The organism is Gilliamella sp. LMG 34359 (genome assembly GCF_984569085.1).
The window spans coordinates 2,652,885-2,883,570 of the sequence record NZ_OZ474906.1 but is presented as its reverse complement, the minus strand read 5'-3'; the positions used below and the strand labels follow the sequence as shown (position 1 = coordinate 2,883,570).

Here is a 230,686-nt window from a genome sequence, read left to right as displayed (position 1 = left end):
TGATATTAATGGTTTAGGTGCTGATACAGGTAATACCAATGGTATTGAACTAATCCATGTTGGCGGTACCAGTAGTGATGATGCCTTTAAAATGCAAGCAGAACATTTAGATGCCGGTGCTTACGAATATTATTTACATAAAGGTGATATTAATAACCAAAATAATAACTGGTATTTGCGTTCTTATTTACCGCATAACCCAACGAATCCAACTAACCCAACGGATCCGACCAATCCAACGAATCCAACGGATCCGACCAATCCGACCAATCCAACGAATCCAACGAATCCAACTAATCCAACTAATCCAACGGAGCCGACCAATCCAACGAATCCAACTAACCCGACGGATCCGACTAACCCGACGAATCCGACCAATCCAACGAATCCAACGGATCCGACCAATCCGACCAATCCGACCAATCCAACGAATCCAACTAACCCAACGGATCCGACTAATCCAACGAATCCAACTAACCCAACGGATCCGACCAATCCAACGAATCCAACCAACCCAACTATTGACCCTGAACCAGGCAAACCGGTACCTCAGATAACCTATCGTAAAGAGGTTCCATTGTTTGGCGCCGTTGCTGCACAGCTTCGTCTAGCGGATAATCTTATGCAGAGTAATTTGCACCAACGCATCGGTAATGTGCCATTGTTGAATTCGCCAATAAGTTGGGGACGAATTATAACCAAGCGAGTGAATTTAAAACAAAATGGCATCGCTAATGCGCATAGCAAAGGAAACTATAGCGGTTTCCAATTAGGCAGTGATATTTGGCAGAATGATGATTGGCGAATTGGGGCCTATTTCGGTTATTTAAATGGTGATTTGAGTGTTGATGGTTTCGCTAGTGGTAAATATAAACGAGTAGGTAATAATGAGATAAATTCTTACTTTTTAGCTGCATATAGTACCTATATGCAGGATGATGGTAGTTATTTTGATATGGTTTTACAAGGAGTTCGTCATCGGGTTGATCTCAATCCAAATGGAAATAAAAATAGTAAACAAAAAGCTAAAGGTTTGAGCGCATCGATTGAAACTGGCAAACCTTTTGTTTTAATGGAGAGCAATTGGAAACTAGAGCCTCAAGCACAAATAATCCACCAATGGCTTGATTTAAAAGATAGTCATATCAGTGGTAAAACCACTGTAAAACATAGTGATAATAATAGTTGGTTATTCCGTTTTGGTGCAAGGTTAGAAGGTAATTATAAAACTCAAGACACTTTATTGCGCCCTTACGCACGAGTAAACCTTTTCTATTCTCCAAATGGTGCGGATCATATTAAATTTGATTGTAAAAATGCTAGTAGCGAATTTAGTAATGGGGGTAAATATTTAAGTTCGGAATTAGCGATTGGTGGCAGTTATGAAATCAATAATCAAATCAATGTATATAGCGAAATAGGGCATACCTGGACTCATGGTGGTGATGCCAGAGTGAAAGCTCCTGTTAGTGCTTCTGTCGGCATACGAGCTAAATGGTAAATGTAAAAAAATCTCAATAAAGTTGCAAAGCCGATATTGTATGTTAAATATCGGCTTTTTCTAACTTTATCTGCATATAGTAAATATTCTAAAACTAAATATTTGGTCGGCGTTGAGTCAACCACTCTACAATGGCCGGATCGCTATGTGAAAAAAACGCACTGGTTGCAGTATCAATAGCGGTAATATCGATCATATCCTTATCTGATAGTTGAAAATCAAATAGATTAAAGTTTTCCATCATACGTTCTTTTCTAACTGATTTGGCCAAACAGACAATTTGTCGTTGAATTAACCAACGTAAAATAATTTGCCCAACCGACTTATTATATTTTTTTCCAATTGCAGTTAAAATTGGATGATTGAAGATATCATTCTTTCCTTCAGCAAATGGCGCCCATGCTTCCGGCTGAATAGTCTTACTTTGCATCCAAGGTGCTGCTTGTAATTGTTGATTAAAAGGGTTAACTTCAATTTGATTTACGGCAGGCTTTATTTTATTAAATGCCATTAAATCGGCTAAACGATCCGGCCTAAAATTACTAACACCAATTGCTCTGATTTTACCTTGCTCATAAAGTTCTTCCATCGCATGCCAAGCGCCATAAATATCACCAAAAGGTTGGTGGATTAAATACAGATCAATATAGTCTACTTGTAATAAATTTAAGGATTGCTCAAATTGGATTTTAGCACCTTCATAACTAGCCCGATTTAACCAAAGTTTGGTGGTGATAAACAGCTCATCTCGGTTAATTCCACTAACTTTAATCGCATCGCCTACTTGGCGTTCATTTTGATAGGCCGTAGCGGTATCAATCAGACGATAACCAACATCAATTGCATCCAATACCGCTTGCTGACACTGCTTTTCATCAATTTGATATACTCCAAATCCAACAATAGGCATTTCAATACCATTATTTAATTTTATCCTTTTCATCATCAGCACCTCTAGCATGAAGTTAATTGAAAATAACTAGTGTTATTATCTGGTTTAGGATTAATTATTAATCATTTTATTTAGTAAAGACAAGACAAATTCATTTTGGTCAAAATAGTTTTGTTACCTAATCAGCTTAAAAACCATTAGTAATGGTTTATTAATTATTTTTTAACTATTGGTTCAGATAAATCTTCGATAAATTATCTACGATTATCGGCAATCTAGCTAACTTTTTAAAAAAATCCCTCAAGAAATTATCTATTTACTAAATTAGCTGTGATGAGGAGTGGTAATAAGTAATTTAATTCATATTATCCTTGTGGATGAGTTTAATCTTTTTAATCATAGTGATACTTAAACTTAGCATTCTGATATTTTTCGATTTTGTATCTGTTTTATATTCCATTATGATTGAAGATTTGTTTCACATTAAAAATTATTCTTATGTGTTTATAGATTTTTTTTATTCATATATTGTTTGTGGGTGGCGCTGTTACTTTCAATCGTATGGTTTAAATTTCTTAATAATAAATTAGGATTATTTTGTACTAACATTAAATAAATAATATCTAAAATGAATAATTGGCATATTCTGGCAAGTCCATTATGACCTTGTAGTGGATCTTTAAATACTGGGGAATATAAGATCAAATCAGATAATTTCTGTAATTTGGAGTTGATATTGCTGGTTATTCCGATAATTGTTGATTTATTTTTCTTGGCAATTTCAATTGAAGATATTAATTCTAACGAATTACCAGATGTTGAAATTACAATTATTAAGCTATTTGAATTTAAATGAGTAGAAGCTAATGACATTAAGTGAAAATCATTATAAGTTTCACTGTAAATACCTAGTCTTAGTAGCTTATGATTGAAATCAAGACAGATTGGATATGATCCACCTACGCCGAACAATAAAATTTTCTCTTTTTCCAAAATCAATTTTACAACTTCAGATATTTTTTTCTCATTTATTAGGGATATAGTCTCTTTTATTGAAGTAATCAAACTAAATTCGACATTTTTAATAATATTATTGAAAGGGTTTTCTTCAGTGATATTCAATTGTTGGTAATCATTAGTTTGAAAATAATTGAGCAACAATTTTTTTAATTCTTTAAATCCTGAACAGCCTAATTTTTTTGCAATTTTAACGATAAGTGATTTAGAAACATTTAGCGTATCGGCTATTTCTTTAATTGATGTATTTTCTACTAAATTTTTAGGGATAAAAAGCCAATTAATAATCACAATTTCAGTTCGATTTAATGTATTAATTAATAATTTAAGTTTAGCAATCTTCTTTAGTTCATCATCATTGTTCATAGTTATTTGAATTTTAAAGTTTAATCTCATAATTGGGATCATATCACATTACTTTTCTAATGTTTATTTAATATAAATAAAACTCAAAAGTTCATAATAATTATTTATTTTCGTGCAAAAATAACGTATTTATATTTTATTAAATAATAATTTCTACTATTAAAATATTAACAATCATTATAAAAATATAATTAATACAAATATTTATATTTTTAGTGAATTAGATAAGTGTGATTTTGATCTCAAAAGCAGAATATTAAAGTTTACATAATCATTTAAATATATAAACTTTTGAGTGAGCAATATGCTTTTGGAGAATTAAATGAAAAAGATTAAAACCATAATTATTACTCACGGTGATTTTGTTAATAATCTGATTAAAACATGTGAATTATTTTCAGGAACATTAATAGATACATTTGGTATTTCAGTTCAACTCGGAGATACGATTGAGAAGGTGACTAGCCAAATAGATGAAATCATAGTTAATAATAAAAATACTGAATTTGTAGTTTGCGTAGATATCTTAGGCGGTACTCCTTTTAATGCGGCTTGTTTAAGCAAAAGAAACAATGACAACATCCTAATAATCACAGGGGTTAATCTTCCCATTTTATTATTTTTATCCTTGGAAAAAGGCGCTTATTCAACGATTAACGAAATGAAAGAAGCTTTAATGTCGGTAGTAGAAAGCTCAATTAAATTTTTTTAAACAGCAGAGGTTAGCAAATGAGTGAAATTAGTTTAATAAGAATTGATGACAGGTTGATACATGGACAAGTAATGACTCGTTGGATTAAACATGTAGAAACTACAACAATTTTAATAATTGATGATGATTTAGTTAATGATGATTTTATGGTTTCTGTTTTAGAAATGTCAGTACCAAAAGGAATCAGCCTGAAAGTTGTCGATGTGAGTTCGGCTATAACTACTTTATCAACAGATGCAGATAATGAGAAATATTTAATATTAACTAAGGGGCCGAATCCATTATTAAAGCTTGTACAAAATAATATTCCTTTAAAAAATATAATTTTAGGTGGTATGGGCGTAAGTAATCTACGTAAAAACTTTTATAGAAATTTAGCAGCTTCAGAAGAAGAAATTGCTTCCTTTAAAACTCTAATGCAATCGGGAATTTGTATTGAAATTCAAGCTATACCTAGCGATAAAGCGGTTAATCTTTCATCTATTATTAAATAATCATCAGGAGGATTTATGTTCGTTTCTGCAATATTAGTGTGTTTAATTGCAACTTTCAGTTGTTGGTGGTTTAGTCATTTGATTACCAGAACATGGATGTATCCAATTGTATCAGGTTTTTTAGTTGCATTAGCTTTAGGTGAACCTATAGAAGGTATGAAGGCCGCAGCATACATCAACTTAGCTTATTTAGGTTGGATGACTGTTGGCGGTACTATGCCGGGTAATTTACCAGTAGCCTCAGTTTTTGGTACGGCTATGACAATCTTGAGTAAAGCAAATCCATCTACAGCTGTTGTTTTCGCATTACCATTCTCATTATTAGGCATTCTTTCTTGGCAAGTATCTATGAGTATTAATGCAATATGGGTAAATAAAGCTGAGGCCTTTTTAAATAGGGGGAATATTACTGGTATGAGGATGATGAATTATGTTCCCTCATTTTTTGTAGCCCTAATCTTAAATGGTTTTCCTGCATTTATTCTTGTTTATTTTGGCGCGGAATATATGCAAGATTTTTTAAAACACATACCTAACCATCTAGTATCCGCATTTGAAGTTGTTGGTGGCATCATGCCTGCATTAGGTATTGCAATGTTGGTTTCATTCTTGGGCAAAAAACACTTAATGCCTTATTTCTTCTTAGGATTTTTTGTGGTTGCCTATCTGAAAATAGATATTATGGGATTAGCTATTTTTGCTGCTATTGCTGCTTTTATTATAAATATGCTCACTACAAAAAGAGAGAACTAAATAGGGCACTCTCAATGTCGTCAATATTTTGGCAAATTAAAGGATAATATTATGAGTAACCAAACTATTTTAACCAAAAAAGAATTATTAAAAACATGGGCTTTGAATTTTAGTTCAGAAGCGGCATATAACTATGAGCGATTACAAGCGTTAGGTCAAGCAAATGCAATGGTGCCAGTTGTAAGAAAATTGTATCCTAATGATAAAAACAAACAATGTGAAGAATTAAAAAAATACTTAACCTTCTTTAACACCGAACCTTCCTTTTGTGGTTTGGGGATCACCGGAATAACTGTAGCTATGGAGGAAGCGAGGGCGAAAGATGGTGATGTATCTCCTGAGTCAATTGCTTCAATTCGATCAGGCCTTATGGGACCTGTCGCAGGTATAGGAGATACTCTTCAAGCAATCATATACTCAATTCTAGCCGCCGTTGCCTGTAATATGGCTGTTGAAGGTAATGTTCTAGGCCCCATTTTATTTGAGATTTTCTATAAAGTGATAATGATTGTCATTAGTCTGAATATGTTTTTCATTGGATATAGGAAGGGTAAATCATTTATTTTAGATATCCTCAAAAAAGGAATGATGGATAAGCTAACAGATATGTTTGGTTTAATCGGTTTGATGGTTGTTGGTGGAATGGCAGCATCTAGAGTAGCGGTTTATACCCCTTTAAAAATTGAAGTTGGTAAAATCACCATCTCTTTCCAAGAGCTACTTAATACTTTAATTCCTTGTTTAATCCCATTATTACTAACATTAGGCGTTTTACACATGGTTAATAAAAAAATAAAACCTAATACCATGATATTAATAATTTTTATTGTAGGGATTGTCGGTTTTTATACAAATATTTTGAACGTTATCAAATAAGAATTTATCGAGGAGAAATTTATGGAAGTATTAGCTTTAACAGCGCTCGGTCAATTGGAATATCAGGACCGGTCCATACCAAATCCTAACGCTCAAGAAGTTTTGGTAAAAATTAAGGCGGCGGGAATATGTGGTTCGGATATTCCAAGAACATTTACAACGGGTGCCTACCACTTTCCTTTAGTGTTAGGGCATGAGTTTTCTGGTGTGATAGAAAAAGTAGGGGATGGTGTAGATAGCTCTATTATAGGAAAGAAAGTAGCTATATTTCCATTAATCCCTTGCAATAATTGCACCTTTTGTGCCGAAAAATATTATGCAAGATGTACTAATTATAGTTATTTTGGTTCAAGACGAGACGGTGCTTTCTCTGAATATGTTGTTGTTCCAACATTTAACTTAATTTTTTTAGAAGATGATGCTGATGTCGTTGCATCAGCAATGATAGAACCGGCAGCTGTCGCTTTGCATGCTATAAGAAATGCTCATTTAGATCTCAATGATAATGTGGTTATTTATGGTGCCGGTCCGATAGGTATTATGATTGCTCGATGGGCATATTTGTATGGAGCTAATAAAGTTTTTTTAATTGATATTGATCAAAGGAAAATAGATTTCTGTTCATCGCTAGGTTTCAAATATGTTTGCAATTCAAAAACAGAAGATCCTATTAAATGGATAATGGAGCATACCAACGGTATAGGCGGAAATGTATGTATAGAAGGTACAGGATTTAGTGATGGAATTAATAATACCTTGATGTCATGTGCAATTATGGGAAAAGTTATTATATTGGGAAATCCCCATGAAAATATCACTATTACTAGAAAAACTTACGATAGTTTTATGCGTAAAGAAGCTACTTTAAAAGGAACATTTAATTCTGTTTATAAAAAATATCCTCACGATGAATGGTCTGAAGCTGCACAGGCAATATATGAAGGAAGATTAAAAGTAGATGATTTAATTTCTCATAAAGTAAATCTCAAAAAATTGAAAGATATGTTTTATATCATAAAAGAAGGTAAAGAGTTTACTTGTAAAGTAATGTGCGTAAACAATTAATTAATAATTCTTTTGTGTAAACTGATTATTAATAAGAGTATTTCTACAGTTAAAGCGTAAATTTTTTAAAAATTTGAAACAAACACCTAAATTATTTTTTTCACTACTTGCTAGTTTACGTTAATTCAAATTTTTATGTTTACTATAGAGTGAGGTTTGTAGTTGATGAACAATAAAAAAATAATGATAGCACCATCATTAATGTGCATGGATTTAACAAAATTTACAGAACAATTGACTTTTTTAGATGAAAGAATTGATTACTATCATGTTGATATAATGGATGGACATTTTGTGCCCAATCTAACATTAAGTCCTTTTTTTGTTAGTGAAGTAAAAAAAATAGTAGAAAAACCAATTGATTGCCATTTAATGGTAACTGACCCGATTAATTATATCGATGAGTTGGAGGCGAGAGGCGCCAATATTATATCTTTACAAGTTGAAACTTTGGAGGGATGTGCTTTTCGTATAATTGAAAAAATAAAAAAACATGGTTTGAAATGCGGCTTAGTCTTTAATCCCAACTCCTCGTTAGAATTAGCTAAATACTATATAAATTATGCTGATTTCATAACAATTATGACAGTAGATCCTGGATTTGCAGGACAACCGTTTATTGAAAATATGCTATTTAAAATAAAAGAGTTTAAAGAGTATAAAGACAATAACAATTTAAACTATGTAATTTCAATAGATGGCGGATGTAGCCATAAAACCTTTAATAAATTATTAAATGCTGGCGCTGAATCATTAATATTAGGATCTTCCGGTTTGTTTAACTACGATACCGACATTAAAAAAGCTTGGGAAATAATGAATTCTTACTTACTAAATTAGGTTAAGTTTATCCATTTGAGAAAAGTTACCAAAATACAAAATAAGGTAGTTGAAAAGATGTATATTGAAAAAATAAAAGCTGAATTGGAACAATCATCTGTTGTTCTAAATACATTTATGAATAATGACACAAAGTTACTTTTAGTTGAAGAAGCTGCTTTGGTAGTCGCTAATGCATTTAAATCAAAAAAGAAAGTTTTATCGTGTGGTAATGGAGGATCTCATTGTGACGCAATGCATTTTGCTGAAGAATTAACTGGTAGATATCGTGAAAATAGATCTGCTTATCCAGCTATTGCAATTTCTGATGTGAGCCATATATCCTGCGTGGCTAATGATTTTGGTTATAACTATATCTTTTCTAGATACATTGAAGGCATTGGTCAAGAAGGAAATGTACTTGTATGTTTTTCAGGATCTGGTAATTCAATAAACATTATTGAGGCGATGAAAACAGCAAAAGAAAAAGGTTTAAAGATTATTGCATTAACGGGTAATGGTGGTGGATTAATGTCTTCTTATGCTGATATAGAGATTAGAATTCCTCACCATGGTTATGCAGATAGAATTCAAGAAATACATATTAAAATTATTCATATTTTAATAATGTTAATCGAGCTGGAAATAAGCAAATAAATTGGCTTATGATTAAATTATTATTTATTATGGTTGGGCACACGTTAAAGTCAGTTTAATTTTATTAAAACTATGCAAATAAAAATTATTAGTAATAATTAAAATACTGTTAAATTTAAATATAAAAATATACGTTAAACTATGTGCCCAAATTAATAATAAAATTAGTAATTACATATAGTTGTTATTTTAATAAAATTTTTCCTCTTCAAAAAACTGTACTTCCACTTTCTTTATCTATTTGTCATCACTATTTGGTTTATCAAATACTCTTAATTAAGAGAATAATTAATCTTAATAACTGAATAATGCCATAAAAAAATAGTTATCATAATAATTTTTTTATAGTTTCTAGATTTATTTATGGTGATGTTTAGCCGTTATATTGTTCTTTAAGCAAATTTTATGGCTCATTCACCTAACTCTTTGTTTTTATTTTAAAGTGGGATTTGGAATGTCTACCCTTTTTCATACAATAAAATTAAAGGATAACGTTTATTTCAATGCCATCGGTGCCAAATAATCTAATAATGAATGCAGCCGATTATTGTTGCTCCAATATGTATAAGCAGAAAAACCGTGTCTTAGTTCACGGTTTTAGTTTATTATCGTAGTTCATTAGTATTGGTGAATATCTCATTTTTAACAAATTCAGTTTTAATTGTCTTAAATGTTACTTTAACAACGACATTATCATAAGAACATCTGTTAGGGCTTAATGAGCGAGCGATACCCAATATCTCAAAACAACTATCGAGTAATTTCTGCTGTTTTAGAAGGCAATCCCCATAAAAAATAAGGCAATTCCATGAAGTGACCCCATAAAGTTGGACACTTTTATTAAGCGGCTTGTAAGGCCTGATTTCGAAATTCAACCGGAGTCAGGCCTTTTAATTTGGCTTTAATCCGTTTGGTGTTGTAGTATTCTATATATTCTTCTATTTTTTCAATCAATTCATCTGCATCTTGAAAGCATTGTCCATGGTACATTTCTGATTTTAATAGACCAAAAAAGTTTTCAGCTACCGCATTATCTAAACAATTTCCTTTTCTGGACATACTTTGTTTGATGCCATTATTAGCTAGTAGCTTCTGATAATGGCAATTTCTATATTGCCAGCCTTGGTCACTATGTAGTAACGGTTTTTCACACTGTTTTAAGCGTGATATCCCTTTTTGAAGCATATCTGTCACCAAGGTCAAACGTGCATTTTTAGCCACTTTATAAGCGATTACTTCTTGATTATATAAATCGATAATGGGCGATAGGTAAATTTTCTGTTCATTTACCTTAAATTCTGTGACATCCGTTACCCATTTTTCATTTGGTCTCGATGATTCAAAATCTCTTTTAAGATAATTAGCGGCTGTTTTACCAGTCTCTCCACGATAAGAACGATATTTTTTAGGTCTTACTGTCGATTTGAGATTAAGCTGACCCATTAAGCGTTGTACCGTTTTATGATTGAGCTTAATGCCTTCATTTATCAACGCTAAATGAATTCGGCGATAACCATAACGCCCTTTATGTTCATGGTAAATCGATTCTATACGTTTTAACTCATTTTCATAAGCAGACGGGGTTTTCAACCTATTAACATGATAATAAAAAACACTTTTTGCCAGTTTTGTTGCTGATAGCAAATGTTTTAAAGAATACTGATATTTAAGAGCTAAAACAACTAACGTTTTTTCTTTGTTTGTTGACGTTTTGCTTGCTTCAGCTCTTCGAACTTTTTTAGAACAGCAATTTCTGCTCGTAGATAAGCAATTTCCTCTTTTAATGCTTCAATTGTTTTTTCATCATCACTGTGAGTTGGTTCAATACGGGGGTGCTTCATACATGGTCTTCCTCTGGAACGATATTCAAGCCCTCGGAAACCTTTTTTATGATATCTATCAAGCCAAACAAATAGAAGCCCGGGGGAACTTAAATTAAGCATAGCACTAGTGTGCCCGAGAGACCAATTATTTGTCCACATTAATTTTAATGCTTGTAATCTTGCTTCGGCATGACGTAAATGAGGTGTTGGTTGAAAGGCGTTATCACCATGAATCGCAACCACTTGGGACCAATACCGAATCTGACGAGAAGATATCGCATATTTTTTTGAAAGAATTTTCGATGATTCTCCTGATAAGAATTCATTAGCTATGATAATTTTTAAATCTCGACTATATTTTGACATAAAAAGACCCTCAGTAATTGGTTGTCCAACTATTGGGGGTCACTTCATCCATGCGATTTTTAATTTTATTGATTTTCCCTAAATTCAACTTTTTGATAATCAGCTAATATTATAATTAGGAGGGGGAAAACATGGATTAGTAAATTAACTTTAATAAAACTAGACTCTAATTTGAATTGATTACTGTTTTCTTATCTAACCATTGAGAGAAAATAGCTATATTATTTAAGATATTATAAACGATAATTATCATCGTATTAGATTTGATATTGTAGTTTTGCAGCGATATACTTTGATTAGAACGTCATATTTAGAAAAGAGATAATGAAAGTTGATTTAGTCTATAAAAAACTTTGTGATTTAATTAATCGTCAATACGCTATTGGTGACCGTTTACCCACTGAAAATGCATTATCATTACAATTTAATGTAGCCAGATCAACCTTGCGAAAAGTAATTAAGCAATTAATAGAGCAAGATATTGTTATTAGCTATCAAGGAAAAGGGTGTTTTGTTAAAAATAAACCCAGCCCAACGACTAACCTTTTTATAGAAGCTTATACAGCAAATAATGACAATATTACTATTAAAATATTGCATTATCAGTTAGTTACTATCCCGGCTATCATTGCTCATAAACTCAATTTGTCTATTAATGATAGGGCTTATTATGTCCAAAGGCTTGTCTATTTTGATAATCAACCACAACAAATTCAAGAAAGTTTTTTACCGGTAAAGTTTTTCCCTGAACTTTGTTATGATGATGTGCTTCACCCTACTTTTGAGATAATAAAAAAATATATATCATTAGCTGATATTAATAGTTTTCTATATTTTACTCCTTGTATTGCAGATTCAATTACAGCCAATGCTTTGAATATTGATAAAGGAAAATTACTTCAGCAGCAGATTTTATTGGTAACGAATAAACAAGGTTTAGGCATCAATTACTCAATCACCTCATATTGTTGTGAAAAAAATAATCATCATTTTATATTACGTTTTAATGATGAGAGCTAATAGTAAATGTTAACTATGCTTTAAAATAATGCTGAGTATTATAACGTTCGGTAACTAGGAATTGTTCAGAATATTCAATAGGTTGATTATTTTCTGAAAACACCGTGGTTTTCATGAGTAACAATGGTTGCTCAACTGCCACTTTAAGCAAATTTGCTACCTCTTCATCAGCTAAATAAGGCAAAAAAGTCCGATAACCGTCTAATATAGGGATGTTACATTCTTCTCTAATATACCTAAATTTTGATTTTTCAAGATGCGAGATAGTCAAATGAGGTAATAAACTAACAGCTAAAAAGCTATTTTCTAATAAAATTGGCATATCGTTAAGTAAGCGCAATCGTTGAATAGCATAAACTTGGCTATTAAGAGGAATATTAAGCTTATCAGCTATATCTTTATTAGCGGAAATTACGGCAAATTGAGTGACTAGATTGATAATATTCTTCTCACCGGCATTTTCCATTACCTTATAAAAGCCGGTTAAAGGTCTATTTTTATAATTGGTTTTTTTTATAACTAAATATCCTTTCCCCTGTTTGGCTTCTATCACTTTTTCATCTATTAGTTGTTTTAATGCTCGGCGAATAGTGGATGAACAAACCTGATACTCCTTAGCCAGTTTTTTTTCACTTGGTAAGAAGCTATTAATTGGGTAATAGTTGTCATTAATTTGATTACGAATCTTTTCAGCAATTTTTAAATATACAACTTTCATACCAATAAAAAATGTTAACTTGTTAATATTTAATAATTAAATTTAACATATGTAAATAATACTAACCATATTAAATAAGTCAAAAATAATCACAATGTGATAAAGATCACAAATCATTGGTCATCTTATATTTTCGCAATTTTCCTCTCTTTATAGTGTATTTGTTGTAACACATTAATCTAATTCAAAAAAAGGAATTAACATGAAAAAATATAATTTAGTTATCGTTGGTGGCGGTAGTACTTTTACTCCAGGTTTTTTGAAATCATTTTGCCGTATGAAGGAGCAATTCCCTTTAGGTAAACTGGTTTTATTTGATATTGATGCTGAACGTCAATCGGTAATTGGAGAATTTGGTAAAATTTTATTTAAAGAGTTATATCCTGAAGCGATATTTCATTATACCACTGATATTGCCGAGGCATATCAAGATATGGATTTTGTTTTTATGCAGATGCGTGTTGGTGGTTATAAAATGCGTGAACTGGATGAAAAAATCCCTTTGCAACATGGAATAATTGGTCAAGAGACTTGTGGTCCAGGTGGTTTTGCTTATGGTTTGCGTTCAACTAAAGAGATGATAAAAGCGATTTATGATATACGTCAGTATTCCCCCTAATGCTTGGATACTCAACTACTCAAATCCGGCAGCAATTGTTGCTGAAGCTTTACGCCGTGAATTTCCGAATGATAAAAAAATTCTTAATATTTGTGACCAACCGGAAAATGTTGTGCGTTCATGTAGCCGTTTATTAGGTTGTCATTTTAAAGAGCTTGATCCCGTTTACTTTGGTCTTAATCACTATGGTTGGTTTACTCATATTTATAATAAGAAAACCGGTGAAGATCTATTACCTAAATTAAGAGCGTTAATTGCTGAACGAGGATTTTTACCTCAAGATGCTGAGCAACGAGATAAATCATGGCTGGAAACTTATGGCATGGTTAAACAGCTTATGGAAGATTTTCCGGATTATCTACCTAATACATATAACCAATATTATCTTTATCCTGATTATAAAGCCAAGCATTTAGATCCGAATTTTACGCGCGCCAATGAAGTGATGGCAAGTCGTGAAAAACGAGTTTTTGAAGAGTGTAAAGTGATTATTAATGCTGGTACGACAAAGGGTTATATCAATATTCATGAAGATGCCCATGCTGAATTTATGATTGAGGTAGCAATGTCAATTGCATATAACAAAAACGATCGATTTATTATCATTGTTGAGAACTATGGTGCAATTAATAATCTACCGGATGACGGAATGGTTGAAGTTGTTGCCGAATTGGGCAGTAATGGACCAAAACCAATGCGTGTAGGTAATATTCCTACTTTCTATAAAGGATTATTAGAAAATCAACTTGCTTCCGAAAAACTTGCTATTGATGCCTATTATGAAGGTTCCTACCAAAAAGCGCTTGAATCATTAACGATCAATCGCACAGTAAACGATGCCAAAAAAGCCAGAATCATTCTTGATGCCTTAATTGAGGCTAATAAAGACTATTGGCCAGAACTCAAATAACAATTGGGGGAGCCAACTCCCCTCTATTTATATTGGAAGCCAAGACGTATTATCTTAGGAGCAAAAGATGCAAAAATTTAGCAGATTAAAGATTATGGATTTCTTTTCTGATTTTGGTCGTAGTTTACTTTTACCTATTGCCATTTTAGCCTTGACTGGATTACTTTTAGGTCTATCTGCGGCATTATTAAGGGCACAAATACAAGATCTATTACCATTTCTAAAAAGTGATATTGCCATTTATATTATCACGACAATTCGTTTCATATCAGGTAAGGCTTTTGAACTAATCCCTGTTATGTTTTCAATTTCAGTTTCATTTGGTTTAGCTAAACAAGAGAAAGAAATTGCCGCTTTAGCCGGCTTTATGGGGTACTATATGATGTTATTTAGTGCCTCAATAATGATTAAGTCAGGTTTAGTTGATATCGATAAGTCAATATTAGCGAATATCCTCGGCATAGAAAATACTCTACAAATGGGTGCGGTAGCAGGGATGATAACCGGTGTTATTAGTGCTTACTTGCATAATAAATTTTATAAAATTCAATTTCCAGTAGCTATTGCTTTTTTTGGTGGCAAACGATTTGTTTCAATCGCTGTTATCTTTTGGACTTCAATTTTAGGGCAAATTATGCCATTGATTTGGGGACCAATCGCGGCCGGTATAGAAGTAATCGGAACATCTATTAGCGCATTAGGTGGAGTTGGGGTATTTTTGTTTGGTTTTCTAGAAAGATTACTGATTCCTACTGGGTTACATCATATTATCAATCAATTATTTAGAACAACGGTTGTCGGTGGTTCATTAGGTGGTATTGATGGAACATTAAATGTGTTTATGCACTATTTTGGGCATGTTGATATTGAACAATTAAAACCGTTTACTCGTTATCTTGGTCAAGGAAAAATGCCATTTATGATGTATGGCTTACCTGCTGCTGCATATGCGATTTATAAAACAACGCCACATGAGAAAAAAACTAAAGTTAAAGCACTAATGATTGCTGGCGCAGCTGCGGCATTTGTAACAGGTATTACTGAACCATTAGAGTTTTCATTCCTCTTTATCGCCCCGATCTTATATTTATTTCATGCTTTTATGGCTGGTTTAGGCTTCTTTTTAATGAGTGCATTCGATGTCGGTATTGGTAATACCAGTGGAGGATTTATTGATTTCATTCTTTATGGTGTTTTAGTTGAAAACTCTAAATGGTACATGGAAATTGTTGTTGGAATCTTTTATGCCCCAATTTATTATTATGTTTTCAAATGGTATTTAAGCCGTAAAAAAATCTCAATTGACACCAGTGATGAATTTTTAGATACCGCTAATAACGCAAATACCAACGATAAACTAACCGCTGATGAAAATTCATTAGAAGTGAGGATTATTAATGCGTTAGGTGGTAAAGAGAATATAGAGGTGGTAAATAATTGCCTAACCAGATTACGTGTGGATCTTAAAAAAGTATCAATTATCGATCAAGAGGTATTAAAAACAACGGGTGCACTTGGTGTAGTAATAAACAGTGATACTCATGTACAAGTAATTTATGGACCTAAAGTTGAAAAAATTGCTACATTGGTCAGAGAGGCATTATAAAACGTTTATCAACGCAGGTTAAAACATTATAACTACTATTTATCTACCTATTTTTTACCCCTACTTACTAAGGAAGAATAGGTAGATACAACCATCCTAATCAACAATACTTTTTATAATCGTTTATTGTTACCTGCTGTAAAAATAATCGAGAAGTTTATACCTTCAGCGGATATTTTTCAGTAAAACCTCGTGTTAACTATATTAAATCAGCCCGAATTAAATTTTTCCTACAAAATAATTAAAGAAAAAGTTCTATTAAATAAAGCAGGCATAAAAGTATCTAACAAGAGTGTGGTTTCTTAAGGTTAGTTCAACCATTGGTTAAAATAGGTAGCAATAAAAGGGGGAACACGATACAACTGACTTTTTTAAAACTGGGTAATTGTTATTTTTGTAAAATTATCAACAAGCCTATACCGTCAGCGGATATTTTTGTAAAAACCTAGAATTAATTATATCCAATTAGCATTGCTTAAAAAATTATAAGAATTAGTATCGCTTATCTACATAATTGACCGAGTTATGTCAGCAAACCAATATCCTTAATTAAAAGAATAATTAATCTTAATAATTGAATAATGCCATATAAAAAATAGTTATCATAATAATTTTTTTATAGTTTTTAGATTTATTTATGGTAATGTTTAGCCGTTATATTGTTCTATAAGGAAACTTCATGGCTCATTCAACTAACCCTTTGGTTCGTTTTTATTTTAAAGTAGGATTAATACCTCAAATTGTTTTAGGTTTACTCTTAGGGATTGCGTTAGCAGCAATTTCCAGAGAAGCAGCATTAGATATGTCTTTTATTGGGGCACTTTTTATTAATGCCTTAAAATCAGTAGCACCAATTTTAGTCCTCATTTTAGTTATTGCTTCAATTTCCAATCATCAACATGGCAAACGTGCCAATATGAGTGAATTACTTGCACTTTATTTTGCCGGTATGATGTTGGCTGCATTATTGGCAACAGTAGCCAGTTTTATTTTTCCTTCACAAATTTCGTTGGGGGATTCAATTGATAAAAGTAAATTAACCCCGCCGGGTAGTGTAATTGAAGTATTAAAAACGTTATTAGATAGGATGATAGACAATCCGATCAATGCGCTGGTTAATGCTAACTATATCGGCCTTATTATTTGGGGGGTAGGTATTGGGATTGCGTTAAGGCACTCAAGCGAAACCACCAAAACGATGATGAACGATCTCTCTTTGGCTATTTCATTTATTGTTAAAATTATTATTCGTTTTGCGCCAATTGGGGTATTTGGTTTAGTTGCTTCTACATTGGCTGAAACTGGTTTTGGTGAGCTTGCTAAGTATGCGCATTTATTGGTCGTGTTAGTTTCATGTATGTTGATAGTCGCATTAATTATTAATCCACTATTAGCATTTTTAGTAATGCGTAAAAATCCATATCCATTAGTCTTTACCTCATTAAAAGAGAGTGCTATTCCAGCCTTTTTCACTCGAAGTTCGGCTGCCAATATTCCAGTTAACATGGAAATTTGTCGAAAATTAAAAATGGATGAAGATACTTATTCGGTGGCGGTACCATTAGGCGCGACCATCAATATGTCTGGCGCGGCAGTTACTATTACCGTTTTAACCTTAGCGACAGTTTACTCGATGGGAATGAGTATTGATATTCTTTCTGCGGTGTTACTGTGTATTGTTGCCAGTGTTTGTGCTTGTGGTGCATCGGGTATTGCTGGTGGTTCGTTACTACTTATTCCAGTAGCTTGTAGTATGTTTGGTATACCTAACGAAATTTCAGCAAAAGTTATTGGTATCGGTATTGCGATTGGCGTTATTCAAGACTCGGTTGAAACCGCACTTAATTCATCTAGTGATGTTGTCTTTATTGGTGCAGTTTCCGAAAAAGTAAAACGCCGAAAAACACAATAATTCGGTCTTATGCCTAAACTGGCGAAGCTTTACTATTTAGCCTGATAACTATCAGGCTTTTTTATTAATTGAACAACCTGATTAACCGCAAATTATTGCATTTGTTGATTTGACTATTTATCATGACTAAATAATAAATTATTTATATTCAAACAATATTGTGGAATCTTATGCCAGTTAATATTTCTGCGTCAACACTTTCCAAAAAAGGTAATGAGACAAGAGCGGCATTGATCCGTAGTGGGGTAGAGTTGATGACCACTTATGGATATATCTCGTCGAATATTGAAAGTATTTTAAAGCAAGTTGGTGTACCTAAAGGGTCATTTTATTATTACTTTAAAAGTAAAGAAGAGTTTGGCAAAACGATTATTGCCAGCTATGACAGTTTTTTTGCTCATAAATTAGATAAACATTTAACTAATGCGTCGATTAAATCCCCCTTGGCAAGAATTATCGCCTTTTATGAAGATGCAAAGCAAGGTATGGCAAAATATGATTATAATCGTGGATGTTTAATTGGTGTGTTAATACAAGAGGAATCCTTATTACCCGAAGGGTATGCCGTGTTGCTTGAACAGGTTTTACAAAATTGGCAGGTAAAAATTGAAAATTGTCTTTTGCTAGCCAAAAATCTAAATGAAATTGGTTCAGATATAGATTGTAAATTATTAGCAGCGTTCTTTTGGTTAGGCTGGGAAGGTGCTGTAACGCGCAGTAAATTGGTGAAAAAATCTGATCCTTTAGATCTATTCATAAATACCTTCATCAATATGGTCAGTAAAAAGTAACTATCAATTTAATTTATTTAAATTTTTATTTTTTTATCATCACCTTTAGATAATTTATTGCTTTTAACTAGACGATCGGTCTATAATTTTTTAGACCGACCGTCTATTAATAATGATTACATTAGTTAACTGGCATCCTAACCAATTCAGTTCAGCGATCGTTAATCGGTTAAATATCCATTGAACAATAGGGAATATTATATATGTCATTCAAGGCTCTTATTTTAGAAAAAGATGAGGTTAATGGGTTTTCACATTCATTAAAAAACTTAACCAAACAACAATTATTACAACAACAAGGTGATACTTTAGTTCAAATTCAATATTCAAGTATCAATTACAAAGATGCGTTAGCATTGACTAATAAAAGTCCTATTGTTAGACAATGGCCAATGGTTCCCGGAATTGACGGAGTAGGTAGCGTTATTGAATGTCAAAATGGTCGTTATCAAGCCGGTGATTTAGTTATCTTGAATGGTTGGGGATGTGGTGAAACGCATTGGGGATGTTATGCTCAATATGCCTATTTGAAAGCGGATTGGTTAATTCCTTTACCCAAAAATCTTACCCCTTATCAATCGATGATTATCGGTACTGCGGGATATACGGCAGCTTTATGTGTTAAGCGTATTGTTGATTTTGGTGTTAAACCAGAAGATGGTAAGGTTTTAGTTACTGGTGCAACAGGTGGTGTTGGTTCGGTTGCGGTTGCGCTACTGAGTAAATTAGGCTATCAGGTAACCGCTTCTACGGGGAAAGTGACTGATGAAGATTATCTGCATAAACTCGGTGCTGTTGAAATTATTAATGGTCAATCTTTGAAAGAGCCTAATCGACCATTACAAAAAGAGTTATGGTCAGCAGCGATCGATGTGGTAGGTTCTTACACTTTAGCCAATATTTGTGCTCAAACCCAATATGGTGGTATTGTCGCCTGCTGTGGTCTTGCTCAGGGTATGGATTTACCGGCCACGGTTGCACCATTTATTTTACGCGGAGTAACATTAGCCGGTGTTGATAGTGTAATGGCTAGTTATGATAAACGGATTGCGGCTTGGCAACTAATTGCGCAAAACATGGATGAACAGCTATATTCGCATATAGCTAACACCATCACCTTAAATGAATGTACCGATGTTGCCGCTGAAATGATCGCCGGTAAAATTAAAGGTCGTTTTGTGGTTGATGTGAATAAGTAACTAAATCACCAATAAAGCGATGTAATTTATCATCGCTTTATTCACTTTTATATCTAAATGACAAATTATTGCCTAATAGTTCTTGTATTTCCCGTAAAATCAGACTAAATTCAAGTTCAGTTGTTTTTAAAGTAAAGTTCGCAATGACCGTTAGAATTATCCATATTGAATGATTAATTTAAAGGGGAATGTGATATGCCTTATCAAACACGAGATGACCTACCAGAATCAGTGCGACATGTTTTACCTGCTCATGCTCAAGATATTTTTAAAGAGGCTTTTAATAGCGCCATAAAAGAGTATCAAGATCCCAAAAAACGACGCGATAACAGTAATCCGGAACAAGTCGCTTTTCGAGTGGCTTGGGCGGCAGTTGAAAAAGTGTATCGCAAAGGTGAAGATGGTAAATGGGTGACAAAATAACGCCACAAATAGTAATCAAACTTTGTTTTAATATGTGATAGTGCTAGTATTAAAAGTATTAGTCACTTAGTCTAAAATCTAAGCCAACATTTAAAGTTGGCTTATTTAGACAAAAATCAAGGAATGAAATGTTTATTTTTTCTCTTACTTATCTTAAACCTATTAACGAAGTTGAAAAACATTTACCACAACATATCGATTATTTGAAGCGTTATTATCAATCAGGTCATTTTATCAGCTCAGGACGTAAAGTACCGCGCATAGGTGGTGTCATTCTTTGTCGTGCTGATAGTTATGACCAAGCTATGACAATTATTCAGAAAGATCCATTCTATATTCATCAAATTGCCAAATATGAAGTGATTGAGTTTATTCCTACTAAATATGCAGAAGGATTTGATATATTCCTGTAACTAGTCGTTGAAGATTAAAAATTTTATCATTAAAGCGGAAAAATTTAAATTTTGATTATTTGTCGCTAATTTAGATTTAATTATCAACTAAACATGGTGTTAACCATCACTCGCTGGCAAATTATATTGAGTTATTTAATCAATCTGATCATTAAATCCTCACATCAACAAAATTAATAAATTTGTTTGAATCCTTTTTAACTTTTCCAACCTCTAATAAATAGGTGATTCAATAAATAAAATTATTTTAAATTTATTTAAATTTAAGTTTCTGTTTTGAATAGATTAGATAGAGATAAAAAATATGGGCAAAAACAAAGAACAACTAATCAAATTAGCTTGTCAGGGCGATAAACAAGCACTTGAAAAGTTATTGTTGATTTGTCAACCCGATATTAAACGATTCGCGCGACGAACATGCTCAACTTCAGAAGATATTGAGGATGCTGTGCAAATTGCCTTATGGCAGTTATATCGAAAAATAGGAATGTTAAAAACGGTAGCCACTTTTACTAGTTGGTTATTTCGTATTGTCGAACGAGAATGTTATCGATTATTTAGAATTAGGCAGGCGAATAAAATTAATGCCGAGTTTCAACTTGATGATTTACCTGCAACATATTCCAATATCGATCTAAAAATTGACTTAATTAATGCAATTACTGCTTTGCCATTAATTTATCGGCAAGTATTTATTTTAAAAGATGTTGAAGAATATTCATCTCCAGAGGTTGCTGCCAAATTAGGGATCACTGTTGAAGCGGTAAAAAGTAGATTGCACCGCGCTAGAACAATTATAAAACAACAAATTAAAACACCAAAAATTGCTGATATTTAAAGCATATATAGGAGAGTAATATGTATTGTCATAATTCAATAACGCGACATTTAATCAGAGGTTTAAGCGCACTAATGTTGATTATAGGTGTCTTTGTATTTCAACTATCACTTTTCGTTAAACTATTATTTGTTATTTGCGCATTTTTTTTGTTGCGAGGTTGTCCGGCATGCTGGTTTTTAAACTTGATTAATAAACTACAAACTAACAAGGGAGAATAATATGGGGAATTATCAATCAAGAGATGATTTTAAATATCTCACGTCTTTATTGAAGTATGCGCCTAATGAGACACAAGCATTTATTGATTTTGACCATCAAACGATTAAGCGAACTAATGGGGTTATTCCAACAAAAACGAGAGAGTTAATTGCATTAGCGATAGCACTTACCACGCAATGTGCTTATTGTATTGACGTTCATGTCAAAGGGGTAAAAAAAGCCGGAGCTAATTCAGAAGAGTTGGCTGAACTGATTGCTATTTCTGCCTCAGTAAGAGCAGGCGCAACCATGGCTCAGGGTCTATTAGCTATGCGCTTGTCTGAACAGGCGCATAGTTAATTTATTACTATTAGAATTTTACAAATTGGTAATTAATTAGTTAAAGGATTAATTATCAATTTAACTGTTTTCCAATTTAATTAACTAATTTTTGCTTTTCCCTTCCTCAATCCTCTCTTTTTTATAAGAAAGATTTCCGTATTGTGCCGATTTTTTCCTTATCAATACGGAAAAAGTTGGTTAGTAATTATTCATTTTTCCTTTTATACTAAATTTGAATCGTCAATAAACATAGGTACTTGATTATGAATAATAAAGGTTTACCAAAAGGTTTTTTATGGGGAGGAGCAGTTGCCGCTCATCAATTGGAAGGTGGTTGGCAAGCTGGTGGTAAGGGGCCTAGTGTTGCTGATGTGATGACTGTTGGGTCGCCTAAAAGTTATCGAAAAATCACCGAAGGTATTATTCCCGGTGAGTACTACCCTAATCACGAGGCAATTGATTTTTATCACCACTATAAGGAAGATATTAAATTGTTCGCTGAAATGGGGTTTAAGTGTTTTCGAACATCGATTGCTTGGACGCGAATCTTTCCGAAAGGTGATGAACTTGAACCAAATGAAGAGGGGTTGAAGTTTTATGATGATCTTTTTGATGAATGTTTAAAATATAATATTGAGCCAGTTGTTACCCTTTCACACTTTGAGCTACCTTATTATTTAGTTACCGAATATGGTGGCTTCCGTAATCGCAAACTAATTGATTTCTTTGTTCGCTTTGCTGCGGTCTGTTTTGATCGTTATAAAAGTAAAGTGAAATATTGGATGACTTTCAATGAGATCAATAATCAAGCTAATTTTAATGAAGATTTTGCACCTTTTACTAACTCAGGTATTTATTATAAACCAGGCGATAATCGTGAAGAAATCATGTATCAAGCTGCGCATTATGAATTAGTAGCTAGCGCAAAAGCGGTTCAAATTGGCCATGCGATTAATCCAGATTTTGAAATTGGCTGTATGATTGCTTTAGTGCCAATTTATCCTGAAACTTGCAAACCAAGTGATATTTTAATGGCGCAAAAAGTGATGGAACGTAAGTACTTCTTTACTGATGTGCATGTTCATGGCAAATACCCAAATTACATTCAAAAATATTGGCAACGTAAAAATATCAAACTCGATATTACCCCGCAAGACTTAGAAGTATTAACTAAAGGAACGGTTGATTATATTGGATTCAGCTATTATATGTCGAATGTAGTTAGACATAATAAGGGTAATGATCATTATGATTATAATGAAAAAACCGATTTAGTCGGCAACCAATATGTCAAAAAATCCGATTGGGGTTGGCAAATTGACCCTGAAGGCTTGCGTTACACATTAAATTGGCTTACCGATACCTATCGCTTGCCGCTTTTCATTGTTGAAAATGGTTTTGGTGCTTATGACAAAGTTGAAGCAGATGGTAGTGTTCATGATAGTTATCGAATTGAATATCTACGTGAACATATCAAACAGATGAAGTTAGCGGTTGAAGAAGATGGCGTTGATTTAATGGGATATACCCCTTGGGGCTGTATTGATTTAGTTTCAGCCGGTACCGGTGAAATGGAAAAACGTTACGGTTTTATCTATGTCGATAAAGACAATAAGGGCAACGGAACCTTAAAACGTAGTCGTAAAGATTCATTTGCTTGGTATAAAAAAGTCATTGAGTCAAATGGTGAAACTTTATAACGATTTAAATTCATTAGGAGAAGTTATGAAAAAGGCGTTAATTATTTGTGCTGCAGGCATGTCATCATCGCTTATGGCTAAAAAGGTAACTGAATTTTTTGCAAACAAAAATATAGCGATTGAGCTTGATGCGGTATCTGCAACAGAAGGCAGTAATAAGATTAAAAATAGTGATTTCTCACTGTTTTTGGTTAGTCCACAAACTATGATGATGTTTGATAAATTGAAAGCATTAGGCGATGAAGTGGGTAAACCGGTTGTCAGTATTCCTTTTCAGGCATATATTCCGATTCAATCAGGTATTGAACAATTAGCAAAATTAGTTGAGGACAATATCAATTAAAATATAAAAAAATTTCAGTTCTACCATTCTTAATGTGATGCGGTTGTTAGATAAATAATCGCATCATAAACGAGATTTATGTTTTAACGACTTGACCCTTTGGGATAATTTTCATTAATAGTTAAGGTGTAGTAGATAATGATAAAACAAAAACAACGAGAACTTATTAGTTTATTAGTTCGTTCTAAAAATGGCTATAAAAGTAGTCAAGAACTCGCTGCGGAATTATCGTTATCAGATCGTACGGTTCGTACTTATCTTAAGGATTTAAAAGCATTAATTGAAAGCAATGGTGGCAATATTGTTAGTAAACAAGGTTATGGTTTTCAACTTGAAATTTTAGATCGTACTAGCTTTAATTTATTTTTAATTGAACATCATTTATTAGATAAAAATATTGAGCAATCTCAATGTCGGGAAGCGAGTGAACGAAAACACTATATTCTTAATTTATTATTACTTGAAAGTCAGAAAATTGATGTTGAAACGTTATCCGAACAGCTTTTTATTAGTTCATCGCAATTAAATAAAGATATTGCAGAAATAAAGTCGCAATTACAATCTTATGAGCTTACCCTTAAAAAGGGTCATTCGTTAATTTATGTTGATGGTGAGGAAAAAGCCAAACGTCATTTTATTATGAGTTACTTTTTTCATGAAGAGTCGATTAATTTTTTACACCACTTAAGCTATTTTAACCAAACTTGTGAAGCGATTAGTTTTGATACCTTAACTATCATCATTTTAGATGAATGCCGTGAAGCCAATATCAAATTGTCAGATGTCATGATTCAAAATATTGTGCTGCATCTGTCTTTAAGCATTAAGCGTTTACAATCAGGGCTTTCGATACAAAATCTTGATCTTCCCCTGTCGACTGATTCAACCCTCGAATACCAAGTCGCCAAACGAATCATTGCTCGTATTGAATCAATAATTGGTTTTCATTTTCCTAAAGAAGAGCAGATGTACCTTACGCTACATTTAATGAGTAAATCGAATTTAATCCAAAATAATTTAGATGAGGAGCTTGGTGGCTCATTAGCTAATTTACTTGCGAAAATACAACAGGAAACGGGCTATCCTTTTTGGCACGATGAACAGTTAAAAAATGGATTAATTCAGCACTTAAAGCCGATGTTGGTGCGTTTGCAACAGAATATAAAGTTAGAAAATCCGCTAATAGATGAAATAAAAAACCAATATGCTGAAGTTTTTCGGTTAGTTAAACACTATTTTAATCAGCTACCTAATTTAAATAACTATGACGTTAATGATGATGAATGGGGATATTTGGCACTACACTTTTTGGCATCCCTAGAAAAATTAAAAAATGACCAAAAAGCTAAAGTGTTGATTATTTGTGCAACAGGATTGGGTAGTGCTCAACTACTTAAAAATCGTGTGGAACGTGAATTTGATGAGCGAGTGAAAATTGTAGCGACACGTGGTTATTATGAGATAGAGCCAGCGATGTTAAATGACATCGATTTTATTATTTCCTCAGTTGATTTATCGTCCAAGGTGTTTAAAGTACCCGTGTTTCATGTATCAGTCTTCTTTTGTGAAGAAGATGTGCAAGCAATTCGTCGATATCTTTCTCATCGACAATCTCCCAATTCATTACCTAAAAATGCTTTACCGCTGGTATCTGATGATAAAAAACAGAATCATGCAAAATATATTGCGCAACTATTTGATGAAATTGCTGCCGATTATTTTTATTTGTGTCAACAAAAGCCAACTAAACAAGCCGTCATAGATCATTTACTCAATTTATTATCTGTCAATGAAGCAAAAAACTTCAAGCAGGAGATGAACAAACAGATGGAAAAAAGGCAGGCTATTGGTGAAATAATCTTTAGCCCAACCATTGTGGTTCCACACCCGGCGATTCCAGTAGGTAAGATCGCTAAAATCGCTATTGCGGTTATTCCTGAAGGTTTAATTTGGGATGAACATTATCAAGATATCAAGTTTGTTTTTATGATTTCACCATCCATTTATCAAAATTCCAACTTAGCGATGATGACTAAAGCGATTGTTAATTTAATTGACGATTTGGCTATTCAACAAGCGATGTTAAAAATTTCAGATTTTAATCAGTTTAAATCACTTTTTATCCAACTAATTGAAAAAGGAGCGTAGCAATGACTGACATAATGAGCTCGGAGGATATTCAAATTACCGCTTTCAATATTATTTTGCATAGTGGTAATGCTAAAACCAAAATTCACCTTGCATTTAAAGCAATGAGGGAAGCTGAATTTGAACTAGCAACGCAATTACTTGAAGAGGCAAATCAAGAGATTTTAGAAGCACATAAATCGCAAACCGAATTACTTCAATCCTATGCGAGCGGCACTAAAATCGAGATGGAGATCATTATGGTTCATGCTCAAGATCATTTGATGAACACAATGACATTAAGAGAAATTGCTATTGAGATGTCGCATCTTTATCAGCAAACCTACAAGTTAGCAAATGAATAAAGAGGTTAGTTATGAATACTCCACTAGAAAGCCAACTTAAGATGCACAAAAAAGTCAGCTTGACTAATCTCTATTTTAATCGTTTTTTAGCGGTTCGTTATATCACTGCATTTTTTCTGTTTATTAACCTTTACTGGGCGTTTTTTTTGCTAGGTAGCTTATCAATAGCTTTTGCGCTACCACTGGTGCTCATTGTGCTTGCTACGTTAACCAGTTTTGAGCAAATAAAGCTCTACCGAAATCATAAAAACCATTTGCGTTATGCGAGTTTGTTTTATCGAATAATGTTGATAGCTATCACAGTGTTAATCATTTCGATATTCACTCCGTTATTTCACTTCTTTTTTCCATTTTTAAAAAATTCACCAGAGGCGATAAATATATTATTAGGAATTTTGTCAGTAAGTTTATTTTTTACAATTCTTATACTAATAAAACTGAAGAAAATTGAGCGTAATGAGGATAAACATTTTAAAAGAATTCAAGCTTATCAAGAAATCATTAATTAAATGAGGAAAACAAAATGAATACCGGATTTGTGTTGTTACAAAAGTATTTGATGACTCCGATGGCTAAAATATCGCAGTTTAAGATTGTTCGGGCAGTAATGGCGGCAGGGATGGCATCTGTTCCTTTTTGTATCGTTGGATCGATGTTTTTGGTGTTTAATACTCTACCAATGACCTTTACTGGTTTAGAAACCCTTTTTCAAAATACTATTTTTAAAGTTAGCGATCTTTATATGATAGCCAATACGGCGACAATGGGAATTTTGGCGCTCTATTTTAATATTGTTGTCGGTTATGAATTAACCAAAATAGAGGAAGAAGAGACAGGTTTAAAAGTTAATGCACTTAATGGGGCAATGTTATCTGTTTTCGCTTTTATTATGACATTACCTGAATTGGTTATGCAAAATGGTAAGATGGTCTTACTAAGTGATCAAAGCGAATTAGTTTTTAATGGATTACGCTTAAACCCGTTTGTGTTACGATTAGGAACTTCAGGTATCTTCATCGGTATTGTGATGGCCATTGTGGCAACTCAACTTTACTTCCTTTGTGTACGCCGTAATTGGGTAGTTAAAATGCCTGAAACTGTGCCACTAGGTGTTTCACGCTCATTTACCGCATTAATACCTACCTTTGTTATCGCTTTCACAATTATCATTCTAAATGGCATTTTAGTCTATTTTGGTACCGACATTTTTGATATTATTGGTGTTCCGTTTACCTTTGTAACCAATTTAACTAAAAGTTGGCTTGGTATCATGGTGATTCTCTTTTTAATTCATGCACTTTGGGTGGTGGGTATTCATGGTGCAAGTATCATTGGTGCTTTTATCACCCCGATTATGCTTACCAATATGAATGAAAACGTTGGTGGCGCCCATATTCCATTTGCTGGTGAGTTTAATAATTCATTGGTTATTTTAGGTGGTTCAGGTTCAACATTGTTAATGACTTTCTTTATTGCCTTTTGCGCTAAATCGAGTCAATTAAAAATTTTAGGGCGAGCATCAGCTGTTCCGGCAATCTTTAATATTAATGAGCCAATTATTTTTGGTATGCCGATAGTTTATAATCCATATCTTGCCTTGCCATTCCTATTAGCGCCAATGGCATGTGGTACCTTAGGTTATTTTGCTATTAGTACTGGATTTATGAATCCAATTATTGCCCTAATACCTTGGCCATCACCAATGGGATTGGGGGCATTTATAGGAACAGGTGGTGATTATCGCGCTATGTTTGTTGCGATCCTTTCAGCAATTTTAGCATTGTTGATTTACCTACCATTTGTCAAAATTTATGACAATAAACTTTATAAAGAAGAACAAGCAAAATCTGAAAGCAAAAGTCAAACAGAGGAATAAATTGTAGGTTGGTGTCGAATCTATTCTTATTGAGGCAAAAAATAGTAAACATAATAGATTCTTGAGGTAATAAAAAACCCGTTATAAAAACGGGTTTTTATTGCTATTTAATTGATGATTATTCAGGAATAATATCAACAATAACTTTTGCAAAAGCTTCGCTGTGTACTTGGAATAACACTTCGTGTTCACCAGTAGTACGCAATACACCATTAGGTAAACGAACTTCGCTTTTTGATACTTGAATACCACGAGCTTTAACAGCATCTGCGATATCACGAGTACCAATTGAACCAAATAGACGACCTTCATCACCTGCTTTAGAAGTAATAGTTACTTTACCTAATGCATTGATTTCAGATACACGCTCTTCAGCGGCTTTCAATGTTTCTGCTAGTTTTGCTTCTAATTCAGCACGGCGCGCTTCGAAGAATTCAATATTCTTTTTAGTCGCAGGTACTGCTTTACCTTGTGGAATCAAAAAGTTACGAGCATAACCCGCTTTAACATTAACTTGATCACCTAAGCTGCCTAAATTAGCAACTTTATCGAGTAGAATAATTTGCATTATATGTTCCCTCTGTTGCTAATTACTGATGGTTGTCAGTATATGGTAATAATGCCAAGTAACGAGCGCGTTTGATAGCGCGAGCTAGTTGACGTTGATATTTTGCGCTAGTACCAGTAATACGGCTTGGTACGATTTTACCACTTTCTGTGATATAGCTTTTTAATAAAGAAACATCTTTATAATCAATTTCTTTAACGCCTTCTGCAGTAAAGCGGCAGAATTTGCGACGACGGAAATAACGTGCCATTTGGCTATTCTCCTAATAGTTTAATTTGGTCAGCATGTAAAACTAATTGACTGGTTTTATCTCGTTTAGTATGTGTGCTAATAAAGCCACTTACTAATACTTTGCTGCCTTTTTTAATACTGTAACTTAAATCTTGTTGTCCACTGACAATAACGGGCAAGGTGCACCATGCTTGTCTGGGGAATCCTGCTTCGAATTGTTCGGAAACGTGTTCTAAATAAAACTGGCAGTGTGAAATCCCACTGGGACTCATTTTTTTTATCGGGGTTTTGGTAACCAATCCCGATAAAACTAAACGATTATTCTTCTGAATCATCGTCCATGTTTACATCGCTATAATCTTCTTCAGAACTACGACGTTCATCTTTAGCTTTTAGCATAGGTGATGTTTCAGTTACAGCGTGTTTTGTACGCATAATTAAACTGCGAATTACTGCATCATTAAAACGGAAGTTATCTTCAAGTTCATTTACTGCTTCTTGAGTTGCTTCTACATTCATTAACACATAGTGTGCTTTGTGCAGTTTTTCGATAGGATAGGCTAATTGGCGACGACCCCAATCTTCTAAACGATGGATTTTTCCACCATCAGTGGTTAACGTACCAGTATAACGTTCAATCATACCAGGTACTTGTTCACTTTGATCTGGGTGAACCATAAATACAATTTCGTAATGACGCATTATCGCTCCCTACGGATTAATCAGCTTTCTGTCGGGGCAACCGCAACCCATTGAAAGCAAGGAACATGAAAATTGAGCGGTTGAAATCGACGGCGCATTATATATTAAAATTACGACTTTAACAAATGAATAAATTATAAAAATAGCCTATAGTGTTTTATAAACAAAAAGTAAACTTAATCATCATCAAAAATCCTATTTTTAACTTTTTTATCAGATTTTCATCAGAAAACCCGATCTAAATGTAAAAATGTAACGATATCTATACATTTTTGTCATTAAAGTATGCTATCCTTAGCCAAATAAAAATTTACGGTTTAAAGCTATTTTAAAGGAGTGTTTGTATGGCTGAAGAGACCATTTTTAGTAAAATTATTCGCCGTGAAATTCCTTCTGATATTGTCTTTCAAGATGATAAAGTTACTGCTTTTCGAGATATCTCTCCGCAAGCACCAACTCATATTTTAATTATTCCCAACAAATTGATTCCTACCATAAATCATATTGAAGAATCTGATGAAGCTTTACTCGGTCACATGGTGGTGGTGGCAGCTAAAATTGCCAAACAAGAAGGCATTGATGAAAGTGGTTACCGTTTAATTATGAACTGTAATAAAGATGCTGGACAAGAGGTCTTTCATATTCATATGCATTTATTAGGCGGTAAGAATTTAGGTCGATTAATAGGTTAATTTATATGAAACAATTTAAACGTACCGTGGTAATTAGCATGTTGGCTTTTGGCTTAGTTGGCTGTCAACTTCTTGGAAATAATCAAAAAGTTGAGGTTAATCCACCAATAGAAACTCCCGATGATATAGGCGTGGTTGAAACTCCTCCACAAATTGTAAAAACAATTGATTGGAGTTCTATTTTATCACCGCTGGTGAATAAAATATTGCAATCTTCAACTTCTGTTGAAGGCAATAAAATTTTACTGATTAGTGATATTCAAAATCGTAGCGGTGATTATTTGGCGACCAATCAGGTTGATCAGACGTTACATCGTTTAATGAATAATCAGAATCTTTTTGCTGTCGCAGATAGACAGTCTATTATCCAAGCAAAACAAGCGTTAGGTATTTCTGTAGATGATAAACTTGTTTCACGAAGTAAAATGATTGGTCTGGCTAAAACCATGAATGCTGGATATGTGCTTTTTACTACACTTTATAAATCACCATCAGAAAATGATGTTGCCGATCTCTCTATGGAACTGCTTTCAACACAAACAGGTGAAATATTACAACGGGTAACATCAAAAGATGTTCAACCCCAAGAGGCAACTGATTCTGACAATAGTCAAGGGTCTGACAAGTAATGGGACCTTTATTGATTGATGTGCAAGGTACGTCGTTAACTAATGATGATGTCTTGCTGTTACAAAATCCGTTGGTGGCTGGTGTTATCTTATTTAGTCGTAATTACCAATCTCCTCAACAATTAACCGAATTAATAAAACAAATTCGCGCAGCAACAGCAGATCGTTTATTAATTTCAGTCGATCATGAAGGGGGACGGGTTCAACGGTTTAAACAAGGCTTTACCCTTATCCCGCCGGCTCAATCTTTTGCGTTGCTCAATGATCTGCAACAGGCTAAATCGTTGGCATTTGATGCGGGTTGGGTGCTGGCTATGGAATTGATGGCCTTTGATATTGATCTCAGTTATGCGCCAGTATTGGATTTAGGTCACGATTGTTTAGCGATTGACAGTCGCTCCTTTCATGCCGATATTAATATTGCTTATCAAGTTGCTTCATCTATGATTAATGGTATGCATTCAGCGGGAATGAAAACCACCGGTAAACATTTTCCTGGTCATGGCCATGTTATTGCTGATTCTCATAAAGAAACGCCAGTTGATCATCGCTCGAAAGCGCTTATTGAAAGCGATATGCAGATCTTTACCAAATTGATTGCTGAGAAAAAACTTGATGCAATTATGCCCGCTCATGTTATATATCCAGAATTTGATGATCAACCAGCCAGCGGTTCAGCTTTTTGGCTTAAAAACGTATTACGTAAACAATTGCATTTTGATGGTGTTATATTTTCTGATGACTTATCGATGGAAGGTGCTGCAATTCTAGGTAATCATGCTCAGCGAGCAGAAGCAGCCCTTAATGCCGGTTGTGACCTATTATTAGCCTGTAACAATCGTGCAGGCACATTAACTATTTTAGAGGCCTTGTCTATCTTAAATGAAAAACAATTGTTATTAACAGGTAAGGTAAAACAGTTATTGGCAAGCACTAAAATTAGTTATACCGAGTTAATAAACAGCGATGAGTGGCAAATTCGTCATAACAATTTAATGAAATTAAATGAAAAGTGGGAAGATTATAATGCAAGTGGTCATCATTGAAATCGATAATAATTCACAATTGCTAGCTTATAATAATGCAGCAAAAGCGTTATTTCCTACTAATTTACTTCAGTTAAACCAAAAATTTGATTTTCAAAATGTATTTAATTTGGATGCAACATTTAATTTAACCGCCGATGTTGACTCGATTATTGTTATAAATTCGCAATATTTTTTATTGCAAAAAGTTAGTGAATCATTCAAAATTATCTTTATTTTGCAGCCGGTTGAATATTTAAAAAGACGATTATCAAAAATCAATATCGTTGACAGTCATGCTTTTGATATTTTTGCTACCCAAAGTCAACCCATGCAAAAATTGATTGCTCAAGCTAAAGCATTTTCCCTTCAACGAGAGCCATTACTCATCACGGGTGAAACAGGAACAGGTAAAGATTTGTTGGCTACTGCATGTCATCAATATAGCCCTAGAGGTGAGCAAACTTTTTTAGGTCTAAATTGCGCCGCCATGCCTGATGAGGTGGTTGAGAGTGAGCTTTATGGTCATGCTGCTGGCGCTTATCCAGGCGCACTTGAAAGTAAAAAAGGTTTTTTTGAACAAGCTAATGGCGGTTCTGTTTTGCTTGATGGCATCGATGAAATGTCATTCCAAATGCAAACTAAATTATTACGATTTATTAATGACGGATATTTTCGCAGAGTAGGTGATGATAACGAAGTTTATGTTGATGTTAGAATCATCTGTGCGACTAAAGTGGATTTAGCTGAGTTAGTGGAACAAGGGAAATTTAGGAAAGATCTTTATTATCGCTTGAATGTATTATCTTTAAATTTGCCTTCATTACAAGAGCGCCAGGATGATATTGCTCTATTGACAAATATCTTTATTAATGAATTTGCTAATAAGCAGGGTATTAATGCGCCTACCGTGAGTCAAGATGTTATTGCTTATTTAACTCAATACTCTTGGCCAGGTAATGTAAGACAGCTTAAAAATGTACTTTATTCCGCATTAGCTCAGTTGACATCATCACAATTGACGGTAAAAGATATTGCTCTACCGGCGATAACGTCGACGCAAATATCATGGATCAATAATATCGAAAATAAAACCCTTGATGAGATGACCAAACAATTTGAAAAAGAAGTTTTAAAAAGCTTGTATATCGATTATCCAAGCTCTAGAAAGCTCGCAAAAAGATTAGGTGTATCACATACCGCAATTGCTAATAAGCTTAGAGATTATGGGGTCGGGCGGTAAATTAAGGGATTCATTAAAAACTCCATGAAGATTTTAGTTACAGGTGGTGCGGGTTTTATTGGCTCTGCAGTAGTTCGATATATTATTAAACATACTTCACATTATGTTATAAATATTGATAAATTGACTTATGCGGCAAATCCCCAAGCGCTCGAAAATATTTCAAATAGTGAGAAATATATTTTTGAAAAAGTCGATATTTGTAGTCAACAAGGTTTAGATCGTGTATTTAAGTTACATCACCCAAACGCAGTGATTCACTTAGCTGCAGAAAGTCATGTTGATCGTTCGATAGTTTGTCCATCAGTTTTTATAAAAAGCAATATCTTGGGCACTTTTACATTACTTGAAGTTACCAGAAATTATTTGATTCATTCATCTAAAGAGATTAGAAATAATTTTCGTTTTATTCATGTTTCTACCGATGAGGTATATGGTGAATTGAACGATTGTGATATAGCTTTTAGTGAATCTTCGTGTTATGCACCAAATAGCCCTTATTCGGCATCTAAAGCTTCAAGTGACCATCTTGTTTCAGCATGGTGTCGTACTTATGGTATACCAGCTATTATAACTCATAGTACTAATAATTATGGACCTTATCAACATGAAGAAAAATTAATACCATCAACTATAACTAATGCTATAGCAGGTAAACCAATTCAAATTTATGGAAAAGGTTTACAAATTCGTGATTGGATTTATGTAGAAGATACTGCAAGAGCTTTATATTTTATCTTAATGAATGGTAAAATTGGTGAAACGTATAATATTGGAGCCAATAATGAAATCAATAATCTCGATATGGTTAAAAAAATATGTTCTATTCTTGATAAATATTTACCAATACGAAAAGATGGAATTGGGTGTTATAAAGAATTAATTAAGTTTGTTTCCGATAGACCTGGCCATGATTTCAGATATGCCATAGATTCATCCAAAATTCAACGATTAGGTTGGAAGCCTAAGGAAAGGCTAGATTCAGGACTGAAAAGGACAATTAAATTCTTCTCAGATATATAATCTAAAACTATATAAGACAATTATTGATAATATAAATGTTTAATCATAACTTATGAATAATCAAAATATGATAAAATTTGAAGATATTTCTGTTGTTGTACAGGGTGTTATTCATTCTGATATTACGAAGCTTGCACTATTAAGCATTAGAAAATTTCTTCCCAACTCTAAAATTATATTGTCTACTTGGAATGGTTCTGACATAACCGGATTGGAATTTGATCAACTGATACTCAGCCAAGATCCCGGCGGGTTTAATCACACCAGTTTAAATAAGGCCAAATGTAATAATGTAAATAGATTGATTCTTTCAAGCCTAAATGGGATTAGGGCGGCTAAAACTAAGTATGTAATGAAATTGCGAACAGATTTTTTGTTAACAGGAAACTCGTTTTTAAATATTTTTGATAAATATAATTTAGTTGAACCTAATTTTGCGTTATTTAAACATAAAGTTTTAGCATGTAGCTATTTCTCACGTAACCCCAAGAATGTTAATTTAGCTTACCATCCTTCAGATATAGCTTTTTTTGGTTTGAAATTGGATTTGCTTGATTTATTTGATATCAACTTAATGCCAAAATCGGATGAATTTTATATATTTGAAAATGGTGAATGGCAAAGAAAATATGCACCTGAACAATATATTTTTATAAGTTTTTTAAGAAAAAAAGGTATAAATGTATCTTTTAGTAATCAATTTCCTATTACAAAAAAACAAATAATGTTTACCGAAAAGTATTTTACTTCAAATTTTATTTTTCTAGAATGGCGCTTTTTTAATTTAAAACCGCCTAAAAAGTTAAAACTATATAAAGAACTAGATCACTTTTCTTGTATTACTCATATTGAATGGAAGAAGCTATATTATAAACATGTTATCCACAAACCAAAAAAATTTGTAGGATTTGATTTTGAAAGGGTTAAATTAAATTTAGTTCTAAAATATTATAATTTATTGAAAATTATTGCAAAATTTATTACTATTTTTATTTTAGGTAAAAATAATAAAAAATTAAGGAAAAAAATTAGAAAGAAAATAACAAGAAATTAATAATATTTTTTGATAATATGTAGTTTTATTATTCCTTAATTTTAATATATTAAAAAGAGTATGACATGTTAAACATTGTATTGCCTATGGCTGGTAGAGGAAGTCGATTTGCAGATGCTGGGTATTCTATACCGAAACCGTTTATTCCTATTCATGATGTTCCCATGATCAAGGTGGTAGTTGATAATTTAACCCCATCTTGTGATCACCGTTTTATTTTTATTTGCCAACAACAACATATAGATCAGTATGATTTAATACCTAAATTAAAATCATATGCTAAGAATGTAGAAATTATAGGTATAAATGGTATTACCGAAGGTCAAGTATGTACTGCTTTGTTAGCGAAAAAGTTTTTCGATAATGATGAACCCTTAATGAATGCTAATGCGGATCAATATATCGATTTTGATATCAATGAGTATTTGGATGTTATATTTTCACGAAATTTGGATGGTATGATCATGACGATGAAATCACAAGATCCAAAATGGTCATATGCAAAAACCAATAGTGATGGTTTTGTTATTGAAACAGCGGAAAAGAAAGTTATTTCAGATGACGCAACTGTCGGTATTTTCAATTTCTCGCAAGGAAAAGATTTGGTTAGAGCAGCAGAACAAATGATCAAAGATAATATTAGAGTTAATAACGAATTTTATACTTGCCCATGTTATAATTACCTAATCAAAGAAGGTAAAAAAATCGGCATTTATGGAATTGGTGAAGAATACAATGGTATGTATGGTCTAGGAATTCCAAAGGATCTTGATTTCTTTATAAATCATCCAATTTCTCAGCGGGTAAAAATATGATTGTTCTTTCACATAGAGGATATTGGAAATCTTTACAAGAAAGAAATTCTTTCGAAGCTTTCGAACGAAGTTTCAATATGGGCTTTGGGACAGAGACAGATTTGAGAGATTATAATGGTGAAATAGTTATCGCTCATGATATGCCTAAAGGTAATGAACGAACTTTTGAAGAACTATTGATCATTATGAATGGGAGAAATTTACCGCTTGCTCTAAATATTAAAGCGGATGGTTTATATGAAAATATTAAAAGTAAATTAGAAAAATATAATCATACTAATTATTTTACTTTTGATATGTCTATACCAGATATGGTTTGTCACTTAAAAAATAAGCTAAAAGTCTTTACAGGTTTAAATGATTTATTAATTCAGCCAGTTTTATTGTCTGAATGTGAAGGCGTCTGGTTGGATTGCTTTAATTCTGATTGGTATGATTGGTCTGTCATAGATAATCTTTTGGGAAAGGGTAAAAAAGTTTGCTTAGTTTCAGCTGAATTACATAAAAGAGAAAATTTGAATCAGTGGTCTATTATTAAAAAGAGTAAATTTTTGCATAGTGATAATCTAATGATTTGCACAGATTTTCCTGAAAAAGCGAGGGAGTATTTCAATGAAAATTAAAGCTGTTTTATTTGACATGGATGGAGTATTGATTGAAGCTAAAGATTGGCACTATGAAGCTTTAAATCGGGCTTTAAATTTATTTGGTTATGAAATAAGCAGGTTTGAACATTTAACAAGTTATGACGGTTTACCAACATCTATGAAGTTACAAAAATTAACTTTAGAAAAAGGCTTACCTTCACAGCTTCACAATTTCATAAATGAAATGAAACAACAATATACTGTATCAATGATCCAAAACTTATGCCGTCCTCGTTTTAATCATGAATATGCATTATCAAAATTGAAATCGGAAGGATATAGGCTAGCAGTTGGCTCGAATTCTATAAGAATGACTATAGAAATGATGATGGATTATGCAAAATTGACTGATTATTTTGATTTCATGTTAAGTAATCAAGATGTTAAAAATGCTAAGCCAGATCCCGAAATTTATTTGACTGCGATGTCGAAAATGAATATCAAACCAGAAGATTGTTTGATTGTTGAAGATAATGAAAATGGTATTAAAGCCGCAGTTGCTTCAGGTGCTAATGTGTTGGTAGTTAAAACAGTTGATGAAGTCAATTATGATAATATTAAAAAACGAATTCTAGAAATTGAAGAGGGATATAACTAATGCAAATCATTTTTTTAATGGGTGGGCAAAATTTTGAAAAAAATAGAGAACAATACCCTCTTTACTTAACTGAAATTAATGAAAAGTTGATAATTGAAAAACAAATTGATTACTGTCGAGGATTAAATCCAAGAAAATTTCTATTTTGTATTAAAGATGAAGATATAAAAAATTTTCAAGTAGATTCGGTTATTAAACAGTTAGTGCCTGATAGTGAAATTATCATCATAAATGATAAAACTATGGGAGCAGTCTGTACCGCTCTGCTCGGAATTGAATATATAAATAATGAAGAAGAACTAATATTATTAGCAGTTGATGATTTTATTGAAGTTTCAAGTGAAAATATTCTAAACTTTTTCAGGGAAAATAAAAGTGATGCAGGTGTTGTATCTTTTAACTCTGTTCATCCAAGATATTCTTTTGCTAAAGTAGATGAAAATGACTTAGTAATAGAAGTCTCAGAAAAAAAACCTATAAGTAAAAATGCATTGGTCTCCTTCTATTATTACAAAAGAGGTGCTGACTTTGTTGAATGTGCTAAAAATGTAATTCGAAAGGATAATCTAATTAATGGAGCGTTTTATTTAAGTCAAACTTTAAATGAAATGATATTGAAACAAAAAAAAGTTTCAATCTACAAAATTACAAATGAAAAATTCCATTCTTTAAAAACAGAAATGCAATTAGCTCAATATATTACAGAATTAATGGATGTTAAGGAAAGTAAATAATGAAAGTAGCAAAACTTGATGATATGGTAAAAGGATGGTTCATAGGTAATTTTGAACCATCTCTTTTAAAAACAAATGAATTCGAAATTGCCGTCAAAAGATATGCGAAAGGTGATTATGAAGCTAAACATTATCATAAAGTAGCTACTGAATATACTGTTATTATTTCGGGTAAAGTCAGAATGAACGGTATTGAATATGGGGCTGGAGATATTATTGTTATGGAACCAAATGAATCTACAGATTTTGAATGTTTAGAAGATGGTACAGTTAATGCTGTAGTAAAATGTCCTGGTTTAAACGATGATAAATTTTTATTAGATTAAGTAAGTTGGTTTTAATATGGGAATTTTTAATCATTCAGTTTCTGTTGTTGTACAAGGTGCAGTTAATACTTCCCTTACTCCAAAGTGTTTGCAGAGTATCCGTCGTTATCTTCCTAATGCTGAGATAATACTTTCAACTTGGAACTCTTGTAATGTTGATGGATTGGATTATGATAAATTAGTATTGAGTGAGGATCCTGGTTTTTTTTATTACTCATTAAATGAAAATGATAAAGTTAATAATGTTAACCGTCAAATTCTTTCAACATTTGCTGGTTTAAAAGTTGCTTCTAATGAATGGGTTTTAAAGTTACGTTCTGATTTTCAGATAAATGGAAGTAATTTTCTGAATTTAGTAAATAAGTATGAAAATAGTCTTGTTGATTATAAAGTATTTAGTAATAAAATTATTGCCTGTAGTTACTTTTCTCGGAATCCAAAGTGTTCTCAATATGTTTTTCATCCTTCTGATATTGCTTTTTTTGGTTTAAAAAATGATTTACTAAATTTATATGAAATTCCACTAATGAATGAGGATGAAGCTTATTACCTTACAATAAATGGAATTAAGTATAATAGGTATGTACCAGAGCAATACCTATTTATAAAATGTTTACGGAAAAATTTTAAAGCAGTTAATTTTTCCGATCAATCTGATCTTAATGATACTGTAGTTGAAGAAACAGAAAAGTACTTTGTATCTAATTTTGTTTTTTATAATTGGAATGAATTAAATCTTATAGCTCCCAAAAAGTTTAATGATTTTATTTTAAATGATTTCATGACATGTATTACTCATATTGAATGGCTAAAACTATACGGGAAATATATTGACGAACAAGTTGTAATACCTAAAAAAGATCCTGAAAGGATACGTCTAGTAAAAACAGCTAAAAAATTTGGTTTATTACCGAAGAACAATAAAACAAAAAAATGTAAATTAAAAAAAATAAACAAACTGATTTCAAACATTGCAGCTATACCTTTTTACGGAAATAAAAACAAAAATAAAAGAAATCAAATTAGAAAGAAAATAATCAATATACTTGAAAAATAAAAATATTAGGAGAATGATGGAGGAATTAACTTATGATAATCTATCAATTGTTATAGAAGGCCCCGTTATTGAGCATATAACAAGTGCTTCTATTAAAAGTTTAAAAAAGTGTTTTCCTTATGCTGAAATCATATTATCTGTATGGGAAGATGCTAAAGTTGATAATTTAGATTATTCTATTTTAGTACGAAATGAGTATCCTAAAGATCTTATTAAGACAAATCACAATTGGTTCGAAAATATTAATGGCGAATTACTTCTAATTAAAAATGGTTTAAAAAAAGCTACACGCAAATTTTGTTTAAAGTTTCGAACAGATTTACTATTAAATAGTAGTGACTTTTTAAAATATTTTGATAGCTTTCCAGAAAGAAATGAGCAATATAAATTATTTGATCACAGAATACTTGTTCCAAGCAATTATTCTAATTCTTTTTCTAGTAATATTTTGCATCCAGTTTTATTTTATCCTTCACATTCTTGGCTTTTTGGTTATACAAGTGATTTAAAAATTTATTTTGATGATACACCTTTAGTGGATGAGGACTTTTTTGATTATAGATTCAAATATCCTAAAAAAAATATTATTCAATCTAATAAAAACAGATTTTTATGTGATCAATATTATTGTTTTTCAGCGTTTAAAAGATATTTTAAAAACCTTGAATTTGATGATTGTTCTGATTGGAACTCTGTAAACTTTGAGCAATCTGAAATCGCTTTATCAAATAATTACATTTTTTTAAACTTTGAACATCATGGAATCCGTTCTATGATTGATTCTGATTTGTCTACCTCAAAAGCAACTTATCAACTTAGGGAATTGGGGGTTTGGGATTATGATCTCTTCACTTATAATTACAGAAAGTATTGCGATAAAAATTACATTAGAGGAATAGTTGTCACCTCTGACTTTCTTAGAATCGGTAATAATTACAATCCATATTATTTTAAATCTACAACAGAGTGGATATATAATCTATTTAATTATCAAATAAAATTAGCTACAAACTTAGAACCCATTTTAGTCACAGGAGAGTCTCATTCGCTGATCGATAGAGATTACCTTTATGAGTTAAATAATCTCCCACTTTCTGAAGAATCATGGATAACCCTTTCTGATAAAGAAGAATGGACAAAGCAAGCAATATTATATATTAAGAGAAGATTCTCAGGATATATTTTAATTATTCATCATGCAAATTTTGCATTCTTAGAGATTTTAAATGAGTTAAATATCACTTATATTGATCTATTTGAATCTTCTTTTAGATTTGCTGAAGATCTAATTTTTTCATTTAAAACTAACAACTTAGAAATTAGTAAAGCTATAAGGCAGTACACATTACCAAAAAGCGATTTATATATTTTAGCAAATTATATGAAAGCTTATTATAATAGGCGAAACTCAATAGAAATAATCCCTAATTCAATATTGTATGTAGGGCAGACTTCGATGGATAGTTCTTTAATAAAAGATGGAAAAATAGTCTGTTTGGAGGATTATCAAGATACTCTTTCCGATATTTTTTCTAATTATGAATGCATTTATTATAAGCCTCATCCTTTTTCTAATAATAATAAACACGAAATAGAAATATTGGAAAGATATGGTAAATTAATTGTAATTAATGAAAATATTTATAATTTAATGTCTAATCAAAATATTTCTGCAATATCTGGATTGTCTTCTGGAGTATTAAGTGAAGCAGAGTTTTTCGATAAGAAAGTATATTATATAAGTCATAAATATATTGATTATTGTGATGGAAATGATGATTTTGAATCATCAAAATTTATTCTTGTAAACAATAAATATTTTTCTCCTGTGTTTTGGCAAAATATTTTGAATTCAATATTCAAAAATACAAATGAAATTTCAGATTTTTCTTTCAATAATTCTAATATTTTACGAGCATCTTTAAATTGTTATTGGGGTTATAATCTCAAATTTTTTGATATAAATGAATTGGATATAATATCTCAATCTAACAATGATTCTTCCAAATTATCATCAAGTCAACAGGGATTAAATATTAGAACTTATGGCGATTTATTTAAATTGGTAGAAAATCAACGAGATTTAGATAGTAAATATACTGTTGTTTACGATTTATATCAAAAACTCAAAGTTGATCTATTAAATGTTACTTCAAAGATGGAAAAACTTCGTAAAAAAAGGTCTTTTTTAAGAAAACTTAAAGAATTTTTTTGTAGAAAAATAAAAAAATAATAAACATATATTAATAATATTAGAGATTATTTTAATGGCTAATTTAAAAAGAATTGCAATTCAACTATTTGGGCATTTGAGAACTTTTGAATATACATTTGATTCATTTAGGAAGAATTTATTAGAAGAAAACATACAAGATGGTTATCAAATAGATATTTTCATTCATACTTGGGATGAGTTAGATCATTCTACTATCAATTATCGCAATGTCGATGGAAATGTCTTAACGCAAGAAATGCTAACTAGTGAGAAACTTTTATTAGTCAATGAACTTTATCAACCTAAAAAAATACTTATTGAACCTCAATTAGAATATACAGATGAAGTATTAGTTGAAAAAATAGGTCAATTTCCTAGAGCTAAAAAAGGATGTTTAAATAATTCTTATACTATTTATATGACTAATGAATTACGTAATCAATATGAAACTGAAAATAACATTACATACGATTGGGTAATAGTAACCAGACCAGATATTTTTTTCAAAAAAACATTTAGAATTGATTCATTTTTAAGTTGTTATTCAGATTTTCAGTTACCAATCCCGCAGAATACCATTTTTCATGGTTTTAATCCATTTGGTCGTGGAAATATGATTGAAGATCCTCACTTTTTGGCTGGTTCAGATTTAGTTTTTTTTGGTAGTCCAGATACTATTAGTAATGCGTCATCATTGTATACCTCCTTTGAGGATAATATACAATCAGAAGATTTTTATTGTATGGAGGTTTGGTGGGCTAATTTCTGGAGAAAAAAAGGAATAAATCTAAATCCAATTGATTTTAAACATGGTCCTGATTTTGATGTTATTAAAACTGAATTTATTGAAGAAAAGAAGTTAACTCAATATTCAAAATTTAAATATATAAAACGAGTTGTATTTTTTTATATATTAAATTTATTTCCTTATTGTCTTGTGAAGAATAAAATTTATAAATTGCAAAATAAAATTGCAAAAATGGAAATTTTTTCCAAAAAATCAGTATGATTTGTTCTTTCGCGATTTTAACCATTTTGTTAAATGTTAATAAAAAACAATTAAGGACTACTTTTAATGAAACCGATTTTATCTGTAATCATTCCTGTATATAATACTGAAAAATATCTGAACAAATGTTTAGATAGTGTTATATATCAAACTTTCAAAAATATTGAAATTATTTGCGTTAACGATGGTTCAACAGATAATTCCCTTTCTATTTTAAAAAAATATACTGAAATTGATACTAGAATAAGAATCATTGATAAGGAAAATGGTGGTTTGTCTTCTGCTAGAAATGTTGGTATTGAAAATGCTAAAGGAAGATACATTACTTTTGTTGATTCTGACGATTTTATTGAATTAGATACTTATGAGAAAACGATTTGTCACTTCAATCAACCTGATGTTGATTTAATTTACTTTTCGACTAAGCTGATAATTGAAAACAATTGTAGTCGAATACAAGATGAGCGATATTTTGAACACAAATATAAAGGTTTTGTTAAATTATCTAATGATGTTATGAAAAACATGGACGTTTGTGCATGGAATAAAATTTATAAACTTTCAATCATTAGACAGCATAATATTTATTTCCCTGAAGGACTTTGGTATGAAGATAATCCTTTTTTTTGGTCTTATGGGTTATTGTGTAATGCAGCATATTTTATGAATGATAAATTTTATAACTATCTTATAAGAGATGGATCTATAATGAGCAATACGACAAAAAATCATAAGTATACTGTAACTTCTCATGAGTTAGATTCATTGCTATGTTTTGAATATTTAATGCAATTTGTTGACCGTTGGCAATTGTTTGATAAATTCAAACCTGTTTTAATTGATTTGTTTCAACATAAGTTGTTAGAATCGATGCGTCGTTTACCTAACAAAGATAGAATATTAGCTTTAAATCAAGCAACTAAAATTGTTAATCTTTTTAATTTAACGTCTCATTTTCCTGATAATGATTTTATAAGCTCTATGTTTAATAAAGACTATCATAATATAGGAAAAATCAATCAATTATTTTTAAACAAAAGGCAACGTTTACTTGGAATTTGGGATGCTGATAAGTTTTATATTCTATGTTTTCTGGGAATTAAGATCAAAATAAAAAAATAATTCGAGTATAAATAGCTAATATTCATAAAATTATAAATAAATATTTGTTTTTTTTATCTATAATCTCAATAGAATAAAATTAACGTGAAAGTCTTATAATAGTGTATAATTGTCGATAATTTACTATTTTAACATTCTATTATGCCTCAAAAATTAAACTCAATTACTACTTTAAAAAAACTATGGCCATTCATTAAACCTTTTAAAAAAGCATTATTTGTGGCCGTTTTTGGACTATTATTGAATGCAGCAACAGATGCTACATTAATATCACTTACCAAACCATTACTTGACAATGGATTAATGGATAAAAATTACTCTCTTTTGATTCTTATTGCTATTACAATTATTGGATTAATTTTACTTAGGGGGTTATCTAATTATATTTCGACATACTGTCTTTCGTGGTTATCGGGGAAAGTTGTGACTAAATTTAGGCAGATGATATTTCATCATTTGATTAAAAGCCCTATTAGTTTCCATGATAAACAATCTATAGGTGATCTTGTTTCAGTTATTACTTTTAATACTCAAATGTTATCGAAAGCCTCTTCCGACGCTTTGATAATACTCATTCGTGAAATAACCTATGCAGTAGGTTTATGTATTGTTATGTTATATGGAAGTTGGAAATTAGCTTCAGTATTAATTATTTTAGTTCCATTGATTATTTTTATTGCACAATTCATAGCCAAAAAATTTAGACATACTATTGCTTCAATGCAAGCTGGAATGGGACAAATAACTATTGCTAGTGATGAAATGTTAAAAGGGCATAAAGAAGTTTTAATTTTCAATGCAAAAGAATATGAAAAACGAAATTTTAATATTATAACGGATAAAGTTCGAAGAGGAATGTTGAAAATAGAAATAGTTTCAAGATTATCAACACCTTTAATTCAGTTGATTGCAACAACTGGATTAGGTTTCATACTTTATTTAGTAGCTAGTCAAAATTTAGATATTACACCAGGTTCATTTACTGTAGTTTTTTCTGCGATGGTAGCTGTAATGCGCCCTCTACGAGAATTAACAAGTTTACATGTTGAGCTTCAAAAAGGTGCGGTTGCTTGTGAATCACTATTTGAACTTCTTAATTCCCCATTAGAGCATGATAATGGAACTATTGTTGTTGATCGAGTAAAAGGAAATATTGAGTTTAAAAATGTCACTTATACTTATCCTACACGAAATACTCCAGCACTTAATAACTTCTGTTTAAAAATAGAGGCGGGTCAAACTATTGCTCTCGTAGGACGTTCAGGGGCAGGTAAATCGACAATTGCTAGCTTATTGCCACGTTTTTATGATATCTCTAAAGGTGAAATTTTAATAGACTCTATAAATATCCAACAATACACTTTAAAATCATTACGTAAGCAAATTGGTTATGTATCTCAAAATGTTCATTTATTTAATGGTACTATTGCTGAAAATATTGCATACGGTGAAAAAGAACTTCATAGTGAAGATGATATTTTAAGAGCGGCTAAACAAGCAAATGCTATTGAATTTATTAATAAGTTAGAACATGGAATAAACACAGAAATAGGTGATAATGGTATCTTATTATCTGGTGGACAAAGGCAGAGAATCGCAATAGCTCGGGTTTTGTTACGTGATAATCCAATATTAATTTTTGATGAAGCTACTTCTGCACTAGATAATGAGTCAGAAAGACTTATACAAAAAGCGTTAGAAATACTTCAGAAAAATAGAACATCAATCATCATTGCTCACCGTTTATCAACAATTGAAAAAGCAGATCGTATTCTAGTTATTGATGATGGAAAAGTAATAGAAGATGGTAATCATGAGTCATTGATTAAATTAAATGGAATTTATGCACAAATGCATAAAATGCAATTTAATAGTTAAGGCAAAAAGAATAGATAATGAACAATATGAATCGACAAAATAAGCAACAGTATATTAATGATATAGATAAAGATTATTCTACATGGAAAACCTTTTTAAAATTATGTCCATTAATTATGGAACATAAGTTTGTATTATTTTTTTCCGTTATTTTATTGATTGCAAGCGCATTTGCTGACACCTCGTTGATCGCCTTATTACGACCATTATTAGATCGTGGTTTTTCAATGAATGACCAAAATTTTTTATTAATGGCGCCTTTTTATATTTTTGGATTAGTATTATTGCGTGGAATTGCAAACTATGGTTATTCTGTATTGTTATCACTAATTTCCGGAAAGATTGTGATGAAAATTCGACAAAGGTTATTTAGCCATTTTGTTGAAGCCCCTGTTAGCTATTATGATCAAAATTCAACTGGTCGATTATTGTCTCGTATTACTTATGACACTGATCAGGTTGCAGCATCCTCGTCAGACGCATTAATAACAATAATCCGCGAAACAGCTTTTATTTGCGGTCTATTCTACACAATGTTTTACAATAGTTGGCAATTATCTTTGTCTTTGATTATCATTACTCCGATAGTAATAGCTCTTATATCATTCATATCAATAAGATTTCGTCGCTTAGCCAAAAATATGCAAAATTCAATGGGGAATGTGACGATGTCGGTTGAACAGATGTTAAAAGGGCATAGAGAAATAATTGTATTTGGAGCTCAAGAAGAAGAAGTTAAAAATTTTGAAAAAGTGAGTAACAAATTTCGCCGAGATAGCATGCGATTAGTCTCTATTTCCGCTTTATCAACACCTATTGTTCAAGTTGTTATTTCTTTTGCAATTGCTTTTGTACTATTAACAGCTAGTAATCCTGATTTGAATATCACACCAGGTGAATTTACTGTCGTCTTTTCTTCATTGGTAGCTTTGATGCAACCGATAAAAAGTTTAACAAGTGTTAATGCAGGGTTTCAAAAAGGCATGGCAGCTTGTCAAACATTGTTTTCTATACTTGAACAACCTATTGAAAAGGATAATGGTAGTTTAAATGTAGATAGAGTTAAAGGAGATATTCTTTTTAAGAATGTTTCATTTAAGTATGAAACTCGGGATGATTTAGCATTAAATAATATTAGTTTTAATGTACCTGCAGGCAAAACCGTCGCTTTAGTTGGCAGATCAGGATCTGGAAAAACAACAATTGCAAATTTATTAACGCGTTTTTATGAAATTACAGATGGTGAAATCTCTATAGATGGAGTTGACATTTGTGAATATACATTATTTTGTTTAAGAAACCAAATTGGCTTAGTTTCCCAAAACGTACATTTGTTTAATGATAATATTGCAAATAATATAGCATATGGAAAAATTGGTGAGTTTTCTCAAGAGCAAATAGAGGAAGCTGCAAAAAAAGCAAATGCTTATGATTTTATTAAACAATTTGATAAAGGTTTCGATACAGTAGTTGGTGAAAATGGAGTTTTATTATCTGGAGGTCAACGTCAACGTATAGCTATTGCTCGAGCTCTTTTAAGAGATAATCCGATTCTTATTTTAGATGAAGCCACATCAGCATTAGATACCGAGTCTGAAAAGACAATACAGAAAGCGTTAGATGAATTACAAAAAGGAAGAACTTCTCTAGTTATAGCTCATCGATTATCTACTATTGAAAATGCGGATAAAATATTAGTGATAGGTGATGGAACTATTATCGAACAAGGGACCCATACTGAATTATTAAAGAGAGATGGTGCATATACAAAATTGTATAAAAGTAATTTTAATGAATAATGGTTCACTAATTTTTTTGATCATAGCTCTAAATAGGTTTTTAGAATTTATTTAGGGATGAGTAGTACTTGTAGTCTTTTTCAATATTCATATAAGGATATTTTTTGGTTATAGCACATTTTAGTAATATTTTCTTTGTAGTGAATGTACAAGGATTTTTCTTTATAAATTTTAAAATGTAGAAAATATTTCTTATAGGATTACATTTTTTACTATTGTAGACTCGTATCATTAGTTTAAGTAAACCGAGTTCTTTTATAATTTCATTTTTAGTTTGTTTTTGAAATGTCTTATCAGATCTCAACAGTGATTCTAAATAAGTGATATTCATTGCACAGATATAATTGCGTTTTGCATTATCTGATAATTGTAGGGTGTTAATTTCTGTTATACAGTGTTCTAAAACTCTTTTCAAAGTTTTCAAATTAGAATCATCAATGTATTGTTCTGATAATGAAGAAGCACGTACACGGTGAAAATAAGAATTTTTATTTATATAATAATTAGTCAATTTTGCTTTCGAGATAATAGAAAGTGAGATGCTGTGGTCTTCGTGGTTTTTCTCGATAAATTTTTCAGTAAATAATTTTCGGCGGAAAATAAATCGCCATACAACGCCAGAATAATTTCTCATTTCTAATAAATGATTTAATAAATCTATGCCTGATTTGAAGTTTTTTGTTTTACTATTTTCAAGATTTGTCATACAAGATATCATTTCTCCGTCTTTAAAAGACGTATAATCAAAGTAGAACAAATCTAATTGAGGCATAAGTTTTAGAGAATATCTGAATTCTTTGAGTAAATTATGATTTATAATATCATCAGAATCAATGAATAGAATGTAGTCTCCAGACGAACATTCAACACCTTTATTTCGAGCTTGGCTGACACCGAGATTTGGTTGTTTAATTATTTTGATATTACTAAATTTTGATTGATATTGCTCTAATATTAGTAAGGTATTATCAGTAGAACCATCATCGATACATATAATTTCTAGAGGATAAGTATCATCTTTTGTAACTGAAATTAAACAGTCTTCAATATAATCTTCAACATTATAACAAGGTATAATAATAGTAAGACAAACAGTTTTATTTATCATAAAATTTCAAATAGATAATTATTTTTTAAGAAATAACTTAAATTTTAAATAAATACTATAGTAATAAATAGATTTAAAATAAGCTTTTTGTTTAAATAAATATTTAGCATAATTTCTTATAGATGAGCTATTACCACTTAAAGGTAATTGATCATCTTTCCATGGAGACAAATTAAAATAATTATTAAAAATTTCAGAAAGATAAACTTTATACCACGGCTTATTTTGTGAAATATAATGTAAAATAACAGTATAAGGTCTGATTTCTTTTTCCTGATGCGCATCGACTGAAATTTTTATCTTAGTATTAAACTTTATTGGTAGTAACAGTGTTTTATTTTCCAGTAAAATATTTAAAACATCTTGATCGGCAAACTTATAAATATTTCCATCATTAATCATAGTTAATGCCTTTTCGGAAATCTTTTCTTCACACCATTTAGTAGTATTTATAAGTAATACACCTGCATTAAAATATCTTGTTGAATCAATGTTATACATTTCACTGATGGTTTGTTGCATATCTTTGCTATCACTTATAACTCCTGCAATATAATTTTCAATATTGTATTCCGCTAATTTTGCTAATGATTTTAAACAAATTATATCGCTATCAAGATATATTAATTTATCAGTTACTGAAACAAGGAGTTTAGGCATAATAAAGCGTATGCAGGTTGATGCTGTCGGAATATGCAAAACTAACGTTTTGGGATTGATGATAAAATTGTTATTTAAAAAATACAGCGTAATTGATACATTCGGATAATTAAACTTCTCGAACTTTTCAAGGTTTACATGTGACACATTATCAATAAATAAATGAAAATGAAGGTTGCAATTTGGCGTATTTTGGATAACTGATAATATTGCTACACCAGCAGGCATTGCATAATTATTGTCAAATCCTAAAGCAATATTTAGAGTTGGAAAATGTGGCTCAAGATTAGTACTTATAGGTTTAATTTGATCAATAAAGTTATTTATGTTAAACATTTAATCCGTTCTAATTTAAGTGATATCTAATAATCTATTATGTTAATTATATATTTCTTTGTTAACAAAATATAGGTAAAAACTTTATATAAATTAAAAAAACGAAGATTTAAGAACTTTTGACAGATTAAATAAATTTACACTTTTATAGTATTTATTTAGAATAATAAAAATTTTAAAAAGCGACGTAATAAATGTTTAATTCCAATAAATATATAAGTAAAGTTGAAGAGTTTACTCAAAATAGCAGTAAAGAAATATTGCATATTGCATTTGCATTTGATGATAATTATGCAATGCCAGCAGGGGTAACTATAACTTCTATAATTGAAAATAATAGTAACTTAAATTTTTGTTTTCATCTATTAGTTGATAATGTATCTTTGGTTAATATAATTAAACTTAAAGAACTTATTGGAAACAATGTTAGTATTAAAATATATTATTTAAATGATAACTTTGACATTAATCCGAATACATTGGTATTAGGTTACTTATCTGTGGTTTCTTGTGCGCGTTTTATTCTTCCGGCATTATTACATTCTCAAACTAAAAAATTTTTATATCTTGACAGTGACATTCTCTGTTTGAAATCTATTTCTGAACTATATAACACAGATATATCTAACTATGTTGCAGGGGTCATTCCTGACGATAAACCGATGCAAAATGAAGTAAAAAATTTATATTCTATTGATGTTGAAAAATATTTTAATTCGGGAGTGTTATTAATTAACACTGATGAGTGGATGAAAAATGATTTAACCAACAAATGTATTAACAAGGTAAATGATGGCAATGTCTATCGTTTTGCAGATCAAGATGTTTTAAATATATTATTAGAAAACCAAACAATCCTTTTACCTATTAAATATAATACTAAAATTCACATAAGTATTTCTTGTGAAGAAGAACAATTAATAGCGCCTTATACTGTGTTATTACATTACGTAACAGGCTATAAACCATGGTATCAAACATTTGATTCTAAGTTATTTTTAAAATTTTATGATTTATCTCCTTGGAAATATACCAAACGACCGAAAGCATTAAAAAAATCATGGTTAAGAAACTATGCCAAATATTGTTTAAAAAGAGGTCGAGTTTTTACAGCTGTTAAATTTTACTATTTTTATCTATTTAATAAACTAGTAAAAAACAGCAATTAAAATTATATAACCTAAATTATATAATTTTAATTGTTTGGCTCTACTCAGATAAGAGTGTATAACTAATATTAGTTAGTTTATTAATGTTATTATATAATATAATCAGAAATAATAGCGGAATATATAAAAATCAGTATATTTTGCTTATTTATAAAGGAATTATTTAAATTTTTTAGTTGTAGGATTATAAAAACATAGATTATTAAAATTTCTGGTTATTTAATCTATTTTTTAATTAAGTAAGTTAAATAATATTTAATACATTTTAGAAATTTTCTTTTTCTAAAAAAATCTTTTGCATATACCCTATAATCAACTGGTCTCATTTTGCTTTGGTAAGATTTCAATACTACATCGCTCCAAGGGGTAAAATGTTTATAAAAAATGTATAAATCTTGGGCTAAACCTTTATGTTCTGCGTACCATATTTTTCTTGGACCTGTAAAATGCACAAAATAAGGTAACGATTTTTTATGATGAAAGAAAGATTCCTTTTCTTCATCATTCATCCAAGTAAATAAATAATTCCATTTAACATCAACAAAAACAACACGTTCTTGCAAAACAATATTTAAAGCATCTTGGTCTGGGTAGATTAAATTATAATTCTCTGGTGATAATAATATTTGGTTGGCTTTATTTTCTGTGTCAAATTTTTTCCAGTTCTGACTGTTAATATATAAAAAACCTGAATTAAAGTATTTTTTATTTCCTAACGATAAGCGATTTGCATTTGCTAAAAGATTATCATCATTTAAAGAATCAGCTGTTACCGCACAAACTACTGAATCAATATTGATATTTAAAACAGGAGAAATATCGCCAAAGCATAAGATATCAGCATCTAAGTAAATAAACTTATCAATATAATCAGGTAATAATCTTGGAACAGATAAGCGAATATACATTGAACGATTGATATGTTTTACTTTTTCATTCTTAATGTCAATGTATTTATTTAGCTCATCAATAGGAATTGAATAAAGCGTAATTGCGGAGCTAATTTCTTTTAGCTTATTTTTTTCTTCGTCTGAAACATCATACAAAAAAATATGAAAATGAATATTATTACTTTTATTATTGAGTATGATCGAAGTAATAGAAACACCAACATGTTCTAGATAATTGGAATCTGTACAATATACAATATTAATAATACTATTATTCATTTCAAACACTCATTAATACAATGTTTTAAATATATCATAGCTATTCATGTATTACAAAATTGTTAAATAAATATGAAATGGATAGTTAATTTTTTTATAATAATTAGTTATGTTACAATAAAACAAATTTCAAATTGTCGGTATTACTAGAACATGTTAACAGAAAATCTTTTCATTAGTAAGATTACTACTTTATTTAGTCATATTATTGAATCACAAGAAACAGTGCATATTGCATTCTGTTTCGATGATAATTATGCAATGCCAGCAGGTATTGCTATGTCATCAATTATTATCAACAACCCCGATAAAAATCTGTTTTTTCATTTATTTGCTAATAAAGTATCTAATAAAAAAATTGAAGACTTTAATCAACTTAGTCAGAATAATACCTCGATAATTTGTTATGAAGTGAGCAATGATTTCTCGATAAATCCTGATACTTTAGTACTACATGTTTCGGCATCAACGTGTTTACGTTTTATTGTGCCACAATTGCTAAATAAAGTAGCTTCGAGGGTGTTATATTTAGATTGTGATATCCTTTGTACTAATAAACTGGATGATTTAATCAATAAAGATTTAACTGACAAATATGCTGCTGTAGTTGCAGATGTAGATAAAACTCAAGAAAAACAATGCCCAGATTGCAATATTTCGTATGGTGAATATTTTAATGCAGGAATGATTTATATTAATACTGACATGTGGGTAGCTAATAACTTAACAGAAAAAGCTTTTGCAATGATTAATAGCGGTAAAGTTTATAAATTTGCCGATCAAGACGTTTTGAATATTCTAATGCAAGGTAACACTCTGTTTCTTCCTAAAAATTTTAACCAACTTACTTCACTCTCAGTTGGTGGTAATGAAGATAGCTTATTAAGTGATGACACTGTTATAATTCATTACGTTACCGGCAATAAACCATGGTATCAGCTATATTTAACCCCGCTTTATCAACGTTATATTGCTTCTTCGCCATGGGCTAATCAAAAATTGTCATTAGCTAATGAACATGCACCCTCAACAACCAGACGTTATGCAAAATTGTTAGCAAGTCAAAAAAAATATCTTTCGGCATTCAAATATTATTTACTTTATCTCAAGCATAAAGCTTTTAAAAAGCGATAAGGATGTAAACCGTGATTCAAGTTGATAGATTTATTAATAAAAGGAATGAATTACTGTCACATAATTTTGACAATAATCAAACTATTATACATATTCTATTATGTTTTGATGATAATTATGCATTATCAGCAGGTATAAATATTTTCTCTGTTTTTGAAAATAATATTTCAAGGCCGATTCATTTTCATTTATTTACCCATAATCTTTCTGATGAGAATAGACGTAAATTTGGAGAAATTAAATTCGATAATGTATCAATAACTGAATATGTTATTAATGATCAGTTCAAAGTCGATGAGCAAAATACCGAACAGTTTCCGCTTTCAGCTTGTGTGCGCCTAATAGCGCCAATAATACTCAAAAATACCACTGATAAGTTACTTTATGTTGATAGTGATACCTTATGTACGAATAGCTTATCAGATATTGATAATATTGATCTTACTGGCATTCTACTTGCAGCTGTTGCTGACGAACCATATATGCAACAATCTCAATGTACCAAATATGGTGTTATTGAAGGAACTTATTTTAATTCTGGTGTTATGCTCATTAACATTCCGCTTTGGTGCGAAGATAAAATTACTGATAAGACGTTGAAACTATTAAATGGTGGTGAAAAATATCAATATCCCGATCAAGATGTCTTAAATATTTGTGTCGGTGAAAAAAGGCTAATATTACCAAGAAAATTTAATAATTTATTGGCATTATCAATTAATGGTAATGAAGATGCGAATATTCCGGATGAAACAGTCTTTATTCATTACATAACTAAGAATAAACCTTGGCATGAACCTTATCGATCTATATTATTTGATTCTTATTTAGAAAAATCACCTTGGCGAAATGATTGTTTACCATTATATAGTCCTAAAAAGACCTCTTCAATTCGCGCTTATTCAAAACTGATGTTTAAACAAAAAAAATATCTATCTGGAATAAAACACTATCTTATTTATTTAAAAACTAAATTGAAAAAGTAATAATGGTTAAATAATTCTATTTTTATGAGCTTATTTAGATTATCGATTTAAAAAAATTAATCAGTTTCTAACTAAGCTTTTTCTTTATAGTGATTATTCTTGTCTATATTTTTGCTTTAGTTATTGCTATATTATAAATCGTTATTTTGATAGTTAATTGTTCAATTTCAGGATAATAATTTCATTTCTAATATAAAATTGTTTTTTTCTAACGTTAGCTTATTTATTAAATATATTTTCCAGTGTGGATAGACAAATTAGACTTATCTTTTAATTAGGTGTATTTTAAGTGATTGATGATTTTGCAGAAAATGGTTTGCTTGCGACGGCTATAGATGGTTTTGTTGCACGAGAACCACAAAGACGTATGGCAAATAAAGTCACTGAAGCAATCAACGCCCAACATTCGCTAGTAGTGGAAGCGGGAACGGGAACAGGTAAAACCTTTGCATATTTGGTTCCTGCATTACGTAGTGAGAAGAAAGTCATCATTTCAACTGGCTCGAAAAATCTACAAGAACAGTTGTATAGTAAAGACTTACCCATTATCAAAAAAGCGCTGGACTATACGGGTAAAATTTCACTTCTTAAAGGGCGAGCCAATTATCTTTGTTTAGAGCGTATGTATCACCAATATGCGGCAGCAGGCGATCTAGATAAGAGTTTACGCACAGATTTAGTTCGGGTAAAAAACTGGTCAATCAAAACTAAAGATGGTGATATCAGTAAATGTACCACGCTGACTGAAGACAATCCAATTTGGCCAATCTTAACAAGTACTAACGATAATTGTTTGGGTAGTGATTGTGAGCATTATAATGATTGTTATGTGGTTAAAGCTCGTAAACGCGCGTTAAATGCCGATATTGTCGTGGTTAATCATCATCTATTTTTGGCTGATGTAGTGGTTAAAGATACCGGATTTGGCGAGCTAATTCCTAAAGCTGATGTAATGATATTTGATGAAGCACATCAACTTCCCGATCTTGCCTGTCACTATTTTGGTGAACAGTTGACGAGTCGACAACTATTTGACTTAGCCAAAGAGATAAATTTGGCTTATCGAACCGAAGTCAAAGATATGTCTCAGTTACAGCAGTGTGCTGATAAATTGCAAAAATGTACCCAAGATATGCGAATATTAATCAGTCAACAAAATAACAAAGGTAATCTTCGCTATCTATTTAATCAATCCAGTATTAAACAAGAATTATCTTATCTGTTTGATAGTCTTGATTTTTGTAAAGAAGTTCTATTATTAACGATAGGTCGCTCGACAACACTAGATAATTGTTATGAGCGGGTTAATCAGTACCAGCAATTGTTAAAAAAGTTGACAGAAACTCATGTACCTGGTTATAGCTATTGGTATGAAAGCACCTATAGTTCTTTTCTCTTTGCATTAACACCATTATCGGTAACGGAAAAATTTGAAGAATTATTAACCCAGCGAGAAGGTAGCTGGATATTTACCTCAGCAACATTATCAGTCGATAATCAATTAGATTATTTTACTAAACGTTTAGGGCTAACCAACGCTGAATCCTTAATTTTAGAAAGCCCATTTGACTATATCAATCAGACGATTTTGTGTGTGCCGCGTTATCTACCATCACCAAATGAGCGAGGCAATGCTGAAAAACTCGTTGATATTTTATTACCGGTTATTGAGGCTAATAATGGTCGTTGTTTTTTTCTTTGTACATCTTATGCAATGATGAATGCATTAGCTGAAAAATTTCGATTGCTTACCAAATTACCGGTGTTGGTTCAAGGTGAAACTAGCAAAACAAAACTTCTTGAACAATTTATTGAAAGCGGTAATGCACTATTAATCGCAACCAGTAGTTTTTGGGAAGGGATTGATGTTAGGGGTGATACTTTATCTTGTGTTATTATAGATAAGTTACCGTTTACCTCACCGGATGATCCTTTAATGAAAGCACGCATGGAGGATTGCCAAATGCAAGGTGGTGATGCCTTTAATGAAGTGCAATTACCTGAAGCTGTTATTACCTTAAAACAGGGGGTGGGGCGATTGATCCGTCATCATAATGATCGTGGAGCGATTATAATTTGTGATAATCGATTAGTGATGCGCACTTATGGCGCAACGTTTATTAATAGTTTACCGCCATCACCAAGAACCCGAGATGTTAACAAGGTAATCGATTTTTTATTATCTAACAATGAACCTGATAATTTGGAAAACAAATGAGTACTATTTTAGCCATTGATACTTCAACAGAAGCTTGTTCCGTAGCACTATTTTATCGAAATGAAATCACCCACGATTTCATGATTTCGGCGCGAGATCATACTAAAAAGATCTTACCAATGGTTGATAATATTTTAAATCAATCAGGCTGTACCCTTTCACAACTTGATGCTATTGCTTTTGCGCAAGGTCCAGGTAGTTTTACTGGCGTGAGAATTGGTATAGGGGTTGCTCAAGGATTAGCATTGGGCATTGATAAACCGATGATAGGTGTCTCAACCTTGATGACTTTGGCGCAAGGATGTTATAGAACAACTGGATCAACAAAAGTTATTCCGGCGATAGATGCTAGAATGGGTGAGGTCTATTTAGGTCAATATCAATATCAAAATCAAGAGTGGCAAGCGATTATTGCTGAATGTGTTATCAAACCTGAATATGTGAAATCAAAAATTCAGCATATTGATAATAACTATTATTTGGCTGGTACCGGGTGGCAAACTTATCCTAATATGTTACCAGAGATTAAGCAAAGTGAAGTATGGTTACCAGAAGCGCAAGATTTAGTTGTTATCGCCCATAAGAAATGGTTGAAAAATGACGTTGTTAAAGTTGAAGATGTTGAACCAACTTATTTACGTAATGAAGTGACTTGGCAAAAATTACCGGGTCGTTAAGATCAGATAAACCACCGAGGTGGTCTATCTGTATTTATTATGCAGAAATATTTATCCTTGAAATAATCCCAAATTAGCTTTGGCATAGGCTTCAAAATCAGTGCAACCACCAATTGGTTTTTCATCGATAAAAATTTGTGGTACGGTTTCTACCGGTTTACCAACACTTTTTGAAAGATCTTGTTTGGTAATACCTTCAGCGTTGATATCAACATAACGATAAGAAAAATCATCGCGTTCTTGAGATAACTTTTCAGCAAGCTCTTTAGCTCGCACACAATATGGACATCCTTGACGTCCGAAAATTACAGCATACATATATCACCTCGAATAAGTTAAATTTGCTTGATGGATTTACTATACTTTAGTTTGAAATAAAAAAAAGTAGTTAAACCTAGTTAATATAATAGATTATATCTATTGATACTCTACTTGCATAGCGAGTTAGGTATGCGTTTTAATCATTTGAATAATTAATCGAATATTTTATCAATTTTTTTCCCAAAAAGTTGAAGAATGGGGGTTTTTTAAGTTTTAAATTTAGTGCTAATTTGATATTACTCGCTATAATTTTAATTTCAACCATTAAATGGATGTCAGCATGCTAAAAAAAATACTATTTCTTTTTTCATTAACATTATCAATAACGGCGTTTGCCGCTAAAAAAGAGTGTCCGGTCAAACCAAGTTATGATATTGTGATAAATAAAAACAACATCCATATCGTTAATAAATCAAATGATCTATCCATCATGAGTGATGGACAAGTGGTATTAAATGCAAAAACAGTATCAGTGAATAAGTCGTTACGTAAAAAACTTAATGAATTTCAAAAAAGTCTGCGTTTAAAATTACCACAGCTAGAACAGCAATCATTAAATTTATTGTTGGACGTGAAAGTTGCTTTTGACCAAGCTATAACCAGAAAATTGAGTGATGATCGTGAACTACATAGTGAATTAAATAAACTTTATAAACGATTAGTTAAATTATTGCATCGTTCAATTATTACTGAAAATGGCACAACAACGTTTTACTATCAAAACTTTAATAATTTAAAAAAAGATGGGGAGGATATTGGGGAACGCATTTTTTATAACGTAGTCGGAGGGAGTATTGTAGAATTTAACTTTTTTAAAAACTTAGGTGCTATCAAAGATATTTCAAAAAATGAATGGAAAATTCAAAAACCAAAACTTAAGGCATTTGATGCGCATATCTGTTCGGTAATTACTAATGTAGATCAACAATATCAACAGATTTTGACAGAACTTCACCAATCAGCCGACAAGTGAATAGACAACAATAAAAACTTTTGCGAGAATACCTCATTCACAATGAATAGGTAAAAGAAGTAATCGCTTATGATTGCAAAAATAATTGATGGTAAAGCGTTAGCACAACAAATACGTAACGAAATTACCAAAAAGGTAGTATCTCGTACTGAACAAGGTTTATCACTACCGGGATTAGCTGTTATACAAGTCGGCTCTGATCCGGCTTCTAAAATTTATGTTAAAAATAAGCAGAAAGCTTGTGATGATGTGGGATTTGCTTCTTTTGCTTATGATTATCCTTCCTCAACTACAGAGGAACTATTAGCGTTAATTGATGAATTGAATCAACGTGCTGACGTACATGGTATCTTAGTTCAGCTTCCTCTACCGGATAACATTGATAAGACAAAAGTACTAGAGCGTATCGATCCGCGTAAAGATGTTGATGGCTTTCATCCTTATAACATTGGCCACTTATTACAACGCGATCCAATTTTACGCCCATGTACACCTTATGGTGTGGTTAAAATGTTAGAATCAACAGGTATTAATTTATCCGGCTTGAATGCCACTGTTGTTGGTGCATCGAGTATTGTTGGTCGACCAATGGCATTAGAATTACTGCTATTAGGCTGTACTACGACAATAACTCATAGCCGAACTGTTGATTTAGAAAAACATGTTCGTAATGCTGATATTGTTGTTGCTGGTGTTGGAATTCCTAATTACGTTAAAGGGGAATGGATAAAACCCGGTGCCATCGTGATTGATGTTGGTATAAACCGTTTACCTGATGGCAAACTCGTTGGTGATGTTGAATTCGACGTTGCTAGCCAATATGCAGGCTGGATCACCCCTGTTCCCGGTGGTGTAGGCCCAATGACCGTTGCAATGTTAATGAGCAATACATTAGAAGCATGTGAAAGATTTAGTGAGTAAGCCATTATTAAAATGGCTTATTTTTCTAAAAATTTTATGTATTAATAAAATGATAATAAGGAACATTTTATGATTATATTTCATACTTCTTTAGGTGATATTAAGATCAATACTTTTGATGACAAAGCTCCAGAAACCGTCAAAAACTTTATTGAATATTGCCAAGAAGGTTTTTATGACAATACCATTTTTCACCGAGTGATCGATAATTTTATGATCCAAGGTGGTGGATTTGAGCCTGGTATGAACCAGAAAAAAACTAAAGCTCCAATTAAAAATGAGGCTGCTAATGGTTTAAAAAATAGTCGTGGTACTTTAGCTATGGCGCGTACAACCGATCCACATTCTGCGACTGCTCAATTTTTTATCAATGTTGTGGATAACGATTATTTAAATTATCGTTCTTCTGATATCAATGGCTTTGGTTACTGTGTGTTTGCAGAAGTGGTAGATGGTATGGATGTGGTTGATAAGATCAAAGCGGTCAAAACTGGACGTAACGGGATGCATTCTGATGTGCCAGTCGAAGATGTTATTGTTAAGAGTGTGACGGTTGAATAATCCTGTTCGCTTTTTTATCGCCGATATTCATCTCGGTGAAAATGAGCCTGCTGCACATCACTTTGATATTACAGCAGGCTTTTTATCTTTCCTTGAACAACTACCTAATCAATGTGAACTCTATATTCTAGGCGATTTGTTTGATTATTGGGTAGGGGATGATGTTCGTTCAACACTACACAATCAAATTTCAGACGCTTTAAATGCGTTATCCTCAAGGCAAATTAAAAAGTTTTTTGTTCACGGTAATCGTGATTTTCTGATTGGCAAGCAGTACGCTAAGCGGTGTGATATGACGCTATTAGGGGATATAAATTGTTTAGCAAATCAGGATAAAAACATTGTTTTTTTACATGGTGATCTGCTTTGTATTGATGATCCTCAATATCAAAAATTTCGAAAAATCATGCATAAAAAGTGGTTACAAAAGTTATTTTTATTAATGCCACTGTTTATTCGCTTAAAAATCGCTAGCAAATTACGACAAGAGAGTAGTCAGCATAATCAAATAAAATCTGAAACTATCATGGATGTAAACCAACAAGCGGTGATTGATATGATGATTAAGCATAATGCCAATATTATGGTTCATGGGCATACCCATAAACCGGCTACCCATCATCTTATCATTAATGGTGAATCAGTAACCAGATTGGTACTTGGTGCTTGGCATGATGGGGTTAGCTATATAAAACAAGAAGAGAATAGTGCTACATTAAAGCTCTATAACCACTCTTTTAAGTAATTACTTTGTAATATTTGCTCGGTCGAGCCATAGTCGATTAATTTTCCCTGCTCCAATACGGCTACATGCTGTGCGATACGTTTTACCTCATTAATATTATGAGTGACATAGATAATGGGTATATTCAAATCACTCACAAGCTTATCAATATAATATAACAACTCCTTTTTACGAGGCATATCTAAAGCTGATAAAGGTTCATCCATCAGTAATAATTGGGGATTAGTTAATAAAGCTCGACCAATGGCAACACGCTGTTTTTCACCACCTGATAGCATAACGGGATAACGATTAAGGAGGGATCCGATATTAAGCACTGTTACAATCTCATCAAATCTTTCAGAATTTAGCGATTTTGCCCCATAAGTTAAGTTTTTAATCACTCTATAATGTGGGAAGAGGAGTGCATCTTGAAAAACGGTACCAATTTGTCTTTTTTCTGGTGCAATACAAAGATGTTTTTCGGTATTTACTAATGTTTTTTGATTTAGATTAATATAACCAATATCAGGTTTAATCAAACCATTAATAAGATTAATGAGAGTTGATTTTCCTGAACCAGAAACCCCAAGAATAGCCGTTACACCTTGGCAATTAATTTCATGCTTAAATTCAAAAACAAACGAAGCAAGTTCTTTGCTTACATTAATATTCAACATTATTTCAATCCAGTTAATTTCTTTTTATGCCAGCGATTTAACATTTCCGAAAGGAACAAGGCGACTAACGATAAAATAATGGAAACAATACAAAGCCGTAATGCCGCTGACTCACCGTTTGGGATCTGTAATAGGGTATACATCGCTAACGGTAGGGTACGTGTTTCACCTTGAATATTTGATACAAAGGTAATTGTAGCGCCAAATTCACCTAAGCAACGAGCAAAACCGAGTACGATTCCCATTAAAATCCCCGGAAAAGCTAACGGTAAAGTGATTGTCATAAAGACCCGAAATGGCTTAGCCCCAAGGGTTCGAGCTACGTTTTCTAATCGGCAATCAATGGACTCAATCGCTAATCGGATCGATCGCACCATAAGGGGGAAGGCAACCACCGCAGAAGCTAACGCGGCACCTTGCCAATTGAAGCTAAAACTTAAATGAAAGCACTTATCTAACCATTCACCAATAAAACCATGGCGTCCCATGGTTAAAAGTAATAGATAACCTAAAACCACAGGAGGCAATACTAAAGGGAGATGAACAATACTATCAAAGAGTGATTTGCCAATAAATTGACATCTCGCTAAAATCCAAGCGGTCAAAATTCCTACTGGAAGACTGAAGATAATTGCTGCACCGGCTATTTTTAAGCTTAGCAGCAATGTTTGCCATTCAAACTCAGTTAATATCATCTTATTTAAATACTAGTCAGTTATGAATCCATATTTTTGAAAAATAGTTTTGGCTTTTTCTGAATTTAAATATTGGTAAAATTCTTTTGCATCAGCTTTGAGTAATGTAATTGGATATTCAATAGATTTAAATGTATCAGCTGGGAAGCTACCAATTATTTTCACTTTGTCACTTACTTTCGCATCAGTGCTGTACACAATACCTAAGGCTGCTTCATTGCGTTCAACTAACATTAATGCATCACGAACATTGCTTGCTGGTGCCATTTGCGGTAATAATTTATCAAATACCCCTAAATTGGTTAAAGACTCTTTAGCATAGAGACCTGCTGGAACATGGTCAGGATCACCAACCGCTAATCTTTCTCCTTTAGGTAAAATCGTTTGCCAATTGGTATTGGCATTGATTTCCACGTTTTCTAATTTAGATTGTTTAGGGGCAATTAATACCAAACCGTTTTTTAACAAATTTTGTTTATCTGTTGCAACTTTGTGTTCAATAAGGTAATCCATCCACTTTTGATCCGCTGACATAAAAATATCAGCAGGTGCACCTTGTTCAATCTGTTTGGCTAATACAGAAGATGAAGCAAATGAGAAAACAATTTCACAATCTTGATGTTCTGTTTGGTAGGAAGTTGCAATCTCTTGCATTGCATTAGTCAGTGATGCAGCTGCAAATACTGTAATTTTTTGGCTAGCAGATGTTGATAAACTAGCAAATAAAGTGGCTAAAGATAATAATACTCCAATGATTTTTTTCATTTTACTCCTCACAATCGTTATGTAATTTAATATATAGCGATGCTATCAAAATTTATTTATAAAGTACAATTAAACTTTGCAGATTCCACTACTTTTAATCAATTTTGCTGAGTACATTTTTTGAAGGAAAAGAGAAAAGCGTCTACAATAGAATGACTTTGCTACTAAAAGTAGCTTTTTTAATTAATTAAGGCATAACGTAATGCTGTCACCTGACATATTATTAACTTTGAATATCAATCAGCAATTATTTACTGATCCAAAACGAATTGACTTATTAAGAGCAATAGAACAGAGTGGTTCACTTAGTCAAGCGGCAAAGCAAATAGGGATTAGTTATAAAACAGCTTGGGATGCGATAAATGAAATCAACCAGTTAGCACCTAAACCTTTTTTAATTACCGCAACCGGGGGTAAAAATGGCGGAGGTACCAAACTCAGTGCTTATGCGGTAAGGTTCATTCAGCTTTATGACCTATTAACCCAATTACAATATAAAGCCTTTAATATTCTAAATGATGACAATATACCGCTTGATGATATTTTAAAAATAACCGCTAAATTATCCTTACAGACTAGTGCTCGTAATCAAATCTATGGTAGCGTCTCAAGCATTGAAGCAACTCATATTGCTGGTTTGGTTAAAGTAAAATTAAATGACAATCAAACCGAATTAAAAGCGTATATTACGCAACAAAGTATTGAACGTTTAAAACTGAACATTGATAAAACGGTTCTGTTACTGATTAAAGCGCCATTAATAGAATTGAATAACTTAAATGAGAATCAGTTAATAGTTAAAGTGGAAAAAATAGTCATTGATGGTCAATTATCTGAAATTTCATTTTCATTACCGTCTGGAATAATGCTTTATGCAAGTAAAGCAACTAATGAGGTTAATCAACTAAAACTAATTGAAGGTCAACAAACGACTATATCCATTCATCCCCAGCACATCATAGTTGCGACATTAGTCTAGCTGTTTGAGGTATTATTTATGTTACAAATTAAAAATGCAGTATTTAAAATAAGTGATTTCCGCATATTTACTATTGAATCATTAACCATTAATGATGGTGATATTGTGGCTTTTGTTGGACGAAATGGAGCGGGTAAATCGGTATTAGCTAAAGCATTAGCTGGTGATCAACCGTTATTGTCAGGGGAAGTAATTAATCAATTTAAATCAATAGCCCATATTTCATTTGAACATCTACAAAAAATAATAGACGATGAATGGAAACGTAATAACACCGATATGCTTAGCGACAATGAAGATGATACCGGGCTAACGACTGCTGAAATCATTCAAGAAACGCATCAAGACGCAGAACTTTGTAAACACTTAGCGCAGCAATTTGGTATTGAACATCTCTTAGAGCGTCGTTTTAAATATCTCTCTACTGGCGAAACTCGAAAGACATTGATCTGCCGTACCTTGATGAGTCAACCAGATCTATTAATATTAGATGAACCTTTTGATGGTTTAGATGTGGCATCTCGAGCTAATTTAGCTGAAAAACTAAGCCAGTTATCTGCACAAACTATTACGATTATAATGGTATTAAATCGTTTTAATGAAATCCCACCATTTGTAAAAAATATTGGTTTACTGGCTAATTGTCAACTATTGAAATTTGGACCTAAAGACACCATATTAGATGACGTAGCCATCAAGCAACTGGCAAATTTAGAACAATTATCAAACTTTACTTTACCCGAACCGGATGAAACTCCCATTCAACTACCCGATACGTTGGACCGCATTATTTTAAATAATGGTTATGTTCAATATGATGGTAAAGCAATTATTAATGGACTAAATTGGTTAGTAAAAGCAAATGAAAATTGGCAAATAGTTGGGCCAAATGGGGCAGGAAAATCGACATTATTGAGTCTAATAACGGGTGATCATCCTCAGGGATATAGTAACGATTTGACACTGTTTGGCCGTAAACGAGGTTCTGGTGAAACAATATGGGACATTAAACGCCATATTGGTTACGTCAGTAGTAGTTTTCATCTTGATTATCGAGTTAGCTTGAGTGTAGAAAATGTATTGATATCAGGTTACTTTGATTCAATTGGCGTCTACCAAGCGATTAGTGATAAGCAGTCAAAATTAGTTAAGCAGTGGTTGCAATTACTAGATTTAACCGATTTAGCCGAAAAACCTTTTCACTCGTTATCGTGGGGGCAACAGCGATTAATACTGATTGCTAGGGCGTTAGTTAAACATCCAACTTTACTTATCTTAGATGAACCGTTACAAGGACTGGATCAGCTAAACAGAGAATTGGTCAAAAGTTGGATAGATAATTTAATTGATAAAGGTGATACGCAATTGTTGTTTGTTTCACATCATGCAGAAGATGCGCCAAAATGCATCACTCATCGATTAACATTTGTGCCTAATGAGACTGTTGGCTATCAATACAAAATAGAGAGTATTAACTAAAGTATTAGATAAAAACTATTAAAACATGACTTAAAAATAGGAATAATCGATATAAAAACTTTTTTCTAGCGGCTATTTATTAGCCTAAAACTTCAAAAAAGTTTATATTGATTATACTTAGCAAGTTATCCCCGTTGCCTGTGGATAAGTCTGTGAATAGTTAATTGAAAAGTGAGCTAACTTCAATGCCTATCAGGTTTTTATTTAATTTGATTACAAGTTAAGCATGAATGTAATTATATATATTTATCAATATGTTATCATAAATCAAGGTTCTTTTATTTACATATCTTTACATGCTTTTAACTTAACTGAACAAAAAATATAACATTTTTGAAGGTCAAGTGTTTTTGGGGATAATTTTTATTAATAGGTAAAATTTTAGGTTGCGATGTAATGAGAAAATTTAAATTATGTTCTGATTTTAAACCAGCAGGAGATCAACCTGCAGCGATTGAACGTATTAATCAAAATCTTGATGATGGAATTGCACATCAAACACTATTAGGCGTGACAGGTTCCGGTAAAACGTTTACCATGGCTAATGTTATTGCTAAGCATAATCGCCCAACTATTATTTTAGCGCCAAATAAGACTTTGGCCGCGCAATTGTATGGTGAGATGAAAGCCTTCTTTCCTGATAATGCGGTAGAATATTTTGTTTCGTATTATGATTATTATCAGCCAGAATCTTATGTGCCTTCAACTGACACATTTATAGAGAAAGATGCATCGATTAACGAACACATTGAGCAAATGCGACTGTCAGCAACTAAATCGTTATTAGAGCGTCGTGATGTAGTCATTGTTGCCTCGGTATCAGCTATTTATGGATTGGGTGCACCAGAAACCTACATGTCAATGATATTACATTTGGCAAGAGGGACTATTACTGATCAACGAGCAATCTTACAGCGTTTAGCTGAATTACAATATACTCGTAATGAGATTGGCTTTAATCGTGGTACTTTTCGGGTTCGAGGCGATGTTATTGATATTTTTCCTGCTGATTCTGATGAGCATGCTGTACGTGTTGAGCTTTTTGATGATGAAGTTGAAAGAATTGTGATATTTGATCCATTAACAGGTAATGCGATTAATGATGTGCCACGGATAACCATTTATCCAAAAACACACTATGTCACCCCAAGAAATATCATGGATAATGCGATTGTTGAAATTAAGCAAGAGCTCCAAGAGCGCCAAAGAGCCTTATTGGATAATAACCGTCTTTTAGAAGAGCAACGATTAACGCAACGAACCCTATTTGATATAGAGATGATGACTGAACTCGGCTACTGTTCAGGTATTGAGAACTACTCTCGTTATTTAGCACAGCGCAAGGCCGGTGATCCACCTGCAACATTATTTGATTATTTACCCGCTGATGGTTTATTGTTTATTGATGAATCTCATGTGGCGATCCCTCAATTGGGAGCAATGTATAATGGCGATAGATCGCGAAAATTGAATCTTGTCGAGTATGGTTTTCGGTTACCTTCAGCCTTGGATAATCGGCCATTAAAATTTGCTGAATTCGAAAATATTATGCCACAAACGATTTATGTTTCAGCAACCCCAGCTAAATATGAAATAGAAAAATCAGGTAGTGAAATTATTGAGCAAGTGGTAAGGCCAACAGGATTATTAGATCCAATCATTGAAGTTAGGCCGGTGGCAACCCAAGTCGATGATTTATTGTCTGAGATTAAATTACGCATAAATCAAGATGAACGCGTTTTAGTCACCACATTAACTAAACGTATGGCGGAAAATTTAACTGACTATTTATCTGAACATAATGTTAATGTTAAATATTTGCATTCCGATATCAACACTGTGGAACGAATGGAAATTATCCGTGATCTTCGTTTAGGTAAGATTGATGTATTAGTTGGTATTAACTTATTACGAGAAGGATTAGATATTCCAGAAGTATCATTAGTCGCGATTTTAGATGCTGACCGTGAAGGTTTTTTACGCTCGGAAAGTTCATTAATCCAAACAGTTGGCCGTGCCGCCCGCAACGTTAATGGAAAAGCAATATTGTATGCAGATAAAATTACTCCAGCCATGCAGCTGACTATTGATGAAACAGCAAGGCGTCGTAAAAAACAGGAAGATTTTAACCAAGCACATGGTATTATGCCGAAATCAGTGCGTAAAGAGATCAAAGATATTTTAGATGCAGGTTTAAGCACTAAAAAAGCCACAGCTAAAATTCAAGCGTTTGAACCAGGTGGTCAATATAATTATGTTTCAATAAAAGAGGTTCAAGCCAGAGTCAAAGAGCTTGAAGCTATGATGTATGAAGCTGCTCAAAATCTGGAGTTTGAAAAAGCGGGGGTATTACGTGATGAGATTAAAAAATTACGTTCAGATTTTATAAAAGTATCTTAATAAGAAGTTTTCAAGGAAAATAGAATGACAATAACTCGAATAGATCCGGCAGAAAGATGGTCAGAAGCGGTAATTCATAACAATGTAATTTACTACACTAGTGTACCTACTGATTTGAGCGATGATGCTTATCTTCAGACTAAAAGTGCCTTAGCTGAGATAGATCAAATTTTAGCAAGGGCAAATAGTGATAAAACTCGCATTTTAGATGCTACGTTATTTTTAGTAAATAAAAACGATTTTAGCGCCATGAACCGAGCTTGGGACGAATGGGTCGCCAAAGGAAAAGCCCCAGTTCGTTGTACCGTTAATGCGGGATTAATGAAACAAGAATATTTGGTTGAAATAAAAATCATTGCTGCAGTCAATCCATAGTATCACGCTAATCCGCCATATTTTGGCGGATTTTATTTGCTTAATCTAGCAATTTAACTTATTGATAATTAACCTTACTTCTTGCTATCCCAATCATTTAATTTTAGTGTATACTTTGGGCACTTAATATTTTATCTCTCGCTTAAATTGTCTATGCAAACTCAACCTAAAATTGCCATTGTGATGGGATCAAAAAGTGATTGGGCCACTATGCAGCACGCAGCCGATATCTTAGATACCTTAACCATCGCTTATCACGTCGAAATTGTTTCCGCACATCGAACACCAGATAAACTATTTGAATTTGCGCAAACTGCCAAATCACGAGGTTTTGATGTGATTATCGCTGGAGCAGGGGGGGCTGCGCATTTACCCGGGATGTTAGCCGCGAAAACGTTAATTCCAGTATTGGGTATTCCAGTACAAAGTGCCGCACTCAGTGGTGTGGATAGTCTTTATTCCATCGTGCAAATGCCAAAAGGTATTCCTGTAGGTACCTTAGCCATAGGTAAAGCTGGAGCGGCAAATGCCGCGTTATTAGCCGCACAAATTCTGGCATTGCATAATCAAGATATCTATCAACGTTTATCAAATTGGCGATTAAGTCAAACCGATGAAGTTTTAAATAATCCTGATCCAAGAGTCGACATCTAATATGACAATTCAAACAGTTTGTGTTTTAGGAAATGGCCAGTTAGGGCGTATGTTAAGACAGGCCGGTGAGCCTTTAGGTATTCATGTCTATCCGGTTGGTTTGGATGTTGACCCAGCAACCATTCCTTACCAAAATTCAGTTATAACAGCCGAAATAGAACGTTGGCCGCAAACACCTTTCACCCAAATATTAGCTAGCCATCCGCATTTTGTTAATCGAGATGTATTTCCGATCATTGCCGATCGTTTAAGCCAAAAACAGCTACTTGATCAACTTAATTTGCCTACGGCTAAATGGTATCCAGTTAATGATGAGCATGAGTGGTCAAGTTTTTTTGAAAAGTTAGGTGATCTGTTGATCGTTAAACGTCGAATCGGTGGTTATGATGGACGAGGTCAATGGCGCCTAACTGTTGATGATCAGATTCCAGATGAGGCTTGTCAAAATACTATTGTTGAACAAGCTATTCCTTTTGAAAAAGAGCTATCACTGGTTGGCGCAAGAAATGCTAATGGTGAGACAGTGTTTTATCCTTTGACCAATAATTTGCACCAAGATGGCATATTAAAAATGAGTGTTGCCATTCCATATGAAAATAATAGCTTACAGACAAAGGCTGAGCAGATGCTTTCAAGCATAATGCATAAGCTTAATTATGTAGGCGTTATGGCGATGGAATGTTTTGTTGTTGGTGATAACTTACTTATTAATGAATTAGCACCAAGAGTACATAATAGTGGACATTGGACACAAAATGGTGCCTCTATCAGCCAATTTGAATTGCATTTACGCGCTATCTTAGGTTTACCGCTACCTAAACCAGATGTCTTTTGTCCTGCGGTAATGGTAAATTTAATTGGCACAGATTTTAATCTCAATTGGCTATCAGTTAATTTAGCGCATCTACACTGGTATGAAAAAGAAGTTAGAGTCGGGCGTAAAGTGGGACATATCAATTTAAGTCATCAACATCGTCCAGAATTGATTGAAGCATTAAGTCAATTATCTGCTTTATTACCGACTGAATATAGTCAACCAATAACGTGGGCAATACAGAAGTTATAGCTGATTAAATCAAGAGATTGCGATATGATCGATTTTAGTAAAAAAATTAATTATCAACGCTACGCCAGTAAACAACGTGAAGCATCTGATGAATATTCTATTTTACGTTTTTTTGAAAGCGACCGTGGACGCATTCTTAATTCTGCCGCTATCAGGCGCTTACAGCAAAAAACTCAGGTATTTCCTTTAGAACGTAATTCTGTGGTTCGAACCCGACTTACTCATTCAATGGAAGTACAACAAGTTGGTCGTTATATTGTAAAAGAGATTGTCAATCGACTGAATAAATCAGGAAAATTAAAAACATTTGGCTTGGAAAATTCCGTCATGTCCATTGAAAGCCTTGTCGAAATGGCTTGCTTAATGCATGATATTGGTAATCCACCATTTGGCCATTTTGGTGAGGCGGCAATCAATCATTGGTTTGCTCAGCGTTTAGGCATTGACACCACATCAATTTACCCAGTGCTAAATATTAATGATGCTGATGATGATTCGACTAAATCTTTAAAATTAAAAATACGCCAAGATCTGGCTAATTTTGAAGGTAATGCACAAGCGATTCGATTAGTGCATACAATCTTACGGCTCAATTTAACCTACTCGCAGATTGCGTCAATTTTTAAATATTCTAAACCAGCTTATTGGTCGGATCCTATACCTGATGAATTTAATTATTTAATGAAGAAGCCTGGATATTATCTATCCGAGGAATCTTTTGTTAAAACGATGTCAGAGCAACTAGATATTCAACCTTTCCACCGCTATCCACTTACTTATATTATGGAAGCGGCCGATGATATTTCTTATTGCATTGCCGATCTTGAAGATGCAGTTGAAAAGAAAATTTTAACGGTACAACAACTTTATCATTATCTAAAAGAAGCATGGGGACCAGTTAAGAAAGGTGATCTCTTTGATGAAGTTGTCAATCGACCTTATGATAATTTGAAAAAAAATGAATTTGAAGCAATAGGTATCGACCAGTTCTTTATGTATTTGCGGGTAAATACTATAAGTCATCTGGTACCTCATGCTGCAGAACGATTTATTGAAAATATCGAAGCAATCTACCATGGCTCTTTTAATCACGCGCTACTTGAAGATCATGATGCGGAATATAAATTACTTAACATCTTCAAAACAGTAGGATTTGAACATATTTTTAACCATGAGACTGTTGAAAATGTAGAACTTCAAGGCTACCGAATTATTACAGGATTACTGGATATTTATAGCCCACTTTTAAATATGCCTACTGACGACTTCATAAAATTAGTCAAAACCGGTAATCATAAAAAATATCCTATTGAAACTCGACTCTACCATAAATTATCGGCAAAACATTGTGTGGCTTATCAACAAGCACTTGAGCAGTTAAATGATCAACAATTTAATTGTTGGGAATTTTATTATCGTTGTCGTTTGATTCAGGATTACATTAGTGGCATGACCGACCACTTTGCTTATGATGAATATCGCAAATTAATGGTAACATTCTGATTTTTAACATTACCAATAGCACCAAAAATAAGCACAAGCACCATATTGGTGCGATGATAAGGTTATTTTTTTCCTCCTAAAGCTCCGTTTCTCAACTTTTTTTAAAAAAGTAACGATCAATAAACCCTAATATTTTTAGGTATTTCAATCTAATTCAAACAATTATTAATTTTGGCACGGCCTTTGCATTATCTCGAATAACATTAATAGTTATGAGGAGTAATGGATGAAATTTGTCACTGTAGTTATCAAACCTTTTAAATTAGAAGAGGTCAGAGAGTCATTATCCAATATAGGTGTTACGGGGTTAACTGTTACTGAAGTTAAAGGTTTTGGTCGGCAAAAAGGTCATGCTGAATTGTATCGAGGTGCAGAATACAATGTTAATTTTTTGCCAAAAGTAAAAATAGAGCTAGCGATCAGTGATGAATTACTTGATGAAGTAATTAGTACTATTACTAAAGCCGCTTATACCGGAAAAATAGGCGATGGCAAAATATTTGTTACGTCGTTAGAACATGTCGTGCGAATTCGTACCGGCGAGACTGATGAGTCAGCACTATAACTATCAATAAGGATATCATTATGTTGAAAAAAATTATTTTCTCTTTAGGCTTGCTTTTAACCTGTCCGGTCTTTGCCGAAGAAGTAGCAATTGTTGATAAAGCCGATAACGGTTTTATGATGATTTGTACCGCATTAGTACTATTTATGTCTGTGCCGGGTATCGCCTTTTTTTATGGTGGCTTATTAAGATCTAAAAATGTACTCTCCATGTTATCACAAGTATTAGTGACTTTTTCATTAATAGCCGTATTATGGATTGTTTATGGCTATTCATTAGCATTTGGTGAGGGTAATTGGTTTTTCGGTAATTTTGAGCAATTTTTGTTAGTTAATGTTGGTATTACTGATATTTCAGGGTCGATTTATGAAATGATTTGGATTGCCTTTCAAGGTTCATTTGCTTGTATCACATGTTGTTTGATTTTAGGGGCTTTTGCCGAAAGAATTCGTTTTTCAGCAGTCCTGATCTTTATGGTGTTATGGTTTACTTTTTCCTATATTCCGATGGCGCATATGGTCTGGGGGGGCGGAATTCTTGGTGATGAAGGCGCATTGGATTTTGCCGGTGGTACTGTGGTGCATATTAATGCTGCTGTTGCAGGTCTATTAGGTGCTTACTTGCTTAAAAGCCGTATTGGTTATAACCGTGAGCCGTTAAAACCATTCAACTTACCGTATGTTTATCTGGGTGCAGCAATATTATACATTGGTTGGTTTGGCTTCAATGCCGGATCTTCAACCCACGCGGACGAAATTGCTGGCCTCGCATTTATTAATACAGTGGCAGCAACAGCAGCAGCGGTACTCTCTTGGACTATAGCTGAATGGTTATTACGTGGTAAACCATCATGTTTAGGCGCAGCTTCAGGCGTGATTGCTGGCTTAGTTGGTATAACACCGGCAGCAGGTTTTGTTGGCGTCGGCGGTGCGATGTTAATTGGTCTTATTTGTGGATTTGCCGGTGTTTGGGGAGTTTCATCTTTAAAAAGAATTTTAAAAGTCGATGATACCTGTGATGTATTTGGTGTTCATGGTGTGTGTGGTATTGTAGGTTGTTTATTAACTGGAGTATTTGCATCTGAGTCATTAGGTGGAACCGGCTATGCCGATGGTATCACAATGGTGAGTCAAGTAGGTATACAGTTAATGAGTGTCATTACTTGTGTAGTTTGGACGGCAATTATTGCTTATATTGCGTATAAAATTGCCGATCTAAGTGTTGGATTGCGAGTATCTGAAGAGTATGAACGTGAAGGTCTTGATATTAACAGCCATGGTGAAAGTGCTTTCAATAATTAAGTAAGAACTGTTAATTTAGACATATCATTGTTAAAAATTATGCATAAAAAAATCTACAGTAGGTGAGTACTGTAGATTTTTGACTTATTAATTATTGTTAAGTTTTTTTCTAGTCATCCCATAGCATAATTGCATTATCTTGGGTCAGGACTAAAGGTGGAGCAAAAAGGTACTCTTTAAATTTCGTTGGTAATAATTGTACATTGTTCAAATTAAACTGTATTTCAGGATAAAACTTGGCAAATTCCTTTAAACGGACATTAAGTAACTCCATCACTCGATGTGATTCTTTAGCGATTAACAGTTCCTCTTTTAACATACAAATCTGTTTCTTATGATGCTCTGACTCATATATCTCTGGAAAAACAAATGAAAAACCTGATTTATTATTGGTATAGTTATCATTATGATGTTCCCTATATTCAGAATGGTGAAGTTTTAATCCCTTGATACGTAACCCAATAATCTCATCAATATGATCAGTATAATCATTTAAAGTTGAATCTAGATAAGCTAAGGTATTGTGTTCAGGAATTGCATCATTACTGTGCACTAAGGTAAATAATGGCTTTTTATATGTCTTCATTCTGTAACTTCCTTTTAATTCAGGATAAAATAGAATAATAAATTTGACAATAAACATAAACGGCGATTTATATTGTCAAGGTATGTCTGTATAACCTAATGTTTACCCATAAAAATCAATTAAGATTTTTAATATTTTGCTATTTACGACTGACGATTAAAACTAATGGTTTTTATCGAAAACCATTTTGTTACCATTACAATAAGACTAACAGGCTAATTAATAGCATGCATTAAACCGACTATCTTTTAAGTGCCCCCCATAATGTTGTTAAAATATTAGTTATATAAAATGATTAAATATTTTAAATATAATTTAAGTTTACCATTCAGAAAGTAACCGAATAAATAAACTACTTTTTATTGGATAAAGGTAAGTTAGACTTCTTGCAACTAAACATTTATCACGCTGTTAAGCTTTTCTTTTGATAAAATATTTGTCATAGAATCTTGATTAAGATTAGGGATATATTGACACCTCAATCCAATCATTGGTTAATGTAAGTCCATTTAAGAAGTATCAAATCTTCTTGAAAATGTTGATAATAAAAGGGATAAACTCTACTACTAATTTATCTTATATCGGACTTAACTCTTTTGTTATTACTCTACTAAAAATATTTTTCAGAAAACTATTAACTTTTGATGAAGCAATCTTAATTATTCTAAAGAATAGAAAATATCTATATATATTGGTACGATTAGTGGATATTTCAATACCATTAGATAACATTACTCAATCTTTTTTTATTTTATTAAATAAAACGAATAACAAAATGTATCAACTACGGTAAAGGCATTACTTTATAGATGCAAAACTTAAAAGAATATAACTTATTTAACTTAACTTTACAAATAATATTGCAAATTTTGAATAGTTAAATACTAATGATTTTTATTATTTTTGTCTACTATTTGATAAATGATCTATTGTTAACTTTAGGTGAGCTAGATTATTGCAAAACAGTTATATGCATCATTTTAGTGAATTATTAGATAGGTTAATGGCAAAATATCTATTGGCATTATCAATAGGAATAGATTAGATTATATAATTACCATTTTATAAGATGGTTTATAGGAAATAATAAATGAACAGTGAAGATACTCTACCAAATAAAAATCATTTTATAAATCGTTACCAATTATCAAAGTTGCATACCTTTGAGTCAGCTGCTCGTCATCTATCCTTTGCATTAGCTGCAGAAGAGCTCTGCATTAGTCCTAGTGCGGTAAGTCATCAAATCAATAAACTTGAAGAAGAGCTTAATTTTAAATTATTTGAACGCTTTCATCGACGAATTACTTTGACCCATGATGGCAAGAATTTATTCACAGTGGTTAAAAAATCACTTAATATTTTGAATCAAGAAATTTTGGATATTAAAAATAAAGATGTTGCAGGTGGACTTACTATTTATTCATGCCCATCTTTTATTCAAGAGTTTTTGATTCCAAAATTATCGCAATTTACTGATTATTATCCCTATATCACTTTAAATATTATATCGGGGAATAAAGCAATCAATTTTAGTCAATATCCTATTGATTTAGCAATTTATTATGATTCATTACATTATGATGAATTAGCGTGTGAACATTTAATTAGTGAAACAATTTTACCGGTTTGTACACCAAGTTATGCTCACCAGTATAATCTTTATAACAACCCGGAAAATTTAAAAAACTGTGTCTTATTACACCATAACCACAATAAACTTTTAGATTTTGGTTTTGATGAATGGCAGTCATGGGCTAACCATTTTTCTCTATCTATTGATTTTAACAAAATACAAAATATGTTATTTGACCGCTCTGATCATTCGGTTACTGCGGCAATCAATAACGCCGGCATTGCTATAGGGAGAAAACAGATTATCGCTAAATATTTGGATTCTGGGCAACTGGTCGCCCCTTTTGCTGATTTAGAAGCTCCATGCACTCAGCGTTATTATATTTGTAAATCACTAGAAAAATATAACCCTAAAGCGGATATTTTTATTCAGTGGTTAAAAAGTTATGTACAATAAGTTTGCTAATAAAATTTAACTAATTAAGTGTGGTTCACCACACTTAATTTATTGAAGATTATTTTTTTAAATGTTTTAGATTCGGTAAGGCAATGGCAAACAAAATAATGACGACACCAATCCATTGATTTATGTAGACTGATTCTCTTAAATAGAAATAAGAGCAGGTTACCGCAACAGGCAGTTCTGCAGCCGATAAAATTGCACTTAGTGAGATACCAATTTTAGGCATACCGACGGAAAATAAAAAAGGTGGTAAAACCGTGCCCAATAAGGCTAATAAAAAACCTAGTTGATAGATTTTATCGTCAATACTAAGTTCGAAGAAGAACAGTGGCGGAAAAATAACAAAAGTTACAATACAGGCACCGGTTATCATCAAGGCACTCTTTTCTAATTTTGGTAATTCATTACCAATATTGCTACTGGTGGTAATAAAAAGTGAATACATTAATGCCGCTAAAAAACCAAAGAAACAACCTGTTAAGTTCAATTCAATAGCTTGATTAAAAATGCCTGCAGCTAAAGAGCTTCCGACAATAATCGTCACTACCGTGACTAATTGTATCGGCGTTGGTTTATTTTTAAAAATAACGAAATCAATAATCACACTAATCCATAGATATTGCATAAGCAAAATAATGGCGATTGATGCTGGCACTAACTGCACGCATTGATAATAGCAAATGCCGACTAACCCAGGAAATATTCCCACGGCACATACCTGCCATTTTTTAGTTAATGGTGTTTTATTTGCCATAGTTACCTTGCTTTTATTAAGCGTTTTTACCAGAAAATGGATCCCCCATAATATTATCATGCCTAAAAAACACTGAACACCAGTTACTTGACCAAGGGTATAACCAGATTTATAAGCAGTTTTTACAATTGAGGAGAGCACGCCAAAACTGCACGCGCCTAAAAAAACTAATAAACCACCGAAAAATTTTTCTTTCATACTTAAAATCTCATTACGTTTAAAACTATATTTTTCACCAAATAATGGCGCATAAAAAATCATAACCAATAACTTGTGGCTTTATGTCACTATTTTTTACGGTATGGTAATACTCAAAAAAACAGAGGATAACTAAGGGATAATTTATCCCTTAGTTATATTGATAAGTTGTTACTTTGTAGATTGTTTATAATTAAAGGTAAAATAAAAAACCAAACCTAAAATTAACGCGTAAGCCGCAAAAATTAACCAAATTGAGTGCCAATCTTTTAAGCCTTCATGGGTATTGAAATCAACTACAAAACCACTAATAAATGAACCAATAATTGCTCCAACGCCATTAACCATCGTCATAAATAGCCCTTGGGCACTGGCACGAATATTCGCATTTACTTCTTTTTCAATAAAAATAGAACCTGAAATATTAAAGAAGTCAAAAGCACAACCATAAACAATCATTGATAACATCAATAATACAAAACCAAATGGCGTTGGATCACCATAGGCAAAAAAGCCAAATCTCAGTGTCCAAGCTATTAAGCTTATCATTATGACCTTTTTAATGCCAAATTTTTTGAGAAAAAATGGGATTGTCAAAATGAAGGCAACTTCAGCCATTTGTGAGACAGATAATAATATCGCTGGATGTTGCACGATGATGCTATCTTGAAACTCGGGAATCTTACCAAAATCTTTCAAAAATGCGCCACCGAAGGTGTTAGTGATTTGTAATATGGCTCCAAGTAACATTGAAAAGAGAAAAAATATCGACATTACCGGTTTTTTAAATAATACAAGCGCATCTAAGCCTAAACGTGAGATCAATGATTGCTGTTGATTGCGGTTTATTTTAATGTCAGGTAAGGTTGCACTGTAGATAACCAAAATTACCGATGCACCACAAGCAATATAGAGTTGGGCATTGCTTATATCGAATTTAAGTAAGCTGATCGTCCACATGGCGATAATAAAGCCGACTGTTCCAATTACCCGAATTTTTGGAAAAACGCTAACAGAGTCTAAATGACTGTTATCTAAACAGTGATAGCTTATTGAATTAGATAAAGCAATGGTTGGCATAAATGCCATTGCATTGATAAGCATCAACCAATATAAATGATTAGGTGTGGTTGCGGAGGCTGCATAAAACAGTGCAATAGCACAAACAGCATGGCAGAGCATAAATAGATATTTCGGTGGAATAAATTTATCCGCAATAATGCCAATAATAAACGGCATGACTAATGCCGCAAAACCTTTTGTGCTATAAACTAACCCGACTTCTGCACCCGAAAAATGCAACGTATTGATTAAATAAATACCAAACGTCGTCAGCCAGCTTCCCCATATAAAATATTGGAAAAACATCATGACTTGTAATCTATGTTTCATGTTCATTATTTATATCCAAAATTAAGGAACTGCTTAGATAAAATTTAAAAAAATTACCAATTAAAAACGGGCAATTGTTTTAGTAATCAATTTTAAAAAGGTTGATTTAACACGCTCAGCTGTTTCGATCACTTCTTCATGTCCTAATGGTTGATCTAAAATGCCACAAGCCATATTAGTCAAACAAGAGATACCTATAGTTTTAATGCCAGAATGATGAGCAATAATCGCTTCAGGAACAGTTGACATGCCAACCGCATCAGCACCTAAGGTTCGGATCATTCTAATTTCTGCTGGAGTTTCATAAGTTGGACCAGTCCACCAAGCATAAACACCCTGTTGTAAAGTGATGTTCAGCTCTTTAGCCACTTCGCTAACAGTTGCGCGTAATTGTTTATTGTATACTTCGCTTACATCAAGAAAACGTACACCTAATTCTGGATTATTCGGTCCCATTAATGGGTTATTAGCGGTTAAATTAATATGATCGGTAATAATCATTAAATCACCAGGTTTAAAGCTGGTGTTTACTGCACCACAGGCATTGGTAATGATGAGTTTTTCAACACCAAGCATTTTCATCACTCGCACCGGGAAGGTAACTTGGTCTAATGAAAAACCTTCATAATAATGGAAGCGGCCTTTCATCGCGACGACTGTTTTATCACCAGATTGACCAATCACTAATTCATTCGCATGGCCAACCGCAGCTGATTTGGCAAAGTGAGGAATATTGTCATAAGGAATATGAACTGCATCTTCAAGAGTATCGGCAAAAGGGCCCAATCCAGATCCAAGTATAATCCCGATTGTCGGTTTTTTGTCGGTTTGTTGTTGAATATAGTTCACGGCTTGTTGTATATCGGCTGTTTGATGCATGACGCTATCCTTTCAAATTTTAGTAAAAGCTTAATTGATCATAATTTAGAAAAAGATCACATAATATATAATAAAAACAAAGTTGTTCTTATTTTGGGGGTATATTATGATGATCTTCGACCAATAAAGAAAGACGTGAGATGAGATATCTTAGATGAAATAAGATAATGCATTGTTTTTACTAAAATAATCAACAAATTATTTCAGTCGTTTTTTTGACTAATTTTATTGAAAAATCGCTTATTATTCGACAATACGTTCACTATTCGAATAAATAACTCCTTGAGTACCTCTAAAAAATCCCATTAATGTTAATTGGCTCTGTTTAGCTTGCTCAATTGCCATTGAAGTTGCAGCTGAAACCGCAAAGAGAATTTCCACTCCACAACGAGCCGTTTTTTGCACCATTTCATAGCTAGCTCGACTTGAAACCAGAATGATACCTTTTATATTTTGATTAAGTTTTTGTTGTAACTCGGCGCGATAACCTAATAATTTATCTAAAGCGACATGCCTACCCACATCTTCAAATCCAGCAAGAAAATTACCGTTTAAATCTAACCATACGGCAGCATGCGTACAACCAGTTTTTTCGCCTACCATCTGGACTTGGGTTAAATAATTAAGTGATTGATGAAAATCAGATAGCTGAATTTTATCGCTTAATGCCAGCGGAGGAATAAACTGACAAACTTGCTCAATCTGTTGGCTACCACAAATACCACAGCCGGTTCTACCAGTTAAATTTCGGCGTTTTTCTTTTAATTGCATAAAACGTCGCGAAGAGAGTTCAATATGCACTTCAATGCCTTGTTCACCATCGATAATATCAATGCCATAAATTTCGTTAACCGACTCGATAATATTTTCAGTTAACGAAAAACCAATAGCGAAATAATTAAGATCTTTAGGGGTTGCCATCATCACCACGTGAGAAACACCGTTATAAATTAGTGCAACTGGTCTTTCGATTGCGACAGTATCTTCTTGTAATGGTTGTAACTGACCATGTCTAAATTTATGCACATTACATTTTTCAATCCCTACAGTCATGATTTATCTCTTAGCTATTAACTGACTTAATTTTCAGTATATTAACTGAGGTTAGTATTAATAAAAAGCCTAACATGTAGACTTATTACTTTTGTTAGTTTCTACCAATGATTAGGCAGGTTAGAACTATACGGCAGTTGTTGTGTTAGAATGAGCTATTCTAAAAAGATAACAGCAAGCAAATTTATGTCATTAAATGAAATCACGCATACTATTATGCAATTTATTGAACACCATCAAGCGTGGGCATTGCCAATTATTTTTTTATTAGCATTTGGCGAATCATTGGCAATCATCTCATTATTGGTTCCTGCCACCGCAATTATATTGGCGGCTGGGGCATTGGTGGGAACAGGGGTGATCTCGTTTATTCCAGTTTTGATTGCCGCATCATTAGGTGCAATTATTGGTGATTTTCTCTCATATTGGTTAGGTAAACATTATCACCAACAGGTAATCTCTTCCTGGCCTTTAAATAAATATCCTAAAATGATATTTCGTGCAGAACAATTCTTCCAGCGATATGGTACATTCGGCGTGTTTATTGGGCGATTCTTCGGACCTTTGCGAGCAGTTGTGCCATTAATTGCTGGTGCGATGCATATGCCGACAACAAAATTCAATCTAGCTAATATTGCTTCAGCACCAATCTGGGCATTTGTATTATTGGCACCAGGTGCATTTGGAGTGCCATGGTTAGAAACCTTATTTGGTTAAATGGTACCAATGGTATAACTACGACGCCCACTTTTACGCCCCAGTGCTTCTAAATTGGTTTGTAAAGGTGGGAATGGCAACGTCAAATCATGTTGACGATAAGCATCAAGAATCAATTTATGTATTGCACTACGTAGTTTCATACGATGTCCCATTTCGGCGGCAAATAATCGCAGTTCAAATAGTTGGATACCTTCTTGAATATCAACTAAAAAGACTTGCGGTTCAGGATCGCTAAGAACATATTCACACTCCTGAGACGCTTGTTGCAATAGTTTTATCACCAATTCACTATCGGCATCAATTGTAGCGGGTATCGTTAACACAATACGAGTGATTGAGTCGGATAGCGACCAGTTTACTAATTGTTCAGTAATAAACGCTTTATTCGGCATGACAATTTCTTTTCTGTCCCAATCAACAATAGTTATTGCCCGAGTATTAATTTTGGTAATGTTACCGGTTAAGTCGCGAATGGTGACGGTATCACCAATCCTAACTGGTTTTTCAAACAAGATAATTAAACCAGAAATAAAGTTAGCAAAAATCTCTTGTAAACCAAAACCCAAACCAACACCTAATGCTGCGATTAACCATTGAATTTTCGCCCAATCAATACCAATAAACGAAAAAGCAATCATACAACCTATCATTAATATAATGTATTTAGAAACCGTTGAAATGGCATAGCCGGTACCATGTGCTAAGTCTAAATGTTGTAAAATGCCTAATTCAAGTAGCGCCGGCAAGTTTTTTACTAACTGAATCGTGATGGTCATAACTAAAATAGCAATACAGACAGAACCTAGGGTTATATATTGTTCAATCTCATTACCATTAATGATAGTACTTGTTCCCCAGAGCTTAATGTTATTCATAAAGGCAAAAGCGGAATGAAGTTCAGACCAAAGTAAAATCATACTAATTAACGCAATTAGCATAATAATTGATCGGACTAATTGTAATGACTGAGCACTAATGACATCTAAATCGATAATCGGCTCATCCACATTTTCGTTCATGGATGTGAGATCTTCTTCAATTCCTTTAGCGCGCTGCATACGTTCTAATCGGCGTTGTTTAGTTCGTTCAAATTCAATTCGTCGTTTTTGTATCCACATCCAACGGCGAATCATAAAATAAATGACTAACAAACCAAACCAGATAATGACCGAAGCCTCTAATCTTCCTAATAAGACTTCTGCTGTCGACAAATAACCTAAACAAGCAGCAATAATCGCTAACCAAGGGGCACTTAACAATGCAAACCAGAGAATATGACTTAATAAATTATCACCGGAGCCTTTTTTATCAATATAAAGTGGCACACCGGCACGATGAATTGAGTTAGTCATAAATACCAACGCAAAACAGAGAACAATAAATGCAGCTCTGCCTATAGTGGCGGCAAATTGGCGATTATTGAACTGATCAAAGCTCATCACCACCACTACTAAAGGAATTACCACCCAAACCGACAATCGATAATATTTCATGGCTTGGCGAACGTTTTGCTTTGACCAACCAAAATGAGTGATAAATAAACCGTTTTGTGAAGCAAAATGTGCAGTGATAATAAAAACCCATAAAACTGGTGCTGCGGCATTAACGCCGTAGCCTAACGCCACTGCGACCGGATAATCCCAGTTAATTTGTAGTGCAAATCCTAATGCTGCCCATAATATAGGAACGGGTAATGCCATGATTAATGAAAAAATAATTACTTTCAAGGTAAGTGCATAGCTATCTTGGGTGACTTTACCGACTCGAGTAGCAGATTTATTTAAGAAAGCATTATATTTGCCACGCATTTTGAAATGCACAAAGACAAACAATAATGAAAGTACTAAGAAAAATAGCGGTTTTGGCGCACTAAGCACTTCAACGCCAGCATTATAAAGTTGCGATAGCGTATCGATTGAAAATGTGACGTAAACTACATCCTTGACCAAATCTAACAGGAAGCTTAGTGAAATCGGATTAACATCCGCCACCCAGAAAAAGTAACGGTGTGCAGCATCATTAACTTCATCAATTGCATTGGTTAATTGCTTATTAGAAATTTTTAATTTAGTTAGCTCAAGAATAGTGGTATCAATACCCGAAATCAATGTTTTGAGTAGCTCACCTTGTTCTCTTATTAAGCGTCGATATTGACTAGCTGTTTTTAAATTATTCAAATTACCAGATAATACGGGGTAATTGTCTAAACCTGCTAAGGTATTGGAGTAATTAAGTTGTTGGACTTTGGCTTCGGCAATTTCAGCATCGAGTGGTTGGGATTTGGGTTTTTCTGGTAAGCGTAATAACTGTTGGCGCAGGGTTTCGCCTAAAGCAGTTGAAAAACTCAACCACTCGCCTTGCTCAGCAAGTGTTGCGAGTGTATTTTGAACATGTGAAATTTGCGTATTAATATTATTTTGTTCATTAACGATGCTGGTTAAATGGGCTTTTTGATACTCCATATTTTGACGCAGATCTTCATTTTTCTCATTCAGCTTAGTAATGGCTTCGGTAAGCTGGTCTTCATTATCAATGTTGAGAATTGACTCTTCAGCAAAAGCAAAGCAAGACAGGAGTAGTAATATCCCAGCCAAATAACCGCGCAACAACATAAAGTTAGATCCTTTCAGCTAATTTTTGACCTACACGAGTAACGTCACCAAGTTTAAGATGGTTATCAAATACAATTGCATTTGAAGCAAACAACGTAATTACGGTTGACCCTAATTTAAAGCAACCCATATCTTCACCTTTAGCTAATTTGACATTACCAGCATAAGTCCAACGCTTCATCACACCATCACGAGGTGGAGTAATAACACCTTCCCATTTTAATTCAATACTCCCCACGATGGTTGCCCCAACCATAATTTGCACCATTGGGCCAAATGCAGTTTCAAATAGACAAATTACCCGTTCATTTCTGGCAAAAATATTAGGTATACTTTCGGTAGTTGCTTTATTAACCGAAAATAACGATCCAGGAACATAAATCATTTCCCGCAATATACCATCGCAAGGCATATGAAAACGATGATAATTTTTCGGCGATAAATAGGTGGTCGCAAAAGATCCATTTTTAAAAAATTTAATCATATCTGGATGGCAAGCAAGCAGCGCTTCTAGTGAGTAAAAATGTCCTTTAGCTTGTAAAAGTAGATTATCCTGAATATTACCAAATTGACTAAGTACGCCATCTGCCGGCATTACGATACTATTTGCTGCGTCATCAATTGGACGCGCATCAGCTTTTAGCTCACGAGCAAAAAAGTCATTAAACGTCTTATACTCTTTAGCGTCGGTTAACTTAGCTTCGCTCAAATCGATTTTATATAATTTACAAAAACCGATAATCATCCAAGTTGTGACTCTGCCCAAACGTTTATTTGCTAACCAACCGAATAGGCTAGTTAATAACTGTTTAGGAAGAAGATACTGAATCATTGCTTTTAACTGATTTAACATAGATAGCTCTCAATTTATTTTCTAAATAAGGCATTATATCAATATTTAGTCTGAAAGTATAAACAACCCAACCTTATTCTCATTTTGTGGCAAAGATCACAAGCATTTTAAAAATTTTGCCACACTTATTTAACAATGGCAGTCAATTTAAAGTATCTATTCGGTTAGTTCACTAGACTGTTCTCATTAGCAAAAGTGAGGATAGTTATAATGGCAGATAGATATATTGCTGCAATCGATTTAGGCGCATCTAGCGGCCGAGTTATGTTGTCGAGTTATCAGTCTCAAACGGCAAAATTAACCCTAATTGAGATACATCGTTTCAGTAATGGATATAAAAGTGATGGTAAAAACTTTTGTTGGGATTTGCTTTACTTAGAACAAGAAATCATTACAGGATTAAACAAAATTAGCCAACAAGGTATCAAACTCGACAGTATTGGTATTGATACTTGGGGCGTTGATTACGTGTTGCTTGATAAACAAGGTCAAATTGTTGGTCCTACTTACTCATATCGAGATCATCGTACAGACAATATTATGTCAAAAGTACAAGCTGACATTGGCTTAGAAAATATTTATCAAAAAACGGGTATCCAATTTTTAACCTTCAATACGCTTTATCAACTCAAAGCCATGATGCTTGAATCACCGCAATGGTTATCACAAGTGACAGATTTTGTCATGGTTGCTGATTATTTAATTTATCGCTTAACTGGGGTATTAAATCGTGAATACACCAATGCAACCACCACTCAACTGGTCAATGTTGCCACTCAGGATTGGGACAAAGATCTGCTCGATTATCTCGGTATACCGCGTAAATGGTTTGGTGATATCAGTATGCCCGGAAATCAAGTTGGCTATTGGCAAAGTGCCAAAGGCGATCGTATACCGGTAATTGCCGTTGCTAGCCATGATACCGCTAGTGCAGTTATTGCTACGCCAATGATGGATGAACATAGTGCTTACTTATGTTCAGGTACTTGGTCATTAATGGGATTGGAGGCGAAACAACCACTGACAGGCGAACAAGCATTAAAAGCCAATATTACTAATGAAGGTGGGGTAGAGGGTAATTATCGAGTATTAAAAAACATTATGGGATTGTGGCTATTCCAACGTGTTTGTGCTGAAAATAACATCAAAGATATTACTGATTTAATCGCATCAGCAAAACAAGAACCACCTTCTGTTTTTCTGATTAATCCTAATGATCCAAGGTTTTTAAATCCAGACGTGATGACAGAAACCATTAAGCAAGTCTGTTTAGAAAACAGTGGTCAAGTTCCTAAAACCTTATCCCAGTTAGTCAGATGTATTTTTGACAGTCTCGCTTGCTTATATCGAGACGTATTACACGAGTTATCGACACTCAGTAGTAAATCAATCAACACATTACACATTGTTGGGGGAGGTTGTCAAAACGCTTTTTTAAACCAGTTATGTGCGGACTTATGCAATGTCAATGTTAGTGCCGGACCGATTGAATCATCAGCATTAGGTAATGTCGGTTATCAGTTAATTTCCTTAGGTGAAGTTGCTGATGTTAACGCATTAAGACAGCTAATTTCTCAGAATTTTGACAACAAATATTATCAACCAATAAGTAATTAACCAATTAATTGAAAAAATTTTATATTTAGTAAGGAGTATTCCATGAGCACAATTGAAAATGCCTATCAGATCGCCAAAGCAAGATTTGCTGAAATCGGGGTAGATACCGATGCAGCAATATTAGCAATGGCAAAATTACCGATCTCAGTGCACTGTTGGCAAGGAGATGACGTTGCCGGTTTTGAAATGCAAGAGGGCGAATTAACGGGGGGTATTCAAGCAACCGGTAATTATCCGGGTAAAGCTCGCACTGCCGATGAATTAAGATCAGATTTAGATAAAGCTTTTAGTCTTATTCCTGGCCCGAAACGACTAAATCTACATGCTTCATATTTAGAATCTGAGCAAAAAGTTGATCGAAATGAAGTTAAACCGGAACATTTTGCCAATTGGGTCAAATGGGCTAAACAACACCAAATTGGTTTAGATTTCAATCCAACTTATTTTTCACATCCTTTAAGTAATGAAGGGACGCTAACGCATATTAATCCAGAAATTCGTCAATTTTGGATAGATCATGGTAAAGCGTGTCGCAAAGTATCAGAGTATTTTGGTAAAGAATTAGGGACACCATCAGTCATGAATATCTGGTTACCGGATGGCATGAAAGATATTACTGTCGACAAATTTAGTCCAAGACAACATTTAGTTGAATCATTGGATCAAATTATTCACGAAAAAATCGATCCTAAATATCATATTGATGCGGTTGAAAGTAAATTATTTGGTATCGGTCTGGAATCTTATACTGCTGGTTCCAATGAATTTTATCTTGCCTATGCGACCTCACGTAAAACTGCACTATGTTTAGATGCTGGGCATTTCCATCCAACTGAAGTGATCTCTGACAAAATTTCTGCCGTTATGCCATTTGTTGAACATCTATTACTCCATGTAAGCCGCCCAGTACGTTGGGATAGCGATCATGTGGTACTTTTTGATGATGAAACGCAAAATATTGCCAGTGAAATCATTCGAAACAAACTATTTGATCGCGTGCATATTGGTCTTGATTTCTTTGATGCTTCCATTAACCGTATTGCGGCATGGGTAATTGGTACGCGCAATATGAAAAAATGCCTATTAAAAGCATTATTAGAACCAACCGAAAAATTAAAAAAATATGAACACGATCGTGACTTTACCTCACGATTAGCATTACTCGAAGAACAAAAATCACTACCTTGGCAAGCAGTTTGGGATCAGTACTGTTTATTGAATGAAGTCCCTGTTGGCAGTCGCTGGTTAGATGAAGTTCGTCAATATGAAAAAACAGTTTTAACTAAACGATCATAAGGAACACAAATGCAACAGATTCTTTGCTCTTGGTTTATAAAAGGGATGATCAAAGCTACTTATGACATGTGGTTAAAAGGCTAGGATAAGCGTAATGAGACACTTAAATAGTAAAAGTTGCTAATAACAATAGAGCAAATTATATTTTGAAAATATAAGGATAAGTATATGGGTAGTTCAATTATTTTAGGCATATTTTGGCACTTTGTTGGTGCTGCCTCTGCCGCTTGTTTTTATGCACCACTTAAAAAAGTAAAAAATTGGTCATGGGAAACCATGTGGTCAATCGCCGGACTGTTTTCATGGATCATTTTACCATGGTCAATTAGTTATTTCTTATTACCCGATTTTTGGGCTTATTACGCTTCGTTTGGTGCAGACATCTTAATGCCAGTCTTTTTATTTGGCGCAATGTGGGGCGTTGGTAATATTGGTTATGGCCTAACAATGCGTTATTTAGGTATGTCGATGGGCATTGGAATTGCTATTGGCATAACCTTAATCGTCGGTACTCTTATGACACCAATATTACAAGGTAAATTTGGTGAATTACTGGCATCGACTGGCGGTAAAATGACATTATTAGGCGTAGTCATTGCGGTTATTGGGGTTGCTATTGTGACTTATGCCGGTTTATTGAAAGAAAAAACATTAGGTGTACAAGTTGAAGATTTTAATTTAAAGAAAGGCCTTCTGCTTGCCATCATGTGTGGTATTTTCTCAGCGGGTATGTCATTTGCCATGAGCGTCGCAGTACCTATGCACGAAAAAGCGGCTGAGCTTGGCGTAGATCATTTGTATGTAGCACTGCCAAGTTATGTCATTATCATGGGTGGTGGGGCAATTATTAATCTCGGCTTCTGTATTAGTCGACTCTGCGCTAAAAAAGAACTATCATTTAAAAAAGATATTTCAGTTGCCAAATCCCTACTGATTAGCAATATCCTCTTTGCTATCTTAGGTGGTGCAATGTGGTATTTCCAATTCTTCTTCTATGCTTGGGGCCATGCAAATATTCCGACTGAATATGGCTTTATGAGTTGGATGCTACATATGAGTTTCTATGTACTTTGTGGTGGTATTGTTGGTTTAGCACTCAAAGAGTGGTTTGGTACCGGCAAAAAACCTGTACGTATACTTTGTATTGGTTGCTTAGTAATTATTGTCGCTGCCAATATTGTCGGTTTAGGAATGACTAATTAAAAGGAAAACATTATGGCTTATAGAATGATTCTAAATGAAACATCATATTTTGGGGCAGGTTCAATCACTCAAATCGTAGATGAAGTAAAAAAACGTGGTTTTAAAAAAGCGTTAGTAGTTACTGATAAAGACCTAATCAAATTCAATGTTGCCACTAAAGTAACCCAGTTACTCGATAGCAATGGTTTAGTTTATCAAGTTTTTGATGAAGTTATGCCAAATCCAACCATTGGTATTGTACAAAAAGGGGTTGAAGTATTTAAACAATCTGGTGCCGACTACCTGATTGCGATTGGTGGTGGTTCACCACAAGATACCGCAAAAGCTATCGGGATTATCATTAACAATCCAGAATTTGCTGATGTACGTAGTCTTGAAGGCGTTGCGCCAACTAAAAAACCGGCGGTACCAACGATTGCAATTCCAACCACAGCAGGTACGGCTGCCGAAGTGACGATTAACTACGTAATCACAGACGAGGAGAACAAGCGCAAATTCGTCTGTGTTGACCCACATGATATCCCTGTCGTTGCGATTATTGATTCAGACATGATGACCAGTATGCCGGCAAGTTTAAAAGCTGCAACGGGCGTTGATGCTTTAACTCACGCGATTGAAGGTTATATAACCAAAGGCGCTTGGGAACTATCAGATATGTTTCATCTCAAAGCAATTGAAGTTATCTCTCGTTCATTACGTGACTCGGTAAAAGGAATTGCCAAAGGTTGTGAAGATATGGCATTAGGGCAATATATTGCAGGCATGGGCTTCTCAAATGTCGGGTTAGGATTAGTTCATGGCATGGCTCATCCACTCGGTGCATTTTATGGCACACCTCACGGTGTGGCTAATGCGGTGCTGTTACCGCATATCATGGCTTACAATGCCGAATTTACCGGCGACAAATACCGTGATATCGCCAAAGCGATGGGGGTAACTGCGACGGAAACCATGACTACCGAACAGGCAAGAAAAGCCGCAGTTGATGCCGTTAAACAACTTAATGCTGATGTCGGTATTCCACCTACATTAAAAGAGATTGGCGTAAAATTAGAAGATATTCCTGCTCTGGCTCAAGCTGCTTTTGACGATGTTTGTACCGGTGGCAATCCACGTGACACTAACGTAACAGAAATTGAGCAACTATATCACGCTATTTACTAATAAAAATCGCACAATGAAATGAAATAGGTTAATTACAAATTAGCCTATTTCATAAAAAAGGAATTATTATGATAAGAAAAGCGAGTATTATGCAGGTACATCCTGACAAACATGCTGAATATAAAAAACGGCATGACGAAATCTTTCCTGACCTAGTTAAAGAACTTAAAGCTCATGGTGCTCATAATTATTCAATTTTTTTAGACAGTAAAAGAAATCTACTGTTTGCTTATGTTGAAATTGAATCAGAAGAGCGCTGGGATGACGTTGCTAAAACAGCTGCTTGCCAAAAATGGTGGGCATTTATGCAAGACATCATGCCAAGCAATCCAGATAACAGTCCGATTAGTGAACCATTAACCGAAGTCTTTTATTTAGCATAAAACATTACTCTCTTTTAGCCATCTAAAAGAGAGTAAATTCAATATCCGATTGTTTTAACGCCCTCAATTACCCCTTTTTATCATTAAATTTAGCTCGATATTGGGAAGGAGTTTGCTCGGTTAGCTTTTTAAACACTGATGAAAAATAGTTACTATCATTATAGCCACACTCAGCGGCTATCATGCTAATCGAATAATTAGTAGTTCGAAGTAAAGACATCGCATCACATAAGCGTCTTTTTTGTAAATAACCGCTAATAGTCATCCCTGTTTGACTTTTAAATAAGCGACTAAGTGAACGGCTCGCAATATGATTTTCTTTGCAAAACACATCAATATTAAATGGCGTTGCTATACTGTTATGCAACGCGGTAAATAATAGATCTAACTGATGTGTCGCGGTAGGTAGAGCTACCTTTGGTGCTTGCTTAATCCGATCTAACCAAATAACCAACTGTAAAAACAGAGCTTCGGATAGATGCACGGAAGCTAAATTATTTTTCTTAGATTCAACGTCTAATTGCTCAATAAGCGGCGCTAAAAGTTTAAGATAGGACGGTTGAATTCGCCAAAAACGTTCATTATGTTTGGCCGTCACTTTAGGTAAATAAAACTCAATCGTAGATGATAAAAAAAGTGATTCTCGTAAATATAAGATATTATCCAATCTAAGGTTATTAACTGATTCATAGCCATGCACATCTTTCGGATTAATATATAAAATATCGCCACTGGTAATTGGATAAACATAATTATTCCAATGATGCAGACCATTACCAGAACAAACGATCACAATTTCATTAAAATCGTGATCGTGCAAAGGAAAGGGTTGTTGATGATCACGTTTTTCGACAGTAACAGTATTCATCTCCGAAATAAAATAATCTTGTTTATATAAACGCAAACATCTCTCCATAAACTGTTCCTCATTAGTTAATGATGAGGTTTATCAGGATTATTACGTAATATTTGTGGCGAAAACGTAAACTCTTGTTTAAAGCAGGTGGAAAAATAAGCACTATCATTAAAACCACATTCTTGTGCGATGGTGGTAATGGATTTATTGCTATAAATTAAATGGGTGTAAGCATAAGCTAACCGTAACTTCGTTAGATATTTTTGTGGTGTGATACCCATTTCATTTTTCATATGACGATGAAAAGAGCGTAATGACAATGAAAATTGTGCGGTTAACTGCTGCCAATCAATTTGCTCCTTAAAATTGATTTGTAACCAACTTAACAGTTGCTTAACGCGATTATCACATGAACCAGAGCCCTGATTAACATAAATATTATTACTAAAAATTAATAACAACTGTAAAAAAAGACTCTCCTTAATTGCATTGGATTGATTGGGTGTCATCTGCTTAATAATCGATTGAATATGTTCATTAGATTTTTTGTCAAAAAAGTAGTGCGACTGAGTTGGATCAGAATTTGGGATTAATTGATTTATTCCATTCCCATTAATAAAACGAAATTTATCAGGGTCCCTAAACAAAATATTGGTCAAATGCAAATCATGCACGTTATCGTATAAATGACAGTCGGTAGACTTAATGTAAAACATCATACCTGGATACAAATCAAACAGTCGCCCATTTAAAATGTGTTTGCCATATCCGCTGGTCACAATAACAATCTCATTAAAATTATGGGTATGTTCTGGATAGACAGGTTGCGGTGCCCGAGGCTCAACGGTGATATTTTGATCGCTAGAAGAAAAAAAATCTTTATCAAGTAACATTTCAATCATTTTGAACCTCATTTCTTTTTAAAACTTACCACCACATTCTAAAAAGTAAATTGAAATCTCACCTTTAATATTTGGACAGCTAACATAATATTTTGGCGATAAATTATAGCTATCTGGAACTTTTTATTAAAAATGTGCGAAGCTTCACATTTTTAAAGCTACCGAAAAACTCACTGTAGACCAGCAAAATGCACTTTCTGCCGGACTTATTATTGCTGAACAAAATATGTTTTGTTGGAATAGTTTAGAAAGTGATACTAAATTCTCAGATAAAAGAGAACAAAAATATCGCTTGGGTACTACTTGGGGATTTATTCTGCTCAAACTACCATTGTGAAAATATCTGCCTTTGATGCATCATACAAATAATAACCCTTTTCGCAAATTCATAATTTAATAACCAAATATTAAATAGCTAATAATTAACCACATATATATAAAATTTTGGTTATCCACCCTTTAATATTTGATCGATTTTTACAATCTTATTATTTAATTGCTCGGTTAAACATTTTGTGATGCTAAAGGTAAAACTTTCTGCTTCAAAATGATCATTTGGCTCTGATATTGATAAACACATTTTATTAATTTGCTTATCGATTATTTCTATCGATTGTTTATTATTTATATTTTTTTCTTTTAACGTCTCAATTTTTTGAGACAAAAGATTATGGTAAAAACGATAGGAATCAATACTACAACGTGTCGAATATTCTTTTTGATAGCATGTTTTTAATTTATCGATTTCATAATTTGATTCTTTTAATGAACCTTCCAGAATTTTAAAATGATCTGGATAAATGATTTCATATTTATATCCATCATCGATCAACAGATCTAAAAGTTTAAAATGTAGAGTTTCTTTGTCTATTTGATAATGTTTCCAAAATATAGGCTTCACATTACCTTCTATATCCTGGACTGATAATGTATAAATATCGCCGCTATCACTAACATAATAATATTGATTGATTAACCAATAATAACCTTCCACATCATAATAACTCTTCGCTAAAGTAATTTTATCCATAAAATTTGTTTTATTAAAAATGGATAAATTGAGCGTTTTAATGGGGTATTTTAAATTGTTAATTATTTTGGCAGAGGTCGTTTTCTCAATAATAAGATCTAGCTTCTCAGAACTATAAATATCTTTTTTATTGTTAATTGTTTCATATAAATTTTCAAAGTAGAAAGCAATTTGATTAATTGGACAATTTTCTCTTATCCTTTCTCGTTCAGAATTTGTCATCTGCCAAAAATCAATTGTTTTACGGCAATCTTTTTCTAATTGAATTATATCCATTGAGGGAATATTAGATTTACCTTTATAATCATCCGCCACATCAAATTGCTCAGCATAGCTATTGAAAATAAGCAAATTTATTATCACTGCTATATATATTGATTTTTTCATAAACTACCCTTTTGTTGGATTAAAAATACCAGAAGGAGTCATTTGAAATTCTACAATTTTGGTATCGATTTGGTTATTTTCTGGATTTATTATAAATTCATTTGGATTTTCATCAGATTCGATAAGGTTGTCTTGCTGATATTGGGTTATCAAAATTTTTCCATTTGGATTGATGATAAAGTCATTCCAGTATGATATTTCACCACTCTCAACTTTATAAAGTAATATTGCATCAATAACCCCCCCTTGATTATCATAACTATACAATTGAAAAGTAAAAACTTTTCCATCATTTTCACCTGTCGCCATCTGTATAATACCTTTATATAAAATATTTTTATAATAAAAATAACAATGAGGAAAATAAAATGTTGTTTTAGCGAGATAATCAAATAATTTAGGTTTATATGAAAATTCCTTATTAGAAAACCTGAGGGGAAACGGCATATCTGGAGACAAATACAATCCATATTCTCCCCAATAATAGTATTTTTTTAATTCATTAGAGGAATAAGGTAAGTTTATTTTTTTATAGTAATTTAATTCATTTGTTACATTTGTTGAAAATGCATAATTTACGGATAAATAACTTATGGAAAAAATAATTAAATATTTTATGAATAATTTCATTATGTTATTTCCTCTAAACTTTAAAATTGAATTTCCTATTTTTCATTTTATCTCCTGAAATTAAAAAATAATAAATTAATTCCAAAAAATTTAAATCAATCTTGTTTTTTTATGATCAAATTAAAATCAAAACCACAAACATGTAAATGATGATAGTGCTCATATCCACCTTTACCCTCTTTGTGCATATGTTTAGTATAAGAAAGTAGTGTGTTAGCTTTTTTGTTATAAGTAAAGTATTCAGAATACATTAACTCAGTTCTTGCCCAACCAAATTTATGTAATGCTATATTAAATTTTTCTTGTTCATTAAAATCAAAGGTTGAATAACTTAACCAAGTGATCTCTCCTTTTCTTTTTATTGATATATATCTCAAATCTCCAGCAATACCATTTATATGAGATTTACTTTTAACAGACTTAGCATCATATGTACTAAATCCATTGAATCCTAAATAGTCAACATTTAATTCAAGCATGGCACCAAGTAATCCAGCAAAGCAATCGGGATTTATATACCATCTTTCACTATCACTATTAAATGTTTTAAATTTTGCTGTAACACTCCCATCTTTTGAACTATATCCTTCTTCAAACTCTTTTACATTAATTAATTCTACATCATAATCTAAAGCTACATTTCCTCTATCCATTGCTTTGGTTTTATGTATATTAAAAATACCAATTTCGTGCTGATTTTTATTTACATCATGATAAACATACTTATATTTTTGCTCGTAACCTTTCGATATTTCCTGTGGTATGTGTTTTTCAATTTTTCCATCGTGGTAAATATGATATGTCGCTATATCTGGGCTTATAACAAATCTATCCAGCATTGATACTGGATGAATAAACCATGCTTTACCATCAGCAGAAAGATTGCTTAGTGCCGGGGTTTGTGGGGTTGGTTGGGATTGTGCGACTTCTCGCCACCAAAGGGAGGGTTTAATACGCTGCTCTTTTTCTAGCTGCCAAATTGATTTGGCTTTTTCATGCTCTTCATCCACCATGTTTAAGGCATAATCGCGCACAAAAGGCATTGTTATGTTATATTCATCTAACCATTTTTCAGTTAAATTTTTTTGTTTCTGTTTTTCCTCCTTAATTAAATTATCTATTTCATTCCATTTGGTTAGCGCTTCGTCTGCATACCATTCACTCTCATATTTTATTATTAAGTGACCTATCATTTCGGCGGTCCAATTGATGCGTAGGCCGTCTTTGAGAAATTCAACAGTAAAAGGCGGTAGTCTTTTTTTTCGCTGAACAGAATATAAGAATGATTGCGTTAAGATTTTATGCATAGCTTTCATTGAATCAGTATAATCTTTAATATCTAATATTTCTGTTCGGTTGTCGTTGATTTTAGTATAAAATTCTCCGACAGAAGCTTTTTCGATTACTGTTTCAAATCCTTGCCAATGCCAGGCGCTGATTCGTTTAATATGCTCTTGAGCATCTTTTTTGATGTTTACCCAACCTTTTATTAGCCTACGCTCTTCATTTCCTGTGGTAATATTTACCCATATTGAACCGGTGCTTTCATCCTCTATTGCGATTAAATGTTCATTATCTAATGAATTTAATGATACTGTTCGTGGAAAATATACCGTATTGTCTTTAGTTGCCGGAGGTAGATTAGCAAGTGATAATGGAAAATTATTCCAATAAGGAATGGCGTCATTGAGTGCACCATCTTGTCCAAATAAGTGAGAGACATCTTTTGACACTATCCAATAATGTTTAGTATCTACACAAAAACGTATTTTGACAGATGAGCTAGTGTGATCAACTTCAACCAGTTCAACCTTATCTGGAATATCTGACTTAGTTAATTGCGGATAAGTTTTATTATATTTTTTGGCTAACTGTTCTTTATGGGCGGCGGTTAAAATGATTTCTACAGTCTTATTCGCCGTGTTGTCATCATTTTTTTCAATTTTTTTATCACCGTTAGATTGTGCTGCCAGATTGTTATCTGCATAGTATTGCTCTGAATTTAAAGTATATTCCAGATTAATTTTAATGTAATAATTATCTTTATCGCTAATAAACTTTATGCCTAATCCCGAATTTAAGTTACCATCCGCTTTTGGTGTTTGTATTAATCTTGCATCTTTTTCAACCAGAATTAGGTTTTTTTCACTTTCCGGTAAACGATCGGCTAAAGCACGGGTTTTAGTGATAAATGCTGGCAAATCCTCACAAGTAAATAATTCAACATGTAACAGTTGCGGTAATTTTTCATCTGATGAGCGTTTTAATGTTGATATCGCTACGCGTTTTAACTCCTTAATATATTCTTTGGGGCGTTGATTATGTCCGATATAACCGATAAAATCGCCACTCGAAATGGCAATCGGTGATTTTAATACCACAATATCATTGAATTTTTCCGGTTTAAAGGTGAATGACGTTAGTGAGGCTACCTTAACATAACCTTTATGTGGTGCATCTTTACTGCCATCTTCTTTTTTTAATAGGTCTGGAACTTCACATCCTTCAATTTTACGAATTTTAGCGTAGCCGTTTTCTTGGCCATCTAATTCAAATGTTGCCGTTAGTGGTAAATAAGTCAATTTTTGTTTATCATCCGCAGTTTCATATATCGCTATGCCCTTTACCTTCACATTTGACTTACCAACAGTGTTATTGTCTTCTTTTAAAACTTGGTAATCTTGGTCGGCATTTGCTGTTTTTCCGGTTGGTAGCGGCGATAAGTCCTTATGCCAAACATAACCGGTAATACTATCTAACTGTTGTTTAAATCCGGTTGTGGTTACCAATGTTCCTTTTGATATCAAAACAATTTTATACCAACCAGGTTGCTTTGGGTGTTGTTCAGCTAAACGAATCTTACTTCCTTTTAACAACAGGCCAACCACTTCGGTTCCTTTGCCATCTGTTCTAATTACACTGCCACAAACCGTATCTCCCTTATTCTCGTCAACCTTTCCTGATTCAAGGTTCCAATAGTGAGGATATTGTACGTTTGTTTTTTCATCGTTCATTTTTTCCTGATAGCCATACCAATCGAGCTGATGCATATACAAACTGTATAAGGTTATGGCCGGAGGCTCCTCTTTTACGCCAATGATTTTCGGCATTTGTAAAAGATGTCTGACTAAGGTGAAACCAGTGGAAAAATAAGAAACTTTTTTAAAGGGAGTATAAGAAACCCTTTTAAGGGTAGTATCTGATGAAGCAGTTACATTTTTTCTGGATAGGTTATTTTAGGGTAGACATCATTAATACGATAGGCAATGACTTCACCGTTAGCCATGCATTGTAATTGCTCATCATTACCAAGCCTGTTTAATACTTTTTTATCGATATGAATACCACCATGCCATAAACCATTTTCGCCAAATGGATAAAAACCGTGAGCAGCTTCGGATAACGCTCTATAATAGGTATCTTGGCTTAATTCTTTTTCACCAACTGGAAAAATCAATTTCGTTATTTTTTTTATTGCCATGTCATCATTCCTTTTATTAATTATCCCGAAAAACTAACATAATGACAGTTTATTAAATGTACTTATAATTAATGTAAATGCTGCTAATAATTAGTAGAAGATAAAAGCCACGCGATCTAAAAATAACCTAAAACAGTATATAAAATACTCCGCTTAGGGTGATTTGCAAGTTTTTTTTAAAATTATCTATATTTAAATTAGATAGATAACTAACAGATATCATTAGTCAATTAACCCAAAATAATTAAAATTTGTTACCTAAGCATTATCAAAGAAGAATTAATTGAAATTTGCTTGTTTAGATTTTTTATTGGGTATTTTTGGGGGGGAAACTGGCGATAGTGATTATATAAGCTGTCACTTGAACATAACTAGAAATATTTAAGTGTTAAGCAAAATTCAACCATTTCCTCATTTTAACAACTAATTAATTTTTCGCTCTTCTGTTGGTGTGATGCCAAAAGTCTTTTTATACAGGGTGGTAAAATGATTACTGTTAATAAAACCACATAACAATGATATCTCGGTAACAGTCATATCACTTTCTCTAATCTTTAATCTGGCTGACAATAACCTCAATCGTTTAATGTAATTTTCCGGGGTTAAGCCAGTCACTTGTTTAATATGCCTAAACATTGTCCGCGTAGTTAAATGAAACCTTTGCGCTATATTATGCCAATCATATTCATCAAAACAATTTTCTTGAAGATGATTAAGTAAAAGATGGAGTTTATAACGAGTATTATTTTTTGGTGATTGTCGCTTGTATTGTTTGATGATAATAAGTAATTTAAAAAATAGATACTCACGATGGCCGATTGTGTTATCTAAATTAAATAATTGCTCAATAATAAGATTACACTCTTGGCGAATGCTCGGCGCTAGCCAAATATAAGAACCTAAATCACTGGCTGAAATCGGTTTTAACAACTCCTCCATATTTTTTAAAAAAGTAAAATGTCGGTTAGGATTAATTAGAATATTAGTTAACTTTAATGTGCCAAGGTCATCATAAAAATGGTAATCATGGCCTCTAACTAAAAACACATCACCTTGTTGAATAAATAACGGCTTACCATTAATAACATGTAGTCCATGACCATGTTCAACAATTACTAATTCATCAAATTCATGATTATGTTCACTACTGTTACTCTCAGGATTGCTTTTATACAGCGCTAATTTATCTGATTTATGATTAAAATAAGTATCAATTTTCAACGTATTCATAATTATCGATCCTTACAACGGCAATTGATTAACATCTTGCACCAAATAAAAGATTTTTTATCTAACCTATAAACAAAATAAAGTAATTAAACATGAGATAAAAAATAATATTCTCAGAAATGTGAACTCGCTCGGTCGAAGCTTTTTAATATTGCCATTTATAGCTGCAATCTGGCAGTATTTTGGTAGCAAGCCTCTGTTTTGCCTAGTTATACTCCTAGACGTTTTTTATAGGAGGAGAATATGGCACAAGCAATTCAAAACAACGCTAATGCAATTATGATAAAAAATAATGCATTCATTCTAAAAGCTGAGCAATTACAACCAGTAATCTATCAAAACAAGATTACCCCAAAAAATATCATCACTCTCATTAATGATCCGAGCGCTATTCATAACTACTCATCACAAGTTATTAGTGATGCAGAGCATTATTTGCATCAAAGTTTTCATTCTGGCGATAGTTTTATCATTGATTTTGGCCAGCACAATGTTGGGTATCTCTCTTTCTTATGCGAATCTATCGGCAGCCCACCCGATGCGCCAGCACATATAAAATTAACTTTTGGTGAAACACTCTGCGAAATGGCAGAGCGATTTGATCAATACCAAGGCTGGCTTAGTAAAAGCTGGTTGCAACAGCATGACGAATATATTGATGTTTTACCCGCTAAAATTAACTTAACTCGACGCTACTGTTTTCGCTATTTAAAAATCGACATTGTCTCGCTTTCGCCTAAATATCGGATCTTATTTAAAGAGATAACCTTTAACACAGTTAGTTCGGCACCGGAAAACTGTCTAACTTATCACTCACAAGATCCGCAATTAGCTAAGATAGATCAGGTATCCATACATACACTACGAAATTGCATGCAAGACGTCTTTGAAGATGGTCCAAAAAGAGATCGAAGATTATGGTTAGGCGACCTGCGTTTACAAGCCCTAGTTAACAACGTTACGTTTCAACACTACGATTTAGTTCGTCGCTGCTTATATCTCTTTGCAAGCCATCGTCGTGAAGATGGCATGGTCTCAGCTAATATATTTGTAAAACCTGATATCATTGCTGATGATACTTTCTTATTTGATTACTCGCTCTTTTTTGTCGATGTACTTTATGATTACTTTAATCAAACAAATGATGTGCAAACTGTTAAAGATCTTTGGCCTATCGCATTACAGCAAATTGCAATAAATCTAAACCGCTGTGATTCACAAGGATTAGTGACTGATAGTGATGATTGGTGGTCATTTATTGATTGGCACGAAAAACTCAACAAACAAGGTGCTTCGCAAGGTGTTTTAATCTACTGTTTAGACAAAGCCTGTCAACTTTCACACCATTTTCAACCCGACATAACCGAACAATTGAGCCAGAAATTAGCTTTAATTAAACGAGCAGCATACACATTATGGGATGAGGAAACCGGTTTTTACGTCAGTGGTAAACATAAACAAATTAGTTATGCTACCCAAATCTGGATGATTTTGGCGGATATTGGCGATTTAACTCATCAACAAAAATTATTATCCCAATTAAAAACCACGCCACCAGAAATAGGTATGAACACCCCTTATTTACGTCATCATTACATCTTAGCGCTATTCAAAGTAGGCATGAAACAACAAGCCATCGATGAGATTAAAGCATATTGGGGAAAAATGGTTGAATTTGGTGCCGACACATTTTGGGAATTGTTTGATCCAAACAACCTTAATTACTCACCGTATGGTAACAAAATCATCAATAGCTACTGTCATGCATGGAGTTGCACTCCCGCTTGGTTTATTCGACAAAATAAACTTTAACTGCAAAAGTAATAAGGAATAAAGAAATGGTCAATTCATTATTTTCGCTTTGGCGACAACGTATAGGTTATGGAATTGCCGACTTATCTTGTAACTTAGTCTGGCAATTAATTTCATTATATCTGATGTATTTTTATACGGATGTAATGGGGCTTCCTGCCTACTATGTAGGCATCATGTTTTTAGTCACTCGTCTGGTTGACGGTGTTGCTGATGTATTAATGGGTTTAGTTATCGATAATACCTCAACACGTTGGGGGCGCTGTCGCCCATGGTTATTAATCGGGGCAATTCCATTTGGCATATTGTGTATTTTAGTCTTCTATGTCCCTGATTTTGGCACAACAGGTAAATTAATCTATGCCTTTATCACCTATCTATGTCTCTCATTTATCTATACCATCGTCAACATTCCTTTCAGTGCCATGTTGCCATTTTTAACCTCAGATTCATTAGAACGAACAACCTTATCATCAGTAAGAATTTTGTTAGGCTCCTTAGGATCAACTATTGTCGCAGTTGCAACATTGCCTTTGGTTGCGACCTTAGGCAAGGGTGACCAAACGCATGGCTTTTTATTTACGGCTATTATTTTTGGGATTATTGCTACTTTCTTTTTAATTGTGAGTTTTAAAAATGTTGAAGAAAAAATAACCATACAACAAGAGCGAATGACTTTAATTCGAGCATGGAAAGGGTTAAAAGACAACACGCCGTGGAAAATCTTCGCAACTAATATCTTTCTAATGTGGGGGGCATTTTTTTTACAAACTGGATCATTGGTCTATTTTTTTAACTATTACGTTGAAAGTGAAAACCTTACTGCCATTATTGCGGGAATATCAACTTTCGTCCCCTTAATTGGTACGCTTACCGTTCCATTGTTAGCCAATTATATGAAAAAACGTCATGTTTACCTTTTCTCAAGCACTATCAACCTAATTGGTATGGGAATAATGATGTTATCGGGCGTTAACCATACTTGCCTTATCGTCGGGGCAGTTATCTTATCTTTAGGCGCTGGTCAACGTATGGCTATCTACTTTTCCATGCAGGCCGATCCTGTTGATTATGGGGTGTGGAAGACCGGTATCAATACTGCTGGGATCTTAACTTCAATCAATGGCTTTTTAGGTAAAGTAGCAATGGCAGGTGCGGGGGCGATTATTGGTTTCTTACTCTCATCCGGTGGTTATGTTGCTAATGCGGTTCAAGTTCCGAGTGCGCTTTTTGCAATTAAACTCTGCTATTTATATCTACCGGCTATTCTAATTATCGCATCGATGTTTTGGATCGCTAAGTTCTACAAACTTGATGATAATTACGCTTCAATTCGAGCGGAGCTTGATGCCAGAAGCCAAAATTCTAGTGATGACAAATAAGCTGACTAACTCTACTTTAAAAGGAAATAACAATGAAATTAAAAATAATTGCCGGGGTCTGCTGTTTCTATTCTTTATTAGCATCAGCATCAATTGAATGGCAGACCGATCAAGGTACACTTAAATTTTATGGTGATGTGGAATTTAATATAGATGCTGCAAGCAAAAAAAAGCAGTTAACCTCACTTAGGACATCAGCAAATAAAGATTTTGATGCTAGCGATACAGAACAGTGGGATATCAATGGCCGCATTTTATTCGGCATAGAGGGAAAAAGAGAATTAGAAACTCGAAATTATGCTGGATTCTCGGTACAACCTCTAGCTGATTTGAGCGGTAAAGTTAATTTAGATGATGCGAGTTTTTATTTTGGCAGAAAAGATGACTGGCGTTTAAGAATCGGCCGTTATGAAGCTTATGACATGTTCCCACTTGGGCAAGATACCTTTATCGAATACTCTGGGAACACCGCAAACGATCTCTATAGCGATGGCTTTGGTTATATTTATATGCTCAAAGAGGGTAGAGGACGTAGTAGTAACGGCGGTGCCATCGAATTAACTAAAGAATTAGGTGCGGTGAATTTACAAGTTAATGCAATGGTGAAAGATGGAACATCCTTATTTGCTAATAACCGTTATCATGGTTATAAATTGCATAAAGATAAAAACGTCATTTACCTACGTCCAATTATTTCCTATCGAACTAATGATCTCTCTGTAGCCATCGCCATGGAGCGCAATGTGGTTAATAATGCTTATGGCTATCATGATAAAAATGATAAATGGCATGATCAGTCAAAACGCAATGGCTATGGCTTTACCATGAGCTGGAATAGTGAAGGAGACTTCGATAAATCATTCGATGGGTTACTTCTTAATAGCAGTATTTCGTATCTAGATGCCGAACAAGAAAAAGATTTCACAGCAGGTATAAACGGTATTTGGCAAAGGTTTGGTCTTGGTTATATTTATGCTGCCAATGATATTAAAGCCTTCAATACCAATTACCATGGCGATGGTGAAATTTACGCTAAAGGTAAATATAAATTACATACTATCAATGCTTCATACTTAATTCCGAATGTGATGGATATGGATAACTTTAATATCTACTTAGGTACGTATTTATCTAGACTGGGACGTGATGAAAAACAAGGCGGTGGTAATGACAATCGTTACGGGGTAAGGGTTCGCTTTAAATATTTCTTCTAATTAATACTAATTAAATTAAAATTCCACCCCAAGTAAAAAGCAAACTCACTTTACTTGGGGGGATGCTAAACAGCGTCACGCATTAAAAGAGCACAAAAAACACCAAATTATCAATAATAAAAACCGGGATCAAAATGGCAATTGACCATTTCATATAACCGAAAAAGCTTGGCATAGTGATTTTATGTTGGCAAGCGATGGTTTTCACCATAAAGTTAGGTGCATTACCAATATAACTTAGAGCGCCCATAAATACCGAGCCCATTGAAATGGCCAGTAACGTGTTTTCAAAGGCGGTCATTAAGCTGGCGGCATTACCGGATGCTAAATTAAAAAAGACCAGATAAGTTGGTGCATTATCTAAAAATCCGGATAATAATCCAGATAACCAAAAATACATGCTATTTATTGGTGTACCGTGTTCACTTGTCACCATCGAAACCACTGAAGCCAAAGCACCCTGATCACCTGCACGTAAAATCGCTAACACAGGCACAATAGTAATAAAAATACCGATAAATAATTTAGCCACCTCTTTTATCGGATCCCAATTAAATTCGTTACCAGCTCGGACTTGTTTCGGCGTTATCACAATAGAAATAAGCGTAATTACAATAAAAAGACCATCACGAATAAGATTTTGTAATGCTATTTGTGAACCTAACAGCGTAAAATATAGCGACGAATGCCATACGCCAGACAACAGCACACTAGCAATAATAGCGACTAATAACACAAGATTTTTTAGACCATATATCTTTACGGGTTCCGCGCTAATTGTGTTATTAATGACACCATACTGCTTAACATAATAGTACCTATCGATAAAATAATAGATGATTAGCAGTAAACCTGATGTCAGCACAACTGGCAATAACATATGTTTAACGGTCCAAAAAAAATCGACGCCTTTTAAAAAACCAATAAATAACGGTGGATCCCCTAAAGGGGTTAATCCGCCCCCAATATTGGCAACCAAAAAGATAAAGAAGATCACGGTATGCACTGCATATTGTCGCTGGCGATTAGCTCGAAGTAATGGTCGAATCATCAACATCGCAGCGCCAGTCGTTCCCATAATAGAGGCAAGAACGACTCCGACCGCTAATAAAATAACATTTGATTTTGGGGTACTGATCTTATCACTCTTAATAAGAATGCCACCAGAAACCGTAAACAGGGTCAAAAGTAGCAATATAAAAGGAATATACTCCTCAATAATGGCATGTACCGTTAACTCGATCGTGGTGAATAATCCAAAAGAGAATAATGCAGAGCCTAAAAATATAAACGTCCAAATAGCAACGATTTTGCCATAATGATAATGCCATAATCGGGCTAAAAACAGTGGGCATAAAGCGATTGATAATAAAATTCCTACAAACGGAATTGCCCAATACAATGATAACGCTTGTCCATTAAACTCGCTGGCATATGAATTAAAAGACATTAGCATTAAACTAAAAATCGGTAATATCGAAAATGGTTTTAGATATTTCATTACGGTATTGTATAAATAGAAAGGAATAAATTATAACAAATCCAAAATTAATTTTGTATGATTCACCTACCGATAACGGTTATAAAAAAGTTTAGGAACGGGTTTTTTGGAGTATAAAACCACTCGATTTTTTCACAAATTTGTTGAAAAACGCTATAATAGCTAGCAATTCATTATCTTGGATCATTCATGCAATCAATCAAAAAAACCGTTTTACATCCCCGCAATAAACATATTAATGGTTATCCATTTGATTTACTTATCAAAACATTACCCGAGCTAGCAAATTTTGTTAAACCTAATCAATTTGGTCGGGTGACGATTGATTTTGCTGATCCTATTGCGATTAAAACACTCAACAAAGCACTGTTATTGCACTATTATCAACTCTCGTATTGGGATATTCCTGACAATTATCTCTGCCCGCCAATTCCGGGACGCGCAGATTATATTCACTATTTGGCCGATCTCTTGGCGCAAGATAATCAAAATCAGACGCCTATCGGTAAGCGAGTTCGCATATTAGATATTGGCGTTGGCGCGAATATTATTTATCCGATTATTGGTTGTGCCGAGTATGGTTGGTCTTTTGTGGGGAGTGATATTAATCCTACATCCATCAAAGTTGCTTCGTTAATAGCCAAATCCAATGATCTATTAAAAAATACCCTACAATGTCGCTTACAATTTAACAGCGAAGCTATTTTTGAAAATATCATTCAGCCCAACGAGTTTTATCTAGCTAGCGTATGCAATCCACCTTTCCATCGATCTGAACAAGAAGCCCATGTTACGGCTTACACCAAACTACAAAAGCTAGGTAAAGTGAACTCTACTAAAGATAAAGTTATCCTTAATTTTGGTGGACAACATGCTGAACTTTGGTGCAAAGGGGGCGAAAGTGCATTTATTGCCCGAATGATAACAGAGAGCATTAAATATAAAGCGCAATGCCTATGGTTTACCTCATTAGTATCAAAAAAAGAATCACTGAGTAATATAAAAAAACAACTGAAAAATGTAGCGGTAACTGAATACAAAATTGTCGCGATGGCACAAGGTCAAAAAATCAGTCGTTTTGTCGCTTGGACGTTTTTCAATCCAAAAGAGCGAGAAATGCAGATTCAAAGAGTTGAGCAACGCACTTCTTGAAGTCCAAGAAATTAGTGAGAAGTAGTTTTTTTAAAAATCAAAATCCATCATCGCTAACCCTTTTTTTTAGCCTAAAATAAAATCAATAAAAATCATAATATTAAAAATCAGCTTAAAAAAAGGGTTTTTAAAATCAAAAATGCCCTTTGCCTTTTAGCAAACAATGTTTATAGTATGTTTTGTTCTAGTTCACTGCCGTGTAGGCAGTTTAGAAAAACTAAAGGCTCCGCAACAGGCTACATAGCCAGTTCACTGCCGTGTAGGCAGTTTAGAAATACCGACAAAAGCCATTGTGTAAAAAACAACCGTTCACTGCCGTGTAGGTAGCTATAAAACTCAAAATCAATATTCCTTTAAACCGCCCTTGTGGTGGTTTTTTTATTGAAAAAAATCTTTTTATAACATAACATTACCAAAAAGGGAGATTTTATGAAAAAGATTTTATGTTATGTTACGTTTGTTTTAGCCTTTATTTCATTTAATTCGTTTGCTGAGGAAAAAAAAGTAACTGAGGAAATGCTATTAGGTGAATGGGAGTGCGAGGAGAGCCTGCAAGAAGCAGTATTAGATAAAGGAAAGTTTCAAGATTTTGGTGACACTATGATCTCTGAATATGATTATTTTATTACCAAACGAAATGGACAACTTTTTTGGGGAGAGGATGATGAAGAAAATGCTCTGCTTCCTTTTGATCTTGAAGATATTTACAAAAGACCTGAGTATGTTGTCGATGATAAGCAAATATCGCAGAAGATTGAATATCTATCCGAAGACAGTTTTGTTATGACAAATATATACACAACCATTGATAAAAAAAATAACCCAATCAAAAAAATCAAAATGGTGTTGACTTGTGACCGCGTCGAAGAATAACTAATCATTAAAATAGTCAAAATTATAAAAACCTCTATTGAGGTTTTTTTCTAGTTGCGGTGATGAATGGAATTAAACTGTTTGGAACACAATGATTCTATTGTTATTTTGTTTATATTTAATGGAAATGGAACATGAAAAAAATAATTGCTTTTACTATATTAACTTTAATTAGCTTTAATTCATTTGCTAATGATAATGCCAAAAGACTTACAGAGCAGTATTTAAATAAAGATATCTCTGAATTTAAAACTGGAGGTAATACTATGATAACTTATTATGTACATGTAGTGAATGCATCACAATTAATCAATGAATATATCAACAATCCGAATATATATAAAAAAAACTACCACAAACAAATAATTAACATTAAAGCTGTAGCATCCGGAATAAAAACCGATTTTTTTGGCAAGAAATATGTTGTAGCAAATGGAGAAAATAAATTTGAATATGTATCTTTAGAAATGCATAAAAAAGAAGATTTGCTAAATATAAATAAAGGTGATGAACTTAATTTAATATGTGCTGGAAGTCTAAATAATGCTAAGTTTCCCATTCTAAAAAGCTGTCTAAAAACAGATGTTTATCTTCAAATGTTTTTAGAAAAAACAATGAATGATATAAATGAATTAAAAGAAGATGATCAACCTAAAAATTATTATGAAGCAGTCTATCTTGGATTATCGCAATTTGATGCAGAAAAACCAAATCAACTAAATAAATATAAAACTATAGATGATCTATTTGAAAATAAAACTCTTTTTAACGAAATCTGGATATTAGTAGGAAAAAAATGGTATTCAGATAGATATATTAACTAATCTGTTAGCGTTTAGGAAAACATTAAAGCTTCTATTTTGGAATTACTTAGTTCACTGCCGTGTAGGCCGTATCCTATTTTCCAAAAAAAATTGAGGAGCAGGGGGGGAGACCCCTTAATTCCCCAACAAATAAAAACCCGTTGTTACACTCAATTCAATTGGTTTACTTTTCCATTAATTTACTATGATATTGCCGCCGATACTCTGTTGGAGTTCGTTCGGTTTTTTTTCTAAAGATGCGGCAAAAGTAGTTACTATCTTTAAAGCCTGCATCAAGGGCGATTTCTTTGACGTTTAACTCGTAACCTTTAAGTAGTGATTTGGCATACTCTAGGCGAATGTGATTGAGGTATTCGTTTAAGCCAATTTTGCCTTCATTCTGGAATAGATAGGATAAATAATTGGGTGAGATATAGAACATTTTAGCTAAAAATTCGCGACTGATATCTTCTCGAAAATGGGTGTCGATATATTGACGTATTGCTTCAAATAAGCTGGTGGTTTTGGATGCGGTTTTTATGTCGGTGTTGAGTAAATCAAGAGTGTTACTAAGCAGGCTCTGTATCAAATAATAGCCGGTTTGGTTTTGGGATTGGTTTTGCCAAGTTAACTCGGATAGTGCTTGAATAATAAAGGTTCCAACACGCGGACCTCGTCTTGGGGTGTTAATTTGCCCTTTGGGAATCAATTGTGAACCATCCCAATGTAAAACGCTAATACCAATTTGTTGTTTACCAAATAAAATACTTAACGATGTTGAAGGTGTTGTCCAAATAGGTTTATTCCAACTGTTGGCAGTGATGTAAAGTAAATCATCTGTAGCTAATTCTTTTTCCACTAAATTAATTTCGTCATTGCCCCATTGCATCTTTAAGTTTCCCTCTAGAATGATTTCTAATCTAGGAAAGTCAACTTGATAAGCGAGAGAAGGGGCGGAGGTACGACTATTAGAGAAAAAAATATTTTTGAAATTGTTAGCTTTGTCTAAATAATTTTTGATGGTTTGTTCAATTGATAGTTCCATCTAGTTACATCCTTTAAGCTTACAAATAACCGATAGATTATATAACGAGTCTAATTTTCTGTCATGAGTTTAAGATAGCTAACGTATACAAATAATAATTATCTGTATGTATATAATTTGATTATTGATTTAACATTTTTAATGCACAATAATAACCATTATGTTGAATAAAGAGTGTTGTTAAATGACAAAATTAAATGTATTAGCTATTACTTCATGTGTTGGCGGGGTTGCTCATACTTACATGGCTGCCGAACGTTTAGCTAAATTAGCTAAGCAGGAAAATTGGCTAATCAAAATAGAAACACAAGGGGCATTAGGAATTGATAGTGTCATTGAACCTCATGACATTGAGGTTGCGGATGTGGTAATTATTATTAGTAATGTCAATATCAAAAATAGAGATCGTTTCAATAAGTCACGTTGTATTGAAATGGATATTAGCCAGTTTTTATTGGATAGTGGTAAATTATTGAATGTTGTAAATCGAGCGTCTAAATCACCTTATGGAGCTTGTATAAAACTATAAAGTTTCATTCCGTCAATGATTGGTATTAACGGAATGTAGTTTTAATAAAGTTTAGGCTATTTCTAATTCTTTTTTTAGAATCTCTTCAATTTCTTGTGCAGTTGTACTGTTTAGTAGCGATGTTCTAAACTCCTCATGCATAATACGGCGAGCTAATTTTGAAAATATTCTCATATGTTGATCGCCAGCTGTGTGTTTGTTTAGGGTTAACATAATTACGATATTTACCTGTTCATCTCCCCATAATATTGGATTTGTGAGCTTAGTTACACTAATTGTTGATTGTTCTATATGCTCAGATTTGGTGTGAGGAATAGCAAACCCAAAACCTAAGGTTGTAGAAAATACATCTTCACGCAACCAGATGTCTTCTTCTAATTTTTTAGGATAACGACACCTTTCTGCAATCAATAAATTATCAGTCATTGCTTTGATGACTTCCTCTTTACTTAGCCAATTTGGATTTATCGTGATGGTTTCTTGAGTGATTAAAGGTATATCTGCTTGTTCCATACGGAATTGAGCAAGTAAATGCTCGACTTCAAGTGATGTTCGGCAATTCATCGCTTTATTGAGTAATATCCGACAATCTGAACGGTTTAATTTTTTAAGACGAGCTTTGGTTGAAAGCAAGTTAGGTGAACTCATGCTCAATTCATCAAACCCTAATCCAACTAATAACGGTAAGACAGAGCCTTTGCTGGCAAGTTCGCCACATATACCTATCCATTTACCATAATGATGTACTTCTTTTACGATGTGATCTAATCCTCTTAAAAAAGCTGGATTTAAACTATTATAATGCTTGGTGACTTTTTCATTATCTCGATCTACAGCTAATAAATATTGGGTTAAATCGTTACTACCAATACTGAAAAAATCAATTTCTTCACAACATTGATCAATGATAAACATGATGGAAGGAACTTCTAGCATAATACCGAGTGGGATTTTTTCATCAAAAGGGATTTTCTCATTACGTAAAGATTGTTTTATGATGGTTAATTCTTCCTTAATCCATAATATTTCTTCCATTGATGAGATCATCGGAATCATGATTTTTAATTTACCATGCGCCGAAGCTCGTAATATCGCTCTTAATTGAGTTCGGAATAAAGTTAAAAACTCTTGATAGATGCGAACAGCTCGATAACCTAAGAATGGATTGTTTTCACTCGGAATATTTAAATAATTTACTGGTTTGTCACCTCCAATATCAAATGTTCTAATAATGATTGTACGTTGCTTTGCAGCTTCGATTGCTTGGCAAAAAGTATTATAAAGTTCGTCTTCGGATGGTTCGCAGTGGCGATCCATATACAGCATCTCGGTACGAAATAGACCAATTGATTCAGCGCCATGATCAAAAGCAGTTTGCGCTTCTAATGGGTGAGCAATATTGGCTGCTATTTCAAGTTTTATGCCATCAGCAGTCGAACCAGGAATATCAATAAAGATTTTTTCTTTATCTTTTAAACGATTATTGAGGTCCGATTCAGATTGGTAATAACGAATAACTTCTGGAGATAAATCATAGGCAACAAGACCTAAATCTCCATCAATTTGGATTTGTTGATTAAGATAATTTTCTAATATCTCCATATTAACACTAACTAATGTTGGAATATTAAAAGATCTCGCTAATATTACCGTGTGCGATGTAGTGCCCCCTTTGACTAACAGTAAACCTTTTAAATATTTTTTATCTAGTTCTAAAAATTGACTTGGAGTAAGTTCATCAGCAATACAAATTGTTGGCTCGGTTAATTTATTGTTAAATTGTAAATTTTTATCGCCATATGTTTGCTGTAATAATTGATAGCACACATCACGGATGTCGAGTTCTCGTTCTTTTAAATAGTCACTTCCTGATTGAATTAATTGCTCACTAAAAAATTTAGCTGTATTTACTATTGCTGAACCAGCCGACAAGTTTTGTTCTATATTTAATTCGATTTGTTCATAAAAGGAGGGATCTTCTAGGATTGCCAAATGTGCACTAAGAATGTCTTTAGAGGTATCTGCTGAACAGTCAATTTGTAATGATATTATTTTTCTTAACTTAGTGATTGCTTGTATAACCAGCTCTTTTTCAGATTTAATTGAGTTGGCCGAAGGGAAATCATTAAATTTAGTTAAATCAATATAATCAATTTTTTGTAACTTGCCATTTGCTACACCATTACATACAGGTTTAGCGGTAATAATATTAGGATTTAAATTTTTTAATGAGCGAGGTAACGGTATTATTTCATCAGTAACATTGTTAGTTAACTCTTCATCACAAAAAGGTAATTCTTTGTCAATAAATGTAACCAACCGTAGATAAGCCTGTTCCTCATCATCTCCCGATATGAATAAATGACAGGCATCATTTAATAAAGTATTGGTGCTTATTAATGATAAGGTGCTTTTAGCATCACCTTTAGCATTTGTGCGCAAATTATGCCATTCAAAATTGCTCCTAAATTCCTCACAGATGGCTTTAATCGTGCTAGCCGGTCGAGCATGTATACCATTAGGTAGCGTGCAAATAAATTCAATTTTTTTCGACATATTTATTCTCCCAATCAATTTTGGTGTTTTATAACTTTAGTAATCATCAATAATTAAAAGAATAAATAACTATTGAAATTAAACTATACGAAAAATCCATGAATAACTGGACAAAAGTAATATATAAATAAATATGTGATCTTTATCACGTTTTAATCCTTACCGAAATCTATGAAAAATATTTCATTTTTTTGAGCTATATCTCATTTTTAAATAGACAGTACAAAAATCCAGTAAATATGATTTATTTACTCTGTGGTTATTACTAAACATTTTCTACTATAAAAATGTAGTAAGAAAATTAAAAAAATGAGGTATTAAGTATGAGCGATTTACTATTAATTTTGAAAAACACGCGTCAGCATTTGATGACCGGCGTTTCTCATATGATTCCATTTGTGGTATCCGGTGGTATTTTATTGGCTGTCTCTGTGATGTTATTAGGACAGGGCGGTGTGCCGGATCCAGTCAATGACCCTTTTTTAAATAAACTGTTTCAAATAGGTGCCGCTGGATTAGCGTTAATGATCCCTTTTTTGGCTGCATATGTTGGCTATTCAATCTCTGAGAGAGCTGCATTGGCACCTTGTGCAATTGGCGCTTGGGTTGGAACAACTTTTGGCGCCGGCTTTTTTGGCGCTTTAATCGCTGGACTCATTGGCGGAATTATCGTTTTTTATCTTAAACGAATTAAGGTTCCATCTATCCTTAGATCGGTTATGCCTATATTTATTATTCCTATAGCCGGAACTTTTTTGACCGCAGGCATCATGATGTGGGTACTTGGAGAACCGGTTGGTTTATTAACAACATCATTAACATCATGGTTACGTAGTATGCAAGATGGCAGCATTGTTATTCTTGCTTTAATTATGGGAGCAATGTTGGGATTCGATTTGGGCGGACCGGTAAATAAAGTAGCTTATGCCTTTATGTTAATTTGTGTCGGTGAAGGTATTTACACTATTGTTGCCATCGCAGCAGTTGGTATTGCCGTGCCTTCAATTGGTACTGGTTTAGCAACATTAATTGGAAAAAATGTATTTAGTAAAGAAGAAAAAGAGACAGGTAAAGCAGCAATTGTTATGGGATTGGTGGGGGTAACTGAAGGCGCAATTCCTTTTGCAGCAGCCGATCCTTTAAAAATAATACCTTCTACTATGTTAGGTTCTGCTGTTGGTGGGGCGGTTGCCGCGCTATTAGGTGCTGAGTGCTATGCAGGATGGGGCGGGCTAATTGTATTACCTGTGGTAACTGGAAAACTAAGTTTCATATTTGCTATCGCGGTCGGCTCGCTAACTTGTGCATTAGCAATTGTTTTTTTGAAAAAGTTTATCACTTCAAAAGTTAACATTAATAAAGAAGAATCTAATGACGAAGACATTGATATTTCTTTCGACATTGGTTAAGCATATTGAGAATTAAAGGAGAAAAAAATGGTTAATATTATCGCAGTAACTGCTTGCCCTTCAGGTGTTGCCCATACTTACATGGCAGCGGAATCTTTAGAAAAAGCAGCGAAAGAGAAAGGATGGCAATGTAAAGTTGAGACTCAAGGTTCAATAGGCATTGAAAATGAACTTACGGCAGAAGATGTCGCTAATGCTGATTTCATTATATTAACAAATGATATAGGTATAAAAAATCAGGAACGCTTCAAAAATAAACCCATTGCTCGAATTGCAATTAGTGATGCGGTAAAGAAAGCAGATTTGATTTTGAAAAAAATTGAAGAAAATTTAAATAAATAAATTTTTATTAGTAGTGATTTAATCAAAAAGGTTATAGCGGTAAATGTTATAACCTATTTATAAAGAGGTTATGTTATGGTTACTCGAATTGAACAATTAAAAAGAGATTTGTTTGCAAAAACAAGAGAAATTTCGTTAGAAAGAGCTTTACTTTATACCGAGAGTCATAAGCTAACCGAAGGTGAGCCTATAATTATAAGGCGAGCAAAAGCTACCGCAAATATCCTAAATAAAGTTAACATTTCTATACGAGATGGCGAATTAATTGCTGGAAATCGAACCATAAAACCTCGTTCAGGGATTATCTCACCAGAAATGGATCCCTATTGGATTTTGAAAGAATTAGATGATTTTCCTACTCGACCTCAAGACCGTTTTAATATTTCTGAAGAAGACAAACAAATTTATCTTAATGAACTTTACCCATATTGGGAAAAACGTTCAATGAAGGATTTTATTAACAAAGAGATCCCTTCAATAGTCAAAGATGCCGAAAGTAAAGCAATTTTTAGTATCAACCAAACAGATAAAGGGCAAGGTCATATCATTATTGACTACCCGAGATTATTAGAAAATGGTATAGATAATTTAATTATCCAGTTAAGCAATTTAGTTAAAGAACATCCCGATAATCATTTTTACCTGGCAGCTAAAATTGTGTTAGAAGCTTCACAATTACATATTTTACGCTATGCTGATTTGGCCGATGAGATGGCTAAGAATTGCCAAAATGTAGAACGTAAAAAAGAATTAGAAAAAATCTCAGAAATATCCCGAAATATTGCTTACCACAAACCAACAGATTTTTATGAAGCATGTCAATTGTTTTGGTATATAAATATTATGTTACAATATGAATCAAATGCCAGCTCAATCTCATTAGGTCGCTTTGATCAATATATGTGGCCATTTTATCAATTGTCATTAGCGAAAGGCGAAGATCCGGCATTTTTGAAAACGCTTTTAGCATCGCTCTGGATTAAATGTAATGATATTGTTTTATTACGTTCAACATCAAGTGCAAGATATTTTGCTGGATTTCCTTCAGGGTATACCATTTTGTTAGGTGGCTTAAATACCATTGGGCATAGCGCGGTTAATATTCTTTCAACATTGTGTTTAAATGCTTATCAAGAAGTTTGTCTTCCTCAACCCAATCTAGGTGTTAGAGTGAATGAATTAATTGATCCGCAATTCTTACAAAAAACGGCTGAAACTATTCGTCTGGGAACGGGTATTCCTCAAATCTTTAATGATGAGGTTATTGTTCCTGCATTTTTAAATCGAGGTGTATCTTTAGAAGATGCAAGAGATTATTCAGTTGTTGGGTGTGTCGAGCTTTCAATTCCAGGACGAACCTATGGCTTACATGATATAGCGATGTTTAATCTTCTTAAGGTAATGGAAATTACTTTATATGAAAATGAACACAATCCAAATGTAACTTATGAGAGTCTGTTTGAACAAATTAAAGCAAATATTCGTTATTACGTTAAATTGATGATTGACGGTAGTAATATCTGTGATTTAGGTCATCGAAATTGGGCTCCTGTTCCTTTCTTATCTTCTTTTGTTCTTGACTGTATTGAAAATGGAAAAGATATTACCGAAGGTGGTGCTCGCTACAATTTTTCCGGTGTTCAAGGTATAGGTATAGCTAATTTGAGTGATTCCTTATTTGCCCTGAAAGGTGTTGTCTTTGATGAAAAACGAGTGTCATTTAAAGAGCTATTGCAGGTATTAAAAAATAATTTCAATGGCGATGAAGGCCAGAAAATTCGAGCTCGTTTGATAAATCGTTTTAGTAAATACGGTAATGATATTGATGAAGTTGATAACATTAGTGTGGAGCTGCTTCGGGAGTATTGTAAAGAAGTTGAAAAATATTCTAATCCAAGAAATGGTCATTTTGTTCCAGGTTCCTATACTGTTTCTGCTCATGTTCCTTTAGGTGCTGTTGTTGGAGCAACACCAGATGGGCGTTATTCGGGGGAACAGCTAGCTGATGGTGGTTTATCACCTATGTTAGGTCAAGATATGAAAGGACCAACAGCTGTATTAAAATCAGTCAGTAAATTAGATAATTATCTATTATCAAATGGAACATTATTAAATGTGAAATTCACGCCAAGTACTCTTGAAAATGACAGTGGTTTACATAAATTAGCTAATTTTTTACAGGCTTTCAGTAAATTAAAATTACAACATATTCAGTTTAATGTTGTTAACGCTGAAACTTTAAAAGCAGCCCAACAAAGGCCCCAAGATTATGCAGGGCTAGTTGTAAGAGTTGCAGGTTATAGCGCATTTTTTGTTGAGTTATCTAAGGAGATTCAGGATGATATCATCCGACGAACAGCTCATCAATTGTAATGATCAAGCGAGTTGTTTTAACATCGAACTTCATCAAAATCATTCATCTGAAATTATTCAGATGAGTGAAAGTAGTGTGGCGAGAATTTTCAATATTCAACGATATTCTTTGAATGATGGTAATGGTATTCGTACCGTCGTATTTTTTAAAGGTTGTCCTCATCATTGCCCTTGGTGTGCCAACCCTGAATCTATTTCTCGTCAAAGCGTAGTAGTAAAACGTAAATCTAAATGTATTAAATGTAAATTTTGCTGTAATGATGCTGATGAATGTCCAAGTAAAGCTTTAGAAAAAATAGGATATGATATTCAAATAGATGAGTTAATTAACCAAATTTTAAAAGATGAAATTTTTTTTAGAACTTCTGGCGGCGGAGTCACCTTATCCGGAGGAGAAGTTCTGCTACAAGCAAAATTTGCATATCAATTGCTAAAAAGGTTAAAACAATTAGGCATTAATACTGCGATTGAAACTGCTGGTGATATAAGGTTTTCCGACTTTTTAAGCGTGGCTTCTCAGTGTGACGAAGTATTGTTTGATTTTAAAATTATGGATCAAGAAAAAGCGATGAAAACGATAAATCTTCATTTAGATCGAGTATTAAATAATTTTAGGCAACTTTATCATCACAATATTAATTTGATTCCTCGATTACCTTTAATTCCTCAGTATACATTATTTGAGAATAATGTGATGAAAATATTATCTTTTTTAAAAGAGTTTAATCGAATCAAAGTTATTCATATTTTACCATTTCATAAGTTTGGCGAATCCAAATATGAATTAATTCACCAAAATTATGAAATGAAAGATATTGCCGAACCATCGCCTAAAGAAATTGATGAAATTAAAAAATTGATTGAAAATCATGGTTATAGAGTAGTTAACGGTGGGTAGTAAAGTTTGAAATATGTAGTATTACTTTTAAAAATTTGTACAGATCATTTTGAATAGGAGATTAATATGGAATTATATTTAGATACAGCTGATGTGGCAGCGATTAAGCGTTTAGCAGAAATTTTACCGATAAAAGGAGTGACCACAAACCCGAGTATTGTGGCAAAATCTGCTAAGCCGATTTTTGATTTGTTGGCTGAATTACAAGATCTGCTTGGTACCGATAAATTATTGTTTGCACAAGTACTTTCACATACCGCTAAAGAGATGATTAAGGAAGCTGAGCAACTTCGTAAAGTTGTGCCGTCGATTGTGACTAAAATCCCAGTTAATGCCGAAGGTTTGATAGCGATTAAAGAGTTGACCAAGCAAGGTATTCCGACTTTAGGTACAGCTGTTTATGGTGCTGGTCAGGGTTTTTTGGCAGCGCTTGCAGGAGCAAAATATATCGCCCCTTATGTAAATCGTATTGATGCCCAAGGTGGTAATAGTAAAGAGACAGTTTATGAGCTTCAAACTCTGTTAGATTTGCATTGTCCTGAATCGATGGTATTGGCCGCAAGTTTCAGAACGCCAAGACAAGCATTAGATTGTATGCTTGCCGGTTGCCAGTCAATTACCTTGCCGGTAGATGTGGCTGAATTGTTTATTGCCGATCCAGCTGTTGATGCTGCGGTGGCTAAATTTGACCAAGATTGGTGTGGGGCATTCGGGGCTTTACGTTATTAATCTATTCAACTTTTTATTAATTTCTATTCCACCCATTTTGGGTGGTTTTTTTTATCTATCGTCAATTGAAAAAATATCCTTTTTTGTACCATTTTATGCTGTATGATAGGGAAGCAATATTGAGGTAATATAAGGAATCAGCAAATGCTCGAGAAAAAAAACATTATCAATGCTTTACTAACTGTTATTAAGATCGAAAGGCCTTCAGAGAGTTATTGGCGACTACATTTTAGTTGTGATAAACCTTTGGTGGTAAATCCGCGTTGGATATGCCCACATTTGAAATTGTTATTTGCTGATCCTTTAACCGGAGAAATCGCTTTTCCGATTTTAGATGAAAATAATAAAATTTCGGTGAGTGATAGGGTTCGTCAATTTGCCCGTAGTTATAGTATTCGCGATTATGATGAGCGGAACAATCACATTGTGATTGATTTTGCTATTCATGCCAGCGGTTTAGCGACAGTTTGGTCTCAGCAGGCTAAAGTTGGCGATCAAGTTGGTTTCGTTGGACCTGCAGGTAAACTAGAATTTGCTAATCAACATTTGATTTTAATGGGGGATGTTTCAGCTCTTCCCGCCATTTGTTATACCCTTGAACATTTACCAGCCGATCACCAAGCAATTGCCTTTATTGAGGTTAATCATGAGACTGATATTGTAGATCTTCCAAAACATTTATTGGTTAAATGGATGATTAAAGATGCTAACTATCCTAATCAATTGGTTGATACCCTAATGAATAGGGATTTTAGTCAACACGATAATCTACTGTTTTGGGGGGGATTAGAGGGTTCGCTAGCTCAGCAATTACGTCATGCCCTTAAAGATAAATATGTCAATCTGACGCCGAACGCCATCCAAATTACTAGCTATTGGCGAGAAGGTTTGGCGGAAGGTGAGTTTAAACATCGCGATTAGCCGATGGTAGACGAGCATGAATATTCTTGCGCATTTACATCTGGCCACGATTGCTAATAGTTCCTTGATTGGTAATACGGTTGCTGATTTTGTCAAAGGCGATCCTTATCGGCAATATCCGAGCGAGATAGCTGATGGGATTATGTTGCATCGTAAGATTGATCGTTTGATTGATGGCTTTGCTGAAGTAAAGCAAGCTAAATCGCTTTTTCGACAATCCCATCAACGTGTTGCTTCCATTACGCTTGATATAGTTTGGGATCATTTTTTGTCCAAATATTGGACGAAATTTAATTCCTACCAATCTCTTGCATTATTTAATGCATCGACCAAGCAACAAATTCAACCTTATATCGCCGATTATCCGATTGATTATCAGGATTTTATGTCTGCATTGTGGCATGGCAAATGGCTAGAAAATTATGCGTCGCTAGATTTTGTTGGTAAAGTGTTAAATGGCATGGCAAAACGAAGACCCCAACTCTATTTATTAAGCGAAACCTTGGTAGATTTTGAGCAAAATTATACAACATTAACTACATTGTTTTTTCAGCTCTATCCAAAAATGTGCTCACTCATTAAATTATCATCAATCGATGATTGAATGACTATCGAATTTTAATTATCACATAGACTATTTAATCGATAGTCATTTAAACTACAACTTAGATTTAATCAGGTAGTATAATTTTGCCATTATCAACCTCGATTAGGTTGTCTTTATTGGGAACCTGTGAAATAGGAACAAGGTTTGCTGTCGTCGCCTGCGGTGCTCGTCCACTATTACCACCTCTAGCTTTAGTTCGAATGACTTGGCTATTTGGCAAGGTTGTATTGTTAGTTAGATTAGCCCATAACCACTCCATTGCATCCTCACCATAATAGTCAATTGGCAATAAAGTATTATCGAAAGGTGCCTTACCATCAAGATAACTTGCATTTTCAACTTCGATATAACGGAGTTGAGATTCTTGACCTTCAACCGCACTATTTAACGCAACATAAGGTCGGGAAGTATGATCGATAAGTTGTTTAACATTGTTTCTGCCGTGAATAATAAACGTTTTAATTTTATTTAACTTACCGGTGGCTTGTACTTCTTTTAAACCTTCAATTACACGTTCTTCGTTTATTTTTTCTCTTAAACAAATAGCGCCTTTAGTACCATAATCAATTTGATTTTTGGCAATTGAACTTGAATACCACTCACGTCTTGGCGATATTAAATCTTTATTTTCCACAAGATCAATAGCTGTCGCATCATTGTTAGCCCAAATTGGTAAATTGCCTTTTGACAATGCCCAAATTTCGGCGAAATTAACCTCTTTTAAAGGTTTTACTTCACCATTATTGTATAATGGGTCTTGTTGGGTGCTCGCTACGGAAAAATCACACATGTTTTCTGTTACGTCAAATCGACCATAGGCACTTATAAATTTATATGGGAAAGCGATTGATTCATTGATATAAAAATAGGGTAATTGGATGTCCATTTCAGGTTTCCAACCATAATCATGAAGCTTATTTAATGCCTCCTCAGGTGAAGCCTTAGTTAATAATTTGGCTCGTCTTAAGGCTCTACAACGCTCTTCTGAAAAGAGGAAATTAGAAGCATAAGGAACTGAATCATTTCTTTTATCTTCATCATCATCTAGATCTTGATCTGGTTCAATTGCCGGTATAGCACAAGGTATATAAAGTGCGGCATAAGTACTGTAATCAGGTAGGGAATGGTATGACAGGCTATCAATAGATTTTTTTGTTTCCACGGTTAATGGGATATCTTGTGGATTTGGTTGAATTTGTGGGTTAACTGCAACAACACCGTTAATTCTGCCTATCACATCTGCTTCAGCAGTTTTAAGTGCAGCTGTCGCGCCTTCTTCTGCACCATAAATTAATATCAATGTATTTGAATCAATGAAATCAAGTCTATCTTTTCTTGGGAATAGCTCATTCAATTCATATAAAGCAAAATTAATTGAATAATGGACGTAAGTAGACCATAGTCTTTCTGGATTTTGTTTTGAATGAAGCTGTTTTACCGCATAACGGTGAGGAAATCTTAAAATAAATCTTTTTTTGTCGGCAATTGATGGTTTAAACAATAGATTATCTTTTGCTACTTTGCCATCGATAGTAAAGCCTTGTTCATTAGTGATATCATAAATACCATTACCTAAACCTTTATCATTATAAACTACCGCGCAATTATGTTTCAGCCCCCATAATCCACGGATCTGCACATCTTTGGCATTATATAATCCATCCGAACCGGAAGCGGGTACCACAACAATACAAGGTCTTTTTTTGTCAAAATCTAAAGGGATTTGTAATAACATACCTACCCCTTCATCTTTTATGCTGGCTAAAATTTCTGTGCCGGCTATTTTGCCATCAAACAAAGGGGTCAAATCTTTCTTTTTAAAGCCAAATAGCTCACCTTCACCGGTTTTAGTGTCGATAAATCGACTCAGTTTTGCACGGCGCAATTCTTGTGCGGTCGGATTAGCGCGATTGGCATATTCAATTTTGGGGATCTCATTGGATAAAGGGGTAAAACCTACACCCGCGGTAACCAGATCATCACTATCGCCATCATAGTAGTTGATACTGTGAATAGCTAACCAAGACGGTTTAGGATTTAATGGATTGGTTTTTGTCGGCTCATCCGATGCGGCATGACCAATAGTAGGGATTGCAAGTAGAGTTAAAAGGAGTAAAGATACTGATCGGCTGATATTTTTCATTTTTATGGACATTACAATTATTCCCTACATTCAGTTAGCAAATACTTTCGAATTATTATCAATAAATTAATTATATAATATATTAATGAATTGGTAAATTTCGGTTGCCTAGTGCCCAAAATGCTGAAATGATTTTTTCCGATAATCGTCTTTTTTGCACGCATATTCCAATATCAAAAGGTTCCATCAAGTTAGTAGACCATTCGGTAATACGTTCTCTTACTCTTTCCGGGCTGTTTTCCATGACTACTTTAGGTAATAAAGCCACTCCGCAACCTAAAGCAACCATGGATACTATTGCTTCGTGTCCGGCAACGGTGGCATAAATTTTCGGATTAGTAATTTTTTGTTGTTTAAACCATAAATCTATTCGTTGTCGGCTAGGACCGTGTTCCGGTAAGATAAACGGAATATTATGCCAATCTGGCGTTTTTTGATGCAATTTGTCACTGAATGAACTATTGAGTTTAGGGATGAGTAGTACCATTTCAATCTCACCTAACTTAATAAATTCAACTCCAGATGGCAGCTGTTTAGGTTTGCCGGCAATCGCTAGATCAGCCTGATGAGATTGAATTTTTTCAACTGCATCGGCGGCATCTCCAGTTGAGAGTTTAATTTCTACTAGTGGATAGTGGATGCGGAAGCGATCAAGTATTTCTGGAAGATGGCTATAAGCAGCGGTGACCGAGCAAAATAAGGTTAATTCACCGACTAACTGCTGGTCGGCTTGGTCTAATTCATGTTTTAATTGTTGATGTAAATTGACTACTTGTTGGGCAAAGCGTTTTACTTTTTCACCTTCATAGGTAATTTGCACTTGCCGGTTGTCTCGAATAAATAACGGGTGACCAAATTGTTCTTCAAGACGTTGTATCTGTCTTGATAGCGTGGAAGGGCTTACATGCATCGCATCCGCACTCATTCCAAAATGACAGGTATCACATAGATGTAAAAATAATTTTAAGTCACGAATATTCATATTTATTTCTTGAGATATTTTACTTAGATCGCCTTATCAAAAGTTGATTATAGCATCTTCGATATAATTTGCCGCTATTATGTATAGATAACAGGCAAATAGCAAAATAGCGTTCATCAATGGCAATATAACAACAGACCTGCTAGAATACGCCATCATTTTTGGCTCAGCTAAATTAATTAATTTTATGACACAACAAGCTTATTTAGACGAAGTGAATGCTCGTCGTACTTTTGCAATCATCTCTCATCCCGATGCGGGTAAAACAACGATTACCGAAAAGGTATTGTTATTTGGACAAGCTATTCAAACCGCCGGAACCGTGAAAGGGCGAGGTGCCAATGCGCAACATGCTAAATCAGACTGGATGGAGATGGAAAAGCAGCGTGGTATTTCGATTACCACGTCGGTTATGCAATTTCCTTATAACGATTGCTTAGTCAACTTACTTGATACCCCTGGGCATGAAGACTTTTCGGAAGATACTTATCGAACATTAACGGCTGTTGATAGCTGTTTGATGGTAATTGATGCGGCAAAAGGTGTTGAAGATAGAACTCGTAAATTGATGGAAGTCACACGTTTACGTAATACACCAATTTTAACTTTTATGAATAAACTTGACCGTGACATCCGTGATCCGCTGGAATTACTTGATGAAGTTGAAAACGAACTCAATATTATGTGCGCCCCTATTACTTGGCCAATTGGTTGCGGTAAGTTATTTAAAGGCGTCTATCATTTAGCCAAAGATGAAACCTATCTATATCAAACAGGTAAAGGGCATACCATTCAAGAAGTTCGTATCATCAAAGGTTTAGATAATCCAGAATTAGATAGCACCATAGGTGATGATTTAGCCCAGCAACTTCGTGATGAACTTGAATTAGTTCAAGGTGCTTCAAATGAGTTTGACTTAGAAGCGTTTTTAGCCGGAGATTTAACGCCAGTATTTTTTGGTACGGCATTAGGTAATTTTGGTGTTGATCATATGCTTGATGGTTTAACGGCTTGGGCACCGGCTCCTCAGCCAAGACAAACAGATAAACGTGTAGTTGAAGCAAACGAAGAAAAATTCTCTGGTTTTGTATTTAAGATCCAAGCCAATATGGATCCTAAACATCGTGACCGAGTTGCATTTATGCGTATTGTTTCTGGTAAATATGAAAAAGGCATGAAATTGCGTCATGTTCGTATAGCTAAAGATGTGAATATTTCCGATGCCTTAACCTTTATGGCCGGCGATCGTGATCATGTTGAGCAAGCTTATGCCGGCGATATTATTGGTTTACACAATCATGGTACTATTCAAATTGGTGATACTTTTACCCAAGGTGAAGAACTTAAATTTACCGGTATTCCTAACTTTGCTCCCGAACTCTTTCGTCGTATTCGTTTAAAAGATCCACTTAAACAAAAGCAATTATTAAAAGGATTAGTTCAGCTTTCAGAAGAGGGAGCGGTACAAGTATTTCGTCCTATTGCCAATAATGATTTAATTGTTGGTGCCGTAGGGGTATTACAGTTTGACGTGGTCGTTGCCCGCTTGAAATCTGAATACAACGTTGAAGCGATTTATGAGCCGGTAAATGTAACTACAGCGCGTTGGGTCGAATGTAGCGACGTTAAAAAACTTGAAGACTTTAAACGAAAATGTGAACAAAACTTGGCTTTAGATGGTGGTGATAATCTATCTTATATCGCACCGAGTATGGTTAATCTTAATTTAACCCAAGAACGTTATCCTGATATTGAGTTTAGAAAGACACGGGAGCATTAATTAATCATTGGTGAATCAATATTCACCTCTAACCGTTTAAATGCTATCATCTAAGTGATTATAAAAAAGAGTTATTTTAATAGCTCTTTTTTTATTTTAATAATTAGTTGTTTTTTTAAACTGATAATGATAGTTTAATTGTATCTTTTGATGGCTGATTTTAACTTAAAATCGGTTCTTGCTGTAATAATCTCTTCAATTAATAAAGCTGTAAATAATCATTCTTCAACATATCTTAATATTCTTAGATTTTGACTATAATTTTGTAATCAAAATAATAACTTATTCTTTTTACATCATATTTATATTATACTGTCTTTCAAATTAGGCGAGAATTCTATGAATAATATGAAAACAAGAACACTATTTTTTACCGCATTAACCCTTTTCACTATCAATACTTCATTAGCTATTGAAAATAATCATGAACATGCTGTTTTATTGGATAAAGTACACCAAAGCGAACGAGACGATCGTCAATATGAAGTGATTGAACTTGATAACAAAATGCGCGTTTTATTAGTTTCTGATCCCAAAGCAACTAAATCACTCGGTTCTATCGCCTTGCCAGTTGGTTCGTTATATGATCCTGTCCTGCAACAAGGCTTAGCCCATTATACTGAACATATGGTGCTTATGGGATCGAAAAAGTATCCTCAACCATCCAGTTTTACCGAATTTCTAGCTCGACATGCTGGTAACTATAACGCGTCTACTAGCGGTAATCGCACCGCATTTTTCTTTGAAGTTGAAAATGGGGTAATTAATACTGCGTTAGATTATTTAGCAGATGCGATTGCCGAGCCAATTTTTGACCCTCAATTTGCTGATAAAGAGCGTAATGCGGTTAATGCAGAGATGACGTTGTATCGTTCAAGTGACGGTTTTAGAATTCAACAAGTTGACTCTGAAACGATTAATCCTAACCACCCTTCATCACAATTTTCTGGTGGCAATTTAGAAACGTTACGAGATAAAGATAATAGTAAACTACAAGATGAGCTAGTTAATTTTCATGATAAATATTATTCCGCCAACATTATGGTTGGGGTGATTTATAGTAATCAATCTATCAAAAAGTTGCAGAAGTTGGCGGAAGCTACTTATGGTAAAATTCCGAATAAAAATATAGTTGTTACGCCAATTACTCAACCAGCCATTACTCAGGAATATACTGGGAAAGAAATTACGATAGTACCAGCCCAACCGAGGAAGATGTTGTCTTTAAAATTTCCGATTGATAATGATATCAATAAATTTTCTGATAAGACCAATGAGTACTTGATCTATCTAATAAGTAATAATAGTAAAAATACCTTAGCTGATCAGTTACAAAAACAAGGTTTGGTTGAAGCTATTCAAGCAACGAGTGATAGTCAATATTATGGTAATAGCGGCACCTTTAATATTAATGTCATTTTAACTGATGAAGGCTTGGCGAAAAAAGATATGGTGATAGCCGCTATATTTAATTATTTACAATTAATTGAAAAGCAGGGTGTTTCAGATGCTTATTACGACGAAATAAAGAAAATTTTTGCTTTATCCTTTAAATATAAAGATGTTAACCGTGATATGTCTTATGTAGAGTGGTTATCTGATCAGATGCTACTTTATCCAGTTAAAAATGTTTTAGATTCTGATTATGTTGCTGATCATTTGAATAAAGAAGCAATCATCAAGCGTATTCAGAGTTTTACTCCGGAAAATGCTCGAATTTGGTTGATTGCGCCAAATCAAACCACTGATAAAATCGCTTATTTTCTTAATGCACCTTATAAAGTTGCTAATATCACCGATGAATTAAAAACAACTTGGACAGATTTGGGTAAAGCCTTTTCATTTAGTTTGCCAGAGTTGAACCCGTATATTCCTGATAATTTTAATATTGTTAAACAAAACGATGATCAGACTCAACCCGCGACATTTAGTAAACGAGGTAATCATATCCATTTTGTTAGTCGTCATTTTAGTCAAGACCCTAAGGCTGTGATTGCAGTTTCGTTACGTAATAATCAAGCGTTTAAAGATGCAAAAACATCAGTAGCTTTTGAGTTGCTTGATTACATTGTGAGTCGTGATTTAACCCAGTTACAATTCCAAGCAGGTAATGCGGGGATGTCGTTATCAACTGGGCGTGATAATGGTTTGATGATTACCGCAAATGGTTTTAATCAACATTTACCGGAAATGGTTTTAGCCATCCTTAATAGTTATCGCCAAGTGACTATCGATGAACAAAATCTAGAGTTAGCTAAATCATGGTATTTGCAACGTCTTGATGGAGCAGACCATTTTGAAAGTATACGTTTAGCAACAGAGCCAGTGCTTGCATTATCCAAAATGCCACACTATTTTGAACGAGATGATAGACGACAAATTACTCATAATATTACGGTAAGTGATGTTCAAGCTTATCGCGATAATTTGATGACGCAATCAATTCCTTATATGATTAGTTTGGGTAATCTTTCAAATGAAGACTCATTAGATCTTTACCATGCTGTGCAAAAGACCTTAAGACGTGATGTCGAGTTTACGCCGTTTGATGATATCAAACTTAAAACTACATTTAGTGCGAGAATAACCCAACAAGCAAAAAGTACCGATAATGCGTTGTTGATGAGCTATTTTCCAACTAATTATGATCCAATTAAAGGTCAAATGGTTGGCTATACTTTAGCTAACATTATGTCACCTTGGTTTTTTGATCAACTGCGTAGCCATGAGCAATTAGGTTATATCGTTGGTGTTTTTCCATTTTATATCAGTGAATCAGTAGGATTAGGCTTTGCCGTTCAGAGTAATCAGTATGATCCAGACTATTTATTAAAACGTTATCAAGCATATTTTCCAACGATGTTAACTAAATTAGAAGCATTATCTAATGATGATATTGAGCAGTATAAAAGAAGCATTATCGAAGAGCAGACTATGCCGCCACAATCGTTAGATGAAGAGTTTGAACGTTTAATATCAGACTATCGTTTATCTCGTTTCCAATTCGATTCGCGTGATAAGAAAATAGCGCAACTTAAGCAGCTTACTAAAGAAGATTTGGTCGATTTTTATAAAAGTTCGGTTATTGATCAAAAAGGTTTGGTAATCGCATCGCAAGTTTTAGGCCAACCTGAGGAAGGTACAAAACAACCTGAAGCGATTACTGATTTTACTGAATTCAACAATGCTTCATCATTACAAGATGAATTGTTGAAATAAGATACTCAAACATAGATTCAACCTGAAATATCATTACATTGAATTGGCATCGTACTCACCATATGGTACACTGCCAAAATCCCAATAGTTTGAGTATATTATGATTACTGGATCGATTGATTATTGTGCTATCGGACAGCGATTGCGAGCTTATCGCATCGCTGCCTCTCTTAGAGCTGAAGAGGTTGCTGAAAGTCTTAGGATCTCAAGAGCTGCGGTTTACCGTTTAGAAAAAGGCGAGATCGTCAAAATTGAAACACTTGAACGATTAGCTTCGTTATTAGATACATCATTTGCTAGTTTACTTGGCATTGATACCGAATATTATTCAAGTGGTGATGGTTTTTTTGAGCGAATGCGTCAACTCGAAGAGCAATCCACCCATATTTATTCGCATTTTGACCCTTTTTCTTTTTTGTTAACTTCCCCCGATTATTTGTCTCATTTGGGGATGATGTTAAACGAATCAAGCGAAAAAATTGAAGCACACAAATATGCGACTTCTTTAGCTATTTTAAATGAACGTAAAACCCAATTTTATCAATCTGTCCCCAAAGTTATCAATTTAATTAGCTTACGTAATGTTGAACGTTTTTTGCATATCGGTTTGGTAGGTAATCTAACTATTTCGCCAGGCAGAAAGTCGGAAAGAATGGTGTTGGCTCGAAAAGAGGTCTATCATTTAATCAAATTAATTGAAGATCAAGCTTATGCACCAACAATTGCAATAACTCAACAAGCTATTCCATCTATTGCTTTCCAAATATTTTACCAACATGATAATGCTTTAGCGTTGGCTATGAGCCCGTTTAGATTAGGTGAATTACCTAATGTGACTACGGGTATCGCTTCAATTACATCATCAGAAGATGCGATTAAGCGTTATCGTCATTTATTTGATAAGTTGTGGCAAGATAGTGCTAAAGATCAGCAAGCGATAGATTTACTAAAAGCCACCTTAGATAAATTCTAAAGAATATTGAAATTACTAAAGAGAGTTACTATGTTATCTTTAACATTACAACCGATAAAAAAATTTTCTGGTACGATTAATTTACCTGGTTCGAAAAGTGTTTCAAATCGTGCATTACTTTTGTCTGCACTTAGTCAGGGGAAAACGCGATTAACTAATTTACTTGATAGTGACGATGTGCGCTATATGCTTGATGCTCTAAAAGCGTTGGATGTCAACTATCAACTATCAAGTGATCGAACAATTTGTGACATTGAAGGAGTAGGTGGCAAATTACATTCTGCTCATCCGTTAGAACTATTTTTAGGTAATGCAGGAACGGCGATGCGTCCGTTAGCTGCGGCACTTTGTTTAGCGGATAACAATATTGTGTTAACTGGCGAACCACGTATGAAAGAGCGCCCAATTGGTCATTTGGTCGATGCGTTGCGTCAAGGGGGCGCTAAGATTGATTATCTTGAAAATGACGGCTACCCCCCACTGCATATTCATGGTGGTTTTACAGGTGGTAAGATTGCGGTTAATGGTTCAGTATCAAGTCAATTTTTAACTGCACTTTTAATGGCAGCCCCGTTAGCTACCAATGATACTGAAATTACCATTATTGGTGATCTGGTATCTAAACCTTATATTGATATCACAATTAAGATGATGGCGATGTTTGGTGTGTCAGTTAGCAATGATCGCTATCAAAAATTTATCATTAAAGCCAATCAAACTTATCAATCTCCGGGGCACTATTTGGTTGAAGGTGATGCCTCTTCTGCCTCATATTTTTTAGCCGCAGCGGCAATTAAGGGCGGAACGGTGCGTGTAACCGGAATTGGTAAAAAGAGTCTGCAAGGTGATACCCAATTTGCCCATGTGCTAGAAAAAATGGGCGCCAAAATTACTTGGGCCGATGATTATATTGAATGTACGCGTGGCGAATTAAATGGCATTGATATGGATATGAATCACATTCCTGATGCGGCAATGACGATAGCAACTACTGCGTTATTTGCTAAAGGTCCTACCACTATTCGCAATATATACAATTGGCGAGTTAAAGAGACTGATCGCTTATCAGCCATGGCAACTGAGCTACGTAAAGTTGGGGCAACAGTAGATGAAGGCGACGATTATATTACGATTATTCCTCCGGCTACACTCAACCATGCTGATATTAAAACTTATAATGATCATCGTATGGCAATGTGTTTTTCATTAGTTGCACTTTCTGATACGCCAGTCACTATTTTGGATCCGAAATGTACGATGAAAACATTTCCTGACTATTTTGAACAATTTAAACGATTAAGTGAAATATAACATGACGAATAAAATTCCAGTTATTGCTGTTGATGGACCAAGTGGTGTTGGTAAGGGTACTTTGTGTCAGGCGTTAGCTAATCATTTTAATTGGCACCTTTTAGATTCGGGTGCGATTTATCGTGTACTGGCACTTTCTGCTTTACAACAAAATATTGCTTTAGATGATACAAAACAGTTAGCAACTTTGGCTTTAAGCCTGCCACTGACGTTTGATAGCAATAGTGATGATGTCAAAGTATTATTAGATGGCGTGGATGTTTCACGTGAAATACGTACCGAAGAGACAGGAGGAGCCGCTTCAAAAGTTGCGTCAATCAATGAAGTAAGAGTAGCTTTGTTGCAGCGACAACGTGACTTTAGACAGTTGCCGGGACTGGTTGCTGATGGTCGGGATATGGGTACAGTGGTGTTTACTGACGCCCCAGTTAAAATATTTCTTGATGCTAGTGCCCAATCAAGAGCAGAAAGAAGAATGAAACAGTTGCAAGATAAGCAAATTCATGCTAAATTCGGCGAAATTTTGCAGGAGATAACTGCCCGTGATGAACGCGATCGTAATCGTGCCGTTGCGCCGTTAAAACCTGCGGTTGATGCATTAATAATTGATACCACATCACTTTCAATTCAAGATGTTTTTAATCAATCTATTATGTATATAAAAGAAAAAATTGCGTTGTGAGTATCTATTAAAACTTGCTACGTGAACCAAGCTCCATTGCAAGGATGAGTGGAGTATTATAAACAACCCCACAGGACAGGATGTAATGTGGACGTTAAATTTAACTTAAGTAAATAAAAATATGACTGAATCTTTTGCTCAACTCTTTGAAGAGTCTTTAAATCAACTAGACACTCGTTCTGGTAATATGATCCATGGTACTGTCGTTGCAATCGACAAAGATGTTGTTTTAGTTGATGCTGGTTTGAAATCTGAATCAGCAATTCCAGTAGAGCAGTTTAAAAATGCCCAAGGCGAATTAGAAGTTCAAGTTGGCGACGTTGTTGACGTTGTGCTTGACTCAATTGAAGATGGCTTTGGTGAAACAATCTTATCTCGTGAAAAAGCTAAACGCCATGAAGCGTGGCTAACATTAGAAAAAGCAGTTGAAGATGCTGCAACAGTTTTAGGTGTTATCAATGGTAAAGTTAAAGGTGGCTTTACGGTTGATCTTAATGGCGTTCGTGCGTTCCTACCTGGTTCGCTTGTTGATGTTCGTCCATTACGCGATACTTCTCACATTGAAAATAGAGAAATCGAATTAAAAGTTATTAAATTAGATCAAAAACGTAACAACGTAGTAGTTTCTCGTCGTGCAGTAATTGAATCTGAAAATAGCGCAGAAAGAGAACAACTTCTTGAAAATCTACAAGAAGGTTCTGAAGTTAAAGGTATTATCAAAAATCTTACTGATTACGGTGCATTCGTTGATCTTGGTGGGGTTGATGGTTTACTACATATCACTGATATGGCTTGGAAACGTGTTAAACACCCAAGTGAAGTGGTTGAAGTTGGTCAAGAATTACTTGTTAAAGTACTTAAATTCGATAAAGATCGTTCACGTGTTTCTCTTGGCTTAAAACAATTAGGCGAAGATCCATGGGTTTCAATCGCTAAACGTTACCCAGAAGGTACTAAAGTAACTGGTAAAGTAACTAACTTAACTGATTACGGTTGTTTCGTTGAAATCGAAACTGGTGTTGAAGGTTTAGTACACGTTTCTGAAATGGATTGGACTAACAAAAACATTCATCCATCTAAAGTAGTTAGCTTAGGTGATGAAGTTGAAGTTGTAGTTCTTGAAATTGATGAAGAACGTCGTCGTATCTCTCTAGGTCTTAAACAATGTAAACCAAATCCATGGTTACAATTTGCTGAATCACACAATAAAGGTGATAAAGTTAGCGGTAAGATCAAATCAATCACTGATTTTGGTATCTTCATTGGCTTAGATGGTGGTATTGATGGTTTAGTTCATCTTTCTGATATCTCTTGGAATATGCCAGGTGAAGAAGCGGTTAAAGCTTATAAGAAAGGTGATGATATCGAAGCTGTTGTTTTACAAGTTGATGCAGAACGTGAACGTATCTCATTAGGTATCAAACAACTTGAAGATGATCCATTTAATAGCTTTGCATCTAACTTCAAAAAAGGCTCAATTGTTAAAGGTAAAGTAACTGCAGTTGATGCTAAAGGTGCAACAATCGAAATTGCCGAAGGTATCGAAGGTTACTTAAAAGCACAAGATATTGCTCGTGAACGTATTGAAGATGCAACTACTGCATTAAACGTTGGTGATGAAGTTGAAGCGAAGATTGTTAATATCGATCGTAAAACTCGTGCAATTTCTTTATCTGTACGTGCTAAAGATGAAGCTGATGAGAAAGAAGCACTTGCTGCTGTAAATAACACTGCAACTCCAGAAGATGCATCATTTACTAACGCAATGGCAGAAGCATTCAAAGCTGCATCAAAAACTGAGTAAAAAATATTTATTGAAAGAGTAAAGAGGGCTTGCCCTCTTTTTCTTTTGTGGTATAAAATGAATAAATTATATACTACGTAAATTAAATTAGGAGTGACCATGAACAGATCCGATTTAGCAGAAAAAATAGTCAACTGGCGGGCACACCTTCCAGTGCAACTAGTAGATGATGCTGTTAGAGATATTATTGAGCAAATCGCATTAGCGATGGAAAGTAACGATCGTGTTGAAATTCGCGGATTTGGTAGTTTCAGCTTAAATTATCGTGCGCCACGTAAAGCAAGAAATCCTAGAACAGGTGGGAATGTTGAAGTTAAACACAAATATATTCCTCACTTCAAACCAGGGAAAGAGCTACGTGAACGCGTAAATAATGCGGCTAAAGCTTAATTTAAATTTAGTTATAACCAAAAAGCCTTTGAGTAAATTCAAAGGCTTTTTTGTTGGTGATGATTTTATAAATCAATTTTTTCAAATAAAAATGAAAGGATAATTTATAAATTGGAATAGAGCTCTAAAATTAGCGCTAAATTAAGTTGTAAAAAATCTATCTATGCTAGATTGACCATATAGTTAATGGTAGATGTAGACGTTAATGCGACATGGTTGTTCAATAGATTTGATGGCAATAGCAGTTTCATTAGGATGCTTGCCATTAATGTTTTTGTCATGGTTACCGAGTGATATATGTTGGTTTACTGTAGCTTCGATTGCCATTATTTTCGCGGTAAAATTTAAGGGTTATTTTATTGTCGTTGCGATGTTTGCACTAAGCTTTGTTTGGTCGACAGCTACAGCAAAGCATTATCTTAGTTCAATTGAGCCGTATATTGATCAAACATTAGCGGTTACTGCGAAAGTTGAAGGTATTAATACGCAAATTTCTTCGCAGTTCAAAACTGATCCCATTAATCCCCATTATGTCAAATTTTCAATTATCAGTATTACCGAACAACCTTTGTTGTCGCCAATACCGGTGGCAATCTATTGGGATCAACCGGAATTAATTAAAGCCGGCCAAATTTGGCAATTAACCATAAAAACTAAAGCTGTGCATAGCTATTTAAATGAAGGTGGATTTGATAATCAACGTTTTGCTATAGCAAATAAATCAATATTAAAAGCTAAAGTTAGCAAAGCAGTTCTACTCACAGATAAGACCGATCTTCGACAAATTATAGTCGATAAATGTCTATTCTATATAGATTTATTCAGTTATCGCGATATTTTATTAGCGCTAGGTTTTGGTGATCGTTCGCAAATGGAAATGAATCATCGAATAATTATGATGCAAACTGGTGTTGCTCATTTAATGGCGATCTCCGGAATGCATATTCTATTAGTCTTCTCTATTAGTTATATATTAACCAAAGGGTTAGTTTTTTGTTTGCCGCAGCGCTTTAACTACTTTTTACTACCCATCATCATCGGATGGTTAGTTAGTCTAAGTTACACTTGGTTAACCGGATTTAATCCACCAGCCCTTCGCGCCATTTTGGCTTTATCGATGTGGATATATTTACGTTATAAAAATAATCAGATAAGTGCTTGGCAAAAAATTAATCGTATCATTGCGTTACTGTTAATTATTGATCCGTTAATGATACTGTCAGAAAGTTTTTGGTTGTCTTGTTATGCTGTCATCAGTTTAATTTTCTTGTTTGATTGGCTACCTCTACCTAAAACAGTAAAAAGTAAAAAACGCTGGTATCTAATTCGGTTATTACATTTACAATTTGGTTTGACGCTATTATTACTACCTATCCAATTATATGTCTTTCATGGCATCAGTGCTGTTTCATTAGTTAGTAACTTAATTGCCATCCCTATTATCTGTATAATTACTTTTCCATCAATTTTATTAGCACTATTATTTAGTTTAACAAACTGCTTTTATATTACCTTGTGGTTATGGTTCATTGCTCAAACTTCACTTGAATGGTTGTTTTATTGCTTAGATTATTTAAATCTTATGTGGTTAAATATCTCAATGGATTTTTACTTTCTCAGTTTATTCGGCTGGTTAACCTTAATAGTAATAAGAACAGCTGTTTGGCGACGCTTTAGTTTTACTCTTTTGAGTATTTTAGTTATTGCTCTTTCACCATTTTATAAACAACCTGAATATTTATGGCGTATGGATATGTTGGATGTAGGCCATGGTCTGGCCATTGTGATCCACAATGGTCAATCAGCTGTTTTATACGATACCGGTGCCAAATGGGTAAATAACTCAGCGGCAGAACAAGTGATTATACCTTTTCTGCTATGGCATAATCTGCAAGTTGAGGGGATTATTATCAGCCATAGCCACAATGATCATATTGGGGGATTAAGCTATTTACAACAACGTTATCCTAATGCTTGGCTTATGAGCTCATCTTCAAGTTTGCAAAATAATTATGATTGTCTAGCTAATCGTTATTTGTATTGGAAAAATTTGCAATTTAAAGTGTTATGGCCAACGAAATTAGTCAATAACCCCGATAATGCCGATTCATGTGTAATTCAGATTACTGATGGTCGATTTTCAGTATTGTTAACTGGCGATTTGGAACGCAAACAGGAGTATGATTTAGTGTTACAACATAAGCAAGCATTATCCTCAACTATATTACAGACTCCGCATCATGGTAGTAATACTTCATCGAGTTATCCATTTATAACCTACGTTAATCCAGTTAATGCCTTGACTTCAACTTCACGTTATAACCCGTGGCACCTTCCTGCCAATAAAATCACAGATCGCTATAAAGAGCTAAATATTAATTACTATGTTACGGCAAAAGAGGGGCAGATAAGTCTATTTTTTTATCCTACATCATGGCAACAAAAAACCATGCGCCACGATCTTTATCCAAGATGGTATCATGATTGGTTTGGTAGTTTACCGTTTTATGAGTAAAATAACCCAACTACAGTGCGATTATATATGGGTATAAAATGATAAAGATTAACGAGCGAGATTATGATTGAAAAACTATGGTATGGTAAGAATAGATCATTTTGGTTGCTGTTGCCCTTTTCATTGTTATATGGGTTGATTACTTTTTTCCGTCGTCTGCTATATAAACTAGGTATTTTTAAATCATGGCAATCTCCAGTACCAATTATTGTCATTGGAAATTTATCGGCGGGTGGTAATGGTAAAACACCACTGGCGATTAGTCTAATTGAAGCGTTGAAGGCTAAAGGGTTAAAAGTCGGACTTGTTTCACGCGGTTATGGCGGAAAGGCTGATCACTATCCGTTGCTCTTAGATGAAAATACTAGCACCAAGCAAGCTGGTGATGAACCCGTGTTAATTTATCAACGGACACATGTCCCGGTTGCTGTAGCACCAAAACGGGTTGATGCAGTAAAAGCATTATTAGATTCACATCAATTAGATGTCATCTTAACCGATGATGGTTTACAACATTACGCTTTGGCGCGTGATATTGAAATTGTGGTAGTCGATGGTAAGCGCCAATTTGGCAATGGTTGGTGGATACCCGCTGGACCAATGCGAGAAAGAAGTAGTCGTTTAAAATCGGTTGATTTAATCATTATCAATGGTGACAGTTCGCGGGATTTAGTCAATCAATATCCAGATAAAACTTACACCATGCAATTAACCCCCGGTCATGTAGTCAACCTTGCTACCAATCAGCAATGTGAATTATCGGCCTTACGTCATATTTGTGCTATCGCTGGTATCAGTAATCCAAAGCGTTTCTTCGATATGTTAATTGCCATGAAAGCAGATTTGCTGCATACCGAATCTTTTGCTGATCATCAAAATTTTAGTTTGCCGTTATTAGAGAAAGTGGTTGGCAATAATCAAACTCTCTTAATGACTGAAAAAGATGCAGTAAAATGTCGGGAATTTGCGTTAGCTAACTGGTGGTATTTACCGATTGATGCGACAATACCAGATCAAGTCATTGAGAAGATTTACTCCCTATTTAAAGAAAAAAAATCACAAAGAGAAAAAAAATGAAACAGCTTCTATTAACTGCTATTGCTTGTCCTAAATGTCATGATCAATTGGAATATGATAAGCAACATCAACAACTAAATTGCCAAAAAGATCAGTTGGCTTACCCGATTAAAGATGGTATTCCGGTGTTATTAGCCAGTGAGGCAAAGCCATTAAATCAATCTCATAGTGATTAAAAGAATAGACAAAGTTTAGAGGTAATTTTATGAGTTTTACGGTAATTATTCCTGCAAGATATGCTTCAAGTCGTCTACCAGGAAAACCACTTGCTGATATTCACGGCAAGCCAATGATAATTCGGGTTATGGAACAAGCACAAAAGTCGTCGGCTAATCGAGTTATTATTGCAACCGATCATCAACAAGTTTTTGATATCGTGAAAAGCTACGGTGGAGAGGTAATACTCACTAGCGATAAGCATAATTCAGGTACGGAAAGATTAGCAGAAGTTATTAATACTTATAAATTTACAGATGATGAAGTGATTGTTAATGTTCAAGGTGATGAGCCATTAATTCCGCCAATTATCATCGATCAAGTTGCTGAGAACTTAGTGAATTATAAAACCGGCATGGCAACTTTAGCGGTACCAATTAACAGCATTGAAGAGGCGTTTAACACCGGAGCTGTAAAAGTAGTAATGGATAAAGATGGTTATGCACTATACTTTTCAAGGGCGACTATTCCTTGGGAGCGTGATCGTTTTGCGAAATTAAATGAACAGGGCAAGGTAGATGAAATTGGCGATTTCTATTTACGTCATATTGGGATCTATGCATATCGAGCTGGTTTCATTCGACAATATATTCAATGGACGCCTTCAGCTTTAGAGCAAATTGAGATGTTAGAACAATTGCGTGTGCTATGGTATGGCGAAAAAATTCATGTTGCGGTGGCTAAACAACCTCCAGCAATTGGTGTTGATACCCAAGAAGATTTACAAAAAGTAAGAGCATTATTTAAGGAGTAGAGGATGGCAAATTTTACTGGTTTTACCCAAGCTGGCTTAAATTTTTTACAAGATGCCTGGATTAATAATAGTAAGGTTTGGTTTGATGAGCATCGTGCTATTTATGATAATGATTTGATCAAACCTTTTAGGTTGTTAGTCGAGCAGTTAACACCAACCATGCTTAAAATTGATGAGTGGTTAGAGACACGTCCAGCAATCGGTAAAACTATATCGCGCATTCATCGTGACACCCGATTTTCGAAAGATAAATCATTGTATCGTAGTCGCTTGTGGTTAACTTTCAAACGCCCTAATCGTGATTGGCAAGAAGCACCAGCCTATTTTTTTGAAATTAGTTCTGATAGCTATCGCTATGGATTGGGTTATTATTGTGCCTCCAAACAGACTATGGATATCTTTCGAGAAGAAATATTAAACGATAGCGAGAAATTTCTGAAAGTAATTCGTTGTGTGAAAAAACCATTTGAATTAGTTGGCGAGAGTTATAAAAGACCATTAATCAAAGAACAAGATGAAAAAATATCGACATGGTACAATCGAAAAAATCTTGCTGTGATGGTAACCAATCAGCATATTGAAGATGTCTTAACCGGTGATTTACCGGATATACTTGCTAAAGGTTTTAAACAATTGGTACCACTATATGATTATTTAATGCGGGTCGAAATGATAAAAAATATTCCCAAATTGTAATTATAATAGAGTTAAAAATCATGGGTAAAACATATATTAAAAACTTAGATTAAAAAAGTTTTTTTAAATATTTGGAAAGTTTAAAACTAACTCTTTAACGCCATTTATTACAAACTGGGTGCCGACACAAACCAATAAAAATCCCATAATTCTAGAAGTGGCTTCAATGCCACTTTTACCCATAAAGCGCATAATACTACCAGCGCTACGCATACAGAACCATAAAATAATACATAATAATAATGGGACAAGGATTGATGATGTATAAACCACCCAAGTTGATACGTTATATCCACCACTTTTTACGGTTGAAGCCATACTGATAATCATCGCAATGGTACCGGGGCCGGCAGTGCTTGGCATAGCGAGTGGCACAAACGCGATATTATTTGATATTTCTTTCTTTTTCTCATCCGCTTCTAAGGTTTTGTGTGAAGGTTGTTGTGGAAATAGCATTCTAAAACCGATAGTGCCGACAATCATTCCGCCAGCGATACGTAATCCAGGAATCGAAATACCGAAGGTACTCATGACTAACTGTCCGCAATAAAATGAGACAATCATAATGATAAAAACATAAATACAGGTCATTTTTGACTGGTAATTACGCTCTTCATTGGTCATATCGCCTGATAGACCTAATAACAGTACAACCGTAGTCAAAGGATTAGTTAATGGTATAAACAAGATTAAACCAAACCCGACAGTTTGTATAAGTTCTAACATATATCGAATCTAAATTATCACAGTAGTTTTAATTAAGTATATATGAAATATATAAAAAAGATACATTAACTGTTAGGTTAAAACTAAATAAATATTAGCGCAATAGTGGTTAGTTATGCATCTTTATCTGAAGCTTTCATTTTAAACAACGGTGCTTTTAAGTTTTGTGCCAGTATTATGCCGATAAAAGACATACCACCGCCAATTAAATGGTAACTACACAGTGTTTCATGCAAAAATAGTATTGAAATTATAGCAGTCATAACCGGGGTTAAATTTAAGAAAAGGGCGGTTTTATTGGCACCCAATTTTTTTATCGCTATAATCCAAACAAATGGCGCAATGATTGAAGCCGGAATACCCGCATAAAGTACTAGCCAAACATTGTCAGAATTTATAGTTAAATCATTACTCATTAAAAAGCCGGGCAATAACATTAATGTACCAAATAAAATTTGAACATAGACTGAGTGCCAATTTGTGATTTTCATTGTCCATTTTTTGGTTAATACCCCATAAAGCGCATAAGACAAGGCTGCCAGTAACATTAAAATCTCACCTTTACCAATTCCAAGTTCGAGCAGTCTAGTTGGCTCACCACCACTAATCAGCCAGATTAAACCAATAAAAGATAAAATACTGCCAATTAGCACTCCTTGAGTGGGAGGTGTTTTTAAAATGAATATACTTAATAGGATAGTTAACAAAGGAATAAAAGACATAATAATCCCCATCGTTAACACACTAATTGTTGCTGCGGCATAATAAGCAAGGCATTGATATAAAGCCATACCAAGTAAGCTAAGCACCATCAATTTTAGAACTTGAGGATAGATTTGCTGTAAATCCTTAATAATTCCTTTTAAAAAAAATGGGGTTAATAAAATAAGTGCCAAAAGCCAACGGTAAAAAGAGATAACCTCAGGTTCAATTGCACTGACCGATAATTTATTGACAACTTGATTGCCAGCCCAAATTAATACTGCCATCAATGGGTATAAATAAGCCATATATTTTCTTATGTAAACAATAGTAATAAATAATTCGCTGTAGTTTAACTTGTCTTAATTTATAAACATCACTAGAATCAGACAAAAAGAACTATTATAAGACAAAAAGAACTATTATAAGACAATCTTAATACTATCTAATTACTATGAATTTAAAATTTCAAACGAATTTAAATGATAAGCAATCTAAAAGATTTATGTTCCTTCATGATGAAGCATTTAATGCAGATACTGAATATTCTTCTCATCAGCATAATTGGGGGCAAATTATCTGCGTCAAATCAGGTATTTTTGTCTTAAACGTTCAAGGACAAAGATATTTGGCTCCTTCAGGATTTGCATTATGGATCCCGCCATATACCGAACACGCATGTTACAACCAACAATTAACTAGGTTTCGGACAATTAATATTACTGATTGTCAAGTTATGCCTAATTACACCTGTTTGTTTGGTTTAAATAAAATCAGCCATGCTATTATCGATTCTTTCTTTGAGCGAAATATTTTGCAGCCAGAGAGTGAACAAGATCTGCGTTTAGCACAAGTGTTAATCGATCAGCTCCTAGTAGAATCTAACCTTACTCTCTATTTGCCAAGTTCTAACGATAAATATTTAGCCCCTATATTAAAAGAGTTAGAATTAAATCCGGCTAATAATAAGACCCTTGAACAGTGGGCTCAAACAGTATTTACCACCGAACGAACCCTTGCGCGACGTTGCCAACAAGAATTAGGTATGTCATTTAGACTGTGGCGCCAACGGTTAAGATTTTTATATAGTATCTCCCTTCTAGAAAAAGGTAAATCGATACAAGATATCGCTTTTTCGGTGGGTTATACTTCAGTATCCGCTTTTATTACTATGTTTAAAAATATCTCAGGGGTAATACCTGATCTTTACCGTTCTAACACCGGTTTTAAAAAAAGTTAAACACAATAAGTTGTCGTTATTTTAGATAAGTATTGTAAGAATATGAATTGAAAAAGGCGTAATTAATACGCCTATATAATATAGAATTGAATAAATAGCCATTAAAATGGAATGTCGTCATCGAAATCCATTGGTGGTTCAGGCATAGTTGGTTGACTTGCTGGTGTTTGGTTAGCTGATGAAGCACGTTGAGTGGTAGGCATAGCCGGTGCCGAGGAGGTATTATTGGCACTTTGTCCCCAACTTTTTGAACCTTCAGTGTAAGCATCACCACCAGAGCGGCTTCCTAAAATTTGTAATGTACCACCAATAGGGTTGATAACAACTTCAGTCGTATAACGATCTTGGCCTGATTGATCCTGCCACTTACGAGTTTGTAATTGTCCTTCAATATAAACAAGTGTACCTTTTTTAATGTATTCACCTGTAATCTCAGCTAATTTACCGAATACGACAATTCGATGCCATTCAGTTTTATCGCGGTTCTCTCCAGTTTGTTTATCTTTCCAACTTTCTGATGTTGCAACACTAAAATTTGCAACAGCGTTACCATTTGGCATGTAACGAATTTCTGGATCTTGACCTAAATTACCAACTAAAATGACTTTATTAATTCCTCGGTTTGCCATTATAGACTCCTAACAATTGCATAGATATATAATTGGACTATTGTAACATGAGACAGCAATAACATCATCGAATTTAATCCAAAATTGGAACTTTGTATCCAAATTATTAAAATAGAGAAAGATTGGCTTAAACATAGGAATTTTTGCCTATAACGAGTATAATGCCAGCCATTTGTAGATGTTATATCTTAAACATTTTTCCTGCTGGAGGCCTTATGATTAATGCGTTTGGACTGAAGAACAAACAATTAGTGAAAATTAATGAAGGCGATATTAAGAATGCGATCTGGATTGACTTGATCGAGCCAGAAGAAGCGGATCGTGAAGTCATTTTGACCAATTTAGGCCAAAATTTAGCAACAAGTATTGAACTTGATGATATTGAGGCATCAGCCCGTTTTTTCGAAGATAATGAAGGATTACATGTTCACTCCTTCTTTTTTTATGAAGATGCTGAAGACCGAGCTGGTAACTCAACTGTCGCTTTTACTGTGCACAATGGGCGTTTATTTACCCTGCGTGAACGCGATTTACCGGCGTTTCGCCTATACAGAATGCGCTCTCGTTATCAAGGGATGAACGATGGAAATCCCTATGAAGTTCTATTAGATTTATTTGAAGTCAAAGTTGAACAGTTAGCCGATCAAATCGAAAATATTTATAGTGAGCTTGAAGAGTTAAGTCTGATAATTATGGATCGCTCTGCTCAGGAACATTATGATGAAGCGATTACCTCCTTAGCTGAACTTGAAGATACGGCTTGGAAAGTGCGTCTTTGTTTAATGGATAGTCAACGTGCGGTCAACTATTTAGTTCGTCGTGCTAAGATGCCAGTTGAACAATTAGAGCAGGCGCGTGAAGTTATTCGAGATATTGAATCATTGGTGCCACATAATGAGTCACTATTCCAAAAAGTTAACTTTTTAATGCAAGCCGCTACTAGTTTTATCAATATAGAGCAAAGCAGAATCATTAAGATTTTCTCGGTTGTCTCAGTGGTATTTTTACCGCCTACAGTGGTGGCATCAGCGTATGGTATGAACTTTGAACACATGCCTGAGCTGAAATGGGAATATGGCTATCCTTTATCCTTATTGTTGATGTTACTAGCTGGTGTTGCACCTTATATTTACTTCAAACTCAAAAAATGGTTGTAGTTGATGGTTGTAGTTGATAGTTTGTCGTTGAACACTTCAAATATTATCCGCTAGCCTTTAGTTAGCGGTAATTGGGCAAGCAAATTCATTTAAAGCAAACTAGTTAAATCATTTCAAATAGTCCATAATATTACTAATGTTGTTTGAATATTTATTGAACTAAAGTTCATATAGAAAGATTTTATTTTTTAAAAAAGGGAATAACATGAGTCAATATGCACTAGTTACCGATATTGGTGGAACCAATGCCCGTTTTGCACTTTATGATTTAGTCACTAATGAATTATCTGCAATAACTAAAGTTCTCATATCAAAAGATGATGTATTACTCGAATTAATTAAATCCTACTTAAACTCACAATCAGAAACTGTTGATATGGCTTGCATTGCTATAGCTTGCCCAATCGATGAGGGTGATCTGATTGAAATGACCAATAATAATTTATCATTTTCTCGTTCTGAACTGATTAAAGAGCTTAAGTTAACTAAATTAGAAGTAATTAATGACTTTACGGCAGTTTCAACATCTATCCCTCGACTATCAGCGGACGATGTCATTAAAATTGGTGGTGAAGAACCTAATCTCAATTATCCAATTGCAATTTATGGTGCTGGAACTGGTTTAGGCGTTTCTCATTTAGTAAAAGTCAACGAAAACTGGATCAGTTTATCCGGTGAAGGTGGCCATACCGAACTACCTATGGTTAATGAAGAAGAAGATCGAATTTTAGCCCAATTACGTAAAAAATTTGGTCGAGTCTCTTGCGAACGATTTTTATCGGGTAATGGTATTGTTAATATTTATCAAGCATTATTACAGATCAACAATCAACCAATTGAAGAGATCACGCCAGATATTATTGTCAATAAAGCATTATCAAATAGCTGTCCGATCTGCTTAGCAACTTTAACGCATTTTTGTACTTTTATGGGGCGATTTGGTGGCAATTTAGCGTTGACGCTTAATACTCAAGGTGGTGTGTATATTGCTGGTGGCATTGTACCTAGATTTATTGAATTCTTTAAATCATCACCATTTAGAGAAGCATTTGAATATAAAGGACGAATGTCTTTTTTAGTTAAAAAAATTCCTGTTTATGTGATTATTCATAAAGATCCGGGATTATTTGGCGCAGGTGTTTATTTACAAAATAGCCTGAAATAATTGAGGAGTAAAATTTAATTTTATGATGTGGTGTTATATTTATAGAAGTACCAAAAAAGAAAATTGTTATCTTTACATGGAGCAAGAGAATGATTTCTCCCATATTCCGGAAAAAATCATGACAATTTTCGGCACACCAGTTTTTGTGATGAAAGTATTACTTGATGGTAAACGACGTTTTGTTGTCGGAACCGCACAGGAAATAGAGGAGAAGATAAAAGCGGATGGATTTTTCTTACAAATGTTAAAAGAAGATGATTTTAAAGTATGATTGAACCATTTTGGGAATATAAAACGTTAGATCAAATGAGCGATGACGAGTGGGAACAACTCTGTGATGGTTGTGGTCAATGTTGCCTAAATAAATTAATGGATGAAGATACCGATGAAATCCTCTACACCAATGTGGCATGTAATTTACTAGATTCAAATACCTGCCAATGTCGACATTACCATAATCGCTTTGATTATGAACCTGATTGTATCAAGTTAACCCGCGAAAATTTACTGACAATTGAGTGGTTACCATTGACTTGCACTTATCGTTATTTTTCAGATACAGGACAATTACCCGAATGGCACCCATTAATAGTTGGTAATAAAAAAATGATGCATAAATTGAAAATATCGGTTAAAAACCGAATTGTTTATGAAAAAGATGTCATTTGCTGGGAAGATCATATTATTTAAAAGAGAGCCTAGGCTCTCTTTTGTGTTTTATAGCATTAACCACAAATTGCCAAGAAAATCGATAGCTAATAAATTTAGAAACATCAATATAAAAACAAAAATCATAAATGAAATATCAATAATACCGATTGGTGGTATGATACGGCGAATCGGTGCAATGAGTGGCTCAGTTAATTGCGCAAGTAATTCATCAGTAACCGATTGTCCCCGGCTAACCCAACTTAAAATCGCTCTAAATAATAGTAACCAAAATATTAAATGTCCGATGGCATGCGCCATTGCAGCCAAAGCGAATAGTAGGTAATAAGGGGTAAACAGTGGTGCATTAATTAGTTGAAAACGGGAAATAAAGATAATTTTAAGTAAAGCTACCCCATAAAAAAGGATCCAAGTTGCGGTATCGATACGCCCAATAGAAGGGATTACTCTTCGCATTGGACCAATAATCGGTTGGGTAATACGTACAATAAATTGGGTAAAAGGATTATGAAAATTTACCCTCGCATGCTGCATCCACAAACGTAGAATCAGTACGTACAAGCTAATAGTAAAAATAGCTCTTCCTAAGAAGATTAACGAAATCATTTGATACTCCTGAAATAAAATATACTTGGCAATATATCATACATATTGCCGTGCACCAAAGATTGCGCTACCAATACGAACCATTGTGCTACCTGCAACAATAGCTGCAGGCATATCGCCTGACATGCCCATTGATAGTGTATCTAAAAAAGGATAATCTGTTTTCAACGACGCTAATAGCTCAGACATCTGCTTGAATACCTCAAGTTGTTTGGTAAAATCATTTTCAATTTCAGGAATAGCCATTAAGCCGCGTAGTCGTAAATTGGGTAATGTAATAATCTGGTTTATCAAATCCGCGACTTCATCTGCTTGAACTCCCGATTTACTTTGTTCATTGCTAATATTTACCTGAATAAGCACATTTAATTTATCCATATTCGCTGGGCGCTGCGCATCCAGACGTTGGGCAATTTTAAAACGGTCAATGGTATGCATCCAATCAAAATTTTCTGCCACTAATCTGCTTTTGTTTGATTGAAGAGGGCCGATAAAATGCCAAGTAATCGGGGTATCAGGCATATTTTGTTTAAAGTAGGCAATCTTCTCAACACCTTCTTGAACATAATTTTCACCAAAAGATAATTGACCAGCATCAATTGCCTGAGCGATTAAGGTTACCGGTTTGGTTTTACTAACTGCAATAAGCTCAATTGTATTGGGATCTCGATCGCAATCTAAAGCAATTTTGTGTATTTCATTTTTAATCGTAATTAAATTGTCATGTACTGTATTCATATTAATTCCCAATAAAAAAATGGATAGTGACCTAAAATGATAAATTCAATGTTGGCTTTTAGTGTAACGCAAAAAGCTTCTGATTTGCATCTTTCAAGTGGCGAAAAACCTTGTATTCGCGTTAATGGTGACCTAAAACGCCTCTCCGCGGATAAATTGTTACCCCAGAAACTTAAAATTGATTTATTTAATCTATTAAATATGGAGCAAAAAGCAATATTGCAACAGCATCAGCAGATTGATTTTGCATATCATCTTGAGGATATTGGTCGTTTTCGTGTAAATATTTTTTATCAACAACGCGGTATCTCAGCAGTATTTCGAATAATCAAACAACAGATACCTAGCTTAAATGAGATTGAGGCACCCAACGTATTAAATGAACTCGCAAAAGCAGAATCAGGCATTATTTTAGTGACGGGTGCAACAGGTAGCGGTAAATCGACAACTTTAGCTGCTTTAATTCAATATATCAATCAAACCCAAGCTAAACACATTATCACCTTAGAAGATCCTATAGAGTTCATTTATCAAAACGATAAATCACTTATCCAACAACGAGAACTTAACCACTTTGGTAATGCAATCGACAGCATATTAAGACAAGATCCAGATATTATTCTACTAGGTGAATTACGTAACCAACACACCATCCAAGCGGCATTAACTATTGCTGAAACAGGGCATTTAGTTCTGGCTACATTACATACCAGTTCAGCCATACAAACTATTAATCGTGTTATTGATGTATTTGATGAGGGATCTCAAGGGGTAATTCGTAACCAACTCTCAAATAGTTTAAAAGCCATCATCTGTCAAAAATTGATTCCTTTTAATGAAAGTCGTAAAGCGATATATGAAGTTTTAATCAACACTTCTGCTGTCAGTAATTTAATTAGTGAAGGCAAAACCAAGCAAATATTATCCATAATGCAAACAGGAAAACAATATGGTATGCAACTGATGACTAATTAATTTATAACGTTATCGTGAAAAAATCACAGCTTGCCAAGCTAAATAAATTTTTAAGTTTTATTTTAAAATTTATTCTATAATCTTTAGCGTATTTTATTTATAAAGGGATAAACAAATGGAACAGCGTATAGGTTTTATCGGTATAGGTAATATGGGTAACGCCATATTACAAGGTATTTTGGCAAGTAATATTGTGCCTGGAACGCAGATTTACGTTTATGATCCTCAACTTGACAAAGGCCAGGCACTCAATCAGTCTTACTCCATAAATAATTTAGAATCCGCAAGAGATGTTGCTCGAGAATCAGATATTGTTTTTATCGCTGTTAAGCCAAACATTATTGTAGATGTATTAAACGATATTCAAAAAGAGCTAAAAAAGAATACCATTGTTATCTCGATTGCGGCAGGTGTAACCATTAAAACTATTGCCAAATGTGTGGGCTATGAACAAAAGATAGTCAGAGTTATGCCAAATACCCCGGCATTAGTTAATGCCGCAATGTGCTCAATAACACCAAATACTGAAGTTACGGATGAAGAGTTAACTATTGTTGAAAGCTTATTAAATTGTATTGGCGCAACAGAGATTGTACCAGAGTATTTAATTGATGCTGTTGTGGGGGCTAGTGGCTCATCTCCGGCTTTTGTGTTTATGTTTATTGAAGCTCTGGCTGATGGAGCCGTTAAAGGTGGTTTAGCTAGAAAACAAGCTTACAAATTTGCCGCGCAAGCGGTATTGGGGTCAGCTAAATTATTGCTAGAGACGGGTAAACATCCGGGTGAATTAAAAGATATGGTCTGTTCCCCAGCAGGTACGACAATTGAAGGCGTGCAAATGCTTGAGGAAAAAGGGTTTAGGGCCGCTATTCTTGATGCTGTAGAGGCAGCAATTAAAAAATCTAAAGATTTATCAGAAAAATAATAATTATTAAATATGAACAATAACAATTAGTTATTGTTCATTTAAATTTAATTTGAAAATTAAGTAAAAACATTGCTTGTGTTTATCAGCCATTTATGAGTTAATAGTCGCCAGCATATTACATGCAGATATATTTTGTAACATTTAGATTCATGCAGTTTGTAGTTTACTTTTTTCACATTTGTATTAGTTTTCTTCAGTCTTCTCTTCTCTTTGTTAATAAGTAGTCTAGGTTTTATGTTCTATAGTATCGCCCTTGTCGGCGAAGATTAATTTATTTATAGGAAGATTATTATGTCTAAAAAAACTGGTCAAGTTAAATGGTTCAATGAAAGTAAAGGTTTTGGTTTTATTTCACCGGCTGATGGCAGTAAAGATGTGTTCGTTCATTTCTCTGCAATCACTGGTAATGGCTTTAAAACTCTAGGCGAAGGTCAACAAGTTGAATTCGCTATCCAAGATAGTCCTCGTGGTCCAGCTGCGGTTGAAGTTGCAATCATCTAAATGATTACTATTATCTTATCAGTATTTAATTGCTGATAAGATGTTTCCTCCTTTATTAATAGACTTTTCACCTCCAATTTTATATCATTTCTCTTAGTGTCTAAGTTATAGACTAATTTTAAATTACCAAAATTTATACTTTTAAGGAAAGCAATAATGAAAAAAATGGCCTTTTCTATCATTCTATTAGGTTTATCTTCTGTCGCGATGGCGGATTTATCGGCATCTTGTAAAGTTTTTTTTCAACAGGTTGATAGTTTAGTTAATAACATTCCTAATGATGTCGCGACTAAACAACAAGCAGAAATGATTAAACAAAATTTAAAATTAACTAAACAACAAATTTCTGCTATGCCTAAAGAGAACCAAGAAGAAGGCTGTAAACAAGCAATAGTAGGTTTAAAGCAATACCAAGCTATTTTAAAAGCTAAATAATAAGGACTAAAAATAACGACTAAAAATAACGATTAGTTTAATCGTTATTTTTTGTTACGATTGCGAAAATCCCAAGGAGCAATTGGATATTTATCTTTCCATAACCCTTTTTGCTTCTGTTTAGCTTTTGCTTCTAGATTGACCATATTTTTATTTTTTGCAACACCTTTAACTCGATATGCCCAAGCATAGCCACTTTCCACCATTTTAGCATTAACATTGATTTTATTTAGAAAAATTGTGCCTAATGTACGTTGATAGATATCTTTTTTATTTTCTTTGACAAAAACACTTTTACCGGCGATTAATGACGCTAAGTATTTTTTTGAAGCATTACCATATGCTTGTCGACTTTCTGGAGCATCAATATCTAACAAACGAACCCGAATTTTTTGTTTTTTCGGCGTTAAAATATCAACAGTATCGCCATCAATGACTTTGACAACCTTACCATTAAAGTCAGCGTGTACTTGGTTAATTACAATAAAGAAGAGGGCAATTGAAAGGAAAAATGTTCTAAAAAAATGCATTGTAGATAATTCTTAAAATAGTAGGGTGAATATAAAAACTCCTTGCTAATTATCAGTGTTCAACTAATAGTGGGCAAGGAGTATCAAGCTATATTAATTAAATTGTGAAGTGTCTTTGAATAAACCAACTTTAAGATCAGTTGCTTCATAAATTAATTTTCCATCTACGTAAACTTCACCGTCGCCAATTCCCATGATTAACTTACGATTAATAACGCGTTTGAAATTAATTTTATAAGTAACTTTTTTATTATTTGGTAATATTTGACCTTTTAATTTTAACTCACCAACACCCAGCGCACGACCTTTACCTTTGCCGCCAATCCAACCTAAATAAAAACCGACTAATTGCCATAACGCATCAAGACCAAGGCAACCAGGCATTACTGGATCATTTTTGAAATGACATTTAAAAAACCATAAATCAGGATTAATATCTAACTCGGCTTCAACATAGCCTTTACCAAAACTACCACCGTCTTCATTCATTTCGATAACGCGATCCATCATTAGCATCAAATCTGACGGTAACGGTGGTCCATCATGACCAAATAATTCACTATTACCAGATTTAATTAGATCTGCTTTATCATACGAAGATTTACGTTCAAATGTCATAAAAAAACCTTTTATTTCGTTGTCATTATTTGATTGCTTATAAAATCATTATTTAATACAAAACAACCAATCATTCTAAACTATAAAATATTGTCGAATTATTTCATCAATCATCTCAATGAAATGTTAGTCTCAAGTTTATTGTGTATTTGTACTTTTTGCAATTTTTTTCCAGCGACTGAGCCAACCTTCATGCTTTCTATCTTGCAATAATATTGATTGCATACGGGCATGAATCAATTTATAAAGACTAATATTATTTACATCTTTATAAGGAATGCCGGTTAATAAATAGAGTGCGTCAGCGACATGTTCAACGGTCCAAATTGAAAATTTATCACTACTAATTGCATCAATAACCTCATCGCTCAAACTCAAATGGCGTTGATTGCTAGCAGGAATAATGACACCTTGCTGACCGGTTAAACCTTGGTGCTGGCAAACCGCAAAAAATCCTTCAATTTTCTCATTAACGCCACCAATAGATTGAACATGACCAAATTGGTCAACCGAACCTGTGACAGCTAATTGTTGATCGATAGGTTGATTGGATAAAGCACTAATCAGTGCACACATACCGGCCAGTGACGCACTATCGCCATCAATTTCATTATAAGATTGTTCAAATACTAAAGAGGTGGAAAATGGTAATTGATGATTAATCGCAAATTCCGACATAATAAATGCTTGCATAATCATCATTCCTTTCGAATGAATATTACCAGCAAGGTCGGTTTTTCGTTCAATATCAATCAATTCACCATCACCAAAATGGACCAGACAGCTTAAACGTGTTGGCTCGCCAATTGCCTTTGGATAACCAGGGTATTCAATAACCGACAATCCATTGATCTGGCCAACTACTTGTGACTTAGTATCAATCACAATTTGATTAGTGAAAAATTCATCATGAAAACGTTCAGTTAAATAATTTTCGCGCCATGTTTTTTGTTCAAACGCTTTGCAGACAGCTGATGCGTCAATTTCCCCATTTTCGATAAAATAAGAGGAATTTAACAGTAACGATTGAATCCACTCTATGCTAAGTGGTAGATAATATTGATCACCGGTATATCTTGTTGCCTGCTTATAAATTGTAGCAAAAGCAGATTTTGCAATTTTCGGTAAGGCTAGTTGGTGACTGATAAATTGTAAATAATTCATCCAAGCATTAAATTGCTGAGAATCAGTTATAGACAGTTCACTTTCAAATTCAGCATAAATAGATGATGAATAAAATTCAGGTTCAAATTCCTGTAATTCAGCTAAAGATAACCTGTCACCAACTAAAATAATGCGCAAATCTAACGGCATAGTCGGAATGGATAATGGTAAAGGATGTGAATCATCAGCTGAAAACCATTCAAAGGTTTGCGATACCACCATCTGTTTTAATTTAGTCCAAACAATAGGCTGAGCAAGCAGTGAACGTAAACCTAAAATTAAAACCCCACCATTAGCATGGTGAACTAAACCAGCTTGTAATTTAATCGGGTTATTTTCAGGTTGTCTTACACAACCAAAAAGCTTTTCCATATCAACTACGGTTGCCGATAAACAACTATCTTGAACAGCAAAATTATCTTGTTTACTTTTAGCTTTGCTTAAGGTGATTTTATTATCACTAAAATAGTAGCTATAACCTAAATCTGAATTTGCTAGATTGGTTTTTACAGATTGCTTCAATAAATCAAAAAAAAGCTCACTTTCTGATGCTTTTAATAGCATAAAGCGAGGACGATAATGTGCCTTACTATTTTTGCATAATAGTGACACAGCAGCAGCAACACGAGGTTGCCACGATAATAAATTGGTTAATCCATCACTGTATAAATTTGTTTGAATATCACTATTATTGATAATGTAATTTATGTCAGGTTGGACTTGTTGAGAGTTGAGTTGTTTGATTGCCAAAGTTAATGTCTTTTCTATTAGCTATATTATTGACTCGAATTATAACAAGTATCGATTACAACGCCAACAAATAACCTAAATCTGACTGCTAACAAATAAAAAAATTACAGAAAGATTTTTAAAAATCAGTTAAACTGTAAGGTAGATTCTAGTTAATTTTCCTAGGTTATTACGACTAACAACAATTAAATATGCTCAAACTCAAAAATAATCATATTAAAGACGATAAAACCTCGCAGATAGTCAGTTGGGGGCATTGGTTTACACTATTTAATATTTTAGTTGTTATTGTACTCGGTGGCCAATATTTACTTATTGCCGATTGGCCTCGAACGTTTATGGGGCGTTTTTACGCAATCATTAGTGCGATAGGCCATTTTAGTTTTCTCGCATTCATTGTTTATTTAATACTACTATTTCCACTAAGTTTTTTTATTCACTCTTCGCGCTGGCAAAGAACTATTGCAACGATTATTGCAACACTAGGAATTAGCTTATTGCTGATTGATGTTGAGGTTTTTTCGCATTTCAGAATGCATCTCAATTTATCTATCTGGCAACTCTTTACCTCGGATAAAACCTCTTTTCTAAATAGGGCATTTATTTCAATTCCATTTATCCTTTTGATAGAGATATTATTCGCTATTTGGAGTTGGAAAAAATTACGTAGCTTAAGTAAACGCAAACGTTTTGCAAGACCGGTGGTAATTGGTTTTATCCTATGTTTTATTTCATCTCACTTAATTCATATTTGGGCGGATGCTAATTTTTATCGTCCAATCACTATGCAACGCTCAAGTTTACCGCTTTCGTATCCACTCACTGCGAGGCATTTTCTTGAACGTTATGGATTTATTGAAGAGAATGGTTATCGTAATCGAGCAATTCAAGAAGGTAATCCATTTGCAATAGCCATTGAATATCCACTTGATCGAATTACTTTCGACGAAAAACGAGATAAACCTAATATTTTGATAATTGACATTAATGGTTGGAATAACCAACTATTAGCTAACAACATGCCTTGGCTTAAAGAATTCGCTGGCCAAAATATAGAGTTTACCAACCATTATGGTTCGAGTAATCAAGCCTATTTAAACAATTTTTCATTATTTTATGGGCTCGATCCTAATTATTACAATAGTATCCTCGCCGGGCATAAACCATCGGTATTATTGGAAACTGTCACTAAACAACATTATAATGTTGGTCTATTTTCTGCTAATGGTTTTTCTGAGCCGCTTTATCGTTACGCGTTATTGTCTAATTTTACCACACCGGAAGGTAAAAAAATCTCCAATAAACAAACAACGGATAATTGGATGGTATGGCATGATGAACAGAATAAATTGGAAAACCATGCTCCGCTATTTTCGGTTATTCAATATTCACTTGGTGTAAAAAACAAAAAAATTCCAATAGCTGAATTAGAGACAGAAGCGAAAAAACTTGACCAATATTTAGAGTCATTAATTGCTTATTTAAGATTATCTAATGCTTATGAAAATAGCATAATCATTATTACCGGTTCTAATAACCTAAAAATTGATGAGGCCAAAAAAGTTGCTTTACCTAGTGGTGAAATCAGCTTTAAGCGAGACACCTTAAAAGTACCATTAATCATTTCATGGCCGGGTAAAGAGGCTAAAGAAGTTAGTTATATAACTTCAGAAACGGATATTTTAAGAACATTAATGCAAGATGCATTCAATGTTACCACTCCAGCACAACAGTATAGCCAAGGACAAAATTTATTTGACCAACGAGCTCGTCAATGGATTGTAGCGGGTAGTGAAAATCAAGTTGCCGCGCTTTATGATGATAAAACCGTGGTGATTGATGCCTATGGACGTTCTAAAATTTATGATCTAAACGGCAAACAATTAAAAGCTGAAAAGATCAGCTTACCGACGTTCTTACAAATTGTTACCGAGAATCGTCGTTTTATGGTGGTGGATAATTAAGCAATAACAGCGAAAAAGAGGTGAAATTTATTTCACCTCTTTTCCCATCGCTTGCAGATCGGCATGGTAAGACGAACGCACAAATGGCCCACAAGCTGCGTGGGTAAAGCCCATTGCCAGAGCAGTCTGTTTTAACTCATTAAATTCTTCTGGTGAAACATAACGTTCTACTGGCAAATGATACTTACTTGGTTGTAAATATTGACCTAAAGTTAACATGGTTACACCATGACTACGTAAATCTTTCAAAACCTGAATAAGTTCTTCATTGGTTTCACCTAATCCCACCATTAACCCCGATTTTGTTGGAATTTCTGGATGCTGGTGTTTAAAGGCTTCAAGTAATTTTAATGATCCTTCATAACTCGCGCCAGGGCGTATCTTTTTATATAAACGAGGAATATTTTCTAGATTGTGATTAAATACATCTGGTGGATTTTCACTTAAAACCGCAACAGCTTCGTCAATGCAACCACGAAAATCGGGCGTTAAGGTTTCAATTTTGATAGTTGGACTTAATGAACGAATCTCTTGGGTACAAGAGGCAAAGTGACTGGCTCCACCATCTTTCAAATCATCACGATCAACAGAGGTGATCACCACATAACGTAATTTCATCTCTTGAATGGTTTGTGCGAGTTTACTTGGCTCTTCTCGGTCGGGTGGTAAAGGGCGACCATGAGCTACATCACAGAAAGGACATCGACGCGTACAAATATCGCCTAAGATCATAAAAGTAGCGGTACCATGATTAAAACACTCAGCCAAGTTAGGGCACGATGCTTCCTCACAAACCGAATGTAAGCCATGTTTACGCATAGTATTTTTGATATGTGTAATATTATCAGTATTTGCCGACAACTTAATTCTCATCCACTCTGGTTTTTTTAAAGGGGCAACCTCGTCTAAAGTGATAGAGGGAATAAGACGAGTTTTATCGGCATCACGATATTTTGAACTGCGGATTAAGTTTTCATTAGTTTGCATAATTCACTTCTTAATAGTTTGGTAACTGCTCAATAAAATGTTCAGTTAATAAATGATTAATTTCATGGCGGTCTATCTCAGCAATATGCTGTTTCATTTGTGTCATTTCTAATCCAGCATAGCCACATGGATTAATATAATTAAACGGTGTCAGATCCATATCGATATTAAGCGCTAATCCATGTAGCGTGCAGCCATGCTGAATATGTAATCCAAGAGAACAGATCTTCTGTTGATTGATATAAACGCCAGGGGCGTCTTGCTTTGAATAGGCGGTAATGCCATAGTGTTTTAATGTTTGAATAACACTATTTTCTAGATAATTGACGACATCACGGATCCCTATTTTACGCCTTTTTAAATCAACTAAGATATACATAATTTGCTGTCCGGGACCATGATAAGTAATTTGTCCACCTCGATCAGTTTGCACAACGGGGATAGCCGTTTGGGTGAGCAGATGCTCAGGTTTACCAACCTTGCCTTGGGTAAAAACGGCTGGATGTTCAACTAGCCAAATTTCGTCTAGCGTTTGTTTATCACGCTGTTGGGTAAAATCATGCATAGCTTGATAAGTTGACAAATAGGGCACTGTACCCAACTGTTTAATAATCACGTTGTTATTTGGCATAGTTTGCGTTTATTCAGTCTTCATTTATCAATAAATTAACAACTATATAACAGATTTTACTATAACTTGACAACCGCTAAGTATTCAAGGTATAACTCACAGGGTAATATTCTTTCCAATCTCATGAGTTAAATTGACTTATATCAAATAATTATCTATTTATCTAAATTAATGATTGAAATAGTTGATTGTTTTAATAGGAATTAACATTCTTTTCTAGACAGTAGTTTGCTTTACTTTTTAATGGAAAATGGCAGACTGATATCATTAAAGCATCCGTAATGCAAAAGTTGGAGCTTGTAATTTTAGTTATGGCGTCTGTTATAGCTAAGGATAGCAAAAACTGCATTTTTTAAAACAAAAAAGAGGTTTTTATATGTCGGACATGCAAATGAATGATATCGATCCAGTTGAAACAAAAGATTGGCTGGAAAGTTTAGATTCGATTATTCGTGAAGAAGGCGTCGAACGTGCCCAATATATTATTGAGCAAATTGTCAATAAAGCTAGAGATGGTGGCGTTCCTTTACTCTTTGGTTCTTCAACCAGTAATTATATAAACACTATCCCGGTAGAAGAACAGCCGGCTTATCCCGGTGATTGGGAAATTGAAAGACGCATCCGTTCCATTGTTCGTTGGAATGCTATTATGATGGTACTACGCGCTTCTAAAAAAGATTTAGAGCTTGGCGGTCATATGGCATCATTCCAATCGGCAGCGACATTTTATGAAGTCTGTTTTAACCATTTTTTTCGCGCACGTAATGCAAAAGACGGCGGTGATTTAATCTACTTCCAAGGTCATATTTCACCGGGTATCTACTCGCGTGCTTTTATTGAAGGTCGTTTAACTGAAGAGCAACTCGATAATTTCAGACAGGAAGTTCATGGAAAAGGCTTATCATCTTATCCTCATCCAAAATTAATGCCGGAGTTCTGGCAATTCCCAACCGTTTCAATGGGATTAGGTCCTATCAGCGCCATCTTCCAAGCTCGCTTTTTAAAATATTTAAACCATCGTGGTTTAAAAGACACCACCGAACAAACTGTTTATGCCTTCTTAGGTGATGGTGAAATGGATGAGCCAGAAGCAAAAGGTGCCATTACCGTTGCAACACGTGAAAAACTCGATAATTTAGTCTTTGTTATCAACTGTAATTTACAACGCCTTGATGGCCCAGTAACCGGTAATGGCAAAATAGTTAATGAACTTGAAGGGGTATTTGCCGGTGCAGGTTGGAACGTGATTAAAGTACTTTGGGGTGATCGCTGGGATAAATTATTGCAAAAAGATAAATCAGGTAAATTAATTCGTTTAATGAATGAAACCCTCGATGGCGATTATCAAACTTTCAAATCCAAAGATGGTGCTTATGTGCGTGAACATTTCTTTGGTAAATATCCGGAAACCGCTGAATTAGTCAAAGATATGTCTGACGCCGAAATCTTTAGACTTAACCGTGGTGGTCAAGATCCAGAAAAAATGTTTGCCGCCTTTGCCAGAGCAAAAGAGACCAAAGGTCGACCAACTGTGATTTTAGCTCACACTATTAAAGGATATGGTATGGGCGAAGCCGCAGAAGCGAAAAACATTGCCCACCAAGTCAAAAAAATGAATATGGATGGTGTTCGTCATGTTCGTGACTTCTTTAATATTCCGGTAACTGATGAAGCACTTGAAAAATTACCTTACATCAAATTTGAAGAACATACTCCAGAATACAAATATATTCATGAACGTCGTCAAGCATTACATGGTTATGTTCCTTCAAGATTAACCAAATTCTCAGGAACAGTTTCGATTCCTCCATTAAGCGAATTTGCTCCGTTACTTGAAGCTCAATCCAAAGAAATTTCAACCACTATCGCTTTTGTGCGGGCGCTTAACATCATGCTAAAAGATAAGGATTTAGCACCGCGATTAGTGCCAATTCTGGCTGATGAAGCACGTACTTTTGGTATGGAAGGTCTATTCCGCCAAATTGGTATTTATAACCCACATGGTCAACAGTATACCCCACAAGATAAAGAACAGGTTGCTTACTATCGTGAAGACGAGAAGGGACAAATTCTGCAAGAAGGTATCAATGAGTGTGGTGCAACAGCATCATGGCTAGCGGCGGCGACATCCTATAGTAATAATGATTTCCCGATGATTCCTTTCTACATTTATTACTCGATGTTTGGTTTCCAACGTGTTGGTGATTTAATGTGGGCAGCAGGCGATCAACAAGCGCGTGGCTTTATGATTGGTGGGACTTCAGGTCGGACAACATTAAACGGTGAAGGTTTACAACACCAAGATGGTCATAGCCATATCCAAGCATTAACCATTCCGAACTGTTTATCATACGATCCAGCCTATGCTTATGAAGTGGCAGTTATTATGCAAGATGGCTTACGTCGTATGTATGGTGAACAAGAAAATGTTTACTATTACATTACCACCCTTAATGAAAACTATGCCCAACCGGCAATGCCTGAAGGTGCGCAAGAGGGGATTTGTCGTGGTATCTACAAACTCGATACAGTAGAGGGGCAACAAGGGAAACCAACTGTACAATTATTAGGCTCGGGGTCAATGCTGCGACATGTTCGTGAAGCGGCGGATATTTTGGCTAAAAACTATGGTGTTAGCTCAGACGTTTACAGTGTCACTTCATTTACGCTACTGGCCCGTGATGGTCAAGATTGTGAGCGTTACAACATGTTACATCCAAGCGAACCAGCCAAAGTGCCTTATGTTGCTCAAATAATGAATAACAACCCTGCTGTTGTTTCAACTGATTATATGAAACTTTATGCCGAACAAATTCGTGGATTTGTACCAGCAGAAAGTTACCGAGTACTAGGCACCGATGGATTCGGTCGTAGTGATAGTCGGGAAAATTTACGTCATCATTTTGAAGTCGATGCATCTTATGTGGTGATTGCCGCATTAGGAGAACTAGCTAAACGTGGTGATATTCAAGCAAGTATTGTTGAAGACGCGATTAAAAAGTTCGAAATCAATGCAGACAAACTCAATCCACGTATTGCATAAGAGGTAAAAATAATGAGTATTGAAATAAAATTACCCGATATCGGAAGTGATGAAGTTGAAGTAACTGAAATTCTGGTTAAAGTCGGCGACAAAGTGGATGTAGATCAATCGTTATTGACCGTCGAAGGTGATAAAGCATCGATGGAAATACCGGCACCACAAGCCGGGATTGTAAAGTCGATCATCGTAAAAGTTGGCGACAAAGTGACAACCGGTGTGAGTATTATGCAATTTGACGAAATCGGTTCGAGTGTGTCAACAGATCCAACACCAACGGTTTCAACAGCTACTTCAACGACAGCTCCTGCTCCCGCTCCAGCATCCGCGTCGAGCAATGGACAAATTGTTGATGTTAATGTCCCAGACATAGGTGGTGATGAAGTCGAAGTGACCGAAATTTTAGTTAAAGTTGGTGATTCAGTTTCGGTTGATGATTCACTAATTACGGTGGAAGGTGACAAAGCCTCGATGGAAGTACCGGCAACAATGGCGGGTACGGTAAAAAATATCGTTGTAAAAATTGGCGACAAAGTCAAAACTGGATCTAAAATAATGGAGTTTGAAACAGCGGCTAGTAGTGCGCCGGCGAAAGCCGATTCAGCTCCTGTAGTGGCTGAAAAACCGGTTGCTCCAGCTTCGATAGCCAATAATAACAGTAGTAACAACAGTAGCAATAATGCTTCGGCACCCGTGTCAGCTACCAATGAATTTGTAGAAAATGATGCTTATGCCCATGCCACACCTTCAATCCGTCGATTAGCGCGCGAGTTTGGTATTAATCTTGCCAAAGTACAACCAACTGGCCCTAAACATCGTGTATTACGTGAAGATATTCAAAATTACGTAAAAAATGCGGTAAAACAATCCGAAAATGGCGGAACTGGTGGAGCATTACCTGGTTTATTACCTTGGCCGAAAGTTGATTTTAGTAAGTTTGGTGAAGTTGAATCCTTACCATTAACCAAGATCCAAAAAGTATCAGGTGCCAACTTACATCGTAACTGGGTAATGATTCCACATGTTACTGAGTTTGATGAAACTGACATCACTGAACTAGAAGCTTTCCGTAAGCAGCAAAATGCTGAGGCAGAAAAGAAAAAACTCGATCTCAAAATTACCCCATTAGTGTTTATCATGAAAGCTGTAGCCAGTGCGTTAACTGCTTATCCGCGTTTTAATAGCTCGCTATCAGAAGATGCACAAACCCTTATCGTCAAAAAATATATCAACATTGGCGTAGCAGTTGACACGCCAAATGGCTTAGTTGTGCCAGTATTTAAAGATGTGAACAAAAAAGGTATTGTGGAACTCTCGAAAGAGCTTGCGGAAATCTCCAAGAAAGCACGTGACGGTAAACTCACCGGTAGTGATATGCAAGGTGGCTGTTTCACTATTTCCAGCCTTGGTGGCATCGGAACGACCGCATTTACCCCAATTGTTAATGCGCCAGAAGTGGGTATTCTCGGTGTATCTCGTTCAACTATGAAACCTGTTTGGAATGGTAATGAATTTACACCACGCCTAATGTTACCTTTATCATTATCCTTTGATCATCGTGTGATTGATGGTGCAGATGGTGCTCGCTTCTTAAGCCATATTGTTAATGTTTTATCCGACTTACGTCGACTAGTGATGTAGTGGAGGAAATCGATATGAGTCAAGACGTTAAAACACAACTCGTTGTATTAGGTGCCGGACCAGCCGGTTACTCCGCTGCCTTCCGTGCTGCTGATCTTGGATTGGAAGTAACATTGGTCGAACGTTATTCTACTTTAGGTGGTGTTTGTCTCAATGTGGGGTGTATTCCCTCTAAAGCATTACTTCATGTTGCTAAAGTGATGGATGAAGCAAAATCTCTCACTGAGCATGGAATCCATTTTGGTACACCAAAACTGGAACTCGACAAAGTTCGTGATTGGAAAGAAAAGGTTATCAACCAGCTGACCAACGGACTTGCTGGCATGGCCAAAATGCGTAAAGTCAATGTTATACAGGGTGAAGCACAATTTACTGATAGTCACACAATGGAGGTGACATCGGCAAAAGGCATCACCAAAATTACCTTTGACAATGCGATTATTGCTGCTGGTTCAAGACCAATAACCTTACCATTTATTCCTCATGACGATCCGCGTATATGGGATTCAACAGATGCGCTAGCATTAACCACCATCCCTAAAAAATTACTCTTAATGGGTGGCGGAATTATCGGTCTCGAAATGGGAACGGTTTATCATGCATTGGGTTCAGAAGTAGATGTTGTTGAAATGCTAGATCAAGTGATCCCCGCTGCGGATAAAGATGTGGTGAAAGTCTTTAGCAAACAAATCCAACAAAAGTTCACTTTACGTTTAGAAACTAAAGTGAGTACTGTTGAAGCTAAACATGATGCCATCTACGTCACCATGGAGAAGAAAGATGGAACCATCGAAACGCATACTTACGATGCAGTGCTGGTGGCAATAGGTCGTGCGCCAAATGGCAAACTTATCAGCGCTGAAAAAGCGGGGGTTAATGTGACCGACCGAGGTTTTATTGAAGTAGATAAGCAAATGCGAACTAATGTACCTCATATTTACGCCATTGGTGATATTGTCGGGCAACCAATGCTGGCTCATAAAGGTGTTCATGAAGGTCATGTTGCAGCTGAAGTCATAGCGGGTAAAAACCATTTCTTCGATCCGAAAACTATACCATCAATTGCTTATACCGAACCAGAAGTTGCATGGGTAGGGTTAACCGAAAAAGAAGCCAAGGCAAAAGGTATCGATTATGAGGTAGCTATATTCCCATGGGCAGCATCAGGGCGAGCGATTGCATCTGATTGTTCACAGGGGATGACTAAACTAATTTTCAATAAAGCGGATAATCGTCTTCTAGGTGGGGCAGTAGTGGGAGCCAATGGTGGAGAACTACTAGGGGAAATTACTCTGGCCGTTGAAATGGGTTGTGATGCAGAAGATATTGCACTCACCATTCATGCACATCCAACCTTACATGAATCAATTGGCCTCGCGTCAGAAATTTATGAAGGATCGGTAACTGATTTGCCGAATGCGAAAGCAGTTAAAAAATAGAGACTATTTATTTTATTGTTATTAATGCAATAATGCCGTTAGTTTGCTAACGGCATTTTATTTTGCTAATCAAAATTATCAAAAAATTAAAATATTCATTAAAATTAATATGTTGGTTTATAAACTTGATAGGTGTCTAAATCAATAACATAATCAGCTATGATATATTCATCATAGGGATAAACATTGAAGCCAAATTGAACACAAAAGAAATCTACGAAATTATCAGTACCAAACTCCTTAATAATCTTCATCATGCGATTTTTTAGTTGGCCAATATTTCTAACTTTACCGGAAATAAGTGTATTTCCGTAATAACTTTCAACTTCAATAATCATCTTGCTAAAGCGCTAACTTATTCTTTAATTATTCATAAAATTATCGTTTATGGTTGATTCAAAAACTCATTTAATCTTAATAGAAAAATGTGAGAAAGGGGAGTTTTTAAATAAAAATAACCCACTAATTTTAAGATAAATATAAAAAAATAACCTTATATTAATGATTATTCCGCTATTAAGCTATCAAATTCAAAAGATTGAATATATTGTCATACCAAAATTTAATAATTTCCCTCTATTAAAAATAATTAATCGCCGTTTTAGCCATTTATTTTTAAATTTGGTATGCCAATAAATGATATTTGTCACATTTTTAGAAATTAGTGGGATCCCAATTTGGTGTGTTGTGAGAGTGATCACAGATTCACTCACTTATAAGTATTATTTTTTGCTTGTCAGTGAATCTCATCCATCCCTCAAATTGGAGATAGTAAATATGTCTAGAGTAAATGAAGTTATTGATAAGCTAGGAAAATTTGCTAATAAATTTAATAGTTTAAGATATATAATGGCAATTAAAGCTGCATTTATTACCTTAATGCCAGTGATTATTGTCGGTGCATTTGCAGTATTGATGTCCAATATTGTATTTGATAGACAAAATGGATTAGCCTATTTTGACTGCTTATCTTTTTTAGCGATACTCAAACCTATAGCTAGTAATTTAAATTATGCAACGTTAAATTTTCTAACCATTGGGGCAGTATTTTTGATAGCCATCGAATTAGGGCGGATAAATGGTAATAAAACCTTATTTCCTGGGTTGTTGGCAATAATTTGTTTTATCTCTGTGCAACCAACATTCACAGAAGTAGTTGTTGAAGGGCAAAAATTTCAAGTCACTAATGTGTTAGCTCGGCAGTTTACTGATACCAAAAGTCTTTTTCTTGGTATGTTTATCGCTATTATCTCTGTAGAAATATACTCGAAATTATTAAAAGTAGATAAATTAACAGTAAAAATGCCAGATAGTGTGCCATCTAATGTTTCTGCTTCATTTTCTGCACTCATTCCCGCAATATTGACGACTTCATTGGTCGCCGCTTTCGGTTTTGTTTTTTACAAATTAACTGGCATGTTCCTATATGACGCCATCTATAAAGTTGTTCAACAACCGCTAGAGTCAGTCATGCAAAGTTTGCCGGGCTTATTGTTATTAATGTTTGTGGCACAAATATTTTGGGTGATAGGGATTCATGGTAATCAAATGATAAAACCGATCCGAGAACCGTTATTACTCGGTGCAATTATGGTTAACATGAGCGATTTTGAACAGGGAATTGAACCCACGAATATTATTACCATGCCGTTTTGGGATGTTTATATGAGCATTGGTGGATCAGGTTGTACCTTTGGGTTACTTATCGCTATTTTTATTGCTATAAAACGCAAAGAGATGAGAGAAATCGCTAAATTATCGCTTGGCCCTGGCATTTTTAATATTAATGAGCCCGTTATTTTTGGTTTGCCAATAATGTTAAATCCGATTTTGGCCATTCCTTTTATTATTACTCCACTAGTTACTGGCACAATTGGCTATATCGCTACCAGTATCGGTTTTGCTGGTAAAGCTGTGGTGATGGTTCCTTGGACTACACCGCCAATTATCAGTGCTTATCTGTCAACCGCTGGATCGCTAGGTGCGGTGGTGACACAATTATTCTGCATTCTTATCGCTATTTTGATCTATCTACCTTTCCTAAAAATAGCGGCAAAACGGTCTAAACTTCAATCCTAATTAGGATAAATATTCAAGGAGTACAATCATGAGTAAATTAACGATGGATATCCCGAAAAATTTTATTTTAGGTGCTTCAACTTCTGCATGGCAAACTGAAGGCTGGTGTGGAAAGAGAGAGAATCAGGATTCATATTTAGATATTTGGTATAAAAATGATCGTAACGTTTGGCATGATGGGTATGGTCCTGCCGTTGCCACCGATTTAATCAATCGTTATCAAGAAGAAGTTGAATTAATGAAGCAAATAGGGATCACTCACTATCGAACTTCAATCAACTGGTCGCGTTTCTTGACTGACTATGAGAATGCCATTGTCGATGAAGACTATGCCAAATATTATGATAATTTCCTCAACCAAATTGTTGAAAATGGCATCGTTCCAATGCTCTGTTTAGAACATTATGAAGTTCCTGCTGAATTATTTAATCAATATGGTGGCTGGAATTCGAAACATGTGGTCGAACTTTTTGTTAAATTTGCCGAAAAAGTCTTTGAACGTTACCACCATGTGGTAAAACGGTGGTTTGTTTTCAATGAACCCATCGTCATTCAAACCAGAGTGTATTTAGATGCTGAACGTTGGCCTTATGAACAAAATACCAATAAGTGGATGCAGTGGAATCACCATAAAAATTTAGCTACTGCCAAAGTTGTTCAGCTATTTCGTCAAAAAAATTATGAAGGTAGTGTTGGCACAATATTAAATCCGGAGGTTACCTATCCTCGCTCTTCATCTAAAGACGATCTACAAGCCGCTAAAATGTATGATCTTTTTTATAATCGAGTGTTTCTTGATCCCGCATTTAACGGTGAATATCCTCAAGAACTTATTGATTTATTGGCTAAACATCAAGTTCAGTGGGACTATAATGAACAAGAACTTGAAATCATTAAACAATTTCGTGTCGATGAAGTCGCAATTAATTTATATTTTCCTCATCGAGTTAAAGCACCAACCAAACAATGGCACAAGGATGCCGCATTTCATCCGGCTTTCTATTATGAATCTTTCGAGTTGCCTGGAAGAAAAATGAACAAATCGAGAGGTTGGGAAATTTACCCTAAAATTGTTTACGATTTTGCCATGCGAGTGAAACAAGAATATAACAATCAATCGTGGTTTATCTGTGAAAATGGCATGGGAATTGAAGATGAAAAACGATTTAAAAATAATCAAGGAATGATTCAAGACGATTATCGAATTGATTTTATTTCACAGCATCTTTATTGGACTCTTAAAGCCATTGAGGATGGCGCTAATTGTGGTGGTTATATGTTATGGGCATTTACTGATAATGTTTCACCAATGAATGCATTTAAAAATCGTTATGGATTGATAGAAATAGATCTTGAGCAAAATCGCAACAGAAGATTGAAAAAATCTGCATTATGGTTTGAAAATTTAATTAAAACACGTCAACTAACCGTAAATTTAGATGACGAAGACAAATAAGGAACAAAAGATGAAACAAGTTATTTTTGCCTGTGCAGGTGGCATGTCAACCTCATTATTAGTCAATAAAATTAGAAAAGAAGCACTCGAACGATCGCTAGACTTTGATTTTATCGCTATAAGCGAGCAACTGTTGTATCAGCATCTTAATAGTGATAGTGATAATATTGTCGCGGTATTGTTAGGTCCTCAGATGAGATTTGCTCTCGATGAAAGTAAAAAGCAAACGGAAAAATTTGGTATACCGATTGACATTATTGATCCTGTTGCTTATGGTACAATGAACGCAAGTAAAGTATTAGATCAAATTTTGCAAATGATCAAAGCATAATAATCAATACCAATCTTAGCAAAGTTAATGCTAAGGTTGGTATTTTAGCAGGAACCGGTGAATGTTAACTGACAATAATTTATCAACTCAATATTCTAAAAAACAATATCAAGAAATTGCCGAAATTTTGCTGGAAAAAATTAACCAGAACGAATATCCCTTAGGTTCTAAATTACCGCCGGAAAGAACTATTGCCGATGCCTATGGTGTTAGTCGAACGATTGTACGTGAAGCGTTAATCGCTTTGGAAGTAAAAGGTTTTGTTGCAATTAAGCAAAGTTCGGGTATTTATGTGATTAATAAACCGGATGCAAATTATTGTCGAATTCTTGGACCATTTGAACTATTACAAGCCAGTCAACTTATTGAAACCAACATTGCTTCGTTTGCTTCGCAAATGATAACAATTGCTAATATTGAAAGTTTAAAAAAAATCTTAGAACAAGAATTGCATGCCACCATGAATAATGAGTTTGATAACAACAATGATTTTAACTTTCATCTCAATATTGCCCAAGCAACGCAAAATCAGATGTTAGTCAATTCATTAAAAAATTTATGGGAACATAAACAAAAGTCATTTAATTGGCAGCAGCTGGTAGAGCATACCAATACCAAAGGTTATCGATTACAGTGGCATGCTGACCATCAACAAATTTTAGCCGCTTTATGTCGTCGTGACAGCGTAGGGGCTTATAAAGCGATGTGGCAACATATTGAAAACGAAAAAAATATTTTGATGAACTTGTCGGATAAAACTTCCATCGATTTTGATGGTTATATTTTTTCATCGATTAATTTATTAGAAAATTTTACTTAAACTACATTTAAACTCGTTATTAGTACGGCAAAATTGCTAATCCAATTATATTACCCCCTATGGTATTGCCATTCTCCTTTGAAAATATTAAAGACTTTTCTAATTGTTGATTAGCAACTAACTTAAAAAGCGGCAATTCTGGAGGGATTCAAATAGTGGTTAAGGGAATTAATAAAAATTCCCTTAACTTTATACTTAGTCAGTTCAATTAAGATCGCTATTAAACCTTTAATACATAAAATTGCTTAAATTAAAATACGCCGATCACTACACCAACCGTTGTAATAGCAGTCAAAATTAATATAACTTTGGTTGCAGTCATCTGTTTTGCTGAGACCAACCACCACGCCAATAGCACCATAGATAATGGTAGTATTTTTGGGAATATGCCATCAAGTACACTTTGTAATGAGCGGATGCTTTCGCCCATTGGAATTTCTAAAGTTGAATTAAGCACAATATTACCTGTGGCTAAGCCACCAACTACCATGATACCAAGTATGTTAAACGCATCAGTAATACGTTTGACGTTATCACCAATAATATTATCAATCGCATTAACCCCCAATTTATAGCCATAATGGAAGCTGAGATAAGAGATCAAAGGTCCTAAAATACCATAAGCTAAAATATAGAAAATCGGTCCGATAGCATTACCACCGGCAGCCATCCCCATGGCTATTGATAATAAAATTGGTACGATAATCCCTTGAATGAGTGAGTCTCCAATCCCAGCTAAAGGACCCATTAAGGTAGCTTTAATGTTTACTGGTAATTCTTCCGGTACATTTTTACCTAAGGCGATCTCCTCTTCCATTGACGCAACAATACCGTTGATGATTTGACCAGTTTGCGGTTCGGTATTATAAAACATGGAGTGTCTGACTAATAAGCGACGTTTTGCTTCGGGATCATTTTTATAATACTTTTCTGCAAAAGGAATATAGGAAAAAGCCCAAGCATGTGCTTGTAATTTTTCGTAACTCATTGATGATAGGTGGGTAAAACCCCATCGATACCAAATTTGACGTAGCTCTCGTTTGGTTAAACGTTGTTCTTCAATTAATTTATCCATTTTTATTCTCCTTTTTAGAACAAATCTTCATCTTCAAACACATCTGAATTTGATGAATTTGTCTCTTTAATTGGTGTTGCTGCCGATTTATTGCTTGCAATAAAATATAAGTAAGCAACTAAAGCGGAGATGAATACTAGAGCTATCATGCTTAAGCCTGCAAAAGCTAATAACACGAAACCTGCGAAGAAAAAGATTAACTGAATTTTTGATTTAATCACAATATTCATAAGCATTGCGATACCTAATGCCGGCAATACACCGCCTAATACTGAGATGATTTTAGTTATGACTTCTGGGACATTAGCTAATAACCACTCCACCAAACCAGAACCATAATAGATAGCTAAAAAGACTGGAACGGCGCGTAATAAAAAGGTGGTGATTTGTGGATAAAATAGGTGATTTAACACGATACCCCGGGTATTATTAGTTTCAGCTGCATGCTGTGCTTTATTATTCCAAAATGAGTATAATGCCATTCGAGTATTATAGAATATCAAGCCGAAAGTCTGACCTAATAAAACGGAAAGTGTGACGGCTACCGCAGGTTCTTTGGTGGTAGCAAGGGCTAAGCCAATGCCACCATAAGCTGCATAAGTGATTTCACTATTGGTTGCTCCACCAGTTGATAAATTGGCAATAAAAACAGCTTGAACGGCTAAGCCGCACAATACCCCAGCTTGTACATCGCCAAAGGCTAAACCAACTAATAACCCCGCAACTAATGGCCTACCCATTATATAAAATCCACCTGACATACCAAACAGCCATGGTGATTCAATCGCGCCTAAATAACAAAATATCCCTGTTAATAAAGCGGGAATAAAAAGCGTTGTTTCCATAATTTTTCCCTCAAAATATGCAAGTTATAAAGTGTCGTATTTCTTTTTCATTACATCCCAACTTTTAGCTTCATCATCAGGTAGTAATTGAAATTCGATCTTGATTCCTTGGCTTTCAATGTAATCAAATGCTTTATAATCGTTTTCATCAATGGCAACTGTGCGTCCTAATACTTTTGCTCCTGCCCGAGTATTCATACAACCGATATTTAATGTTGGCGGTAATTTAGCACCTGCCTGTAATAATTTTTCAAATGTCTGTGGTGAATCACTGATTAAGAAAAAATTTTTATTTGATTCCATTCCTTGTTTTATTTTTTCGACCCCTTGTTGTACGGTGTAAATGCCAATTTTTAATGTTCCTGCTGCTGCTTTTAATACCCGTTTCCGCAAATCGTCTGACGCGATATTGTCACCCACGACTAGAATGCCATCGACAGGTCTGACTTTGGTCCAACGAGTCATGATTTGACCATGAATCACACGGTCGTCGACTCTGGTTAATGTAATTGCCATAATTGTTCACTCCTATCGTTTAATTAAAAATCTATATCTTGATTGTTATTTTCGCTAATTGGTGCCATTGATACCGAGGTTTGTCCTGCTTCTAAAATTGAATCAAGCGTTTCATGAATATCATCTTGGTCTATCAGTGTTCCAGCTTGGATCAACATAGGTAAATTTAGCCCTGCTAATAGATAGACCTTATTCGGATGGGCTAACATATAACGGAAAGTTTCGTTGTAAGGTGTCCCCCCAGTAATGTCACTTATGACAATCACCACACCATTTTTTATAATATGTTCATCTAAAACTGCTGTTAAGCGTGATGAAAAGTCACTAATTCCTTTATCATCAAGTTTGACAGCGATAAATGGCGATATATCACCGGCAATCATTTGGTAACTAGATAAGATGCCTTCGCACAAATCACCATGTGACGTAACCACGATTTTCATTTCGACCAACCTCCTTTGAACATTATTTAAATATATATTTACATATTTATTTTTTTAAAAAAATATATTATGAGTTATTTTTCATAAACTGAGAGGTTTATCACATTTTCATCAGGCTTTTTATTGACAAAAAGTGAATTATTTTTAATATATGTATTTACATATTGTATTAAGGAAGAAACATGAAAAACTATTCTTTAGATGATTTAAGTCGACTTATCGATCACACCAATTTAAAACCAGATGCAACCGTTGCTATGATGGAAAAACTATGTAAGGAAGCGAGTGACTATCACTTCAAGATGGTCGCAATCAATCAGGTGCAATCAAAATTGTGCGCTGAACTATTAAAAGGTACCGATGTCGATATCGGCGCAGCTATTGCATTTCCTTTAGGTCAAACAACAATTGAAGCCAAATGTTTTGAGACTAAAAATGCCATTGAAATTGGTGCGACGGAAATTGATTATGTGATTAATATTTCTGAATTAAAGGCGGGAAATTTAACATATATTGAGCAGGAAATGTCTGAAATTGTTAAAATTTGCCGCCAACATAATGTTATTTCAAAGGTGATTTTTGAAAATTGTTATTTAACTGATGAAGAAAAAATAGCACTTTGCAAAATTGCAGTTAAAGTTAAGCCAGACTTTATCAAAACCTCGACTGGTTTTGGCCCATCAGGGGCAACACTTGAAGATGTTAAATTAATGAAGGCACAGGTAGGCGATGCAGTAAAAGTTAAAGCAGCTGGTGGTATTCGTAATGCTGATACATTTATAAAGATGATTGCTGCAGGGGCAGAGCGTATTGGAACCAGTGCCGGCATCGCAATTATTGAAGAACTTAAAAAAGATTTACAAGCAAAACAAAAACAGATAATCGAAATTTAAGCAATTAATTATATACCCACTATCAGTGGGTATATTTTTTCAAAATTAGCTAGAATGATTTAGCTCAAACACAAATGAATTAATATCACCACGATATTTTGATATTGAATATTCAATTGGCGTTCGATCGTGACTATAGCCAACAGAGTGGAAATAAAAAATAGGATCACCTTCTTCAATATCTAATAAATCACTGGTGGTTTCGTCAGCTTTTAAAACATCTAATTTTCGCCGTATTTGGACAATAGGCAAATTCATCTTTTCTAAAACTGAATAAAGCTTTTGGTGTTTAAAATCATTATGTAAAAAATTAGGTAATAATTTTACCGGTAAATAAGTGGTCACGAGCACTATTGGTTTGTTTTCCGCATAACGTAGTCGAACTAATTTATATATAGCATCCAATTCATTAATAGCTAAGTGGTTTGCAATTTCACTGGTTGCTTTATCCACTTTGAAAGTTAGAACTTTAGTGGTTGGATGAAGTCCTTTACGATTCATTTCTGAATCATAACTTTCAATTATATGGGTAAATTCTTGATTAATTTTTTGTTGTTTAACTATCGTTCCACGACGTTTTCGGCGCTCAAGGAATCCATCATTAACCAAAAACTGAATAGCTTGACGGACGGTAGGGCGACTGACTTGATAGATATCAGTTAATTCAGACTCTTTAGGGATTAGTTGCCCTTGGGCATACTCCCCCGATTGGATTTTTTTTAATAAATCTTGCTGAATAAACAAATGACGTGGAATTTTATTATCTGAAACCATGATGACAATTGTTAATTATTATGTTTTAACATATTAATATATTCGTTTTATTGTGTAAAACGGATGCATTTAACCTATTAAAAAATAATAATTTTTACCCTATTACAAAAAATTAATCAAACGCTTTAGCTAAAACGCCTACTCCGGTATAACTGTAAAGACCAGTTTGATAAGCAATAAACGCTGAATCACCTTTCTGCAATGTTAGTGATTCAGTGTCGGTCGATAATGTGACTTTACCATCAAGACACAACAAAATCTGTGCACTATCGACTTTTTCATTACGTATGTTTTCATCACTTTGGATAATTTCAAACTTAAAATCATTGACAGGTACAGGGAAATCAATTTTATTGTCCTTCACGATAGGTTTAGTTAACAATTGATTTAGTGCTAGGCTAGTAAAATCAGTATTATTAATAAGCTCTGAACTATCTATATATTTGTGTGTTAAACCTGCTCTGAGTACATTGTCTGAATTAGCCATAATTTCCAGCCCAGTACCAGACAGGTAAGCATGTGGGGTTTTGGCAGATAAAAACATCGCTTGTCCAGGCTGAAGTTCGATGACATTTAACAGCAACGGCATAAATAAACCAATATCGTTAGGATAATCGTTAGCTAAGGTTTTAATGGTCAAATATGGTTCTTCTTCAAATGAGCTAATTTTCAATAATAGCTGTTCAATCAACGAGTTTTTTACCGACTCAGAAAGGTTTAATAGGTAGGCAAAAAAATGTTTTAATTGATCTGGATGCGGGTTGCTTGCTAATTGTGATATTGGTTCAATTAAATCTGGAATCGCTACTGTTTCAAAAAGCGTGATAATTTCTTCAATTTGACGGAAGGAACGCATAGCTTTATATGGTGTTAATGCATATATAAGTTCAGGTTTATGATTAGGATCTTTATAATTTCGATTTGCTGCGTCAAGTGCAATACCTAGTTGGTTCTCTTTAGCAAAACCAAGTTTTGCATTTTCAAGAGTTGGATGAACTTGAATAGATAAAGCTTTGTTAGCGGAAAGAATTTTAAATAAGAAAGGAAGTGAGGCAAAATTTTGATAAGTTTTAGCGCCTAACATTTGCTCTGGGTTCTCTTGAATTAATTTATCTAGCCTGATTTTTCCTTGCTTAGCGTCAAAAACTAAAGAACACCCCAGTGGATGAGCCCCCATCCAGATTTCCGCCATTGGTTGTGACGTTGGATTTGCAATACCAAAGAAATTGGTTATCCCATCAATACTGCCCCAATCATAATGCTTGGTGGTATTTTCAAGTTTCCATATAGTTTGACTCATATTTACATCCTTTAAACTATTTGACTCATCAATATCGATAAGTTATGTGATAAATATACTACTGCCATAATTATCTGCAATAAATGATAAAAAAGCCAGTTTAACTTAGAGATTAAACTGGCTTAGTTGACTATTTAGTCAGGTTAATTAATAAAAGTATTTAAATCTTACCCGAGCACCATAACGATCATCGGTATTATCGCCATGTGATTTATTTCTATCAAGTAACGACCAATAAGCACCTAAATAGATATTAAAATTATCCATATCTAAAACATTATCAATTAAATAAGATGTATTAACTGTATGAATTTTATATTTTCCTTTATTATTGATATGACCATCTTTAATCCGATTATCTGGATTAAATTTTTTAATATCGTTATTCGCAAAATAGTATCCTAAACCGATTTTTTCCCACACAATATCGGTACCAATAGTCATATCTTTTTCATCTTTAGCATCCATATAGGCAAAGCTGGTATTGATTTTAAAACCTTTGTTGGCAGCGTCCCAATCATCTTCGCTATTCCATGAAAAAGTTGCGCCATATCCAGTTCTTTTTGACTGATCGCGAAATTTACCGTTATCATCATAATAACCGTAAGCGTTTTTGACTACATTGGTTTCGGCTGCAATGGCGGTTGAAAAACTGTCATTCTTCCAAGATAGTACCGGACGTAGATAGACCACATTTTTCTTTTTATCAATTTGATAACCATGATAGGTCGATTTATTAAACATTTTTTCGCCATTATTGATTAAGGCATTTAATTCGAAATTCATATGATTAAATAGCGGTTTATTTAATTGAATACTACCACCATTTTTACTCCGACCTCGGCCTTCTTTCATCATATAAATATAACCAAAGCCGTCTTCATATAAATCATTGGCGGTATTGCCTGAATATTCGATAAAGGTGTCTTGTCCAAGCGGAAACATATCATAAGCTTCATAACGCCCAATTTTAATATTCCACTCTTGTTTCTGACCAAAATAAAATGCTGCATCATCTAGATTCATATCACCACTTAAATCCGCTAATGGCTGCACTACGAAACCAGCAAAATTCTTGTCGTTAATTTCACGATAGCCATCTAAACCGATTAATATACGTCCATTGATATCCCAACGATCCTTATCAGCCGGTTTATTTTTTTTATCCGCAGTCTCTTTTAAAGAACTAAGTTGCTGTTTACTACTAGCGGCATCAACGTTAAATTCGACGTCTCCATATAACTTTAACTGTCCTTGTGGCGTATTCCACTCAATAGCCGCATTTGCCATTGAACTTAATCCAACTAGACTACATATAAACATCTTCTTCATAAAATTAACTCCTTGAATAGTTACAATATTTAACAATACTTATGTATGCGATAACAATATTTAACAAATAACGGTGGTGCAATTTTAAAGAAATGCTTTTGGATTCGTGATGACATCGTTTACATAAAATGTTATATGCAGTGACGATGTTTTAAAATGAGCAAAATCAAAATTTGTGACACAGGTAACATTTTTAGGTGAATCGATTAATTATTTATTATTAATATGATGTAATTAACAATTTTATTTAACTTTACTATAAGTAAGCAGAAACTGTATTTTAAAGGCAATTGAGTATATAATGCCGAGCAAATTCATTTAATCATTATCAATTATATAGAGTTATGAAACCTTCAATTATCAGTAAATTGGAAACGTTGCAAGAGCGTTATGAAGAGGTTCAAGCATTACTATCCGATGCAACGGTTATTGCCGATCAAAACCGATTTCGAACCCTTTCGAAAGAATATGCACAATTAACCGATGTGGTTAAGTGTTTTGCTAATTGGCAGCAAACACAAGAAGATATTGAAACAGCTAAAATGATGCTTGCCGATCCTGAAATGAGTGAAATGGCTCAAGAAGAGTTAAACCAAGCATTAAGTCAAGTTGAACAGCAAGAAAAGCAGTTGCAAGTACTTTTATTACCGAAAGATCCAAATGATGACTATAACTGTTTTGTCGAAGTTCGAGCTGGTACTGGCGGCGATGAAGCGGCTATCTTTGCTGGTGATTTAGCCAGAATGTACACTCGCTATGCCGAATCTCGCAATTGGCGTGTTGAAATCATGAGTTTTAATGATGGCGAACATGGCGGTTATAAAGAAGTGATCTTGTTAGTAAGTGGTGATGGTGTTTATGGGCACTTAAAATTTGAATCAGGTGGACATCGTGTTCAACGCGTACCTGAAACCGAATCACAAGGGCGTATTCACACTTCCGCTTGTACTGTGGCGGTTTTACCTGAGATTCCTGAAGCTGAAATGCCAGAGATTAATCCTGCTGATTTAAAAATTGACACCTATCGTTCATCAGGTGCCGGTGGTCAGCATGTTAATACTACTGATTCGGCAATTCGTATTACCCATTTGCCAACCGGGATTGTGGTTGAGTGTCAAGATGAGCGTTCTCAACACAAAAATAAAGCGAAAGCCATGTCAGTGTTAGCCGCGCGCATTCAAGATGCTGAAATGCGTAAACGCCAACAAGAGGAAGCGTCAACCCGACGTAATTTATTAGGTTCTGGTGATCGTTCAGACCGTATCCGAACTTATAACTATCCTCAAGGTCGTGTGACAGATCATCGTGTCAATCTTACCATTTATCGTTTGGATGAAGTGATGGAAGGTAAGTTGGATATGTTAATCGAACCAATTGTTCAAGAATACCAAGCAGATCAGCTTGCAGCGTTATCGGAACAGGATGAATGACCTATTTAGATTGGCTTAAATTTGCGTCGCAAACCTTGACCGAAAGTGAAAGTCCTAAGCGTGATGCTGAAATTTTATTAAGTTTTGTTACGCATAGGACGCGCACCTTTTTAATGGCATTTAGTGAAACCTTATTAACTGATGATGAACTCATAGCTTTAGATGGAAATTTAAAACGGCGTCAAGACGGTGAACCAATAGCGTATATCACCGGTGAAAAAGAATTTTGGTCATTAAAATTTAATGTTTCTAATTCGACTTTAATACCTCGACCTGACACTGAAAAACTGGTCGAGCTTGGTTTAGATTATTTGCCAAAAGTACCTTGTGAAGTATTAGATTTGGGCACAGGTACTGGGGCGATAGCGATTGCCATGGCGACTGAGCGTCCTGACTGCTTATTTACGGCAATTGAAAAGAATAAAGATGCCTTGATATTAGCCCAACAAAATGCCAATCAAATTGGTGTCAATAATGTTTACTTTTTACAAGGTGATTGGTATAAGCCGATTAAAAATCGCAAATTTTCAATGATTACCAGTAACCCGCCTTATATCGATCCAACTGATATTCATCTATCACAAGGCGATGTGCGTTATGAACCGCGCAGCGCTTTAGTGGCTGAGGATAATGGCCTTGCCGATATTAAAGTTATTGTCCAAGGTGCAACCAAACATTTGAACCAATATGGCTGGTTGCTTATCGAACATGGTTGGAAACAAGGCTCAGTAGTCCAAACAATTTTTAAACAACACGGATTTCAATTAGTCGAAACCATCACTGACTACAGTGGCAATGATAGAGTCACCCTTGGTCGTTGGTTTAAACCTTAACTAGGAATAAGTTTATGATTAAACAAAAAAAAGTAAAAGTCGGTAATATCACTGTCGCCAATGATTTACCATTTGTCTTATTTGGTGGCATGAATGTGCTTGAATCGCGTGATTTAGCAATGAAAATTTGTGAACATTATGTCACGGTAACCGACAAACTCAATATTCCTTATATTTTCAAAGCGTCTTTTGACAAAGCGAATCGCTCATCAGTTCACTCATATCGTGGACCGGGGTTAGAAGAAGGAATGAAAATCTTTCAGGAATTAAAACAACAATTCGGCGTAAAAATTATTACTGATGTGCACACTGAAGAGCAGTGTCAACCAGTTGCTGATGTGGTTGACGTTATTCAATTACCAGCCTTTTTAGCAAGACAAACCGATTTAGTTGTAGCAATGGCGAAAACTGGTGCCGTAATTAATGTTAAAAAACCACAGTTTGTGAGCCCAGGTCAAATGGGCAACATTGTCGAAAAATTTGAAGAAGCAGGTAATGATCAAGTAATTCTTTGTGATCGTGGTAGCTGCTTTGGTTATGATAACTTAGTGGTTGATATGCTTGGCTTTAATGTCATGAAGAAAGTCAGCAATGGATCGCCGGTGATTTTCGATGTAACTCATGCATTACAATGCCGTGATCCAATGGGGGCAGCTTCAGGCGGTCGTCGTGGTCAAGTTACTGAATTAGCTCGTTCCGGTATGGCAGTGGGGATTGCGGGATTATTTTTAGAATCACATCCTGATCCAAGCCATGCAAAATGTGATGGTCCATCAGCATTGCCATTAGCCAAACTTGAACCATTCTTACAACAGATGAAAGCCATTGATGAACTCGTTAAAAGCTTTGCTGAGCTTGATACTGAAAACTAATTTAAGTTTAAAATGACTAATAATTAAGAGAAATGCTATGCATTTCTCTTTTTTATTGCCTGTTTTTTATTAGCGACTTGTTTTTAATTATTACTCTTTGCTAATTCCTTTCTTAATGTCATGCCATGTCTTCACCGCAAAATTTAGAAAAAATAATCAATTAATTTATTCGGTAAAAAAAGTGTGGCGAATTTCACAAAAAAAAGCCAAATTTTTAATTTTTTGGTGATTTAGATCACGAATTAAGAACATTTAATTCGCGGACTAAAATATGTTTATGTATTATAAAAATGCATATTTACCTTATCTACACTTTAAATATGTTCAGTAAATATTGTCTAAACAACAATTAAAAGCAGTTGAAAATTTAGTTTAACTTATAAAAACCAATCAAAAGTTGGCAATTTTAATGCTCGTTTACACAGCCTAATTTTAGGGAAGCAACTATGAATAATAATGAATTATTACCCTGCCGTTTAAATCTTTTTACTAAACTTATTTTATCTATCACCGTGTTAACCAGTATATGTCCAGCGCAAGCTGAGTATGCTAGTGATTTTGTCGATGATGCTTCACTAACTGGTAATGTATTTTTCTGGAATCGTGATAGGGAAAGAAAAAATATTGAAGTACATAAATATGAGAAAAATCTTAGACATTCATCATTTAATACCAATTTAGATTTTAAGTCAGGTTATATTGCTGATCGGCTAGCTATTGAATTGGGTGGTTATGGCGCATGGGAAGTCAGTAATGGCGGTAACGGGCATCCGAATGAGATTGGTTTTAGTGGTGCTAATACTCGTTGGAATGAAGATTGGAAAAAAGATGTTAGTGGCTTAAGTTTTTATAAAGCACAACTTAATTTTAAACTTGATGAGTTGTTTTGGATCAAGGCCGGTTATATTCAACCTTCAGGGCAAACTTTATTAGCACCGCATTGGAGTTTATTACCTGGTACTTATCGTGGAGCAGAAGTTGGCACCGTACTTGATTTTGATGCTGCTGGCGCTTTATCTATGTCCTATATGTGGACAGATAAATACAAAGCGCCTTGGTATAAACGCCTCTATGAATTCAAACGCTGGGGAAAAGGCAAAAAAATCGATTTTTTACATTCCGCTGGCCTTAAATACGATTTTAAAAATAATTTAGTGGTAGAAAGCGCATTTGGCCAAGCACAAAATTACATGAATCAGTTTTTTGCTAAAACCTCTTACAAAATGGATGTGTTAGATAATCCTTTAACCATGAGTTACCAATTTTATGGTGCTAAAGATCAATCTCACAAAGGTACCAATGTTTATGATGGTCTAGCGTGGTTGCAAGCAGCGACTTTAGGTTACCAAGTTGGTCCAGTTGGATTCCGACTTGAAGGGGTTTCGGTAAAAGCAGAAGGGGAGCAAGGGTACTTTTTACAACGTATGACACCTGATTATGCATCATCTAATGGACGATTAGATATTTGGTGGAATTCACGTTCTGACTTTAATGCCAATGGCGAAAAAGCCGCATTTTTTGAGGTCACCTATGATTTAGGTCATTTAAACCATTACTTAACGGGTTGGAAAACCGGTGCATCTTATGCTTATGGTTGGGATGCCAAACCAAATTCGACATCAGATAAACGCAAAAATCGCTTAGTAGAATCAGCTTATAATTTCGATTTGGGGTATACCATTCAAGATACTTGGGCAAAAGATACTTCATTCCAATTACACTACACTAAATATAACAACCATGAAAATCATATAAACAGCTGGGAGCATGGATATGGCAATATTTTCCAAGATGAACGCGATATCAAATTTATTGTTACTTTCCCTTTCACCATTTTCAATGCTAAACAAAAATAGGTAACCGATATGAAAAAGTTTAAATCAGCTATACTTGCTACTTCGATCACATCATTATTAACTCTAGGAGCCAGTCAATCGGTTAATGCTTCACAACAAATAGTTGATACGATGAGTTCACAGCTCCGCTTAAATTATCAAATAGTCGATAACAACGCCGTAAATGCAGGGGTAGATTGTGCAGCATTGGGCGCAGATTGGGCTTCTTGTAACAAAGTGACCTTAACGCTTAAAAACACAGGGCCAGCAATAACCAGTAAAGATTGGGCTATCTACTTCCATAATATTCGCATGATTTTAGCGGTTAATAATGATCAGTATAAAATTACCCACGTAACCGGTGATTTACATAAATTAGAACCGACAGAAAAATTTACCAATATTCCTGCTAACGCACAGGTAACTATCCCAGTTATTGGTGAATATTGGCAAATAAGTGAAAGTGATGTGATGCCTCGTTGGTATGTAACTTCAACGGATGCTAAACCTAAAATAATTGCCAACACCAATACTGATTCTGATAATTTGTCGGCATTTGTGGCTCCACTAGGTGAACAATGGAAAATATCACCTAACGATCATAATATTTTAATGACCCCTGAAAGCCGTTACCAACGTAATAGTGACATTAAAAAAATTGCAACAGATTTATTGCAAGGCCAAATTTTACCAACCCCAGTTAAACTTACGGTTGGCAAAGAGACCATTACTCTCAATCAAAACGGTGTTAATTTAATGCTTAATGGCTTAGCACAAGCTAGCCAATCAGTGTTAGCAAGTCATTTTAAACAATTAAATATTGCGGTGACAAAACAAGGTTTTAATGTCAAAGCATCGATTGACAAAACAGCCTTTGAAAAAGGTGTTAATGGCAGTTATAAGCTTGATATAACCTCAGAGGGCGCTACTATTGTCGCCTTTGATGAGAGTGGTATTTTTTATGCTGTAGAATCGATTCTCTCGTCAATTGGCAAATCGTCAATCATTAATACACTTTCAGTTGAAGATGCGCCTCGTTTTGAATATCGTGGAATGATGCTTGACACCGGTCGAAATTTCAAAAGTAAAAAAGCGGTATTACAGTTACTTGATATGATGTCAAAATATAAGATGAATAAATTCCACTTCCATTTAAGTGATGATGAAGGGTGGCGAATTGAGATCCCCGGCCTACCAGAACTCACTGATTTTGGTAGTAAACGTTGTCATGATTTAACTGAAAAACAGTGTCTATTACCGCAACTAGGATCTGGGCCAAACAGTGATAATAATGGTAGTGGCTATTTTACTCGCGCAGATTATATCGAAATCGTTAAATATGCCAATGCGCGATTTATTGAAGTTATTCCAGAAATCGACATGCCAGCCCATGCCAGAGCTGCTATCATGTCAATGGAAGTGAGGTATCAGCGCCTTATGGATCAAGGAAAACCAAATGAGGCTAATGAATATCGATTACTTGACCCAAGTGATACCTCCAATACCACCACAGTACAATTCTATAATCGGCAGAGTTACCTAAACCCATGTTTAGACTCTTCGAAAAAATTTGCTGATAAAGTAATTAGCGAAATAGCCAAAATGCACGTTGAAGCTGGACAACCGATTTCAACATGGCATTTTGGTGGTGATGAGGCTAAAAACATTCACTTCGGCAATGGTTACCAAGATATTCATGCCGCGCAAAAAGAGGCTGGTAAAGGTTTAATCGATCAAAGTGTCGAAGATCATCCATGGGCAAAATCACCAGCATGCCAAACCTTCGTCAAGCAAGGCATAGTAAAAAATATTGAACATTTACCAAGTTATTTTGCGGTTGAAGTGAGTAAAATCATAAAAAATAATGGAATTAATCGCATGCAGGCTTGGCAAGATGGCGTAAAATTTGCCACTAACGCCAAAGCTTTTGCTACCGATGAAGTGGTGGTCAATTTTTGGGATAACTTATATTGGGGCGGGTATGACTCAGTCAATGAGTTTGCCAATAAAGGCTATAAAGTCATCGTATCTAACCCTGATTATGTTTATTTAGATATGCCTTATGAAGTTAATCCAAAAGAAAGTGGTTACTATTGGGCTTCGCGCTTTAATGATGAACGCAAAATATTCAGTTTTGCACCGGATAATTTACCACAAAATGCGGAAACCTCATTCGATCGTAATGGTGATGCATTTGCCGCTAAAGGTACCATGAATTGGCCAGGCGCCTATGGCTTATCAGCACAAATCTGGACGGAAAATATTCGCACCGACGATAAATTGGCCTACATGGCTTATCCTCGACTATTGAGTGTTGCTGAGCGAGCATGGCATAAAGCTGAATGGGAAACCGACTATCAAAAAGATCGTGAATTCCAACAAGGCAAAACGCAATATGTTGATCAGCAACAACTGCGCAATGATTGGAATCACTTTGCTAACTTAATTGGTCAACGAGAATTAGCTAAATTAGATCTTGCTTCAATTAACTATCGTCTTCCTGTTCCTGGAGCGAAGATTGAAGATGGCAAATTAGTTGCTAATGTTGTTTTTCCTGGCTTAACTATCGAATATTCAACCGATAAAGGCGAAAATTGGCAGGCTTACAACGGTCCGGTAGCGGTAAATGGCGCGGTTTCGATCCGCAGTGTTTCGACTGATAATAAAAGAACAAGTCGTGTTGAACAGCTGAAATAAGCATTTTAACTATTCCTATCCGTTTATTGGCGGATAGGAATAGTCTTAATTAAAAAGCTATTATTCATTAATGAATGGTTTCATTAGCTTCATCATCAAATTCGTCATCAAATTCGTCATCAAATTCGTCATCACTACCATCTTCGAAATAGGTTCCCCAACCGTCATAATTAACGTTAAATTGGTTTGCCAGTGTAATGATTTCGGCAATTTGCGCATTTATTAACTCAGCATCTAATGGACTTTCAGTAATAATGTCAAAACCGATAACAAAATTACCTGTATCATCAACATCTTCATCTGGATCAGTTGCCTCGTAGCCTAATTTATAAGCCTCGACTGCTACTTTTTCTAACTTATCAAAGTTTTGTGATGAAATATGATGTTCAATAATGTAGAGCGCATGCGGATCACTACCGTCTTCTAAAAGTTCTTGAATAATAGCTAGCGTGTCTTGCTGAGCAAGTTGAATTTGATCTTTCATAATATACCTTTTAGTGGTCGTGCAAATTGTGTGGTATATTACACTTTTAAAAATAATTTTCGAGAAAAAAGTGATCGTCGACTTACATTCGCACACTACTGCATCAGATGGTATTTTAACCCCAAGTGAACTAGTTAGAAGAGCTGCTGATAATCAAATCAGTATGTTAGCAATTACTGATCACGATACAGTCAAAGGTTTGCCAGAAGCAAAAGAGACCATCGTGCGTGAAAACATACCAGTAAAATTAATTTATGGCGTAGAAGTTTCAACCATATGGAAACATAACGAAATTCATATTGTTGGCTTGAATGTCGATGTTGAAAATTCGCAGTTGCTTGAACTGTTATTAGCTCAAAAGCAAGGGAGAATTGATAGGGCAATTAGCATTAGTGAAAAATTGGCTAAAGTGAGCATCCATGATGCCTATGAGCAAGCTCAACAATTCTCCAAAGGTGATATTGTTTCGCGTTCCCATTTTGCTCGTTTTTTAGTGGCGAGTGGTTATGTGAAAGATATCAAACAAGCGTTTAAAAAATATTTAGGCAAAAGTGGTTATGCATATGTTCCGGCAAACTGTTGTAGCATTGCCGATGCGGTTAATGTGATCCATGCCGCTGGTGGACAAGCGGTTTTAGCTCACCCATCTCGTTATGATTTAACCTTGACTAAATTAAAATTATTAATTAATGAATTTAAAACCTATGGTGGTGATGCCATTGAAGTTTCACAAAGTCGACAAACTCAAGAAGATCTACAGCAACTAGCCAAATTGGCTAATGAATTTGAATTGTTGGCCTCACAAGGTTCGGATTTTCATGATTTGGTAAATTATCTTGATTTAGGTAAAACAGCGCCATTACCGGGCAGCGTTACGCCAATTTGGTCTGATTGGCGCTGATATTAGATCACGCATTTAATTTGTTAAACCATGACAAAAAACTCGTTCCTTACATTTTTTAATCAGCAATTATGAAAGAAGATTATTATGAGCCAGACCTTTTATATACACCCGGATAATCCACAAACCAGATTATTGGATCAAGTTGTCAAAATATTAAATGACGGTGGAGTGATAGCATTTCCTACTGATTCAGGTTACTCACTAGGCTGTTTACTTGATAACAAATATGGCGTAGATCGTATTTGTCAAATCCGAAATCTGGATAAGCACCATAACTTCACATTAATGTGTCGCGATCTATCGGAACTCTCATCTTATGCATATGTCGATAACACCACCTTTCGGTTATTGAAAAATAACACGCCAGGTAAATATGTCTTTATTTTGCAAGCCAGCAAAGAAGTACCTCGACGATTAATGAACGAAAAACGCAAAACAATAGGATTGCGTATTCCGGATAATAAGATCGATTTAGCGCTTCTTGAATTGTTAGGGCAACCTTTAATGACCACCACTCTCATTTTACCGGATGAAAATGAAGCCCAATCCGATCCTGAAGAAATCGAAGATAAAATCGGTCACCAACTCGATGCTATCGTTCATGGCGGTTACATTAGCGAACAACCAACCACGGTTATTGATTTGACCAATGATTATCCAGATATTATTCGAAAAGGTAGCGGTGATATAACACCTTTTGAATAAAATAAAATTAAGCAATTAACAAGAAAAAATAAAATGAAGAAAATAATGTCGGTTATTTTAGTGCTTAGTATTGGATTAATGTTATTTTTAGGATTTTTCTCTATCAAACAGATAAATTTTATTAATTCATCACTAATAACTACCGGCACTGTGGTTGACTTAGAAGTCTCCTATATAAGAAACTCTGATGGCACACGATCATTATCTTATCATCCTATCTTCTTATTTGTAGATAACCATCAACGAGTAAGAAAGCTTCAATCCGATGTCGGTAGTAATCCGCCCACTTATCGCAAAGGAGAGGTGGTTGAGATTATCTACAATCCTGAAAATCCTGACCATGCAAAAATTAATAACCTTTTCACCTTGTGGTTTACTGAAATTATTATTGGGATATTGGCAATTGTCCTATTTTTAATTAGCGGGAGTTATTTTTATTTTAATGTTAGAAAAAACCGATTTAAGCGTAAAATGCTAACCAATGGTCGACAAGTTGAAGCACAAATAACTTCGATTGAGGTTAATACAGCCATAGTTATTCAAGGCCGCTCCCCTTATGTCATTTACAGTCAGTGGCAAGATAAATTAACCCCTGATGATATATATATTTTTAAAAGTGAAAATATTTGGTTTGATCCGACGCCTTTCATCAATAGAGAGAGCATAACCGTCTATATTGATGTAGTAAATGCAAAACGCTATTATGTCGATATTAGTTTTTTACCTAAGGTAAAATAAATCATCCTTAAATAGAGATACCTGTGAAGGTAGCGAGGCAAAATGAAAAAATTGAATTCTGAAAAATTACAAAAAGTGTTAGCCAATTTAGGCAATGGCTCACGTCGTGAAATTGAAGCGATGATCGTTGCGGGCAAAATTAGTGTTGACGGTAAAATTGCAACATTAGGTGACCGGGTCGATGTTAATGCCAACCCTAAAATTCGTATTAATGGCCACTTGGTGCAATTAAGAAGTAAAGAAAAAGAGGTCTGTCGAGTACTTGCTTATTACAAGCCAGAAGGCGAGATCTGCTCTCGCCATGATCCGCAAGGTCGTGCTAACGTATTTGAACGATTACCACGCTTAAAAAATGCTCGTTGGATCAATATTGGTCGACTTGATATAAATACATCGGGTTTATTGCTATTCACAACAGATGGTGAACTAGCTAATCGCCTTATGCATCCAAGGCATGAAATTGAACGCGAATACGCCGTTCGCGTATTTGGTAATATTACTGACCAACAACTTAATCAACTTCGCAAAGGCGTTCAGTTAGAAGATGGTCCTGCTGCATTTAACTCCATCAAACCACAAGGCGGTGATGGACTAAATCAATGGTTTAATGTGGTTATTACCGAAGGTCGTAATCGAGAAGTTCGTCGTATGTGGGAAGCCATTGATGTTCAAGTTAGTCGCTTACTTCGTATTCGCTATGGTAATATCACGTTACCAAAAGGTTTATCGCGAGGTACATGGATGGAACTGGGTATTGATTCAGTTAATTATTTACGCCAATTAGTCGGCTTACCTGCTGAAGTCAAAAGCTTTACCACTAAGTCATCTTCCGACAAACGCATAGCCAAACCGAAACGACCGAAACTTAATCAGACAAGCAGATCTACTCGTCAAAAAGTGAATAAAAAACCGACACGAATGTAAAATTTTGCTAACCCTTAAATAAAAATGACTATTTTATTTAAGGGTAACATCATCCCGCCAATTAATTTTAAACATTTACCAAAACCACTAATAGCATTTATTGTTAATAATTAATAACAAATAGTAAAAAAAGTAGCAATAAAAGTTAATAATTAGCTAAAAGTTTAGCATAAACTCAACCAACAGTTTTTTCATAAACTGATAAAAATCTCCATTTTTATATAAACATATCAAAAATGGATATGAAATACTTGAAATAACTAGTAGAAAAAAGAAGTAAAGAAAGGAAGTTTATGCGCACGATTATTGCTATTTTTTGTATATTTTTATTAACGGCATGCCATACGCGAACAGCTGAAGATGCATTTAAGGAAGGTCGCTATATAGAAAGTATCAATCTTTTAGCTGCCAGTTTGGATGAAAAAGGGCCAGCAAAGTTTGAACAACAGGACGCTAAGCGCCTACAAACTATTGTTAGTAATGTAATGCAGTTTTACGAAAAAGACCTAAATCACTTCCATCAATATGATTATCCTCAAAAAATAGATGCATATAAGCATTTATTAACTATGAAAGAGATATTAAGTCATCGCTTTTATTCTGATCACATCAGTTTTTTCAATGATAAATATGACACTAGGCAATTAAAGCAAACTCTTGCTAAAGAGTATTATGATTATGGTAATTACCTCACTGGCACTGACAGTGAAAGTTATCGAACAAAAGCCGAATTATTTAAAAATAGTTTGTCATACGACAATTATAAAAATGCCGCCACTTTATATAAAAATGCCAATACTAAATATATGCAGATGGCAGCCAAAAATTACTATGACCAAGGTAAACAATTCGAACAACAGGGAAATTATAAAGCTGCTGCTCAAGCCTTTAGTCAGGCTTCATCGATATACAAACCACTTGGTAAATATAAAGATAGTGATAAACTTGCGAAAGATAATGACAAAAAATATGCTACCCAGCAGGCTCAAGAGGCTTATCAACAAGCTAAACAACTGGCAATGAATGCGACAAAGCGTTATGAATATCGAGAAGTTGCCAAGTATTATGCGCAAGCAGCATCTATATATCGGCCATATGGACAATATTTTGACGCCAGTTCATTAGCTGATACTTATGCTAAAAAAGGCATAATTAAAGTTTATTACTATGGTTCAAGTTTCACTGATGAAATAAGAGATAAATTAAGTGCAAATTATATCCAATTTGCCAATTACTCGAGTAGTGCAGAGATAGATATTCGAATTGACTTTAAAAGTGATTTTGTCGATCTAGATAAATCAGTAACCAATGAAACTAAGATTGAGCAAGTCTTTGATAAATATATTGAAGCAAAAGATAAAAACGGTAATACAACTCAAATCAAAACTTACAAAGATCAACGATATAACTTACAAACAGTAACTCATAGTAACAAATTAACCTTAACGGCTAGCATTGAGGTTCACGGTATCTATAGTTATAGCAAATCATTTAAAATTCAAGAATCCTCAGTTAAACATGACTATATTTATAGTGGTAATGTACCTACCAGATTTCATAATCACAGTGATGGTCGCTTAAAATCGAAAGATGATTTATACACTCAAGCCAAAAGAGATTTATTATCCGAGCTAAACTCAAGATTAGACGATATTGCCAAAGATCTTTCGTACCTTTAATGGACAATTTTTAATAAGGAAAAATATGATGAGAATTATTACTACTTTTTTAATGATGTTTTTATTAATTGGTTGTACACATCAACGGACATATCGAGATGTTTATGCGGAAAGAAATTATCTTGAAAGTATCAATTTGTTAGCTACTACAATAGAAGGAAAAAGTGAAGCAAACTTTAAGAAAACTGATGCCGCACAGCTGCGTCAGTTAGTGACTGATGTAATGAACAAATATGAAGATGAATTAGCCAGCACCAATAACACAGATTATAAAAAGCGCATTGAAATCTATCAAAAACTGTTAGAGATGAACAAGCGTTTAAGTAATCGTTTTTACAGTGCGGAATTAGTGAACTTTTTCGATAAATATCCTGATGAAAGTTTGAGGCAAAACATTGCTAAAGATTTCTATGACCAAGGGGTAAATTTCGAAACCCAAAACGACTATAAAGCTGCAGCTGAGGCATTTAGTCAAGCATCATCAATATATCAACCACTAAGTAAATATAAAGACAGTGATAAACGCGCTTATGATAATGCTAAAAAACACGCTACTTTAATGGCCGAAGAGGCTTATCAGCAAGCAAAAATGCTTTCGAAAAACGCAACCCTACGCCTAGAATATCGTCAAGTCGCCAAATATTATGAGCAAGCCGTAGATGCTTATCGTCATTATGGACATTATAAAGATGCGGCTTCTTTAGCTAACACTTATAAACGCAAAGGAATAATAAAAGTTTATGGCTATGGTTCTGAATACTTTTCTGACATAAAATTGGCTCTAAATAAAGATTATATCACTTTTGTTACTTCTCCTATTGACGCTGATCTCAAAATTAAAATAACTTCTGATAAAGAATATAAAGTAACAAACACACAGATTGACATGCCAAACACCCGAAAAGTATTTGATAAATACATAGAACATATCGATGCTCAAGGGAATAGCATTCAAATCCCAACGTTAAAAGATGAAACTTACTATACGAAATTGGATACTACTAACAATATTTTAAGCCTAAAGACTGTAGTAATGATGAAAGGACTTATTGACTTTTCTGACACTATGTATGCAATAACTTCAAGCTATTATGAAAATGATGATGATTTACTACCAGTAGCAAAAAGAGAACAGATCACTAAATTAAGATCATTGCTAGAAAGTATTGCTCAAAAACTTTCTTCCCTTTAATGGACAATTTTTAATAAGGAAAAACATGATGAGAATTATTATTGCCGGTTTATTAATGTTTTTATTAGTGAGTTGTACTTACGAACGCACATCTCAAGATGCTTATGCTGAGGGAAACTATGTTGAAAGCATCAATCTATTAGCGGCAAAAATAGAGGAAAAAAGTGAAGAAAACTTTAAGCAAACTGATGCCGAAAAACTCAGTAAGTTAGTAACTGATGTGATGAACAAATATGAGGATGAATTAACTAGCACCAATAAGATTGATTATAAAAAACGCATTGATGTTTATGAAAAGTTATTAGAGATTAACCAACGCTTAAGTAACCGTTTTTACAGTGCTGAATTGGTGTTCTTTTTTGATAAATATTCTGATGAAGACTTGAGGCAAATCATTGCTAAAGATTTCTATGACTATGGTAATTCAATCACTGGTACTGATTCTGACAGTTATCATACAAAAGCTGAGTTATATAAAAGTGGTTTGTCTTACTACAGTTATAAAAATATTGCTACTTTATATAAAAATGCTAATACCAAATATATGCAGATTGCCGCTAAAGATTTCTATGATCAAGGTAGAAATTTCGAAAAACAGAAAGATTATAACGCTGCGTCTGAGGCATTTAGTCAAGCATCATCAGTATATCAACCACTAGGTAAATATAAAGACAGTGATAAACGCGCTTATGATAATGCTAAAAAACACGCTACTTTAATGGCCGAAGAGGCTTATCAAACAGCTAAAAAACTGGCAAAAGGCGCTGACAGCCGCTCAACTTTTCGTTCAGTTGGCGAATATTATTGGCAAGCCGCAGACGTATATAGTCGTTTTGGACGTTATAAAGATGCAGCTTCTTTAGCTGAAAAGTATCATAATAAAGGTTTAATATCGGTTTATTTTCATTCTGACGATCTCTGTTCTGATGTAGGCTCAGCTTTTTCTGCTGATTATCTCTACTTTGTCAGTTCTTTATCTAGTGCAGATGTCATAATTAGTGTGACTTGTAATAGCCGTTATTACTCCCCTCAACAATCGTATAACATGGAAATAAAACGCGAAAAAGTATTTGATAAATATGTAGAACAGACCGATGATCAAGGGCATACAACTCAGGTCGAAACTTTTAAAGAAGTGTCTTACAACGAGTCAACCAGAACTTATCGCAATAGCTTAACATTATCGACTGAAGTAAGCGTTAGAGGACTTATTAGTTCAAGTAGCTCATTTACTATAGAAAAATCTTCAGAAAAATATGAGGTTAATTATTGGGGTGGAGATGTACCTTCACATGTACATGACTATAACGAAGGTGTTTTAGAATCTCCAGATGAATTAGAACAAAGAGCTAAAAGCGAACAAAGCAGTCAATTAAGATCAATAATTGAAAGTATTGTTAAAGATCTTTCATACCTATAAAGGACAACTTTATGAAAATTAAAAAATTAATGAAAATTATTTTGGCCTCTTTATCAATATTTCTATTAGTTGCTTGTGCCCACCAACGCACATATCAAGATGCTTATGAAGAAGGAAACTTTCTGCAAAGCATCAATCTATTAGCGGGAACAATAGAAGAAAAGAGTGAAGGAAATTTTAAGCAAACTGATGTAGAAAAACTGCATGAGTTAGTGGCTGAAATGATGAATAAATATGAGACTGAATTAGCGAATACCATTAAATCTGATTATGAAAACCGCATTGAAATCTATCAAAAATTATTAGAGATGTCCCTGCGTTTGACTAATCATTATTATAGTCCGCAATTAGCCTTCTTTTTGGATAAATATTCAAGTGAAGGTTTAAAACAAAAATTAGCTAATATTTATATTGAACAAGCAAACGCTATCCTCGCTATATATCCTGGAGATTATGAGAAAAGAGCAATTTTATATAAAAAATCATTAGATTGGTATTATGATAAAGATATCGAAAAAGCTTATATTTACTCTGATACTAGATACCGGCAACTTGAGGCAGAAGTATTATACAAACTTGCCAAACAACAAATACAATTAGGAGATTATAGTACAGCGGTAACTTGTTTTAGAACGATTATCGATATTTATAAGCCTTTAGGTCATTACAAAGACACTAAAGAATTAACTAATTACTATGAAAAAAAAATGATCAAACGTTAAGCTTATAATTGATATTCACAAGGTGAAAATACAGCTAAAGATGCGATACGACATTATTAATATCGACAGGCAGCAACAAATATTTATGCAAAGTATGGTAATTATCGAGATTCGCAACAAAAAGCAATAAGTTATGCTGACCAAGGTAAAATAAGACTATAGGTGACAGGTAATACAAATTCATTTTCTAATTTTGTTGAAGATTATTTCAAAAATGATGATGCTATTATGTTAGTTAACAACAGCAGAAATAGTGACATTACTATTAATCTTAGCGAAGATGAGCGATATTCGGATGATGGTGGTTCAGTAACAAATGACACTAAAAAGAATGGTGAAAAAGAATATAATTTACAAACTGGAACATTGGTAAATAATTATAGTTTAAACCTTAGCGTATATCTTTTTGAATTAAACGGTTATTCTGAGAGATTTTCAGCTGAAAAAAGTTCAAGACAAGTTAAGTATACCTATACTGGTGATAAACCTAGTTACGAATTTGATAGTACAGACGGTAATTAATATTCTCGTAGTGAATTAAGACAACAAGCAGAGGATGATATAAAATCAAGTTTTAGCAATTACCTTTCTAGGCTTTCTTCAGCAATTCATCAATTATAAATAACAATCAATAAATATAATCCCACTCAGTTATTCTCTAGGTGGGATTTTTATTTTTAAAGATGACTAAATCTCAGTTAAATTTTTAATCAAACAATTATTCAATGCCTAATACCATTCGCCCATTTTTGGTGGCAACATTTACCACATTATCTAAATCTGTATAACGACAGCCAGTGACTAATAATTTAAGCTCTTCCCACATATTACCGGTTGAAAAAGGTAACATATAATCACTGACGTTATCAGTCCCAATTGCCACCGGTATCCCGGCGGCAGCAAGTTCATCGACTGGCGTTAATGAATTGCGGGTTGGGCCATGTTCTTCACGGCGTGGGCTATCAATCCAAGCAAATGGGCAAGCAATTACCATCATTTTAGCTTCTTTCATTTTTTGGTAGAGTTTTTGACGATATTGCAAACTATGAGCAGTAATTGAAATACTATGAATGGCCACCACGCGACCATGCATATTATGCTCAATGGTTTTATCAGTTAATTGTTCGGTTTCGATCTCATCCGATGAATTAAATTGGTCAACATGCACATGCACCATCTTGCCTAATGATTTACCGGTCTGCATTAACACATCTAAATGTTTAAGTCCCATTCCTTCACCATGATCGCGCTCATCACGACGAGGTAAACCACCGATAATATCGACTAAATCAGCGCCTTTATCAAACCAATAACGTGCTTCTTTATCAATTACCCCTTTGAGGGTTTGGTTGACTAATTTAATGATAATGTCACTTTTATAGGTCTCACGCGCTCGCAACGCTCCTCGAATTGCGCGCTCTTCAGCAATCGGGTCGATATCGACAAACGACCCCATGGCAGTTACACCTTGTTCAATCATACGCTCAACCGCCATGCTAAAATGCCGGTAATAATCATCTTCGGTCATTGCCGCTTTGACTTTATCCAGCGTATCCCATTTTTCAATCAGAGTTTGTTTTTGATAGACATCAAAACTATCGACAGTGATTGTAAAAGCACGATCAGCATGCATATGTGAATTAACCCAACCACCATTTTGCTTAATTTTATTCATCAAATATGCTTTTAAACTTTGGTCTCGACTGGTTGATAACATTGTTTTATTATCGGTCATAATGTGCCTCTACAATTCAGTTACTATTAAGATTTAAATCGACAAAAAAAATCCTCCAAAAAGGAGGATCAAAATGACTTACACGGGTTATTGTTTGCGATGACTAAATTATTATTTTTCATAGAATATTTATTGCTAGGTTCTAATAAGTTGTCGAGAATTCTAATGTTTTTATTGATAAGATCAAGTACTTTAATTTTAAAAATATCTAAATAAATGAAATGGTTAAAGTATTATTTTTGAGATTATTTAACAGCAAAATAGTTTTTTGCGCTCAGCGATGGGCAATTATTAAATTTTACCACTCTAACTTATTATTTAATACTAAGTATCGTGGTCGAAAAAATGAGATTAGCATAAAAACGATTTATTAATTATAGTGTGAATCATAAATTAATTTGTTCTAAAGGAAAATATATGACACCACTCAATATTATAGCCACAATTACGGTTAAACCAGAATTTCAAGAGGCATTTACCCCTATTTTTAAACGATTAGTTACTGGTAGTCGAGCTGAAGCAGGTTGCTTGCGTTATGAGCTTAATCAAAGTATTGAAAATCCGAATGTTTATATTGTAGTAGAAAGGTGGCAATCACAGCAGGCGATCGACTTACACAATACCACTGCGCATTTTGTTGAATTCGCCAATTTTGCAAAGGATCATGTTGATGGATTATCGATTTCAGTCGTTAAACAGGTCGACATCTAATAGGTAAAATCACCGACACTCAAAAGTGTCGGTGGCTTATCATATTACATCTTATCAACCGTTTTGATACCCAGCATATCCAAACCGGTCTTAAGCGTTTTCGCGGTTAAAGAGGCCAGTTTTAAACGGCTCAGTTTCAACTCTTCATTTTCAGCCGCTAAAATAGGGCAGTGCTCATAGAAACTGGAGAATAGAGTCGCTATATCATACAAATAAGCACAAAGCACATGTGGAGTTCCCTCTGCGGCGACGTTGGAAATCGTTTCATCAAATTGAATTAATCGAATGGCTAAGGCACGCTCTTTGTCGGTACTTAAATTGATATTACCTGTTAAGCTATTTTCACTGATATTAGATTTTCTAAATACCGAAAGTACACGAGTATAAGCATATTGCAAATAAGGCGCGGTATTGCCTTCAAATGACAACATATTATCCCAATCAAATACATAATCGGTGGTACGATTTTTCGATAGATCAGCATATTTCACGGCACCAATTGCCACCGCATCAACCACTTGAGCCAGTTCCGCTGTAGAAAGCTCAGGATTCTTACTTTTAATTAAGGCTTCTGCACGTTCAGTTGCCTCATCAAGTAGATCATTTAATTTAACGGTATCACCGGAACGAGTTTTAAACGGTTTGCCATCTTTACCAAGCATCATACCAAACATATGGTGTTCTAGTTTCAACGATTCTGGAACATATTTAGCTTTATGGACAATCGTCCAAACTTGTTCTAAATGTTGATGTTGACGAGAATCAGTATAATAAAGAATACGATCAGCGTGTAACGTTTCATAACGGTATTTAGCACAAGCGATATCGGTTGTTGCATATAGGTAGCCACCATCACGTTTTTGGATGATAACGCCCATCGGTTCGCCTTCTTTATTTTTATACTCATCTAAAAATACCACAATGGCGCCTTCACTCTCAACGGCTAATTTTTTCTGTTTTAAATCGGCAACAATACCCGGTAGCATACTGTTATAAATGCTTTCGCCCATGGTATCTTCAACTGTTAATGTTACATTTAATCGTTTATAAGTTGCGATGTTTTGTGTCATGGTAATATCAACAAGCTTACGCCACATATCACGACAATACTCATCGCCACCTTGGAGTTTAACTACATAATTTCGTGCTTTTTCAGCAAAGACTTCATCTTCATCATAATGTTTTTTAGCAGCACGATAGAAAGATTCTAAATCCGACAGTTGCATATCGTTGGCATGTTCATTTTGCATCTTTTCCAGATAAGCAATCAACATACCAAATTGAGTACCCCAATCACCAACATGGTTAGCTCGAATAACATTGTGACCTAAGAAAGATAATACCCGCACACTGGCATCACCAATAATGGTTGAGCGTAAATGACCAACGTGCATCTCTTTGGCAACGTTTGGTGCAGAGTAATCAACCACAATGGTTTGCGGTTTGGCTGGTAAGGTAATATTCAGTTTATCACTACTTAAAGCCAATTCGTTCTGATCGGCAATCCAACTATCTTTTAAAAAGATATTAATAAAACCGGGACCTGCAATTTCCACTTTATCGGCAATATCATCAATATCAAGATGTTGCAAAACCTTCTCTGCCAATGCTCGTGGTGGCATAGCCAATTTTTTAGCGGTAGACATGATACCATTAGCTTGATAGTCACCAAATTGAACTTTAGCTGATTGCTTGATTAAAGCATCACAATTTTTATCGGCACCTGCCATAATCATTGCTTGGGAAACTCGTTGCGTTAGTAATTGTTGAATATTCACACTATACCTAATCGATAAGAAATAAATGAGGCATATAATACCGACAAACGTAACAATTGTCACTGATTGGCTGATATCTAACATCTATTGCGCAATTATCTGGCTATCGACAAAACGCTTGTTTACAATTCTACTTGCTCACACTAAACTATTTATTGTTCTCAACGGGGTGCCCTGGAGGGCTGAGAGTGTCAGAGTGACTGACATAACTCGTCGAACCTGAACTGGATAATGCCAGCGGAGGGATTTGAGTTAATATATCTGCTCAAACCTTTTGTCTTTTACTAATTACTTTGGAGGCAAAATGTTTCGTAAAAACTTTTTACTATCTGTTATTTTTTCCTTATCACTGTTTAGCCAATTAGCCAATGCTGAACTTCCTACCTTAACCGTATATAGCTATAACTCATTTATGTCACAATGGGGGCCGGGTGAGGTGATAAAAAAAGGGTTTGAAGCGCAGTGCAACTGCCAGCTTGATGTTGTCACTTTAGGTGATGGGGTTTCGGTTTTAAATCGTATTCGCCTTGAAGGTGATAAAACTAATGCTGATGTTATTTTAGGACTTGATAATAACTTGTTAGAACAGGCAAAACAAGCCAATCTGCTTATTCCACATCAAATCGCTAAACCGGACAATCTTAATACCAATTGGTGGGACGATAGCTTTATGCCTTATGATTTTGGGTATTTTGCTTTTATCTACAATATAGACAAAGTCAAAAATCCACCTCACTCTTTACATGAACTGGTCGACAATAAAGCGGGTTGGAAGATCATCTATCAAGATCCAAGAACTAGCACGCCAGGACTCGGTTTACTCTTTTGGATGAAAAAAGTGTATGGTGACAATGCAGCAAATGCATGGCAACAAGTGGCTAAAAACACCGTAACTGTTACTAAAGGTTGGAGTGAAGCTTATGGCATGTTCTTAAAAGGTGAGGCCGATTTGGTACTCAGCTATAATACCTCTCCGGTGGCGCATATCATGAACGAAAATGATCGCCATTATCAAGCGGCTATTTTTGATGAAGGACATTATCGTCAAGTAGAGGTGGCAGGTATCATAAAATATAGTCAAGAGGTCGACTTAGCTCGACAATTTTTACGCTATTTACTCACGCCAGAAGTGCAACGCCAATTTGCTGAAAAAAATGTGATGTATCCAATTATTAAAACCGATATCCCTAATGCCTTTGCACAAATTAATTCGGTAAATAGATCGCTAGAATTTAAACCAGAAGAGATCGAAAAACATCAGAAAGCTTGGATTCGAGAGTGGCAATCGGCAATTAGTAAATAGTTTTGCCTTAGAACTGTACTACCAATGTTAAAATTTAAATCGTTACTACCGGGAATCAGTGCTGCTAGCTTAATTCTTATTATATTAGGCTCAGCACTCATTGCTATCTGGCGATTTGCCTTACAATCAGGTAATGTAGCGATCTATCTAGATAGCTATGTACTGCATATCGTTTGGATCACCTTTTATCAAGCTTTATTATCGACAATACTTTCGCTTACATCGGCAATCCTAATGGCTAAAGCTCTCTCCTTAATTGAGTTTAAAGGTAAACGATTATTGATAAAGTTAATGCCAGTTACCTTTATTCTGCCGGCCTTAGTGGTGGTGACAGGATTATTATCGGTGTACGGTCAACAAGGGGTACTGGCTTACTTGTGCCAACTACTGCATATACCATTCTCATTTTCAATTTATGGATTAAAAGGAATTTTATTGGCGCATGTTTTTTTAAATTTTCCTTACGCATGCGCGCTATTTTATCAAACGTTAAACAGTGTTCCTATTGAACAAAGACAGCTCGCTGCACAACTTAACTTTTCAACCTTTACCTTTTTTAAATTACTCGAGTGGCCTTTACTTCGTAGACAAATATTGCCTATGGCGGCACTTATTTTTATGCTCTGCTTTTCGAGTTTTGCCATTGTCCTCGCTCTTGGCGGAGGCCCTAAATATACCACGTTAGAAGTGGCTATCTATCAAGCAGTGCGTGACTTTGACCTATTACAAGCAGCATTGCTTGCTTGTGTGCAGTTGCTTTGCTGTGTGGCGTTTATCGGTTTAATGCAAAAAATCAACAAAACTGGAACAAAATTTACTGTCACATTTAGTGACACAAACTATCGATTACCGACAGCCAATTGGCTAAAAGTTATCAGTATGTTTGTTATCATCAGCGGTGGACTATTTATCTTTTTACCAATGCTCACCATATTGATTCAAGGTATCTTTTTTTTCCGAATTTCATTGTTAACATTCATGTTACTACAAGCGTTACTGTTTTCAATCGTTATCGCTTTTGGCTCTGCCATGATTGCGATGTTACTTGGTTTGTTGTTGCTGTGGACAAATAGTCGACTGTTAATCAATCAGCAGCGTCAAATAAGCAATCGATTGATGCTGATAGCCTCACTTATCTTAGCCATACCGAGCATGGTATTGGCATCTGGACTATTTTTATTGCTATTTGGTTATAGCAATAACACGGTTTTTATCTGTTTATTAATTATGTTATGTAATGGATTAATCGCCTTACCTTTTATTCTAAAAAATTTAGCCATGCCATTGTATGACATCACAGCGCGTTATTGGCAGTTAACTCAGTCATTGAATATTAATGGTGTAGCCCATTTTTATTTAGTGGACTTTAAAGGATTGAAAAGTAAAATGTTAATGAGTTTTGCTTTTGCTGCAGTGTTATCATTGGGTGATTTTGGAGTAATAGCACTATTTGGTGGGCAGTCAGTTGCCACGTTACCTTATTATCTTTATCAACAGATATCGCATTATCATTACCAAGAAAGTATAGTAACAGCAACGATTTTATTACTTTTATCATTTAGTTTATTAGTTGTGATGGATTATGATCGAACTTCAAAAAATTGAATATCATTATAATGACTTCAAAATGCACTTTGCGCTAAATATTGCCGCTAAAGAACGAGTTGTTATTGTTGGTCCAAGTGGGGCAGGTAAAAGTACTTTACTCAGTTTAATTGCTGGATTTATTTTTCCTAACTCAGGGCAAATAATTCTAAATCAGCAGAATGTTACCTCAACTTTACCTGGCAAACGCCCTGTATCAATGCTATTTCAGAATAATAATTTATTTAGCCATCTCACTGTTGAACAAAATATAGCCTTAGGCATTAAACCCACATTAAAACTTAGTCGAACCGAACAAACCACAATTGACGATATTTTAGTTCGCATAGGACTAGAGGGCTTTAACCAACGCTATCCGGAACAACTATCAGGAGGGCAACGTCAACGAGTAGCATTGGCACGCTGTCTAATACAACATCGCCCTATATTATTATTAGATGAACCATTTTCTGCCCTTGACCAAGCATTACGTTTTGAAATGTTAGCCCTGGTCAATCAAGTTTGCTCAGAATTTAATCTTACCTTAATGATGGTCTCTCACTATTTGGATGATTCTCTTAACCACTTCTCACGCTGCTTAGTTATTGAAAATGGCAAGATTATTTTTAATGCAGCACCGAATCATCTGAAACAAAACGAAAATCAGAGGATTGCCAGGTTATTGGGTTTTAGATGATACTAATATCCTTGTTCAGATTATTAAAAGTCAAGTCAGATCATAACTTAAAGACTTTAATTGACAGATTAACTAATTGGAATAATGAAAAAATAACTTATATCAATTGTTTGATATTAACTTAGTAAAAAATAATTTAACACCAATACTTTCATCTTTTTATCGAGCTGAGCTTGCATTTATGACATCAATTAATCTTAAGTAATCTTTCAAGTTATATCTCGAAATTTTCCTGACAAATCTTTAATGTTTTAGCTTTTAAAAGTGTATGTAGCTTTTATAAAACGTAATATCAAAAGTCGAATATTAAGGCTTAAAAATGAAAAATTTTTTAGTTATAGCCAATATTAAATGATTAATTTTTCACAAAAATCTTGACGAACTCAATAAGTTAATTTTTTAAAATAGTTGCATAGTTATTTAAAATCATTATACTTCTTACCCCTCAAAGGTTAGTAGCCCACCATTTTAATTAAAAATCAAACAAAACATAAAGTTAAATGACATGGATGTCGAAATGAATTATAATTTTAAAAGCACAATATGGATAACCTATAACTTAAATTCGTTAAAGTTAAGCTCGCAAACTTTATATTTCGCTATAATTTATTTTTTATCGAAATTGCATGAAATTGCGCGGGTTTTATCGCAATCCTTGCAATGTTCCTTTTTATCTCGGCAGATGCTTTCAAGGTTAATGTTTGTTTTGCCGTTAATAGCTTCCTATTCTAGTCTGGCATTAACCTCTAAAACGTCAAATATAATTAATGGTAGTGCCCCATATTTAACCTTCGACGGTGGTCGCTCTCCGGCAAAAAATATTGACGCACTACTCGAAATATCTCTTTCGAATGGAGATAAATTTACCCCTACAAGCAATAATTCAAGTTTAACCAATCCAATTGAATTGCCTACTGCTGGTCAGAGTTTTGCTGATATTGGTATGTTAGTACCAACCAATACAGATTCTATTGCATTAGGTTCACTTATAGGTTCGCCCTATAATTATTGGGGGGATGATGATGGCGATGGTCAGGGGGTTAATGGTATAACTGTTACAGGTAGTTTAAATTTATCCATTGTTGATAAAAATAACCAACCAGTTGCCCGTAATGAAGTGCTTACTGTTTGTAATGCGCCGTATAAATTAACGTTATCTAGTACTGAAGGTGCATTAACAACACGTTATGGTGTACCGAATGAAAGTCATTTTAGTGCGAGTAATGTCAGTTATTATATTAATCCTAAGGCCGCACCAGTGATTTGTTTTGCAAAACCTAACATGAGACTCGGTGGTACAAATTTTTATCCTAATCAGAATGCTGGCCCAGCTTCCATTTGGAACCCTGATAAGGGATTTCTTATTCAGTCGGTTACGCCGTCGTCTTATGGTTCAAATTTTCCTACTACGGGAGCTAATGGTTTATATTTTGATTTAGAGATAGGTGGAGTTGCTCAACCTTTAACATGGAAGGAGGTTTCACCAAATGGTGATATTAAGGCGACGATGTCCAATTCAACAAATACCAGCGTTCGGGTCACCCTGAAAGGTCCTGCCGTTACTGAAAAAACGCAATGGGGCTCAAGTAATCCTGCTAGTATCGGTAAGCCATCTTTTCCTCAGGTATTTGAGTTAGTTGGCCTTGACAATAATAATAACGAAGTCGTCAAGTATGGTTTTGTGTTAAAGCAGTGGTTTGTCCCCCGTGGTGACGACCGACATAATGATATCTACTTTCCAACTGATGTCTCATCTTGGTGTACTAAAATTGGATATCGGTTACCTATGATTGAAGATTTAACCAACGCAGTTAATGGAAATGTCAGCGGTGCTATACCTGCATCATCCGGTAATCATTACCAACGTAATATTGGTGCTGGATTTTTTACGGAGTGGGGGGTCGTGGGTGATTATTTTAGTCTCACCTACACGGACTTTTATTATTGGGCGAATGATGGCATGAATCAAAACGATAAGTATGTCGTTTCGCCTCGGGGCGGCATAGTTCCGATTAGTGCCAGTTGGCAACGCTGGCACGGATTGTGTACCTATCCTTAGCGCTTATTCTTACTCCTTGGGTAAGGGAACTAGGAATAGGTTAAGTAGAGTTAGAAAGCTAAAAAATAACTGTTTTGCCAAGGCAATGACGCTAATCAAGTGGGCAATAAAGAGCGATTTTGTGACATTAGCGTTAACCATCCGCTCTAATTGGGCGGATTTTATTTTTGAGAAATGGAGTTTTTTTACAGTAAATTTTTTAATCAAGCAACATCGACTGTCGGCATAGACTATTTGCTTATTTTCACAAAAAATAAACTGTTTTATAAAGCGCCTATAAATATGGTAAATAACATTTGTTTATTATTGTTTATTCTAATTAGTTGCTGTATTGAGAGTATCGTTTAGGTTATTTAAGCCAGATATATTGAATAAACCTTTACCACTTAATCTTGTTGTTTCAAAGTGTAGCTATTACAGATCTTTAGTAAAACGTTTACAAGTGTTAACAATTCTATTCGGATAATAGGTTGCGATAAATTTTTTCCATCTTTATACTAGTCCTTTCTTTTTTAAAGAAAAAGAATGGCTATAATTCGGTCGAATAGAATTATTGAATGCAAATTAAACATAAGGTTATTCAATAGGATAGTCGAAATGCATTATAATTTTCAATACCAAACATGGATAACCAATAATTCAAATTTTTCTAATTTTGGTAATGGACGTTCAATGTTTAACCATAATTTATTTTTTCTTAAAACTTTAGAATCTTTGCTAAGATGGATTCGGCAATGCTTATTATCTTCTTGGATAATTTCAATGTTATTATTTTTTTCGATCTTAGTAATTTCTCACCGTAGTTATGGATTAACATCTATTACATCAAATTTTATTTATGGTAATGCACCCTATTTAACCTTTGATGGTGGTCGTACTCGTGTGACGAATACTGACGGTCTACTTGGAATAACTTTATCAAACGGTACTAGCTTAACTCCGGCAAACAATATTTCAAGTGCTGCTAATCCTATCGAATTACCCTATGGCGATAGTTTTGCAGATATTGACATGTTTGTGCCAACTAATCTTGATTCAGTGGAATTAAATTTACTTATTAGGGCACCATACAATTATTGGGGTGATGATGATGGCGATGGTCAGGGTACTAACGGTATTTTGGCTGATGGTCATTTAACTTTATCTATCGTAGATAATGATGACCAAGCTGTCGCGCGTAGTGCGAGTTTGGATATATGTAAATCGCCTTATAAATTGACATTAACTAATGTTCCGGGCTCCTTAAGTACGATGTATGGTTTTCCTAAAACTACAGAGTTTAATCGTGGAAGTGTAATCTATTACATTAATCCGGGTAATGTTTCTCCAAAGGTTTGTTATGCTCAGCCTAATAAAGAATATGGTTCTTTGATGGATACATAGACTTTCGTGGCCCTGTTTCAATGTGGAATGAATATAAGGGTTTTATTCCTCAGTCAACTAATTCATCTGGCTATGGTTTAAATTTTCCTACTACAGGTGCTGATCATTTATATTTTTATTTAATTATAGGTGGAAGTGGGCGTTTGAATTGGGCTCCTGTTACTCTTAGTGGTATCACAGCTTCAATGGAGCCAGATTCTTCAGGTTCAAGTGTTAAAGTATTATTAACCGGTCCTGTTGCCACAGAAGCACAATGGGTTTCTAATAAACCTGATGAAATAAAACAAATATCTAGACCGGAATTACCTCAAACATTTGAGTTAGTTGGCAAAGATGATACTGGTAATGTTGTGGTTAAGTATGGATTTACTATAAAGCAATGGTTCTTGAACCGTGGTAACGTATATTCTGACTTTAATTCTTCTGAATTATGGTGTGGCAAACTTAATTACCACTTAGTGCAGGTAAAAGATTTAACTAATGCAACTTGTAATGGCGCAAGTTCAGGTAGCCATTGTATAGGAGCTGAGGGCGCTGCCGTAACTACTCATCCATCACCAAATAATTATTATCAGCGTGTCATTGATGCAGGATTTCTGGCCGAATGGGGCGATGTTGAATTTTATGGTTCTAATAGCTCTATGTCAGGTTCAGCTGCTAATTTTTCAGGTTCTTATTGGACGCGAGACGAGGCAGATAGTATCAACAACTTCGTGATCGATTCTCCCCATGGATCTGTTTTTAGATGGGATAAAACAAGCATTGATAGAGACCATACTCTTTGCGTCTCTCATCCTAGATCTAGCCGTTAAATCATTTCTATAGTTTCCCCTTATTCGTGTAACTGGAATGTCTACCCTTTTTCATACAACAAAATTAAGGGGTAACTGTTTATTAAATGCCATCGGCGTCAAATAACCTAATGATGAATGCAGCCGATTGTTGTTGTACCAATATGCATAAGCAGAAAAATGTTGTCGTAGTTCATTGGTATTGGTGAATATCTCATTTTTGACAAATTCCGTTTTAATTGTCTTAAATGTCGCTTCAGCAACGGCATTATCGTAAGGACATCCTTTATGGCTCAATGAGCGAGTGATACCAAATACCTCAAAACAACTATCGAGTAATTGATTATCAAACTCTTTTCCTCGGTCTGAATGAAATAGTGCGATTGAGGATAATGGTGCTTTAATTTGGCTTAATGCTTGCATCACAAGCTCTGCTGTTTTGTGTTGTCCAACACTGAATCCGGCTATCTTTCGTGCTGAGAGTTCGAGTAATACACACAGATAATTCCATTTTTGCCCCACTTTTATATAAGTTAAATCAGCGACAATAACATTTGCTTTTGCACCAACAGTAAAATTTCGCTGTAATACATTGGCAATCGCAACAGTATTAACTTCTTTAGAATGGTTTTTATAACGTTTTACGGTATATTTTGATTTCAATGATAATGCTTTCATGACTCTAGCCACATAACGACGCGATACGATTATACCTTGATTTGACAACGCTTTTCGTATCCGTCGCGTACCATAAGATTGATAACTACGATTAAAAATAGATTGAATCTCTTGTGCATACTTTAAAACTTTTTTTTCAAGGCGCGTTTTGCACTGATAATAAAAGTAATGCCTTGATACACCTAAACATCGACACAACCAACTCAATGAATGGCGATGTCGATTTGATTGTATCACTGCGATTTTCGTGCCATTATCAGTGCGGCTTGCTTTAGGATATCGTTTTCCATCAATAACCTTTTATTCTCTTTGCGCAAGGCTAGCAACTCATTATCCTCAGGACTTCGATTATCTTTAGTTTTGAATGAACCTGTTGTGGAGTATTGTGTTATCCATCTATCTAATGCTGATGGCGTTAACTCATACTGTAAAACTAATTCACTGCGGGCTTTACCTTGTTGATAGAGCGTTACCATCTGCTGTTTAAAATCATCTGTATAGGTTCGTCTTTCTCGTCGTTTTATTTTCATCGTATTTTCCTTTTTTAGAGTAGTTTATCTTATCCCTTAAAAAAGTTGTACGATTAGTGTAGCCTATCCATAATGAATAAATAATCTTATAGTAGCCTCTTAAGGTTTTGTTAATCTGCTTTTGTTAGTTTAGTGACACTTTTTTATTTGTGATTAATTGTAGCTATGCAAAAGTTAGATAACTCTAGGAATTTTAATTGGTGTTCGTTAGTTTATGTTATTTTGTATTTTTGTTACTTTTCAAGTGCGTTGCAACTTTATATTGCACTGTCGGGACATGCTAATTTTACTGGTTTGCGGGATTCGATAATTTATAGCTTAATTTGGTTGGTGCCGATACTATTTTTTCCTAATATTACCAAAAAATATGCCGCTATATATGGCCTTGTCATCGGTGGATTGTCATTAATTTCCATTGGTTATTTTACTATTTATCGACAAGAATTTTCACAAAGTGTCTTTTTTGTGATGGCGGAGTCGAATTTCAATGAATCACACGAATTTATTGCCCAATATTTGAGTATTAAGTTAATCGCGGTGCTAGTGATTTATAGTTTGGTTGGGATCTTATTGTGGTTTAAAGTTAAACCTATATATGTCAAGAATATGACTAAATGGCTAGTGTCGATAGTGATTATAATATATGCCTTGATGCCGCTGTTTATTAGTTTAGTGATCAAAAAGACGTCGTTGGAACGTGCAACTGAGCATTTGCTACTTCGGATGGAAACTACAGTGCCATGGCAATTAGTCACCAGTTATCTCGCCTATCGTTCGCAATTGTCTAATATGGAAGATATCTTAAATCATCTACAAACCTTACCTGAATTTGAAAATTTAACTGATGCCAATGGTAATACCCCAAGAACCTTAGTGCTGGTCATTGGTGAATCGACCACGCGTAATCGGATGGGAATTTATGGTTATGAACGTGATACGACACCGTTAATCGAGCAATTTAAGAAAGATAATCCCGGTTTTGTGGTGTTTAATGATGTGGTTTCTTCACGGCCTTATACTATTGAAATATTGCAACAAGCACTAACCTTGGCCGATGAGCAACATCCTGATTTATATCTTACTAAACCCTCATTAATTCATTTGATGAAGCAGGCTGGTTATAAGACGTTTTGGATCACCAATCAACAAACCATGACAAAACGTAATACGATGTTAACGATGTTTTCTCAGCAAGCGGATGAGCAGTATTATATGAATAATGATCGGAATCAGAATTCAAGGCAATATGATACTTCTGTTTTTGTGCCGTTTAGAAATGTACTTAACGATCCAGCTGAAAAGAAATTTATTGTTATCCATCTACTCGGTACACATATTAAATATGAGCTGCGCTATCCTGAAGGTGATGAATATCAACGTTTTAATGACAAATCAGGTTTAACTTTCGATTTGGATGACGATAAGTTAGCGGTTTATAACAGTTATGATAATGCAGTCGCATTTAATGATTTTGTTACTAGCAAATTATTTAATCTGTTTAAGGAAAATGATCCTAATGGCTTTATGCTGTATTTTTCTGATCATGGTGAAGATGTCTATCAAACTGCGCCACATGAAGTTTTAGGTCGTAATGAAAAGGCACCAACGAGGGTGATGTATACCGTTCCATTTATGCTATGGCAATCGCCTAAATGGTTGGCAAATCATCCTAATGATTTCCAATCCTATGTAAATCGAAAATTTAGTACACAGGATTTAATTCATACTTGGTCTGATTTGGCAGGCCTTAGCTTTAATGATTATCAACCGCAAAGAAGTATTGTGAATAAAAACTTTGTGCAAGCAATTCGTTGGATTGGCGATCCTCATGATAAAAAGGGGTTAAAGGATTTCGATAAGTTGGCTAAATAGTGATTTACAGATAAGATAAAGGTATGATATTGTATATTTATACAGTTATTTTTAGATGTTATTACCCCCTTTATGCGAAAAATTATTCATGTCGATATGGATTGTTTTTATGCCGCTGTTGAAATGCGAGACAATCCTCGTTATCGTAATGTGCCGATAGCCGTAGGTGGCGATCCGCGTAAGCGGGGCGTGGTAGCAACCGCTAATTATATCGCTCGTCAATACGGCGTGCATAGTGCGATGTCAATGGCACAGGCAATTAAGCTGTGCCCAAATCTGAAGGTTATTCCCGGGCGTCATGCTGTTTACAAAGAAGTCTCCAATCAAATTCATCAAATATTTAAACGTTATACTCAAGTCATTGAAACTCTTTCGCTCGATGAGGCTTATTTGGATGTGACTGACTGTAAGCTTTGTCATGGTTCAGCTACGTTAATCGCCCAAGATATTCGCCAAGCCATTTATAAAGAGCTTGAATTAACCGCTTCGGCAGGTGTGGCTCCACTGAAGTTTTTGGCTAAAATAGCATCTGATATGAATAAGCCAAATGGACAATATGTGATTACGCCTGATCAGGTTGAAGCGTTTATCGAAAAGCTTCCACTTAAAAATATCCCCGGAGTCGGTAAAGTGACCGAGAAGAAATTAGCCGAATTGGGTCTGTATACTTGCCAAGATGTGGTTAATTATGATCTAACCAAATTACTTAATCAGTTTGGTAAGTTTGGACGTATTTTATACGAACGTTGCCAAGGGATTGATGAACGCGAAGTTTGTAACGATCGGCAACGTAAGTCGGTTGGCGTAGAGCGTACTTTGGTCGATGATATCCATAGTTGGGATGAGTGTTTAGCGCAATTTGATCCGCTGTTTGACGAGTTGGAGAAGCGGTTAAGCAAAGTTCGTTCCGATCTCTCTATTGCTCGACAAGGGGTGAAATTTAAGTTTGATGATTTTCAACTCACTACACAAGAGCATGTGTGGTCAAAGTTAGATAAAACTGATCTGATTGAACAAGCTCATAAAGTTTGGTTAGAAAGACGCAATGATCGAGGCGTTAGGTTAATTGGTTTTCATGTGACGTTGATTGACCCACAAGTTGAAAAGCAATTAATTTTTAACTTTTGATAGGGCGCTTTGTTTAGCGAGGGGGAGTTATTAAGAAAGGATCTGTTTAGAACATTAAAATCAGATCCTTTGTTCTTATTGTGACTAACTAGCTATTTTAAGCTTTGACCATTGGTCTTAATCACATTTTTATACCACTCAAACGACTCTTTTTTATAGCGTTTCATGCTGCCGTTACCTTCGTTGTCACGATCAACATAAATCACACCATAGCGTTTTTTCATTTCGCCAGTCGTGAATGATACCACGTCGATAATACCCCAAGCAGTGTAACCAATTACGTCAACACCATCGTAATCCATCGCTTTTTGCATCGCTTTAATATGCGCGCCTAGGTATTCGATACGTGGTTTATCGTGAATTTGGTTGTCGTGCTCAAGTTCATCAATTGCACCAAAACCATTTTCAACAATAAATAGTGGCAGTTGATAACGATCGTATAAGCGATTGAGTGTATAACGTAAACCTTCTGGATCGATCGGCCAACCCCAGTCACTGCTTTTAATGTATGGATTTTCAACTGCATTTGGTAATGCACCATTGACGATATTGTCGCGGTTGTCGTTGTTAACATCTGCTTTTACCACAGTTGACATATAGTAACTAAAACCAATGTAATCAACGGTACCTTGCTTCAAGCAAGCTAAGTCTTCTTCGGTGATATCAAGTTGGTAGCCTTCACGTTCAAACTCTTTTAATGCATATGATGGATAATAGCCACGAACATGTACATCAGGGAAGAAGAAGCGTTGGTGCATAGCGATTTCTGATGCCATCATATCTTCTGGATTACAAGAGTATGGGTAAATAGGCACGTGAGAAATCATACATCCAATTTCAAAATTAGGATTAATTTTTTTACCAGCAATAACTGCTTTAGCGCTGGCTAGTAATTCGTAGTGTGCCACTTGATAAAGTACTTCTTGTGGATTTTCACCCGGTTTAACTTGTACACCAGAGTTAGTCCAGAAGAAAATTGGGTTACTGGTATCCATTTGGTTGTTGATTTCGTTGAAGGTCATCCAATATTTGACTTTGTTTTTATAACGTTCAAAACAACTAATGGCAAAACGTTCAAAGAACTCTACTGTTTTACGATTTCTAAATCCACCATATTGGCGAGCGATATGTAATGGAATTTCAAAGTGAGAGAGAGTAATAACTGGCTCAATGCCATTGGCAATGAGTTCATCAAACACGTCATCATAAAATTGTAGCCCCGCTTCATTTGGTTCTAGTTCATCACCTTTCGGAAAGATTCGTGTCCAAGCAATTGAGGTACGAAGACATTTTAGACCAAGTTCAGCAAACAGTTTGATATCTTCTTTATAATGATGATAAAAGTCGATTGCGGTATGATTTGGGTAAAATTTACCGGCTTCGATATCTTGAGTGATTTGTCTTGCAACACCATGCGCGCCAGCGGTCATGACATCAACCACACTTGGTCCTTTGCCCCCTTCATTCCAGCCACCTTCGAATTGGTGAGCAGCTAATGCGCCGCCCCATAAAAATGGTTTTTTAGTCATTTTTGGTTCCTTGTTATTGCTTAATTTCGAATATGATATCGTCAAGATTTACATCTTTATTTTCAGTTAATGTGATCAACTGGTATTGATCGGTGTTAACAATAATTATCGGGGTAATTAAAGGATAACCCGCTTGTTTGATCGCTTGAGGATCGAAGCTGATTAATAAATCACCTTGGTTAACTTGTTGTCCCTTAGTGATATGATAATTAAATTCATTATTAGTTAGATTAACGGTATCAATACCAACGTGAATTAATAATTCCACACCGTTATCGAGGACCAATCCGACCGCATGTTTTGAACTTTCAAACACTGCACTAACGACGCCATCAAATGGTGCATAAACATGATTATCAGTTGGTTCGATGGCAATACCTTCACCCATTAATTTTTGGGCAAATGCTGGATCGGGTACTTCGCTCAGCGGTAATGCTTTACCAATCATTGGGCTAGTAATATTGATTTTATCAAGCATAACTTTTGGTGTGTCGTTTTCGATTTTTTCATTATTTAACTTGTTTTCATTAGTACCCAAAATTTGCAGAAGAATAACAGGTCCAAATAATGCTATTGCTGAGCCAATTGCTACACCGATGATTGAACCATAATGTTCTGGATTAATCGCATTTACAATGGTCAAAGGTCCGGGTAATGCGGCATAGGTATAGTAGTAAGGTGTAAAGAAACCGGCGACCATACCACCAATTGCAGCACAGACACAACCATAAATAAATGGTGTTTTAAAGCGTAGATTAACCCCATAAATCGCTGGTTCAGTGATACCAAATAGACCTGTCACAAAAGCTGAGATTGATACTCCTTTCATCTCTTTAGAACGAGTTTTGAGGTAGAATCCTAATGCCGCACCGACTTGACCAATTACCGCAATAGTTTGGTAGGCTTGGAAGGAATCTTTACCATATGTATGAATATTTTCAATAATAACTGGTGTAATACCCCAATGGACACCGAAAATAACAAGAACTTGCCAAAAAGCACCGATAATTGCACCGGCTATCCATGGCGCAAGATTGACAATCCAGTTGTAACCACTTGCTAGATAGTGTGCTGCGCTAGCAGTAATCGGGCCAATCACTAATAAAGTTAGTGGTACCATAATAACTAGACAAATCAATGGCATTACTAACGGTTTGATAATGCTATGTAAGCGAGGCTCTAAAAGGCGTTCTAAATAAGAAAGTAACCAGACTAAAAATAGTGGTGGTAATACGGTTGACATATAAGTGGTTTCAGATAGTGGTAAACCGAATAAATCAAATGTTCCACCATCCTTAATCAATTTAGCAATCTCAGCCCATGTTGGTGACAGCAGTGCTGCACAACACGCTACCGCAATGTAGATGTTACAACGGAAATGTTGCGATGCGGTAATAGCAATAAAGATCGGTAAAAAGGTGAATGGTGCCCAAGAGATAAAACTAAATACTTGGCAAGTGTTTGTTTTTTCAAAACCTGGGAAGGCCAGATTAATTAAAATCAAGATCCCTTGTAATATCCCTGCTCCGGCTAACACATAAACAAATGGTGCAAAAACCGCTGACATTGTCGCGATAATCCGATTCAAAATATTACTTTTGCTATTTGCATCAATCTTATTATTACCGCTCATCAGTTGAGTAAATGCACTATAGACTTTATCAACATTAGTGCCGATAACGACTTGAATCTGTCCACCTTTTTCAACCACCGTGATAACACCGGGAAAGCTGGCAATTTTTTCTTTGGCATTTTCAGGGGTGGATTGCGTCACGACACGTAAGCGAGTTGCGCAACGAGCGACAGAAACAATATTATCTTCACCGCCTAACTCATTTAGGATATCAACTGCTAATTTATTATAATCTCTAATTTTAGATGACATTAACTAAGCTCCTTTCAACAGGTAAGAAAGCCTATATTATTCCTAAAATAAAAATTGTTAATTACCAATTTTATTGTTTGTGATCTAGATCCCGTTTTTAGCAATTTTGATTTATTTATTTCAAAAAAAGTATAAAATGACGAACTATTTAGATAAATATTAAAGAACTACTAATGTTAAAATACCAAGATGTGGCAGCAAAAATTCAGCAGGCAATTTATCAACAAAATTTGCCTAAAGATACGCAATTGCCTAATATCGAGGGGTTAATTCAACAGTATCAAGTTAGCCGTACTACAATCATCAAAGCACTAAATCGTCTTGAAAGACATGGAGTCATTTATCAAATACAAGGCAGTGGCATATTTGTTAGGCAGCCGAAAAAACGCGGTTATCTTAATTTTTTAGAGAGCCATGGTTTTAGTGTTGACTTAAATGACTTACCGGGCGCCTCACAAGTATTTAATGTTGATGTTATCCAACCTAATGCCAAAATCAGAGAAAATTTGCAATGTGAAGATGATGAACAGGTCTATTATATAAAACGTTTACGATTGGTTGAAGGCAAGGTATATGGCTTTGAACAATCTTATTATCGTAAAAAAATTGTCTCTTATCTTAATCGTGAAATTGCTGAACATTCCATTTTTAGCTATGTAAAAGATATTTGTAAAATCAATATTGGTTTTTCAGACAAATATTTTAAAGCTATAAAATTAGATGAAGAGATCGCCCCTTATTTAGGATTAAATCCTGGCGATCCTGCATTATGTGTGGAAGAGATCTTTTATACCACCGCAGGTGAACCCTTCGATTTTTCACAAATTATTTACCACTACGACAACGCACAATTCTATGTTCAAAGTCATTCGAAATAGTCAGCAAGATTTCATTTAGTTAATGATTTATTAACCAAATGAAATCTAATCAATCTTAATTACCTTATATAGACTTGTATTAAATCAGTTGTGCTCGACCTTTTTAAGGGTTTCGAATGAGCCTGATAAGGTTAGGGTGATTTCATATTCAGGTGGGGTATAAATATCAACATCACTAGAGCCCATTGAAGCCATTCTCAACATTTGATTACTGCTATAGTTATATCTTTCATGAATTGCTTCAGGATATCTTGATTGAAATTCAAGTGAAATAGGTGCACCAACGACATATTGTTTAGCTATTAAGCGCTCAACTTTAGAGGTTAATTGATTTAATAAAAGAGTTTCATGTTTTTTTACTGCGGTTTGAATGGCTTCTGGTGATACGCTGTAAGAGATATCATTATTGACTTGCATTTTTAACTCTTGTGCTTTGGCAATAATTTTACCGATAAGATCGAGTTTATTTATTTTTATCTTTAAAGTGTTGTTAACAAAATAGCGTTGCTCATTAATTGTATCTTTATCAATTGGGGAGACAGATGAACTTTTAATTGAAAAGTTAGTTAATCCAATTTTTTTTAATTCATTTGTAATGCTAGTATATTTTTGGTACAGATCTTCTTTTGTTTTGCTTTCACTATTACCTACGGAAACAATTTGGAATAGATAATAGTTAGTTAACTTATCCGTTTCAAACGGAGAAATATTATTTATATTATATTTATCAAGGGTTTTATTTAGATTGATAAAACTGTCATTATTATCAATATTTATTACGACATTAAGAGTAGCCTGATAATTGGTATTTTCTTGATCGTCTTCTTTTTCAATAGTTTTGACACTATTTTTGTAGTCAATAGTGACTAGATTATCGTCAGTGATATTCAGTGTGCTTAGATAGCTTTTTAATTTCTTCATTGTGTTAACGTTAAGATCTGAAGCTTCAGTTGGAGTTGTTCCCTCTGTTTCTAACGTGATGGAAAATTCGACGGTATCAGGTTTTAGTTTAATGCTATCGATAATACTTGAGGTAATTTCTCCTACTGGTATGAGATTCTTGCCATATTTTAATTGTTGTAGTTCTAAATAAGAATTACTGACGTTTAACTCGTTATATTTTGCCTCAGATGAAAATATGGCGCTTATATTGAGTAAAAGAATTAATATAATTTTTCTTTTCATTTTATTTCCTTAATTCAGTGTTGTTAAATGGGCTAGCAAAGTAGATTTAATTTAGAAAGATGTGATATATGGTAATTAATTTAACCAAAAAAATGTAAAAACATTCAAATATAAAAAAAGCGTCTTACGACGCTTGATTATTTAATTCCATATTCAGCACGATAAGCTTCCACTTGTGAGACTTGATCTTTACGTGATGGATCTTGATAAAGATAATGGATTAGATCATCTAAAGTAATAATTGAAATCACATCGCAATGATAAGTTTGTTTGATTTCTTGAATAGCGGATAAATCACCGCGGCCTTTTTCTTGGCGATCTAGACAAATTAAAACGCCTGCAAGTTTAGATTGATTATCTTCCAAAATTCGCATTGATTCGCGAATGGCAGTACCGGCAGTAATTACATCATCAACCAACATAACGCGTTGCTGATAAATTGAACTACCGACTAAGTTACCACCTTCACCGTGATCTTTGGCTTCTTTGCGGTTAAAGCAATAAGGAACATCAACATTGTGGTGTTCAGATAGGGCTACAACGGTTGATGAAACAATTGGAATACCTTTGTAGGCAGGACCAAAGATGACATCATATTTTAAATTGGCATCCATCAAGGCAGCGGCATAAAAACGACCTAATAACGCTAAATCCTTACCGGTATTAAATAATCCTGCATTAAAAAAGTAAGGACTTTTTCGACCTGATTTTAGGGTAAACTCACCAAATTTTAGGGCTTGCCTATCTAAAGCAAATTCAATAAATTCACTTTTATATGATTTCATCTATCCTCTCCAATTAAGCTGTTAAAGCTTGTTTTTGTGCTTCAGTAATGGTAGTAATACCATTTTTGGCTAGTTCTAATAGGGTTAATAATTCTTCATGGCTAAAAGGTTCACCTTCGGCGGTACCTTGCACTTCGATGATACGACCATCGTCAGTCATTACTACATTCATATCTGTTTCAGCATTAGAATCTTCAATGTATTCTAAGTCGCACACTGCTTCACCATTAACAATACCTACCGATACCGCAGCCACTAAAGATTTAATTGGGTTTTGCTTAATTTTACCATTAGCTAATAAGGTGTTTACCGCATCAACCAGTGCAACACAAGCACCGGTAATCGATGCGGTTCTTGTGCCACCATCAGCTTGGATAACATCACAATCTAGCGTTATGGTATATTCACCTAATAATTTAAGATCAATCATAGCGCGGAGTGAACGGGCAATCAGGCGTTGAATTTCCATTGTACGGCCGGTTTGTTTGCCTTTTGCTGCTTCGCGTTGTGTTCTTGAATTGGTTGCACGAGGTAACATGCCATATTCAGCAGTTACCCAACCTTGATTTTGACCTTTTAAAAAACGGGGTACAGATTCATCAATTGTTGCATTACAAAGTACTTTGGTTTCACCAAACTCGACTAATACAGAACCTTCTGCATGCTTAGTGTAATGACGGGTAATTTTGATTGGGCGGACTTGTTCCGCGGATCGACCAGACGGGCGCATGCAATTCTCCAGCAGTTTTATTTAACAATTATTTTCGAGCTAATTTTTTTTAGGAGGACATCAACAGGAAAACGCTGATGTTTAGCCTAAGCTAAGGGCACATTATACAGAATTTGTGTTACAATGCATACTAAGTTTTTATAAATTTAGGAAGCTATTATGATTTCGAGTATGACTGCGTATGCAAGAAAAGAGGTAAACCGAGCATGGGGTAGTGCGTCTTGGGAGTTGCGTTCAGTGAATCAACGTTACTTAGAAACCTATATTCGTTTACCGGAACAGTTCCGTTCACTTGAACCGATCGTTCGTGAACGTCTTCGTGCTCGATTAACTCGTGGTAAAGTCGAATGTAACTTACGTTTTGAACTTGATCCAGCCGCGCAGCACCAAGAGTTATCATTAAATATAGAGCTCGCTAAACAAATATTATCCGCCGGTGATTGGATAAAACACGAATACCAAACAGGAGCAATCAATCCACTTGATGTTTTACGTTGGCCGGGTGTGATGTCGAGCAAAGAGCAGAATTTAGATGCAATATCGCAAGAAATTATAGTTTTACTTGAAAGTACAATAGATGAATTTATCGCGGTTCGCGAACGTGAAGGCCAAGCTTTAAGTGAATTAATCACTCAACGTTTAGCAGCCATCACGGTTGAAGTTGATAAAATTCGAAATTGGATGCCGCAAATTTTAGAGTGGCAAAAAGAACGTTTAAAAAGCAAAATAGCAGAGGCTAATATTGAACTTGATAGCTCACGTCTTGAACAAGAAATAGTGATGGTTGCACAAAAAATCGATGTGGCTGAAGAGTTAGATCGTTTAATGACTCATGTCAAAGAAACCTATTCAATCCTAAAGAAAAACGAAGCCGTAGGCCGTCGACTTGATTTTATGATGCAAGAGTTCAACCGTGAATCAAATACTATTGCTTCAAAATCAATCAATGCCGATGTTACTGCTAGCGCTATCGAACTTAAAGTCTTGATTGAACAAATCCGTGAGCAAGTACAAAATATCGAATAATTTAATGAGCAAGTACTTCGGTATTTTAGCGGTTATCTTAGCCTCGCTATTATGGGGCACAACGGGCACTGCTGCCACGTTTGCTCCCTCTTTATCGTCTTTATTTACTGGCGCATTTGCTATGGGTATTGGTGGAATATTGCAGTGCGGATTGGCAATACCTAGCATCATCCAAGCGCAATCGTTACTCAGATTGCATTATCGTTATTTGATTGTTGGTGCATTAGCGGTTGCTATTTATCCCTTAGCTTTTTATTCATCTATGCGCTTATCAGGCGTTAGTATAGGTACCGTTGTTTCGATAGGCTCAGCACCAATCTTGTCAGCAATTATTGAATATTTAAGTCGTGATTTCCAGTTCAGCAAGCAGTGGGCGATAGGCGCCTTATTGGGAATTATCGGTATGAGTATGTTGGCTTTTTCGGGAAATGAGGCAACGCAATACAGTCATCTCAGTTGGGGGATTTTATTAGGGTTAGTTGCTGGCCTTACTTATGCGCTTTACTCATGGTCAGCACGGCAATTAATGTTAAAAGGGATGAATAGTAAAGCAGCAATGGGGGCGACTTTTGGTGGAGGTGGATTATTATTAATCCCAGTGATGGTCATTACCGGCTCGGCTTTTTTGACAACATGGAATAATATAGCAGTTGGATTTTATATGGCATTGATTCCAATGTTTATGGGTTATTTATGTTATGGCTATGGATTATCAAAAATATCGGCCAGTATGGCTATTACCATCACGCTGTTAGAACCGGTTGTGGCGACAATCCTCGCGATATTGATTGTTGGGGAAGATTTATCTTTAATCAGTTGGCTTGGCATATTACTGATTTTTCTCTGTCTAATAATGGTTATCACATCAAATCTAAATAAAAAATCGTTTTAATTCAATTTATTCATCATCGTTTACTTTTCCGTAAGTTAGTCTAAAATGCACACGTCAAATTAATAAGATATTTCCTACTTTTATAGGAAAACTAAAGGAATTGACAACGATCATTTTACGTTAACTAAAAATTAAGTTTTTATGTTTCATCTGTTTTTAAAGGAGTAATAAGGAATAAAACATGAGCTTTACCGTTAGTCATTATCAATCATCACAAAAATTTAATTTGGTTTTAACCTTAGGTTTTTTCTTAGTGGGTATTATTGCTGCGATAATTTTGGGCATTATCTATTCAGTTATCTCTTATTATTCACCCATAATGTTACTTAATATCGTTATAGTTGTTGGTCTGGGATTGGCACTAGGTATTATTACTACTCAGTTTGCAAAATTAGCCAAAGTAAGAAATACCGTTGTCAAATTCGTCATGGGATTTTTTTTCTGTTTATTTGCTTATTATTCAAGAGTATGTGCTTTTGAAATTAGCCTTTTATCTGGCGATCAACTAGATTATGTTGAACTGTTTTTGTCACCGTTCTCAGTGTTTGACATTATGTTTAATGTTATTCTTCCAAACCGTGAAATAGCCATCACCAAAGGCTCAACGACAAGTAATATTTCTTTTTTCGTTTTGGCAATATTGTATTTTATCGAATTTCTCCTCTTCTTCTGTCCCTTAATTGTTGTACTGAAAATTGATGATTATTATTGTGAAGATTGTCAGGTTTGGTATCAAAAATATCGTTTTTTTTCATCAAGCATTCAAAATTTAGAATCTAATATCACTAATAATATAACTGGCAGTTATGCAGATGTGTTGTCACAACTGACTTTCTTTTCGGCTAAAAAAGGGTTTGCTAGCCAAGTCGATCAATCAGCTGATAGCCAAGATATTTTAGTTCATCATTATAGCAAATGTCCGAAATGTCAGCAAAAAAGTATACTTAGCATATATAAGAACTTATTGGAAAAAGGAAAAAAAGGGCAGGAGTTTAAGCTTTTTAGAAAGGGTATATTGGTTGAAAATGCTTATATTGATAATAAAACCGATGCATTATTTGTACAGCAAATAGCAGCATATTATCAATCCAAATGACTTTATAGGGGGCGTAATGCCCCGTTTTTATTGTTTGGCGAATGTCGATTTATGTTTGCTTTAAGCTATCAATATAACATTGCCTAAACAATGTTGGTTACTCCAAAAGCAACAGCAGTTAATGATCTCTCAAGTCATTCAAGTTGAAGAATAGTGGTAGAATATAAATCGATGGTAATAACCTTAAGAGTTGTCTTGTTAGGTTTAGCAAAATAGAGAATCTCGCTATAGCAAAAAATTGGAAGAGGCTAGTTGTTGCCATTTGCTAGCCTACAAAGACAAATGAAGACTTCGTATAACCTAATACAATGGCGGACATTGCCACTAAATCCACATCATAACTAAATGCTCTAATCAATACATCAGGCATAAAACAACCTAATATAAAGCCAACACTGCTAATTACGCTAGCAATTTTAACTAGGTAGATAAAGGCTTTCTTCACGCTGACATAATTATTAGAGCCATAATTATAACCAATAATAGATTGCATACCTTGGTTAATGCCGATAGCAGTAATAATCAGCGTAATTAGTCGGTTAGCATTAGCTTAATATGCAATTATATCGCAATGATTCTGATGGTTGTCGATTAGCTAACTTATGGTATAAATTATCAATTTCTGCCTATATATAGCCATTGTTTTGACACTATTAAGGTCGGTAGTGGCAGCAATTTTGACAGTATTAATTGTCTCTGAAAATTTATCATTATTCGGTTGGAATGATATATAGCTGATTATATTTTTCTACCAATGATTACAATATCATTATTTTGTGACAGGTTAGACAGATTTTCGTTTTACTCTATTTTAATATTGTTAATTATTAATTTTTTAATATAGCTAATATTATCTTGAATATCTCAAGATAATAAAATAGTTTAACGAAACTAGTTATCCGCAAACCTATTTTGAACGTTTAAAAAAACGCTAAACTATAAAATTTGTTTCTACTAGTAAATAAAATAGATAATGCTAGTAAGGTAGTGCCTCTTTTATTATAAATATAGCTAAATTTTAATGGATGAAAAGGAACAATGAATATGAAGAAAATACTTACTTTTGGATTATTAATTCTATGTTTAGTTGGATTTGCTAATGCACAATTATTAAATAATTTATCCTATGATGAAGTACTGAAACTAGCAACTGAAGAAAATGATCCGAATGCACAAAATGAGTTAGGTTATAGACTGGTGCAAGGTAAAGGGGTTCAACAAGATCCCCTGAAAGCGAAAGAATGGTTTGAAAAAGCCGCTGCACAAGGTGATACAGGGGCTGAATTTAATTTAGGCAATATGTATACTCTGGGTATAGGTGTTCCACAAGACTATGCTAAAGCTAAAGAGTGGTTTGAAAAAGCAGCAGCAAAGAATGATCAAGTTGCCCTATATAATTTAGCCGATATATATAAAGAAGGAAAAGGAGTTACTAAAAACCTAGCAAAAGCGAAAGAATTGTTTGAAAAGTTAGCTGAACAAGGTTTTGCTGACGCACAAGTTCGTTTAGGAAACATTTATTTCTTTGCTGAAGGGGTAAGCAAAGATCTTGTTAAAGCGCTATATTGGTATGAAAAGGCCGCCGATCAAGGTCAAGTAGTAGCCCAATATTATTTGGGATGCATGTATTTAGTTGGTGAAGGTGTTGAATTAGATCTCACTAAGGCAGTATATTGGTATGAAAAAGCCGCAGAACAAGGTCAACCAAAGGCTCAGTTTAATTTGGCTAAAATGTATGAAGATGGCGAAGGTATTGAAAAAGATCTGACTAAAGCGCTATATTGGTATGAAAAAGTGGCCGAACAAGGTAATGCAGATGTGCAATATTATGTAGGAGATATGTATTTCACTGGCGAAGGCACTAAAGAGGATCATTTCAAAGCTCGATACTGGTATGAAAAAGCTGCTGCACAAGGTCAACCAGAAGCTCTGTTTAATTTGGGCGTGCTTTATCGAAATGGCGATGGTGGTCTAAAAAAAGATTCTAAAAAAGCCATAGAATTGTTTAAAAAAGGTTGTGAAGCGGGTATCCAACATGAAATTTGTCTAAAGTTCATGAATGAGTAAAATGTGAATTAAGTAAGCGATTTAACAATTTAATTTTAAAGGGGTATTTAGTCCTAATGCTTATCATAAATTTAATTGACAAGCATTAGTCATGATGTCCCTTTTTTATTAAAGAATATTAGGTATGTTTTGGATAATGCCTTCGCTTAATCGATTTAAAATACCAATATAACGTAGCGTAAGCGATACCGGTTGATAGGAAATCAGCGGTTGGTGATGATGCCCAAACGCCATTTAAATCAAAGAATAGTGGTAAAATGTAGAGCGTTGGTAACAGAATTAAAAGTTGTCTTGAAAGGCTTAACAAAATAGAGACTCTCGCCATACCAATACATTGGAAGAAGCTGGTTGTTACCATTTGGAAACCGACAAACACAAATGAAAACGTAGTATAACGTAATGCAATCGCGGATATTGCCACTAAATCCACATCAGAACTAAATGCTTTAACCAATACATCAGGCATAAAGCAACCTAATATAAAGCCAACACTGGTAATTATGGTTGCAATTTTAACTGCGTAGATAAAGGTTTCCTTCACGCGGGCATAATTTTTAGAGCCGTAATTATAACCAATAATAGGTTGCATACCTTGGTTAACGCCGATAACAATCATGATAATCAACGTAATTAATCGGTTAGCGTTAGAATAACCGGCGATCGCATCATCACTTGAAACATGCGATATTGGGGCATAACGTGTTAACTGCCAGTTAATAAAGACCACCACAACCGATGCCGCCACTTGCATAGCAAATGGTGACATACCAATCGACAAAATAGACTTAATGTAAGTAAAATCGAGCTTAAAGTTGCGACGGTATAATTTAATATTACTGTTTTTGCTGATAAAGTGCTGCATCACAAACAGAAAGCTAATAAACATTGAGAGGGTAGTTGCAAAAGCAGCGCCGCGCATTCCCCAACCTAAAGCAATAATAAATATAGGTGCAAGAATAATATTAGCTATCACACTAATAAACATGGTCACCATGGCTTTAAACGGATAGCCACTGGCGCGCATCATATTGTTGTAATTGAATGTTAAGGTGATAAATATACTGCCCGGTAAAAACACCTCTAAAAACTCACGGGCATAAACATGATTGGTAGGGCTTGAGCCGATAAAGTGTAAAACCGGATCGATAAAATAAAGTAACAACGCTAAAGTAATACCGCTAAGTACCGCGGTTAACATAAATGAGGTCCCAGCAACCTTTTCTGCCTTGTCAACCTCGCCACGACCTAAAAATATTGAAATACGACTTGCCGAACCAATACCCACCAACATACCAATACCGGCAGCAAGATTCATCACTGGCAAAATTATACCCGCGCCACTTAACGCTTCACGACCAATCCAATGACCAATAAAAATTCCATCAATAATATTATAAAGTGTATTTACCGTCGTCCCAATAATTGAAGGGAGTGCATATTGCCAAAATATTAGACTAATTTTTTTATGTCTAAAATCATCATAAATATCGCGTGAGTTTGTCATTTTATTCACATTGATAAAGGTTAAAAGTTGTTAAGAATTTTTAGAATCACTATACGTAAAAGTATAAACTTGACTAGAATAATCCTGTCTAGTTTAACAGAGATAAGAATTGATGATAGCACTTTTTTAGTGCTTTGATAAAATAGACGCTATTAAATCGTCAAGCTAATTAGGAATCTTCATGAGCGTACAAATAGAAAACGTTGTTTTACATAAATTAATAAGAAAAAGCGATACGGATATCGAATTACAACTTCGTGACTCACTACTCAGCAATGAACAGTCGGTAGCCAACTTAATTGAAGATATTAATCGCATTTACAACAACAAAAGCAAAGCTTACGGATTATTTAATAGTGAGAGCCTTTTTGAACAATCATTAAAAGAGTTACGGGTAGGTAATCAAGATTTTCTTAATTTTAGTCAAGAATCAACCAAACAGCTGCGTAATGAATTAGCCAAATATCCATTTGCTGAAGGTGGTACAGTTATCTTTTGCCATTACCGATATTTGGCTGTTGAATATCTTATTATTGCGGTGTTAAATAGTTGTTTAAGTATGTTAGTCAATGAACAACTCAACATATCAGAAACCCAATATTTGGATATTGATCATGCGGATATCATTGCACGTATAGATATCACTGAGTGGCAAACGACCCCAGACTCAAAACGCTATTTGACCTTCTTAAAAGGTCGAGTAGGACGAAAAGTATCCGATTTCTTTATGGATTACTTAGGGGCGAGTGAGGGGCTAGATGCCAAAGCACAAAACAAAACCTTAGTTAAGGCGGTGGATGACTATTGCCAGGAGATGCAATTTGACAAGCAAGATAAAACTAACGCTCGTGAAAATGTTTATAATTATTGCCAAGCGCAGTTGCAAGCGGGAGAAGAGATTGAACTGAAAAATCTTGCCAACGAACTGCCAACAACTGCCGAAAATAATTTTATGGAATTTGTCAAAAATAGTGAATATGATCTAGAAGACACTTTCCCTGTCGACCGTAGTTCACTACGCCAACTCAAAAAATTCTCGGGTAGCGGTGGGGGATTAACCTTAAGCTTTGATTCCGATCTATTAGGAGAACGTATCAAATGGGATCCGCAAACTGACTCACTAGTGATTAAAGGTGTACCACCTAATTTGCGTGATCAACTTCAACGAAACACTGGCTCAAACTAGGAAAAGACTATGAAATATATTGGCGCACATGTGAGTGCTGCTGGCGGTGTCGATAATGCTCCTATTAATGCTTATCAAATTGGTGCAACCGCTTTTGCTTTATTCACCAAAAATCAACGACAATGGCATGCAAAACCGCTTGAAACAGCAGTGATTGATAGTTTCAAAAAACGTTGTGAACGCTATGGATTTACTAGTAAACAAATCCTACCGCATGATAGTTATCTTATTAACTTAGGTAGCCCTGATAGTGAACAACTTGAAAAATCACGTACCGCGTTTCTGGACGAAATGCAACGTTGTGAACAGTTAGGCTTAACCTTGCTAAACTTTCATCCTGGTAGTCATCTGCAAAAAATATCGGTTGATGACTGTTTAGCGCGTATTGCCGAATCGATAAATATCACGCTAGATAAAACCAAAAGTGTCGTCGCTGTGATAGAAAACACAGCAGGACAAGGATCTAACCTAGGTTATAAATTTGAACATCTGGCACAAATCATCGATAAAGTAGAAGACAAAAGCCGTGTTGGTGTCTGTATTGATACCTGTCATGCCTTTGCTGCAGGTTATGACTTACGCAGCGAAAAAGCCTGCAAAGAGACCTTTGATGAATTTGAAAAAATTGTCGGTTTTAAATATTTACGAGGTATGCATTTAAACGATGCTAAAAGCGAACTTGCCAGTCATGTTGACCGTCATGACAGTTTAGGCAAAGGCACCATTGGTGAAGCTGCATTTAAATTTATTATGCAAGACTCACGAATTGATGAAATTCCACTTATTCTTGAAACTATTAACCCAGATATTTGGGCGCAAGAGATAGCATGGTTAAAACAACTGGAAAAATAATCAAATGCGAATCAAAAAAATAGTAGCGATATGTTTATTTTTCTTATTAAGTTGTAGCTTTTATGCAATTGGTAATACACAAGAAACATTAGATATATTTAATCTTTTTCCTCTAGAACATAAGGGGAAGAAATTTTATTTTACATCTGTATCGGAAAACATTACTTTTAATTCTTATGACGAAAATGGTAAAAGAAAAACTAATATTTTTGAACCAGACCCAACTGATAATTACCAAAAAGAGCAATATCTATTAACTAAAAAATATCGACAACGGTTTTTGGCTGCAAGTAAAATATCAGAAACAGATACCTTATTCGTATATGATTATGTTCATAATCAATTGTATAGTTTTCCGATTAACAAATTAGCGGCATTTGCAATAAAAGATGATTATTCTGGTGGAATAGATGAGACTGAATATAATTTTGGCTTTGCAATAACCGCTAACCAATTTCCACCAGATTTCGATCCTTATAAAACTGCGTTTGTTTATATTGGGAAAACCAATCCCTTTGCTCAACAACAACTTACTTTATTAAATTGGCAAGAAAGTAATGATGAAACTTATGACTATTTAGCTCAAGCTTATGGATTTAATTATTACCTAACAGAATGTGTGGCACCATTTGATTATCCTGTTTGTGGCAGATTGGTAGTAAAGAATAAAACCAACAACATTTTATTTGACTATGATTATCAAAATGGGGATGTACATCTACCCCCTTTAAATGGCAAAAATAAAGATCATGAATATAAGATACAATGGTCAGGAAAACTCTTTAAAAATAAACCGTTAGTCGTAATTGGCTTTGTAGATGTGGTTTTTGGCTGTCCAACAATAGACTTTATTGAACCATCTTATAAAAGTATCACGATAAAATGTGATAATCGCCATTAAATTAATTATTAAAAAATGATTGATATAATGAGTTAAGTTACTGAACACAAGCAATATGCAGTGGATGAGAATGAAAATAGTAAAAATAGTACCAGTTTGTTTAATGCTCATATTAAGTTATAGCTTTTATGCAATTGGCAATACACAAGAGCGATTAAAGATATTTGAACTTAATCTTGTTGATGATAGCGAGCCAAAATTCTATTTTGTATCGGTACTCTGGGGCAGTCATATTGTTATTTATGACAAAGATGGCAATAAAAAACAATCTATTCAACCAATATTTTCTGATATAGAGGATGGTTATAAAAAGGATAAATATCAATTACCTCAAAAATATCGACAAAATTTTTTGACTGCCAGTGGTATATCCGAAACAGATAGTTTATTCGTATATAATTATGAATATAATAAATTGTATAGTTTTCCCATTAGTAAATTAGAGGTATTTGCAATAAAGGATTATTGTTTTCCGACTGATGAAACATATTATCACTTTGGATTTGCATTAGCGTTGAACCAATTACCTCAAGATTACGATCCTAATGATACAACGTTTGTTTATATTGGCAAGGAAAGTCCTTTTGCTCAAGAGCAACTAACTTTATTAAACTGGCAAAAAATTAGCGACAAAGAGTATAATTATTTAGCTCAAGCTTATGGATTACATTACTATTTAAGGCAATATCCTTCTCACCGCGATGATTATCCTAAATGTGGGAGACTAATGATTATGAATGAGAAGAATAAAATCTTACGTGATGATAACTATGTTACGAGTTCGTCATATGACGGTCTACCTTTAAATGGCAAAGATAACGCTCATGAATACCAAAAGCAATGGACGGGAAAATTATTTAAAAATAAACCATTAGTCGTGTTTGGGTTTTTCTCAAAGGCGTGGAAAGGGTGCCCAGTAATAGACTTTATTGATTCATCTTTTTCTCGTCATGGCATAAATCTACACTGCGATCGTCTTTATATGTGTAAATGATATGCCCTACAGGGCCAGATATTGATAAATTAATACATAGGGAAGTGAATAAAATGCCAATAAAGAAAATAATACCGATATGTATATTGTTCTTATTAAGTTGTAGCTTTTATGCAATTGGCTATACACGAGAGCAATTAGAGATATTTAAACTTAATCTTGTTGATGGTAGCGAGCCAAAATTCTATTTTGTTAAGTTACTCCAAGGTAGTCATATTGTTATTTATGACAAAGATGGCAATAAAAAACAATCTATTCAACCAATATTTCCTGATAATGAGGATGGTTATAAAAAGGATAAATATCAATTACCTCAAAAATATCGACAAAGTTTTTTGACTGCCAGTGGCATATCCGAAACGGATAACTTATTCGTATATAATTATGAATATAATAAATTGTATAGTTTTCCCATTAGTAAATTAGAGGTATTTGCAATAAAGAGCGGTTGTTTACCTACTGATGAAACAAATTATCAATTTGGATTTGGATTAGAGTTGAATCAACTACCTCAAGATTACGATCCTAATGATACAACATTTGTTTATATTGGCAAGGAAAGTCCGTTTGCTCAAGAGCAACTAACTTTATTAAACTGGCAAAAAATTAACGATAAAGAGTATGATTATTTAGCACAAACTCATGGATTACATTACTATTTAAGGCAATCTCCCTTTTCCCTAGATTATCCTAAATGTGGGAGTTTAATTATTAAGAATGCGAAGAATAACATCTTATTTAACGATAACTATGTAAAAAACTCAGTAACTTCTATGCCTTTAAATGGCAAAGATAAAGACCATGAATACAAAAAGCAATGGACGGGAAAATTATTTAAAAATAAACCTTTAGTCGTGTTTGGCTTTTACTCAATGTTTGGGGGTGACTGCCCAGGGATAGACTTTATTGATTCATCTTTTCCTAGTTATGATATAAGACTACGCTGCGATTCTCGTTTTGTATATTATAGTTGTAAATAATATTGATTAAAAACAACCTTTTTTAAGGAATAATGTAAATTATTCTTAAAAATGGAAAAAATGATAAAAATAAAACGACGATAAAGACGAGCCTATACTTGAGATTTTGAACAACAGATGGTAAGGCGTTATCAACAAGTAAAAACGCGTAATGAATTTGGTTTAAAGTATAAGTTAACGCCACCAATATTATAGCGATGGATAACTTAATGCACCATTACACGTTCATTTACATTGTCTACATTAAATGATTCAAACTTTAGTGATATTTGGTTTTGATTCGCCTTAATAGCCAGATATTGATGAATTAATACATAAGGAAGTGAATAAAATGCCAATAAAGAAAATAATACCGATATGTATATTGTTCTTATTAAGTTGTAGCTTTTATGCAATTGGCAATACACGAGAGCGATTAGAGATATTTAAACTTAATCTTGTTGATGATAGCGAGCCAAAATTCTATTTTGTTAAGTTACTCCAAGGTAGTCATATTGTTATTTATGACAAAGATGGCAATAAAAAACAATCTATTCAACCAATATTTCCTGATATAGAGGATGATTATAAAAAAAATAAATATCAATTACCTCAAAAATATCGACAAAGTTTTTTGACTGCAAGTGGCATATCCGAAACGGATAACTTATTCGTATATAATTATGAATATAATAAATTGTATAGTTTTCCCATTAGTAAATTAGAGGTATTTGCAATAAAGAGCGACTGTTTACCTACTGATGAAAAAAATTATCAATTTGGATTTGGATTAGAGTTGAATCAACTACCTCAAGATTACGATCCTAATGATACAACGTTTGTTTATATTGGCAAGGAAAGTCCTTTTGCTCAAGAGCAACTAACTTTATTAAACTGGCAAAAAATTAGCGATAAAGAGGATAATTATTTAGCACAAGCTCATGGATTACATTACTATTTATGGACATCAGGGAAATCTTCTTGGGACCCAGATTATTACCCTAAATGTGAGGGTTTAGTGGTTAAGAATGATAAGAATAAAATCTTACTTGATGAAGTTTTAACTCAGGCATACAGCTCTCTACCTTTAAATGGCAAAGATAAAGATCATGAATACAAAAAGCAATGGACGGGAAAATTATTTAAAAATAAACCATTAGTCGTGTTTGGGTTTTTCTCAAGAATGGGTTGTCCAGTGATAGACTTTATTGATTCATCTTTTCCTAGTTATGATATAAGACTACGCTGCGATTCTCGTTTTGTATATTATAGTTGTAAATTATTCTTAAAAATGGAAAAAATGATAAAAATAAAACGACGATAAAGACGAGCCTATACTGAAGATTTTGAACAACAGATGGTAAGGCGTTATCAACAAGTAAAAACGCATAATGAATTTGGTTTAGAGTATAAGTTAACGCCACCAATATTATAGCGATGGATAACTTAATGCACCATTACACGTTCATTTACATTGTCTACATTAAATTATTCAAACTTTAGTGATATTTGGTTTTGATTCGCCATAATAGCCAGATATTGATGAATTAATACATAGGGAAGTGAATAAAATGCAAATAAAGAGAATAATACCGATGTGTATATTGCTCTTATTAAGTTGTAGCTTTTATGCAATTGGCAATACACGAGAGCAATTAGAGATATTTGAACTTAATCTTGTTGATAATAGCGAGCCAAAATTCTATTTTGTTAATTTACTCCAAGGTAGCCATATTGTTATTTATGATAAAGATGGCAATAAAAAACAATCTATTCAACCAATATTTCCTGATAATGAGGATGGTTATAAAAAGGATAAATATCAATTGCCTCAAAAATATCGACAAAGTTTTTTGACTGCCAGTGGCATATCCGAAACGGATAACTTATTCGTATATAATTATGAATATAATAAATTGTATAGTTTTCCCATTAGTAAATTAGAGGTATTTGCAATAAAGAGCGATTGTTTACCTACTGATGAAACAAATTATCAATTTGGATTTGCATTAGAGTCGAATCAACTACCTCAAGATTACGATCCTAATGATACAACGTTTGTTTATATTGGAAAGGAAAGTCCTTTTGCTCAAGAGCAACTAACTTTATTAAACTGGCAAAAAATTAGCGATAAAGAGGATGAAGAGGATAATTATTTAGCACAAGCTCATGGATTTGATCATTACTATTTTAGCGATAAAGGTTATAATTATTTAGCTCAAACTAATGGATTACATTACTATTTAAAGCAATATCCTTCTCACCGCGATGATTATCCTAAATGTGGCAGATTAGTGATTAAGAATGAGAAGAATAAAATCTTACGTGATGATAACTATGTTTTCAGTTCGTTATACGGCGGTCTACCTTTAAATGGCAAAGATAAAGACCATGAATACAAAAAGCAATGGACGGGAAAATTGTTTAAAAACAAACCGTCAGTCGTTTTTGGCTTTTTCTTTGAGGGGGCGGAAAAGTGCCCAGTGATAGACTTTATTGATTCATCTTTTCCTAGTTATGATATAAGACTACGCTGCGATTCTCGTTTTGTATATTATAGTTGTAAATAATATTGATTAAAAACAACCTTTTTTAAGGAATAATGTAAATTATTCTTAAAAATGGAAAAAATGATAAAAATAAAACGACGATAAAGACGAGCCTATACTTGAGATTTTCAACAACAGATGGTAAGGCGTTATCAACAAGTAAAAACGCGTAATGAATTTGGTTTAGAGTATAAGTTACCGCCACCAACATTATAGCGATGGATAACTTAATGCACCATTACACGTTCATTTACATTGTCTACATTAAATGATTCAAACTTTAGTGATATTTAGTTTTGATTCGCCTTAATAGCCAGATATTGATGAATTAATACATAAGGAAGTGAATAAAATGCCAATAAAGAAAATAATACCGATATGTATGTTGTTCTTATTAAGTTGTAGTTTTTATGCAATTGGCAATACACGAGAGCAATTAGAGATATTTGAACTTAATCTTGTTGATAATAGCGAGCCAAAATTCTATTTTGTTAAGTTACTCCAAGGTAGTCATATCGTTATTTATGACAAAGATGGCAATAAAAAACAATCTATTCAACCAATATTTCCTGATATAGAGGATGATTATAAAAAAAATAAATATCAATTACCTCAAAAATATCGACAAAGTTTTTTGACTGCAAGTGGCATATCCGAAACGGATAACTTATTCGTATATAATTATGAATATAATAAATTGTATAGTTTTCCCATTAGTAAATTAGAGGTATTTGCAATAAAGAGCGACTGTTTACCTACTGATGAAACAAATTATCAATTTGGATTTGCATTAGCGTTGAATCAATTGCCTCAAAATTACGATCCTAATGATACAACGTTTGTTTATATTGGCAAGGAAAGTCCTTTTGCTCAACAGCAACTAACTTTATTAAACTGGCAAAAAATTAGCGATAAAGAGAATGAAGAGGATAATTATTTAGCACAAGCTCATGAATTTCATCATTACTATCTTAGTGATAAAGGGTATAATTATTTAGCTCAAGCTCATGGATTACATTACTATTTAAAGCAACATCCTTCTCAACGCGATGATTATCCTAAATGTGGCAGATTAGTGATTAAGAACGAGAAGAATAAAATCTTACGTGATGATACCCATGTTTACAGTTCGTTTTATGGCGGTCTACCTTTAAATGGCAAAGATAACGATCATGAATACAAAAAGCAATGGACGGGAAAATTATTTAAAAATAAACCATTAGTCGTTTTTGGCTTTTTCTTTGTAGGGGCGAGAGAGTGCCCAGTGATAGACTTTATTGATTCATCTTTTCCTAGTTATGACATAAGACTACGCTGCGATTCTCGTTTTGTATATTATAGTTGTAAATAATATTAATTAAGAACTACTTTTTTAAGGAATAAGATAAATTATTCTTAAAAATGGCAAAAACGAAGAAAATAAAACGACGATAAAGACGAGCCCATACTGAAGATTTTAATCAACAGATGGTAAGGCGTAATCAACATGTAAAAACGCGTAATGAATTTGGTTTAGAGTATAAGTTAACGCCACCAACATTATAGCGATGGATAACTTAAAGCACCACTACACGTTCATTTACATTATTTTACTTATAGTAAATGATTAAAACTTTAGTGATATTTGGTTTTGATTCGCCATAATAGCCAGATATTGATGAATTAATACATAGGGAAGTGAATAAAATGCAAATAAAGAGAATAATACCGATGTGTATATTGCTCTTATTAAGTTGTAGCTTTTATGCAATTGGCAATACACAAGAGCGATTAGCGATATTTAAACTTAATCTTGTTGATGATAGCGAGCCAAAATTCTATTTTGTATCGGTACTCTGGGGCAGTCATATTGTTATTTATGACGAAGAAGGCTATAAAAAACAATCTATTCAACCAATATTTTCTGATATAGACGATAGTTATAATAACAATAAATATCAATTACCTCAAAAATATCGACAAAATTTTTTGACTGCCAGTGGTATATCCGAAACCGATAATTTATTCGTATATAATTATAAATATAATAAATTGTATAGTTTTCCCATTAGTAAATTAGAGATATTTGCACTAAAAGATGATTGTTTTCCGATTGATGAAACATATTATCACTTTGGATTTGAATTAACGTTGAGCCAACTACCTCAAGATTACGATCCTAATGATACAACGTTTGTTTATATTGGCAAGGAAAGTCCTTTTGCTCAACAGCAACTAACTTTATTAAACTGGCAAAAAATTAGCGATAAAAAGTATGATTATTTAGCCCAAGCACATGGATTACATTACTATTTAAAGCAACCTCCTTTTCATAGCGATTACCCTGTTTGTGGGAGTTTATTAATTAAGAATGAGAAGAATAAAATCTTACGTAATGATGACCATGCTTTAAGTTTGTTATACGGCCGTCTACCTTTAAATGGCAAAGATAAAGATCATGAATACAAAAAGCAATGGACGGGAAAGTTATTCGAAAATAAACCATTAGTCGTGTTTGGGTTTTTCTCAAAGGGGGGGAAAGAGTGCCCAGTAATAGACTTTATTGATTCATCTTTTTCAGGTCATGACATAAATCTAATCTGCTATAGTCCTCCTCATAGGTGTAGTTTTTAAACAACCATTTAAATAAGAATAGGATATTTCAGGCGCTGCAATAGCAAAAAATCCGAGTTGAAAGAAATACTGTCTAGGCTAAGTTGCGATGAAATTAGAAGTACCACGGCCTGAGTTCAGCATAATTCGGTCAATATGGCTTTGCGCCTGCTTAATTAAGTTAACTTTTAATTCAGATGGACTCAAATTAGCATATTGAACATAATCGATTGATTTATTAATGATCTTGAATCCTTATTGGGATAATTTAAACAAAAGCAATAATTAAAGAACATAATATATTTTAATGTGTTTAATGATTTCGACTAATATCAAGTTGGTAAATTATATTTCTAACGTTATATATAATGTTGTTATAGCGTTAGTAAGAGTATTAGCCTTGTATTAATCAATCAATTAAATCCACTTTTAATTTTCTGCTGTCGCTTCGCCCTAGATCATCGATTACAGATATTTTGTAAATACCGCTTTTGCTAGGAACCCAATCCAGTGTATTTTCAACTGAACTACTACCAAGAAAATTTTTATCGACAAACCAATATAATTTCTTAACTTCACCATCTGCAATGGCATCTAACGTAATTTTCTCATTCTCTTTATTACTTAACCTTACTTTGTAAACCACGTTTTTTAATGGTGAAGTAATCCGTGGAGGAGAACCAACATAATTTTGAGTTGTTTCACAATGTGCACTATTAGGTGGCGTTTTTTTGGGAATTCCCGCTTTAGCAAATACTTTAACTAAGTCTGATGACCAATATTCATAAACTTCTACATGTGTATTCTTCGGATTGAAAGGAGGACAAGCAACTTTATTGGTTTTATTATCAATCACAACAGGGCGATAAACTGTATCAACATTAATCGGTGATACACCAGGTATAAACCATGTTTTACCCTTTATCTTACACCACTGCGTAACTAAATTCCCACTAGGTAAACAAATATCGACTTTCGTTAAGTTAGGTGGAATTACGTTTTGATAACCTTTATGATTTGGATAATAAGCTGTTATTGAATCAATAATATTGAAAAACAGAGGTGCTGCGGCATTAGCACCAATAAAAGCATTATTGCTATTCCCGTCAAAATTACCCATCCAAACAATAAGAGTATAATTATTAAATCCTCCCGCTGTCCAAGCATCTCGAAATCCCCAAGATGTGCCTGTTTTCCAATATATAGGTGTTAGAGATTGCTGTTTTTTAGCTAAAATATCTTCATTGCGCGTGTTTTTTAATAACATATCTAATGTCATGAAACTCGCTTCAGGACTCAACAGACGCTGAGTTAAATGTGGTTGATTATCGGTATTTCTTGTCATTCTTAACGGTTGCCAAATACCTTGATTAGCTAACATGGCATATAGTGTTGCTAATTCTTGGGCTGTCACTTCACCGCCGCCAAGAACTAAAGCTAAACCATAATGATCTTCTGTGTTCATCTCGCGAATATGGGCTTGTTTTAAAAATTGATAAAATGAAGGTTTTTTTAATTTACCAGCAACATATACCGCAGGAATGTTACGACTGTGAATTAACGCATCTGTAACAGAGATAGGGCCTTTAAAATGGTGATCAAAATTCTCAGGAGTATAAAATCCAAAATCTGTTGCGACATCTTTTACTACTGTTCTAGGATGAATAATACTTTGATCCATACCCAAAGCATAGATGAAAGGCTTTAGTGTTGAGCCGGGTGAACGTTTAGCAGCAGTTCCGTTAACTTGCCCTTGAATGCTACGATTAAAATAATCGGCAGATCCAACTAATGCTTTCACCTCCATTGTGTTG

The 230,686-nt window shown here is 34.3% G+C and carries 213 protein-coding genes, 1 pseudogene and 1 riboswitch (2 of these 215 only partly in view); of the genes and pseudogenes, 147 read left to right on the top strand and 67 right to left on the bottom strand.

Going from position 1 to position 230,686, the window contains the following annotated elements:
- Nucleotides 1-1,501 carry the 3' portion of an autotransporter outer membrane beta-barrel domain-containing protein gene (locus AC5LXV_RS13200; protein WP_493466727.1) on the top strand. The gene continues 3,710 nt to the left of window position 1, outside the view, so the window shows 1,501 of its 5,211 coding nt (coding positions 3,711-5,211); its start codon lies off the left edge, out of view; its stop codon occupies nt 1,499-1,501.
- Between the two features lie 94 nt (nt 1,502-1,595).
- Here AC5LXV_RS13200 and AC5LXV_RS13195 read toward each other — a convergent pair whose 3' ends face one another.
- Together AC5LXV_RS13195 and AC5LXV_RS13190 are read right to left on the bottom strand one after the other, a co-directional pair.
- Nucleotides 1,596-2,444, bottom strand: a complete 849-nt coding sequence (locus AC5LXV_RS13195; protein WP_493466726.1) for an aldo/keto reductase — start codon at nt 2,442-2,444, stop codon at nt 1,596-1,598.
- Between the two features lie 453 nt (nt 2,445-2,897).
- The gene (locus AC5LXV_RS13190; protein ID WP_493466725.1) at nt 2,898-3,776 is read right to left on the bottom strand and encodes an SIS domain-containing protein; all 879 of its coding nucleotides are present in this window, start codon (nt 3,774-3,776) and stop codon (nt 2,898-2,900) included.
- A gap of 322 nt (nt 3,777-4,098) precedes the next feature.
- Here AC5LXV_RS13190 and AC5LXV_RS13185 point away from each other — a divergent pair, with 322 nt between their 5' ends.
- The 7 genes from AC5LXV_RS13185 to lpcA all read left to right on the top strand — a co-directional run bounded on the left by AC5LXV_RS13185 (nt 4,099) and on the right by lpcA (nt 9,152).
- Nucleotides 4,099-4,488 (top strand): PTS sugar transporter subunit IIA, encoded by a 390-nt coding sequence (locus AC5LXV_RS13185; RefSeq protein WP_493451227.1) that lies wholly within the window; start codon nt 4,099-4,101, stop codon nt 4,486-4,488.
- Nucleotides 4,489-4,505: 17 nt separating this feature from the next.
- Nucleotides 4,506-4,982 (top strand): PTS sugar transporter subunit IIB, encoded by a 477-nt coding sequence (locus tag AC5LXV_RS13180; protein ID WP_493466724.1) that lies wholly within the window; start codon nt 4,506-4,508, stop codon nt 4,980-4,982.
- A 15-nt stretch (nt 4,983-4,997) separates the two neighbouring features.
- Nucleotides 4,998-5,735 carry a PTS mannose/fructose/sorbose/N-acetylgalactosamine transporter subunit IIC gene (locus AC5LXV_RS13175; RefSeq protein ID WP_110422957.1) on the top strand — a complete coding sequence of 246 codons (738 nt, stop codon included), beginning with the start codon at nt 4,998-5,000 and terminating at the stop codon, nt 5,733-5,735.
- Between the two features lie 51 nt (nt 5,736-5,786).
- Entirely contained in the window at nt 5,787-6,611 is an 825-nt protein-coding gene (locus tag AC5LXV_RS13170) for a PTS system mannose/fructose/sorbose family transporter subunit IID (protein WP_493466723.1), read from the top strand.
- 21 nt (nt 6,612-6,632) lie between these two features.
- Nucleotides 6,633-7,676, top strand: a complete 1,044-nt coding sequence (locus tag AC5LXV_RS13165) for a galactitol-1-phosphate 5-dehydrogenase (protein ID WP_493466722.1) — start codon at nt 6,633-6,635, stop codon at nt 7,674-7,676.
- Nucleotides 7,677-7,856: 180 nt separating this feature from the next.
- Nucleotides 7,857-8,516 (top strand): D-allulose 6-phosphate 3-epimerase, encoded by a 660-nt coding sequence (gene alsE, locus AC5LXV_RS13160; protein WP_110423303.1) that lies wholly within the window; start codon nt 7,857-7,859, stop codon nt 8,514-8,516.
- 57 nt (nt 8,517-8,573) lie between these two features.
- Entirely contained in the window at nt 8,574-9,152 is a 579-nt protein-coding gene (gene lpcA, locus AC5LXV_RS13155; protein ID WP_493466721.1) for a D-sedoheptulose 7-phosphate isomerase, read from the top strand.
- Between the two features lie 840 nt (nt 9,153-9,992).
- On the opposite strand, the gene AC5LXV_RS13150 is transcribed toward lpcA, so the two are convergent.
- Nucleotides 9,993-10,937, bottom strand: a complete 945-nt coding sequence (locus tag AC5LXV_RS13150; RefSeq protein ID WP_493468003.1) for an IS3 family transposase — start codon at nt 10,935-10,937, stop codon at nt 9,993-9,995.
- The gene (locus AC5LXV_RS13145; protein WP_493466720.1) at nt 10,835-11,341 is read right to left on the bottom strand and encodes a helix-turn-helix domain-containing protein; all 507 of its coding nucleotides are present in this window, start codon (nt 11,339-11,341) and stop codon (nt 10,835-10,837) included. Before AC5LXV_RS13145 ends, AC5LXV_RS13150 begins: the two co-directional genes overlap by 103 nt.
- Before the next feature lie 324 nt (nt 11,342-11,665).
- Here AC5LXV_RS13145 and AC5LXV_RS13140 point away from each other — a divergent pair, with 324 nt between their 5' ends.
- Nucleotides 11,666-12,361 (top strand): GntR family transcriptional regulator, encoded by a 696-nt coding sequence (locus AC5LXV_RS13140; protein ID WP_493466719.1) that lies wholly within the window; start codon nt 11,666-11,668, stop codon nt 12,359-12,361.
- 13 nt (nt 12,362-12,374) lie between these two features.
- Here AC5LXV_RS13140 and AC5LXV_RS13135 read toward each other — a convergent pair whose 3' ends face one another.
- On the bottom strand, nt 12,375-13,079 hold the full coding sequence (locus AC5LXV_RS13135) for a GntR family transcriptional regulator (RefSeq protein ID WP_493466718.1): 705 nt from the start codon (nt 13,077-13,079) through the stop codon (nt 12,375-12,377).
- A 202-nt stretch (nt 13,080-13,281) separates the two neighbouring features.
- On the opposite strand from AC5LXV_RS13135, the pseudogene AC5LXV_RS13130 reads away from it, so the two are divergent.
- The 15 genes and pseudogenes from AC5LXV_RS13130 to celB all read left to right on the top strand — a co-directional run bounded on the left by AC5LXV_RS13130 (nt 13,282) and on the right by celB (nt 28,744).
- A pseudogene (locus AC5LXV_RS13130) lies at nt 13,282-14,608 on the top strand (6-phospho-alpha-glucosidase).
- Nucleotides 14,609-14,675: 67 nt separating this feature from the next.
- Nucleotides 14,676-16,214 (top strand): PTS transporter subunit EIIC, encoded by a 1,539-nt coding sequence (locus AC5LXV_RS13125; RefSeq protein WP_493466717.1) that lies wholly within the window; start codon nt 14,676-14,678, stop codon nt 16,212-16,214.
- A gap of 679 nt (nt 16,215-16,893) precedes the next feature.
- Entirely contained in the window at nt 16,894-18,126 is a 1,233-nt protein-coding gene (sstT, locus tag AC5LXV_RS13120) for a serine/threonine transporter SstT (RefSeq protein ID WP_493466716.1), read from the top strand.
- Nucleotides 18,127-18,296: 170 nt separating this feature from the next.
- Nucleotides 18,297-18,917 (top strand): acrylate utilization transcriptional regulator AcuR, encoded by a 621-nt coding sequence (gene acuR, locus AC5LXV_RS13115; RefSeq protein WP_493466715.1) that lies wholly within the window; start codon nt 18,297-18,299, stop codon nt 18,915-18,917.
- Between the two features lie 203 nt (nt 18,918-19,120).
- Nucleotides 19,121-20,116, top strand: coding sequence for an acrylyl-CoA reductase (NADPH) (acuI, locus tag AC5LXV_RS13110; RefSeq protein ID WP_493466714.1), 996 nt, complete (start codon nt 19,121-19,123; stop codon nt 20,114-20,116).
- A 195-nt stretch (nt 20,117-20,311) separates the two neighbouring features.
- A complete protein-coding gene (locus tag AC5LXV_RS13105) occupies nt 20,312-20,539 on the top strand; it encodes a ChaB family protein (protein ID WP_034882497.1) in 228 nt (75 codons plus the stop codon).
- A 128-nt stretch (nt 20,540-20,667) separates the two neighbouring features.
- Complete coding sequence (locus tag AC5LXV_RS13100) at nt 20,668-20,952, top strand: YciI family protein (protein ID WP_493466713.1); 285 nt, start codon at nt 20,668-20,670, stop codon at nt 20,950-20,952.
- 304 nt (nt 20,953-21,256) lie between these two features.
- Nucleotides 21,257-21,790, top strand: a complete 534-nt coding sequence (locus AC5LXV_RS13095) for an RNA polymerase sigma factor (RefSeq protein WP_110433009.1) — start codon at nt 21,257-21,259, stop codon at nt 21,788-21,790.
- A 222-nt stretch (nt 21,791-22,012) separates the two neighbouring features.
- A complete protein-coding gene (locus AC5LXV_RS13090; protein WP_493466712.1) occupies nt 22,013-22,351 on the top strand; it encodes a carboxymuconolactone decarboxylase family protein in 339 nt (112 codons plus the stop codon).
- 245 nt (nt 22,352-22,596) lie between these two features.
- A complete protein-coding gene (locus AC5LXV_RS13085; RefSeq protein WP_110433012.1) occupies nt 22,597-24,033 on the top strand; it encodes a 6-phospho-beta-glucosidase in 1,437 nt (478 codons plus the stop codon).
- Between the two features lie 25 nt (nt 24,034-24,058).
- Nucleotides 24,059-24,376, top strand: coding sequence for a PTS cellobiose transporter subunit IIB (locus tag AC5LXV_RS13080; RefSeq protein WP_110423304.1), 318 nt, complete (start codon nt 24,059-24,061; stop codon nt 24,374-24,376).
- A 138-nt stretch (nt 24,377-24,514) separates the two neighbouring features.
- Nucleotides 24,515-26,524, top strand: a complete 2,010-nt coding sequence (locus AC5LXV_RS13075; protein ID WP_493466711.1) for a BglG family transcription antiterminator — start codon at nt 24,515-24,517, stop codon at nt 26,522-26,524.
- A 2-nt stretch (nt 26,525-26,526) separates the two neighbouring features.
- Nucleotides 26,527-26,868 carry a PTS cellobiose transporter subunit IIA gene (locus tag AC5LXV_RS13070; protein ID WP_110433014.1) on the top strand — a complete coding sequence of 114 codons (342 nt, stop codon included), beginning with the start codon at nt 26,527-26,529 and terminating at the stop codon, nt 26,866-26,868.
- An 11-nt stretch (nt 26,869-26,879) separates the two neighbouring features.
- The gene (locus tag AC5LXV_RS13065) at nt 26,880-27,377 is read left to right on the top strand and encodes a hypothetical protein (protein WP_493466710.1); all 498 of its coding nucleotides are present in this window, start codon (nt 26,880-26,882) and stop codon (nt 27,375-27,377) included.
- Between the two features lie 14 nt (nt 27,378-27,391).
- Nucleotides 27,392-28,744: a PTS cellobiose transporter subunit IIC gene (gene celB / locus AC5LXV_RS13060; protein ID WP_110433016.1), complete on the top strand. Its 1,353-nt coding sequence runs from the start codon at nt 27,392-27,394 to the stop codon at nt 28,742-28,744.
- A gap of 118 nt (nt 28,745-28,862) precedes the next feature.
- Here celB and rplI read toward each other — a convergent pair whose 3' ends face one another.
- The 4 genes from rplI to rpsF are packed head-to-tail and all read right to left on the bottom strand — an operon-like array spanning nt 28,863 to nt 30,245.
- Complete coding sequence (rplI, locus tag AC5LXV_RS13055; protein ID WP_034882514.1) at nt 28,863-29,312, bottom strand: 50S ribosomal protein L9; 450 nt, start codon at nt 29,310-29,312, stop codon at nt 28,863-28,865.
- Nucleotides 29,313-29,334: 22 nt separating this feature from the next.
- Nucleotides 29,335-29,562 (bottom strand): 30S ribosomal protein S18, encoded by a 228-nt coding sequence (gene rpsR, locus AC5LXV_RS13050; RefSeq protein WP_025314965.1) that lies wholly within the window; start codon nt 29,560-29,562, stop codon nt 29,335-29,337.
- Nucleotides 29,563-29,566: 4 nt separating this feature from the next.
- Nucleotides 29,567-29,878: a primosomal replication protein N gene (gene priB / locus AC5LXV_RS13045; protein WP_034882518.1), complete on the bottom strand. Its 312-nt coding sequence runs from the start codon at nt 29,876-29,878 to the stop codon at nt 29,567-29,569.
- A complete protein-coding gene (gene rpsF / locus AC5LXV_RS13040) occupies nt 29,862-30,245 on the bottom strand; it encodes a 30S ribosomal protein S6 (protein ID WP_034882519.1) in 384 nt (127 codons plus the stop codon). Before rpsF ends, priB begins: the two co-directional genes overlap by 17 nt.
- Nucleotides 30,246-30,589: 344 nt before the next feature.
- Here rpsF and AC5LXV_RS13035 point away from each other — a divergent pair, with 344 nt between their 5' ends.
- From AC5LXV_RS13035 to msbA (AC5LXV_RS12955), 17 genes are all read left to right on the top strand, one after another.
- Nucleotides 30,590-30,937 carry an HIT domain-containing protein gene (locus AC5LXV_RS13035; RefSeq protein WP_034882520.1) on the top strand — a complete coding sequence of 116 codons (348 nt, stop codon included), beginning with the start codon at nt 30,590-30,592 and terminating at the stop codon, nt 30,935-30,937.
- Between the two features lie 5 nt (nt 30,938-30,942).
- On the top strand, nt 30,943-31,566 hold the full coding sequence (locus tag AC5LXV_RS13030) for an LpoB-related protein (RefSeq protein WP_493445079.1): 624 nt from the start codon (nt 30,943-30,945) through the stop codon (nt 31,564-31,566).
- Nucleotides 31,566-32,612, top strand: a complete 1,047-nt coding sequence (nagZ, locus tag AC5LXV_RS13025; protein ID WP_493466709.1) for a beta-N-acetylhexosaminidase — start codon at nt 31,566-31,568, stop codon at nt 32,610-32,612. The genes AC5LXV_RS13030 and nagZ overlap by 1 nt, the downstream gene beginning before the upstream one ends.
- Complete coding sequence (locus AC5LXV_RS13020; RefSeq protein ID WP_493466708.1) at nt 32,572-33,834, top strand: sigma 54-interacting transcriptional regulator; 1,263 nt, start codon at nt 32,572-32,574, stop codon at nt 33,832-33,834. The genes nagZ and AC5LXV_RS13020 overlap by 41 nt, the downstream gene beginning before the upstream one ends.
- A 24-nt stretch (nt 33,835-33,858) precedes the next feature.
- A complete protein-coding gene (gene rfbB, locus AC5LXV_RS13015) occupies nt 33,859-34,857 on the top strand; it encodes a dTDP-glucose 4,6-dehydratase (protein WP_493466707.1) in 999 nt (332 codons plus the stop codon).
- Between the two features lie 52 nt (nt 34,858-34,909).
- Entirely contained in the window at nt 34,910-35,911 is a 1,002-nt protein-coding gene (locus AC5LXV_RS13010) for a WavE lipopolysaccharide synthesis family protein (protein ID WP_493466706.1), read from the top strand.
- A gap of 65 nt (nt 35,912-35,976) precedes the next feature.
- Entirely contained in the window at nt 35,977-36,726 is a 750-nt protein-coding gene (locus AC5LXV_RS13005; RefSeq protein ID WP_493466705.1) for a glycosyltransferase family 2 protein, read from the top strand.
- A complete protein-coding gene (locus AC5LXV_RS13000; RefSeq protein ID WP_493466704.1) occupies nt 36,723-37,349 on the top strand; it encodes a PI-PLC domain-containing protein in 627 nt (208 codons plus the stop codon). Before AC5LXV_RS13005 ends, AC5LXV_RS13000 begins: the two co-directional genes overlap by 4 nt.
- Nucleotides 37,339-37,971: an HAD family hydrolase gene (locus AC5LXV_RS12995; RefSeq protein WP_493466703.1), complete on the top strand. Its 633-nt coding sequence runs from the start codon at nt 37,339-37,341 to the stop codon at nt 37,969-37,971. Before AC5LXV_RS13000 ends, AC5LXV_RS12995 begins: the two co-directional genes overlap by 11 nt.
- Complete coding sequence (locus AC5LXV_RS12990) at nt 37,971-38,705, top strand: glycosyltransferase family 2 protein (protein WP_493466702.1); 735 nt, start codon at nt 37,971-37,973, stop codon at nt 38,703-38,705. The genes AC5LXV_RS12995 and AC5LXV_RS12990 overlap by 1 nt, the downstream gene beginning before the upstream one ends.
- Nucleotides 38,705-39,031, top strand: coding sequence for a cupin domain-containing protein (locus tag AC5LXV_RS12985; protein WP_493466701.1), 327 nt, complete (start codon nt 38,705-38,707; stop codon nt 39,029-39,031). The genes AC5LXV_RS12990 and AC5LXV_RS12985 overlap by 1 nt, the downstream gene beginning before the upstream one ends.
- 16 nt (nt 39,032-39,047) lie before the next feature.
- On the top strand, nt 39,048-40,088 hold the full coding sequence (locus tag AC5LXV_RS12980; RefSeq protein WP_493466700.1) for a WavE lipopolysaccharide synthesis family protein: 1,041 nt from the start codon (nt 39,048-39,050) through the stop codon (nt 40,086-40,088).
- Nucleotides 40,089-40,104: 16 nt separating this feature from the next.
- Nucleotides 40,105-42,321: a WavE lipopolysaccharide synthesis family protein gene (locus tag AC5LXV_RS12975; protein ID WP_493466699.1), complete on the top strand. Its 2,217-nt coding sequence runs from the start codon at nt 40,105-40,107 to the stop codon at nt 42,319-42,321.
- 34 nt (nt 42,322-42,355) lie between these two features.
- Nucleotides 42,356-43,312, top strand: a complete 957-nt coding sequence (locus AC5LXV_RS12970; RefSeq protein ID WP_493466698.1) for a DUF7796 domain-containing protein — start codon at nt 42,356-42,358, stop codon at nt 43,310-43,312.
- A gap of 66 nt (nt 43,313-43,378) precedes the next feature.
- A complete protein-coding gene (locus AC5LXV_RS12965; RefSeq protein WP_493466697.1) occupies nt 43,379-44,434 on the top strand; it encodes a glycosyltransferase in 1,056 nt (351 codons plus the stop codon).
- 141 nt (nt 44,435-44,575) lie between these two features.
- Nucleotides 44,576-46,312 (top strand): lipid A export permease/ATP-binding protein MsbA, encoded by a 1,737-nt coding sequence (gene msbA, locus AC5LXV_RS12960; RefSeq protein ID WP_493466696.1) that lies wholly within the window; start codon nt 44,576-44,578, stop codon nt 46,310-46,312.
- A 26-nt stretch (nt 46,313-46,338) separates the two neighbouring features.
- On the top strand, nt 46,339-48,111 hold the full coding sequence (msbA, locus tag AC5LXV_RS12955; RefSeq protein ID WP_493466695.1) for a lipid A ABC transporter ATP-binding protein/permease MsbA: 1,773 nt from the start codon (nt 46,339-46,341) through the stop codon (nt 48,109-48,111).
- 40 nt (nt 48,112-48,151) lie between these two features.
- On the opposite strand, the gene AC5LXV_RS12950 is transcribed toward msbA (AC5LXV_RS12955), so the two are convergent.
- Together AC5LXV_RS12950 and AC5LXV_RS12945 are read right to left on the bottom strand one after the other, a co-directional pair.
- Nucleotides 48,152-49,219: a glycosyltransferase family 2 protein gene (locus tag AC5LXV_RS12950; protein ID WP_493466694.1), complete on the bottom strand. Its 1,068-nt coding sequence runs from the start codon at nt 49,217-49,219 to the stop codon at nt 48,152-48,154.
- Between the two features lie 18 nt (nt 49,220-49,237).
- On the bottom strand, nt 49,238-50,215 hold the full coding sequence (locus AC5LXV_RS12945; RefSeq protein ID WP_493466693.1) for a glycosyltransferase family 8 protein: 978 nt from the start codon (nt 50,213-50,215) through the stop codon (nt 49,238-49,240).
- 194 nt (nt 50,216-50,409) lie between these two features.
- Between AC5LXV_RS12945 and AC5LXV_RS12940 the strand changes: the two genes are divergently transcribed.
- The gene (locus tag AC5LXV_RS12940) at nt 50,410-51,384 is read left to right on the top strand and encodes a glycosyltransferase family 8 protein (RefSeq protein ID WP_493466692.1); all 975 of its coding nucleotides are present in this window, start codon (nt 50,410-50,412) and stop codon (nt 51,382-51,384) included.
- A 224-nt stretch (nt 51,385-51,608) separates the two neighbouring features.
- Here the strand turns inward: AC5LXV_RS12940 and AC5LXV_RS12935 are convergent, their stop codons facing one another.
- Entirely contained in the window at nt 51,609-52,553 is a 945-nt protein-coding gene (locus AC5LXV_RS12935; protein WP_493466691.1) for a glycosyltransferase family 8 protein, read from the bottom strand.
- 153 nt (nt 52,554-52,706) lie between these two features.
- Between AC5LXV_RS12935 and AC5LXV_RS12930 the strand changes: the two genes are divergently transcribed.
- The 4 genes from AC5LXV_RS12930 to tsaB all read left to right on the top strand — a co-directional run bounded on the left by AC5LXV_RS12930 (nt 52,707) and on the right by tsaB (nt 57,568).
- A complete protein-coding gene (locus AC5LXV_RS12930) occupies nt 52,707-53,687 on the top strand; it encodes a glycosyltransferase family 8 protein (protein ID WP_493466690.1) in 981 nt (326 codons plus the stop codon).
- An 11-nt stretch (nt 53,688-53,698) separates the two neighbouring features.
- Nucleotides 53,699-54,673 (top strand): glycosyltransferase family 8 protein, encoded by a 975-nt coding sequence (locus AC5LXV_RS12925; protein WP_493466689.1) that lies wholly within the window; start codon nt 53,699-53,701, stop codon nt 54,671-54,673.
- A 289-nt stretch (nt 54,674-54,962) separates the two neighbouring features.
- Nucleotides 54,963-56,891: a DNA repair helicase YoaA gene (yoaA, locus tag AC5LXV_RS12920; RefSeq protein ID WP_493466688.1), complete on the top strand. Its 1,929-nt coding sequence runs from the start codon at nt 54,963-54,965 to the stop codon at nt 56,889-56,891.
- Nucleotides 56,888-57,568, top strand: a complete 681-nt coding sequence (tsaB, locus tag AC5LXV_RS12915; RefSeq protein WP_034882949.1) for a tRNA (adenosine(37)-N6)-threonylcarbamoyltransferase complex dimerization subunit type 1 TsaB — start codon at nt 56,888-56,890, stop codon at nt 57,566-57,568. The genes yoaA and tsaB overlap by 4 nt, the downstream gene beginning before the upstream one ends.
- A 51-nt stretch (nt 57,569-57,619) precedes the next feature.
- Here the strand turns inward: tsaB and AC5LXV_RS12910 are convergent, their stop codons facing one another.
- Complete coding sequence (locus tag AC5LXV_RS12910; protein WP_493466687.1) at nt 57,620-57,886, bottom strand: GrxA family glutaredoxin; 267 nt, start codon at nt 57,884-57,886, stop codon at nt 57,620-57,622.
- Between the two features lie 283 nt (nt 57,887-58,169).
- On the opposite strand from AC5LXV_RS12910, the gene AC5LXV_RS12905 reads away from it, so the two are divergent.
- The 4 genes from AC5LXV_RS12905 (at nt 58,170) to AC5LXV_RS12890 (ending at nt 61,089) form a co-directional block, all read left to right on the top strand.
- Nucleotides 58,170-58,862 (top strand): DUF2884 family protein, encoded by a 693-nt coding sequence (locus AC5LXV_RS12905; protein WP_493466686.1) that lies wholly within the window; start codon nt 58,170-58,172, stop codon nt 58,860-58,862.
- A gap of 69 nt (nt 58,863-58,931) precedes the next feature.
- Complete coding sequence (folD, locus tag AC5LXV_RS12900; RefSeq protein ID WP_493466685.1) at nt 58,932-59,783, top strand: bifunctional methylenetetrahydrofolate dehydrogenase/methenyltetrahydrofolate cyclohydrolase FolD; 852 nt, start codon at nt 58,932-58,934, stop codon at nt 59,781-59,783.
- Nucleotides 59,784-59,852: 69 nt separating this feature from the next.
- Nucleotides 59,853-60,344: a peptidylprolyl isomerase B gene (gene ppiB, locus AC5LXV_RS12895; RefSeq protein WP_034882953.1), complete on the top strand. Its 492-nt coding sequence runs from the start codon at nt 59,853-59,855 to the stop codon at nt 60,342-60,344.
- Complete coding sequence (locus AC5LXV_RS12890; protein WP_493466684.1) at nt 60,337-61,089, top strand: UDP-2,3-diacylglucosamine diphosphatase; 753 nt, start codon at nt 60,337-60,339, stop codon at nt 61,087-61,089. Before ppiB ends, AC5LXV_RS12890 begins: the two co-directional genes overlap by 8 nt.
- Here the strand turns inward: AC5LXV_RS12890 and modC are convergent.
- From modC to modA, 3 genes are read right to left on the bottom strand one after another with little or no spacing between them, the layout of a single operon-like run.
- Nucleotides 61,068-61,748, bottom strand: coding sequence for a molybdenum ABC transporter ATP-binding protein (gene modC, locus AC5LXV_RS12885; protein ID WP_493466683.1), 681 nt, complete (start codon nt 61,746-61,748; stop codon nt 61,068-61,070). The two genes, AC5LXV_RS12890 and modC, sit on opposite strands and share 22 nt — an antisense overlap.
- Nucleotides 61,748-62,443: a molybdate ABC transporter permease subunit gene (modB, locus tag AC5LXV_RS12880; protein WP_493466682.1), complete on the bottom strand. Its 696-nt coding sequence runs from the start codon at nt 62,441-62,443 to the stop codon at nt 61,748-61,750. The genes modC and modB overlap by 1 nt, the downstream gene beginning before the upstream one ends.
- Before the next feature lie 12 nt (nt 62,444-62,455).
- On the bottom strand, nt 62,456-63,208 hold the full coding sequence (gene modA, locus AC5LXV_RS12875; RefSeq protein WP_110433039.1) for a molybdate ABC transporter substrate-binding protein: 753 nt from the start codon (nt 63,206-63,208) through the stop codon (nt 62,456-62,458).
- A 202-nt stretch (nt 63,209-63,410) separates the two neighbouring features.
- Here modA and AC5LXV_RS12870 point away from each other — a divergent pair, with 202 nt between their 5' ends.
- The 9 genes from AC5LXV_RS12870 (at nt 63,411) to amtB (ending at nt 73,530) form a co-directional block, all read left to right on the top strand.
- Nucleotides 63,411-64,187 carry a TOBE domain-containing protein gene (locus AC5LXV_RS12870; protein WP_493466681.1) on the top strand — a complete coding sequence of 259 codons (777 nt, stop codon included), beginning with the start codon at nt 63,411-63,413 and terminating at the stop codon, nt 64,185-64,187.
- Between the two features lie 18 nt (nt 64,188-64,205).
- Nucleotides 64,206-65,666, top strand: a complete 1,461-nt coding sequence (gene modF, locus AC5LXV_RS12865) for a molybdate ABC transporter ATP-binding protein ModF (RefSeq protein WP_493466680.1) — start codon at nt 64,206-64,208, stop codon at nt 65,664-65,666.
- Between the two features lie 396 nt (nt 65,667-66,062).
- Complete coding sequence (gene uvrB / locus AC5LXV_RS12860; protein ID WP_110433042.1) at nt 66,063-68,066, top strand: excinuclease ABC subunit UvrB; 2,004 nt, start codon at nt 66,063-66,065, stop codon at nt 68,064-68,066.
- 24 nt (nt 68,067-68,090) lie between these two features.
- Nucleotides 68,091-68,441: a RidA family protein gene (locus AC5LXV_RS12855; protein WP_493466679.1), complete on the top strand. Its 351-nt coding sequence runs from the start codon at nt 68,091-68,093 to the stop codon at nt 68,439-68,441.
- 153 nt (nt 68,442-68,594) lie between these two features.
- On the top strand, nt 68,595-69,095 hold the full coding sequence (gene purE / locus AC5LXV_RS12850) for a 5-(carboxyamino)imidazole ribonucleotide mutase (RefSeq protein ID WP_493466678.1): 501 nt from the start codon (nt 68,595-68,597) through the stop codon (nt 69,093-69,095).
- A 7-nt stretch (nt 69,096-69,102) separates the two neighbouring features.
- Nucleotides 69,103-70,161, top strand: a complete 1,059-nt coding sequence (gene purK / locus AC5LXV_RS12845) for a 5-(carboxyamino)imidazole ribonucleotide synthase (RefSeq protein WP_493468002.1) — start codon at nt 69,103-69,105, stop codon at nt 70,159-70,161.
- Between the two features lie 24 nt (nt 70,162-70,185).
- Nucleotides 70,186-71,664 (top strand): dGTPase, encoded by a 1,479-nt coding sequence (dgt, locus tag AC5LXV_RS12840; protein WP_110433045.1) that lies wholly within the window; start codon nt 70,186-70,188, stop codon nt 71,662-71,664.
- A gap of 226 nt (nt 71,665-71,890) precedes the next feature.
- The gene (glnK, locus tag AC5LXV_RS12835) at nt 71,891-72,229 is read left to right on the top strand and encodes a P-II family nitrogen regulator (RefSeq protein ID WP_034882964.1); all 339 of its coding nucleotides are present in this window, start codon (nt 71,891-71,893) and stop codon (nt 72,227-72,229) included.
- Between the two features lie 20 nt (nt 72,230-72,249).
- Complete coding sequence (gene amtB / locus AC5LXV_RS12830; RefSeq protein WP_493466677.1) at nt 72,250-73,530, top strand: ammonium transporter AmtB; 1,281 nt, start codon at nt 72,250-72,252, stop codon at nt 73,528-73,530.
- Nucleotides 73,531-73,639: 109 nt separating this feature from the next.
- Here the strand turns inward: amtB and AC5LXV_RS12825 are convergent, their stop codons facing one another.
- The gene (locus tag AC5LXV_RS12825; RefSeq protein WP_493451268.1) at nt 73,640-74,116 is read right to left on the bottom strand and encodes a hypothetical protein; all 477 of its coding nucleotides are present in this window, start codon (nt 74,114-74,116) and stop codon (nt 73,640-73,642) included.
- A 1,090-nt stretch (nt 74,117-75,206) separates the two neighbouring features.
- Here AC5LXV_RS12825 and dsdC point away from each other — a divergent pair.
- Complete coding sequence (gene dsdC / locus AC5LXV_RS12820; RefSeq protein WP_493466676.1) at nt 75,207-76,145, top strand: DNA-binding transcriptional regulator DsdC; 939 nt, start codon at nt 75,207-75,209, stop codon at nt 76,143-76,145.
- Between the two features lie 58 nt (nt 76,146-76,203).
- Here dsdC and AC5LXV_RS12815 read toward each other — a convergent pair whose 3' ends face one another.
- The 4 genes from AC5LXV_RS12815 to fdhD all read right to left on the bottom strand — a co-directional run bounded on the left by AC5LXV_RS12815 (nt 76,204) and on the right by fdhD (nt 80,427).
- Nucleotides 76,204-77,103 (bottom strand): EamA family transporter, encoded by a 900-nt coding sequence (locus tag AC5LXV_RS12815; RefSeq protein ID WP_110433530.1) that lies wholly within the window; start codon nt 77,101-77,103, stop codon nt 76,204-76,206.
- A 171-nt stretch (nt 77,104-77,274) separates the two neighbouring features.
- Nucleotides 77,275-78,501, bottom strand: coding sequence for a nucleoside permease (locus tag AC5LXV_RS12810; RefSeq protein ID WP_493466675.1), 1,227 nt, complete (start codon nt 78,499-78,501; stop codon nt 77,275-77,277).
- A gap of 54 nt (nt 78,502-78,555) precedes the next feature.
- Complete coding sequence (locus tag AC5LXV_RS12805) at nt 78,556-79,374, bottom strand: purine-nucleoside phosphorylase (protein ID WP_493466674.1); 819 nt, start codon at nt 79,372-79,374, stop codon at nt 78,556-78,558.
- Between the two features lie 243 nt (nt 79,375-79,617).
- A complete protein-coding gene (gene fdhD, locus AC5LXV_RS12800) occupies nt 79,618-80,427 on the bottom strand; it encodes a formate dehydrogenase accessory sulfurtransferase FdhD (protein ID WP_493466673.1) in 810 nt (269 codons plus the stop codon).
- Between the two features lie 186 nt (nt 80,428-80,613).
- On the opposite strand from fdhD, the gene AC5LXV_RS12795 reads away from it, so the two are divergent.
- The gene (locus AC5LXV_RS12795; RefSeq protein WP_110433052.1) at nt 80,614-81,144 is read left to right on the top strand and encodes a DedA family protein; all 531 of its coding nucleotides are present in this window, start codon (nt 80,614-80,616) and stop codon (nt 81,142-81,144) included.
- On the opposite strand, the gene mscM is transcribed toward AC5LXV_RS12795, so the two are convergent.
- Both mscM and asd read right to left on the bottom strand, forming a co-directional pair.
- The gene (mscM, locus tag AC5LXV_RS12790) at nt 81,141-83,759 is read right to left on the bottom strand and encodes a miniconductance mechanosensitive channel MscM (RefSeq protein ID WP_493466672.1); all 2,619 of its coding nucleotides are present in this window, start codon (nt 83,757-83,759) and stop codon (nt 81,141-81,143) included. The genes AC5LXV_RS12795 and mscM overlap by 4 nt on opposite strands.
- A gap of 4 nt (nt 83,760-83,763) precedes the next feature.
- On the bottom strand, nt 83,764-84,612 hold the full coding sequence (gene asd / locus AC5LXV_RS12785) for an archaetidylserine decarboxylase (protein WP_493466671.1): 849 nt from the start codon (nt 84,610-84,612) through the stop codon (nt 83,764-83,766).
- A 210-nt stretch (nt 84,613-84,822) separates the two neighbouring features.
- Here asd and rhaB point away from each other — a divergent pair, with 210 nt between their 5' ends.
- The 5 genes from rhaB to rhaM all read left to right on the top strand — a co-directional run bounded on the left by rhaB (nt 84,823) and on the right by rhaM (nt 90,275).
- Entirely contained in the window at nt 84,823-86,229 is a 1,407-nt protein-coding gene (gene rhaB / locus AC5LXV_RS12780) for a rhamnulokinase (protein ID WP_493466670.1), read from the top strand.
- A 42-nt stretch (nt 86,230-86,271) separates the two neighbouring features.
- Nucleotides 86,272-87,525 carry an L-rhamnose isomerase gene (locus tag AC5LXV_RS12775; RefSeq protein WP_493466669.1) on the top strand — a complete coding sequence of 418 codons (1,254 nt, stop codon included), beginning with the start codon at nt 86,272-86,274 and terminating at the stop codon, nt 87,523-87,525.
- Nucleotides 87,526-87,693: 168 nt separating this feature from the next.
- The gene (gene rhaT / locus AC5LXV_RS12770; protein ID WP_110433057.1) at nt 87,694-88,728 is read left to right on the top strand and encodes an L-rhamnose/proton symporter RhaT; all 1,035 of its coding nucleotides are present in this window, start codon (nt 87,694-87,696) and stop codon (nt 88,726-88,728) included.
- A 12-nt stretch (nt 88,729-88,740) separates the two neighbouring features.
- Nucleotides 88,741-89,892: a lactaldehyde reductase gene (gene fucO / locus AC5LXV_RS12765; protein ID WP_110433058.1), complete on the top strand. Its 1,152-nt coding sequence runs from the start codon at nt 88,741-88,743 to the stop codon at nt 89,890-89,892.
- A gap of 68 nt (nt 89,893-89,960) precedes the next feature.
- On the top strand, nt 89,961-90,275 hold the full coding sequence (gene rhaM / locus AC5LXV_RS12760) for an L-rhamnose mutarotase (protein ID WP_493466668.1): 315 nt from the start codon (nt 89,961-89,963) through the stop codon (nt 90,273-90,275).
- A 67-nt stretch (nt 90,276-90,342) separates the two neighbouring features.
- Here the strand turns inward: rhaM and AC5LXV_RS12755 are convergent, their stop codons facing one another.
- From AC5LXV_RS12755 to AC5LXV_RS12725, 7 genes are all read right to left on the bottom strand, one after another.
- Nucleotides 90,343-91,191 (bottom strand): helix-turn-helix domain-containing protein, encoded by an 849-nt coding sequence (locus AC5LXV_RS12755; protein ID WP_493466667.1) that lies wholly within the window; start codon nt 91,189-91,191, stop codon nt 90,343-90,345.
- A 17-nt stretch (nt 91,192-91,208) separates the two neighbouring features.
- Nucleotides 91,209-92,033: an HTH-type transcriptional activator RhaS gene (rhaS, locus tag AC5LXV_RS12750; RefSeq protein WP_493466666.1), complete on the bottom strand. Its 825-nt coding sequence runs from the start codon at nt 92,031-92,033 to the stop codon at nt 91,209-91,211.
- Nucleotides 92,034-92,481: 448 nt separating this feature from the next.
- Entirely contained in the window at nt 92,482-93,450 is a 969-nt protein-coding gene (locus tag AC5LXV_RS12745) for a hypothetical protein (RefSeq protein WP_493466665.1), read from the bottom strand.
- A gap of 3 nt (nt 93,451-93,453) precedes the next feature.
- Complete coding sequence (locus AC5LXV_RS12740) at nt 93,454-94,080, bottom strand: hypothetical protein (RefSeq protein ID WP_493466664.1); 627 nt, start codon at nt 94,078-94,080, stop codon at nt 93,454-93,456.
- A gap of 95 nt (nt 94,081-94,175) precedes the next feature.
- Nucleotides 94,176-97,190, bottom strand: a complete 3,015-nt coding sequence (locus AC5LXV_RS12735; protein ID WP_493466663.1) for a hypothetical protein — start codon at nt 97,188-97,190, stop codon at nt 94,176-94,178.
- A gap of 101 nt (nt 97,191-97,291) precedes the next feature.
- Nucleotides 97,292-97,561: a hypothetical protein gene (locus AC5LXV_RS12730; protein ID WP_493466662.1), complete on the bottom strand. Its 270-nt coding sequence runs from the start codon at nt 97,559-97,561 to the stop codon at nt 97,292-97,294.
- Nucleotides 97,562-97,984: 423 nt separating this feature from the next.
- Nucleotides 97,985-98,791, bottom strand: a complete 807-nt coding sequence (locus AC5LXV_RS12725; RefSeq protein ID WP_493466661.1) for a helix-turn-helix domain-containing protein — start codon at nt 98,789-98,791, stop codon at nt 97,985-97,987.
- A gap of 243 nt (nt 98,792-99,034) precedes the next feature.
- Here AC5LXV_RS12725 and AC5LXV_RS12720 point away from each other — a divergent pair, with 243 nt between their 5' ends.
- The 3 genes from AC5LXV_RS12720 to AC5LXV_RS12710 are packed head-to-tail and all read left to right on the top strand — an operon-like array spanning nt 99,035 to nt 103,199.
- The gene (locus AC5LXV_RS12720) at nt 99,035-100,603 is read left to right on the top strand and encodes an alpha-L-rhamnosidase-related protein (RefSeq protein WP_493466660.1); all 1,569 of its coding nucleotides are present in this window, start codon (nt 99,035-99,037) and stop codon (nt 100,601-100,603) included.
- A gap of 26 nt (nt 100,604-100,629) precedes the next feature.
- Complete coding sequence (locus AC5LXV_RS12715; protein ID WP_493466659.1) at nt 100,630-101,985, top strand: MFS transporter; 1,356 nt, start codon at nt 100,630-100,632, stop codon at nt 101,983-101,985.
- A gap of 32 nt (nt 101,986-102,017) precedes the next feature.
- Nucleotides 102,018-103,199, top strand: coding sequence for a carbohydrate porin (locus AC5LXV_RS12710; protein ID WP_493466658.1), 1,182 nt, complete (start codon nt 102,018-102,020; stop codon nt 103,197-103,199).
- 82 nt (nt 103,200-103,281) lie between these two features.
- Here the strand turns inward: AC5LXV_RS12710 and AC5LXV_RS12705 are convergent, their stop codons facing one another.
- Nucleotides 103,282-104,649 (bottom strand): sodium:proton antiporter, encoded by a 1,368-nt coding sequence (locus AC5LXV_RS12705; RefSeq protein WP_493466657.1) that lies wholly within the window; start codon nt 104,647-104,649, stop codon nt 103,282-103,284.
- A 240-nt stretch (nt 104,650-104,889) separates the two neighbouring features.
- Here AC5LXV_RS12705 and rlmF point away from each other — a divergent pair, with 240 nt between their 5' ends.
- The 3 genes from rlmF to AC5LXV_RS12690 all read left to right on the top strand — a co-directional run bounded on the left by rlmF (nt 104,890) and on the right by AC5LXV_RS12690 (nt 107,549).
- Nucleotides 104,890-105,852, top strand: a complete 963-nt coding sequence (gene rlmF, locus AC5LXV_RS12700; protein WP_493466656.1) for a 23S rRNA (adenine(1618)-N(6))-methyltransferase RlmF — start codon at nt 104,890-104,892, stop codon at nt 105,850-105,852.
- Between the two features lie 429 nt (nt 105,853-106,281).
- The gene (locus AC5LXV_RS12695) at nt 106,282-106,725 is read left to right on the top strand and encodes a hypothetical protein (RefSeq protein ID WP_493466655.1); all 444 of its coding nucleotides are present in this window, start codon (nt 106,282-106,284) and stop codon (nt 106,723-106,725) included.
- Nucleotides 106,726-106,859: 134 nt separating this feature from the next.
- Nucleotides 106,860-107,549 carry an OB-fold protein gene (locus AC5LXV_RS12690; RefSeq protein ID WP_493466654.1) on the top strand — a complete coding sequence of 230 codons (690 nt, stop codon included), beginning with the start codon at nt 106,860-106,862 and terminating at the stop codon, nt 107,547-107,549.
- 163 nt (nt 107,550-107,712) lie between these two features.
- Here the strand turns inward: AC5LXV_RS12690 and AC5LXV_RS12685 are convergent, their stop codons facing one another.
- Nucleotides 107,713-108,573 (bottom strand): helix-turn-helix domain-containing protein, encoded by an 861-nt coding sequence (locus AC5LXV_RS12685; protein WP_493451290.1) that lies wholly within the window; start codon nt 108,571-108,573, stop codon nt 107,713-107,715.
- Between the two features lie 184 nt (nt 108,574-108,757).
- On the opposite strand from AC5LXV_RS12685, the gene AC5LXV_RS12680 reads away from it, so the two are divergent.
- Entirely contained in the window at nt 108,758-109,102 is a 345-nt protein-coding gene (locus AC5LXV_RS12680; protein WP_493466653.1) for a fructose PTS transporter subunit IIB, read from the top strand.
- Nucleotides 109,103-109,153: 51 nt separating this feature from the next.
- On the opposite strand, the gene ptsP is transcribed toward AC5LXV_RS12680, so the two are convergent.
- Nucleotides 109,154-111,658 (bottom strand): phosphoenolpyruvate--protein phosphotransferase, encoded by a 2,505-nt coding sequence (gene ptsP, locus AC5LXV_RS12675; protein ID WP_493466652.1) that lies wholly within the window; start codon nt 111,656-111,658, stop codon nt 109,154-109,156.
- A gap of 323 nt (nt 111,659-111,981) precedes the next feature.
- Here ptsP and AC5LXV_RS12670 point away from each other — a divergent pair, with 323 nt between their 5' ends.
- The 7 genes from AC5LXV_RS12670 (at nt 111,982) to AC5LXV_RS12640 (ending at nt 118,934) form a co-directional block, all read left to right on the top strand.
- The gene (locus AC5LXV_RS12670; RefSeq protein ID WP_493451293.1) at nt 111,982-113,067 is read left to right on the top strand and encodes a PTS fructose transporter subunit EIIC; all 1,086 of its coding nucleotides are present in this window, start codon (nt 111,982-111,984) and stop codon (nt 113,065-113,067) included.
- A 27-nt stretch (nt 113,068-113,094) separates the two neighbouring features.
- Nucleotides 113,095-113,409: a PTS fructose-like transporter subunit IIB gene (locus AC5LXV_RS12665; protein ID WP_110423036.1), complete on the top strand. Its 315-nt coding sequence runs from the start codon at nt 113,095-113,097 to the stop codon at nt 113,407-113,409.
- Between the two features lie 75 nt (nt 113,410-113,484).
- Entirely contained in the window at nt 113,485-115,782 is a 2,298-nt protein-coding gene (locus tag AC5LXV_RS12660; RefSeq protein WP_493466651.1) for a formate C-acetyltransferase, read from the top strand.
- Nucleotides 115,748-116,680: a [formate-C-acetyltransferase]-activating enzyme gene (locus tag AC5LXV_RS12655; protein ID WP_110423038.1), complete on the top strand. Its 933-nt coding sequence runs from the start codon at nt 115,748-115,750 to the stop codon at nt 116,678-116,680. The genes AC5LXV_RS12660 and AC5LXV_RS12655 overlap by 35 nt, the downstream gene beginning before the upstream one ends.
- Before the next feature lie 66 nt (nt 116,681-116,746).
- Nucleotides 116,747-117,409 carry a fructose-6-phosphate aldolase gene (gene fsa / locus AC5LXV_RS12650; RefSeq protein WP_110423039.1) on the top strand — a complete coding sequence of 221 codons (663 nt, stop codon included), beginning with the start codon at nt 116,747-116,749 and terminating at the stop codon, nt 117,407-117,409.
- Nucleotides 117,410-117,553: 144 nt separating this feature from the next.
- Complete coding sequence (locus AC5LXV_RS12645; RefSeq protein WP_493466650.1) at nt 117,554-118,330, top strand: siderophore-interacting protein; 777 nt, start codon at nt 117,554-117,556, stop codon at nt 118,328-118,330.
- Between the two features lie 16 nt (nt 118,331-118,346).
- A complete protein-coding gene (locus tag AC5LXV_RS12640; protein ID WP_493466649.1) occupies nt 118,347-118,934 on the top strand; it encodes an acyl carrier protein phosphodiesterase in 588 nt (195 codons plus the stop codon).
- Between the two features lie 67 nt (nt 118,935-119,001).
- Here the strand turns inward: AC5LXV_RS12640 and AC5LXV_RS12635 are convergent, their stop codons facing one another.
- Nucleotides 119,002-121,092, bottom strand: a complete 2,091-nt coding sequence (locus tag AC5LXV_RS12635; RefSeq protein ID WP_493466648.1) for a 3-hydroxybutyrate oligomer hydrolase family protein — start codon at nt 121,090-121,092, stop codon at nt 119,002-119,004.
- A gap of 70 nt (nt 121,093-121,162) precedes the next feature.
- Entirely contained in the window at nt 121,163-122,062 is a 900-nt protein-coding gene (ilvY, locus tag AC5LXV_RS12630; RefSeq protein ID WP_110433079.1) for an HTH-type transcriptional activator IlvY, read from the bottom strand.
- A gap of 187 nt (nt 122,063-122,249) precedes the next feature.
- Between ilvY and prfC the strand changes: the two genes are divergently transcribed.
- The 12 genes from prfC (at nt 122,250) to AC5LXV_RS12570 (ending at nt 137,479) form a co-directional block, all read left to right on the top strand.
- On the top strand, nt 122,250-123,842 hold the full coding sequence (prfC, locus tag AC5LXV_RS12625; RefSeq protein ID WP_493466647.1) for a peptide chain release factor 3: 1,593 nt from the start codon (nt 122,250-122,252) through the stop codon (nt 123,840-123,842).
- A gap of 339 nt (nt 123,843-124,181) precedes the next feature.
- The gene (ptrA, locus tag AC5LXV_RS12620; RefSeq protein ID WP_493466646.1) at nt 124,182-127,061 is read left to right on the top strand and encodes a pitrilysin; all 2,880 of its coding nucleotides are present in this window, start codon (nt 124,182-124,184) and stop codon (nt 127,059-127,061) included.
- A gap of 100 nt (nt 127,062-127,161) precedes the next feature.
- Nucleotides 127,162-128,034, top strand: a complete 873-nt coding sequence (locus AC5LXV_RS12615) for a helix-turn-helix domain-containing protein (protein WP_493466645.1) — start codon at nt 127,162-127,164, stop codon at nt 128,032-128,034.
- Nucleotides 128,035-128,064: 30 nt separating this feature from the next.
- Complete coding sequence (gene aroA, locus AC5LXV_RS12610) at nt 128,065-129,345, top strand: 3-phosphoshikimate 1-carboxyvinyltransferase (protein WP_493466644.1); 1,281 nt, start codon at nt 128,065-128,067, stop codon at nt 129,343-129,345.
- Between the two features lies 1 nt (nt 129,346).
- Complete coding sequence (gene cmk / locus AC5LXV_RS12605; RefSeq protein ID WP_493466643.1) at nt 129,347-130,027, top strand: (d)CMP kinase; 681 nt, start codon at nt 129,347-129,349, stop codon at nt 130,025-130,027.
- A 121-nt stretch (nt 130,028-130,148) separates the two neighbouring features.
- Nucleotides 130,149-131,831 (top strand): 30S ribosomal protein S1, encoded by a 1,683-nt coding sequence (gene rpsA, locus AC5LXV_RS12600; RefSeq protein ID WP_110433085.1) that lies wholly within the window; start codon nt 130,149-130,151, stop codon nt 131,829-131,831.
- A gap of 99 nt (nt 131,832-131,930) precedes the next feature.
- Complete coding sequence (ihfB, locus tag AC5LXV_RS12595; RefSeq protein WP_086359459.1) at nt 131,931-132,221, top strand: integration host factor subunit beta; 291 nt, start codon at nt 131,931-131,933, stop codon at nt 132,219-132,221.
- Between the two features lie 232 nt (nt 132,222-132,453).
- Nucleotides 132,454-134,736, top strand: a complete 2,283-nt coding sequence (locus tag AC5LXV_RS12590; RefSeq protein WP_493466642.1) for a DNA internalization-related competence protein ComEC/Rec2 — start codon at nt 132,454-132,456, stop codon at nt 134,734-134,736.
- A gap of 63 nt (nt 134,737-134,799) precedes the next feature.
- Nucleotides 134,800-135,813, top strand: a complete 1,014-nt coding sequence (lpxK, locus tag AC5LXV_RS12585; protein ID WP_493466641.1) for a tetraacyldisaccharide 4'-kinase — start codon at nt 134,800-134,802, stop codon at nt 135,811-135,813.
- Nucleotides 135,810-135,989, top strand: coding sequence for a Trm112 family protein (locus tag AC5LXV_RS12580; RefSeq protein ID WP_493466640.1), 180 nt, complete (start codon nt 135,810-135,812; stop codon nt 135,987-135,989). The genes lpxK and AC5LXV_RS12580 overlap by 4 nt, the downstream gene beginning before the upstream one ends.
- A 29-nt stretch (nt 135,990-136,018) precedes the next feature.
- Nucleotides 136,019-136,783, top strand: a complete 765-nt coding sequence (gene kdsB / locus AC5LXV_RS12575; RefSeq protein WP_493466639.1) for a 3-deoxy-manno-octulosonate cytidylyltransferase — start codon at nt 136,019-136,021, stop codon at nt 136,781-136,783.
- 3 nt (nt 136,784-136,786) lie between these two features.
- Nucleotides 136,787-137,479, top strand: a complete 693-nt coding sequence (locus tag AC5LXV_RS12570) for a DUF2461 domain-containing protein (RefSeq protein ID WP_493451306.1) — start codon at nt 136,787-136,789, stop codon at nt 137,477-137,479.
- 63 nt (nt 137,480-137,542) lie between these two features.
- Here AC5LXV_RS12570 and AC5LXV_RS12565 read toward each other — a convergent pair whose 3' ends face one another.
- From AC5LXV_RS12565 to yjcZ, 3 genes are all read right to left on the bottom strand, one after another.
- Complete coding sequence (locus AC5LXV_RS12565; protein WP_110433091.1) at nt 137,543-138,205, bottom strand: MarC family NAAT transporter; 663 nt, start codon at nt 138,203-138,205, stop codon at nt 137,543-137,545.
- A gap of 113 nt (nt 138,206-138,318) precedes the next feature.
- Nucleotides 138,319-139,215, bottom strand: a complete 897-nt coding sequence (locus AC5LXV_RS12560) for a DMT family transporter (protein ID WP_493466638.1) — start codon at nt 139,213-139,215, stop codon at nt 138,319-138,321.
- A gap of 77 nt (nt 139,216-139,292) precedes the next feature.
- Nucleotides 139,293-139,340: a sporulation protein YjcZ gene (yjcZ, locus tag AC5LXV_RS12555; protein ID WP_493446459.1), complete on the bottom strand. Its 48-nt coding sequence runs from the start codon at nt 139,338-139,340 to the stop codon at nt 139,293-139,295.
- Between the two features lie 21 nt (nt 139,341-139,361).
- Here yjcZ and AC5LXV_RS12550 point away from each other — a divergent pair, with 21 nt between their 5' ends.
- Complete coding sequence (locus AC5LXV_RS12550) at nt 139,362-140,147, top strand: helix-turn-helix domain-containing protein (protein WP_493466637.1); 786 nt, start codon at nt 139,362-139,364, stop codon at nt 140,145-140,147.
- A 101-nt stretch (nt 140,148-140,248) separates the two neighbouring features.
- On the opposite strand, the gene AC5LXV_RS12545 is transcribed toward AC5LXV_RS12550, so the two are convergent.
- Nucleotides 140,249-140,776, bottom strand: coding sequence for a single-stranded DNA-binding protein (locus tag AC5LXV_RS12545; RefSeq protein WP_493466636.1), 528 nt, complete (start codon nt 140,774-140,776; stop codon nt 140,249-140,251).
- Between the two features lie 215 nt (nt 140,777-140,991).
- Here AC5LXV_RS12545 and corA point away from each other — a divergent pair, with 215 nt between their 5' ends.
- The 4 genes from corA (at nt 140,992) to AC5LXV_RS12525 (ending at nt 143,788) form a co-directional block, all read left to right on the top strand.
- On the top strand, nt 140,992-141,933 hold the full coding sequence (gene corA, locus AC5LXV_RS12540) for a magnesium/cobalt transporter CorA (protein ID WP_493451311.1): 942 nt from the start codon (nt 140,992-140,994) through the stop codon (nt 141,931-141,933).
- Between the two features lie 205 nt (nt 141,934-142,138).
- Nucleotides 142,139-143,098 (top strand): glucokinase, encoded by a 960-nt coding sequence (locus AC5LXV_RS12535; RefSeq protein ID WP_493466635.1) that lies wholly within the window; start codon nt 142,139-142,141, stop codon nt 143,096-143,098.
- A gap of 22 nt (nt 143,099-143,120) precedes the next feature.
- A complete protein-coding gene (locus AC5LXV_RS12530; protein WP_493466634.1) occupies nt 143,121-143,369 on the top strand; it encodes a YcgL domain-containing protein in 249 nt (82 codons plus the stop codon).
- Nucleotides 143,366-143,788, top strand: a complete 423-nt coding sequence (locus AC5LXV_RS12525) for a YcgN family cysteine cluster protein (RefSeq protein WP_110433097.1) — start codon at nt 143,366-143,368, stop codon at nt 143,786-143,788. Before AC5LXV_RS12530 ends, AC5LXV_RS12525 begins: the two co-directional genes overlap by 4 nt.
- 27 nt (nt 143,789-143,815) lie before the next feature.
- Here AC5LXV_RS12525 and AC5LXV_RS12520 read toward each other — a convergent pair whose 3' ends face one another.
- The gene (locus AC5LXV_RS12520; protein WP_493466633.1) at nt 143,816-144,373 is read right to left on the bottom strand and encodes a YggT family protein; all 558 of its coding nucleotides are present in this window, start codon (nt 144,371-144,373) and stop codon (nt 143,816-143,818) included.
- A 36-nt stretch (nt 144,374-144,409) separates the two neighbouring features.
- Nucleotides 144,410-145,111: a YggS family pyridoxal phosphate-dependent enzyme gene (locus tag AC5LXV_RS12515; protein ID WP_493466632.1), complete on the bottom strand. Its 702-nt coding sequence runs from the start codon at nt 145,109-145,111 to the stop codon at nt 144,410-144,412.
- A 36-nt stretch (nt 145,112-145,147) separates the two neighbouring features.
- Between AC5LXV_RS12515 and AC5LXV_RS12510 the strand changes: the two genes are divergently transcribed.
- The 4 genes from AC5LXV_RS12510 to AC5LXV_RS12495 all read left to right on the top strand — a co-directional run bounded on the left by AC5LXV_RS12510 (nt 145,148) and on the right by AC5LXV_RS12495 (nt 147,950).
- Nucleotides 145,148-146,086 (top strand): type IV pilus twitching motility protein PilT, encoded by a 939-nt coding sequence (locus tag AC5LXV_RS12510; RefSeq protein ID WP_493466631.1) that lies wholly within the window; start codon nt 145,148-145,150, stop codon nt 146,084-146,086.
- Between the two features lie 115 nt (nt 146,087-146,201).
- Nucleotides 146,202-147,011, top strand: a complete 810-nt coding sequence (gene proC / locus AC5LXV_RS12505) for a pyrroline-5-carboxylate reductase (protein WP_110433101.1) — start codon at nt 146,202-146,204, stop codon at nt 147,009-147,011.
- Between the two features lie 294 nt (nt 147,012-147,305).
- Nucleotides 147,306-147,515 (top strand): transcription antiterminator/RNA stability regulator CspE, encoded by a 210-nt coding sequence (gene cspE, locus AC5LXV_RS12500; RefSeq protein WP_110433102.1) that lies wholly within the window; start codon nt 147,306-147,308, stop codon nt 147,513-147,515.
- A gap of 156 nt (nt 147,516-147,671) precedes the next feature.
- Nucleotides 147,672-147,950 (top strand): DUF5339 domain-containing protein, encoded by a 279-nt coding sequence (locus AC5LXV_RS12495; protein WP_493466630.1) that lies wholly within the window; start codon nt 147,672-147,674, stop codon nt 147,948-147,950.
- Nucleotides 147,951-147,994: 44 nt separating this feature from the next.
- Here AC5LXV_RS12495 and AC5LXV_RS12490 read toward each other — a convergent pair whose 3' ends face one another.
- The 3 genes from AC5LXV_RS12490 to AC5LXV_RS12480 form a co-directional block, all read right to left on the bottom strand.
- Nucleotides 147,995-148,480: a thermonuclease family protein gene (locus AC5LXV_RS12490; RefSeq protein ID WP_493445018.1), complete on the bottom strand. Its 486-nt coding sequence runs from the start codon at nt 148,478-148,480 to the stop codon at nt 147,995-147,997.
- Between the two features lie 93 nt (nt 148,481-148,573).
- On the bottom strand, nt 148,574-149,098 hold the full coding sequence (gene fabA, locus AC5LXV_RS12485; RefSeq protein ID WP_110423066.1) for a bifunctional 3-hydroxydecanoyl-ACP dehydratase/trans-2-decenoyl-ACP isomerase: 525 nt from the start codon (nt 149,096-149,098) through the stop codon (nt 148,574-148,576).
- Nucleotides 149,099-149,236: 138 nt separating this feature from the next.
- Entirely contained in the window at nt 149,237-151,012 is a 1,776-nt protein-coding gene (locus AC5LXV_RS12480; RefSeq protein WP_493466629.1) for an AAA family ATPase, read from the bottom strand.
- Nucleotides 151,013-151,203: 191 nt separating this feature from the next.
- On the opposite strand from AC5LXV_RS12480, the gene AC5LXV_RS12475 reads away from it, so the two are divergent.
- Nucleotides 151,204-152,976: a DUF3413 domain-containing protein gene (locus AC5LXV_RS12475; RefSeq protein WP_493466628.1), complete on the top strand. Its 1,773-nt coding sequence runs from the start codon at nt 151,204-151,206 to the stop codon at nt 152,974-152,976.
- Between the two features lie 27 nt (nt 152,977-153,003).
- On the opposite strand, the gene lipA is transcribed toward AC5LXV_RS12475, so the two are convergent.
- Nucleotides 153,004-153,963, bottom strand: a complete 960-nt coding sequence (gene lipA / locus AC5LXV_RS12470) for a lipoyl synthase (protein ID WP_493466627.1) — start codon at nt 153,961-153,963, stop codon at nt 153,004-153,006.
- Between the two features lie 10 nt (nt 153,964-153,973).
- The gene (gene lipB, locus AC5LXV_RS12465; RefSeq protein ID WP_493466626.1) at nt 153,974-154,594 is read right to left on the bottom strand and encodes a lipoyl(octanoyl) transferase LipB; all 621 of its coding nucleotides are present in this window, start codon (nt 154,592-154,594) and stop codon (nt 153,974-153,976) included.
- Nucleotides 154,595-154,970: 376 nt separating this feature from the next.
- Here lipB and aceE point away from each other — a divergent pair, with 376 nt between their 5' ends.
- The 3 genes from aceE to lpdA are packed head-to-tail and all read left to right on the top strand — an operon-like array spanning nt 154,971 to nt 160,714.
- Nucleotides 154,971-157,637 (top strand): pyruvate dehydrogenase (acetyl-transferring), homodimeric type, encoded by a 2,667-nt coding sequence (gene aceE, locus AC5LXV_RS12460; RefSeq protein ID WP_493445014.1) that lies wholly within the window; start codon nt 154,971-154,973, stop codon nt 157,635-157,637.
- Between the two features lie 12 nt (nt 157,638-157,649).
- A complete protein-coding gene (gene aceF, locus AC5LXV_RS12455) occupies nt 157,650-159,275 on the top strand; it encodes a pyruvate dehydrogenase complex dihydrolipoyllysine-residue acetyltransferase (protein WP_493466625.1) in 1,626 nt (541 codons plus the stop codon).
- A gap of 14 nt (nt 159,276-159,289) precedes the next feature.
- Nucleotides 159,290-160,714, top strand: a complete 1,425-nt coding sequence (gene lpdA / locus AC5LXV_RS12450) for a dihydrolipoyl dehydrogenase (protein WP_110423072.1) — start codon at nt 159,290-159,292, stop codon at nt 160,712-160,714.
- Between the two features lie 104 nt (nt 160,715-160,818).
- Here lpdA and AC5LXV_RS12445 read toward each other — a convergent pair whose 3' ends face one another.
- Complete coding sequence (locus tag AC5LXV_RS12445; RefSeq protein ID WP_493445011.1) at nt 160,819-161,052, bottom strand: hypothetical protein; 234 nt, start codon at nt 161,050-161,052, stop codon at nt 160,819-160,821.
- Between the two features lie 439 nt (nt 161,053-161,491).
- Between AC5LXV_RS12445 and AC5LXV_RS12440 the strand changes: the two genes are divergently transcribed.
- The 4 genes from AC5LXV_RS12440 (at nt 161,492) to AC5LXV_RS12425 (ending at nt 165,400) form a co-directional block, all read left to right on the top strand.
- Nucleotides 161,492-162,793 (top strand): PTS sugar transporter subunit IIC, encoded by a 1,302-nt coding sequence (locus tag AC5LXV_RS12440; RefSeq protein ID WP_493466624.1) that lies wholly within the window; start codon nt 161,492-161,494, stop codon nt 162,791-162,793.
- Nucleotides 162,794-162,821: 28 nt separating this feature from the next.
- The gene (locus tag AC5LXV_RS12435; protein WP_110423075.1) at nt 162,822-164,249 is read left to right on the top strand and encodes a glycoside hydrolase family 1 protein; all 1,428 of its coding nucleotides are present in this window, start codon (nt 162,822-162,824) and stop codon (nt 164,247-164,249) included.
- Between the two features lie 10 nt (nt 164,250-164,259).
- Entirely contained in the window at nt 164,260-164,580 is a 321-nt protein-coding gene (locus AC5LXV_RS12430; RefSeq protein ID WP_034885120.1) for a PTS sugar transporter subunit IIB, read from the top strand.
- Between the two features lie 61 nt (nt 164,581-164,641).
- Nucleotides 164,642-165,400, top strand: a complete 759-nt coding sequence (locus AC5LXV_RS12425; protein WP_493466623.1) for a GntR family transcriptional regulator — start codon at nt 164,642-164,644, stop codon at nt 165,398-165,400.
- Nucleotides 165,401-165,650: 250 nt separating this feature from the next.
- Here AC5LXV_RS12425 and AC5LXV_RS12420 read toward each other — a convergent pair whose 3' ends face one another.
- Genes AC5LXV_RS12420 through AC5LXV_RS12405 form a run of 4 tightly spaced genes read right to left on the bottom strand, consistent with a single transcriptional unit; the run spans nt 165,651 to nt 168,279 of the window.
- Nucleotides 165,651-166,475, bottom strand: coding sequence for a PTS system mannose/fructose/sorbose family transporter subunit IID (locus tag AC5LXV_RS12420; protein WP_493466622.1), 825 nt, complete (start codon nt 166,473-166,475; stop codon nt 165,651-165,653).
- Nucleotides 166,476-166,489: 14 nt separating this feature from the next.
- Nucleotides 166,490-167,320, bottom strand: a complete 831-nt coding sequence (locus AC5LXV_RS12415; protein WP_034884774.1) for a PTS mannose/fructose/sorbose/N-acetylgalactosamine transporter subunit IIC — start codon at nt 167,318-167,320, stop codon at nt 166,490-166,492.
- Nucleotides 167,321-167,344: 24 nt separating this feature from the next.
- Nucleotides 167,345-167,836: a PTS sugar transporter subunit IIB gene (locus AC5LXV_RS12410; protein WP_493445007.1), complete on the bottom strand. Its 492-nt coding sequence runs from the start codon at nt 167,834-167,836 to the stop codon at nt 167,345-167,347.
- A gap of 23 nt (nt 167,837-167,859) precedes the next feature.
- The gene (locus tag AC5LXV_RS12405; protein WP_493466621.1) at nt 167,860-168,279 is read right to left on the bottom strand and encodes a PTS sugar transporter subunit IIA; all 420 of its coding nucleotides are present in this window, start codon (nt 168,277-168,279) and stop codon (nt 167,860-167,862) included.
- Nucleotides 168,280-168,461: 182 nt separating this feature from the next.
- Here AC5LXV_RS12405 and deoC point away from each other — a divergent pair, with 182 nt between their 5' ends.
- Nucleotides 168,462-169,172, top strand: a complete 711-nt coding sequence (gene deoC, locus AC5LXV_RS12400; protein WP_493466620.1) for a deoxyribose-phosphate aldolase — start codon at nt 168,462-168,464, stop codon at nt 169,170-169,172.
- A gap of 45 nt (nt 169,173-169,217) precedes the next feature.
- Here deoC and AC5LXV_RS12395 read toward each other — a convergent pair whose 3' ends face one another.
- From AC5LXV_RS12395 to AC5LXV_RS12385, 3 genes are all read right to left on the bottom strand, one after another.
- On the bottom strand, nt 169,218-169,946 hold the full coding sequence (locus tag AC5LXV_RS12395) for a GntR family transcriptional regulator (protein ID WP_493451330.1): 729 nt from the start codon (nt 169,944-169,946) through the stop codon (nt 169,218-169,220).
- Nucleotides 169,947-170,058: 112 nt separating this feature from the next.
- Complete coding sequence (gene manA / locus AC5LXV_RS12390) at nt 170,059-171,246, bottom strand: mannose-6-phosphate isomerase, class I (RefSeq protein WP_493466619.1); 1,188 nt, start codon at nt 171,244-171,246, stop codon at nt 170,059-170,061.
- A gap of 147 nt (nt 171,247-171,393) precedes the next feature.
- Complete coding sequence (locus AC5LXV_RS12385) at nt 171,394-172,578, bottom strand: carbohydrate porin (RefSeq protein ID WP_493466618.1); 1,185 nt, start codon at nt 172,576-172,578, stop codon at nt 171,394-171,396.
- A 344-nt stretch (nt 172,579-172,922) separates the two neighbouring features.
- Here AC5LXV_RS12385 and prfA point away from each other — a divergent pair, with 344 nt between their 5' ends.
- The 5 genes from prfA to AC5LXV_RS12360 all read left to right on the top strand — a co-directional run bounded on the left by prfA (nt 172,923) and on the right by AC5LXV_RS12360 (nt 180,245).
- Nucleotides 172,923-174,008 (top strand): peptide chain release factor 1, encoded by a 1,086-nt coding sequence (prfA, locus tag AC5LXV_RS12380; protein ID WP_493466617.1) that lies wholly within the window; start codon nt 172,923-172,925, stop codon nt 174,006-174,008.
- Nucleotides 174,005-174,841 carry a peptide chain release factor N(5)-glutamine methyltransferase gene (gene prmC / locus AC5LXV_RS12375; protein ID WP_110433123.1) on the top strand — a complete coding sequence of 279 codons (837 nt, stop codon included), beginning with the start codon at nt 174,005-174,007 and terminating at the stop codon, nt 174,839-174,841. The genes prfA and prmC overlap by 4 nt, the downstream gene beginning before the upstream one ends.
- 17 nt (nt 174,842-174,858) lie before the next feature.
- Entirely contained in the window at nt 174,859-175,713 is an 855-nt protein-coding gene (kdsA, locus tag AC5LXV_RS12370; RefSeq protein ID WP_493468001.1) for a 3-deoxy-8-phosphooctulonate synthase, read from the top strand.
- A gap of 446 nt (nt 175,714-176,159) precedes the next feature.
- The gene (locus tag AC5LXV_RS12365) at nt 176,160-177,569 is read left to right on the top strand and encodes an OprD family outer membrane porin (protein WP_493466616.1); all 1,410 of its coding nucleotides are present in this window, start codon (nt 176,160-176,162) and stop codon (nt 177,567-177,569) included.
- A 9-nt stretch (nt 177,570-177,578) separates the two neighbouring features.
- A complete protein-coding gene (locus AC5LXV_RS12360; RefSeq protein ID WP_493466615.1) occupies nt 177,579-180,245 on the top strand; it encodes a beta-N-acetylhexosaminidase in 2,667 nt (888 codons plus the stop codon).
- A gap of 67 nt (nt 180,246-180,312) precedes the next feature.
- Here the strand turns inward: AC5LXV_RS12360 and rraB are convergent, their stop codons facing one another.
- Nucleotides 180,313-180,729 (bottom strand): ribonuclease E inhibitor RraB, encoded by a 417-nt coding sequence (gene rraB, locus AC5LXV_RS12355; protein WP_493466614.1) that lies wholly within the window; start codon nt 180,727-180,729, stop codon nt 180,313-180,315.
- A 70-nt stretch (nt 180,730-180,799) separates the two neighbouring features.
- Between rraB and rnm the strand changes: the two genes are divergently transcribed.
- The 9 genes from rnm to AC5LXV_RS12310 all read left to right on the top strand — a co-directional run bounded on the left by rnm (nt 180,800) and on the right by AC5LXV_RS12310 (nt 189,535).
- Nucleotides 180,800-181,630, top strand: a complete 831-nt coding sequence (gene rnm / locus AC5LXV_RS12350; protein ID WP_493466613.1) for an RNase RNM — start codon at nt 180,800-180,802, stop codon at nt 181,628-181,630.
- A gap of 87 nt (nt 181,631-181,717) precedes the next feature.
- Complete coding sequence (locus tag AC5LXV_RS12345; protein WP_110423090.1) at nt 181,718-182,338, top strand: L-threonylcarbamoyladenylate synthase; 621 nt, start codon at nt 181,718-181,720, stop codon at nt 182,336-182,338.
- Between the two features lie 33 nt (nt 182,339-182,371).
- Nucleotides 182,372-183,076, top strand: a complete 705-nt coding sequence (locus AC5LXV_RS12340) for a DUF3592 domain-containing protein (RefSeq protein ID WP_493466612.1) — start codon at nt 182,372-182,374, stop codon at nt 183,074-183,076.
- Between the two features lie 42 nt (nt 183,077-183,118).
- The gene (gene rluB / locus AC5LXV_RS12335) at nt 183,119-184,000 is read left to right on the top strand and encodes a 23S rRNA pseudouridine(2605) synthase RluB (RefSeq protein ID WP_034882924.1); all 882 of its coding nucleotides are present in this window, start codon (nt 183,119-183,121) and stop codon (nt 183,998-184,000) included.
- Nucleotides 184,001-184,293: 293 nt separating this feature from the next.
- On the top strand, nt 184,294-185,679 hold the full coding sequence (locus tag AC5LXV_RS12330; protein ID WP_493466611.1) for a hypothetical protein: 1,386 nt from the start codon (nt 184,294-184,296) through the stop codon (nt 185,677-185,679).
- Nucleotides 185,680-185,704: 25 nt separating this feature from the next.
- On the top strand, nt 185,705-186,871 hold the full coding sequence (locus AC5LXV_RS12325; protein ID WP_493466610.1) for a hypothetical protein: 1,167 nt from the start codon (nt 185,705-185,707) through the stop codon (nt 186,869-186,871).
- A gap of 25 nt (nt 186,872-186,896) precedes the next feature.
- On the top strand, nt 186,897-188,291 hold the full coding sequence (locus AC5LXV_RS12320; RefSeq protein ID WP_493466609.1) for a hypothetical protein: 1,395 nt from the start codon (nt 186,897-186,899) through the stop codon (nt 188,289-188,291).
- A gap of 11 nt (nt 188,292-188,302) precedes the next feature.
- Nucleotides 188,303-189,013 (top strand): hypothetical protein, encoded by a 711-nt coding sequence (locus tag AC5LXV_RS12315; protein WP_493466608.1) that lies wholly within the window; start codon nt 188,303-188,305, stop codon nt 189,011-189,013.
- Nucleotides 189,014-189,175: 162 nt separating this feature from the next.
- Complete coding sequence (locus tag AC5LXV_RS12310; RefSeq protein WP_493466607.1) at nt 189,176-189,535, top strand: hypothetical protein; 360 nt, start codon at nt 189,176-189,178, stop codon at nt 189,533-189,535.
- A gap of 196 nt (nt 189,536-189,731) precedes the next feature.
- Here the strand turns inward: AC5LXV_RS12310 and AC5LXV_RS12305 are convergent, their stop codons facing one another.
- Nucleotides 189,732-190,748, bottom strand: a complete 1,017-nt coding sequence (locus tag AC5LXV_RS12305; protein ID WP_219999694.1) for an amidohydrolase family protein — start codon at nt 190,746-190,748, stop codon at nt 189,732-189,734.
- A 417-nt stretch (nt 190,749-191,165) separates the two neighbouring features.
- On the opposite strand from AC5LXV_RS12305, the gene AC5LXV_RS12300 reads away from it, so the two are divergent.
- Nucleotides 191,166-191,459 carry a putative quinol monooxygenase gene (locus AC5LXV_RS12300; RefSeq protein WP_493444993.1) on the top strand — a complete coding sequence of 98 codons (294 nt, stop codon included), beginning with the start codon at nt 191,166-191,168 and terminating at the stop codon, nt 191,457-191,459.
- A 44-nt stretch (nt 191,460-191,503) separates the two neighbouring features.
- Here AC5LXV_RS12300 and argS read toward each other — a convergent pair whose 3' ends face one another.
- Nucleotides 191,504-193,237: an arginine--tRNA ligase gene (argS, locus tag AC5LXV_RS12295; RefSeq protein ID WP_493444992.1), complete on the bottom strand. Its 1,734-nt coding sequence runs from the start codon at nt 193,235-193,237 to the stop codon at nt 191,504-191,506.
- A gap of 155 nt (nt 193,238-193,392) precedes the next feature.
- A riboswitch (TPP riboswitch) is annotated at nt 193,393-193,501 on the top strand.
- A gap of 40 nt (nt 193,502-193,541) precedes the next feature.
- Between argS and thiB the strand changes: the two genes are divergently transcribed.
- The 6 genes from thiB to AC5LXV_RS12265 all read left to right on the top strand — a co-directional run bounded on the left by thiB (nt 193,542) and on the right by AC5LXV_RS12265 (nt 201,075).
- Nucleotides 193,542-194,540 (top strand): thiamine ABC transporter substrate binding subunit, encoded by a 999-nt coding sequence (gene thiB / locus AC5LXV_RS12290; protein ID WP_493460192.1) that lies wholly within the window; start codon nt 193,542-193,544, stop codon nt 194,538-194,540.
- A gap of 24 nt (nt 194,541-194,564) precedes the next feature.
- Nucleotides 194,565-196,145, top strand: coding sequence for a thiamine/thiamine pyrophosphate ABC transporter permease (gene thiP, locus AC5LXV_RS12285; protein ID WP_493466606.1), 1,581 nt, complete (start codon nt 194,565-194,567; stop codon nt 196,143-196,145).
- A complete protein-coding gene (thiQ, locus tag AC5LXV_RS12280; protein WP_493460190.1) occupies nt 196,123-196,821 on the top strand; it encodes a thiamine ABC transporter ATP-binding protein ThiQ in 699 nt (232 codons plus the stop codon). Before thiP ends, thiQ begins: the two co-directional genes overlap by 23 nt.
- Nucleotides 196,822-197,527: 706 nt before the next feature.
- Nucleotides 197,528-198,880 (top strand): hypothetical protein, encoded by a 1,353-nt coding sequence (locus AC5LXV_RS12275; RefSeq protein WP_493444989.1) that lies wholly within the window; start codon nt 197,528-197,530, stop codon nt 198,878-198,880.
- 597 nt (nt 198,881-199,477) lie between these two features.
- Nucleotides 199,478-200,263: a hypothetical protein gene (locus AC5LXV_RS12270; RefSeq protein ID WP_493466605.1), complete on the top strand. Its 786-nt coding sequence runs from the start codon at nt 199,478-199,480 to the stop codon at nt 200,261-200,263.
- A gap of 143 nt (nt 200,264-200,406) precedes the next feature.
- The gene (locus tag AC5LXV_RS12265; RefSeq protein WP_493466604.1) at nt 200,407-201,075 is read left to right on the top strand and encodes a hypothetical protein; all 669 of its coding nucleotides are present in this window, start codon (nt 200,407-200,409) and stop codon (nt 201,073-201,075) included.
- Nucleotides 201,076-201,126: 51 nt separating this feature from the next.
- On the opposite strand, the gene AC5LXV_RS12260 is transcribed toward AC5LXV_RS12265, so the two are convergent.
- Both AC5LXV_RS12260 and AC5LXV_RS12255 read right to left on the bottom strand, forming a co-directional pair.
- Nucleotides 201,127-201,969, bottom strand: a complete 843-nt coding sequence (locus AC5LXV_RS12260) for an IS3 family transposase (protein WP_493466603.1) — start codon at nt 201,967-201,969, stop codon at nt 201,127-201,129.
- Nucleotides 201,966-202,262, bottom strand: coding sequence for a transposase (locus tag AC5LXV_RS12255; RefSeq protein ID WP_493466602.1), 297 nt, complete (start codon nt 202,260-202,262; stop codon nt 201,966-201,968). Before AC5LXV_RS12255 ends, AC5LXV_RS12260 begins: the two co-directional genes overlap by 4 nt.
- A 165-nt stretch (nt 202,263-202,427) precedes the next feature.
- Between AC5LXV_RS12255 and cptA the strand changes: the two genes are divergently transcribed.
- Nucleotides 202,428-204,134 (top strand): phosphoethanolamine transferase CptA, encoded by a 1,707-nt coding sequence (cptA, locus tag AC5LXV_RS12250; RefSeq protein ID WP_493466601.1) that lies wholly within the window; start codon nt 202,428-202,430, stop codon nt 204,132-204,134.
- Between the two features lie 72 nt (nt 204,135-204,206).
- On the top strand, nt 204,207-205,262 hold the full coding sequence (gene dinB, locus AC5LXV_RS12245) for a DNA polymerase IV (protein WP_493466600.1): 1,056 nt from the start codon (nt 204,207-204,209) through the stop codon (nt 205,260-205,262).
- Nucleotides 205,263-205,354: 92 nt separating this feature from the next.
- Here the strand turns inward: dinB and AC5LXV_RS12240 are convergent, their stop codons facing one another.
- Together AC5LXV_RS12240 and AC5LXV_RS12235 are read right to left on the bottom strand one after the other, a co-directional pair.
- On the bottom strand, nt 205,355-206,791 hold the full coding sequence (locus tag AC5LXV_RS12240) for a 6-phospho-beta-glucosidase (protein WP_493444986.1): 1,437 nt from the start codon (nt 206,789-206,791) through the stop codon (nt 205,355-205,357).
- Nucleotides 206,792-206,804: 13 nt separating this feature from the next.
- Entirely contained in the window at nt 206,805-208,676 is a 1,872-nt protein-coding gene (locus AC5LXV_RS12235) for a beta-glucoside-specific PTS transporter subunit IIABC (protein ID WP_493466599.1), read from the bottom strand.
- A 173-nt stretch (nt 208,677-208,849) separates the two neighbouring features.
- On the opposite strand from AC5LXV_RS12235, the gene AC5LXV_RS12230 reads away from it, so the two are divergent.
- On the top strand, nt 208,850-209,554 hold the full coding sequence (locus tag AC5LXV_RS12230; RefSeq protein WP_493451350.1) for a GntR family transcriptional regulator: 705 nt from the start codon (nt 208,850-208,852) through the stop codon (nt 209,552-209,554).
- A gap of 84 nt (nt 209,555-209,638) precedes the next feature.
- Here AC5LXV_RS12230 and AC5LXV_RS12225 read toward each other — a convergent pair whose 3' ends face one another.
- From AC5LXV_RS12225 to rph, 3 genes are all read right to left on the bottom strand, one after another.
- Nucleotides 209,639-210,739 carry an SIMPL domain-containing protein gene (locus tag AC5LXV_RS12225; RefSeq protein WP_493466598.1) on the bottom strand — a complete coding sequence of 367 codons (1,101 nt, stop codon included), beginning with the start codon at nt 210,737-210,739 and terminating at the stop codon, nt 209,639-209,641.
- Between the two features lie 137 nt (nt 210,740-210,876).
- Entirely contained in the window at nt 210,877-211,524 is a 648-nt protein-coding gene (gene pyrE / locus AC5LXV_RS12220; RefSeq protein ID WP_493444982.1) for an orotate phosphoribosyltransferase, read from the bottom strand.
- A 13-nt stretch (nt 211,525-211,537) separates the two neighbouring features.
- On the bottom strand, nt 211,538-212,254 hold the full coding sequence (rph, locus tag AC5LXV_RS12215; protein WP_493444981.1) for a ribonuclease PH: 717 nt from the start codon (nt 212,252-212,254) through the stop codon (nt 211,538-211,540).
- A gap of 159 nt (nt 212,255-212,413) precedes the next feature.
- On the opposite strand from rph, the gene AC5LXV_RS12210 reads away from it, so the two are divergent.
- The 3 genes from AC5LXV_RS12210 (at nt 212,414) to AC5LXV_RS12200 (ending at nt 215,268) form a co-directional block, all read left to right on the top strand.
- Nucleotides 212,414-213,280, top strand: coding sequence for a YicC/YloC family endoribonuclease (locus AC5LXV_RS12210; protein ID WP_493466597.1), 867 nt, complete (start codon nt 212,414-212,416; stop codon nt 213,278-213,280).
- A 4-nt stretch (nt 213,281-213,284) separates the two neighbouring features.
- Nucleotides 213,285-214,172 (top strand): DMT family transporter, encoded by an 888-nt coding sequence (locus AC5LXV_RS12205; RefSeq protein ID WP_493466596.1) that lies wholly within the window; start codon nt 213,285-213,287, stop codon nt 214,170-214,172.
- Between the two features lie 181 nt (nt 214,173-214,353).
- A complete protein-coding gene (locus AC5LXV_RS12200) occupies nt 214,354-215,268 on the top strand; it encodes a hypothetical protein (RefSeq protein ID WP_493466595.1) in 915 nt (304 codons plus the stop codon).
- A 265-nt stretch (nt 215,269-215,533) separates the two neighbouring features.
- Here the strand turns inward: AC5LXV_RS12200 and AC5LXV_RS12195 are convergent, their stop codons facing one another.
- On the bottom strand, nt 215,534-215,788 hold the full coding sequence (locus AC5LXV_RS12195; RefSeq protein ID WP_493468000.1) for an MATE family efflux transporter: 255 nt from the start codon (nt 215,786-215,788) through the stop codon (nt 215,534-215,536).
- Nucleotides 215,789-216,312: 524 nt separating this feature from the next.
- Between AC5LXV_RS12195 and AC5LXV_RS12190 the strand changes: the two genes are divergently transcribed.
- On the top strand, nt 216,313-217,335 hold the full coding sequence (locus AC5LXV_RS12190; RefSeq protein ID WP_493466594.1) for an SEL1-like repeat protein: 1,023 nt from the start codon (nt 216,313-216,315) through the stop codon (nt 217,333-217,335).
- 118 nt (nt 217,336-217,453) lie between these two features.
- On the opposite strand, the gene AC5LXV_RS12185 is transcribed toward AC5LXV_RS12190, so the two are convergent.
- On the bottom strand, nt 217,454-218,839 hold the full coding sequence (locus tag AC5LXV_RS12185) for an MATE family efflux transporter (RefSeq protein ID WP_493466593.1): 1,386 nt from the start codon (nt 218,837-218,839) through the stop codon (nt 217,454-217,456).
- Nucleotides 218,840-219,020: 181 nt separating this feature from the next.
- Here AC5LXV_RS12185 and yejK point away from each other — a divergent pair, with 181 nt between their 5' ends.
- The 9 genes from yejK (at nt 219,021) to AC5LXV_RS12140 (ending at nt 228,893) form a co-directional block, all read left to right on the top strand.
- Nucleotides 219,021-220,025, top strand: coding sequence for a nucleoid-associated protein YejK (yejK, locus tag AC5LXV_RS12180; protein WP_493466592.1), 1,005 nt, complete (start codon nt 219,021-219,023; stop codon nt 220,023-220,025).
- A 9-nt stretch (nt 220,026-220,034) separates the two neighbouring features.
- Complete coding sequence (gene nfo / locus AC5LXV_RS12175; RefSeq protein WP_110433155.1) at nt 220,035-220,877, top strand: deoxyribonuclease IV; 843 nt, start codon at nt 220,035-220,037, stop codon at nt 220,875-220,877.
- A gap of 4 nt (nt 220,878-220,881) precedes the next feature.
- Nucleotides 220,882-221,778 carry a hypothetical protein gene (locus AC5LXV_RS12170; RefSeq protein WP_493466591.1) on the top strand — a complete coding sequence of 299 codons (897 nt, stop codon included), beginning with the start codon at nt 220,882-220,884 and terminating at the stop codon, nt 221,776-221,778.
- A 70-nt stretch (nt 221,779-221,848) separates the two neighbouring features.
- Entirely contained in the window at nt 221,849-222,772 is a 924-nt protein-coding gene (locus AC5LXV_RS12165; RefSeq protein WP_493466590.1) for a hypothetical protein, read from the top strand.
- A gap of 53 nt (nt 222,773-222,825) precedes the next feature.
- Nucleotides 222,826-223,752, top strand: a complete 927-nt coding sequence (locus tag AC5LXV_RS12160) for a hypothetical protein (RefSeq protein ID WP_493466589.1) — start codon at nt 222,826-222,828, stop codon at nt 223,750-223,752.
- A 331-nt stretch (nt 223,753-224,083) separates the two neighbouring features.
- Nucleotides 224,084-225,055: a hypothetical protein gene (locus tag AC5LXV_RS12155; RefSeq protein WP_493466588.1), complete on the top strand. Its 972-nt coding sequence runs from the start codon at nt 224,084-224,086 to the stop codon at nt 225,053-225,055.
- 271 nt (nt 225,056-225,326) lie between these two features.
- Nucleotides 225,327-226,301: a hypothetical protein gene (locus tag AC5LXV_RS12150; protein ID WP_493466587.1), complete on the top strand. Its 975-nt coding sequence runs from the start codon at nt 225,327-225,329 to the stop codon at nt 226,299-226,301.
- A gap of 331 nt (nt 226,302-226,632) precedes the next feature.
- Nucleotides 226,633-227,631 (top strand): hypothetical protein, encoded by a 999-nt coding sequence (locus AC5LXV_RS12145; protein ID WP_493466586.1) that lies wholly within the window; start codon nt 226,633-226,635, stop codon nt 227,629-227,631.
- A 359-nt stretch (nt 227,632-227,990) separates the two neighbouring features.
- The gene (locus AC5LXV_RS12140) at nt 227,991-228,893 is read left to right on the top strand and encodes a hypothetical protein (protein ID WP_493466585.1); all 903 of its coding nucleotides are present in this window, start codon (nt 227,991-227,993) and stop codon (nt 228,891-228,893) included.
- Nucleotides 228,894-229,281: 388 nt separating this feature from the next.
- Here AC5LXV_RS12140 and pbpC read toward each other — a convergent pair whose 3' ends face one another.
- A protein-coding gene (gene pbpC, locus AC5LXV_RS12135; RefSeq protein ID WP_493466584.1) for a penicillin-binding protein 1C crosses the window boundary here: on the bottom strand, nt 229,282-230,686 show its 3' portion. 953 nt of this gene lie beyond the right edge of the window; 1,405 of the gene's 2,358 nt are visible here — the last part of the coding sequence; its start codon lies beyond the right edge, outside the window — the gene reads right to left on this strand; its stop codon occupies nt 229,282-229,284.

What these genes read in the sequence shown, in the direction of transcription:
- AC5LXV_RS13195 (WP_493466726.1), bottom strand. Translation starts at nt 2,444, where the DNA reads ATGAAAAGGATAAAATTAAATAATGGTATTGAAATGCCTATTGTTGGA.
- AC5LXV_RS13190 (WP_493466725.1), bottom strand. Translation starts at nt 3,776, where the DNA reads ATGAACAATGATGATGAACTAAAGAAGATTGCTAAACTTAAATTATTA.
- AC5LXV_RS13185 (WP_493451227.1), top strand. Translation starts at nt 4,099, where the DNA reads ATGAAAAAGATTAAAACCATAATTATTACTCACGGTGATTTTGTTAAT.
- AC5LXV_RS13180 (WP_493466724.1), top strand. Translation starts at nt 4,506, where the DNA reads ATGAGTGAAATTAGTTTAATAAGAATTGATGACAGGTTGATACATGGA.
- AC5LXV_RS13175 (WP_110422957.1), top strand. Translation starts at nt 4,998, where the DNA reads ATGTTCGTTTCTGCAATATTAGTGTGTTTAATTGCAACTTTCAGTTGT.
- AC5LXV_RS13170 (WP_493466723.1), top strand. Translation starts at nt 5,787, where the DNA reads ATGAGTAACCAAACTATTTTAACCAAAAAAGAATTATTAAAAACATGG.
- AC5LXV_RS13165 (WP_493466722.1), top strand. Translation starts at nt 6,633, where the DNA reads ATGGAAGTATTAGCTTTAACAGCGCTCGGTCAATTGGAATATCAGGAC.
- lpcA (WP_493466721.1), top strand. Translation starts at nt 8,574, where the DNA reads ATGTATATTGAAAAAATAAAAGCTGAATTGGAACAATCATCTGTTGTT.
- AC5LXV_RS13145 (WP_493466720.1), bottom strand. Translation starts at nt 11,341, where the DNA reads ATGTCAAAATATAGTCGAGATTTAAAAATTATCATAGCTAATGAATTC.
- AC5LXV_RS13140 (WP_493466719.1), top strand. Translation starts at nt 11,666, where the DNA reads ATGAAAGTTGATTTAGTCTATAAAAAACTTTGTGATTTAATTAATCGT.
- AC5LXV_RS13135 (WP_493466718.1), bottom strand. Translation starts at nt 13,079, where the DNA reads ATGAAAGTTGTATATTTAAAAATTGCTGAAAAGATTCGTAATCAAATT.
- AC5LXV_RS13125 (WP_493466717.1), top strand. Translation starts at nt 14,676, where the DNA reads ATGCAAAAATTTAGCAGATTAAAGATTATGGATTTCTTTTCTGATTTT.
- sstT (WP_493466716.1), top strand. Translation starts at nt 16,894, where the DNA reads ATGGCTCATTCAACTAACCCTTTGGTTCGTTTTTATTTTAAAGTAGGA.
- acuR (WP_493466715.1), top strand. Translation starts at nt 18,297, where the DNA reads ATGCCAGTTAATATTTCTGCGTCAACACTTTCCAAAAAAGGTAATGAG.
- acuI (WP_493466714.1), top strand. Translation starts at nt 19,121, where the DNA reads ATGTCATTCAAGGCTCTTATTTTAGAAAAAGATGAGGTTAATGGGTTT.
- AC5LXV_RS13105 (WP_034882497.1), top strand. Translation starts at nt 20,312, where the DNA reads ATGCCTTATCAAACACGAGATGACCTACCAGAATCAGTGCGACATGTT.
- AC5LXV_RS13100 (WP_493466713.1), top strand. Translation starts at nt 20,668, where the DNA reads ATGTTTATTTTTTCTCTTACTTATCTTAAACCTATTAACGAAGTTGAA.
- AC5LXV_RS13095 (WP_110433009.1), top strand. Translation starts at nt 21,257, where the DNA reads ATGGGCAAAAACAAAGAACAACTAATCAAATTAGCTTGTCAGGGCGAT.
- AC5LXV_RS13090 (WP_493466712.1), top strand. Translation starts at nt 22,013, where the DNA reads ATGGGGAATTATCAATCAAGAGATGATTTTAAATATCTCACGTCTTTA.
- AC5LXV_RS13085 (WP_110433012.1), top strand. Translation starts at nt 22,597, where the DNA reads ATGAATAATAAAGGTTTACCAAAAGGTTTTTTATGGGGAGGAGCAGTT.
- AC5LXV_RS13080 (WP_110423304.1), top strand. Translation starts at nt 24,059, where the DNA reads ATGAAAAAGGCGTTAATTATTTGTGCTGCAGGCATGTCATCATCGCTT.
- AC5LXV_RS13075 (WP_493466711.1), top strand. Translation starts at nt 24,515, where the DNA reads ATGATAAAACAAAAACAACGAGAACTTATTAGTTTATTAGTTCGTTCT.
- AC5LXV_RS13070 (WP_110433014.1), top strand. Translation starts at nt 26,527, where the DNA reads ATGACTGACATAATGAGCTCGGAGGATATTCAAATTACCGCTTTCAAT.
- AC5LXV_RS13065 (WP_493466710.1), top strand. Translation starts at nt 26,880, where the DNA reads ATGAATACTCCACTAGAAAGCCAACTTAAGATGCACAAAAAAGTCAGC.
- celB (WP_110433016.1), top strand. Translation starts at nt 27,392, where the DNA reads ATGAATACCGGATTTGTGTTGTTACAAAAGTATTTGATGACTCCGATG.
- rplI (WP_034882514.1), bottom strand. Translation starts at nt 29,312, where the DNA reads ATGCAAATTATTCTACTCGATAAAGTTGCTAATTTAGGCAGCTTAGGT.
- rpsR (WP_025314965.1), bottom strand. Translation starts at nt 29,562, where the DNA reads ATGGCACGTTATTTCCGTCGTCGCAAATTCTGCCGCTTTACTGCAGAA.
- priB (WP_034882518.1), bottom strand. Translation starts at nt 29,878, where the DNA reads ATGATTCAGAAGAATAATCGTTTAGTTTTATCGGGATTGGTTACCAAA.
- rpsF (WP_034882519.1), bottom strand. Translation starts at nt 30,245, where the DNA reads ATGCGTCATTACGAAATTGTATTTATGGTTCACCCAGATCAAAGTGAA.
- AC5LXV_RS13035 (WP_034882520.1), top strand. Translation starts at nt 30,590, where the DNA reads ATGGCTGAAGAGACCATTTTTAGTAAAATTATTCGCCGTGAAATTCCT.
- AC5LXV_RS13030 (WP_493445079.1), top strand. Translation starts at nt 30,943, where the DNA reads ATGAAACAATTTAAACGTACCGTGGTAATTAGCATGTTGGCTTTTGGC.
- nagZ (WP_493466709.1), top strand. Translation starts at nt 31,566, where the DNA reads ATGGGACCTTTATTGATTGATGTGCAAGGTACGTCGTTAACTAATGAT.
- AC5LXV_RS13020 (WP_493466708.1), top strand. Translation starts at nt 32,572, where the DNA reads ATGAAAAGTGGGAAGATTATAATGCAAGTGGTCATCATTGAAATCGAT.
- rfbB (WP_493466707.1), top strand. Translation starts at nt 33,859, where the DNA reads ATGAAGATTTTAGTTACAGGTGGTGCGGGTTTTATTGGCTCTGCAGTA.
- AC5LXV_RS13010 (WP_493466706.1), top strand. Translation starts at nt 34,910, where the DNA reads ATGAATAATCAAAATATGATAAAATTTGAAGATATTTCTGTTGTTGTA.
- AC5LXV_RS13005 (WP_493466705.1), top strand. Translation starts at nt 35,977, where the DNA reads ATGTTAAACATTGTATTGCCTATGGCTGGTAGAGGAAGTCGATTTGCA.
- AC5LXV_RS13000 (WP_493466704.1), top strand. Translation starts at nt 36,723, where the DNA reads ATGATTGTTCTTTCACATAGAGGATATTGGAAATCTTTACAAGAAAGA.
- AC5LXV_RS12995 (WP_493466703.1), top strand. Translation starts at nt 37,339, where the DNA reads ATGAAAATTAAAGCTGTTTTATTTGACATGGATGGAGTATTGATTGAA.
- AC5LXV_RS12990 (WP_493466702.1), top strand. Translation starts at nt 37,971, where the DNA reads ATGCAAATCATTTTTTTAATGGGTGGGCAAAATTTTGAAAAAAATAGA.
- AC5LXV_RS12985 (WP_493466701.1), top strand. Translation starts at nt 38,705, where the DNA reads ATGAAAGTAGCAAAACTTGATGATATGGTAAAAGGATGGTTCATAGGT.
- AC5LXV_RS12980 (WP_493466700.1), top strand. Translation starts at nt 39,048, where the DNA reads ATGGGAATTTTTAATCATTCAGTTTCTGTTGTTGTACAAGGTGCAGTT.
- AC5LXV_RS12975 (WP_493466699.1), top strand. Translation starts at nt 40,105, where the DNA reads ATGGAGGAATTAACTTATGATAATCTATCAATTGTTATAGAAGGCCCC.
- AC5LXV_RS12970 (WP_493466698.1), top strand. Translation starts at nt 42,356, where the DNA reads ATGGCTAATTTAAAAAGAATTGCAATTCAACTATTTGGGCATTTGAGA.
- AC5LXV_RS12965 (WP_493466697.1), top strand. Translation starts at nt 43,379, where the DNA reads ATGAAACCGATTTTATCTGTAATCATTCCTGTATATAATACTGAAAAA.
- msbA (WP_493466696.1), top strand. Translation starts at nt 44,576, where the DNA reads ATGCCTCAAAAATTAAACTCAATTACTACTTTAAAAAAACTATGGCCA.
- msbA (WP_493466695.1), top strand. Translation starts at nt 46,339, where the DNA reads ATGAATCGACAAAATAAGCAACAGTATATTAATGATATAGATAAAGAT.
- AC5LXV_RS12950 (WP_493466694.1), bottom strand. Translation starts at nt 49,219, where the DNA reads ATGATAAATAAAACTGTTTGTCTTACTATTATTATACCTTGTTATAAT.
- AC5LXV_RS12945 (WP_493466693.1), bottom strand. Translation starts at nt 50,215, where the DNA reads ATGTTTAACATAAATAACTTTATTGATCAAATTAAACCTATAAGTACT.
- AC5LXV_RS12940 (WP_493466692.1), top strand. Translation starts at nt 50,410, where the DNA reads ATGTTTAATTCCAATAAATATATAAGTAAAGTTGAAGAGTTTACTCAA.
- AC5LXV_RS12935 (WP_493466691.1), bottom strand. Translation starts at nt 52,553, where the DNA reads ATGAATAATAGTATTATTAATATTGTATATTGTACAGATTCCAATTAT.
- AC5LXV_RS12930 (WP_493466690.1), top strand. Translation starts at nt 52,707, where the DNA reads ATGTTAACAGAAAATCTTTTCATTAGTAAGATTACTACTTTATTTAGT.
- tsaB (WP_034882949.1), top strand. Translation starts at nt 56,888, where the DNA reads ATGAGTACTATTTTAGCCATTGATACTTCAACAGAAGCTTGTTCCGTA.
- AC5LXV_RS12910 (WP_493466687.1), bottom strand. Translation starts at nt 57,886, where the DNA reads ATGTATGCTGTAATTTTCGGACGTCAAGGATGTCCATATTGTGTGCGA.
- AC5LXV_RS12905 (WP_493466686.1), top strand. Translation starts at nt 58,170, where the DNA reads ATGCTAAAAAAAATACTATTTCTTTTTTCATTAACATTATCAATAACG.
- folD (WP_493466685.1), top strand. Translation starts at nt 58,932, where the DNA reads ATGATTGCAAAAATAATTGATGGTAAAGCGTTAGCACAACAAATACGT.
- ppiB (WP_034882953.1), top strand. Translation starts at nt 59,853, where the DNA reads ATGATTATATTTCATACTTCTTTAGGTGATATTAAGATCAATACTTTT.
- modC (WP_493466683.1), bottom strand. Translation starts at nt 61,748, where the DNA reads ATGTTGAATATTAATGTAAGCAAAGAACTTGCTTCGTTTGTTTTTGAA.
- modB (WP_493466682.1), bottom strand. Translation starts at nt 62,443, where the DNA reads ATGATATTAACTGAGTTTGAATGGCAAACATTGCTGCTAAGCTTAAAA.
- modA (WP_110433039.1), bottom strand. Translation starts at nt 63,208, where the DNA reads ATGAAAAAAATCATTGGAGTATTATTATCTTTAGCCACTTTATTTGCT.
- AC5LXV_RS12870 (WP_493466681.1), top strand. Translation starts at nt 63,411, where the DNA reads ATGCTGTCACCTGACATATTATTAACTTTGAATATCAATCAGCAATTA.
- modF (WP_493466680.1), top strand. Translation starts at nt 64,206, where the DNA reads ATGTTACAAATTAAAAATGCAGTATTTAAAATAAGTGATTTCCGCATA.
- uvrB (WP_110433042.1), top strand. Translation starts at nt 66,063, where the DNA reads ATGAGAAAATTTAAATTATGTTCTGATTTTAAACCAGCAGGAGATCAA.
- AC5LXV_RS12855 (WP_493466679.1), top strand. Translation starts at nt 68,091, where the DNA reads ATGACAATAACTCGAATAGATCCGGCAGAAAGATGGTCAGAAGCGGTA.
- purE (WP_493466678.1), top strand. Translation starts at nt 68,595, where the DNA reads ATGCAAACTCAACCTAAAATTGCCATTGTGATGGGATCAAAAAGTGAT.
- dgt (WP_110433045.1), top strand. Translation starts at nt 70,186, where the DNA reads ATGATCGATTTTAGTAAAAAAATTAATTATCAACGCTACGCCAGTAAA.
- glnK (WP_034882964.1), top strand. Translation starts at nt 71,891, where the DNA reads ATGAAATTTGTCACTGTAGTTATCAAACCTTTTAAATTAGAAGAGGTC.
- amtB (WP_493466677.1), top strand. Translation starts at nt 72,250, where the DNA reads ATGTTGAAAAAAATTATTTTCTCTTTAGGCTTGCTTTTAACCTGTCCG.
- AC5LXV_RS12825 (WP_493451268.1), bottom strand. Translation starts at nt 74,116, where the DNA reads ATGAAGACATATAAAAAGCCATTATTTACCTTAGTGCACAGTAATGAT.
- dsdC (WP_493466676.1), top strand. Translation starts at nt 75,207, where the DNA reads ATGAACAGTGAAGATACTCTACCAAATAAAAATCATTTTATAAATCGT.
- AC5LXV_RS12815 (WP_110433530.1), bottom strand. Translation starts at nt 77,103, where the DNA reads ATGAAAGAAAAATTTTTCGGTGGTTTATTAGTTTTTTTAGGCGCGTGC.
- AC5LXV_RS12810 (WP_493466675.1), bottom strand. Translation starts at nt 78,501, where the DNA reads ATGAACATGAAACATAGATTACAAGTCATGATGTTTTTCCAATATTTT.
- AC5LXV_RS12805 (WP_493466674.1), bottom strand. Translation starts at nt 79,374, where the DNA reads ATGCATCAAACAGCCGATATACAACAAGCCGTGAACTATATTCAACAA.
- fdhD (WP_493466673.1), bottom strand. Translation starts at nt 80,427, where the DNA reads ATGACTGTAGGGATTGAAAAATGTAATGTGCATAAATTTAGACATGGT.
- AC5LXV_RS12795 (WP_110433052.1), top strand. Translation starts at nt 80,614, where the DNA reads ATGTCATTAAATGAAATCACGCATACTATTATGCAATTTATTGAACAC.
- mscM (WP_493466672.1), bottom strand. Translation starts at nt 83,759, where the DNA reads ATGTTGTTGCGCGGTTATTTGGCTGGGATATTACTACTCCTGTCTTGC.
- asd (WP_493466671.1), bottom strand. Translation starts at nt 84,612, where the DNA reads ATGTTAAATCAGTTAAAAGCAATGATTCAGTATCTTCTTCCTAAACAG.
- rhaB (WP_493466670.1), top strand. Translation starts at nt 84,823, where the DNA reads ATGGCAGATAGATATATTGCTGCAATCGATTTAGGCGCATCTAGCGGC.
- AC5LXV_RS12775 (WP_493466669.1), top strand. Translation starts at nt 86,272, where the DNA reads ATGAGCACAATTGAAAATGCCTATCAGATCGCCAAAGCAAGATTTGCT.
- rhaT (WP_110433057.1), top strand. Translation starts at nt 87,694, where the DNA reads ATGGGTAGTTCAATTATTTTAGGCATATTTTGGCACTTTGTTGGTGCT.
- fucO (WP_110433058.1), top strand. Translation starts at nt 88,741, where the DNA reads ATGGCTTATAGAATGATTCTAAATGAAACATCATATTTTGGGGCAGGT.
- rhaM (WP_493466668.1), top strand. Translation starts at nt 89,961, where the DNA reads ATGATAAGAAAAGCGAGTATTATGCAGGTACATCCTGACAAACATGCT.
- AC5LXV_RS12755 (WP_493466667.1), bottom strand. Translation starts at nt 91,191, where the DNA reads ATGGAGAGATGTTTGCGTTTATATAAACAAGATTATTTTATTTCGGAG.
- rhaS (WP_493466666.1), bottom strand. Translation starts at nt 92,033, where the DNA reads ATGATTGAAATGTTACTTGATAAAGATTTTTTTTCTTCTAGCGATCAA.
- AC5LXV_RS12745 (WP_493466665.1), bottom strand. Translation starts at nt 93,450, where the DNA reads ATGAAAAAATCAATATATATAGCAGTGATAATAAATTTGCTTATTTTC.
- AC5LXV_RS12740 (WP_493466664.1), bottom strand. Translation starts at nt 94,080, where the DNA reads ATGAAATTATTCATAAAATATTTAATTATTTTTTCCATAAGTTATTTA.
- AC5LXV_RS12735 (WP_493466663.1), bottom strand. Translation starts at nt 97,190, where the DNA reads ATGCCGAAAATCATTGGCGTAAAAGAGGAGCCTCCGGCCATAACCTTA.
- AC5LXV_RS12730 (WP_493466662.1), bottom strand. Translation starts at nt 97,561, where the DNA reads ATGGCAATAAAAAAAATAACGAAATTGATTTTTCCAGTTGGTGAAAAA.
- AC5LXV_RS12725 (WP_493466661.1), bottom strand. Translation starts at nt 98,791, where the DNA reads ATGAATACGTTGAAAATTGATACTTATTTTAATCATAAATCAGATAAA.
- AC5LXV_RS12720 (WP_493466660.1), top strand. Translation starts at nt 99,035, where the DNA reads ATGGCACAAGCAATTCAAAACAACGCTAATGCAATTATGATAAAAAAT.
- AC5LXV_RS12715 (WP_493466659.1), top strand. Translation starts at nt 100,630, where the DNA reads ATGGTCAATTCATTATTTTCGCTTTGGCGACAACGTATAGGTTATGGA.
- AC5LXV_RS12710 (WP_493466658.1), top strand. Translation starts at nt 102,018, where the DNA reads ATGAAATTAAAAATAATTGCCGGGGTCTGCTGTTTCTATTCTTTATTA.
- AC5LXV_RS12705 (WP_493466657.1), bottom strand. Translation starts at nt 104,649, where the DNA reads ATGTCTTTTAATTCATATGCCAGCGAGTTTAATGGACAAGCGTTATCA.
- rlmF (WP_493466656.1), top strand. Translation starts at nt 104,890, where the DNA reads ATGCAATCAATCAAAAAAACCGTTTTACATCCCCGCAATAAACATATT.
- AC5LXV_RS12695 (WP_493466655.1), top strand. Translation starts at nt 106,282, where the DNA reads ATGAAAAAGATTTTATGTTATGTTACGTTTGTTTTAGCCTTTATTTCA.
- AC5LXV_RS12690 (WP_493466654.1), top strand. Translation starts at nt 106,860, where the DNA reads ATGAAAAAAATAATTGCTTTTACTATATTAACTTTAATTAGCTTTAAT.
- AC5LXV_RS12685 (WP_493451290.1), bottom strand. Translation starts at nt 108,573, where the DNA reads ATGGAACTATCAATTGAACAAACCATCAAAAATTATTTAGACAAAGCT.
- AC5LXV_RS12680 (WP_493466653.1), top strand. Translation starts at nt 108,758, where the DNA reads ATGACAAAATTAAATGTATTAGCTATTACTTCATGTGTTGGCGGGGTT.
- ptsP (WP_493466652.1), bottom strand. Translation starts at nt 111,658, where the DNA reads ATGTCGAAAAAAATTGAATTTATTTGCACGCTACCTAATGGTATACAT.
- AC5LXV_RS12670 (WP_493451293.1), top strand. Translation starts at nt 111,982, where the DNA reads ATGAGCGATTTACTATTAATTTTGAAAAACACGCGTCAGCATTTGATG.
- AC5LXV_RS12665 (WP_110423036.1), top strand. Translation starts at nt 113,095, where the DNA reads ATGGTTAATATTATCGCAGTAACTGCTTGCCCTTCAGGTGTTGCCCAT.
- AC5LXV_RS12660 (WP_493466651.1), top strand. Translation starts at nt 113,485, where the DNA reads ATGGTTACTCGAATTGAACAATTAAAAAGAGATTTGTTTGCAAAAACA.
- AC5LXV_RS12655 (WP_110423038.1), top strand. Translation starts at nt 115,748, where the DNA reads ATGATATCATCCGACGAACAGCTCATCAATTGTAATGATCAAGCGAGT.
- fsa (WP_110423039.1), top strand. Translation starts at nt 116,747, where the DNA reads ATGGAATTATATTTAGATACAGCTGATGTGGCAGCGATTAAGCGTTTA.
- AC5LXV_RS12645 (WP_493466650.1), top strand. Translation starts at nt 117,554, where the DNA reads ATGCTCGAGAAAAAAAACATTATCAATGCTTTACTAACTGTTATTAAG.
- AC5LXV_RS12640 (WP_493466649.1), top strand. Translation starts at nt 118,347, where the DNA reads ATGAATATTCTTGCGCATTTACATCTGGCCACGATTGCTAATAGTTCC.
- AC5LXV_RS12635 (WP_493466648.1), bottom strand. Translation starts at nt 121,092, where the DNA reads ATGTCCATAAAAATGAAAAATATCAGCCGATCAGTATCTTTACTCCTT.
- ilvY (WP_110433079.1), bottom strand. Translation starts at nt 122,062, where the DNA reads ATGAATATTCGTGACTTAAAATTATTTTTACATCTATGTGATACCTGT.
- prfC (WP_493466647.1), top strand. Translation starts at nt 122,250, where the DNA reads ATGACACAACAAGCTTATTTAGACGAAGTGAATGCTCGTCGTACTTTT.
- ptrA (WP_493466646.1), top strand. Translation starts at nt 124,182, where the DNA reads ATGAATAATATGAAAACAAGAACACTATTTTTTACCGCATTAACCCTT.
- AC5LXV_RS12615 (WP_493466645.1), top strand. Translation starts at nt 127,162, where the DNA reads ATGATTACTGGATCGATTGATTATTGTGCTATCGGACAGCGATTGCGA.
- aroA (WP_493466644.1), top strand. Translation starts at nt 128,065, where the DNA reads ATGTTATCTTTAACATTACAACCGATAAAAAAATTTTCTGGTACGATT.
- cmk (WP_493466643.1), top strand. Translation starts at nt 129,347, where the DNA reads ATGACGAATAAAATTCCAGTTATTGCTGTTGATGGACCAAGTGGTGTT.
- rpsA (WP_110433085.1), top strand. Translation starts at nt 130,149, where the DNA reads ATGACTGAATCTTTTGCTCAACTCTTTGAAGAGTCTTTAAATCAACTA.
- ihfB (WP_086359459.1), top strand. Translation starts at nt 131,931, where the DNA reads ATGAACAGATCCGATTTAGCAGAAAAAATAGTCAACTGGCGGGCACAC.
- AC5LXV_RS12590 (WP_493466642.1), top strand. Translation starts at nt 132,454, where the DNA reads ATGGCAATAGCAGTTTCATTAGGATGCTTGCCATTAATGTTTTTGTCA.
- lpxK (WP_493466641.1), top strand. Translation starts at nt 134,800, where the DNA reads ATGATTGAAAAACTATGGTATGGTAAGAATAGATCATTTTGGTTGCTG.
- AC5LXV_RS12580 (WP_493466640.1), top strand. Translation starts at nt 135,810, where the DNA reads ATGAAACAGCTTCTATTAACTGCTATTGCTTGTCCTAAATGTCATGAT.
- kdsB (WP_493466639.1), top strand. Translation starts at nt 136,019, where the DNA reads ATGAGTTTTACGGTAATTATTCCTGCAAGATATGCTTCAAGTCGTCTA.
- AC5LXV_RS12570 (WP_493451306.1), top strand. Translation starts at nt 136,787, where the DNA reads ATGGCAAATTTTACTGGTTTTACCCAAGCTGGCTTAAATTTTTTACAA.
- AC5LXV_RS12565 (WP_110433091.1), bottom strand. Translation starts at nt 138,205, where the DNA reads ATGTTAGAACTTATACAAACTGTCGGGTTTGGTTTAATCTTGTTTATA.
- AC5LXV_RS12560 (WP_493466638.1), bottom strand. Translation starts at nt 139,215, where the DNA reads ATGGCTTATTTATACCCATTGATGGCAGTATTAATTTGGGCTGGCAAT.
- AC5LXV_RS12550 (WP_493466637.1), top strand. Translation starts at nt 139,362, where the DNA reads ATGAATTTAAAATTTCAAACGAATTTAAATGATAAGCAATCTAAAAGA.
- AC5LXV_RS12545 (WP_493466636.1), bottom strand. Translation starts at nt 140,776, where the DNA reads ATGGCAAACCGAGGAATTAATAAAGTCATTTTAGTTGGTAATTTAGGT.
- corA (WP_493451311.1), top strand. Translation starts at nt 140,992, where the DNA reads ATGATTAATGCGTTTGGACTGAAGAACAAACAATTAGTGAAAATTAAT.
- AC5LXV_RS12535 (WP_493466635.1), top strand. Translation starts at nt 142,139, where the DNA reads ATGAGTCAATATGCACTAGTTACCGATATTGGTGGAACCAATGCCCGT.
- AC5LXV_RS12530 (WP_493466634.1), top strand. Translation starts at nt 143,121, where the DNA reads ATGATGTGGTGTTATATTTATAGAAGTACCAAAAAAGAAAATTGTTAT.
- AC5LXV_RS12525 (WP_110433097.1), top strand. Translation starts at nt 143,366, where the DNA reads ATGATTGAACCATTTTGGGAATATAAAACGTTAGATCAAATGAGCGAT.
- AC5LXV_RS12520 (WP_493466633.1), bottom strand. Translation starts at nt 144,373, where the DNA reads ATGATTTCGTTAATCTTCTTAGGAAGAGCTATTTTTACTATTAGCTTG.
- AC5LXV_RS12515 (WP_493466632.1), bottom strand. Translation starts at nt 145,111, where the DNA reads ATGAATACAGTACATGACAATTTAATTACGATTAAAAATGAAATACAC.
- AC5LXV_RS12510 (WP_493466631.1), top strand. Translation starts at nt 145,148, where the DNA reads ATGATAAATTCAATGTTGGCTTTTAGTGTAACGCAAAAAGCTTCTGAT.
- proC (WP_110433101.1), top strand. Translation starts at nt 146,202, where the DNA reads ATGGAACAGCGTATAGGTTTTATCGGTATAGGTAATATGGGTAACGCC.
- cspE (WP_110433102.1), top strand. Translation starts at nt 147,306, where the DNA reads ATGTCTAAAAAAACTGGTCAAGTTAAATGGTTCAATGAAAGTAAAGGT.
- AC5LXV_RS12495 (WP_493466630.1), top strand. Translation starts at nt 147,672, where the DNA reads ATGAAAAAAATGGCCTTTTCTATCATTCTATTAGGTTTATCTTCTGTC.
- AC5LXV_RS12490 (WP_493445018.1), bottom strand. Translation starts at nt 148,480, where the DNA reads ATGCATTTTTTTAGAACATTTTTCCTTTCAATTGCCCTCTTCTTTATT.
- fabA (WP_110423066.1), bottom strand. Translation starts at nt 149,098, where the DNA reads ATGACATTTGAACGTAAATCTTCGTATGATAAAGCAGATCTAATTAAA.
- AC5LXV_RS12475 (WP_493466628.1), top strand. Translation starts at nt 151,204, where the DNA reads ATGCTCAAACTCAAAAATAATCATATTAAAGACGATAAAACCTCGCAG.
- lipA (WP_493466627.1), bottom strand. Translation starts at nt 153,963, where the DNA reads ATGCAAACTAATGAAAACTTAATCCGCAGTTCAAAATATCGTGATGCC.
- lipB (WP_493466626.1), bottom strand. Translation starts at nt 154,594, where the DNA reads ATGCCAAATAACAACGTGATTATTAAACAGTTGGGTACAGTGCCCTAT.
- aceE (WP_493445014.1), top strand. Translation starts at nt 154,971, where the DNA reads ATGTCGGACATGCAAATGAATGATATCGATCCAGTTGAAACAAAAGAT.
- aceF (WP_493466625.1), top strand. Translation starts at nt 157,650, where the DNA reads ATGAGTATTGAAATAAAATTACCCGATATCGGAAGTGATGAAGTTGAA.
- lpdA (WP_110423072.1), top strand. Translation starts at nt 159,290, where the DNA reads ATGAGTCAAGACGTTAAAACACAACTCGTTGTATTAGGTGCCGGACCA.
- AC5LXV_RS12445 (WP_493445011.1), bottom strand. Translation starts at nt 161,052, where the DNA reads ATGATTATTGAAGTTGAAAGTTATTACGGAAATACACTTATTTCCGGT.
- AC5LXV_RS12440 (WP_493466624.1), top strand. Translation starts at nt 161,492, where the DNA reads ATGTCTAGAGTAAATGAAGTTATTGATAAGCTAGGAAAATTTGCTAAT.
- AC5LXV_RS12435 (WP_110423075.1), top strand. Translation starts at nt 162,822, where the DNA reads ATGAGTAAATTAACGATGGATATCCCGAAAAATTTTATTTTAGGTGCT.
- AC5LXV_RS12430 (WP_034885120.1), top strand. Translation starts at nt 164,260, where the DNA reads ATGAAACAAGTTATTTTTGCCTGTGCAGGTGGCATGTCAACCTCATTA.
- AC5LXV_RS12425 (WP_493466623.1), top strand. Translation starts at nt 164,642, where the DNA reads ATGTTAACTGACAATAATTTATCAACTCAATATTCTAAAAAACAATAT.
- AC5LXV_RS12420 (WP_493466622.1), bottom strand. Translation starts at nt 166,475, where the DNA reads ATGGATAAATTAATTGAAGAACAACGTTTAACCAAACGAGAGCTACGT.
- AC5LXV_RS12415 (WP_034884774.1), bottom strand. Translation starts at nt 167,320, where the DNA reads ATGGAAACAACGCTTTTTATTCCCGCTTTATTAACAGGGATATTTTGT.
- AC5LXV_RS12410 (WP_493445007.1), bottom strand. Translation starts at nt 167,836, where the DNA reads ATGGCAATTACATTAACCAGAGTCGACGACCGTGTGATTCATGGTCAA.
- AC5LXV_RS12405 (WP_493466621.1), bottom strand. Translation starts at nt 168,279, where the DNA reads ATGAAAATCGTGGTTACGTCACATGGTGATTTGTGCGAAGGCATCTTA.
- deoC (WP_493466620.1), top strand. Translation starts at nt 168,462, where the DNA reads ATGAAAAACTATTCTTTAGATGATTTAAGTCGACTTATCGATCACACC.
- AC5LXV_RS12395 (WP_493451330.1), bottom strand. Translation starts at nt 169,946, where the DNA reads ATGGTTTCAGATAATAAAATTCCACGTCATTTGTTTATTCAGCAAGAT.
- manA (WP_493466619.1), bottom strand. Translation starts at nt 171,246, where the DNA reads ATGAGTCAAACTATATGGAAACTTGAAAATACCACCAAGCATTATGAT.
- AC5LXV_RS12385 (WP_493466618.1), bottom strand. Translation starts at nt 172,578, where the DNA reads ATGAAGAAGATGTTTATATGTAGTCTAGTTGGATTAAGTTCAATGGCA.
- prfA (WP_493466617.1), top strand. Translation starts at nt 172,923, where the DNA reads ATGAAACCTTCAATTATCAGTAAATTGGAAACGTTGCAAGAGCGTTAT.
- prmC (WP_110433123.1), top strand. Translation starts at nt 174,005, where the DNA reads ATGACCTATTTAGATTGGCTTAAATTTGCGTCGCAAACCTTGACCGAA.
- AC5LXV_RS12365 (WP_493466616.1), top strand. Translation starts at nt 176,160, where the DNA reads ATGAATAATAATGAATTATTACCCTGCCGTTTAAATCTTTTTACTAAA.
- AC5LXV_RS12360 (WP_493466615.1), top strand. Translation starts at nt 177,579, where the DNA reads ATGAAAAAGTTTAAATCAGCTATACTTGCTACTTCGATCACATCATTA.
- rraB (WP_493466614.1), bottom strand. Translation starts at nt 180,729, where the DNA reads ATGAAAGATCAAATTCAACTTGCTCAGCAAGACACGCTAGCTATTATT.
- AC5LXV_RS12345 (WP_110423090.1), top strand. Translation starts at nt 181,718, where the DNA reads ATGAGCCAGACCTTTTATATACACCCGGATAATCCACAAACCAGATTA.
- AC5LXV_RS12340 (WP_493466612.1), top strand. Translation starts at nt 182,372, where the DNA reads ATGAAGAAAATAATGTCGGTTATTTTAGTGCTTAGTATTGGATTAATG.
- rluB (WP_034882924.1), top strand. Translation starts at nt 183,119, where the DNA reads ATGAAAAAATTGAATTCTGAAAAATTACAAAAAGTGTTAGCCAATTTA.
- AC5LXV_RS12330 (WP_493466611.1), top strand. Translation starts at nt 184,294, where the DNA reads ATGCGCACGATTATTGCTATTTTTTGTATATTTTTATTAACGGCATGC.
- AC5LXV_RS12325 (WP_493466610.1), top strand. Translation starts at nt 185,705, where the DNA reads ATGATGAGAATTATTACTACTTTTTTAATGATGTTTTTATTAATTGGT.
- AC5LXV_RS12320 (WP_493466609.1), top strand. Translation starts at nt 186,897, where the DNA reads ATGATGAGAATTATTATTGCCGGTTTATTAATGTTTTTATTAGTGAGT.
- AC5LXV_RS12315 (WP_493466608.1), top strand. Translation starts at nt 188,303, where the DNA reads ATGAAAATTAAAAAATTAATGAAAATTATTTTGGCCTCTTTATCAATA.
- AC5LXV_RS12305 (WP_219999694.1), bottom strand. Translation starts at nt 190,748, where the DNA reads ATGACCGATAATAAAACAATGTTATCAACCAGTCGAGACCAAAGTTTA.
- AC5LXV_RS12300 (WP_493444993.1), top strand. Translation starts at nt 191,166, where the DNA reads ATGACACCACTCAATATTATAGCCACAATTACGGTTAAACCAGAATTT.
- thiB (WP_493460192.1), top strand. Translation starts at nt 193,542, where the DNA reads ATGTTTCGTAAAAACTTTTTACTATCTGTTATTTTTTCCTTATCACTG.
- thiP (WP_493466606.1), top strand. Translation starts at nt 194,565, where the DNA reads ATGTTAAAATTTAAATCGTTACTACCGGGAATCAGTGCTGCTAGCTTA.
- thiQ (WP_493460190.1), top strand. Translation starts at nt 196,123, where the DNA reads ATGATCGAACTTCAAAAAATTGAATATCATTATAATGACTTCAAAATG.
- AC5LXV_RS12270 (WP_493466605.1), top strand. Translation starts at nt 199,478, where the DNA reads ATGCATTATAATTTTCAATACCAAACATGGATAACCAATAATTCAAAT.
- AC5LXV_RS12255 (WP_493466602.1), bottom strand. Translation starts at nt 202,262, where the DNA reads ATGAAAATAAAACGACGAGAAAGACGAACCTATACAGATGATTTTAAA.
- cptA (WP_493466601.1), top strand. Translation starts at nt 202,428, where the DNA reads ATGCAAAAGTTAGATAACTCTAGGAATTTTAATTGGTGTTCGTTAGTT.
- dinB (WP_493466600.1), top strand. Translation starts at nt 204,207, where the DNA reads ATGCGAAAAATTATTCATGTCGATATGGATTGTTTTTATGCCGCTGTT.
- AC5LXV_RS12240 (WP_493444986.1), bottom strand. Translation starts at nt 206,791, where the DNA reads ATGACTAAAAAACCATTTTTATGGGGCGGCGCATTAGCTGCTCACCAA.
- AC5LXV_RS12235 (WP_493466599.1), bottom strand. Translation starts at nt 208,676, where the DNA reads ATGTCATCTAAAATTAGAGATTATAATAAATTAGCAGTTGATATCCTA.
- AC5LXV_RS12230 (WP_493451350.1), top strand. Translation starts at nt 208,850, where the DNA reads ATGTTAAAATACCAAGATGTGGCAGCAAAAATTCAGCAGGCAATTTAT.
- AC5LXV_RS12225 (WP_493466598.1), bottom strand. Translation starts at nt 210,739, where the DNA reads ATGAAAAGAAAAATTATATTAATTCTTTTACTCAATATAAGCGCCATA.
- pyrE (WP_493444982.1), bottom strand. Translation starts at nt 211,524, where the DNA reads ATGAAATCATATAAAAGTGAATTTATTGAATTTGCTTTAGATAGGCAA.
- rph (WP_493444981.1), bottom strand. Translation starts at nt 212,254, where the DNA reads ATGCGCCCGTCTGGTCGATCCGCGGAACAAGTCCGCCCAATCAAAATT.
- AC5LXV_RS12210 (WP_493466597.1), top strand. Translation starts at nt 212,414, where the DNA reads ATGATTTCGAGTATGACTGCGTATGCAAGAAAAGAGGTAAACCGAGCA.
- AC5LXV_RS12205 (WP_493466596.1), top strand. Translation starts at nt 213,285, where the DNA reads ATGAGCAAGTACTTCGGTATTTTAGCGGTTATCTTAGCCTCGCTATTA.
- AC5LXV_RS12200 (WP_493466595.1), top strand. Translation starts at nt 214,354, where the DNA reads ATGAGCTTTACCGTTAGTCATTATCAATCATCACAAAAATTTAATTTG.
- AC5LXV_RS12190 (WP_493466594.1), top strand. Translation starts at nt 216,313, where the DNA reads ATGAAGAAAATACTTACTTTTGGATTATTAATTCTATGTTTAGTTGGA.
- AC5LXV_RS12185 (WP_493466593.1), bottom strand. Translation starts at nt 218,839, where the DNA reads ATGACAAACTCACGCGATATTTATGATGATTTTAGACATAAAAAAATT.
- yejK (WP_493466592.1), top strand. Translation starts at nt 219,021, where the DNA reads ATGAGCGTACAAATAGAAAACGTTGTTTTACATAAATTAATAAGAAAA.
- nfo (WP_110433155.1), top strand. Translation starts at nt 220,035, where the DNA reads ATGAAATATATTGGCGCACATGTGAGTGCTGCTGGCGGTGTCGATAAT.
- AC5LXV_RS12170 (WP_493466591.1), top strand. Translation starts at nt 220,882, where the DNA reads ATGCGAATCAAAAAAATAGTAGCGATATGTTTATTTTTCTTATTAAGT.
- AC5LXV_RS12165 (WP_493466590.1), top strand. Translation starts at nt 221,849, where the DNA reads ATGAAAATAGTAAAAATAGTACCAGTTTGTTTAATGCTCATATTAAGT.
- AC5LXV_RS12160 (WP_493466589.1), top strand. Translation starts at nt 222,826, where the DNA reads ATGCCAATAAAGAAAATAATACCGATATGTATATTGTTCTTATTAAGT.
- AC5LXV_RS12155 (WP_493466588.1), top strand. Translation starts at nt 224,084, where the DNA reads ATGCCAATAAAGAAAATAATACCGATATGTATATTGTTCTTATTAAGT.
- AC5LXV_RS12150 (WP_493466587.1), top strand. Translation starts at nt 225,327, where the DNA reads ATGTGTATATTGCTCTTATTAAGTTGTAGCTTTTATGCAATTGGCAAT.
- AC5LXV_RS12145 (WP_493466586.1), top strand. Translation starts at nt 226,633, where the DNA reads ATGCCAATAAAGAAAATAATACCGATATGTATGTTGTTCTTATTAAGT.
- AC5LXV_RS12140 (WP_493466585.1), top strand. Translation starts at nt 227,991, where the DNA reads ATGTGTATATTGCTCTTATTAAGTTGTAGCTTTTATGCAATTGGCAAT.